General features: G+C 70.6%; 211 protein-coding genes, 2 tRNA genes, 1 other RNA gene, 1 pseudogene and 1 riboswitch. Of the genes and pseudogenes, 90 read left to right on the forward strand and 125 right to left on the reverse strand.

What is annotated here, in order from left to right; genetic code table 11:
- Positions 1-288 precede the first annotated feature (288 nt).
- Positions 289-361, reverse strand: a tRNA-Lys gene (locus tag ACIPY5_RS03560).
- 164 nt (positions 362-525) lie between these two features.
- Between ACIPY5_RS03560 and ACIPY5_RS03565 the strand changes: the two genes are divergently transcribed.
- The 8 genes from ACIPY5_RS03565 (at position 526) to ACIPY5_RS03600 (ending at position 9,459) form a co-directional block, all read left to right on the forward strand.
- Complete coding sequence (locus ACIPY5_RS03565) at positions 526-1,374, forward strand: inositol monophosphatase family protein (protein ID WP_400966763.1); 849 nt, start codon at positions 526-528, stop codon at positions 1,372-1,374.
- The gene (locus ACIPY5_RS03570) at positions 1,374-1,955 is read left to right on the forward strand and encodes a hypothetical protein (RefSeq protein ID WP_400966766.1); all 582 of its coding nucleotides are present in this window, start codon (positions 1,374-1,376) and stop codon (positions 1,953-1,955) included. The genes ACIPY5_RS03565 and ACIPY5_RS03570 overlap by 1 nt, the downstream gene beginning before the upstream one ends.
- A gap of 20 nt (positions 1,956-1,975) precedes the next feature.
- Entirely contained in the window at positions 1,976-2,788 is an 813-nt protein-coding gene (locus ACIPY5_RS03575; protein ID WP_400966769.1) for a hypothetical protein, read from the forward strand.
- 70 nt (positions 2,789-2,858) lie between these two features.
- Positions 2,859-6,017, forward strand: coding sequence for a tetratricopeptide repeat protein (locus ACIPY5_RS03580; RefSeq protein WP_400966771.1), 3,159 nt, complete (start codon positions 2,859-2,861; stop codon positions 6,015-6,017).
- A 133-nt stretch (positions 6,018-6,150) separates the two neighbouring features.
- Positions 6,151-6,462, forward strand: coding sequence for a hypothetical protein (locus tag ACIPY5_RS03585; RefSeq protein ID WP_309340979.1), 312 nt, complete (start codon positions 6,151-6,153; stop codon positions 6,460-6,462).
- A 255-nt stretch (positions 6,463-6,717) separates the two neighbouring features.
- Positions 6,718-7,440 carry a Type 1 glutamine amidotransferase-like domain-containing protein gene (locus tag ACIPY5_RS03590; RefSeq protein ID WP_400966774.1) on the forward strand — a complete coding sequence of 241 codons (723 nt, stop codon included), beginning with the start codon at positions 6,718-6,720 and terminating at the stop codon, positions 7,438-7,440.
- Positions 7,441-7,602: 162 nt separating this feature from the next.
- Positions 7,603-7,827 carry a 4-oxalocrotonate tautomerase family protein gene (locus tag ACIPY5_RS03595; protein WP_400966777.1) on the forward strand — a complete coding sequence of 75 codons (225 nt, stop codon included), beginning with the start codon at positions 7,603-7,605 and terminating at the stop codon, positions 7,825-7,827.
- 42 nt (positions 7,828-7,869) lie between these two features.
- Positions 7,870-9,459 (forward strand): LuxR C-terminal-related transcriptional regulator, encoded by a 1,590-nt coding sequence (locus ACIPY5_RS03600; RefSeq protein ID WP_400966780.1) that lies wholly within the window; start codon positions 7,870-7,872, stop codon positions 9,457-9,459.
- Between the two features lie 122 nt (positions 9,460-9,581).
- Here ACIPY5_RS03600 and ACIPY5_RS03605 read toward each other — a convergent pair whose 3' ends face one another.
- The 3 genes from ACIPY5_RS03605 to ACIPY5_RS03615 form a co-directional block, all read right to left on the reverse strand.
- A complete protein-coding gene (locus ACIPY5_RS03605; RefSeq protein WP_400966783.1) occupies positions 9,582-10,415 on the reverse strand; it encodes a CPBP family intramembrane glutamic endopeptidase in 834 nt (277 codons plus the stop codon).
- A 358-nt stretch (positions 10,416-10,773) separates the two neighbouring features.
- On the reverse strand, positions 10,774-11,583 hold the full coding sequence (locus ACIPY5_RS03610; RefSeq protein WP_400966786.1) for a MerR family transcriptional regulator: 810 nt from the start codon (positions 11,581-11,583) through the stop codon (positions 10,774-10,776).
- 179 nt (positions 11,584-11,762) lie between these two features.
- Positions 11,763-13,271: a hypothetical protein gene (locus ACIPY5_RS03615; protein ID WP_400966789.1), complete on the reverse strand. Its 1,509-nt coding sequence runs from the start codon at positions 13,269-13,271 to the stop codon at positions 11,763-11,765.
- 247 nt (positions 13,272-13,518) lie between these two features.
- Here ACIPY5_RS03615 and ACIPY5_RS03620 point away from each other — a divergent pair, with 247 nt between their 5' ends.
- The 8 genes from ACIPY5_RS03620 (at position 13,519) to ACIPY5_RS03655 (ending at position 18,670) form a co-directional block, all read left to right on the forward strand.
- Positions 13,519-13,791: a hypothetical protein gene (locus ACIPY5_RS03620; protein WP_400966792.1), complete on the forward strand. Its 273-nt coding sequence runs from the start codon at positions 13,519-13,521 to the stop codon at positions 13,789-13,791.
- 486 nt (positions 13,792-14,277) lie between these two features.
- The gene (locus tag ACIPY5_RS03625) at positions 14,278-14,511 is read left to right on the forward strand and encodes a hypothetical protein (RefSeq protein WP_400966794.1); all 234 of its coding nucleotides are present in this window, start codon (positions 14,278-14,280) and stop codon (positions 14,509-14,511) included.
- Positions 14,512-14,829: 318 nt separating this feature from the next.
- The gene (locus tag ACIPY5_RS03630) at positions 14,830-15,693 is read left to right on the forward strand and encodes a DUF2599 domain-containing protein (protein ID WP_400966796.1); all 864 of its coding nucleotides are present in this window, start codon (positions 14,830-14,832) and stop codon (positions 15,691-15,693) included.
- 72 nt (positions 15,694-15,765) lie between these two features.
- Positions 15,766-16,134, forward strand: coding sequence for a hypothetical protein (locus ACIPY5_RS03635; RefSeq protein WP_400966798.1), 369 nt, complete (start codon positions 15,766-15,768; stop codon positions 16,132-16,134).
- Positions 16,135-16,159: 25 nt separating this feature from the next.
- Positions 16,160-16,753: a hypothetical protein gene (locus ACIPY5_RS03640; protein WP_400966801.1), complete on the forward strand. Its 594-nt coding sequence runs from the start codon at positions 16,160-16,162 to the stop codon at positions 16,751-16,753.
- A gap of 63 nt (positions 16,754-16,816) precedes the next feature.
- Positions 16,817-17,386: a hypothetical protein gene (locus ACIPY5_RS03645; protein ID WP_400966804.1), complete on the forward strand. Its 570-nt coding sequence runs from the start codon at positions 16,817-16,819 to the stop codon at positions 17,384-17,386.
- 171 nt (positions 17,387-17,557) lie between these two features.
- Positions 17,558-17,875 carry a hypothetical protein gene (locus ACIPY5_RS03650; protein WP_400966807.1) on the forward strand — a complete coding sequence of 106 codons (318 nt, stop codon included), beginning with the start codon at positions 17,558-17,560 and terminating at the stop codon, positions 17,873-17,875.
- Between the two features lie 309 nt (positions 17,876-18,184).
- The gene (locus tag ACIPY5_RS03655) at positions 18,185-18,670 is read left to right on the forward strand and encodes a hypothetical protein (RefSeq protein WP_400966810.1); all 486 of its coding nucleotides are present in this window, start codon (positions 18,185-18,187) and stop codon (positions 18,668-18,670) included.
- A 134-nt stretch (positions 18,671-18,804) separates the two neighbouring features.
- Here the strand turns inward: ACIPY5_RS03655 and ssrA are convergent.
- Positions 18,805-19,174: a transfer-messenger RNA gene (gene ssrA / locus ACIPY5_RS03660) on the reverse strand.
- Between the two features lie 149 nt (positions 19,175-19,323).
- On the opposite strand from ssrA, the gene ACIPY5_RS03665 reads away from it, so the two are divergent.
- On the forward strand, positions 19,324-19,980 hold the full coding sequence (locus ACIPY5_RS03665) for an SIMPL domain-containing protein (protein WP_400966813.1): 657 nt from the start codon (positions 19,324-19,326) through the stop codon (positions 19,978-19,980).
- Between the two features lie 32 nt (positions 19,981-20,012).
- Here the strand turns inward: ACIPY5_RS03665 and ACIPY5_RS03670 are convergent, their stop codons facing one another.
- Entirely contained in the window at positions 20,013-21,959 is a 1,947-nt protein-coding gene (locus ACIPY5_RS03670) for a collagen binding domain-containing protein (RefSeq protein WP_400966816.1), read from the reverse strand.
- Between the two features lie 96 nt (positions 21,960-22,055).
- Positions 22,056-23,561 carry a GTPase HflX gene (gene hflX / locus ACIPY5_RS03675; protein ID WP_400966819.1) on the reverse strand — a complete coding sequence of 502 codons (1,506 nt, stop codon included), beginning with the start codon at positions 23,559-23,561 and terminating at the stop codon, positions 22,056-22,058.
- Between the two features lie 74 nt (positions 23,562-23,635).
- Between hflX and ACIPY5_RS03680 the strand changes: the two genes are divergently transcribed.
- Positions 23,636-24,277: a methyltransferase gene (locus tag ACIPY5_RS03680; protein ID WP_309339064.1), complete on the forward strand. Its 642-nt coding sequence runs from the start codon at positions 23,636-23,638 to the stop codon at positions 24,275-24,277.
- A gap of 60 nt (positions 24,278-24,337) precedes the next feature.
- Here ACIPY5_RS03680 and dapF read toward each other — a convergent pair whose 3' ends face one another.
- On the reverse strand, positions 24,338-25,210 hold the full coding sequence (dapF, locus tag ACIPY5_RS03685; RefSeq protein WP_400966823.1) for a diaminopimelate epimerase: 873 nt from the start codon (positions 25,208-25,210) through the stop codon (positions 24,338-24,340).
- Positions 25,211-25,350: 140 nt separating this feature from the next.
- On the opposite strand from dapF, the gene ACIPY5_RS03690 reads away from it, so the two are divergent.
- Complete coding sequence (locus ACIPY5_RS03690) at positions 25,351-25,971, forward strand: ATP-dependent Clp protease proteolytic subunit (RefSeq protein ID WP_309339069.1); 621 nt, start codon at positions 25,351-25,353, stop codon at positions 25,969-25,971.
- A gap of 1 nt (position 25,972) precedes the next feature.
- Positions 25,973-26,617: a ClpP family protease gene (locus ACIPY5_RS03695; protein WP_400966828.1), complete on the forward strand. Its 645-nt coding sequence runs from the start codon at positions 25,973-25,975 to the stop codon at positions 26,615-26,617.
- On the opposite strand, the gene ACIPY5_RS03700 is transcribed toward ACIPY5_RS03695, so the two are convergent.
- A complete protein-coding gene (locus ACIPY5_RS03700; protein ID WP_400966830.1) occupies positions 26,599-26,970 on the reverse strand; it encodes a helix-turn-helix domain-containing protein in 372 nt (123 codons plus the stop codon). The genes ACIPY5_RS03695 and ACIPY5_RS03700 overlap by 19 nt on opposite strands.
- Positions 26,971-27,129: 159 nt before the next feature.
- On the opposite strand from ACIPY5_RS03700, the gene ACIPY5_RS03705 reads away from it, so the two are divergent.
- A complete protein-coding gene (locus ACIPY5_RS03705) occupies positions 27,130-27,381 on the forward strand; it encodes a DUF4242 domain-containing protein (RefSeq protein WP_400966833.1) in 252 nt (83 codons plus the stop codon).
- 40 nt (positions 27,382-27,421) lie between these two features.
- Here ACIPY5_RS03705 and ACIPY5_RS03710 read toward each other — a convergent pair whose 3' ends face one another.
- The 13 genes from ACIPY5_RS03710 to ACIPY5_RS03770 all read right to left on the reverse strand — a co-directional run bounded on the left by ACIPY5_RS03710 (position 27,422) and on the right by ACIPY5_RS03770 (position 40,660).
- The gene (locus tag ACIPY5_RS03710; RefSeq protein ID WP_309339079.1) at positions 27,422-27,883 is read right to left on the reverse strand and encodes a GNAT family acetyltransferase; all 462 of its coding nucleotides are present in this window, start codon (positions 27,881-27,883) and stop codon (positions 27,422-27,424) included.
- Entirely contained in the window at positions 27,880-28,788 is a 909-nt protein-coding gene (gene miaA / locus ACIPY5_RS03715) for a tRNA (adenosine(37)-N6)-dimethylallyltransferase MiaA (protein ID WP_400968459.1), read from the reverse strand. Before miaA ends, ACIPY5_RS03710 begins: the two co-directional genes overlap by 4 nt.
- A 98-nt stretch (positions 28,789-28,886) precedes the next feature.
- A complete protein-coding gene (gene miaB / locus ACIPY5_RS03720; protein WP_309339082.1) occupies positions 28,887-30,437 on the reverse strand; it encodes a tRNA (N6-isopentenyl adenosine(37)-C2)-methylthiotransferase MiaB in 1,551 nt (516 codons plus the stop codon).
- An 89-nt stretch (positions 30,438-30,526) separates the two neighbouring features.
- Positions 30,527-31,354 (reverse strand): regulatory protein RecX, encoded by an 828-nt coding sequence (locus ACIPY5_RS03725; protein WP_400966837.1) that lies wholly within the window; start codon positions 31,352-31,354, stop codon positions 30,527-30,529.
- Positions 31,355-31,390: 36 nt separating this feature from the next.
- A complete protein-coding gene (recA, locus tag ACIPY5_RS03730; protein WP_400966840.1) occupies positions 31,391-32,440 on the reverse strand; it encodes a recombinase RecA in 1,050 nt (349 codons plus the stop codon).
- Between the two features lie 273 nt (positions 32,441-32,713).
- Complete coding sequence (locus tag ACIPY5_RS03735; protein WP_309339090.1) at positions 32,714-32,938, reverse strand: DUF3046 domain-containing protein; 225 nt, start codon at positions 32,936-32,938, stop codon at positions 32,714-32,716.
- Positions 32,939-32,942: 4 nt separating this feature from the next.
- On the reverse strand, positions 32,943-33,251 hold the full coding sequence (locus ACIPY5_RS03740; RefSeq protein ID WP_045273774.1) for a helix-turn-helix domain-containing protein: 309 nt from the start codon (positions 33,249-33,251) through the stop codon (positions 32,943-32,945).
- 141 nt (positions 33,252-33,392) lie between these two features.
- Entirely contained in the window at positions 33,393-33,932 is a 540-nt protein-coding gene (locus ACIPY5_RS03745) for a CinA family protein (protein WP_400966844.1), read from the reverse strand.
- Positions 33,932-34,519, reverse strand: coding sequence for a CDP-diacylglycerol--glycerol-3-phosphate 3-phosphatidyltransferase (gene pgsA, locus ACIPY5_RS03750; protein WP_400966847.1), 588 nt, complete (start codon positions 34,517-34,519; stop codon positions 33,932-33,934). Before pgsA ends, ACIPY5_RS03745 begins: the two co-directional genes overlap by 1 nt.
- Positions 34,519-37,332 (reverse strand): DNA translocase FtsK, encoded by a 2,814-nt coding sequence (locus tag ACIPY5_RS03755; RefSeq protein WP_400966849.1) that lies wholly within the window; start codon positions 37,330-37,332, stop codon positions 34,519-34,521. The genes pgsA and ACIPY5_RS03755 overlap by 1 nt, the downstream gene beginning before the upstream one ends.
- 93 nt (positions 37,333-37,425) lie before the next feature.
- Positions 37,426-39,102 (reverse strand): ribonuclease J, encoded by a 1,677-nt coding sequence (locus tag ACIPY5_RS03760; RefSeq protein ID WP_400966852.1) that lies wholly within the window; start codon positions 39,100-39,102, stop codon positions 37,426-37,428.
- Positions 39,103-39,231: 129 nt separating this feature from the next.
- The gene (gene dapA, locus ACIPY5_RS03765) at positions 39,232-40,209 is read right to left on the reverse strand and encodes a 4-hydroxy-tetrahydrodipicolinate synthase (RefSeq protein ID WP_045273778.1); all 978 of its coding nucleotides are present in this window, start codon (positions 40,207-40,209) and stop codon (positions 39,232-39,234) included.
- Positions 40,210-40,237: 28 nt separating this feature from the next.
- Positions 40,238-40,660 (reverse strand): EF-Tu/IF-2/RF-3 family GTPase, encoded by a 423-nt coding sequence (locus ACIPY5_RS03770; RefSeq protein ID WP_400966856.1) that lies wholly within the window; start codon positions 40,658-40,660, stop codon positions 40,238-40,240.
- A gap of 41 nt (positions 40,661-40,701) precedes the next feature.
- On the opposite strand from ACIPY5_RS03770, the gene ACIPY5_RS03775 reads away from it, so the two are divergent.
- Complete coding sequence (locus ACIPY5_RS03775; protein WP_400966859.1) at positions 40,702-41,241, forward strand: NUDIX domain-containing protein; 540 nt, start codon at positions 40,702-40,704, stop codon at positions 41,239-41,241.
- A gap of 144 nt (positions 41,242-41,385) precedes the next feature.
- On the opposite strand, the gene ACIPY5_RS03780 is transcribed toward ACIPY5_RS03775, so the two are convergent.
- From ACIPY5_RS03780 to ACIPY5_RS03790, 3 genes are read right to left on the reverse strand one after another with little or no spacing between them, the layout of a single operon-like run.
- Complete coding sequence (locus ACIPY5_RS03780) at positions 41,386-42,147, reverse strand: SDR family NAD(P)-dependent oxidoreductase (protein ID WP_400966862.1); 762 nt, start codon at positions 42,145-42,147, stop codon at positions 41,386-41,388.
- A gap of 31 nt (positions 42,148-42,178) precedes the next feature.
- Positions 42,179-42,655, reverse strand: coding sequence for a dihydrofolate reductase (locus tag ACIPY5_RS03785; RefSeq protein WP_400966865.1), 477 nt, complete (start codon positions 42,653-42,655; stop codon positions 42,179-42,181).
- Complete coding sequence (locus ACIPY5_RS03790) at positions 42,652-43,461, reverse strand: thymidylate synthase (RefSeq protein ID WP_309340569.1); 810 nt, start codon at positions 43,459-43,461, stop codon at positions 42,652-42,654. The genes ACIPY5_RS03785 and ACIPY5_RS03790 overlap by 4 nt, the downstream gene beginning before the upstream one ends.
- 197 nt (positions 43,462-43,658) lie before the next feature.
- Here ACIPY5_RS03790 and ACIPY5_RS03795 point away from each other — a divergent pair, with 197 nt between their 5' ends.
- Genes ACIPY5_RS03795 through ACIPY5_RS03805 form a run of 3 tightly spaced genes read left to right on the forward strand, consistent with a single transcriptional unit; the run spans position 43,659 to position 45,174 of the window.
- Positions 43,659-44,096, forward strand: coding sequence for a thioredoxin family protein (locus ACIPY5_RS03795; protein WP_400966869.1), 438 nt, complete (start codon positions 43,659-43,661; stop codon positions 44,094-44,096).
- Positions 44,093-44,713 (forward strand): DUF4395 domain-containing protein, encoded by a 621-nt coding sequence (locus tag ACIPY5_RS03800; protein ID WP_400966872.1) that lies wholly within the window; start codon positions 44,093-44,095, stop codon positions 44,711-44,713. Before ACIPY5_RS03795 ends, ACIPY5_RS03800 begins: the two co-directional genes overlap by 4 nt.
- Before the next feature lie 35 nt (positions 44,714-44,748).
- A complete protein-coding gene (locus tag ACIPY5_RS03805; RefSeq protein WP_309340575.1) occupies positions 44,749-45,174 on the forward strand; it encodes an OsmC family peroxiredoxin in 426 nt (141 codons plus the stop codon).
- 54 nt (positions 45,175-45,228) lie between these two features.
- Here ACIPY5_RS03805 and ACIPY5_RS03810 read toward each other — a convergent pair whose 3' ends face one another.
- Entirely contained in the window at positions 45,229-45,678 is a 450-nt protein-coding gene (locus ACIPY5_RS03810; protein WP_309340577.1) for a hypothetical protein, read from the reverse strand.
- Positions 45,679-45,789: 111 nt separating this feature from the next.
- On the opposite strand from ACIPY5_RS03810, the gene ACIPY5_RS03815 reads away from it, so the two are divergent.
- Together ACIPY5_RS03815 and ACIPY5_RS03820 are read left to right on the forward strand one after the other, a co-directional pair.
- On the forward strand, positions 45,790-46,794 hold the full coding sequence (locus ACIPY5_RS03815; RefSeq protein ID WP_400966877.1) for an ATP-binding cassette domain-containing protein: 1,005 nt from the start codon (positions 45,790-45,792) through the stop codon (positions 46,792-46,794).
- Positions 46,791-47,621 carry an ABC transporter permease gene (locus ACIPY5_RS03820; protein ID WP_309340582.1) on the forward strand — a complete coding sequence of 277 codons (831 nt, stop codon included), beginning with the start codon at positions 46,791-46,793 and terminating at the stop codon, positions 47,619-47,621. The genes ACIPY5_RS03815 and ACIPY5_RS03820 overlap by 4 nt, the downstream gene beginning before the upstream one ends.
- A gap of 83 nt (positions 47,622-47,704) precedes the next feature.
- Here ACIPY5_RS03820 and ACIPY5_RS03825 read toward each other — a convergent pair whose 3' ends face one another.
- Together ACIPY5_RS03825 and dapB are read right to left on the reverse strand one after the other, a co-directional pair.
- Positions 47,705-50,860: an ATP-binding protein gene (locus tag ACIPY5_RS03825; RefSeq protein WP_400966880.1), complete on the reverse strand. Its 3,156-nt coding sequence runs from the start codon at positions 50,858-50,860 to the stop codon at positions 47,705-47,707.
- On the reverse strand, positions 50,857-51,603 hold the full coding sequence (gene dapB / locus ACIPY5_RS03830) for a 4-hydroxy-tetrahydrodipicolinate reductase (RefSeq protein ID WP_400966883.1): 747 nt from the start codon (positions 51,601-51,603) through the stop codon (positions 50,857-50,859). The genes ACIPY5_RS03825 and dapB overlap by 4 nt, the downstream gene beginning before the upstream one ends.
- A gap of 147 nt (positions 51,604-51,750) precedes the next feature.
- Here dapB and ACIPY5_RS03835 point away from each other — a divergent pair, with 147 nt between their 5' ends.
- Together ACIPY5_RS03835 and ACIPY5_RS03840 are read left to right on the forward strand one after the other, a co-directional pair.
- A complete protein-coding gene (locus ACIPY5_RS03835) occupies positions 51,751-52,224 on the forward strand; it encodes a GNAT family N-acetyltransferase (RefSeq protein ID WP_400966886.1) in 474 nt (157 codons plus the stop codon).
- A complete protein-coding gene (locus tag ACIPY5_RS03840; protein ID WP_400966889.1) occupies positions 52,221-52,655 on the forward strand; it encodes a pyrimidine dimer DNA glycosylase/endonuclease V in 435 nt (144 codons plus the stop codon). The genes ACIPY5_RS03835 and ACIPY5_RS03840 overlap by 4 nt, the downstream gene beginning before the upstream one ends.
- 153 nt (positions 52,656-52,808) lie before the next feature.
- Here the strand turns inward: ACIPY5_RS03840 and ACIPY5_RS03845 are convergent, their stop codons facing one another.
- The 4 genes from ACIPY5_RS03845 to ACIPY5_RS03860 all read right to left on the reverse strand — a co-directional run bounded on the left by ACIPY5_RS03845 (position 52,809) and on the right by ACIPY5_RS03860 (position 59,084).
- Positions 52,809-53,411, reverse strand: coding sequence for a histidine phosphatase family protein (locus tag ACIPY5_RS03845; RefSeq protein ID WP_400966892.1), 603 nt, complete (start codon positions 53,409-53,411; stop codon positions 52,809-52,811).
- An 84-nt stretch (positions 53,412-53,495) separates the two neighbouring features.
- On the reverse strand, positions 53,496-54,548 hold the full coding sequence (locus ACIPY5_RS03850; protein ID WP_400966895.1) for an aldo/keto reductase: 1,053 nt from the start codon (positions 54,546-54,548) through the stop codon (positions 53,496-53,498).
- Positions 54,549-54,750: 202 nt separating this feature from the next.
- The gene (locus tag ACIPY5_RS03855; protein WP_400966897.1) at positions 54,751-57,027 is read right to left on the reverse strand and encodes a polyribonucleotide nucleotidyltransferase; all 2,277 of its coding nucleotides are present in this window, start codon (positions 57,025-57,027) and stop codon (positions 54,751-54,753) included.
- A 116-nt stretch (positions 57,028-57,143) separates the two neighbouring features.
- Positions 57,144-59,084, reverse strand: a complete 1,941-nt coding sequence (locus tag ACIPY5_RS03860; protein WP_400966899.1) for a GDSL-type esterase/lipase family protein — start codon at positions 59,082-59,084, stop codon at positions 57,144-57,146.
- Between the two features lie 170 nt (positions 59,085-59,254).
- On the opposite strand from ACIPY5_RS03860, the gene ACIPY5_RS03865 reads away from it, so the two are divergent.
- Both ACIPY5_RS03865 and ACIPY5_RS03870 read left to right on the forward strand, forming a co-directional pair.
- Complete coding sequence (locus ACIPY5_RS03865) at positions 59,255-59,425, forward strand: DUF5302 domain-containing protein (RefSeq protein WP_309340601.1); 171 nt, start codon at positions 59,255-59,257, stop codon at positions 59,423-59,425.
- A 128-nt stretch (positions 59,426-59,553) separates the two neighbouring features.
- Positions 59,554-60,750 (forward strand): hypothetical protein, encoded by a 1,197-nt coding sequence (locus ACIPY5_RS03870; protein WP_309340603.1) that lies wholly within the window; start codon positions 59,554-59,556, stop codon positions 60,748-60,750.
- Positions 60,751-60,802: 52 nt separating this feature from the next.
- On the opposite strand, the gene ACIPY5_RS03875 is transcribed toward ACIPY5_RS03870, so the two are convergent.
- Positions 60,803-62,257, reverse strand: coding sequence for a cation:dicarboxylate symporter family transporter (locus ACIPY5_RS03875; RefSeq protein WP_400966903.1), 1,455 nt, complete (start codon positions 62,255-62,257; stop codon positions 60,803-60,805).
- A gap of 180 nt (positions 62,258-62,437) precedes the next feature.
- On the opposite strand from ACIPY5_RS03875, the gene ACIPY5_RS03880 reads away from it, so the two are divergent.
- From ACIPY5_RS03880 to ACIPY5_RS03890, 3 genes and pseudogenes are all read left to right on the forward strand, one after another.
- Positions 62,438-63,733 (forward strand): ATP-binding protein, encoded by a 1,296-nt coding sequence (locus ACIPY5_RS03880; RefSeq protein WP_400966906.1) that lies wholly within the window; start codon positions 62,438-62,440, stop codon positions 63,731-63,733.
- Positions 63,730-64,422, forward strand: a complete 693-nt coding sequence (locus ACIPY5_RS03885) for a response regulator (RefSeq protein ID WP_400966909.1) — start codon at positions 63,730-63,732, stop codon at positions 64,420-64,422. Before ACIPY5_RS03880 ends, ACIPY5_RS03885 begins: the two co-directional genes overlap by 4 nt.
- Positions 64,423-64,484: 62 nt before the next feature.
- Positions 64,485-64,629, forward strand: a riboswitch (FMN riboswitch).
- A 7-nt stretch (positions 64,630-64,636) separates the two neighbouring features.
- A pseudogene (locus ACIPY5_RS03890) lies at positions 64,637-65,077 on the forward strand (6,7-dimethyl-8-ribityllumazine synthase); the annotation flags it as partial.
- Positions 65,078-65,153: 76 nt separating this feature from the next.
- Here the strand turns inward: ACIPY5_RS03890 and ACIPY5_RS03895 are convergent.
- The 6 genes from ACIPY5_RS03895 to efeU all read right to left on the reverse strand — a co-directional run bounded on the left by ACIPY5_RS03895 (position 65,154) and on the right by efeU (position 72,154).
- Positions 65,154-66,506 (reverse strand): FAD-binding oxidoreductase, encoded by a 1,353-nt coding sequence (locus ACIPY5_RS03895; RefSeq protein WP_400966912.1) that lies wholly within the window; start codon positions 66,504-66,506, stop codon positions 65,154-65,156.
- Positions 66,507-66,571: 65 nt separating this feature from the next.
- Entirely contained in the window at positions 66,572-67,216 is a 645-nt protein-coding gene (locus ACIPY5_RS03900) for an FMN reductase (RefSeq protein WP_309340609.1), read from the reverse strand.
- Position 67,217: 1 nt separating this feature from the next.
- On the reverse strand, positions 67,218-68,432 hold the full coding sequence (locus tag ACIPY5_RS03905; RefSeq protein ID WP_400968462.1) for an LLM class flavin-dependent oxidoreductase: 1,215 nt from the start codon (positions 68,430-68,432) through the stop codon (positions 67,218-67,220).
- A 188-nt stretch (positions 68,433-68,620) separates the two neighbouring features.
- Positions 68,621-69,925: an iron uptake transporter deferrochelatase/peroxidase subunit gene (gene efeB / locus ACIPY5_RS03910; RefSeq protein ID WP_400966916.1), complete on the reverse strand. Its 1,305-nt coding sequence runs from the start codon at positions 69,923-69,925 to the stop codon at positions 68,621-68,623.
- Position 69,926: 1 nt separating this feature from the next.
- Positions 69,927-71,159 (reverse strand): iron uptake system protein EfeO, encoded by a 1,233-nt coding sequence (gene efeO, locus ACIPY5_RS03915; RefSeq protein WP_400966919.1) that lies wholly within the window; start codon positions 71,157-71,159, stop codon positions 69,927-69,929.
- Positions 71,156-72,154 carry an iron uptake transporter permease EfeU gene (gene efeU, locus ACIPY5_RS03920; RefSeq protein WP_400966922.1) on the reverse strand — a complete coding sequence of 333 codons (999 nt, stop codon included), beginning with the start codon at positions 72,152-72,154 and terminating at the stop codon, positions 71,156-71,158. The genes efeO and efeU overlap by 4 nt, the downstream gene beginning before the upstream one ends.
- Positions 72,155-72,318: 164 nt before the next feature.
- On the opposite strand from efeU, the gene ACIPY5_RS03925 reads away from it, so the two are divergent.
- Entirely contained in the window at positions 72,319-73,323 is a 1,005-nt protein-coding gene (locus ACIPY5_RS03925; protein WP_309340615.1) for a 2-oxoglutarate and iron-dependent oxygenase domain-containing protein, read from the forward strand.
- Positions 73,324-73,376: 53 nt separating this feature from the next.
- On the opposite strand, the gene ACIPY5_RS03930 is transcribed toward ACIPY5_RS03925, so the two are convergent.
- Both ACIPY5_RS03930 and ACIPY5_RS03935 read right to left on the reverse strand, forming a co-directional pair.
- Positions 73,377-74,042 carry a GntR family transcriptional regulator gene (locus ACIPY5_RS03930; protein ID WP_400966927.1) on the reverse strand — a complete coding sequence of 222 codons (666 nt, stop codon included), beginning with the start codon at positions 74,040-74,042 and terminating at the stop codon, positions 73,377-73,379.
- A complete protein-coding gene (locus tag ACIPY5_RS03935) occupies positions 74,026-75,513 on the reverse strand; it encodes a chlorohydrolase family protein (RefSeq protein WP_400966930.1) in 1,488 nt (495 codons plus the stop codon). Before ACIPY5_RS03935 ends, ACIPY5_RS03930 begins: the two co-directional genes overlap by 17 nt.
- 168 nt (positions 75,514-75,681) lie before the next feature.
- Between ACIPY5_RS03935 and ACIPY5_RS03940 the strand changes: the two genes are divergently transcribed.
- The 7 genes from ACIPY5_RS03940 to ACIPY5_RS03970 all read left to right on the forward strand — a co-directional run bounded on the left by ACIPY5_RS03940 (position 75,682) and on the right by ACIPY5_RS03970 (position 84,027).
- A complete protein-coding gene (locus tag ACIPY5_RS03940; protein WP_309340621.1) occupies positions 75,682-76,689 on the forward strand; it encodes an ABC transporter permease in 1,008 nt (335 codons plus the stop codon).
- Positions 76,690-76,774: 85 nt separating this feature from the next.
- Complete coding sequence (locus ACIPY5_RS03945) at positions 76,775-78,499, forward strand: ABC transporter substrate-binding protein (protein ID WP_400966934.1); 1,725 nt, start codon at positions 76,775-76,777, stop codon at positions 78,497-78,499.
- Positions 78,500-78,561: 62 nt separating this feature from the next.
- Positions 78,562-79,563, forward strand: coding sequence for an ABC transporter permease (locus ACIPY5_RS03950; RefSeq protein WP_400966937.1), 1,002 nt, complete (start codon positions 78,562-78,564; stop codon positions 79,561-79,563).
- Positions 79,563-80,579: an ABC transporter ATP-binding protein gene (locus ACIPY5_RS03955; protein WP_400966940.1), complete on the forward strand. Its 1,017-nt coding sequence runs from the start codon at positions 79,563-79,565 to the stop codon at positions 80,577-80,579. The genes ACIPY5_RS03950 and ACIPY5_RS03955 overlap by 1 nt, the downstream gene beginning before the upstream one ends.
- Positions 80,576-81,601, forward strand: a complete 1,026-nt coding sequence (locus tag ACIPY5_RS03960) for an ABC transporter ATP-binding protein (RefSeq protein WP_400966943.1) — start codon at positions 80,576-80,578, stop codon at positions 81,599-81,601. Before ACIPY5_RS03955 ends, ACIPY5_RS03960 begins: the two co-directional genes overlap by 4 nt.
- Positions 81,588-82,799, forward strand: coding sequence for an amidohydrolase family protein (locus tag ACIPY5_RS03965; RefSeq protein ID WP_400966946.1), 1,212 nt, complete (start codon positions 81,588-81,590; stop codon positions 82,797-82,799). The genes ACIPY5_RS03960 and ACIPY5_RS03965 overlap by 14 nt, the downstream gene beginning before the upstream one ends.
- Positions 82,783-84,027, forward strand: a complete 1,245-nt coding sequence (locus ACIPY5_RS03970) for an MFS transporter (RefSeq protein WP_400966948.1) — start codon at positions 82,783-82,785, stop codon at positions 84,025-84,027. Before ACIPY5_RS03965 ends, ACIPY5_RS03970 begins: the two co-directional genes overlap by 17 nt.
- Positions 84,028-84,147: 120 nt before the next feature.
- On the opposite strand, the gene ACIPY5_RS03975 is transcribed toward ACIPY5_RS03970, so the two are convergent.
- From ACIPY5_RS03975 to rpsO, 4 genes are all read right to left on the reverse strand, one after another.
- Positions 84,148-84,441: a transcriptional regulator gene (locus tag ACIPY5_RS03975; protein WP_400966951.1), complete on the reverse strand. Its 294-nt coding sequence runs from the start codon at positions 84,439-84,441 to the stop codon at positions 84,148-84,150.
- Between the two features lie 13 nt (positions 84,442-84,454).
- On the reverse strand, positions 84,455-85,339 hold the full coding sequence (locus tag ACIPY5_RS03980; protein WP_400966954.1) for a hypothetical protein: 885 nt from the start codon (positions 85,337-85,339) through the stop codon (positions 84,455-84,457).
- On the reverse strand, positions 85,332-86,222 hold the full coding sequence (locus tag ACIPY5_RS03985) for a hypothetical protein (RefSeq protein WP_400966956.1): 891 nt from the start codon (positions 86,220-86,222) through the stop codon (positions 85,332-85,334). The genes ACIPY5_RS03980 and ACIPY5_RS03985 overlap by 8 nt, the downstream gene beginning before the upstream one ends.
- A 291-nt stretch (positions 86,223-86,513) precedes the next feature.
- The gene (gene rpsO, locus ACIPY5_RS03990; protein ID WP_045251768.1) at positions 86,514-86,783 is read right to left on the reverse strand and encodes a 30S ribosomal protein S15; all 270 of its coding nucleotides are present in this window, start codon (positions 86,781-86,783) and stop codon (positions 86,514-86,516) included.
- A gap of 216 nt (positions 86,784-86,999) precedes the next feature.
- Between rpsO and ACIPY5_RS03995 the strand changes: the two genes are divergently transcribed.
- The gene (locus ACIPY5_RS03995) at positions 87,000-88,232 is read left to right on the forward strand and encodes an MFS transporter (RefSeq protein WP_400968464.1); all 1,233 of its coding nucleotides are present in this window, start codon (positions 87,000-87,002) and stop codon (positions 88,230-88,232) included.
- A 33-nt stretch (positions 88,233-88,265) separates the two neighbouring features.
- Here the strand turns inward: ACIPY5_RS03995 and ACIPY5_RS04000 are convergent, their stop codons facing one another.
- Positions 88,266-88,760 (reverse strand): carboxymuconolactone decarboxylase family protein, encoded by a 495-nt coding sequence (locus tag ACIPY5_RS04000; protein WP_400966960.1) that lies wholly within the window; start codon positions 88,758-88,760, stop codon positions 88,266-88,268.
- A gap of 84 nt (positions 88,761-88,844) precedes the next feature.
- Here ACIPY5_RS04000 and ACIPY5_RS04005 point away from each other — a divergent pair, with 84 nt between their 5' ends.
- Both ACIPY5_RS04005 and ACIPY5_RS04010 read left to right on the forward strand, forming a co-directional pair.
- Entirely contained in the window at positions 88,845-89,714 is an 870-nt protein-coding gene (locus ACIPY5_RS04005; RefSeq protein ID WP_400966963.1) for a sigma-70 family RNA polymerase sigma factor, read from the forward strand.
- Between the two features lie 61 nt (positions 89,715-89,775).
- Positions 89,776-90,669: a DNA-3-methyladenine glycosylase family protein gene (locus ACIPY5_RS04010; protein ID WP_400966966.1), complete on the forward strand. Its 894-nt coding sequence runs from the start codon at positions 89,776-89,778 to the stop codon at positions 90,667-90,669.
- Positions 90,670-90,737: 68 nt separating this feature from the next.
- On the opposite strand, the gene ACIPY5_RS04015 is transcribed toward ACIPY5_RS04010, so the two are convergent.
- Positions 90,738-91,286 (reverse strand): YceI family protein, encoded by a 549-nt coding sequence (locus tag ACIPY5_RS04015; protein ID WP_309340650.1) that lies wholly within the window; start codon positions 91,284-91,286, stop codon positions 90,738-90,740.
- A 164-nt stretch (positions 91,287-91,450) separates the two neighbouring features.
- A complete protein-coding gene (locus ACIPY5_RS04020) occupies positions 91,451-91,819 on the reverse strand; it encodes an FKBP-type peptidyl-prolyl cis-trans isomerase (RefSeq protein WP_045273819.1) in 369 nt (122 codons plus the stop codon).
- 405 nt (positions 91,820-92,224) lie between these two features.
- On the opposite strand from ACIPY5_RS04020, the gene ACIPY5_RS04025 reads away from it, so the two are divergent.
- On the forward strand, positions 92,225-92,815 hold the full coding sequence (locus tag ACIPY5_RS04025) for a hypothetical protein (protein ID WP_400966970.1): 591 nt from the start codon (positions 92,225-92,227) through the stop codon (positions 92,813-92,815).
- A 15-nt stretch (positions 92,816-92,830) separates the two neighbouring features.
- On the opposite strand, the gene ACIPY5_RS04030 is transcribed toward ACIPY5_RS04025, so the two are convergent.
- Complete coding sequence (locus tag ACIPY5_RS04030; protein ID WP_400966973.1) at positions 92,831-94,222, reverse strand: PrsW family glutamic-type intramembrane protease; 1,392 nt, start codon at positions 94,220-94,222, stop codon at positions 92,831-92,833.
- Between the two features lie 60 nt (positions 94,223-94,282).
- On the opposite strand from ACIPY5_RS04030, the gene ACIPY5_RS04035 reads away from it, so the two are divergent.
- Positions 94,283-95,152, forward strand: coding sequence for a fumarylacetoacetate hydrolase family protein (locus tag ACIPY5_RS04035; protein ID WP_400966976.1), 870 nt, complete (start codon positions 94,283-94,285; stop codon positions 95,150-95,152).
- 30 nt (positions 95,153-95,182) lie between these two features.
- Here the strand turns inward: ACIPY5_RS04035 and ACIPY5_RS04040 are convergent, their stop codons facing one another.
- The 9 genes from ACIPY5_RS04040 to ACIPY5_RS04080 all read right to left on the reverse strand — a co-directional run bounded on the left by ACIPY5_RS04040 (position 95,183) and on the right by ACIPY5_RS04080 (position 105,516).
- A complete protein-coding gene (locus ACIPY5_RS04040; RefSeq protein ID WP_400966979.1) occupies positions 95,183-96,298 on the reverse strand; it encodes a LacI family DNA-binding transcriptional regulator in 1,116 nt (371 codons plus the stop codon).
- 39 nt (positions 96,299-96,337) lie between these two features.
- Positions 96,338-98,176: a glycoside hydrolase family 3 protein gene (locus ACIPY5_RS04045; RefSeq protein WP_400966982.1), complete on the reverse strand. Its 1,839-nt coding sequence runs from the start codon at positions 98,174-98,176 to the stop codon at positions 96,338-96,340.
- A 26-nt stretch (positions 98,177-98,202) separates the two neighbouring features.
- The gene (locus ACIPY5_RS04050; protein WP_309340658.1) at positions 98,203-99,066 is read right to left on the reverse strand and encodes a carbohydrate ABC transporter permease; all 864 of its coding nucleotides are present in this window, start codon (positions 99,064-99,066) and stop codon (positions 98,203-98,205) included.
- 4 nt (positions 99,067-99,070) lie between these two features.
- Positions 99,071-100,030 (reverse strand): carbohydrate ABC transporter permease, encoded by a 960-nt coding sequence (locus tag ACIPY5_RS04055; RefSeq protein ID WP_400966986.1) that lies wholly within the window; start codon positions 100,028-100,030, stop codon positions 99,071-99,073.
- A gap of 1 nt (position 100,031) precedes the next feature.
- On the reverse strand, positions 100,032-101,300 hold the full coding sequence (locus tag ACIPY5_RS04060; RefSeq protein WP_400966989.1) for an extracellular solute-binding protein: 1,269 nt from the start codon (positions 101,298-101,300) through the stop codon (positions 100,032-100,034).
- A gap of 159 nt (positions 101,301-101,459) precedes the next feature.
- On the reverse strand, positions 101,460-102,920 hold the full coding sequence (locus ACIPY5_RS04065) for an aspartate ammonia-lyase (protein ID WP_309340663.1): 1,461 nt from the start codon (positions 102,918-102,920) through the stop codon (positions 101,460-101,462).
- A gap of 64 nt (positions 102,921-102,984) precedes the next feature.
- Positions 102,985-103,887, reverse strand: a complete 903-nt coding sequence (locus ACIPY5_RS04070) for a metallophosphoesterase (protein WP_400966993.1) — start codon at positions 103,885-103,887, stop codon at positions 102,985-102,987.
- Positions 103,888-103,948: 61 nt separating this feature from the next.
- The gene (locus ACIPY5_RS04075) at positions 103,949-104,281 is read right to left on the reverse strand and encodes a peptidase (RefSeq protein ID WP_400966996.1); all 333 of its coding nucleotides are present in this window, start codon (positions 104,279-104,281) and stop codon (positions 103,949-103,951) included.
- Positions 104,278-105,516, reverse strand: coding sequence for an anion permease (locus ACIPY5_RS04080; RefSeq protein WP_400966999.1), 1,239 nt, complete (start codon positions 105,514-105,516; stop codon positions 104,278-104,280). The genes ACIPY5_RS04075 and ACIPY5_RS04080 overlap by 4 nt, the downstream gene beginning before the upstream one ends.
- Before the next feature lie 168 nt (positions 105,517-105,684).
- Here ACIPY5_RS04080 and ACIPY5_RS04085 point away from each other — a divergent pair, with 168 nt between their 5' ends.
- Both ACIPY5_RS04085 and ACIPY5_RS04090 read left to right on the forward strand, forming a co-directional pair.
- A complete protein-coding gene (locus ACIPY5_RS04085; RefSeq protein WP_400967002.1) occupies positions 105,685-107,817 on the forward strand; it encodes a S9 family peptidase in 2,133 nt (710 codons plus the stop codon).
- 277 nt (positions 107,818-108,094) lie between these two features.
- Complete coding sequence (locus tag ACIPY5_RS04090) at positions 108,095-109,015, forward strand: hypothetical protein (protein ID WP_400967005.1); 921 nt, start codon at positions 108,095-108,097, stop codon at positions 109,013-109,015.
- Between the two features lie 305 nt (positions 109,016-109,320).
- On the opposite strand, the gene ACIPY5_RS04095 is transcribed toward ACIPY5_RS04090, so the two are convergent.
- The 6 genes from ACIPY5_RS04095 to truB form a co-directional block, all read right to left on the reverse strand.
- Complete coding sequence (locus tag ACIPY5_RS04095; protein WP_309340670.1) at positions 109,321-110,349, reverse strand: ATP-dependent 6-phosphofructokinase; 1,029 nt, start codon at positions 110,347-110,349, stop codon at positions 109,321-109,323.
- Between the two features lie 218 nt (positions 110,350-110,567).
- Entirely contained in the window at positions 110,568-112,712 is a 2,145-nt protein-coding gene (locus tag ACIPY5_RS04100) for a DEAD/DEAH box helicase (RefSeq protein WP_400967009.1), read from the reverse strand.
- A gap of 214 nt (positions 112,713-112,926) precedes the next feature.
- Complete coding sequence (locus tag ACIPY5_RS04105; protein ID WP_400967012.1) at positions 112,927-113,904, reverse strand: bifunctional riboflavin kinase/FAD synthetase; 978 nt, start codon at positions 113,902-113,904, stop codon at positions 112,927-112,929.
- Positions 113,901-114,329, reverse strand: a complete 429-nt coding sequence (locus tag ACIPY5_RS04110) for a hypothetical protein (RefSeq protein WP_309338119.1) — start codon at positions 114,327-114,329, stop codon at positions 113,901-113,903. The genes ACIPY5_RS04105 and ACIPY5_RS04110 overlap by 4 nt, the downstream gene beginning before the upstream one ends.
- Before the next feature lie 136 nt (positions 114,330-114,465).
- Positions 114,466-114,837: a hypothetical protein gene (locus ACIPY5_RS04115; protein WP_400967015.1), complete on the reverse strand. Its 372-nt coding sequence runs from the start codon at positions 114,835-114,837 to the stop codon at positions 114,466-114,468.
- Positions 114,834-115,730, reverse strand: a complete 897-nt coding sequence (truB, locus tag ACIPY5_RS04120) for a tRNA pseudouridine(55) synthase TruB (RefSeq protein WP_400967018.1) — start codon at positions 115,728-115,730, stop codon at positions 114,834-114,836. The genes ACIPY5_RS04115 and truB overlap by 4 nt, the downstream gene beginning before the upstream one ends.
- An 86-nt stretch (positions 115,731-115,816) precedes the next feature.
- Between truB and ACIPY5_RS04125 the strand changes: the two genes are divergently transcribed.
- Positions 115,817-116,713 carry an A/G-specific adenine glycosylase gene (locus ACIPY5_RS04125; protein WP_400967021.1) on the forward strand — a complete coding sequence of 299 codons (897 nt, stop codon included), beginning with the start codon at positions 115,817-115,819 and terminating at the stop codon, positions 116,711-116,713.
- A 45-nt stretch (positions 116,714-116,758) separates the two neighbouring features.
- Here ACIPY5_RS04125 and ACIPY5_RS04130 read toward each other — a convergent pair whose 3' ends face one another.
- From ACIPY5_RS04130 to nusA, 5 genes are all read right to left on the reverse strand, one after another.
- Positions 116,759-118,858: a LuxR C-terminal-related transcriptional regulator gene (locus ACIPY5_RS04130; protein WP_400967024.1), complete on the reverse strand. Its 2,100-nt coding sequence runs from the start codon at positions 118,856-118,858 to the stop codon at positions 116,759-116,761.
- Positions 118,859-119,087: 229 nt separating this feature from the next.
- On the reverse strand, positions 119,088-119,519 hold the full coding sequence (gene rbfA, locus ACIPY5_RS04135) for a 30S ribosome-binding factor RbfA (RefSeq protein WP_309338100.1): 432 nt from the start codon (positions 119,517-119,519) through the stop codon (positions 119,088-119,090).
- Positions 119,520-119,661: 142 nt separating this feature from the next.
- Positions 119,662-122,445 (reverse strand): translation initiation factor IF-2, encoded by a 2,784-nt coding sequence (gene infB / locus ACIPY5_RS04140; RefSeq protein ID WP_400967027.1) that lies wholly within the window; start codon positions 122,443-122,445, stop codon positions 119,662-119,664.
- Between the two features lie 59 nt (positions 122,446-122,504).
- Positions 122,505-122,795 carry a YlxR family protein gene (locus ACIPY5_RS04145; protein WP_309338094.1) on the reverse strand — a complete coding sequence of 97 codons (291 nt, stop codon included), beginning with the start codon at positions 122,793-122,795 and terminating at the stop codon, positions 122,505-122,507.
- A 35-nt stretch (positions 122,796-122,830) separates the two neighbouring features.
- Entirely contained in the window at positions 122,831-123,820 is a 990-nt protein-coding gene (gene nusA, locus ACIPY5_RS04150) for a transcription termination factor NusA (protein ID WP_309338092.1), read from the reverse strand.
- Positions 123,821-123,965: 145 nt separating this feature from the next.
- On the opposite strand from nusA, the gene ACIPY5_RS04155 reads away from it, so the two are divergent.
- Positions 123,966-125,324, forward strand: a complete 1,359-nt coding sequence (locus tag ACIPY5_RS04155; protein WP_400967031.1) for a flavin monoamine oxidase family protein — start codon at positions 123,966-123,968, stop codon at positions 125,322-125,324.
- Positions 125,325-125,406: 82 nt separating this feature from the next.
- Positions 125,407-125,703 (forward strand): helix-turn-helix transcriptional regulator, encoded by a 297-nt coding sequence (locus tag ACIPY5_RS04160; protein WP_400967034.1) that lies wholly within the window; start codon positions 125,407-125,409, stop codon positions 125,701-125,703.
- 99 nt (positions 125,704-125,802) lie between these two features.
- On the opposite strand, the gene ACIPY5_RS04165 is transcribed toward ACIPY5_RS04160, so the two are convergent.
- The 4 genes from ACIPY5_RS04165 to ACIPY5_RS04180 all read right to left on the reverse strand — a co-directional run bounded on the left by ACIPY5_RS04165 (position 125,803) and on the right by ACIPY5_RS04180 (position 129,144).
- The gene (locus tag ACIPY5_RS04165; protein WP_400967037.1) at positions 125,803-126,843 is read right to left on the reverse strand and encodes a TIGR00730 family Rossman fold protein; all 1,041 of its coding nucleotides are present in this window, start codon (positions 126,841-126,843) and stop codon (positions 125,803-125,805) included.
- Between the two features lie 68 nt (positions 126,844-126,911).
- The gene (locus tag ACIPY5_RS04170; protein ID WP_400967040.1) at positions 126,912-127,352 is read right to left on the reverse strand and encodes a cupin domain-containing protein; all 441 of its coding nucleotides are present in this window, start codon (positions 127,350-127,352) and stop codon (positions 126,912-126,914) included.
- Entirely contained in the window at positions 127,349-127,948 is a 600-nt protein-coding gene (locus ACIPY5_RS04175; RefSeq protein WP_400967043.1) for a pyridoxamine 5'-phosphate oxidase family protein, read from the reverse strand. Before ACIPY5_RS04175 ends, ACIPY5_RS04170 begins: the two co-directional genes overlap by 4 nt.
- A 35-nt stretch (positions 127,949-127,983) precedes the next feature.
- Positions 127,984-129,144, reverse strand: coding sequence for a P1 family peptidase (locus tag ACIPY5_RS04180; protein WP_400967046.1), 1,161 nt, complete (start codon positions 129,142-129,144; stop codon positions 127,984-127,986).
- A 149-nt stretch (positions 129,145-129,293) separates the two neighbouring features.
- Between ACIPY5_RS04180 and ACIPY5_RS04185 the strand changes: the two genes are divergently transcribed.
- Together ACIPY5_RS04185 and ACIPY5_RS04190 are read left to right on the forward strand one after the other, a co-directional pair.
- Complete coding sequence (locus ACIPY5_RS04185) at positions 129,294-130,784, forward strand: APC family permease (protein WP_400967049.1); 1,491 nt, start codon at positions 129,294-129,296, stop codon at positions 130,782-130,784.
- A gap of 51 nt (positions 130,785-130,835) precedes the next feature.
- Positions 130,836-131,438, forward strand: a complete 603-nt coding sequence (locus ACIPY5_RS04190) for a TetR family transcriptional regulator (RefSeq protein WP_309338073.1) — start codon at positions 130,836-130,838, stop codon at positions 131,436-131,438.
- Between the two features lie 64 nt (positions 131,439-131,502).
- Here ACIPY5_RS04190 and ACIPY5_RS04195 read toward each other — a convergent pair whose 3' ends face one another.
- Both ACIPY5_RS04195 and ACIPY5_RS04200 read right to left on the reverse strand, forming a co-directional pair.
- On the reverse strand, positions 131,503-133,260 hold the full coding sequence (locus ACIPY5_RS04195; protein WP_400967053.1) for a proline--tRNA ligase: 1,758 nt from the start codon (positions 133,258-133,260) through the stop codon (positions 131,503-131,505).
- 71 nt (positions 133,261-133,331) lie between these two features.
- Positions 133,332-134,105: an isocitrate lyase/phosphoenolpyruvate mutase family protein gene (locus ACIPY5_RS04200; RefSeq protein WP_400967056.1), complete on the reverse strand. Its 774-nt coding sequence runs from the start codon at positions 134,103-134,105 to the stop codon at positions 133,332-133,334.
- Between the two features lie 53 nt (positions 134,106-134,158).
- Here ACIPY5_RS04200 and ACIPY5_RS04205 point away from each other — a divergent pair, with 53 nt between their 5' ends.
- From ACIPY5_RS04205 to ACIPY5_RS04225, 5 genes are all read left to right on the forward strand, one after another.
- Positions 134,159-135,577, forward strand: coding sequence for an RNB domain-containing ribonuclease (locus tag ACIPY5_RS04205; RefSeq protein WP_400967058.1), 1,419 nt, complete (start codon positions 134,159-134,161; stop codon positions 135,575-135,577).
- A complete protein-coding gene (locus tag ACIPY5_RS04210; RefSeq protein WP_400967061.1) occupies positions 135,564-136,916 on the forward strand; it encodes an erythromycin esterase family protein in 1,353 nt (450 codons plus the stop codon). The genes ACIPY5_RS04205 and ACIPY5_RS04210 overlap by 14 nt, the downstream gene beginning before the upstream one ends.
- A 65-nt stretch (positions 136,917-136,981) precedes the next feature.
- The gene (locus ACIPY5_RS04215) at positions 136,982-137,905 is read left to right on the forward strand and encodes a hypothetical protein (RefSeq protein ID WP_400967063.1); all 924 of its coding nucleotides are present in this window, start codon (positions 136,982-136,984) and stop codon (positions 137,903-137,905) included.
- A complete protein-coding gene (locus ACIPY5_RS04220; RefSeq protein WP_309338061.1) occupies positions 137,902-138,249 on the forward strand; it encodes a GntR family transcriptional regulator in 348 nt (115 codons plus the stop codon). The genes ACIPY5_RS04215 and ACIPY5_RS04220 overlap by 4 nt, the downstream gene beginning before the upstream one ends.
- 101 nt (positions 138,250-138,350) lie before the next feature.
- Positions 138,351-139,862, forward strand: coding sequence for an HNH endonuclease (locus tag ACIPY5_RS04225; RefSeq protein ID WP_400967067.1), 1,512 nt, complete (start codon positions 138,351-138,353; stop codon positions 139,860-139,862).
- A gap of 231 nt (positions 139,863-140,093) precedes the next feature.
- Here the strand turns inward: ACIPY5_RS04225 and ACIPY5_RS04230 are convergent, their stop codons facing one another.
- The 3 genes from ACIPY5_RS04230 to ispG form a co-directional block, all read right to left on the reverse strand.
- On the reverse strand, positions 140,094-140,963 hold the full coding sequence (locus ACIPY5_RS04230; RefSeq protein ID WP_400967069.1) for a hypothetical protein: 870 nt from the start codon (positions 140,961-140,963) through the stop codon (positions 140,094-140,096).
- Between the two features lie 38 nt (positions 140,964-141,001).
- Positions 141,002-141,328, reverse strand: a complete 327-nt coding sequence (locus ACIPY5_RS04235; protein WP_400967072.1) for a nuclear transport factor 2 family protein — start codon at positions 141,326-141,328, stop codon at positions 141,002-141,004.
- 70 nt (positions 141,329-141,398) lie between these two features.
- On the reverse strand, positions 141,399-142,550 hold the full coding sequence (gene ispG, locus ACIPY5_RS04240; protein ID WP_181158161.1) for a flavodoxin-dependent (E)-4-hydroxy-3-methylbut-2-enyl-diphosphate synthase: 1,152 nt from the start codon (positions 142,548-142,550) through the stop codon (positions 141,399-141,401).
- 182 nt (positions 142,551-142,732) lie between these two features.
- Between ispG and ACIPY5_RS04245 the strand changes: the two genes are divergently transcribed.
- Positions 142,733-144,631, forward strand: a complete 1,899-nt coding sequence (locus tag ACIPY5_RS04245; protein ID WP_400967076.1) for a chorismate-binding protein — start codon at positions 142,733-142,735, stop codon at positions 144,629-144,631.
- 4 nt (positions 144,632-144,635) lie between these two features.
- Here the strand turns inward: ACIPY5_RS04245 and ACIPY5_RS04250 are convergent, their stop codons facing one another.
- The 3 genes from ACIPY5_RS04250 to ACIPY5_RS04260 form a co-directional block, all read right to left on the reverse strand.
- Entirely contained in the window at positions 144,636-145,967 is a 1,332-nt protein-coding gene (locus ACIPY5_RS04250; protein WP_400967079.1) for a M50 family metallopeptidase, read from the reverse strand.
- Between the two features lie 85 nt (positions 145,968-146,052).
- Positions 146,053-147,138 carry a 1-deoxy-D-xylulose-5-phosphate reductoisomerase gene (dxr, locus tag ACIPY5_RS04255; protein ID WP_400967082.1) on the reverse strand — a complete coding sequence of 362 codons (1,086 nt, stop codon included), beginning with the start codon at positions 147,136-147,138 and terminating at the stop codon, positions 146,053-146,055.
- Between the two features lie 87 nt (positions 147,139-147,225).
- Positions 147,226-148,194 (reverse strand): FKBP-type peptidyl-prolyl cis-trans isomerase, encoded by a 969-nt coding sequence (locus ACIPY5_RS04260; protein ID WP_400967084.1) that lies wholly within the window; start codon positions 148,192-148,194, stop codon positions 147,226-147,228.
- A 261-nt stretch (positions 148,195-148,455) separates the two neighbouring features.
- Between ACIPY5_RS04260 and ACIPY5_RS04265 the strand changes: the two genes are divergently transcribed.
- The gene (locus ACIPY5_RS04265; protein WP_309338117.1) at positions 148,456-149,145 is read left to right on the forward strand and encodes a lysophospholipid acyltransferase family protein; all 690 of its coding nucleotides are present in this window, start codon (positions 148,456-148,458) and stop codon (positions 149,143-149,145) included.
- A gap of 38 nt (positions 149,146-149,183) precedes the next feature.
- Here the strand turns inward: ACIPY5_RS04265 and ACIPY5_RS04270 are convergent, their stop codons facing one another.
- Complete coding sequence (locus tag ACIPY5_RS04270) at positions 149,184-149,669, reverse strand: OsmC family protein (protein ID WP_400967087.1); 486 nt, start codon at positions 149,667-149,669, stop codon at positions 149,184-149,186.
- A gap of 80 nt (positions 149,670-149,749) precedes the next feature.
- On the opposite strand from ACIPY5_RS04270, the gene ACIPY5_RS04275 reads away from it, so the two are divergent.
- A complete protein-coding gene (locus ACIPY5_RS04275; RefSeq protein WP_400967089.1) occupies positions 149,750-150,745 on the forward strand; it encodes an asparaginase in 996 nt (331 codons plus the stop codon).
- A gap of 49 nt (positions 150,746-150,794) precedes the next feature.
- On the forward strand, positions 150,795-151,910 hold the full coding sequence (gene ald, locus ACIPY5_RS04280; RefSeq protein ID WP_400967092.1) for an alanine dehydrogenase: 1,116 nt from the start codon (positions 150,795-150,797) through the stop codon (positions 151,908-151,910).
- Here the strand turns inward: ald and ACIPY5_RS04285 are convergent.
- The 17 genes from ACIPY5_RS04285 to prmC form a co-directional block, all read right to left on the reverse strand.
- Positions 151,882-154,845, reverse strand: a complete 2,964-nt coding sequence (locus tag ACIPY5_RS04285; RefSeq protein WP_400967094.1) for an FtsK/SpoIIIE domain-containing protein — start codon at positions 154,843-154,845, stop codon at positions 151,882-151,884. The two genes, ald and ACIPY5_RS04285, sit on opposite strands and share 29 nt — an antisense overlap.
- 57 nt (positions 154,846-154,902) lie before the next feature.
- The gene (locus ACIPY5_RS04290; RefSeq protein ID WP_309357282.1) at positions 154,903-155,721 is read right to left on the reverse strand and encodes a protein phosphatase 2C domain-containing protein; all 819 of its coding nucleotides are present in this window, start codon (positions 155,719-155,721) and stop codon (positions 154,903-154,905) included.
- Between the two features lie 82 nt (positions 155,722-155,803).
- Positions 155,804-156,775, reverse strand: coding sequence for an aldo/keto reductase (locus ACIPY5_RS04295; RefSeq protein WP_400967098.1), 972 nt, complete (start codon positions 156,773-156,775; stop codon positions 155,804-155,806).
- A gap of 85 nt (positions 156,776-156,860) precedes the next feature.
- On the reverse strand, positions 156,861-157,676 hold the full coding sequence (locus ACIPY5_RS04300; protein WP_309357284.1) for a large exoprotein: 816 nt from the start codon (positions 157,674-157,676) through the stop codon (positions 156,861-156,863).
- A gap of 114 nt (positions 157,677-157,790) precedes the next feature.
- Positions 157,791-158,555 carry a YaaA family protein gene (locus ACIPY5_RS04305; RefSeq protein WP_400967101.1) on the reverse strand — a complete coding sequence of 255 codons (765 nt, stop codon included), beginning with the start codon at positions 158,553-158,555 and terminating at the stop codon, positions 157,791-157,793.
- Between the two features lie 78 nt (positions 158,556-158,633).
- Entirely contained in the window at positions 158,634-158,894 is a 261-nt protein-coding gene (locus ACIPY5_RS04310) for a F0F1 ATP synthase subunit epsilon (protein ID WP_309357286.1), read from the reverse strand.
- Between the two features lie 2 nt (positions 158,895-158,896).
- Entirely contained in the window at positions 158,897-160,333 is a 1,437-nt protein-coding gene (gene atpD / locus ACIPY5_RS04315; RefSeq protein WP_309357287.1) for a F0F1 ATP synthase subunit beta, read from the reverse strand.
- Positions 160,334-160,356: 23 nt separating this feature from the next.
- Complete coding sequence (locus ACIPY5_RS04320) at positions 160,357-161,256, reverse strand: F0F1 ATP synthase subunit gamma (RefSeq protein ID WP_309357288.1); 900 nt, start codon at positions 161,254-161,256, stop codon at positions 160,357-160,359.
- A gap of 21 nt (positions 161,257-161,277) precedes the next feature.
- Positions 161,278-162,918 carry a F0F1 ATP synthase subunit alpha gene (gene atpA, locus ACIPY5_RS04325; RefSeq protein ID WP_309357289.1) on the reverse strand — a complete coding sequence of 547 codons (1,641 nt, stop codon included), beginning with the start codon at positions 162,916-162,918 and terminating at the stop codon, positions 161,278-161,280.
- A gap of 49 nt (positions 162,919-162,967) precedes the next feature.
- Positions 162,968-163,756: a F0F1 ATP synthase subunit delta gene (locus ACIPY5_RS04330; protein ID WP_400967107.1), complete on the reverse strand. Its 789-nt coding sequence runs from the start codon at positions 163,754-163,756 to the stop codon at positions 162,968-162,970.
- A complete protein-coding gene (locus ACIPY5_RS04335; protein ID WP_105686684.1) occupies positions 163,756-164,304 on the reverse strand; it encodes a F0F1 ATP synthase subunit B in 549 nt (182 codons plus the stop codon). Before ACIPY5_RS04335 ends, ACIPY5_RS04330 begins: the two co-directional genes overlap by 1 nt.
- Before the next feature lie 28 nt (positions 164,305-164,332).
- Entirely contained in the window at positions 164,333-164,569 is a 237-nt protein-coding gene (gene atpE / locus ACIPY5_RS04340; RefSeq protein ID WP_045251710.1) for an ATP synthase F0 subunit C, read from the reverse strand.
- 49 nt (positions 164,570-164,618) lie between these two features.
- On the reverse strand, positions 164,619-165,404 hold the full coding sequence (atpB, locus tag ACIPY5_RS04345; RefSeq protein ID WP_309357291.1) for a F0F1 ATP synthase subunit A: 786 nt from the start codon (positions 165,402-165,404) through the stop codon (positions 164,619-164,621).
- 121 nt (positions 165,405-165,525) lie between these two features.
- Positions 165,526-166,077 carry a hypothetical protein gene (locus ACIPY5_RS04350; protein WP_400967112.1) on the reverse strand — a complete coding sequence of 184 codons (552 nt, stop codon included), beginning with the start codon at positions 166,075-166,077 and terminating at the stop codon, positions 165,526-165,528.
- Positions 166,074-167,219 carry an MraY family glycosyltransferase gene (locus tag ACIPY5_RS04355; RefSeq protein WP_400967113.1) on the reverse strand — a complete coding sequence of 382 codons (1,146 nt, stop codon included), beginning with the start codon at positions 167,217-167,219 and terminating at the stop codon, positions 166,074-166,076. The genes ACIPY5_RS04350 and ACIPY5_RS04355 overlap by 4 nt, the downstream gene beginning before the upstream one ends.
- A 24-nt stretch (positions 167,220-167,243) precedes the next feature.
- Positions 167,244-167,918, reverse strand: coding sequence for an L-threonylcarbamoyladenylate synthase (locus tag ACIPY5_RS04360; RefSeq protein ID WP_309357295.1), 675 nt, complete (start codon positions 167,916-167,918; stop codon positions 167,244-167,246).
- Between the two features lie 100 nt (positions 167,919-168,018).
- Positions 168,019-168,876: a peptide chain release factor N(5)-glutamine methyltransferase gene (gene prmC / locus ACIPY5_RS04365; RefSeq protein WP_400967117.1), complete on the reverse strand. Its 858-nt coding sequence runs from the start codon at positions 168,874-168,876 to the stop codon at positions 168,019-168,021.
- A gap of 138 nt (positions 168,877-169,014) precedes the next feature.
- Here prmC and cysK point away from each other — a divergent pair, with 138 nt between their 5' ends.
- A complete protein-coding gene (gene cysK, locus ACIPY5_RS04370) occupies positions 169,015-169,953 on the forward strand; it encodes a cysteine synthase A (protein WP_400967119.1) in 939 nt (312 codons plus the stop codon).
- Complete coding sequence (gene epsC / locus ACIPY5_RS04375) at positions 169,953-170,537, forward strand: serine O-acetyltransferase EpsC (protein WP_400967122.1); 585 nt, start codon at positions 169,953-169,955, stop codon at positions 170,535-170,537. Before cysK ends, epsC begins: the two co-directional genes overlap by 1 nt.
- 7 nt (positions 170,538-170,544) lie before the next feature.
- On the opposite strand, the gene ACIPY5_RS04380 is transcribed toward epsC, so the two are convergent.
- The gene (locus tag ACIPY5_RS04380; protein WP_309357300.1) at positions 170,545-170,967 is read right to left on the reverse strand and encodes a hypothetical protein; all 423 of its coding nucleotides are present in this window, start codon (positions 170,965-170,967) and stop codon (positions 170,545-170,547) included.
- A gap of 59 nt (positions 170,968-171,026) precedes the next feature.
- Between ACIPY5_RS04380 and ACIPY5_RS04385 the strand changes: the two genes are divergently transcribed.
- Positions 171,027-172,091: a DNA polymerase IV gene (locus tag ACIPY5_RS04385; protein WP_400967126.1), complete on the forward strand. Its 1,065-nt coding sequence runs from the start codon at positions 171,027-171,029 to the stop codon at positions 172,089-172,091.
- Between the two features lie 25 nt (positions 172,092-172,116).
- Here the strand turns inward: ACIPY5_RS04385 and prfA are convergent, their stop codons facing one another.
- The 5 genes from prfA to lysA all read right to left on the reverse strand — a co-directional run bounded on the left by prfA (position 172,117) and on the right by lysA (position 179,173).
- Complete coding sequence (gene prfA, locus ACIPY5_RS04390; protein WP_309357302.1) at positions 172,117-173,196, reverse strand: peptide chain release factor 1; 1,080 nt, start codon at positions 173,194-173,196, stop codon at positions 172,117-172,119.
- Positions 173,197-173,228: 32 nt separating this feature from the next.
- Positions 173,229-175,199: a transcription termination factor Rho gene (gene rho / locus ACIPY5_RS04395; protein WP_400967130.1), complete on the reverse strand. Its 1,971-nt coding sequence runs from the start codon at positions 175,197-175,199 to the stop codon at positions 173,229-173,231.
- A 197-nt stretch (positions 175,200-175,396) separates the two neighbouring features.
- Positions 175,397-176,332 (reverse strand): homoserine kinase, encoded by a 936-nt coding sequence (thrB, locus tag ACIPY5_RS04400; RefSeq protein WP_309357307.1) that lies wholly within the window; start codon positions 176,330-176,332, stop codon positions 175,397-175,399.
- A 46-nt stretch (positions 176,333-176,378) separates the two neighbouring features.
- A complete protein-coding gene (locus ACIPY5_RS04405) occupies positions 176,379-177,698 on the reverse strand; it encodes a homoserine dehydrogenase (RefSeq protein WP_309357304.1) in 1,320 nt (439 codons plus the stop codon).
- A complete protein-coding gene (gene lysA / locus ACIPY5_RS04410) occupies positions 177,695-179,173 on the reverse strand; it encodes a diaminopimelate decarboxylase (RefSeq protein WP_400967135.1) in 1,479 nt (492 codons plus the stop codon). Before lysA ends, ACIPY5_RS04405 begins: the two co-directional genes overlap by 4 nt.
- Before the next feature lie 597 nt (positions 179,174-179,770).
- Between lysA and ACIPY5_RS04415 the strand changes: the two genes are divergently transcribed.
- Positions 179,771-180,811, forward strand: a complete 1,041-nt coding sequence (locus ACIPY5_RS04415; RefSeq protein WP_400967138.1) for a YhjD/YihY/BrkB family envelope integrity protein — start codon at positions 179,771-179,773, stop codon at positions 180,809-180,811.
- A 4-nt stretch (positions 180,812-180,815) separates the two neighbouring features.
- Here the strand turns inward: ACIPY5_RS04415 and ACIPY5_RS04420 are convergent, their stop codons facing one another.
- The 3 genes from ACIPY5_RS04420 to ACIPY5_RS04430 are packed head-to-tail and all read right to left on the reverse strand — an operon-like array spanning position 180,816 to position 184,488.
- Positions 180,816-181,751: a DUF2993 domain-containing protein gene (locus ACIPY5_RS04420; protein ID WP_400967141.1), complete on the reverse strand. Its 936-nt coding sequence runs from the start codon at positions 181,749-181,751 to the stop codon at positions 180,816-180,818.
- 1 nt (position 181,752) lies between these two features.
- A complete protein-coding gene (gene argS / locus ACIPY5_RS04425; RefSeq protein WP_400967143.1) occupies positions 181,753-183,420 on the reverse strand; it encodes an arginine--tRNA ligase in 1,668 nt (555 codons plus the stop codon).
- A 12-nt stretch (positions 183,421-183,432) separates the two neighbouring features.
- Positions 183,433-184,488 (reverse strand): N-acetylglucosamine kinase, encoded by a 1,056-nt coding sequence (locus tag ACIPY5_RS04430; RefSeq protein ID WP_400967146.1) that lies wholly within the window; start codon positions 184,486-184,488, stop codon positions 183,433-183,435.
- 120 nt (positions 184,489-184,608) lie between these two features.
- Here ACIPY5_RS04430 and ACIPY5_RS04435 point away from each other — a divergent pair, with 120 nt between their 5' ends.
- The 5 genes from ACIPY5_RS04435 to ACIPY5_RS04455 all read left to right on the forward strand — a co-directional run bounded on the left by ACIPY5_RS04435 (position 184,609) and on the right by ACIPY5_RS04455 (position 189,676).
- Complete coding sequence (locus tag ACIPY5_RS04435; RefSeq protein ID WP_400967149.1) at positions 184,609-185,541, forward strand: MurR/RpiR family transcriptional regulator; 933 nt, start codon at positions 184,609-184,611, stop codon at positions 185,539-185,541.
- Positions 185,538-186,290, forward strand: a complete 753-nt coding sequence (locus ACIPY5_RS04440) for a sugar isomerase domain-containing protein (RefSeq protein ID WP_400967152.1) — start codon at positions 185,538-185,540, stop codon at positions 186,288-186,290. The genes ACIPY5_RS04435 and ACIPY5_RS04440 overlap by 4 nt, the downstream gene beginning before the upstream one ends.
- 55 nt (positions 186,291-186,345) lie before the next feature.
- Positions 186,346-187,758 (forward strand): N-acetylglucosamine/diacetylchitobiose ABC transporter substrate-binding protein, encoded by a 1,413-nt coding sequence (ngcE, locus tag ACIPY5_RS04445; protein WP_400967154.1) that lies wholly within the window; start codon positions 186,346-186,348, stop codon positions 187,756-187,758.
- 98 nt (positions 187,759-187,856) lie between these two features.
- The gene (locus tag ACIPY5_RS04450) at positions 187,857-188,777 is read left to right on the forward strand and encodes a sugar ABC transporter permease (protein ID WP_309338636.1); all 921 of its coding nucleotides are present in this window, start codon (positions 187,857-187,859) and stop codon (positions 188,775-188,777) included.
- On the forward strand, positions 188,774-189,676 hold the full coding sequence (locus ACIPY5_RS04455) for a carbohydrate ABC transporter permease (RefSeq protein WP_309338633.1): 903 nt from the start codon (positions 188,774-188,776) through the stop codon (positions 189,674-189,676). Before ACIPY5_RS04450 ends, ACIPY5_RS04455 begins: the two co-directional genes overlap by 4 nt.
- Positions 189,677-189,746: 70 nt before the next feature.
- On the opposite strand, the gene ACIPY5_RS04460 is transcribed toward ACIPY5_RS04455, so the two are convergent.
- From ACIPY5_RS04460 to ACIPY5_RS04490, 7 genes are all read right to left on the reverse strand, one after another.
- Positions 189,747-190,952: a Gfo/Idh/MocA family protein gene (locus ACIPY5_RS04460; protein ID WP_400967158.1), complete on the reverse strand. Its 1,206-nt coding sequence runs from the start codon at positions 190,950-190,952 to the stop codon at positions 189,747-189,749.
- A 73-nt stretch (positions 190,953-191,025) separates the two neighbouring features.
- A complete protein-coding gene (locus ACIPY5_RS04465; RefSeq protein ID WP_400967161.1) occupies positions 191,026-193,191 on the reverse strand; it encodes a hypothetical protein in 2,166 nt (721 codons plus the stop codon).
- A gap of 102 nt (positions 193,192-193,293) precedes the next feature.
- Positions 193,294-194,685 carry an alpha-L-fucosidase gene (locus ACIPY5_RS04470; RefSeq protein WP_400967164.1) on the reverse strand — a complete coding sequence of 464 codons (1,392 nt, stop codon included), beginning with the start codon at positions 194,683-194,685 and terminating at the stop codon, positions 193,294-193,296.
- Positions 194,682-196,718: a DUF2264 domain-containing protein gene (locus ACIPY5_RS04475; protein WP_400967167.1), complete on the reverse strand. Its 2,037-nt coding sequence runs from the start codon at positions 196,716-196,718 to the stop codon at positions 194,682-194,684. Before ACIPY5_RS04475 ends, ACIPY5_RS04470 begins: the two co-directional genes overlap by 4 nt.
- 50 nt (positions 196,719-196,768) lie before the next feature.
- Positions 196,769-198,430, reverse strand: a complete 1,662-nt coding sequence (locus ACIPY5_RS04480; protein WP_400967170.1) for an extracellular solute-binding protein — start codon at positions 198,428-198,430, stop codon at positions 196,769-196,771.
- 50 nt (positions 198,431-198,480) lie between these two features.
- Positions 198,481-199,431: a carbohydrate ABC transporter permease gene (locus ACIPY5_RS04485; RefSeq protein ID WP_309338616.1), complete on the reverse strand. Its 951-nt coding sequence runs from the start codon at positions 199,429-199,431 to the stop codon at positions 198,481-198,483.
- Complete coding sequence (locus ACIPY5_RS04490) at positions 199,421-200,470, reverse strand: ABC transporter permease (protein ID WP_400967174.1); 1,050 nt, start codon at positions 200,468-200,470, stop codon at positions 199,421-199,423. The genes ACIPY5_RS04485 and ACIPY5_RS04490 overlap by 11 nt, the downstream gene beginning before the upstream one ends.
- A gap of 226 nt (positions 200,471-200,696) precedes the next feature.
- Between ACIPY5_RS04490 and ACIPY5_RS04495 the strand changes: the two genes are divergently transcribed.
- The 4 genes from ACIPY5_RS04495 (at position 200,697) to ACIPY5_RS04510 (ending at position 203,683) form a co-directional block, all read left to right on the forward strand.
- A complete protein-coding gene (locus ACIPY5_RS04495) occupies positions 200,697-201,719 on the forward strand; it encodes a hydroxyacid dehydrogenase (protein ID WP_309338610.1) in 1,023 nt (340 codons plus the stop codon).
- 56 nt (positions 201,720-201,775) lie between these two features.
- Entirely contained in the window at positions 201,776-202,879 is a 1,104-nt protein-coding gene (locus tag ACIPY5_RS04500; protein ID WP_400967178.1) for a LacI family DNA-binding transcriptional regulator, read from the forward strand.
- Positions 202,880-202,949: 70 nt separating this feature from the next.
- Positions 202,950-203,022, forward strand: a tRNA-Arg gene (locus ACIPY5_RS04505).
- Between the two features lie 73 nt (positions 203,023-203,095).
- Positions 203,096-203,683, forward strand: a complete 588-nt coding sequence (locus ACIPY5_RS04510; RefSeq protein WP_400967181.1) for a hypothetical protein — start codon at positions 203,096-203,098, stop codon at positions 203,681-203,683.
- Positions 203,684-203,740: 57 nt separating this feature from the next.
- Here ACIPY5_RS04510 and ACIPY5_RS04515 read toward each other — a convergent pair whose 3' ends face one another.
- Together ACIPY5_RS04515 and ACIPY5_RS04520 are read right to left on the reverse strand one after the other, a co-directional pair.
- A complete protein-coding gene (locus tag ACIPY5_RS04515; RefSeq protein ID WP_309338600.1) occupies positions 203,741-204,130 on the reverse strand; it encodes a DUF1304 domain-containing protein in 390 nt (129 codons plus the stop codon).
- A gap of 45 nt (positions 204,131-204,175) precedes the next feature.
- Entirely contained in the window at positions 204,176-204,874 is a 699-nt protein-coding gene (locus ACIPY5_RS04520) for a helix-turn-helix transcriptional regulator (protein ID WP_400967185.1), read from the reverse strand.
- Positions 204,875-204,947: 73 nt separating this feature from the next.
- Here ACIPY5_RS04520 and ACIPY5_RS04525 point away from each other — a divergent pair, with 73 nt between their 5' ends.
- Positions 204,948-205,688 (forward strand): alpha/beta fold hydrolase, encoded by a 741-nt coding sequence (locus tag ACIPY5_RS04525; RefSeq protein ID WP_400967188.1) that lies wholly within the window; start codon positions 204,948-204,950, stop codon positions 205,686-205,688.
- Between the two features lie 41 nt (positions 205,689-205,729).
- Here the strand turns inward: ACIPY5_RS04525 and trmB are convergent, their stop codons facing one another.
- Together trmB and ACIPY5_RS04535 are read right to left on the reverse strand one after the other, a co-directional pair.
- On the reverse strand, positions 205,730-206,455 hold the full coding sequence (trmB, locus tag ACIPY5_RS04530; RefSeq protein WP_400967191.1) for a tRNA (guanosine(46)-N7)-methyltransferase TrmB: 726 nt from the start codon (positions 206,453-206,455) through the stop codon (positions 205,730-205,732).
- Between the two features lie 65 nt (positions 206,456-206,520).
- The gene (locus ACIPY5_RS04535) at positions 206,521-207,375 is read right to left on the reverse strand and encodes a DUF3097 domain-containing protein (protein WP_400967194.1); all 855 of its coding nucleotides are present in this window, start codon (positions 207,373-207,375) and stop codon (positions 206,521-206,523) included.
- A gap of 124 nt (positions 207,376-207,499) precedes the next feature.
- On the opposite strand from ACIPY5_RS04535, the gene ACIPY5_RS04540 reads away from it, so the two are divergent.
- The 4 genes from ACIPY5_RS04540 to ACIPY5_RS04555 all read left to right on the forward strand — a co-directional run bounded on the left by ACIPY5_RS04540 (position 207,500) and on the right by ACIPY5_RS04555 (position 211,614).
- Positions 207,500-209,539, forward strand: a complete 2,040-nt coding sequence (locus ACIPY5_RS04540; protein WP_400967197.1) for a TPM domain-containing protein — start codon at positions 207,500-207,502, stop codon at positions 209,537-209,539.
- 68 nt (positions 209,540-209,607) lie between these two features.
- Positions 209,608-210,348 (forward strand): PspA/IM30 family protein, encoded by a 741-nt coding sequence (locus ACIPY5_RS04545; protein ID WP_400967200.1) that lies wholly within the window; start codon positions 209,608-209,610, stop codon positions 210,346-210,348.
- Position 210,349: 1 nt separating this feature from the next.
- A complete protein-coding gene (locus ACIPY5_RS04550) occupies positions 210,350-211,162 on the forward strand; it encodes an arginase family protein (RefSeq protein ID WP_309340483.1) in 813 nt (270 codons plus the stop codon).
- Positions 211,159-211,614 carry a Fe-S oxidoreductase gene (locus ACIPY5_RS04555; RefSeq protein ID WP_400967204.1) on the forward strand — a complete coding sequence of 152 codons (456 nt, stop codon included), beginning with the start codon at positions 211,159-211,161 and terminating at the stop codon, positions 211,612-211,614. Before ACIPY5_RS04550 ends, ACIPY5_RS04555 begins: the two co-directional genes overlap by 4 nt.
- A gap of 45 nt (positions 211,615-211,659) precedes the next feature.
- On the opposite strand, the gene ACIPY5_RS04560 is transcribed toward ACIPY5_RS04555, so the two are convergent.
- Complete coding sequence (locus ACIPY5_RS04560; protein WP_400967207.1) at positions 211,660-212,124, reverse strand: SIP domain-containing protein; 465 nt, start codon at positions 212,122-212,124, stop codon at positions 211,660-211,662.
- Between the two features lie 74 nt (positions 212,125-212,198).
- Positions 212,199-212,903, reverse strand: a complete 705-nt coding sequence (locus ACIPY5_RS04565; protein ID WP_400967210.1) for a tyrosine-protein phosphatase — start codon at positions 212,901-212,903, stop codon at positions 212,199-212,201.
- A 227-nt stretch (positions 212,904-213,130) separates the two neighbouring features.
- Between ACIPY5_RS04565 and ACIPY5_RS04570 the strand changes: the two genes are divergently transcribed.
- The 8 genes from ACIPY5_RS04570 (at position 213,131) to ACIPY5_RS04605 (ending at position 221,703) form a co-directional block, all read left to right on the forward strand.
- Positions 213,131-214,276 (forward strand): CaiB/BaiF CoA transferase family protein, encoded by a 1,146-nt coding sequence (locus tag ACIPY5_RS04570; protein ID WP_400967212.1) that lies wholly within the window; start codon positions 213,131-213,133, stop codon positions 214,274-214,276.
- A 1-nt stretch (position 214,277) separates the two neighbouring features.
- Positions 214,278-215,468: an acyl-CoA dehydrogenase family protein gene (locus tag ACIPY5_RS04575; protein WP_400967214.1), complete on the forward strand. Its 1,191-nt coding sequence runs from the start codon at positions 214,278-214,280 to the stop codon at positions 215,466-215,468.
- Positions 215,469-215,627: 159 nt separating this feature from the next.
- On the forward strand, positions 215,628-216,566 hold the full coding sequence (locus ACIPY5_RS04580; protein WP_400967216.1) for an alpha/beta fold hydrolase: 939 nt from the start codon (positions 215,628-215,630) through the stop codon (positions 216,564-216,566).
- A gap of 144 nt (positions 216,567-216,710) precedes the next feature.
- Positions 216,711-218,258 (forward strand): ABC transporter substrate-binding protein, encoded by a 1,548-nt coding sequence (locus ACIPY5_RS04585; RefSeq protein WP_400967218.1) that lies wholly within the window; start codon positions 216,711-216,713, stop codon positions 218,256-218,258.
- Between the two features lie 10 nt (positions 218,259-218,268).
- The gene (locus ACIPY5_RS04590; RefSeq protein ID WP_309340495.1) at positions 218,269-219,222 is read left to right on the forward strand and encodes an ABC transporter permease; all 954 of its coding nucleotides are present in this window, start codon (positions 218,269-218,271) and stop codon (positions 219,220-219,222) included.
- Positions 219,219-220,127, forward strand: coding sequence for an ABC transporter permease (locus ACIPY5_RS04595; protein ID WP_400967221.1), 909 nt, complete (start codon positions 219,219-219,221; stop codon positions 220,125-220,127). The genes ACIPY5_RS04590 and ACIPY5_RS04595 overlap by 4 nt, the downstream gene beginning before the upstream one ends.
- Complete coding sequence (locus tag ACIPY5_RS04600; RefSeq protein WP_400967223.1) at positions 220,124-220,912, forward strand: ABC transporter ATP-binding protein; 789 nt, start codon at positions 220,124-220,126, stop codon at positions 220,910-220,912. Before ACIPY5_RS04595 ends, ACIPY5_RS04600 begins: the two co-directional genes overlap by 4 nt.
- Entirely contained in the window at positions 220,909-221,703 is a 795-nt protein-coding gene (locus tag ACIPY5_RS04605) for an ABC transporter ATP-binding protein (RefSeq protein ID WP_400967226.1), read from the forward strand. Before ACIPY5_RS04600 ends, ACIPY5_RS04605 begins: the two co-directional genes overlap by 4 nt.
- A 10-nt stretch (positions 221,704-221,713) precedes the next feature.
- Here the strand turns inward: ACIPY5_RS04605 and ACIPY5_RS04610 are convergent, their stop codons facing one another.
- The 4 genes from ACIPY5_RS04610 to ACIPY5_RS04625 are packed head-to-tail and all read right to left on the reverse strand — an operon-like array spanning position 221,714 to position 224,485.
- Positions 221,714-222,265, reverse strand: coding sequence for an N-acetyltransferase family protein (locus ACIPY5_RS04610; RefSeq protein WP_309340501.1), 552 nt, complete (start codon positions 222,263-222,265; stop codon positions 221,714-221,716).
- Positions 222,262-222,951 carry a uracil-DNA glycosylase gene (locus ACIPY5_RS04615; protein WP_400967230.1) on the reverse strand — a complete coding sequence of 230 codons (690 nt, stop codon included), beginning with the start codon at positions 222,949-222,951 and terminating at the stop codon, positions 222,262-222,264. The genes ACIPY5_RS04610 and ACIPY5_RS04615 overlap by 4 nt, the downstream gene beginning before the upstream one ends.
- The gene (locus ACIPY5_RS04620) at positions 222,951-223,670 is read right to left on the reverse strand and encodes a Type 1 glutamine amidotransferase-like domain-containing protein (protein ID WP_309340505.1); all 720 of its coding nucleotides are present in this window, start codon (positions 223,668-223,670) and stop codon (positions 222,951-222,953) included. Before ACIPY5_RS04620 ends, ACIPY5_RS04615 begins: the two co-directional genes overlap by 1 nt.
- 2 nt (positions 223,671-223,672) lie before the next feature.
- Complete coding sequence (locus tag ACIPY5_RS04625; RefSeq protein ID WP_400967234.1) at positions 223,673-224,485, reverse strand: SDR family oxidoreductase; 813 nt, start codon at positions 224,483-224,485, stop codon at positions 223,673-223,675.
- 239 nt (positions 224,486-224,724) lie between these two features.
- Between ACIPY5_RS04625 and ACIPY5_RS04630 the strand changes: the two genes are divergently transcribed.
- On the forward strand, positions 224,725-226,047 hold the full coding sequence (locus ACIPY5_RS04630; RefSeq protein ID WP_309340509.1) for a bifunctional o-acetylhomoserine/o-acetylserine sulfhydrylase: 1,323 nt from the start codon (positions 224,725-224,727) through the stop codon (positions 226,045-226,047).
- Positions 226,048-226,252 lie beyond the last annotated feature (205 nt).

Consider the following 226,252-nt stretch of genomic DNA (forward strand, 5'->3'; position numbering starts at 1 on the left):
TGCGGCCGGGGGGACAATCCGGCCGCACCCGCCATTCCCCTATGGCGACAGGACTAGCGGAAAGCGCGTCGAGCATCTGGGGATTCTCGAGGGGCTCTAGCCATGCACATGGTGAGACGCCGCGAAGCCCGATCGATGACGCGACTCTCTCGAGTTCTCTTCCACCGATTTCGGCACGTCAGCTGCAGGCGAATGTCTGGTCTAGGGGTCGACGGGGCAGACGATGCGCGCTCGTCCCGGAACGCAGAGAAGCCCCGATAGATGGCGAGATCTATCGGGGCTTGTCCGTGCACCCCCTGGGACTCGAACCCAGAACCCACTGATTAAGAGTCAGTTGCTCTGCCGATTGAGCTAGAGGTGCGTGGCGGGCCGGTTCCCCGGCCGAGGAATCACATTACCAGCGGATCCGATGGAAGCGAAATCGGCGCCGGGTCCGCGTGCATCCCTGGCGTGTCGGCCGCCCGCAGTGCGCTTTGGGCCGCGTTCGCCCGGAGTTCGGCGGCCTTCGCCGCATATCCTTGAGGCGTGACTGAGACCCGCGCCGAAGCAGACTTCCAGAGCGACCTCGACCTCGCTCTCCGCCTTGCCGATGCCGCCGATGCGCAGTCGCTGCCGCGCTTCGACGCGGCCGACCTGAACGTGTCGCTCAAGGCCGACCACTCGCACGTCACCGATGCGGACCTGGCGACCGAACGCGCGCTCCGCGAGATCCTGCAGGCCGAGCGCCCGCAGGACGGGATCCTCGGCGAGGAGTTCGGGACCTCGGGCGATGCGCACCGGCAGTGGGTCATCGACCCGATCGACGGCACCGCGAACTTCCTGCGCGGGGTGCCGATGTGGGGCACCATGATCAGCCTCGCCGTCGACGGCGTCGCCAAGGTCGGCGTCGTCAGCATGCCGGCGCTCGGGCGGCGCTGGTGGGCCGCCCCCGGCCTCGGCGCCTGGGCATCCACCGACTCCGAGCCGCGCGCGATCCGGGTGTCCGATGTGGCTAGCCTGGACGACGCGAGCGTGAGCTTCCAGAGCATCGCGCAGTGGGACGAGGCGGGCCACCTCGACGCGCTCGTCGCCCTGAGCCGTCGCGTCTGGCGCGATCGCGCCTACGGCGACGTGTTCTCGTACATGATGCTCGCCGAGGGGCGTCTCGAGATGGTCGCGGAATTCGACGTCAAGGAGTACGACATCGCCGCAGCGTTCGCGATCGTCGCCGAGGCGGGCGGCACGGCGACCGCGTTCGACGGCACCGCCACGCTCGCGGGACGCTCGGCGCTCGCCACGAACGGCGTGCTGCACTCCGCATTCCTGGAGCAGTTGCACACGCCGACGGCCGCGCTGCCCGATCCCGCACGACAGCAGACGCCGGCCGCGCCCTGATGCGCCTCGTCGCACGTGTGATCCTGCCGCTGGGGCTCGCGGTCGGCGTGCTCACCGCGGCAACGGCGTGCGCCGGGGGCACCCCCTCCCCCGCCCCCAGCGTGAAACCCACGTCCGACGCGAAGAGCAACGCCCCGACGCCGACGGCCCCGCCCACGTCCGACGTCACCGTGACCGCGCCGGCCTCGATGAGCTGCGAGACGCTGATCCCCTCCGACACGGTCGCCGCGCTGCACAAGCAGGGCTGGGCCGCGATGAAGCGCGACTTCGCCTTCGGGCCCGACCCCGTGCCGGGCGGCATCGAGTGTCTGTGGTCGGATCCGGCCATCGCCTCCGATCACGGCCTGCTCTACGGCTGGGCGCCGATCGCGGGCGCCGACGCGAAGGCCCGCCAGGAGCAGCTCGTGGCCTCGGGATGGATCCGCGAGGACAGCGACCGCGGCGTCTACATCACGGCGGATCCGCGCGCCTCGCTCAGCCAGGACGCAGACGGCTACGGCATGACCTACCTGTTCGGCCCCGGCTGGGTGACCGTGTCCGACACGAAGCAGGGCCTGGTCCTGATCGACCCTCGGCGCTGATCGAGGTGCCGGTGCGGACGATGTCCCTCACCCTTCCGGCCTCGGCCGAGCGGGACAACGAGGATGCGATCGCGCGGGCCGACGGGATCGGCGTCGTCGTCGACGGCGCCGGGATCCCGGCCGAGCTGCGCCGCGGCTGCACCCACACCGTGGCGTGGTACTCGCACGCCCTCGCCGATGCATTCTGCGCGCGGCTGGAGGATCGCGGCACCCCGATGCGCGACGCCCTGGCCGGAGCGATCGCCGAGGTCACCGCGCGGCATGCAGGGACGTGCACGTTCGAGGGCGGGTCGCCGAGTGCGACGGTCGCCGCCTGGCGCGTGGACGGCGCCGAGGTCGAACACCTCGTGCTCTGCGATGCCTCGATCGTGCTGCGAGACGTGTCGGGCCGCACGTGGGAGATCACCGACGACCGCATCGAGCACTCGGTGGAGCGGCGCACCCGGGAGCTGCTGTCCGCCCGAACGGGCAGGACGGAGGCGAGTCCTGACGAGCTGGCAGCGCTCCGCTGGCGGGCGCTCGAGGAATGCCGCAACGCTCCTGACGGGTTCTGGTGCGCGCAGACGGATCCGGAGGTCGCCGCAGAGGCCCTGGTCGGGCGTCAGACGATCGTCGGCACGTCGGCCGTGATCGCCGCCTCCGATGGCGGCACGCGCGGGTTCCAGCTCGTCGACGCCCACGATCTTCGAGCCTTCGCGCGCCGCGCGGAGTGCGGAGGGCTGGCCGCATTGGCCGCGGAGATCCGCTCCGGGGAGGAGCATCTCCGCGACCGTTCCGACTTCGACGGCAAGATCCACGACGACCTCACGATCGTGGTCGGATCCTTCGGCTGACGCACTCCCAGCGTCCGCACGGCTGGACGAGTTGCCCGGCACCTCGCGGCCTTCTACTGTCGAGAGCGTGATGGCAGATGCGCTCCAGTCCGCGTGGTCCGACGTCTCGAGCCAGGATCCGGTGCGCATCGCTCGGGCTCTCGACGCCTTCCGCGGCCTGCTCCCCGAAGCGCTGATGACCGAGGGCGAAGGCGGCGACGCCCACCGCAGCGCGTTGCGCGGACTCGCCTACGGTCTGGACGAGCTCGGCCATGCGGACGAGGCCAGGGAGCTGTACCGCACGCTCGCCGAGGTCTGCGAGAGCGCGCTCTCCGATCAGGGGCACCTGGACGAGCACCGCGAGCAGCTGCTCGACGACCGCCTCTACGCCCGCGCCGCCGAGCAGATGGTCGGACAGGGTGCTGCGACTTCCGCCGTCGTCGCCGCGCTGGACGCGTTGATCGCGGAAGGAGAGCAGACGCTCGGAGGCGCCCACGGCCGCGTGCTCTGGCTGCTGGACCGGCGGGCTCAGCTGCTCTCCCGGATGAATCCCGCCGAGGGACTGCACGCCTACGACCTGCTCATCGCGCGCGCCGCGGCGGCGGACGAACGCGGCGAGAACCACCTGACAGCGCTCGCGGCGAAGGCGACGGAGCTGTCGAGGATCGACGAGGACGAGCAGTCCGCGCTGCTCTGGGGGCAGGTCCTGGACGGCCGCCGCGCGCTCCTCGGCTTCGATGCTCCCTCGACGCTGGACGCCTGGTGGTGGCGCGCCAGGACCCGGTACTGGTCAGGCGACGCCGCCGGAGCCGACGCCGATCTCGCACTTCTGATCCCGGCGCTGCAACGGCAACGCGGGGAGGACGACGCGCTCACCCTGGACGCCATGAAGTTCCGCACCACGACGCTGCGCGTGCTCGCCCGCGACGGCGCGTCCACGGAGGATCCGCTGCCGCTGGTGCGTCGGATCGCCGTGCTCGAGACCGCGCGCTTCGGCCCCGGTGCCGACCAGGTGCTCGCGTCGCGGATGATGGCGGTCGAGGTGCAGCTCGACCGGGAGGATCGCGAGGGTGTCTGGCCGGGCCTCATCGCCGAGGCTCGTGGCATCGTGGACGACACCGCGGATCACGCACCGCGCGCCGTGCTCGCGCTGCGCTCCCGCGACCTGCTGGCCCGCGTGCTGCGGGACGCCCGTGCAGAGATTCCCTCCCCCGAGCTCAGCGAATCGGGTCTCGCCGCTGCCGCCGCGCGGTGCGCACACCTCGACCGCGCATGCGAGGGACTGCCCTCCGTCGATCCGGCGACGGCAGAGGGACCGACACCGGATCCGGATCCGTCCCTGGCATCGCCCGAGCACCTCGCGAACGAGATCGCACATGCCTGGACGGACCTGTCCCGCTGGCATGCGCCGCACTCCTCCGAAGCCCTGGATGCGCTGCGCGCGGGCGCCGACCGTCTCCGCGACTTCGGTCCCCCCGGACGCCGGAGCGAGATCGACGTGCGGGACGACCTCGGCTCGTCCCTGCGCGATGCCGGCCGCGGATCCGAGGCTCTCGCGGAGTTCGAGCGATCGCTCGCGCTGGAACTCGGGCTGGCCGCAGAGGCGTCCACCCCCGAGGATCGCCGCACGGCGGCGACCAGGCTCGCACAGTCCCGCTACGCGCTCGGCGCCACCCTGCGCGGCATCGGGCGCAACGCCGAGGGCGAGGCGGTGCTGGCCGACGCGATCGAGATCGCCCAGCACGACGGCGCCTCACCGCGGATCATCTCCGAGCTCCGCGACGCCCGCGCGCTCGCCCTGCAGGACCTGGGGCGCAGCGACGAGGCCGTGGCAGAGATGCGCGCGCTCCATGACGCGTCGGGCGACATCGGCCACGCGATCGATCTCGCCGCGGTGTATCTGCGCAGCGACCGCGCGGCGGAAGCCGAGGCACTGCTGCGGCCCGTGCTCGCGCGGCTCGAGGCCGAGGGCTCCGCCGAGACCGCCCAGGGATCCCGCGTGATCGGGAACCTTGCCCTGGCCGCATGCCAACTCGGGCGGGATGCCGAAGCAGCCGCCACCTACGACCGGCTCTACGAGCTGCAGTCCCGCATCCTCGGTCCCGAGCACCGCGACAGCCTGATCACGCTGCACAACCGCGCGCAGGAGGAGCGGCATCTCGGCCGCTACGCGGAGGCGGCCCGACGCTTCGAGTCCGTGCTCGCGCGGCGCACGGCCGCGCTCGGCGCCGACGACCCGCACACCCTCAGCACGCTTTCGGCCCTCGCCGGTACGGTCGCGGACGCCGGCGATCTGCCCCGCGCCAGAGAGCTGACGGAGCGGGTCGTCGCCGAGACACGAGCCGTTCTCGGCGACACGGACCCGCAAACGCTGCACCGGATCCGCGACCTGGACGGCATCCTCGCGCGTCTCGGCGACGCGCAGCAGGACCGCGACGCGCTCGCCGATCAGGTCAGGGCCGGGTTCGCCTCGGCCGAGGGAGCATCCGATGAAGGCGCGACATCGCCCGGTCTCGCCGCGCTGCGCTATGCCGACCATCTCGTACGTCAGAACCGATACGGCGATGCCCTGGTCGAGTACAGCCGCGCGCGCGACGCGCTGAGCGACACCGCCGGCATCGACTGGCTGAGGGCCGAACGCGGCGCCGCCGAGTGCTCGAAGCGGCTCGGCGCGTACCGCGAGGCCGCCGACGCCTATGCGCGCATCGAGCCGCAGATCGAGCGGCTCCTGCCCGGCGACCACTGGGCGCTCGCCGACACGCTGAACGACCACGGTCTCGTCCTCTCGCACCTGGGCCTCGTGGACGCGATGATCCCTGTGCAGCAGCGGGCGATCCAGGTCGCCGACGGCGCCGGGTCCGACCCCGAACGCGCGGTGCAGCTGCGGATCTGGCTCGGCCGCCGTCTGGCAGAGGCCCGGCGCTTCCCGGAGGCGCTCGCCGCCTACGACGATGCCGCCGAGGTCGGCGCACGGACGATCGGCGCCGAGCACGCGATCACGCTCGACGCGACCGACGACCGGGCCGAGACGCTGATCGCGCTCGGGCGGCATCGCGAGGCGCTGAAGATCTACCACACCAACATCCCCGCCATGGAGCGCGTGCTCGGCGCAGATTCGGCCGGCGTGCGCCGCGCACGCACCAAGCAGAAGGCGTCGGCCCAGCAGGCGTCCAAGGCCCGTTCGGCGATCATCGGCGGCGCCATCGTCGCAGCCATCCTCGTGTACGTCATCTGGACGCGGATGAGCTGATCGTTCGGATCGCTCGCAGAACGCTATGAATGCGGACCCGCATCTTCCGCCCCGCCCGGGTCTGCGGGATGCTCAGCGTGTCCGCAGCCGACGACGGACACGCGAACGCAGGACCCGAAACGAGGAGCACACCATGACCAACTACCTCCTGATCTACCGCGCCGACCCCGCCGCGATGGCGGCGATGCCGGAGCCCACGCCCGAGCAGGCCGCCGAGATGATGGACGCCTGGAACGGCTGGGCCGCACGCGCCGGCGACGCCATCGTCAACTTCGGCGACCCGACGGCTCCGGTCTCCCCCGGCGCCGACCCCACGGTGGGCGGCTACTCCCTGCTGCAGGCCGGCTCCTACGACGAGATCGCCGCGCTGCTGGAAGGCCACCCGCACACCGCCATGGGCGGCACCATCGACGTCTACGAGACCCAGCCCGTGGTGGGCGGCTGAGTCCGGCCCGCACCGATCTGAGAAAGACCTCGGGGTCTCGCGCAACGGCGCGGATCGCGGGGGCTCCGTCGTCGTACCGCTACGCCGAGCGCTTCCGCGCGCGCTGCCGGAGTCCCGGCCTGCATAGGCTTTTCGGATGGCCCTCGATGCGAACGCCCCGGACACCGGCTCCGACAGCTGCCACCAGATCCTCCGCGAGTGGGGACCTGGCGATTTCACTGTGCGGCTGACGACCGTGTTAACGGGTGACGCCGCATGAGCGTTCACCTGATCGGAGGCGGCGCGACCACAAGCGCAGACGCCCCGCTCCACGCGCCCTTCGTCGCCGAAGCCACGCGGCGAGCGCGCCTCGCGGGCCGGACGCGGCCGCGCATCGCGGTGATCTCGCTTCACCCCGAGGCCGAGGAGAAGGCCGCGGCGCTCGGCGGGCTTCTGGTCGAGGCCGCGACGGACCCGGCGATCGACCTGCTCCTGACCGCAGGGCGTCCGGGCGAGCCGATCGGGCTCGACGCGATCGCCGACGTCGACGGCATCGCGGTGGGAGGCGGCGTCGTCGAGGAGGTGCGTGCCGGCCTCGAGCCGGTGTTCAGCGAGTTGCGCCGGCTGGTCGCCGACGGCGTGCCCTATCTCGGCGTCTCCGCCGGTGCGATGATCGCCGCGGAAGGCTCGTTCGGAGGCGGTTCGCGCATCGGCGGCCTGGTCGTCTCGCCCGAGTACGCCGACGAGGGCTACGAACTGGAGATCGAGGCTGGTATCGGTCTCGTCGACGTGGCCGTCGAGGTCCACGTCGCCCAGCGCGGCATGCTGTCCCGGCTGGTCGCCGCGGTCGAGTCGGGCCTCGTCGCCGGTGGTCTCGGCATCGACGAGCGCACGATCCTGATCCTCGGCGATGACGGGTTCCGCGTCGAGGGCGAGGGCAGTGCCTGGAGAGTGACGCCGACCGAAGGCGGCGCGCTGGTCTCCACGATGGGGGCCTGAGGACGCTCGTTCGCCTGACACCAGCGTCACAGGGATGGCCCTTCCGGGCCATCCTCCCCTCCTCTCCCAAGATGGCCTTTCTGGCAGATGCGGTGCTGCAGCGACGGCGGGATGGTGAGGTATCGCCTCCGAGCCCCGGAGGCCCGTTCGAGGAGGTATGTGATGCCGCTCATCAATGTCAAGGTCATCGAAGAGGTGTTCACGGCCGAGCAGAAGCAGGAGATCGTCCGCGTCTTGACCGACGCCATGGTCACGATCGAGGGCGAGAACATGCGCCCGGTCACGTGGTGCATCGTCGAGGAGGTGCGCAGCGGTGACTGGGGAATCGCGGGGAACGCGCTGACCACCGGTGACGTCAAGGCGCTGGCCGCGGGCGCCACGGTCTGATCTCTCTTGCGGCCCGCGCGGTCCGAGAGAAGGCTGGCCCTCGTGAAGGAGATCGGGCGCGATCAGGCTACGGCCCACGAATCGTTGCGGCGAGGCGCGTGGGCCGAAGCCGTCGGCGCGTACGCGTCCATTCTGGCGGTCGGTGACGACCCGATCGCCGAGGAGGGGATCGCGCAGGCGTACTGGTGGCTCGACGACGGCTTGCAGTGCCTGCGACATCGGGAGGCCGCATATCGGAGTCATCGGGATCGAGGGGATGATGTCGGCGCCGCCCGCGCCGCGACGTCCCTCGCCTGGGATGCGCTGCTGTTCGGACAGGGGCCGGCAGTGGCGCGGGGATGGATCGCGCGGGCCGGGGACCTTCTCGAGGGCAAGCCGCTCGTGGTCGAGCATGGCTGGTATGCCGTGCGGGCGGCGGAACTCGCACTGAGCGTCGATGAGGATCCGGTCTCGGCGCTGGCCTGGTCCGAGCGTGCGTGCGCGACCGCGCGGCAGGTCGCCGACGCCGATCTCGCCTTCACAGGCCAGGCCTACGCAGGCCTCTCGATGGTCATGGCCGGAGACGTCGAGTCCGGGATCCGGCTTCTCGACGGCGCCGTGGCCGCTGCGACGGCCGGCGACGTGGCCGACCCGATGTGGATGGGAAAGATCTGCTGCTGGCTCATCGTCGCCTGTCGGCAGTCGCAAGACATCGGACGCGCCGCGGAGTGGAGCGCCAGAGTCCAGGAGATCAGCAGAGAGCGGAATCTCGCGCCGCTGACCTCGGTATGCCGGATCCAGTACGCCGCGGTGCAGATGGAGCGCGGCGTCTGGGGCGATGCCGACCTGCAGCTGCGTTCCACGCTCGCCTCGCTCACCGCATCCCGGAGAGAGTCGCGCGTCGAGGCGGTCGCGCAGCTCGGAGAGTTGAGACGACGACAGGGCCGACTGGCGGAGGCCGAGTCCTTGTTGAGACAGGCCGAGTTCTTCGGCCCGGCGATCGTCAGCCGAGCAAGGCTACGCCTCGACCAGGGCGACGCACCGACAGCCTGGACCGCCCTCTCGGATCACCTGGCCGGCCTGCCCGCGACCAATCTCCTCGCTCGGGCGGCGGTCCTGCCTGCGGCCGTCGAGGCCGCCCTGGCACTGGGGAGGACCGAAGACGCACAGCTGCTCGCCGCCGAGCTCGATGCCACGGCAGATCTGGTGGGCACAGAACCGCTCCGCGCTTTCGCCGCTGCTGCGTCCGCATCGATCGTCTCAGGAACAGCAGCGCTGTCGCGCTGGCGTGACGCCGTGCACAGATTCAACGCGTGCGGACTGCGATACGAAGAGGCACGCGCTCGCAGGGCGCTCGCCGAGGAGCTGGCCGCCTTCGGCGACCAAGCCGGTGCGCGCGAACAGCAGCACGATGCGGCCTCCATCCTCGCCGACCTCGGTGTCCGCTCCGGCGCGGACTCCTCCATCCTCACGACCCGGCAGGCGGCCGTGCTGCGGCTGATCGCGGCGGGAAAGACGAACGCTGAGATCGCCCGCGAGCTGACCCTCAGCGAGCACACCGTGCACCGGCACGTCGCGAACATCCTCACCGAGCTGGGACTGACGTCCCGCGCCGCGGCCGCCGCCTACGCCACGAACGCACATCTCATCTGACGCACAACGATCCGACGAACGGGAATCGTCGTGATCCGAGCAGGGTCAGCACGATACGGCGCCGATCAGCAGGCCTTGTCGGGCGACGGTGACTCGCCACTGCTTTGTGCCGGAACGCTCCCTTACGCGAACGTGACGTCGTCACCGACTCCGTTCTTCGCCTCTGGCCGTGCGAAGCGACCCCGGATGAAGATGAGAAGGACGAGTCCAACGAGAATGACCGCGATGTTGCCCTGAGCGGCGAGGCGTGTCAGCGCGCCGTCCGCGGGATAGAGCCCCTGCAGGAAGATCGACGGGTCCGTCGTCGCGTGCAGCAGGATCGGCCATATGAGGTTCCCCGTGACACGCAGCGAGAGATACATGCAGATGCCGAACGCGAACGTGTAAACGAGCTGGATGAGGGTCGTGAAGACCGCCTGCCCGCCGAAGATGTTGCCTGCGTGGAGAGCGGCGAACAGTGCTGACGAGATTGCGGCGACGCCGATCTCGCGGTACCCCGCCTTGCGCAGGAGGTGCACGACAAAACCTCGCGTGAGGGTCTCCTCCGCGATGCCGACGAAGACGCCCGTGACGAGCCACGCCACGACGATACCGGGGCCGGCCTTGCCGTAGTCGACCGTCGCGAAGCGCAGCACGTTGAACAGCAGCACAACGGCGATACCGGCCCACATCCACCATCCGCCGCGGATCGGCTGCTGACCGAACAACTCAGGAATCCAACCGAGAGTGAGGGCGAACGCGAGCAGGATGACGCAACCGATCGCGATCGGCAGACCGACGGTGACGACCACATTCCAGGCGGGATCATGGATTCCGCCGACGAACGGCCCGATCACCGCGAGCGGGACGAGCTGGTACAAGGCGTAGTAGACGGCGACGACGAGCAGCGAACGCCACCATCCGCCGCGATTCCAGAAGCGCTTCCAGGCGTTCCCGGCGGGTGTCGCGTCGGTCATCGAGTCTCCCGAGTGTCGATCGTTGTGTGCGGGCACCGCGGAGGTGCGGCCTACGGAAGTCTAAGAGCCAAGAAAGCAACGCAGTGACAGGGGCTCCGACACCAGGCCGCGGATACTCGTCGCTGGCCTTCAGGAGAGGATCTCCGCCAACCGGTGCGCTGAGCACGCGACTCGTTTGCCTTGCTGCCCCAAGGCGCGCGGTCTGACGTTCTTGACGCTGGTCGCCTCCCAGGCGTGAGTGCTCGACTCAATGGGGAGCAGGATGATGTACGTCTCGCTGCCTGCCTCGGTCTTGGGCCAGCGCTCCCAATACTCCAGGCCAAGGTCGCCCGTGACGTCGCCGTGCTGACGCTCACCGTCACCACAACACCGTCACCGAAAGTCCGACGGCGTAGTCGTCGCAGCTCTCGCCGATGACCGCCTGACGCATTTCCACATTTCCGAGTTCAACCCCACGTTCGGCGATCGCATCGAAGAGCCCGACTGCGGCGGGGTGGAGCGTCCCCTCAGGAAGCTCCTGACCGTCGACCGGACGCCACGTCGCCACAAGCTCTGTCCGAGCAGGGAGCACGGCGGAGAAGCTCTCGGGCCCGCGCACCTCCTCGGATACCTCGAAGAGGGTCGGCCAGCAGCACACCGTCTCAACGGCTCCTCGGTCGCCAGCACGCAACAAGGTCCAAAACGACCCACAAGGACCGACGCCCGAGGCCAGGAGCCGTGCGTTCAGCGCACCAAGCACGTCGTTCACATCATCGTCCGAAACAGCATCAACATCGTCGACCGGGACAGTGATGACCTGTCCGACGAAGTGCTGCGCCGGCATCGACCGCTCCCTGATGACGATCGGCACGGCGAGGGCGTGCAATAGACCTGCAGCCTCGCGAAACGCACGATCCTCTCGTTCCCGTTGCTCGAGGACTCGGACCCGATGAGTCTCGAGCGCTTGATCGGCTTCCCCGCCCGAGATCGCAGCGGATACCGCAGGCAACGGCACACCGACATCCCGGAGAGCGCGAATCACCACACCCGCCCGCACCTGACTCTCGCCATACGGCCGGTAAGCGGAGCGGTCATCGACGTCCGCGGGGACAAGTGCGCCGATCTCGTCGTAGTGACGAAGAGCTTTCACGCTCAACCCCGTCAATCCTGCAAACTCGCCGATCTTCAAGATCAGACCAGCTTCCCCTCTCCCTTAGTAGGAGGGTCAACCAGAACGTCGGAATGTCCCTGGGACCTTCAGATAGATGCTTGCGCGAGGCATCTCTGCCCTGACAGCGCGTTTCATCTCCATGGGCGGCGTGCTCGAGGAGGGAAACGCAGGCCGTGCTACAGCCGGGTGTTCAGCGGTCAGTCAGCCTCGGCCTGAGGCCATGTCTCAATGACGTGGCCGACCGCAGCAGCCACAAGTGCCGCGACTGTCACGCCGAGGTGCGGAGCCCATTCCCGAGTCACCATTGCTAGGCCGCCGACAATACTGGTCAATCGAAGCTTGATCGTGTTGGGGCGGGTCAGAAGCTCGCGGTAGAGGACCGCCCTGTAAGGCTCTTCATCCACGTTGGCAAACGCACCGATAACTGTCGCCACGGAGAGCGCATAGTCATCGCGCCGTGAGAAGGAAAGTAGAACGTCATCCAGTGAGACTTGCCGGTTCGTCTGGATTATCTCGAGCGTTGCCCTGATCAGCGCGAACGCAGCGTCAAATCGTGCCCGAAGGTCTACCAAATCGCCCTCCAGCATGCTTCCCAACCGTTGAGCCCCCTCGCCATCAAGATCCTCTTGGAGCATCGCAGCGATACGGTCGAGGTCGTCAGTCCAAAACTCCAGCGTGGGAAAGTTGATGCTCAAACCATGTTCAAGAACATCTGGGAACGAGGAACTGCCTGCCGCGGCCGCCTCAGATCTACGCATGACATCGGCAGCGACGGCGCCATCCGGTAACTCTGGATTCGCTGTCAGCCGGCGGAGAAAGTACGCGGCGTCGATCTGGTGCGCGCGGGAACGAGATTCCGAATCCGTCTCGAACGAACCGTTCGTCACACTGACCCACCCATTGGTGATGGTGAGCAATTCTGCGAAGTCGGCGAGTGCGTTGTCCTCCGTAACCAGCACGGCGTTGATTCCCTGTTGCAGCTTCGCAGAGAGAAGTTGCAGGACGCCGATATCCCATGCCGCGGAGAGGGCGTTCTGAATTGGTTGATACTGCTTGGACTTCTTCGAGCGTCGGCCGGTCTTGAGCACGCGCATCACAGTCTTCCGACTGTCTTCGGTTCCCGCGCATGCGAGCTTCAGAGCCGAGAGCAGCACTCCGGGTACGAAATTCAGTTCGCTCGACAAGACCTCGATCACCGCGACTACATCGTCAACGGTGAGCCGAGACGCCGGTGAGTCTCCGTATCGCCGCTCCAGGGTCAACGCCGCGACGTAGCACGGTACAACTGTGAGCAGTAGTCCCGGGAGTGTACGATTCAGACTCGCACGCACATCGGACTCATAGTTGTCCGGCAGCCGCCAGCCGTCGAGGTCCCCGATCAAGGAAAGCAGATCCGCAGGTCGCGCGAGGAGTATCCCCGTTGCAATATCCCGCATCACTATCGAGGTGGGACTCAGTCCATCCGTATTGTGAAACGAAGAGCCCTCAATCCACGCGAAGTCGTCGATCACCGCAGCCTGAGGGTGCGCCGCAAGTTCCCGGCAGAGCGATGCAAGCTTCTCTGTCTTGACCGTCCGTTCGCCTGCGCGGACCAAGCCTTCCATGTGACTGATGACCATTGTGTCAATCACATACTGATCGACTGCCGCGCCCTCAATACCCAGGCCGACTAACCGATACTCGTTAGCAGACGCAGAGTCCCTCATCGGCACAGTGTCTCATGCCGTCAGCTGCCCGGGCGCAGCTCCTCTCCGAGTGGGCGACCTGACCCCCTCCAACGAGGCACAAGCATCTGTAGCCATGGGCCGCCATGGAGTGCCGCCGAGGCCGAGGCCCCCCAGGACTACGACTACCCGACGCTCCACAACGCCCTGCACCAGGCAGGCTTTCGCGAAACGATCCACCCCCCAATCGAGTAGACCCCAGGACCCTCCCGGCACGTACAGTACGAGCATGGACAACCGGTTCGACATCGAAACCCGGTGGCCGGAGCTCTTCGAGCAGCTCGACGACACCCACTGCCGCGCCGTCGTCCAAGCCCTCGCAAACTCCTGGCACGAGGGCTGGATCCCCGACCGCGACGACGTCGAGAACCTCGTCGACCCAGCGCGCGGCGCGATCGACGACGACGAGTACATGCGCCGCGCGAACGCCATCATCGAACGCCACCGCGGGACACCCGGCATCGAGTACCACCGCCGTTGGGCTCCCTACACCGAACGCTGAACACACCGCCAGCTCGACTGGCAAGTCAGACGCTCCATGCGCTCGCGAGGTGAACGACGCTCAGTGATGCGATGTCCTACGCCTCGGCAGACATTCGGCCAACGACCTGTTGGCCGATTGCGCAGGGACGCTATTCGACCGCGAATCCGACCTTGCCGCCCGCTAGACCGACCCGACTGCGCGCGCGGTCCGCACCGCTGAAGACCCTCGCTGAGCGGTGCGAGAGGGTGACCGAGGGTGCGGGAGGGGCACAGTGCAACGGCTGGCGTAGTAGCCCGCCCCCCGCTGGGGGAAGGGAAGTAGAAGCCGGGACCCCGCCCCAGTTGGACGGGACCCGGCTTTCGCGTATCTAGAGCTCAACGTGATCGACGGTCGTTGACGAGCTCGCGGCGTCGAACCAATCCGTTCGCCCGCCTGCCAAGGACTCCCCCAAGGCCCCGAGGACCTGGTCCGCGAACCACAGCAGCGGCTCGTACTCGGCTGCCCATGGTCAATGCGCAGGCCCTCGGGCAGCGCGTGCTTGCTGCGCAGGGCATCAATAGTGCGCCGGTCTCTCTGCATGAGCTGAGCGGGGCGGGCCTCCAGCGTGAGAAGTCGCACACCGTGGCCATCCAGATGCCAGGCCAGCCGCTCGAGGCAGTACGCTCGCGCCCGCTCCTGACGGCGTTGATCGACCAGCGCCGCGACGACGACCACGTGGTAGGCGTCGAAACCCCCTGATCGCATCGATAGCCGTGGCCTGGCCCTGTCTGATCACTGGCGGGTCTCCTCGGAGCCGCGTGTCCGGGCTTCTCGAGACGCTTGCCGACCCCCGCTGAAGACATGTCGTCGAGGTGCGCCCGGTGCATCAACGAGCGGCCGACTGCGCACTATATCTGACGTCGACGCGCGATGTCTGTAGACCGAAGAGGGGACAGATGTTCAGCTCTCGCCAAGCTAGCTTTCAGTTAAGGCATAGAAACAATGCCGGACCGGAGAAGCGAGGGGAAGATGAGAAGGACTGTTCTGAACCAGGTGCTCGCAGGATTGGCTGTGAGCGTGTGTGTGTTGTCCGGAGCGAGTTCGGCATCGGCGAGCACATCGAGCGACGATCCGTCCGTCGAGGTGCTGGACCAGCTGAGCGCTGTCGCACCGGAGGTTGCGTCCGAGATCGTCCCGGGAGACTCCTCGTCCACGGACGACGGGTCAGCCGCTGCGGTGGTCACCGAGGACACGCTGACGCTCACGTCAGAGGTGGGGAGCTTCGAGCTGAAGGCTCCCGGCGTCAACGGCAACGAGGCCGTCGAGCCGTTCGTGCTCGATGACGCCAGCGCCATGTTCGCCATCCGGCTGAACAACGCCGATGCCGCACGCAACTACGATTTCGAGATCACCACGGCGGATGACGTCACGGGCACGATCATGAAGAACGGTGGTGTGATCTTCACGAACACCGCTGGCGAGGCCGTCGGCGTCGTTGCCGCACCGTGGGCGAAGGATGCCACCGGCAAGGATATTCCCACCTGGTTCACCCTGAACGGCGGGGTGCTCACCCAGAGCGTCGACGTCGACTCCGTGGAGAACGTGGTCTATCCGGTGATCGCTGACCCGTACGCCGGGCAGTACCTGGTGCAGAGCGCGTGGGTGACATGGCAGCCCGGGAACTCCGGCTATGTCGTGCACGCGGTGCCCAGCGCGATCGGCACGCAGGTTCAGGACCAGGCGTTCCTGGGCGAGTGGACCAAGGACCTCAAGACCAAGCTGGGTTCCAACGCGTACCTGGTCAGCTCGAGCATCGAGAATCAGTACCACTGCCACGTCATCTACACGACGTGGGGTGGCGGCGGGCCGACCTGGGACATGGAGTCCTGGCGACCCGACATCTGGTGGTGGGTGCAGGCTGCAGCGGGCTGCAATCCGTAGTCTCGAACACACCCAGCCCGGGAGTCGCGAATGAACCCCACGGCTCCCGGGCTCGCAACCGGAGGAGACGCCATGTCAAAGCACACGATCGACGGTACCCAGTTGCGCACCGCCTGGTGGTGGTGGGTAACCGGGTTGCTCACCTGGCTGATCCCCGTGGCGATGACAATTGCCGGGGTCCGGATGCTCGCTGCGCTCGGCGGCGAAGTCCCCGTCACCGCACCCACCGGCGCAGAGATCTCCAGCTACAACCTCGGCCTCACGCTCGTCTACGCCGGGATCGGAGCGAGCGCCGTCTGGGTCGTCCTCGTCCTCGTCCTCGGCCGCGGCAACCGAGCCAGCTCGGAGTCGAAAGCCGTACTGGTCGTCGTCGGCCTGGTCGTCGCCATCGTCTGCGCTCTCATCGCATGGATGACCGGACTACCGGCATCCACATCATGAAACTCACCTGAACGGACAGAACCACATGAACGCAGTCGCACGAAAGGTCACCGCCCTCCTCGGAACGGCCCTGACCGCAGCGGCGGTCCTCGTCGCGCTGAGCGGAACCGCCGCGAACGCATCCGACGCCACGCCCGACAACGGAACCATCCAAACCGGATCGGCCGAGAATCTCTCGTCCGACCAACTAGCGCTTCTCGAATCCGACCAGCTCAAGCGCATCTCGATCGACCCCGCGACAGGCAACGTCACCGCAGTCCAACCGATGACCAGCGCCGAACTTCGAGCCGAAATCAGCGCCGCAACCGCAAAGCCCGGCGGCATCCAGCCCTTCTCGGTCGGAACTAACTGCAGCCTAAACGCCACCCCCTGCTGGTACGGCGTCGCGCCAGCCGTGAACTACAGCTTTAGCAGCGGCATCACTGACGGCACCTGGACCAATCGGAAGAACTTCTGGACGGGCACCAACTTCTTCGCGAAGCTGTGCTGGCTCGACCCATTCGGCGGAGCCTTCCCGGCAACGATCTGCATGCCGGAACGCAACGGCCCCAACGCGTGGATCGAACTCGGCTACGCGGTCACCGGCAAGAAGGCCGACGTCTCAATCACACGCGGCTGAAGCCCGATCAGACCTGGTGGAGCGGCCCATACCAGGGCCGCTCCACCTATGTTCGCGCTGTAGGTGCCGGCTCCCGATCCTGGCGCGATCTCGACCCGCGCCGGGTTCGGTGAGTGCTCGCAGAGCGGCGATGAGAACCACCAGTGGAACAAGAACTGCTCGATCGAACGGTGGGACGGCATCATCGCGCAGCACTTCTACGCCAACTTCACCTACGTGACCCCTGGCTACGACTACATCGACAGCGTCTGGGGAGTTACCTACCAGGTGTGTGGGGAGCGAGCTCGGTCAGCCAGACCTACTTCGGCATCACCAAGCAGTACGAGGACGCGACCGGGCCTGCCGTGGCAGAGCAACGCGTCGCCGCCCAGGTCTCCGTCCTCGGCTCCATGTCGTACTACCTGGCCCTGCGAACTAGACACCTGGCTCGTCGCCGTCGGGGCATTCGGCCTTGCACTGTTCTCGGTGCTGTCCGCATCCACCGTCTCGGACCCCGCTGCCGGCGACAGCGACGGCGCGATGCTCGCTTCCATCGCGATCGGATGCGGTGTCGTCGTGGTCGTGGGCCTCACACTGGGGACCCAGTTCAGGCGCACGGGCGAGCCGCGAGGCTCCGCCGAATCCCTGTCCTGACACTCGACCTCGAGGTCCACGCGGAGAGAACCCACGAAAATGATGAGACGCAAGGAAGTCATGGCGGCCGGAGTGCTCGCAGCGCTGCTCACACTCGTGGGGTGCGCGTCACCGAATCGCGACCCAGTGAGGTCCGCGCTGGCATCAGCGCCCGGCATCAAGTCCGCCGAGATGGTCGTCAGCCATCCCGGCGCACCGTGGAACACGCAGACTCTCGTCACGGTCCGCGTGACCGATGGATCCGTCGCGACGGTAGAGGCCGCTGCGCGCACCGTGGCCAAGACGCTCGCCGGGACCCCCATCGCCGAGCACGACGTCTACGTGTACTTCGACTACGACACGCCGGAGGGTGCCACCGCGCCGCCGATGCACGTCGGATCGGACATGTTGCGCCCGGCAGCCGCAAATCTCGGCCTCGACCCGGATGCGGCCAGGGAATCCCTCCGCATCAGGCCAGCCGACATCACGCGCCTGGCCGCTGAGAAATGAGCACACGCCCTTCGGCCGCGGCTACCGGCGAGTGATTCAAGCACCGCCTGCAGAAATTCTTGCCGTTCGTCCAAAGGCAAGCATGGTTGGCATTTCCGCTCGGCCTCTTCCTGTGGGCTGGGCCAACGTTCTGCCTGGCCGTTCGATGGATCCCACGTACGCACGGTGCATTTTGAGTTCGTGAGGTGCCGCAGCTCTCGGAATCGAACCTTGAGCGCATCGACTTCCACGGAACGAGGCAGTGATGCTCGCGGTCTCCATACCTCAGACACCGGACGCATGGTCATCCGAACACGAGCAGGGGGCAAGATGCGCGACCTCATGGCCGAAGCACTCAGCGACCAGGACCGTGCACAGCGGATTCTGCAGGGGCAGATCCGCGAACAGCTCAAGACGCTCGACGGGCAGGAAGAGAACCTCCTCGACCTCGCCGCCGACCCGGACCTCCCGAAAGCGAAGATCAAGAGCCGCCTGCTCGACATCGCCCGCGACGGGGAAGCCTTGCGGGAACGGCTCACTGGGGTAACGCTCGATCTGTCCGAAGGGGCCTGGCATCTCGACGCGGCGCTCACCCTTCTGGAGAACCCGTTTGAGCTGTACGGGCTCTCGACCGACGAAGTCCGACGCCGCCTCAACCAGGCCATCCTCGACGGCATCTTCATCACCGACGAAGCCATCGCCGAAGCCGCCATGCACGAACCCCACGGGCATCTGTTCGCCGCTCAGTCCGCCCACCTCGCGGCCAGAGCAGGGCGGCCCGCGAGCGCGATCAGCGCCGCGTTCAACACCGCCTAAGCCAAGAACGCCCACCCAACGCAGAAGACCGCCCCCAAGGGCGGTCTTTCTCAACTCCGCAAGAGCGACAGCGGCTTGGGTCTCAGTCTTCGCCCCATCCTCTTCTTCGGACGGGGGATTGACTAAGACTCCTACGGTGGAGCTGGGGGGAATCGAACCCCCGTCCAACGCTGAGTCTCCACGCCTTCTCCGGGCGCAGTCTGTGCAGACGTTCTGCTCGGCTCCGACCTTTGTCACAGACACCTAAGTCGACAAGCCCAGCCTGGGAAGAGTCCCGTACGACGTCCAGACGCCGTCGCACAGCAAGATTCCTAGATGACGCCAGAATCCGTATCGGAATCACATACGGTCTGACGGACTATCGGGCTCGCTTACGCAGCGAGGGCGAAGTCAGTGCGCTTTGCATTGGCACTTATTGTTTTGCAGGGAGCGTTCACGAGATAACCCTGCATCCTCGGCCCGCTTCTCGTGGATTCACAGGCGCTGTCGAAACCGATCAGCCCCGTGGTCCTTCTTCCGAAGGAGCCGCTGTCGCTCTGTGGAATTACCAGCGGGCGCGCGAGGCACCCGAGCATCACAGACTACAACGGTTGGGACGCTCGCGCCATTCCGCGCCGCGCCGCGACGTCGGCGACGTGCCGTAGAGTCGCGGCATGAGCGAGGTCGTCATCACCGTCCGCGGCGAGCACGAGGTGCGGATCGCACCCGAACGCGCCATCGTCACCTTGTCCGTCGCGCTGGACAGCCCGGATCGCGAGGCCGTCGTCGCCCGCACGCTGGCCCTGGCCGAACCCGTGCGCGACGGCGTCGCCGCGCAGGAGGACGCCGGCGCCGTCGAGACCTGGTCCAGCCGCCGCCTCGCAGTACGGTCTGAGCGCCCGTGGAGCAATGACGGCACCCGGCTCGCCCTCGTGCATCACGCCTCGGTCGACTTCTCCGCGACGTTCGTGGACTTCTCGGCGCTCTCCGCGTGGGTCGCCGAGGTCTCCTCCGGCGACGGCATCGCCGTGAACGGCACCGACTGGATCCTGACGCCCGAGACGCGAGCCCGCGTCGAGCAGGAGGTGGCCGCGCAGGCGGTGCGCACCGCGGTCGCGCGTGCGGACGCCTATGCCGCAGCCCTGGGACTCACCAAGGTCGAGCCGATCGAGATCGCCGACGCCGGACTCATCACCGACCGCGGCACCGCGGACATGGCACCGAAGGCGATGCGCGCGTTCGCCGCTCCCCCGTCGGGCGCCGGGCTCGAGCTCCAGGGCGACGACATCTCGGTGTCCGCGGTCGTCGAAGCACGGTTCGTCGCCGCCTGAGCGACGGATCCGCACCTCGACGAGCGGCGGAATCAGGCCCTGCGGCGCCGTACGAACGCCAGGGCGAACGCACCGGCGAGCAGCAGCACCGCTCCGGCGCCGATCACCGGCAGCGGATCGGCGCCGGTCGCGGGCAGCGCCCCGCTGCCGGATCCGCTCGGAGCGGTCGTCGGCGCAGACGTCGGCGTGATCGTCGGGGTGGGCGTGGGGGTCGGGGTGACGGCGACGGGCGTCAGCACGAAGTCCTGCCCCTCGATCAGCTCGCCCTGCTCGGTGATCGTCACGCTACGCGTGGCCGGCGTCGCACCGGTGAATCCGTCGGGCACGGTGACGGCGATCGTGTAGGCACCGGGGGCGAGTTCGCCGAGCGCATAGGAGCCGTCCGCGGCCGTGGTCAGCGCGACCGGGCCTCCGGGGCCGGTGACGGTCACGGTCGCGCCCGGGTGGGGCGCTCCGCCGTCGTCCGTGACCGTGCCTGCGACCGACCCCAGCCGGGCGAGCGCGAAGTCCACGTTCGTGACATCGTCGACGGCGATCGTCTCGGAGCGCGACGCGTCACCCGCCACGACGTAGCCCTGCGGCGCTTCCACGCGCACCGTGTACTCGCCACCGGGGAGTCTCGGGAACGAGTAGGTGCCGTCCGCGGCGGTCACGGTCTGCTCCGTGCCGCCTGGTCCCTCCGCGGTGACGACGACACCGCCGACGCCGGTGCCTGCAGCCGTCACGGTTCCGGAGAGTGTCGGCTGCACCTGCAGCACGAAGTCCTTGCCGGTGATCGGCGTCTCGTCGTTGCCCGGCACGGTGAACGGGGTCGGCGAGGAGACCACGGTGTAGCCGTCGGGCGTGGTGATCGTGACGGCGTGAGTGCCCACCGGAACGTCGTCGAAGAAGTATGACCCGTCCGCGGCGGTGACCGCGGTGCGTCCGCTGTCGAGCGTGATGACGGCCCCGGGGATCGGGGTGCCGTGCTGGTCCTTCGCCGTCCCCGAGACGGGGACCGGGATGATGTCGCGCACCGCGAAGTCGGCCGTGCCATCGGCGTCGGACAGGTCGATCTGGCGCGATCGCAGATCGCTGGTCTTGCCCGCAGGTGGCGTGATCTCGACCGTGTATCCGTGGGAGGCGACCGCGCCGCCGAACGAGTAGGTGCCGTCGGCCGCTGTCGTGGTCGTGCCGATGACCGTCCCGTCGGGGCCGATCAGACGCACGCCGACGCCGGCCGCCGGCGTGCCTGCGGTCTGATCCTGGACGGTGCCCGAGACGGAGCGCGTGATCGCCGCGAACCACGTCTGATACACCGGGAACCCGGCACGGCGGGTGAAGGTGAACGTCAGCGACGAGATCGGCGCGTTCGGCTCGAACCAGGCGGCCGCACCGCTCGTGTCCGCGGCTGCCGGGTTGCCGGTCAGGGTCAGCGTGGAGGCGTCCCAGCTCGGCACATCGGACGCGTCTCCCGTGCACGAGGGCTTGCCCGCGAACTGCGGTGCGCAGTAGTTGAACCCGCCGCGGAAGCCCAGCTCGGCGGCGGTGAGCACGTGGCCGCCGGGGCCGACGGCCGAGATCGCGACCTTGTCCGCGTCGATGTCGCCGAGCACGAACGTCCACCCGGCGGTCGGGGTCGGGTGCGCGAAGGTGTATGTCGTCTCCGAGGGCGATGTCGCATTGTCGGCGCGCGGTCGCAGGTTCAGGTACTGCTGGTCACGGCTGCTGCCGTACTTCGCGCCCACGGGCGTGGACGCGGCCAGCCACGAGCTGGATCCGCTGACCACCCCGACGGATCCGCCGCGCGAGTCGCTCGTGTAGGTCGCCGTCAGCTGCGGCGCCGCGAGGGTCACACTGCCCGTGTATGCGCCGGGGGATCCCTGCAGATCGCTCCAGTCGGCCCAGGACGTGCCCGTCGCGGCCGACGCAGGAGCGACGAGAGCAAGGGCGGAGAGGGCCGCCAGAGCGGCGGCAGCGAGCGCGACGGTACGTCTCATACCGATATGTTGGCAGATCGATCGCCCGGCGCGGTACGCACGACGTCACCGGAGGACGCACCGCGACGGGGTGGATCGACCTTCCGCCCGTGGATCTCAGACGGCGAACGGCGCGAGTTCCGCGGCGAGACGCTCGTTGACATGCGCGTGGATGCGGGTGCCCGTCTCCTCGTGCGCGACCTCGAGCAGCAGCCCGGTCTCGTGCACGGCAGCGACGAGATCGCCCCGGTCGTACGGCACGATGGCGCTGATCTCGACCGCCGGCTTGGGCAGAACCTCATCGATCGCGGCGCGCAGCTCGGCGATGCCCTCTCCGCTGCGAGACGACACGAAGTGCGCACCGGGCACGAGCCCGCGCAGCACCATCCGCTCGTCGTCGTCGAGGAGGTCCGCCTTGTTGAACACGATGATCTCGGGGATGCTGCGCGCACCCACGTCGCCCATCACGTCGCGCACGGTCTTGATCTGCCCCGCCGGATCCGGGTGGGATCCGTCGACGACGTGCACGATCACGTCGGCGTCGGCGACCTCTTCGAGCGTCGAGCGGAACGCCTCGACGAGCTGGTGCGGCAGGTTGCGCACGAAGCCGACCGTGTCGGTGAGCGTGTAGACGCGACCGTCGATCGTCTCCGACCTGCGCACGGTGGCGTCCAGGGTCGCGAACAGCGCGTTCTCGACGAGCACCCCCGCACTGGTGAGCGCGTTGAGCAGGCTCGACTTGCCCGCGTTCGTGTACCCGGCGATCGCGACCGACGGGATCGTGTGCCGCTTGCGCTCGGCGCGCTTGGCCTCACGGGCGGGCTTGAAGTCGCGGATCTGTTTGCGCAGCATGGCCATGCGGGTGCGGATGCGACGACGATCCAGCTCGATCTTCGTCTCACCGGGCCCGCGCGAACCCATGCCCGCGCCGCCTGCGCCGACCTGACCACCGGCCTGGCGGCTCATCGACTCGCCCCAGCCGCGCAGACGCGGCAGGAGGTACTCGAGCTGGGCGAGCTCGACCTGAGCCCGGCCCTCGCGGCTCTTGGCGTGCTGGCTGAAGATGTCGAGGATCACCGTGGTGCGGTCGATGACCTTCACCTTGACGACGTCCTCCAGGGCGCGGCGCTGAGACGAGGCGAGTTCGGTGTCTGCGATCACCGTGTCGGCGCCGACCACCGCGACGATGTCCTTGAGCTCCTGCGCCTTGCCGCGGCCCAGGTAGGTGGCCGGATCCGGGTTCGGCCGGCGCTGCAGCAAGCCGTCGAGCACCACGGCACCCGCGGTCTCGGCGAGGGCGGCGAGCTCGCGCAGCGAGTTCTCGGCATCCTCCTGCGCACCCTGCGGGTACACGCCGACCAGCACCACGTTCTCCAGGCGGAGCTGGCGGTACTCGACCTCTGTGACGTCCTCGAGCTCGGTCGAGAGACCCGCGACGCGCCGCAGCGCGTGCCGTTCCTCGAGCTCCAGCTGCTCGCCGTCGGTGGAGGTGTGCCCGGCGGTGGCCGTGTCCTGCAGCGCCTGCGCGGATCCGAACACGTGCGATTCCGCCCGTCGCTCCGCTGCTGCCAGGACGCGCTCGACCGCGTCGCCGTGCTCGTCATGTGTCGTGGACTGCGTCATCCGCACCTTTCTCGTGCCCGCCGATTCGGTCGGGCGCCTTAACTTTAGCTGTGAGTGTCCGCTACGCTCGCTCCATGGGCTCGGACCACTACTTCACTGCGGCCCCCGCCAGCCCCGAGAACCTCCGCAGGATCAAGGTGACCCTCGCGGGCAAGGAGATCGAACTCACCACCGCGGCCGGAGTCTTCAGCCCCGATCATGTGGATGTCGGCACCTCCGTGCTCCTCGCGAACACCCCGCCCCCGCCGCCTGGCGGGCACCTGCTCGATCTCGGGTGCGGCTGGGGTCCGATCTCGTTGTCGCTCGCTCTCGCCTCGCCGCACGCGACCGTGTGGGCGGTGGACGTCAATGAGCGGGCGCTGGATCTGGTCCGCCGCAACGCGGCCGAACTCGGCCTCGACAATGTCAACGCGGTCACCCCCGACGATGTTCCCGCCGACGTGAGCTTCCGCACGATCCGCTCCAACCCGCCCATCCGGGTCGGCAAGAGCGAGCTGCACGATCTGCTGGAGCGCTGGATCCCGCGGCTGGACGAGCGCGCGGACGGCTGGTTCGTCGTGAGCCGCAACCTCGGGGCCGACTCGCTGCAGCGCTGGCTGGCGACGACGTTCGACGAGGGCTACAGCGTCTATCGCGCGACGACCGGCCGCGGCTTCAGGGTGCTCAAGGTCCGCCGTCACGGCACGCCGCGCACGGACACCATCACACTGCCGTAACCCGTCGCCCGAGAGGCCTCGGACGCACGGTTCGGCGGATGCCGGTGACGCGGTCCGGCGTCAGGCCAGCTCGATCTCGCCCGAGAACGCGAGCTGGGCGGGTCCGGACAGGAAGGCGTGCTCGCCGTCCGCGCCGGGAGCCATCGTCACCCGGAGCGTGCCGCCAGGCACCTCCACGAGCCACTCGTGCGGAGCCGCGGCACCCGCCCAGTGCCGCACGGCGAGAGCCGTGGCCACGACGCCGGTCCCGCAGCTGAGGGTCTCCCCCACGCCGCGCTCGAAGACGCGCATGCGGACCCGGCCCACGCCGTCCTGAACGAGCGGCTCCGCCGGCACGACGAACTCGACGTTGGCTCCGTGCTCCGGCATCGGGGCGAGCTCGGGTCCCTGCGTCAGCTCGAGGCCGTCCAGCTCGGCATCCGATGCGATCGCTACGACGACGTGCGGGTTCCCGACGTCGATGCCGAGGCCGGGTCGGGGAACGCTCAGCCCCGTCGCGCGGGCCAGCGGGTCGTGTCCGGACAGCCGCCAGGCGCCGATGTCGACACGGTAGCCCTCGGCGCTGCGGGTGACGTCGCGCACTCCGGCACGCGTGCCGATCGGCAGCGCGCCGCCCTCCTCGAGGTCGGCGAGCCCGGTGCGCAGCAGGTAGTGCGCGAACACGCGCACCCCGTTGCCGCACATCTCCGCCACGGAGCCGTCCGCGTTGCGATAGTCCATGAACCACTCCGCATCGGGGTTCTCCGCGAGCGCGGCAGCGCCCTCGGCAAGCGCACGGGAGCGCACCACGCGCAGCAGTCCGTCCGCGCCGATCCCGAAGTGGCGGTCGCAGAGAGCGGCGACCTGATCGGCGCTCAGCTCCAGCGCACCGTCGGGGTCGGCGATGATGACGAAATCGTTGCCGGTACCGTGCCCCTTGGTGAATGCGACCATGCGTCGATTCTAGGGGCGGCGCTTCTGCGGAGGCTGCGGGCCGGGTCCGCCCGCGCACCGGCGAGCGGATCCGCCGGGAGCAGATCCGCTCCCGGCAGATCCGCTGGCGCCGCGGTCGCCCGCCGCCGCACTCTGAGGTCATGACCGATGACATGCCCCGCAACCTCTTCGACGCCGACACGCGCCGGATGCTGTTCGCACGCCGGGTGCTCGTGCTCGACGGCGCCCTCGACGACGACAACGGCGTGCTGCTCATGACCCAGCTGCTCGCCCTGGCCGCCGAGGATCCCGACGCGGACATCACGCTCTGGATCCACTCCCCCGGCGGATCCGTGCCCGCGATGCTCGCGATCCGAGATCTCATGCGCACCGTGCCGTGCGACGTCGCCACGATCGCCTTCGGGCTCGCCTGCAGCGCCGGCCAGTTCCTGCTGTCCGCCGGCACCAAGGGCAAGCGGAGGGCGCTGCCGCACAGCCGGATCCTGCTGCATCAGGGCTCCGCCGGCATCGGAGGCACCGCGGTCGACGTCGAGCTGCAGGCAGCGGATCTGCGGCACACCCGCGACACCGTGCTCGGGCTCATCGCCGAAGACACCGGCCAGAGCATCGAGCGCGTCTTCGAGGACTCCCTGCACGACCGCTGGTACAGCGCCGACGAGGCGCTCGCCTACGGATTCATCGACGAGATCACCACCGACTTCGCGGCGGTCCTGCCGCGTCCCAGCCGCCGAAGCATCGGCCTGACCGCAGAAGGAGCCTGACATGGCCTCGTTCCTCGTCCCCAACGTCATCGCGACCTCGCCCCGAGGCGATCGCGTGCTGGACGTCTACTCCCACCTGCTCGCCGAGCGGGTGATCTATCTCGGCACGCCGCTGGATGCCGACGTCGCCAACGTGCTCGTGGCGCAGCTCCTGCACCTCGACGCCACCGGCAGCGATCGGGACATCCAGCTCTACATCAACTGCGAGGGCGGGGATCCCAGCGCCATGCTCGCCGTCTACGACACCATGCGCTTCATCCGCTCCGACGTCGCCACGTTCTGCATCGGTCAGGCGGTGTCCGTCGGCGCGGTGCTGCTGGCCGCGGGAGCGGCCGGCAAGCGCGCCGCCCTGCCGCACGCCAGGGTGATCCTGCATCAGCCCGCCGCGCAGGGCCGTGGCACGATCCCCGACCTCATCCTGCAGGCCGACGAGGTCGTCCGCGTCCGCGACAGCCTCGAGCAGATCCTCATCGCCCACACCGGCCAGGACGCCGAGCGGCTGCGCCGCGACACGGACCGGGATCTCGTGCTCACCGCGGAGGGCGCGCGCGAGTATGGAGTCGTGGACCAGGTCGTCACGCAGGCTCCGCCGGCGCCGGGCGCACCGGCCGTCGAAGCCGGGCGCGCTCAGGCGGCCAGCGCGTAAGCGGCGCGCGCCGGCTGAGCGGACGGGCGGACCGGCGCCGCCGCACCGATCGTGATCCGCTCGGCGACACCGAGGGTGAGATCGAGCAGCGTGAGATCGAGCGCGCCTGAGACCGCGGCGAGCATCTCGCTCGACGCCTCCTTGCGCCCGCGCTCCATCTCCGACAGGTACTGCGGGGAGACGCCCGCGCGCTGCGCGGTCTCCGCGAGCGTCTCCCCGCGATCCGTGCGGGCATCGCGCAGCAGCTCGCCCACGACGGAGCGCCAGAGGCGCTCGGGTTCGGCGCCGGGGGCTTTCCGGGACTCGTGCGCGGGGGCGGGCTCGGTGCGGAGCGGATCAGGGGTCGCGGTCATGGCGCCATGCTAGGCACGCGGCTTCCGCGGGCGCGACCGGATCCGCTCAGAGCAGAACCGCGCCGGACCGGAATCGGGTGCTGACCCGGATGCGTACCCGATCGCCGAGGAGTGGAATGCGGTGGGGGGCTCTTCGCCCCCGCAGGAAGGGATCAGATGATGGCGCTCTACATGGATGTCCACCGGCTCGACGGCCCCGTCACCCTGGACGATGTCGCCGCGGCGCACGCTGCCGACCTCGCGATACAGGATCAGCACGATGTGCAGTACCTGCGCTACTGGGTCGATGAGGACGGAGGGAAGATCTTCTGCCTCGTCGATGCACCGGACGCGGAGGCCGCCAACACCGTGCACCGCGAGGCGCACGGTCTCGTCGCGGACGAGATCCACCTCGTCCAGGAGGGACGCTGAGGCACAGGACGACCGGCCGCCGCCCGCGGCGAGCGGGCGATCAGACGTCGTGGATGAGCCGCTTGCCGGTGTTGCCGACCTCGAAACGCTCGTAGCCGAGCGCGTCGTAGAAGCCGAGAACCTGCTCGTTCCCGACCCGCACCATGAGCTGGACCTTGGGGCAGCCCATGGCGAGCAGGAGCCGCTCGGCCTCGGCGACGAGCGCGCGTCCGATCCCGGCTCCGCGCCGATCCGAGGCGCTGGCGAGGTAGTACAGCCATCCGCGGTGCCCGTCGTAGCCCGCCATCACGGAGCCGACGATGCGCGCGCCGGTTCCGTCGACCGTCGGATCCGGCGTGCGCTCCTCTGCGACGAGGAAGAGTTCCGGCTGGACCGCCAGCTTGCGTTCGATGTCGGCGCGAGGATCGTTCCACGGGCGGGTCAGGCCCGCGTCCTCCCAGAGGGCGACGACCGCGTCGGTGTCGTCCCGTTCGAAGGCCCTGATCGCGATTCCGGTGGTCATGCGCTCTCCTCCACGATGCTCTCCGCGTCGATCGGCGCCAGCGCGTCGAGCCATTCCGCCTCGGCGTACCGGCGGAACCACGACACCTGGCGTCGCGCGTACCGTCGCGTCAGCGCCTGCGTCTCGGCGACCGCCTCGTCCTGCGTGAGCGCACCGGTCAGCTGCGAGAGCGCCTGCGCGTAGCCGATCGCGCGGCGCGCCGTCGTGCCCTGCTCGAGCCCCTCGGCGCGCAGTCGCTCGACTTCGGCGAGTATCCCCTGCTCCCACATGCGCTCCACCCGACGGTCGAGCCTTTCGACCAGCGTCGCGCGCTCGACGCCCAGCGCCAGCACGCGCGCGCGGGGATGCCACGGCACGGGCCGCTCGGGCAGCGCGGCGCCGTGCGTGCGCTCGCCCAGTGCGAGCACCTCGAGCGCCCGCACGATGCGACGGCCGTTCTTCGGGTCTATCCGTGCGGCGGTCTCCGGATCCTGCTGCTGCAGGCGCGCGAGCAGGGGCCCTGGTCCGTCGTGCTCGAGCTCCGCTTCGAGACGCGCGCGCAGCGCGTCGTCCCGGGGCGGGAAGCGGAAGTCGTACAGCACGCTCGAGACGTAGAGGCCGGATCCGCCCACGAGGATCGCGTCCGCGCCGCCGGCGTGGATGCGTTCGATCGCGGCCCGCGCGTGCGGCTGGTACCAGGCGACCGCCGCGTCCTCGGTGACGTCGAGCTCGTCGAAGAGGTGATGCGGAATCCCCCGCCGCTCCGAGACGGCGAGCTTGGCGGTGCCGATGTCCATGCCGCGATAGAGCTGCATGGCATCCGCGTTCACGACCTCCGCACGACGTCCGCGCGCGGCCAGCGCCTGCGCGAGGTCCAGTGAGAGGTCGCTCTTGCCCGTGCCCGTCGCCCCCACGATCGCCCACAACCGCGGGGCGTCGTCGTCGGGACGTTCGCGCTCCGCGCCGCCCGGAGCCTCTGAGGCGCGTGGGCCCGGCTCGGGGACCGGCACGTCGCCCGGCGCGCTCACACTCCGACGCGGAGCGTCGGAAGTCCCAGCGACACCGCGCGCGGCTTCCCGTCCGCGGCAGGAGCGGCAGGGACCGCGCAGGACTCGGACTGCGCCCGGTCCCAGGCGTCGCCGCCGCGCGTGCGACGGATCCGCAGCGGAGCGCCGTCCGGCGCATCCGCGAGCAGGTGGAACGGCGCACCGTGGGTGATGGTCACCGTCACCACGTCGCCCGGGCGGGGCCGGTCGGACCCCTCCGGCAGTTCGAAGTGCACGAGGCGGTTGTCCTGGGCGCGACCGGTGAGCCGGTGCGTCTCGGCGTCCTTCTTGCCCTCGCCGACGGAGACCAGGACCTCGACCTCGCGGCCGACCTGCTTCTGGTTCTCCTCGAGCGAGATGCGCTCCTGCAGCGCGATGAGACGCTCGTAGCGCGCCTGCACGATCTCCTTCGGGACCTGATCCTCCATGGTCGCGGCGGGCGTGCCCTCGCGGATCGAGTACTGGAAGGTGAAGGCGCTCGCGAAGCGCGCCTGCTCCACGACGCGCATCGTGTCCTCGAAGTCCTCCTCCGTCTCGCCGGGGAAGCCCACGATGATGTCGGTGGAGATCGCGGCGTTCGGGATCTTCGCCCGCACGCGGTCCAGGATGCCCAAGAACTTCTCGCTGCGGTAGGAGCGGCGCATCGCGCGCAGGATCCGGTCACTGCCCGACTGCAGCGGCATGTGCAGCTGCGGCATGACGTTGGGCGTCTCCGCCATGGCGTCGATGACGTCGTCGGTGAAGGCCGCCGGGTGCGGGCTCGTGAAGCGGATCCGCTCGAGGCCCTCGATCTCCCCGGCCGCGCGCAGCAGCTTGCCGAACGCCTGACGGTCGCCGAACTCGACGCCGTAGGAGTTCACGTTCTGGCCGAGCAGCGTGACCTCGATCGCGCCGTCCTCGACGAGCAGCCGGATCTCGTTCAGGATGTCGCCAGGGCGGCGGTCCTTCTCCTTGCCGCGGAGGCTGGGGACGATGCAGAACGTGCAGGTGTTGTTGCAGCCCACCGAGATCGACACCCAGCCGCTGTGCGCCGAATCGCGTCGAGTCGGCAGCGTGGAGGGGAAGACCTCGAGTGCTTCCAGGATCTCGAGCTCGGCCTCGCCGTTGTGCCGGGCGCGCTCGAGCAGACCGGGCAGGGACCCCATGTTGTGGGTGCCGAAGACCACGTCGACCCAGGGCGCCTTGTCGAGCACGGCCTGCTTGTCCATCTGCGCCAGGCAGCCGCCCACGGCGATCTGCATCCCGGCGTGCTTGTCCTTGCGGCTCTTCAGGTGCCCGAGAGTGCCGTACAGCTTTCCGGCGGCGTTGTCACGCACCGCGCACGTGTTGATGATGACGATGTCGGCCTCATCGTCCGCGGCGGCGCGGACGTAGCCGGCACTCTCCAGCGAGCCCGACAGACGCTCGGAGTCGTGCACGTTCATCTGGCATCCGAAGGTGCGCACCTCGTACGTGCGCCGCTGCCCGGCCTCATCGAGCGCCGCGGCGGAGGGCGCGATGAGCGTGGGCTCAGAGAGGGGAATGGTCATAGTGCCTGCCATTCTACTTTCGCCTGGCGGGAAAAGGCCCCGCTCCCTCGCGCCGGTTCCGTCTCGGCGCGGAAGCCTGCCCTCCGGGTTCAGCTCTCCTCGAACCGCACCCTTCCGATGCCGGACCCGCGCTGCGTCTCGCGCCAGGCCGTGCGCGCAGCGGTCAGCGCCACACTGCCTCCGTATCCGCGGCGGGACAGCTGCCCGACGAGACGCCGGATCGCGGTGTCCTCGTCGTAGCGACGCAGACCGGCGACCTTGGACCGCGCATAGTCGAGTGCCCGCTCGGCGTCGTCGTCGTCGAGGACGGACAGCGCCTCGTCGGCGATCTGGCGTGGAATGCCGCGCTGGCTGAGCGTGCGAGCGATCGCCACGCGTCCCTGCCCCTTGCGCTCGGACCCCGAGGTCACCAGGAGCTCGGCCAGCGAGACATCGTCGAGATACCCGCGCTGTTCGAACTGCTCGACGACGAGATCGCGGTCCTCCGAGGAGAGGCCGCTCTCGCGCAGGACATCGCGCGCCTCCGCGCTGGACAGCTGCTTGGAGCGGAGCTTGCGGACCAGCAGCTCGCTCGCGTCGGCGATCGGGTCCTCGGGCGCGGAGGCGTCGTCCCCGCCGTGACGACCGACGGCGCGCAACCCGCGACGGGCCGGCGGGGATACCGCCGGGCCAGAGGTATGGGCCTCCGGCGCCAGCGCTGCGGCGGCGGGATGGCGGGAACTCGGCCCACGTCGCTCGGCGGCGGACTCCGCAGCCCAGGTCGAGCGCCACTCCGCTTCCGTGGACGACGCGACGGGCGCCACGCCCGAGGGGCGCGGCCGCTCGCCGTCGGCGTTCGCGCCGCGCCCTCCGAACAGCGGGATCACGGGGGCGAGGCGATCGTCCTCGGACGATGCCCCGCCCCTCTCATCGCTCACGGCCCACTCCGTCGCTGAGCGTCATCGCAGCACGGGTCAGGCCGGACGCCGCTGCGCGAGCTCGTCGGCCGCCGCCGCAGGAGCCGCGGCACCGCCGATGCCGAGCTTCTGCTTGATCTGCGTCTCGATCGTCTCCGCGATGTCGGGGTTCTTGAGCAGGAAGTTGCGCGCGTTCTCCTTGCCCTGGCCGAGCTGGTCGCCGTCGTAGGTGTACCAGGCGCCCGACTTCTTCACGATGCCGTGGTCGACACCGAAGTCGATGAGGCTGCCCTCGCGGGAGATGCCGACACCGTAGAGGATGTCGAACTCGGCCTGCTTGAACGGCGGTGCCATCTTGTTCTTCACGACCTTGACCCTGGTGCGGTTTCCGACCGCCTCCGTGCCGTCCTTCAGCGTCTCGATACGACGGATGTCGAGGCGGACCGACGCGTAGAACTTCAGCGCCTTACCGCCGGCGGTGGTCTCCGGCGAGCCGAAGAACACGCCGATCTTCTCACGCAGCTGGTTGATGAAGATCATCGTCGTGTTGGTCTGGTTCAGGCCACCTGTGAGCTTGCGCAGCGCCTGCGACATCAGTCGCGCCTGGAGACCGACGTGCGAGTCGCCCATCTCGCCCTCGATCTCCGCGCGCGGCACGAGAGCGGCCACGGAGTCGATGACGATGAGGTCGATGGCACCGGAGCGGACGAGCATGTCGGCAATCTCGAGCGCCTGCTCACCGGTGTCGGGCTGCGACACGAGCAGCGCGTCGATGTCGACGCCGAGCTTCTTGGCGTACTCGGGGTCGAGGGCGTGCTCCGCGTCGACGAAGGCGGCGATGCCGCCGGCGCGCTGCGCATTCGCGATCGCGTGCAGGGTCAGCGTGGTCTTACCCGAGGACTCCGGGCCGTAGATCTCGACGATGCGGCCGCGCGGCAGTCCTCCGACGCCGAGTGCGACGTCGAGCGCGATGGATCCGGTGGGGATGACGGCGACAGGAGCACGCTCGTCGCTGCCCAGGCGCATGACCGAGCCCTTTCCGAACTGCTTGTCGATCTGGGCGAGTGCGGTCTCGAGGGACTTCTCGCGGTCTGCGGGAGAGGGCATGACGTGCTCCTTCGTGCTCGTGAACTGCCGCCTGTAGGCTGTCGCGGCTGCCCCGGCTGGGGCGAGCTCTCCGACAAGGCGTATGACCTCGTGGTCATGTCGAACACGCTAGGCGGGGCCTCCGACATTCAGCCGGCGTTCCCGCAAGTCGTGCAGATCCCGACCACGAAATCATCTGTGCAGGACGATACGCGCATCTCGAACATGTCTTCGACGACACGCCGAAGGGAAGGATGATCCGATCGAACACCGCGCGATCGGCTCCGGCCGGATTCAGCGCCGCCGGGGCTCCAGCCGGCCCGCGCCGTAGCGATGCGATTCGGGCACGTCCGTCTCGGCGCACAGCGCCAACCACACGTCCCGCGGCGGCACGCCGGCCTCCATCGCCTGCGCGGCCGTGCGCCCGCCGACAGCGCTCAGGACGAGGTCCGCGACGAGGGAACCGCCGCGCGCCCCGAACTCCGCATCGACCGCACGGAGGAACTCGCTGCGCCGCATCCCGTCAGCGCAGCGACAGCTCGGACTCGACCGAGGCCACGAGCTCGTCGGGAACGACGTCAGGGATGACCTGCATGCCCTCGAGGACGGCGATCCGATCGCCGACCTCGCGCATGATGGTCGAGATGGGGACGTCGAGCGCCTCGGCGACCGAGGCGAGGATCTCGCTGGATGCCTCCTTCTGTCCGCGCTCGACCTCGCTGAGGTACCCGAGCGCGACAGACGCCTTGCCGGCGACCTGGCGGAGCGTGCGGCCCTTCTGCAGACGGAAGTCCCGCAGCACGTCACCGATCTCCTGTCGTACGAGAATCATCGGGACCTCCTCTCCCCCATCGCCCGGCCCCAAGCGCCGGATCGGATGGTCAGTCTAACCCGACCTCTCGGGATCGACACTAGTATTTCGTCCTGTGCATTGAATGTGAGCACACCCGACTCAACTTCGTCGAGAAGCACTCTATTCCCGCTCATCGGACCCGGGCGCGCCGGGGTCGATCTCCCCGCCCGTCACCGCCTCGAAGACCAGGGCGAGAGCCGCCACGACCGCGGCGGACCGGATGGCCGAGCGGTCGCCGTCGAACAGGAACGCGCGGCTGAACGACCGCTCCGCGACGCTCACCCCGATGTGCACTCTGCCGACCGGCTGCCCGCCCTGCGGGGTGGGACCGGCGACGCCGGTCGTGGCGACGCCGACCGCCGCCGGGCGACCGTCCACGGCCAGAGCATGACGGGCGCCCGCGGCCATCTGCCGCGCGACCTCCGGGTCCACGGGACCGTATTCCGCGAGACGGAGCGGATCCACTCCCAGCACAGAGGCCTTGATCGGCGTCGCGTAGGCGACCACGGCTCCGTTGAGCACGTCGGAGGCGCCGGGGATCTCCACGAGCGCTGCCGAGAGCGCACCGCCCGTGAGCGACTCCGCGACGGCCAGCGTCATCCCGCGCTCGCGCAGCGCATCGAGCACGGCGGCCGCGAGGCGATACGACTCCGCGGACATCAGGAGGCCGCGCCGCGCTCCGCGCGGGAGCCTCGCACCTGCGCGACCACGTAGTCGATGCCGCTCAGAATCGTCAGGATGAGCGCGATCACCATCAGGACCGTGGTCGTGATCGACCACACCGGCATCCCGATCCAGACGTGCAGCGGCAGCAGTGCCCAGGAGAGCGCCACGGCCTGCACGGTGGTCTTGATCTTGCCCATCCATGCCGCAGCGACGACATGCTCCTTGACGATCATGAAGCGGTGCACCGTGATGCCCCACTCGCGCACCAGGATGACGAGCACCAGCCACCACCACACCTCGCCGAGGATCGCGAGGCCGATGAAGCCCGCTCCGGTGAGCAGCTTGTCGGCGATCGGGTCCCAGAGCTTGCCGAAGTCGCTGACGAGGTCGTACTTGCGGGCGAGATAGCCGTCCACCCAGTCCGTCGAGATGGCCAGGATGAACAGTCCTGCCGCGACCCAGCGCAGCACGGGCTGCGCCAGGCCGTTCGTGCCCCCGAGCAGCAGGAGCACGAAGAAGACGACGGCGAGGGGAATGCGCGCGATCGTGATCGCATTCGGGAGCTGACGCGGAATGGCCATCAATCGCGCCCCGTCAGGCCCCAGGCGTCCTCATCGGACTCGGCGTCGACCTCCGGGAGACCGCGGTACTGCGCCTCGAGCGGATCCTCGCCGTAACGGTCGTCCACTGTGCCGTAGGACGATGCGGACACCGGGTCGGCGGGACGCGGCGGCACCGCGGCCGCCGGCATGGGCGGGGCCGCCGCCGGTGCGGACGGCGCGGCGTGCGCGGAGGGCGGTTCCTCGCCGCGCAGCTTGGCCAGCACCCCGGCCAGCTGCTCGGGGGTGACCAGCACGTCCCGCGCCTTGGACCCCTCGGACGGGCCGACGATCTCGCGCGACTCGAGCAGGTCCATGAGCCGTCCGGCCTTGGCGAAGCCCACGCGCAGCTTGCGCTGCAGCATCGACGTCGAGCCGAACTGCGAGGAGACGATGAGCTCGGCGGCGGCGAGGAGCAGTTCGAGGTCGTCGCCGATGTCCTCGTCGACCTCCTTCTTCTTGCCCTCGACCGCCTCGGCCACATCGGGCCGGTACTCCGGACGAGCCTGCCCGGTGACGTGCTTGACGACCGCCTCGATCTCGCTCTCATCGACCCAGGCGCCCTGCAGGCGGAACGGCTTCGAGGATCCCATCGGGGAGAACAGCGCGTCGCCCTGTCCGATCAGCTTGTCCGCGCCCGGGCTGTCCAGGATCACGCGGCTGTCGGTGACGCTGGTCACCGCGAACGCGAGGCGCGAGGGCACGTTGGCCTTGATCAGGCCGGTCACGACGTCGACGCTGGGCCGCTGGGTGGCCAGCACGAGGTGGATGCCGCTCGCGCGGGCGAGCTGCGTGATGCGGACGATCGAGTCCTCCACGTCGCGCGGGGCGACCATCATGAGGTCCGCGAGCTCGTCGACCACCACGAGCAGGTAGGGGTAGGGCTTGAGCACGCGCTCGCTGCCGGGAGGCACCACGACCTCGCCGGCGCGCACGGCGCGGTTGAAGTCGTCGATGTGGCGGAAGCCGAACGACGCGAGGTCGTCGTACCGCATGTCCATCTCCTTCACGACCCACTGCAGCGCCTCCGCCGCCTTCTTCGCGTTCGTGATGATGGGCGTGATGAGGTGCGGGACGCCGGCGTAGCTGGTGAGCTCGACGCGCTTGGGGTCGATCAGCACCATCCGCACGTCGGCCGGGCGGGCGCGCATGAGCAGGCTCGTGATCATGGAGTTCACGAAGCTCGACTTGCCGGATCCGGTCGATCCGGCCACGAGGAGGTGCGGCATCTTGGCGAGGTTCGCGACGACGAAGTTGCCGCCGACGTCCTTGCCGACGCCGATCGTGAGCGGATGCGTGCTCTTCTGGGCCGCGGCGGAGCGCAGCACGTCGCCGAGCGCGACGGTCTCGCGGTCGGCGTTCGGGATCTCGATGCCGATCGCGCTCTTGCCCGGGATCGGCGAGAGGATCCGCACGTCGTTCGACGCGACCGCATAGGCGAAGTTGTTGCTCAGCTGCAGGATCTTCTCGACCTTGACGCCGTGGCCGACCTCGACCTCGTACTGCGTGACGGTCGGGCCGCGGGAGAAGCCGGTGACCTTCGCGTCGACGTTGAACTGGGTGAGCACGTTCGTGATCTGCTCGACCACGCGGTCGTTCGCCTCGGAGCGCGCGACCGAGGGCGGACCCGCCTTCAGCGCACCGGGCGACGGGAGGATGTAGGGGGCGGCCGGTGCCTGCAGGCCGTCCTTGCCCGGCCCGTCGGTGCCGAAGCCGTCGAAGCCGGCGAGCTCGAGCTCTCCGGTGTCGCCGTCGTCGAGCAGGGCCGTGCTCTGCTGCTCCGCCAGCGTGTCCGCGACGGCGCGCACGTCGGTGAGCACCTCGGTCGCGGCGTCGTACGGATCGTCGTCCTTGATCACGGCCTGGTCGTACGCGGTCGCCTGCGCGACGGTGGGGGTGTCGTCCTGGGACGTGAGCAGCTCGGTGAGGTCCTGCGAACCGAGCCCGCCGTCCGGATCCTCTTCGCGCCCGGTCTTGTTGCGCCGCCACCAGGGCAGCACGTCGGGATCGTCGACCTTGTCGGCCTCATCGACCGCCGCGGCCTCCTCGGCGGGGACGGCCTTCGGCGCGCGCTCGGCGTCGAACATCCAGGCGTAGAGATCGCCGAGGCGCTGGCCGATGCGGTTCGGCGGCGTCTTGGTGAGGATCAGCACGCTGAGCGCCGCGAGCAGCGACAGCACGATGTAGGCGGGGATCGAGGTCAGGTAGCTGAGGGGCTGGCCCAGCAGCCAGCCGAAGAGCCCGCCCGCGGCGCTGAGCGCCACCATCCCCTGCTTCGGCTGCGGCATGCCTCCCGCGACGTGGCAGAAGCCGGCGAGCGTGATCACGAAGAGGCCGAAGCCGATCCCGATCCGTCCGTTGTCGTGCACGGAGGAGGGATGGCGGAACAGCCACCCGGCCAGGAGCAGCAGCAGCACCGGCATGATGAACGCCGCGCGGCCGATCAGTGCCCCCACCGAGTAGGCGCTGATGTTGGTCGCGACCGTGTTGCCGATGAAGAACCACTCGTTCACGGCGCCCGCGACGGCGAGCAGCACGAGCAGGAACGGGAAGCCGTCGCGACGCTGATCCTTCTCCAGCGTCTCCAGGCCGAAGGCGCGGAAGAGACCGCCCACGCCGTGCGCGAGGCCCGTCCAGGCGCGCGCGATCACCGGCGGCTTGTCGGGCTCGTCGACGTACTTCCTCGGGGCGGGCGCGGCCTTGGTCGAGCTGCGCGGCTTCGCCCCGGACGTGGAGCGACTGCGCGTCGAGGGTTTCTCGGCCGCGCTCTTGGTCGCATTCGAACTCCTGGGCATGCGTCCACGCTACGGCCGGACGCCGACAAAGGCCCGCAATGACGCGGCTTTCCGCGGGATTGCGGGCTCAGCCGGACTCCGGAGCCCTTCGGCTCAGGCCTCGATGACGAGCGGGACGATCATCGGGCGGCGGCGCAGCTTCTGGTTGACCCAGCGGCCGATCGTGCGTCGCACGATCTGCGAGAGCGCGTGGTTGTCGCGCACCCCGTTGCCGGCCGCCTCCTTGAGCGCGGCGACGATCTTCGGCGCCACGTCGTCGAAGACCGAGTCGTCCTCCGCGACGCCGCGCGCGTGGATCTCCGGGCCCGAGATGATGCGGCCGGTCGTCGAGTCGACCACCACGATGATGGACACGAAGCCCTCCTCGCCGAGGATCCGCCGGTCCTTCAGGTCCGCATCGGTGATCTCGCCGACCGTGGAGCCGTCCACATACACGAAGCCGATGTCGAGCTGCCCCGCGACACGGGCGACGCCGTCCTTGAGATCGATCACGGTGCCGTTGGAGCCGAGGATCGTGCGCTCCTCCGGAATTCCGGTGTCCTGCGCGAGCTTCGCGTTCGCCATCAGGTGGCGGTACTCGCCGTGCACGGGGAGCACGTTCTTCGGCTTCAGGATGTTGTAGCAGTACAGCAGCTCGCCGGCCGCGGCGTGGCCCGAGACGTGCACCCGGGCGTTCGCCTTGTGCACGACGTTCGCGCCGAGCTTGGTCAGCCCGTCGATCACGCGGTAGACCGCGTTCTCGTTGCCCGGGATGAGGCTCGACGCCAGGATGACGGTGTCACCGGGGCCGGGCTCGATCGCGTGGTCGAGGTTGGCCATGCGGCTGAGGACGGCCATCGGCTCGCCCTGGGATCCGGTCGACATGTAGACGATCTGATCCTCGGGGAGGTCGCGCGCCTTCTTGTAGTCGATGAGCACGCCGTCCGGCACCTTGAGGTACCCGAGCTGCTCCGCGATCGTCATGTTGCGGACCATGCTGCGTCCGAGGAACGCCACGCGGCGGCCGTGTGCGTGCGCGGCGTCGATGACCTGCTGCACGCGGTGCACGTGACTGGAGAAGCTCGCGACGATCACACGGCGCGGCGCCTTGCCGATGACCTGGTCGAGCACGGGGCCGATCGAGCGCTCCGTCGGCGTGAATCCGGGCACGTCGGCGTTGGTCGAGTCGACGAGGAACAGGTCGACGCCCTCCTCGCCGAGGCGCGAGAACGCGCGGAGGTCGGTGATGCGCCCGTCCAGCGGGAGCTGGTCCATCTTGAAGTCGCCGGTGGCGAGGACCATGCCCGCGGGGGTGCGGATCGCGACGGCCAGCGCGTCGGGGATCGAGTGGTTGACCGCGACGAACTCGAGGTCGAACGGACCGACCTGCTCGCGCTGGCCCTCCTTCACTGTGAGAGTGAAGGGCTTGATCCGGTGCTCCTTGAGCTTGGCCTCGACGAGGGCCAGGGTCAGACCGGATCCGATCAGCGGGATGTCGCCCTTGAGCCGCAGCAGGTAGGGAACCGCGCCGATGTGGTCCTCGTGGCCGTGCGTGAGCACGACCCCGACGATGTCGTCGAGGCGGTCCTTGATGGGCTCGAAGTCGGGCAGGATCAGGTCGACACCGGGCTGGTGCTCCTCGGGGAACAGCACGCCGCAGTCGACGACGAGGAGCTTGCCCTCGTACTCGAAGACGGTCATGTTGCGGCCGACCTCCCCGAGCCCGCCCAGCGGCGTGACGCGGAGGGTGCCGGGGGCGAGAGCTTCGGGATCGGCGAGGGGGATGTTCATGTGGTGCCTCCTAGGCGGGGCGCGCGGCGCGCCCGATGTTCGTGGTTCCCCTGCCGGCCGGGACCGGATCCGCCAGCGCGTTCCGCGCGGATCCGTCCGGGTCGAGCCCGATGCCCACCGGCCACGCCCTCATCGGGTCGTGCCGTGCACCTTGGGGAGTGCGCCGCCGGCGGCGGCATTGCGGTCCGGGCGGAAGTCGGAGAAGTCCGCGCCGGGGATGTCCTTGACGAGCGCGAGCTCGTCCTCGATGAGGGCGGCCTCCCACTCCTCCGGCCCCACCAGGGGCAGGCGGACGCGGGGGCTCGTGATGCGGCCGAGGCCGTGCAGGATGTACTTCGCCGACACCGTGCCGGGAACGTGCGTCATCGCGGCGCGGACGAGCGGCTCGAGGCGCTTGTGCTCGGCGGTCGCGGCGGCGAGGTCGCCGCGGTTGACCGCGTCGACGATCGCCCGGTACGGCGCAGAGGTGATGTTCGCGGTGACGCCGATGAGGCCGGTGGCGCCGATCGAGAGGTGCGGGAGCACGTTCGAGTCGTCGCCGGAGAAGTACATCAGGTCGGTCTGGTTGAGCACTCGGCTGACCTCGGAGAAGTCGCCCTTGGCGTCCTTCACCGCGAGGATGTTCGGGTGCTTGGCGAGACGGAGGATCGTCTCGTACTTGATCGGCACGCCCGTGCGGCCGGGGATGTCGTAGAGGATCACCGGAAGGTCGGTGGCGTCCGCGACGAGGCGGAAGTGCGTGAGGATGCCCGCCTGGGTGGGCTTGTTGTAGTACGGCGTGACGATCATGATGCCGTCGGCGCCGGCCTTCTCGCTGGCCTTGTAGAGCTCGATCGCGTGCGCGGTCTCGTTGGATCCGCCGCCGGTGATGATCTTCGCCCGGCCTGCGGCGACGTCCTTGCCGACCTCGACGAGGCGCAGCTTCTCGGCGTCGGTGAGGGTCGAGGTCTCCCCCGTCGTCCCGGTCACGACGATGCCGTCCGCACCGTCCGAGATGACACGGTCGATGTGCTTCTCGACGGAGGGCCAGTCGACCTCGCCGTCGGCCGTCATCGGGGTGATGAGGGCGACGAGCACCTGTCCGAAGGGATTGCCCGTGTGCGTCATGGGTCCAGCGTAATGGTTCGGACGATGCTCACGCTGTCGGCGTGACGCGGATGACGTCGCCGCGGGCCAGATCCACCGAGGGCTTGAGCAGCAGGCCGGCGGCCGTGCCCGCCGGCGCCTCGTCGGCCCTCTTGCGGAACATCTCGATGCCCGTGACCGTGCTGGTGCCGGCCTGCGCGGCGCCGCGGAGCACCACGACACGGTCGCCCATGCGCATCGTTCCCGTCGTGGTCCTGCCCGTGGCGACCTGCCCGCGCCCGGTGATCGTGAAGACGTCCTCGACGACGAACTCGGACGTTCCGATCCCCGCCGAGACCGTGCCCGCGCTCGCGGCGATGCCCGCGCCAGGAGCGATCCCCGCGGCGGCCAGGCGCTCGGCCTCCTGCGCGTTGTACTGCCGGAGCATCTCGTTCGCGTCCAGCGGATCCTTCTTCTTCCCGAACCAGCCCATGCGTTCGAGCCTAGAGGGGACGGCCGGTTAGGCTCGCGCACATGGCCTGGCAGACGCGGGACTCGCGCATCGTCTACGACAACCGCTGGATCTCGGTGCGGGAGGATCGGGTCTCCGGCCCCGCCGGCGACGGGATCTACGGCGTGGTCACCCTGAAGAACCCTGCCGTGTTCGTCGTCGCGCTCGACGAGCACGATCGCGTCTGTCTCGTCACGATCGATCGGTACACGACGGGACGCTCGGTCGAGGTGCCCGCGGGAGGCACGGACGGCGAGGATCCGCTCCTCGCCGCCCAGCGCGAGCTGCGCGAGGAGACCGGGCTCGAGGCGGACGAGTGGACGCCGATCGGCACCATGAACGCACTCAACGGCGTGACCGTGGCGCCGGAGCACGTCTTCCTCGCCCGAGGCCTGCGCCATGCCGCGGACAGCGCCGACACGCAGGCAGAGGAGGGCATCGACGCGATGGCGTGGGTGCCGTTCGCCGAGGCGCTCGCGATGGTCGCCGACGGGCGGATCCGCGACGGCGAGACGGTCGCCGCCCTCGCCTACGCGGGGATCCGGTTGGGTCGATTCGCCTGAGCGCGGCTTCGGGACTCCCGCGACGATCCGCACACGCTGCGACGATCCGCACACGAATCCGGTGCTTCGGTGCGCGGATCGTGACAGACAGTCCAGATCGTCGCACTGCGCACTGCGCGCAGCGGCGCGGCGGCCGGCGGCGTCCTACATGCGGCCGCGACGGGCGATGCGGGTCGTGAGCGAGCGCGGGGCCAGCCGCGAGCCGACGACCACCGCCTTGTAGCGCAGCGACGGGATCACCACCGACCTGCCCCGTGCGGCGGCGCGCAGGCCCTCGCGCACCACGAAGGGCGCGTCCAGCCACAGGAACCGCGGCACCCCCTCCTGGCCTGCGCCGAGCCCCATCCGGGAGTGGAAGGTGGTGTGCACGAAGCCGGGGCAGAGCGCGGTGACGGTGACGCCGTCCCTGGCGTACTCGTCGTCGGCCCAGCGGGTGAAGCCGATGAGCCACGCCTTGCAGGCCGAATACGTGGATCGTGAGATGAAGCCGGCCACCGAGGCGACGTTGACGATCCGACCTCCGCGGCCGCGCATCGCCCGGAGCGCCGCGTGCATGAGCCGCATCGGGGCTTCGACGTGCACGCGCAGATGGCGCACCTCGTCCGCGATGTCGTTGTCGGCGAAGTGCAGCGGAAGCCCGAAACCGGCGTTGTTCACGAGCAGATCGATCGGACGCCCGGCATCGGAGATCCGCTGCGCGACGCGGTCGACGTCGTGCTCCTCGGCGAGGTCGGCGAGGAGCACCTCGACCGCGACGCCGTGGCTCGCGCGGAGCTCCGCGGCGAGCGCCTCCAGCGCGTCCTCCGAACGGGCGACCAGCACGAGGTCCGCGCCGCGGTCGGCGAGCTGGCGGGCGAACTCGGCGCCGAGCCCGGCGCTGGCGCCGGTGATGAGGGCGGTCGGCATGCGGATCCTCCTGTCGGGTCGGGCGGTGCAGTCAGCGCTGGTAGCCGAGGAAGCGGAAGCGGATCCCGGTCCTGCTGATCTGCCACTCCCCCTCGGAGACGAGGCGGAAGCCCTCGCGCGACGGGGCGAAGGCGTCGCCCGGGACATCCAGGTCGAGCTCGGTCACCTCCAGGCGGTCGGCATCGCCGATCACCTCACGGAAGATCTCTCCCCCGCCGATCACCCAGGCCTCGTCGAGACCGGCGAGCGCATCGGAGAGGGATCCCGCCGTCCTGGTGCCATCGGCGGACCAGCCCGCCTGCCGCGTGATCACGATGTTCTCGCGGCCGGGAAGGGGCCTGAACCGCTCGGGGAGCGATTCCCAGGTCCGCCGGCCCATGGCCACGGGAGCGCCCAGCGTGACCTCCTTGAAGTGCGCGAGGTCCTCCGGCACGTGCCAGGGCATCGTGCCGCCGGCGCCGATCACACCGCCGTGCGCCTCGGCCCAGACCAGGCCGATGCGGGTCATACCGCGACCGCCGCCCGGATCGCCGGGTGGTGCTGGTAGTCCTCGACCACGAAGTCCTCGTAGGCGTAATCGAAGATCGACGCGGGCTTCCGCGTGATCCTCAGGGTCGGGTACGGATAGGGCTCGCGCGTGAGCTGCTCCCGCACCTGCTCGACGTGGTTGTCGTAGATGTGGCAGTCGCCGCCCGTCCAGACGAAGTCGCCCGGCTCGAGGCCGGTCTGCTGCGCCACCATCAGGGTGAGCAGCGCGTAGGACGCGATGTTGAACGGCACTCCGAGGAACAGATCGGCGCTGCGCTGGTAGAGCTGGCAGGACAGCTTGCCGTCTGCCACGTAGAACTGGAACAGCGCATGGCAGGGAGCCAGCGCCATGTCGGGGATGTCGGCCGGGTTCCATGCGGACACGATGATGCGGCGCGAATCCGGCGTCTTCCGGATCTGGTCGATCACCTGCTGCAGCTGGTCGATGTGGCCGCCGTCCGGCGTGGGCCAGGAGCGCCACTGCACACCGTAGACCGGGCCGAGGTCGCCGTCGGCGTCCGCCCACTCGTCCCAGATGGTGACGCCGTTCTCCTGCAGCCACTTCACATTCGAGTCGCCGCGCAGGAACCACAGCAGCTCATAGGCGATCGACTTGAAGTGCACGCGCTTGGTCGTGATGAGCGGGAAGCCCTGCGACAGGTCGAACCGGATCTGCCGGCCGAACACGCTGGTCGTGCCGGTGCCGGTGCGATCGTCCTTGTGCGTGCCGCCGGCCAGCACGTCGCGGAGCAGGTCTTCGTACGGCGTGGGGATCGCGGCGCTCATGCGTTTCAGCGTACCGGGGGCCACCGACGCACGGGCCGTTCGACAGGCTAGAGACCGGCAGGCTCAGAGAACGGCAGGCTCAGAGAACGGCAGGCTCAGGGACCGGCAGGCTCGGGGACCGGCAGGACCGGAGTCCGCGCCCTGACTCGAACCGTCATATCCGCCCGCTCCCCCGCGGACGGACGTAGCCTCGGACCATGTCCCTGCCGATCGCCGTCGCCGTGGTCGCCGCGCTGCTCGTGGTGACCGTGCTCGCCGGCGTGCTGCTGCACCGCAGGGACGGCCGCGCGGTCGCGGTGCACGGCGACCGGCACGTGGATCCCGCGGATCTCATGCGTCCGCTGGGCGCGCACGCGACCCTCGTGCAGTTCAGCACCGAGTTCTGCGCACGCTGCCCGCAGGTGCGGCGCATGCTCGGATCCGTCGCCGACGAACGCGACGGCGTCGTGCACGCGGAGGTCGATCTCACCTCGCGCTCCGATCTCGCCGCACGTTACAAGGTGCTCTCCACGCCGACGACGCTCATCGTCGATCCCGAGGGACGGATCCGCTCCCGCTTCACCGGCGTGCCCACCCGGGCCGCCGTGCTCTCGGCCCTCGACGGCGCCGAACACGTCCAGGAGGCCACCGCATGACCGCTCCCGCCGGCATCGATCCCCGCGGTCCCCGCTTCGCCGCCTGGATCACGTCCGCCCTGCTCCTCGTGGCGACCGTGCTCGGGCTCGTCTCGGGCCCGTCGCCCACGACGATCTCGTTCGGCTGGTTCGCGTATCAGCCGCTCGCGGACGCCACCTACATCTCCGGCGACTTCGCCTTCATCGCCGGGCGCCCGTTCTGGGCCCAGATCCTGCTGCTCCGGGCGACGCAGCCCGCATTCCTGCTCACCCTCGCGATCGCGCTGCTCTTCCTCTGGGGCGTGCTCTCTCCGCGCACCCAGCCGTGGAGCCTGCTGTTCCGCACGCTCGTGCGTCCGCGCCTCGCTCCGCCGCGCGAGCTCGAGGACCCGCGTCCCCCGCGATTCGCGCAGGGCGTCGGCCTGCTCGTCGTGACGGTCGGTCTCGTCCTGCATCTGCTCGGCGTGCCGTGGGCGCTGCCGATCGCGACCGCGATGGCGTTCGTCGCCGCCTTCCTGAACGCGGCGTTCGGGCTGTGCCTGGGCTGCCAGCTGTACCTGCTGCTGCAGCGCGCCGGGATCCTGGGCCGCGCCGCGACTTCCCTGAGAAGTACGGATCGGTCCCGGCCCGGTCGATAGGCTGGCAGCCTCACCCATTCCGATCGGAGGATCCCATGTCCGTCACGAGCGAAGCCGCTGCCACCTGGACCGGAAGTCTCATCGAGGGCGAGGGATCCGTCTCCTTCTCCTCCTCGCACCTGGGCACGTTCCCCCTGAACTGGAAGGCCCGGTCGGAGGGCTCCGACACCACGACCACGCCCGAGGAGCTCATCGCCGCCGCGCACTCCTCCTGCTTCAGCATGGCGCTCTCGCACGCGCTGGCCGGCAACGGCACCCCCGCCGAGCGCGTCGACACGACGGCCTCGGTCACGTTCAAGCCGGGCGTCGGCATCACCGGCAGCCACCTCAACGTCAACGCCTCGGTGCCGGGCCTCGACCCCGAGACCTTCCAGCGCCTCGCCCAGGAGGCCAAGACCGGCTGCCCCGTGTCCGCGGCGCTCTCCGGCATCGAGATCACGCTCGAGGCGACTCTCGCCTGAGGTTCCTCGTCTCGCCGAACGGCCGTGTCCCTCCCGGGACGCGGCCGTTTCGTTTCAGAGGGCGGAGGGCTGCTTGGCCAGGCGGATCGCGGCACGGATCGCCGCGCGCGCGTCCTTGCGGTGGCCCGCCGCGTCGTGCACGACGCCGAGGCGGTACTGCGCTCGCCAGTCCCCGGGCTCCGCAGCGGCGGCCGCTCCGTACTCCGACACCAGCCGGTCGGCGTCCTCGGGCAGCAGCCGTCCGTTCGGACGCAGGTTCTCCGGCGCCTCGGGCATCCCGCCCTCGCCGTCCAGTGTGCGGCCCAGACGATCCGCGGCCAGGCCGAACTGCAGCTCGCGCACGAGCGCCCAGGCGCCGATCAGCGGCATCACCAGCAGGGCGACGCCCATCGTGATCCCGAGCGCCTGCCCCGAGCCGAGCAGCACGATCGCTCGCCAGCCGACGAGCGCGATGTACAGCACGAGGAGCGCGGCCATGACGGCGACGCCGATGCGGGAACCCATCCCTCCATCCTAGGTCGGCGCACTCGGCGCGATCCGCGGCGCTCAGGTCGCGGAAAGCGCGAGACAGCGGCGAGACAGCGCGGCGAAAGCGGGGCGGCGGATGCTCGGAGCATGACGAATCCCACCACCGACTGGGCCCTCGAGGCCGACGGACTCGTGAAGGTGTTCGGTGAGAACCGCGCGGTCGACGGCGTCGACCTGCGCGTGCGCACCGGCTCCGTCTACGGCGTCCTCGGCCCGAACGGCGCCGGCAAGACCACCACCATCAACATGCTCGCGACCCTCATGCGCCCCGACGGCGGATCCGGCCGGGTCTTCGGCCACGACGTCGTGCGCGACGCGCACATCGTGCGCCAGCTCATCGGCGTCACGGGGCAGTTCGCCTCGGTCGACGAGACCCTGTCCGCCACCGAGAACCTCATGATCTTCGCCCGGCTGCTCGGCCTCAGCCGCAGCGAGGCGAACGCCAAGTCCGCCGACCTGCTGGAGCGCTTCGGTCTCGCCGAGGCCGCGCGGCGCCCCCTCAAGCAGTTCTCCGGCGGCATGCGCCGACGGCTCGACCTGGCGGCGTCGCTGCTCGCGCAGCCCCCGCTGATCTTCCTCGACGAGCCCACCACAGGACTGGATCCGCGCACCCGCGGTCAGATGTGGGACACGATCCGCGAGCTCGTGCACACCGGATCCACCGTGCTCCTCACCACCCAGTACCTCGACGAGGCCGACCAGCTCGCCGACCGCATCGCCGTGATCGACCACGGCAGGGTCGTGGCCGAAGGCACGCCGGACGACCTCAAGGCGTCCGTCGGAACCTCCTCGCTGCAGCTGCGCGTGCGCGACGCCGCCGACACGGCCGATGCGCTGCGCGCGATCGAGCAGACGCTCGGCGTGCGCGGCGTGCTCTCCCCCGAGGCGTCCCGGATCACCGCTCCGCTGGCGGATCCGGATCGGGTCGCCGAACTGCTCATCATGCTCCGCGAGGCCGGAATCGGCCTCTCCGAGGTGAGCGTGCAGAAGCCCACTCTCGACGAGGTGTTCCTCACCCTCACCGGCCACCCGGCCGAGGAGGACTCCTCGGACGACTCCACCACCGCACAGATCCAGGAGGTCAGCGCATGACCACCCTCGCCCCCACCGCCGGACGGATCGTCCCGGCCTCCGAGCGCCGGCTCAGCCCGCGCGCGAGCCTGTCCCTGACCCTGCGCAACACCGTCACGATGGCGGCGCGCGGTCTCATCAAGATCCGGCGCACGCCGGAACAGCTCGTCGATGTGACGGTGCAGCCGATCCTGTTCACGCTGATGTTCACGTACATCTTCGGCGGCGCGATCTCCGGCAACGTCACGAACTACCTGCCCGTCATCATCCCCGGCATCCTCGTGCAGACCGTCATCACCACGTCGGTGGTGACCGGGGTGCAGCTGCGCGAGGACATGGACAAGGGCGTGTTCGACCGGTTCCGCTCGCTGCCGATCGCGCGCATCGCCCCGCTGTCCGGCGCGCTTCTCGCCGACACGATCCGCTACGGCATCGCGACCGTGCTCACGTTCGCGATGGGCTTCGTGATGGGCTTCCGCCCCGCCGGCGGAATCGGTGCCGTGATCGGCGCAGGCCTGCTGGTGATCGTGTGCTCCTGGGCGATCAGCTGGATCTTCGCCTTCGCCGGCGTGATCGCGCGGACCGCATCGAGCGTGCAGGGCATCTCGATGATGATCCTGTTCCCGCTCACCTTCCTGTCCAACGCGTTCGTCCCCGTGGACACGATGCCGGGCTGGCTGCAGTGGTTCGTGAACGTCAATCCGGTCTCGCACCTGGTGACGGCGGTGCGCGACCTCGCCAATGCGGGCACCTTCGGCGTCGACGCCTGGGTCTCGCTGCTCGGCGCCGCCGTGATCGTCGCGGTCTTCGCCCCGCTCACCGTGCGCGCGTACATGCGCAAGGCCTGAACCGCCCGGCGAAGGGGCGCCCTCGTCGAGGGCGCCCCTTCGTCATGCCCGGCAGAGCTCAGGCGGCACGACGCCGTCCTCGCTCAGCGCGAGCCCAGCACGACGAGGCCGCGCGCCACGCGGTCCGCAGGCTCCAGGGCGGCCGCGTTCGTCCTCGCCGCCGCGAGGGCCTCGGCTCCGGCGATCCGCTCCGCATCCGCGAAGTGCATCGAAAGATCGAGGCTCGGCATGTTCTGCCGCCCGCCCAGCACCTCGGCGAGCGCGATGGCCTCCGTCCCGCGCGCGATCAGCTCCGGCTGCCGCAGCGCCCAGGCCGACCAGCCGATCAGCGCCGTGCCGAGGACAGGCCGGTCCACGCCTTCGCGGCGCTGTCGGCAGGCGGCGATCGTGCGCGTGCGCAGGCGTCGCTCCCAGACCGCGAGCTCCGCCGCCGGCACGTCGAGGTCGCGGACGGCCGCGGAGAGGTATCCCGACAGTGCCATCAGGTACCAGGGCGAGCGGCGGTGCACGGGATCGGCGAACGCTCCCATCGCGCGGCCGAAGGCCTCGGCCGCCTCCGCCGCATTCCCGTCGAGCAGCTCGGCCTCCGCGAGGCCGTACAGTCCGATTGACCCCAGTTCAACGCCGTCCTGGCTCAGCCCGCCCTCCTCGATGAGCCGGGTGAACAGCGCCCGCGCCTCGCCGCCGCGGCCCAGGCAGAGCAGCGCGCCACCGCGCACCCACTCCTGATGATTGATCTGGTCCTGCGCGTCGAACTCCTCGAAGACCTCCTTCGCACGCTCGATCCAGGTCATCGCCTCCGCGGGGCGCGCCGACTGCGCGGCCAGCTGCGCCGCAAGATCGGCGGCCATGCCCTCGGCCCAGCGCTCGTCGAGGCTCCGCGCCCGTTGCCAGGCGCTGCGGGCCGCCTCCATGGCCACCTCGGCCTCGCCGTCGTTCTCCGCGCGATGCGAGCGCAGCACGTCCGCCGTGAGCTGCGCGCGCGGATCCGATCCGTGCACGAGCTCCGACACGGCGCCCAGCGGCCCTCCCCGGCCCACCGCGAGCAGCGCGTCTGCGAGGAGCTGCCAGGACGGCGCGAGCGCGTCCCCCGCGGTGCGCACCGCGCGGGTGACGAAGGCGAGTCCGCGTGCAGCGAGCGGATCCCCGCTGATCATGCAGCCGAGCGAGGCCATCACGACCGCCATGACCTGCAGATCGGGGTCGATGGCACCGGCCGGCAGGGCGTCCACGATCTCGATCATCGGTCCGGCGTAGCCGATGAACTCGGTGAAGGATCCGCGGATGAACCACGACTGCCCGAGGACGGTGAACAGGCGCACCGCGTCGGCGCCGCGGCGCGCGGCCACCAGGTGCCGCAGCACATGCACGAGGTTGTCGTGCTCGCGCGTGATCGCGAGGTGGGCGTGCGCGGTCAGCCCCGAGGGGAACGCCCGGGCCCGTGCGCCGTGCTCGGCGACGAAGGCGAGCGCCCAGGCGACCACGGCCTCCCAGGCGTCCTCCTCCGCCCCGGTCTCGGCGAGGCGGTCGTGCCCGAACTCGCGCACGGTCTCCAGCATCCGGAACCGTACGGTGCCGTCGGCGACCTCGATGACGTTCAGCAGCGATTGCGAGACGAGGCCCTCCAGGACATCGTCGGAGGCGGTGCCCAGCAGGGCGTCGGCGGTGTCCGCGGAGAAGCCGCCCGGAAGCACGGAGAGCAGCGCGAGCGCCTGCCGGGCGTCGGGGGCGAGCAGGTCCCAGCTCCACTCGATCACGGCCTCCAGCGTGCGGTGACGCTCGGGCGCCGCACGGTCGCCCGAGGTCAGCAGCGCGAAGCGGTTCTCCAGCCGCTTCTCGATCTGCTCCGGCGTCATCGTGCGCACGCGCGCGGCCGCGAGCTCGATCGCGAGCGGCAGCCCGTCCAGGCGCTCGCACAGTCGCGCGACTACCACGAGATCGAGCGTCGCCCCGGGGCGCGCCGCATGCGCTCGCTCCACGAACAGGCGCACCGCGGGAGCCGCGTCCGTCGCCTCGATCTCCAGCGGCTCCAGCGCCAGGACGCGTTCTGCGGAGATCGCGAGCGGCGTCCGGCTCGTGGTGAGGATCCGCAGCGACGGCACCGCGGCGAGAAGGTCAGCGGTCCACCGTGCGACGCCCTCGATGACCTGCTCGCAGTTGTCCAGCACGAGCAGCGTGGTCCGGTCGCCCAGGGCGCCCACGATCCGCGCGCCGAGGTCGGGGCGCGGACGCTGCTCGGACAGCCTGCCGCCCGGCACGTTCTCGCTGATCCCCAGGGCGGCGGCGATCGCCAACGGCACCCCCGCGTCCGCGCGCACGCCCGCGAGCGGGACGACGACCACCGCGGGGGCGGCGGACTCCGCCGCCAGCGCCTGCGCGAGCCGGGTCTTGCCCAGTCCTCCCGCGCCCATGATGGTCACGAGCCGCGCCGAGCGCAGCAGGGAGCGCGCGATCGCGAGGGCGTCGTCGCGGCCGATGAGCTCGTTCGGAGCAGCCTGCACCCCGATCCGCACCCGCGGGCCGTCGTCCTGCCCGCGCAGCAGCTGCGCGTTGAGCTCCACGAGGGCGGCGCTGGGCGAGCTCCCCAGCGCGTCCGCGAGCGTGCCGCGGAGGCGGGCGAAGACGCCGAGTGCCTCGGGGGCGCGGCCGTCCTCGGCGAGGGCCGTCATCAGCGCGGCATGCGCGGCCTCGTCGAGCGGGTGGGAGGCGGCGAGCTCCTCGAGGATCCCGATGCCCTCGGCGGCCTGACCGGAGGCGACGAGCGCGGCGGCGAGGCAGCCGCGCAGCGCGGCATGCAGCGCCTGCGCCTCGGCCGCGAGGTCTTCCGCGATCGGAGCGCCGGCGAGGTCGACGCCGGGTTCGCCCCGCCAGAGGGCGATCGCCGCGCGCAGCAGCCGGATGCGGTCCGGATCTCCGTCGTCGAGCGTCTCCGCCTCGGCGTGCAGGCGGCGCGCGGTGTGCAGGTCGGTGTCGGCGGTGCCGAGCGCATAACCTCCCGGCGCACTCGCGATCGCGTCGGATCCGGCCAGCGCCCTGGCCCGCGACACGAGCGTCTGCAGCGCGGCCTTCGGATTCTGCGGCTGATCCTCGCCCCAGACCTCGTCGGCGAGCGCGGGGACGGACCGGGTCGTGCCGGTGCCGGCGAGGACCAGGGCCGCCAGCAGCGCGCGCATGGGCGTGCCGCCGGCGTCGCGATCCGCGATCCGCACCGGGCCGAGCACGCCGATGCGCGCCGTCATGCGCGCGGCCGGATCCCCAGGTCGATCACGTCCTCCAGCCCGACGACCACACCGCGCAGGTCCCGTGCGTAGGGCAGCGCGAGGCGGATCCCGGGGGCGTACGCCGCCGCCGACTGCACGGTGTCGTGCACGATCGACAGCGACTCCCCGGGGCCGGAGAGGATGACCTCCTGCTTCGCGATCACGCCGGGGCGGCGCAGCGAATGCACGGGAACGCTCGCCACCTGCTGTCCGCGGGCGCGCTGATCGACGTGCGGTGCGTCCACGGGTCCGTGCTCGGCGCGCGCGGCGGCGATGAGCTCGGCGGTGCGCACGGCGGTGCCGCTGGGCGAATCGATCTTGGTGTGCTGGTGCGCCTCGATGATCTCCACGGATCCGAAGAACGGGGCGGCCAGGGCGGCGAGGGCCGTGCCGAGCACCGATCCGAGCGAGAAGTTCGGCACGAACAGGGCGCCCGTGCCGGCGGCCTCGATGGCCGGGCGGACCTGCGCGATGCGGTCGGCGGACCATCCGGAGGTGGCGACGAGGAGGTTGATGCCCCGGTCGGTCGCGGCGCGCACGATCTCGACGCTGGAGGCCGGAGTGGTCGCGTCGACCACGAGGTCCGCGCCGTCGAGCTCGTCCATCGTGCTGGCCGATCCGAGGACCGCCCCGATCTCGAATCCGTCGAGATGCGCGATCACGTCGCCGATGATGGTGCCGAGCTTGCCGGAGGCGCCCACCAGGGCCACGCGCGTCGTCATGCCCTCAGTCTATTCAGCGCCTCGGACGCGGGAGCCTCCCGGCGCGGCGCACGACGCGGAGCGTGATGGAAGCTCTCGATGCTCCGCGTCGTCGAGGCTCACGACGCGTCCGAACCGCAGGGCCGCGGCATCGATTACCGTCGGATCATGCCCACGTTCCGCATCGCGTCCCCCGAGGCCGCCGACGCCCACGCCGTGCTCGTCGACTACTTCGCCCTGCGCGCGGCGGAGTTCCCCGGAGGCAACTACTCCCCCACGTATCCGACCGCCGCGGCGTTCCAGGCTCCGGACGGCGTCTTCCTCCTGCTCGAGGACGAGGGCCGGATCGTCGGCTGCGGCGGGATCCGCCGTGTCGGGATGCCCGAAGGCGAGACGGACGTGTTCGAGATCAAGCACGTCTTCCTCCGCCCCGAGACCCGCGGCCGGGGCTGGGGCCGGCTGCTGCTGGACGAGCTCGAGCGCCGCGCACGCCGCCTCGGGGCTGCCGCGCTGGTGCTCGACACCCACCACACGCTCGAGGCGGCGGGGCACCTGTACCGCAACAGCGGCTTCACCGAGATCCCGCGCTACAACGAGAACCCGAACGCGACCCGGTGGTACCGCAAGGAGCTTCGCGCATGAGGCTGTGGTCGGTGCACCCCCAGCACTACGACCGGCAGGCGCTGACGGCGTGCTGGCGCGAAGGGCTGCTCGCGCAGGCCGTCATCGCGGATCCCACCCGCCGGGGCTATGCACACCATCCCCAGCTCCAGCGCTTCCGCGAGACGCGCGATCCGCTCGCCGCGATCGGCGACTATCTCGCGGCCGTCGTCGACGAGGCGGATGCGCGTGGCTACCGCTTCGCCAGGGAGAAGATCCTCAAGACCGGGCCGGTCGAACGCATCCTGGTCCCCCGCGGTCAGCTCGAGTACGAGTGGGGACATCTGCTGCGCAAGCTGGAGGGCCGCACTCCGGAGCTCTGGGAGCGCTGGCGTGCGCTCCCCCTCCCGTCGCCCCATCCGCTGTTCACCGTCGTGGACGGCCCGATCGCCGACTGGGAACGGGTCGGCTGAGCCTGCGCTGCCCCTCGCGGCGCGACGATCCGCACACGATGCGACGAACAGCACCCGGATCCGGCGAGATCATGTGCAGATCGTCGCAGGCTGTGCAGATCGTCGCTCCCCGCGCGACGCGAGATACTCCGACCACGCGCCGCCAGAACAGGGTCAGACCAGGAGCGGATCCGGGAGGCCGGTGCGCAGCTCCATCGGGAGGTGGCTCAGGTCGTTGTGCGCGACCAGGCTCCACGGGCGTCCCTGCTTCTGCGAGATCACGGTGAGGCCGCAGTTGGCCTGGTTCAGCGTCATCCAGCGCCACTCCGGGGCTTCCAGCACCTCGCGCACGAACCAGCTGATCACGAAGTTGTGGGTGATGAGCACCTCGTGCACGTCTCCCGGCTTGCGCACCAGGAACTCGTTCACGGCGTCGCCCATCTGCGCGCTTCCTGCCTCGATCTCGGCGTCGGTGATGGATCCGAAGAAGGGCTCGAAGACCGCCGGCGTCTCCTCCGTCATCCCCGTGGGCACGCAGTCGAACAGCAGAGCGGACGGCTCCGCCTCGACCGACGGGATCCGCTCCGAGATCGCGCGGGCCGTCTCGGCGGCGCGCAGGAGCGGCGAGTGCCAGATCGCGTCCAGCGGCAGGCCGGACAGCCGATCGGCGAGGAGCGCGGCCTGACGGCGCCCACGCGGCGAGAGGGGTCCGTCAGCGAGACCGTGCTCGGCGTCCTGATGCTCGCCGTGCCGGACCAGATAGATGTAATGCGCCACAACCCGCTCGCCTCGTCTCCGGCACGGTGGCCGGGGTGCTTCCAGCCTATGTCACAGATCGGACACGGCGACGGACCGATCCGGTCAGCTCGCCGCTCGGGTGAGCTCGGCCAGCTGTGCGCGGCCGAGGGCGACGCCGGCACCCTGCATCAGCTCGTCGACCTGCTCGGTGGCGAACGCGTTGACGATCGGAGCGGTGATCGTGCGCTGCGCGAGCAGCCAGCTGATCGCGACGGCGGCGACGGGGACCTGCAGCTCGGAGGCGGCGATGTCCAGCGCACGCAGCACCTTGATGCCGCGACGGTTGATGTTGCCGCGCAGCTGCATCCCGCGCACGCCCTGCAGCGCCTGCTTGGTGCGGTGCCTGCCGGACAGGAATCCGTGCTCGAGGGCGTGCGACGGGGTGACGGCGAGTCCCTGCGCCGCGGCCACGAGCCGGAGGTCGCCCTCGAAGCCCGTCCGACGCAGGAGGTTGTAGGGCTCGTCCAGCACCTCGATGCGCGGGTAGCCGGCGGACGCCAGGATGCGCGCCTCCACGAGACGCTCTGCGGTGAAGCCGAAGGCGCCGAGCGCCCGGATCTTGCCGGTCTCGACGAGCCACTCGGCGGTGGCCAGCGTGTCCTCGAGGGCGCTGCCGTCGTCGACCGTGCCGTCGAGGTAGAGCACGTCGATGCGTTCGACGCCGAGGCGGGTCAGCGAGGCTTCCGCCGCGCGCACCAGGTTCACCGCTCCGATGCCCGGGTTGTCGGGGTGGCCGCCGACGCGCACGCTCAGGACGATGTCGTCGCGGTTGCCGCGCGTGGCGAGCCAGCGGCCGATGATGTGCTCGCTGCGGCCCGCCGCGAAGCTGTCGGCCGTGTGCACCGCGTTGCCGCCGAACTCGGCGTAGCGGTCGAGGATGTGCAGTGCGGTGTCGGCATCGGTGTTCCACCCGAACTCGGCGCCGCCGAGGATGAGCGGGAAGGTGCGGATGCCGGTCTCCGCAAGAGGAACGCGCAGGCTGGTGCCGATGCCGGGCCCGACCACGGGGATCGGCGCGGAGGGATGTGGCGTGACCACGGCGGGCGCGCCCGTCGCCGCGGGTGCGGCATCGCCGATGGCGGACCCTGCCGTGGATCCGACGCTGAAGAGACGCATGCGATCACCCCCGTGCCTGCTGCGTTGTACTCGGTGGCGCACCCCCCGGTGCGTCCCTTCGAGAGTAAGCGAGGCCTCCGACAGTTCCGTTCATTGAGTCGTCCAGGAGGCGAACAACTCGTAACGTTTCGATCACGAAGACGGGAAAAGGCCCGTCATGTCCCCCTTTCGGTGGACATGACGGGCCTTTTCGTGCGAAGGGTCAGACCTCGGCAGTCTCCGCGGCCGGCTCGGCGGCCTCGGCCGGAGCCTCGTCGATGACGGGCTCGAGCGAGAGCTTGCCGCGGTCGTCGATCTTCGTGATCTTCACGAGGATCTTCTGGCCGACGGAGAGCACGTCGTCGACGTTCTCCACGCGCTTGCCACCGGCGAGCTTGCGCACCTCGGTGACGTGCAGCAGGCCGTCCTTGCCCGGGAGCAGGGAGACGAACGCGCCGAAGGTGGCGATCTTGACGACCGTACCCAGGAACTGCTCGCCGACCTCCGGGTTGGTCGGGTTGGCGATCGCGTTGACCTGGGCGCGGGCGGCCTCGGCCGAGGGGCCGTCGGTCGCGCCGATGTAGACGGTGCCGTCCTCCTCGATGGAGATCTGAGCGCCGGTCTCGTCCTGGATCGCGTTGATCGTCTTGCCCTTCGGGCCGATCAGCTCGCCGATCTTGTCGACCGGGATCTGCACGCTGATCACGCGCGGCGCGGTCGGCGCCATCTCGTCGGGGCTGTCGATCGCGGCGTTCAGCACGTTGAGGATCGTGAGACGCGCTTCCTTGGCCTGGGTCAGGGCCCCGGCCAGCACCTCGGAGGGGATGCCGTCGAGCTTCGTGTCCAGCTGGATCGCGGTGACGAACTCGCTCGTGCCGGCGACCTTGAAGTCCATGTCGCCGAGGGCGTCCTCGGCACCCAGGATGTCGGTGAGCGCCGCGTAGCGGGTCTCGCCGTCGACCTGGTCGGACACCAGGCCCATCGCGATGCCGGCGACGGGTGCGCGCAGCGGCACACCCGCGTTCAGCAGCGACAGGGTCGAGGCGCAGACGGAGCCCATCGAGGTGGATCCGTTGGAGCTGAGCGCCTCGGACACCTGACGGATCGCGTACGGGAACTCCTCGCGCGTCGGCAGCACCGGCACGAGGGCGCGCTCGGCGAGGAAGCCGTGCCCGATCTCGCGACGCTTCGGCGAACCCACGCGGCCGGTCTCACCGGTCGAGTAGGGCGGGAAGTTGTAGTGGTGCATGTAGCGCTTGCTCGTCGTCGGGGACAGCGAGTCGATCTGCTGCTCCATCTTGAGCATGTTCAGCGTGGTGACGCCCAGGATCTGGGTCTCGCCGCGCTGGAAGATCGCGGAGCCGTGCACGCGCGGGATGACCTGCACCTCGGCGTCGAGCGGGCGGATGTCCGCCAGGCCGCGACCATCGATGCGGACGCCCTCGGTGAGGATCCGGCCGCGCACGATCTTCTTCGTGACGGACTTGTAGGCGCCGGAGAACTCGGCGAGCGCGGCCTCGGGCTGCTCCCCCGCCTCGACGGCGGCGACGAGCTCGGCCTTGACGCGGTCCTTGATCGCGTCGTCGGCGTTCTGGCGCTCCTGCTTGTCGGCGATCTGGTAGACGTCGACGAGCTCGGCGTAGGCGCGCTCCGCCACGAAGTCGTAGGTGCCCTCGCTGTACGGCAGGAAGACCGGGTAGACGCCCGGCTCCTTCGACGCCTGGGCGGCGAGCTCGGCCTGAGCCTTGACCAGCTGCGAGATGAACGGCTTGGCGGCCTCGAGACCCTGCGCCACGATGTCCTCGCTGGGCTTCGTGGCGCCGGCCTTGATCAGGTTCCAGCTGCCCTCGGTGGCCTCGGCCTCGACCATCATGATCGCGACGTCCTCGGTGCCGTCACCCTTGGTGACGACGCGACCCGCGACGACGAGATCGAAGACGGCCTGCTCGACCTGCTCCGCGTTCGGGAACACGACCCACTGGTCCGCGTGCTCGCCGTGACCGGGGATGAACGCGAGGCGCACACCGGCGATCGGGCCGGAGAACGGCAGACCCGAGATCTGGGTCGAGGCGGACGCCGCGTTGATCGCCAGCGCGTCGTAGTACTCGCCCGGAGCGATGCTCAGGACGGTGATCACGATCTGCACCTCGTTGCGCAGGCCGTCGACGAACGACGGGCGCAGCGGGCGGTCGATGAGACGGCAGACGAGGATCGCCTCGGTGGAGGGACGGCCCTCGCGACGGAAGAACGAGCCGGGGATCTTGCCGGCGGCGTAGGAGCGCTCCTCCACGTCGACGGTCAGCGGGAAGAAGTCGAAGCCCTCACGCGGCGACTTGCTGGCGCTCGTCGCCGAGAGCAGCATCGTCTCCTCGTCGAGGTAAGCGGCGACCGCGCCCTGCGCCTGCTGCGCGAGACGACCCGTCTCGAAGCGGACGGTGCGGGTGCCGAAGCGGCCGTTGTCGAGAACGGCCTCGGTGGCGGTGATTTCAGGACCTTCCAAGAGGTCTCTCCTTCTTTGTTTAGGCTCGCTCTCCCGTGTGGAGCGCGAGCATGGACGGATGCGCACAGAGGCATCCTGTTCGATCCTATCAGCGCGGCGCTGCGGAGTCCGCGCCTTCAGACCTCGCTGGGCTCGCGCACCCCGCGCTCACGGCCGAGGCGCACGTAGTCGTGGTGCTTCGCACTGCGTCCGTCGCCCGCGGCGCGGCCGTGCAGCCGGCGCCAGACCCACGGCAGCGCGTGGCGGCGCCACCACACGCCGGCGCCCGTGCGCTCGGTCGCGTGCAGGGCCTCGTCCAGCGCGCCGAGCTCATCGGCGAGGGGCACGCCGAGCGCGACGCCCGCCCGGTAGGCGAGGAAGCGGTGCCCTCGGCTGGAGAGGTGCACGAGGTCCTCCCCCCAGTTCGGCCGCTCGGCGAGCTGGGGGTGGAGGTCGGTGTCGAGCAGGATCGCGCCCTGGCGGCGGGCGATCCCCGCGAGTGCCGTGGCCCACGCGGAGAAGCGGCGGGCGTAGACGCGGGCCGCCGGATTCCCCGGCAGGAACGCGGTCACCAGGAGCACGTCCGCACCCGCCTCGCGCAGCTGACGCACGGCGTCCTCGAGGCGCACGGCGAGGAGCGGGATCGAGACCCGCTGCTTCACGAGGTCGTTCGCCCCCACCAGGATCGACACGAGGTCGGGGCGCAGCTGCAACGCGCGCTCCAGCTGGGATCCGCACACGTCTCCGACGCGCTTGGAGCGGATCGCGAGGTTCGCGTAGTCCAACGGCTCCCGCGCGGCCAGCAGCAGCGCGAGCCGGTCCGCCCAGCCGCGCAGCTCGCCCTCGGGGCCCGGGTCGCACAGGCCTTCGGTGAGCGAGTCGCCGAGCGCGACGTAACGGCGCCAGTGCTTGCGCTCCCCCGCGGGCGTGGGTTCGGGCCGGACGGCGCGGGGCGCGCGGAGACCCGCGTCGGCCCTGTGCAGGTCCTGCGCTTCGGCGAAGTAGCCGAGGAGCTGATCGCACACCGCGCTCCAGCTGCGCCCCTCGACCGCCTCGCGGCCGGCGCGGCCGAACGCCTGCCGCTTGCGCGCGTCGCCGGTGAGATCGCGCACCCGCTCGCGCAGGTCCTCCAGGTCGCCCGGGCGGTAGAGCCAGCCGTCGATGCCCTGGCGCACCAGATCCAGGGGACCTCCCCTGCCGGTCGCGACCACCGGGATCCCGCTCGCGTGCGCCTCCTGCAGGGTCTGCCCGAACGTCTCGCTCTCTCCGGTGTGCACGAAGACGTCGAACGACGCCATGGCCTGCGCGAGCTCGGGGCCGCTGAGATGTCCGAGGAACACCGCGTCCGGAAGCAGCGACTCGAGTCGCGGACGGGAGGGACCGTCTCCTACGATCACCAGACGCACGCCCGGCAGATCGGCGAGCACGCGCAGGTCCTCGACCTGCTTCTCCGGGGCGAGCCGTCCCACATAGCCGACGACCGCCTCGGCTCCGAGACGGTGCTCCCACGCGCTCACGCGGCGGTCGGGGTGGAAACGCTCGGCATCCACGCCACGCCCCCAGCGGCGCACCCTGTCGACGCCGAGGCGGGCGAGCTGCTCCTCCGACTCGGACGAGGGCGCGAGGGTGAGGGTGGCCCGCCGATGCAGCCGGGCGATGTGGGCCTCGGCGAGCGCCGTCGTCAGCGAGACCCCGTAGCGCGCGGCGTAGGCGGCGACGTCGGTCTGATACGCGGCGACCGCGGGCACGCCGATGCGCTCCGCGGCGAGCGCACCGCGCCAGCCCAGGGCGAACGGCGAGGCGAGGTGCACCACATCCGGGGCGTAGCGGTCCAGCGATGCGGACAGCCGGTGGGTGCTCGACGTCCCGACCCGCACGGTGCGGTAGCCCGGCAGCGCGACAGAAGGGATCGCCTCGACTCTGGCGTGCCCGATCATGCGCGGCATGTCCACGGCGGCGGGGGCGTACACCCTGGCCTCGTGGCCGTGCCGCTCGAGGTGGCGGAGGATCTGCAGGACGCTCCCGGTCACGCCGTTCATGTGCGGGAGGAAGGACTCCGTCACGATCGCTGCTCTCACGTGATCAGGATCCCGCTGGTTTCCGGACCGCATCGCCCGGAACCCCCGCCGTCGCGGAGTGTTCACCGGATGCACCGCGATCGGTCACCCGGTGTCCGCCCCCACGCCCCCGGCCCGTCCCGTTCTGTTCTTCCGGGACTCGGCGGCGCGCCGGGGCTAGGCTGACGCGCATGAGTACCGACGACACCGCCGCCGCGGACATGAAGCGAAAGTTCAAGGAGGCGCTCGAGAAGAAGAACGCCCAGCAGCACCGGGGCGAGGCTCACCTGGACGGGGACTCCTCCGTTCACGGCACCCACGCCGCGCAGACCAGGCGTGAGTTCCGCCGCAAGAGCGGCTGATCCCGCATCCATCACGAGGGGCGTCGACGAGCGATCGTCGACGCCCCTCGTCGTGCGCATCCACGGAAAGCCGAGCGCATCCATGGAAAGGGGTGGGAATCCACAGCGAGCGGGGTTAGCGTCGAAGGGTGATCGTTTCCTCCGCCTCTGCGGCGCCCGTACGCAGAGCACGTGCGGCCCGCCCGATCCTGGCGCTCGCGGCGGGCGCGCTGCTCCTGATGCCGCTCGCGGTGGCCGCACCGGCGTACGCGGACGACTACCCCTCATGGCAGGACGTGCAGAACGCGCAAGGCGATGAACAGGCGACGCAGGATCAGATCACGCGCATCAACGACGCACTCGCCACGGCGCAGCAGAAGGCGGCGGACGCCTCGACCGCGGCGATGAAGGCCAACCAGGCCGCGGACTCCGCCCGCGCCGATGCGCGCACCGCGGCACAGCGCGCGGACGAGCTGGGCGCACAGGCCGCCACCGCGGAGCAGGCCGTGCAGCAGACGCACGAGCAGGTCGGTGCGGTCGCCGCCGGCCGCGCACGCACCGAGACCGCCGCGCCGCTCACCGTGCGTCTGTTCACCTCGGCGGATCCGGATCAGCTGCTCACGCGCCTCGGCGTGCTGCAGCAGCTCGACTCGACCTGGGCGCAGCTCGGCGAGCGGGCGATCGCGGCGCAGAACGTCGCCACCTCGCTGCAGGATCAGGCTCAGACCGCCCGCGCGGCGAGGGACGCGCTCGCGACCGCCGCGGAGGACGCGGCCCAGAAGGCGAAGGCTGCGGCGGACGCGGAAGCAGCCGCGGTCGCCGACCTGCAGGGCCATGTCACGACGCTGTACGCGCAGCTCGCGACCCTGAAGAACACCACGGCCGACGTCGAGCGCCGCTACCGGATCGGCCAGGAGGTCGCCGCGCAGGCCGCGGCCCAGGCCGCAGCCGCAGCCCAGGCCGCTGCGAACGGCAGCGATGGCGGCGGGTCCGGTGGCGGCGGAGGCGGGAGCGACCTGGGCGGCGGCGGTGTGAACGTCGACCCCGCGGGCGCGCAGGCCTACGCCGCCGGTCAGCTCGGCAACTACGGATGGGGCCAGGACCAGTTCTCGTGCCTGTACCGGCTGTGGATGCAGGAATCGAGCTGGCGGGCCGACGCGCTGAACCCCGACAGCGGCGCCTACGGGATCCCGCAGGCGCTCCCCGCCGACAAGCTGGCGGCGGCCGGGCCCGACTGGCGGACGAACGGCGACACCCAGATCGACTGGGGCCTCAGCTACATCCAGGGCCGCTACGGATCCCCGTGCGGCGCCTGGGCGCACGAGGTCGCGAACAACTGGTACTGACGGGCACGGGGAGGGCGCTCGTCCGCGCCCTCCCCGTGCCGTCGATTCCCGATCAGCCGCGCCCGGCGCGAACGCGGGCCCGCTCCTGCTTCGCGGCCATCTCGTCCACGGCGGCGCGGCCCAGCGTCTCCGTGCTGACCGGCTCCGCCGCGGACGCGCTCTGCGGCGCGGGAGGCGCATCGTGTCCGACGCCGTCCAGCGTCGACTCGTCGAACGGCCTCGCGCCCGAGAGCACCTGACGCACCTGCTCCGCGTCGATCTGCTTCGTCCAGGTGCCGATGAGGATCGTGGCGACCGCGTTGCCGGTGAAGTTGGTCAGCGCACGCCCCTCGGACATGAAGCGGTCGATGCCCACGATCACGCCGACCCCGTTCACGAGGTCGGGACGATACGCCTGCAGGCCGCCCGCCAGCGTCGCGAGCCCGGCGCCGGTGACGCCCGCGGCGCCCTTGCTCGCGATGATCATGAAGACGAGCAGGCCGATCTGCTCGGGGATCGACATCGGCTGGCCGAGACCCGTCGCGATGAACAGCGAGGCCATCGTCAGGTAGATCGCGGTGCCGTCGAGGTTGAACGAGTACCCGGTCGGCACGGTGATGCCGACGACGGGCTTCGCCACTCCCAGGTGCTCCATCTTGGCGATCAGGCGGGGCAGCGCCGACTCGGACGACGAGGTGCCGACGATCAGCAGGTACTCGCGCGCCAGGTACTTCATGAGCTGGAAGATGTTCACTCGTGCGACGAGCATCAGGATCCCGCCGAGCACCACCACGATGAAGACGATGCACGTGAGGTAGAACGCGCCGAGGAGGATCCCGAGGCTCCAGATCGCGGCGACGCCGGTCTTGCCGACCACGGCGGCGATCGCGCCGAAGGCACCGAGCGGGGCGAGCCACAGGATCATGCCCAGCACGCGGAACACGAGCGTCTGCAGGTGCTTGATCGCCGTCATGATGGGGGCGCCGCGCTCCCCCAGACCCTGCAGCGCGAACCCGACGAGCAGAGCGATGAAGAGCACCTGCAGCACGCTCTCGCCGGTGAAGGCGCCGAAGAACGTGGCCGGGATGATGCCCAGGATGAAGTCCTGCGTCGTCTTCGCCTCGGTCGTCGCGGCCTGGTACGTCGCGCCGGCCATGTGCAGCCCCTCACCGGGGTGGATGATGTTCCCCACGATCAGGCCGATCGCGAGGGCGAACGTCGACATCACCATGAAGTAGACGAGCGCGAGCCCACCGATCTTGCCGACCGTCGCCGCCTTCGCGATGGACCCGACGCCGATCACGATCGTGCAGAAGATGATCGGCGCGATCATCATCTTGATGAGGCTCACGAAGCCCTTGCCGACGGGCTCGAGACCCTGCGCGAACTGCGGGAACACGAGCCCCACCGCGATCCCGAGACCCACGGCGATGAGCACCGACACATAGAGCCAGGTGTGCTTGTCCCAGGAGTTCTTGCCGCGGCGCCAATCGTGCCGCGGGAGAGTGAAACCTTCGGTGAGAGCCATCATCGCCTCCGCTGAGTGAACCGGACGCCCGCACCACTGCGGGCGGGCCGTGCCGACCAGCGTGCGGATCCACGGCACTGCGCGGCGAGTTCTGGTCGTATTGAAACCAGCACGGATCCCTTCCGGGCCGTTGTTCGCCGCAGGAGCTCGCGCATACTGGCTGAGGAGGTCCGATCGGCGATGGCGACGACAAGACGCGGCGGGGTGCGCAGTGCGGCATCACGGGTGTTCGCGCTGCTGATCGGATCCGTCCTGCTGATCGGCGCCGCGATCGGGGCGTTCCTCACCTGGGAGGCGCAGAGCTCGGCGCGGCAGGAGGCCGAGCACGTCACCGCGGCGATCGCGCACGCGCTCTCGGCGGCTCCCGCGATCGAGGCCGCTGTGACCGCGACCGACCGCCCGTCGGCCGAGGAGGATCTGCGCGCGTACGTCGAGTCCGTGCGCACCGGCGCGGGGCTCGACTTCATCACCGTCATGGACCGCGACGGCGTGCGCCTCACGCACCCTGACCCGGCGCGCATCGGCGAGAGGTATCTCGGCACGATCCCCGCCGATGGTCGCACCCTCACCGAGCAGTACACGGGCACGCTCGGGCCGTCCGTGCGCACGATCGCCCCCGTGCACGACGCGAGCGGCGCGGTCGTCGGCTGGGTGTCGGCCGGCGTGACGGTGGAATCGCTCGCCGGGGCGCTGCTGCGGCGCCTGCCCGTGATCGTGCTGCTGTCCCTCGCCGTCGTGGCGCTGGGCGCGATCGGTGCGGTGCTCGCACGGCTTGCGACGCGGCGCATCACCGGCGATCTGGACGCCCGCGACGTGCGCGAGGCCGTGGCCGGATACGAGTCGGTGCGCACCCTCGGCGAGGCGCTGCGGGCGCAGACGCACGAGCACGGCAATCGCCTGCACACGGCCCTGTCGCTGCTGGAGCTCGACCGGCGCGACGAGGCGATCGCGCTGCTGTCCGAATCCTCCCTGCAGAGCCAGTCCGTGATCGACCAGATGACGCTCCGCGACGGGGATCCGACGCTCGGCGCGCTGCTGCTGGGCAAGGCCTCGCAGGCGAAGGAGCGGGGCGTGCGCTGGCAGGTGCACGTGGATCCCGCCGCTCCCCGCGCGGACCTGACCCCGGTCGATGCGGTCGCCGTGGTCGGCAACCTCATCGACAACGCGCTCGACGCCGCGCCTCAGGCCGAGACGGGCGCCGACCGCTGGGTGCGGGTCGATGTGACAGGGGCGGACGGCGGCGCGGTCACGATCACGGTCTCGGACGGCGGTCCCGGAATACCCGCGGACGTCCGCGAGCAGATCTTCGAGCACGGCTTCTCCACCAAACCGAGCGACCGCTCCGGTCGGGGCGTCGGACTCGCCCTCGTGCGCGACATCGTGACGGCCGCGGGCGGCAGCATCGAGCTGTCCGCCGACCCGACCGCGTTCCGGGTCACGCTGCCCGGCGTCCGTGCCGAGAGGAGGACCGGATGATCGGCGTCCTGCTCGTGGACGACGACCCGCTCACGCTCGAACTGCACGCGGCGTACATCGCGCGGCTCGAGGGGTTCGAGGTCGTCGGCGAGTGCACCGGCGTCCGCGCCGCACTCGGCGCGCTCGCCGCGGAGGCGGAGCGGATCGACCTGGTGCTGCTGGATCTCACGATGCCCGACGGCTCCGGCATCGACGTGCTGCGGCGCATCCGCGGCGCCGGCAGCGCGATCGACGTGATCGCCGTGACCAGCGTGCGCGACGTCGACGCGGTGCGGCGGATGTCGGCCCTGGGCGTCGTCCAGTACCTGCTCAAACCGTTCCCCTTCGCCGTCTTCCGCGAACGCCTGCTGCAGTTCCGCGACCGGCACGACCGCGCGGCGGCACTCGCGGGCGCCGCCAGCCAGGAGGAGATCGACGCACTGATCGGCGGCCCCGCGACAGGCGCGATCGCCCTCCCGAAGGGGCTCTCCCTCGAGACGCTGCAGACGGTGACCGCGGTGCTGCGCGCGCACGGCGACCTCTCCGCCGCGGAGGCCGCGCCGCTCGTCGGCGTCTCCCGGGTCACCGCTCGGCGCTACCTGGAGCACCTCGTCACCCAGCAGGTCGCGATCCGCGCCCCGCGCTACGGCGCTCCGGGCCGCCCGGAGACGGCCTACCGGTTGGCCGGTGCGACCACGGCTCCGGGCTGACGGCCCGCCCTCGCGCAGGCTCGTTCCGTGGTCGGCGCGTCCTCCGTGCGGTGATAGCGTCGTCCTGTCCTCAGGGCGGGGTGAAAGTCCCCACCGGCGGTGTCGCGGCATGTCCGCGCGAGCCCGCGAACGGTCCCCATGGTGGGGACCGCCGATCCGGTGCGATTCCGGAGCCGACGGTCATAGTCCGGATGAGAGAGGACAGAAGGAGCAGTCCACCATGCCCAGAATCGCCATCGTCGCCGCGCAGTGGCACGCCGAGATCGTCGAACAGGCCGTTTCCGCCTTCCTCGAGCGTCTCGCCGAGCTCGGCATCGACCAGGTCGACGTGTACCGCGTGCCCGGAGCGTTCGAGATCCCGCTGCACGCCCAGCGCCTGGCGCGCACCGGCCGCTACGAGGCCATCGCCACGAGCGCGCTCGTCGTCGACGGCGGGATCTACCGGCACGACTTCGTCGCGGGATCCGTCGTCGACGCGCTCATGCGCGTGCAGTTGGAGACCGACGTGCCGGTGTTCTCCGCGGTGCTCACGCCGCACCACTTCCACGAGCACGACGAGCACCAGGACTACTTCCGGCGTCACTTCTCCGTGAAGGGCCGCGAACTCGCCGAGGCCGTATCGGCCACGGTGCAGAGCCTCGCTGCGATCGGCTGACCGACCCGCGAGGCCCCGCACGAAGCACGTCGCCGTTGCCGAGTCCGCCGTCGCCGCGGACTCGGCAACGCCGCGCTCAGCGGGGCAGGCGCCCTTCGTGCAGCACGCCGTCGGGATCGACGCTCGCGCGCACCGCACGCAGCCGGTCGATGTCAGACGCCGCGGCGCACCGCTCGAGTGTCTGCCCTGGCGTGAGGAACGTCGGGATCGTCCGCGCGGCCGCCGCCGGGGCGAGCAGCTCGAGGAGGCCCGCGATGCTCGCCTCACCGGGCTCGGACGGCGCTCCCGGGAAGTTCGGCACGAGCGCATGCAGGAGCCAGCCGGCCGAAGCCAGTGAGGCGAAGCCGGAACGGCGCGGGGCGTCGAGTGCTCCACCCAGCATGCGCAGATCGATCCCGATGATCGTCGACTGCGCAGGAGCCTGACGGAAGTCGACGAGCGCGTCGATCGTGGCGTCGTCGAGGCCGTCGAGAGCGAGCGACGCGCCGCGCCCCGCGGTCGGTTCGGTCGGCTCCCCCGACGCCGCCGCGAGCGCCGCCGGCGACGTCGCACCGGCGGTCTCCCGCCGCACGGCGCCTGCGCGGCGCACGCCTTCGAGGAGCGCGTCGGCGGTGCCGTCTGCGGACAGCGCTTGGACCGTCAGGAAGCTCTTCCCGCGGATCGCCTCGGGCAGCATCGGCGCATCGGGCATGCGCATCGAGCTCGTGAACACGTTGAGCGTCGACGGCGCGACCGCGGCGAGGTCCCGCACGGCGCGGATCACCGCGGCGGAATCGGCCGCGTCGAACGTCAGGGAGGCGCCCCACTGCGCCGGGGCGCGCACGAGGTCGATCTCGAGCGCGGTGACGATCCCCACGACTCCGCCCGCGCCGCGCAGCGCCCACATCGCGTCGCGGTCGCTGTCGTCGTCGATGCGCTCGTGCGTGCCGTCGGGGCGCAGCACCCACGCGGCGCGCAGATTGTCGGAGCCAAGGCCCGCCGTGCGGCTGAACCACGAGTGCCCGCCGCCGAGCGTGTAGCCCGCGACCGAGACGACGGGGCTCGTGCCCGCCGGGGCCGCCCACCCGGTTCCTTCCAGCGCGTCGACGACGGCGCCCCAGCGCACGCCGCTGCCGACCACGACGACACCGGCCGCGAGATCGACGTCGAGCCGGTCGAACGCCGCCGCCCGCACGATCACGGCGCCGGCGAGGTCGCCGGAGGCGCCGTGGCCGCTCGGCTGCACCGCGATCGGCGTTCCGGCCTCGCGCGCGGCGGTGAGGATCAGGCGCAGATCGTCGAGACCGGCGGGGGTGGCGACCGCCGCGGGAAGCTGGTCGATCGCGAGGTTCCATGGGCGACGGGCGGCATCGAAGCCGTCGTCGGAGGGGAGCAGAAGCGTTCCGTCCAGCGCACGGTCGAGGGCGTCGAAGGCAGAGAGAAGGGGCATGACGCCACCCTAGGATGCCCCACGGACATTCCCAGCGGCGTCACGCCCCTGAGCGCGAGCCCTGCTCACTCCCCCGCGAGGCCGCCCAGCAGGTGCCCGAACGAACGTCCTTCGCCGAGGTAGTTGCCCGGGTCGAAGGGATCCTTGTCTGCCGCCGGCTCGCGCCGGGCCATCGCCTCGGCGAGCTCGCGCGCCCCGCGCTCCACCCGCGTGCTGAGCGGCGCCACCTCGTCGGCGTTGGCCCCCCAGTCGCTCGAGGCCGCGAAGACGCCCGTGGGGACCGGCTCCGCGTGCAGGTAGGTGAACAGCGGGCGGATCGCGTAGTCGATCGCGAGCGAGTGCCGCGCCGTGCCCGCGTTGGCCCCGATCAGGACCGGCTTGCCGGTGAGGGCGTCCGGGTCGAGCACGTCGATGAACGACTTGAACAGGCCGGAGTAGCTGGTGGAGAAGATCGGCGTGACGGCGATCAGGCCGTCTGCCGAGATCACCGTGTTGATCGCCGAGTCCAGTGCCGGCGGCGCGAAGCCCGTGAGCAGGTTGTTCGTGATGTCGTGCGCGAGGTCGCGCAGCTCGATCACGTCGACGCTGACCTCGGAGCCGAGCTCGGTGAGCCGGTGCGCGGTCTCCGCGGCGAGGCGGTCGGCGAGCATGCGCGTGGACGAGGGGTTGCTGAGCCCCGCGGAGATCACCGCGATGCGACGCGCGCCCATCTCAGTTCGCCCCCTTCGTGGCCGCAGCGCCGAAGGACGAGCCCGCCGCGGCCGGGACCGCACCGCCGTCCTGGTAGGGCGAGCCCGCGGTGAGGTTGTCGCCGCGGTTCGCGCCCGGGCGCGCCTCGCGCGAGGGTCCGTCGCCGTACACGGCCTTGACGCGCGCGGCGTGCGTCGGCGCGTCCGGCACCGTGGCGGGACGGTTCTGCGCCAGCTCCTTGCGGAGCACCGGCACGACCTCGCCTCCCAGCAGGTCGATCTGCTCGAGCACGGTCTTCAGCGGCAGGCCGGCGTGGTCCATGAGGAACAGCTGGCGCTGGTAGTCGCCGTAGTGGTCGCGCATCGCGGCGTAGCGGTCGATGACCTGCTGCGGGGATCCGACCGTGAGCGGCGTCATCTCCGTGAAGTCCTCCATCGACGGGCCGTGGCCGTAGACCGGGGCGTTGTCGAAGTAGGGACGGAACTCGTTCACCGCATCCTGCGAGTTCGGGCGGATGAACGCCTGCCCGCCGAGCCCGACGATCGCCTGCTCCGGCGTGCCGTGACCGTAGTGCGCGAAGCGCTGCCGGTACAGCTCGATCAGGCGCTGGTAGTGCTCCTTCGGCCAGAAGATGTTGTTCGCGAAGAATCCGTCGCCGTAGTAGGCCGCCTGCTCGGCGATCTCGGGGGTGCGGATGGATCCGTGCCACACGAACGGCGCGACGCCGTCGAGGGGGCGCGGCGTGGACGTGAAGCCCTGGAGCGAGGTGCGGAACTTGCCCTCCCAGTCCACGACGTCGTTCGTCCACAGCTCGTGCAGGAGCGCGTAGTTCTCGATCGCGAGCGGCAGGCCCTGGCGGATGTCCTTGCCGAACCAGGGGTAGACCGGGCCGGTGTTGCCGCGGCCCATCATGAGGTCCATGCGGCCGCCGGACACGTGCTGCAGCATCGCGTAGTCCTCGGCGATCTTCACCGGGTCGTTCGTGGTGATGAGCGTCGTGGAGGTCGAGACGATCAGGCGCTCGGTCTGCGCGGCGAGTGCGGCGAGGAACGTCGTCGGGCTGGACGACCAGAACGGCGGGTTGTGGTGCTCGCCGATCGCGAAGACGTCGAGACCGACCTCTTCCGCGTGCTTGGCGATCGTGAGGGTGTTCTGGATCCGCTCGCGCTCGCTCGGGGTCTCCCCCGTGACCGGGTTGCGGGTGATGTCGCTGACCGACATGAGGCCGAACTGCATGCCCGACCAGGTGCTCGACTCGCTCACTGCTGTCTCCTTCAGATTTCTATTCACTTGAATATATCTGATGAAACGTCCTCCACACAGAAGTATTCCCGGCATCCGCGACACCCGCCAGAGGGCGGGGATAGAGAACGCCCGTCCCGCGGGACGGGCGTTCCACGGCGGGTGCGGCCCTCGGCCTGCGCTCAGGCGAAGAGGCCGGCGCCGATGTACGAGCCCTTCGCCGCACCCGGCGGGATCGCCCAGATCCCGGAGCCGATGTGCTTGATGTACTCGCTCATGAGGTCGGTCGAAAGCCGCTTCTGCAGCGTGATGAACTGCTCCGGCGAGCGCTGATAGGACAGGAAGAACAGACCGGCGTCGAGACGGCCCAGGTCGTTGTTGCCGTCGACGTAGTTGTAGCCGCGGCGGAGGATCCGGATGCCGTCGTTGACCGTCGGGTGCGCGAGGCGCACGTGCGAGTGCTCGTCGATCGCCGATCCGGAGAACACCGGCTCCGTCATCTCGCCGCCGCCGGAGAGGGGCGAGCCGCTGCCCTTCGCCCGGCCGATCGTGCGATCCTGCTCGGCGAGGCGCAGCCGGTCCCAGGTCTCGATGAGCATCGCGATCTTGCGCGCGACGAGATACGACCCGCCGGACATCCACGCCGGCTCGTCCTTCTCGCCGACCCAGACGTGCTCGTCGAGGGCCGCCGCATCGTCGGACAGGATGTTCGCCGTGCCGTCCTTGTACCCGAAGAGGTTGCGCGGGGTCTGCTGATCCGCGGCGGTGCGGGAGGTGCGCCCGAAGCCGAGCTGCGACCAGCGCAGCCGTGCGCGGCCGAACGCGATCCGGCTGAGGTTGCGCACGGCGTGCACCGCGACCTGCGGGTCGTCGGCGCAGGCCTGGATGCAGAGATCGCCGCCCGTGTAGCCGGCGTCGAGGGCGTCGCCGACGAACGCCGGCAGATCGGCGAGCGCGGACGGCCGCCGATCCGCGATCCCGAACCGGTCGCCCTCCGCGAGGAAGAGCGACGGTCCGAGTCCGAACGTGAGCGTGAGACCCGCCGCCGTGAGGCCCTGCGCCTCGCCCGTGTCGTCCGGGGGCGCCTCCGGCGAGCCGCCGACGGCACCGGAGGCGCTCACGTCGAGGCCCTTGGTCAGCCGGGACGCCGCGTAGCTCCAGTCCTGCAGGAGCGAGACGAGGTCGTCGCGGCTCGCCCGCGGCATCATGTCGAAGCTCGCGAAGTGCAGGTGCTCCTGCACGCGCGTGGTGATCCCCGCCTGGTGGGCGCCTTCGAAGGCGTACTCGTCCACGGGAGCGGATCCGCCGAGCACCCCGGTCGCAGCGACGGCCGCGGCTCCCCCGGCCCCGACGGCGATGCCGGCGACGCCGCTGCCCAGCGCCCAGCCGATCAGGCCGCGCCGGCTGATGCCGGCCCGCGCTGCGGCGCCCTCCGGCTCCGCGCCGGAGGGACGCTCTGGCTCTTCGGCGGACTCAGGGACCGTCATGTCAGCCGAGGATCGTGCTGGTGAGCTTCGAGAGCGGCTCGGCGAGCGCGTTCAGCAGGTCGGTCAGGTCGCGCTTCTGGGTCTCGGTGACCGTGGAGTACGACGCGAACCCGTCCTTCAGCGAGCCGTGCACGGAGAGCTCGGCCTCGAGGGCGGAGAACCCGCGATCGATCTGCTCGACGAGCTTCTTGCCCTCGGCGCCCTTGCTCTCGGCGAACTCGCGCACAACCGAGAAGGCCATCTTGGATCCCTCGACGTTCGCCGCGAAGTCGGACAGGTCGGTGCCCGACCACCAGTCCTCCTCGCCGGTGATCTTGCCGTTGGCGACCTCGTCGAGGAGCGAGATGGATCCGTTGGAGATCCCGGCGATGCCCTTGGACTCGAGGTCCTTCACGAAGGCGTCGGAGTGGACGTGGTCGTACAGCTCCTGCAGGTCAGCGAGGAGCTTGTCGGCGAAGGTCGCGCGCTCGGCGGGCGTCGACGGCGCCCAGTCCAGGTTCGCCGGGGTCGTGCCGTCCGAGTTCATCGCACCCGCCGCCGGAGCCCACAGGTCCTTCTCGATGCGGTGGAAGCCGGTCCAGTCGATGCCCTCGGCCTTGGCGTCGAGCTCGCGGAAGTCCAGGCGCGGGTCGAGCGTGCCGAGCTGCTCCGCGATGGGCTCGATGCGCTCGTAGTACGCGCGCACGGTGGAGAACTGGGCCTTGGCAGCCGCGTCGTCCCCGCCGCGGTAGGCGTCCGCGAAGGTCTTCGCAGCGGGCAGCAGCTGGTCGACCTGGTCCTTCACATAGGAGGCGTACTGCGTGAGGGCCTTCTGCTTCTGCGCCGCATCGCCTCCGGTCTCGGCGACCTTCTCGCCGCTCACGGCGAACGCGGTCTTGCCGACGCCGGCGCCGAGCATCCCCGGCTTGCACACCGTGAAGTACTTGCCGGGCTGGGCGACGACGGTGAGGGTGCGCGAGGCGCCGGGCGCCACGTTCTCGACCTCGCCGACGATCCGCACGCCGTCCTCGGCGAGCAGGTAGAACTCGGTCACCTCATCGCCCTTGTTGCTCACGTCGAAGGCGAGCGTACCGCTGGTCGCGGTGGCGGCGGAGACGCTGCACGCATCGGCCGTGGACGAGACGGTCAGACGTCCGCCGGCGGCGACGTCGGACTTGGCGACGCACCCCGTGAGGGCGAGGCCGAGGGCGGCGACGGCGCCGAGGACGGCGATCGGTCGGCGGGCGATGGTCATGAGGCTCCTTCAGGAGAGGGCGATGCAGTCGACGCGGCACGGGCGGCCGCCGACTCGGTCGTGACGGGCGTCGCGGAGGACGCGGGGACGGAAGCGGAAGCCGTGGAAGCGGGCGCCGTGCGCGGTGCTGCGCGGCGCAGACCCCGCACGAACACCGTGCCGACGATCGCGATGTACAGCACCCAGGCGATCACCTGGAGCCAGCTCATCCGCGGCATGAAGCCGACGGTGGCCTGCAGCAGCACGGCGAGCGCGCTGTCGGGGCGGATCGCGGCCGTGACGTCGAACGCCCACCCGAACGGCAGACCCGCCCAGCCCACGAGCACGGCGCCGGAGGCGTCGAGCGGGGCGGCGGACGTGAAGGGGCCCGGCACGACGCCGGCCTCCTGCAGGTCGCTCAGCGCGTAGGCGAGCACACCGGCCGCGATGACGACGAGGAAGCCGCCGGTCCAGGTGAAGAAGCGGGACAGGTCGAGCCTGACCGCGCCCCGCGCGAGCAGCCATCCGGCCAGGACGGCCACCACGAGCCCGAGGGCCGCACCGAGGATCGCCGTCGGCGCGTCGCCGAAGGACTGCACCATCGACCACAGCAGCAGCGTGGTCTCGACGCCCTCGCGGGCCACCGAGACGAACCCGACCAGCACGAGCGCCCAGACGGTGCCCGCTTCGAGCGCCCGGTCGACCCCGCCGTGCAGCGTGGCCTTCATGGTGCGTCCGGCCTTGCGCATCCAGAAGATCATCCAGGTGACCATGCCGACCGTGACCAGCGAGAGCGTGCCCCCGATGATCTCCTGCCCCTGGAAGGTGAGGGCGTAGGCGCCGAAGGTGAGCACGGCGCCGATCACGAGCGCCAGCAGAACGGCCGCACCCACGCCGGTCCACAGGCGCGGCAGCACGTCCTTGCGATCGAGACGCTTCAGGTAGGCGACGAGGATGCCGACGACGAGCGCGGCTTCGAGGCCTTCACGGAGGCCGATGAGGAAAGTGGCGAGCACGAGGGACTGTTCCTGGAGAAGTTATGAGGTAAGGCATCCCTTACCTCCATGACTGTAGCATCCGCTTCCCCTCGTGCTGAACGCGACTCCGGCAGGCGCATCGGTCGCGGTAATCCTCGGCAACAAACCGCCGACCCCTGCTGCACGCGTCCTAGCCTCGCCTCATGGCCGAACTGAACCTCCCGATCCTTGACCTGTCCCAGCTCGATGCGGGCCCCGAGGCCGCCGCCGCGTTCCGCGACGACCTGCGCGCCGCGACGCACGACGTCGGCTTCTTCTACCTCACCGGCACCGGCGTCACGCCCGAGCTCGAGCGCCGCCTGCACCAGGCGGCGAAGGACTTCTTCGCACTGTCCGAAGACGACAAGCTCGCGATCGAGAACGTCAAGAGCCCCCACTTCCGCGGCTACACCCGCATCGGCGGCGAGCGCACGCAGGGCGCGGTGGACTGGCGCGAGCAGATCGACATCGGCCCGGAGCGCGAGGCCGTCGACGGCGGCGCGGCGTACAACCGCCTGATCGGCCCGAACCTGTGGCCGGACGCCCAGCCCGAGCTGCGCGAGGTCGTCGCCGAGTGGCACGCGCAGCTCTCGAGCGTGGCCCGCAAGCTGCTGCGTGCCTGGGCGCTCGCGCTCGGTGCCGAGGAGACGTACTTCGAGCAGAACTTCGGCGACCCGTCGACCCTCATCAAGATCGTCCGCTATCCCGGCACCCACGAGCCCGAGCCGCAGCAGGGCGTCGGCGCCCACAAGGACTCCGGGGTGCTGACCCTGCTCTGGGTCGAGCCAGGCAAGGGCGGTCTGCAGGTCGAGCGGGACGGATCCTGGGTCGACGCGCCCCCGGTCGACGGCGCCTTCGTCGTCAACATCGGCGAGCTGCTCGAGTACGCGACGGACGGCTACCTCAAGGCGACCAACCACCGGGTCGTCTCCCCGCAGGCGCCGGACGAGCGGATCTCGATCCCGTTCTTCTTCAACCCGGCGCTCGATGCGCGCCTGCCGCTCATCGACCTGCCGGCGGAGCTGGCGGAGCAGGCGCGCGGTGTCACGAAGGATCCGTCGAACCCGATCCACGCGCTCTACGGCGAGAACGCCCTGAAGTCGCGCCTGCGCGCGCACCCGGACGTCGCGGCGATCCACCACGCGGACCTGGTCGGCGCCCCCGCCTGAGTCGCCGAGCACGATCGGGGCGCGCCTCACGGCCGCGCCGCGTGGCGGACGGCTCAGCTCTCGAGCACGCCGTCCAGCTGCGCGAGCACGGGCTCGCGGCTCATCTCGATGTGCGCGTACATCTGCGCGGAGGCGAGCCTCCCGCGGCCGTGCGCGATCGATTCGACGAGTTCGACGTGCTCGTCCGTCTGCTCGCTGTCCCTCGTCTCGCGAGTGAGCCGGAACACCCATTCCATCCGTCCGACGAGCGGTCCCAGGCTGCGCAGCAGCAGCCTGCTTCCACTGAGCCGCACGATCTCGGAGTGGAAGTCGAGGCTCGCGGCGCGCGCCGCCTCGGCGTCCACGACGGATGCGTCCTCGTGCAGCGCCCGAAGCCGGTCGATCGTCTCGAGGCCCGCGTGCACGCGCTCGGCGGCGCGCTGCGCGGCGAAGGGCTCGAAGCACAGCCGGGTGTCGAACAGGTCGTGGATGTCGGCGCGCGTGAGCGGCGTCACGTTGGCGCCGCGGTGCCGCGAGGTCATCACGAACCCCTCCGCCTCGAGCCTCTGGAGCGCCTGGCGCACCGGGATGCGGGAGACCGCGAAGCGCTCGGAGAGCTCGCGCTCCTTGAGCCAGGCGCCGGGCGCGACCTCGCCATCGATGATCGCGCGGAGCAGATCCCGATAGACGCGGTCAGCGAGCGCGATCGCGGCGCCGTCGACCTCAGGAACGGTCTCCATCTGCCGCACTCCCCTCCCCCGCAAGCGGGAAGACGGGCGGGAACAGCCCGCCGCCGCCGAGATGATCGCGCTCGTCGTAGCCGGCGCGCATGGTGTCGAACAGGGCCTGGGAATCCTCACGGACGGCGCGCAGATCGATCCCGTCGATCGCTCCGTCGCGCATCACGACCCTGCCCGCGACCATCGTAAGACACGCATCCCTCGCGCTGCCCGCCAGGACGAGGTTGCGCAGCGGATCCTCGATCGGTCCGAAGCGGACGTCGGAGAGGCGGAACGCGGTGAGGTCGGCGGCCGCCCCCTCGGCGATGCGCCCGAGATCGGGCCGGTGCAGTGCGCGCGCTCCGCCGAGAGTCGCCGCCTCCACGTAGCCGGCGAGGTCGCCGGCCGCCAGAGACCGGTTCTGCACCTTCGCGACGGAGACGCCCGTGTCGATGCCGCGGATCAGGTCCGGAGGGAAGGAGTCGGTGCCGAGGGAGATGTTCAGCCCCGCATCCCGATATCGGCCGAAGGTCTCCAGCTCCGATCCGTAGCGCGCGTTCGTGAGCGGGCAGTGCACGATCGACACCCCCGCGTCGACGAGCGCAGCGAGATCCCCGGTGTCCTCGCCCCGCACGCGGGGGTTGACGTCGAGGAAGACGCCGTGCGGAATGATCAGGCGGTCATCGAGAAGCCCCTGCCGGCGGATCAGCTCGAGCGGCGTGCATCCGTGCTTCTCCAGGATCCAGTCGCGCTCGAAGTCGCCCTGCAGCGCGTGCAGGCGCACCAGCGCGCCGCGTTCCCTTGCCGCGTCCGCGGTCGCGGCGAGCAGCCCAGGGGTCAGCGTCTCGATGCGACACGGCAGGAAGACGGGGGTGAGCAGCGGATCCGCCCACGCCTGCAGGGTGTCGTGGAAGCGGATCGCGTCGGCGAGACCGGCCTCGCCCTCCCCCTCGTCGAAGAGGACCGCGCGCCGCCCGTCCTGCACGACGTTGACCCCGGAGCGGTATGACGGGCCGAGGAATCCGCGCAGCCCCAGCCTGCGCGAGTACTCCGCCATGGCGAGGAAGTCGTCGGCGGTCTCCGCCCACGCGGAGTGCACCTCGGAGGCGATCGGCATGTAGCTCGTGATGCCGTGCAGAGCGAGCTGCACGAGCGCGATCTCCCTGATGCGCCGGCGCTCGGCCGCGCTGAACACGTGACGCCGGCGGTCGAACCAGTCCGCGGACCACTGCAGGCGGAGAGCGTGCGCGGGCGCCGACCAGGAGTCCAGGATCAGGTGGTCGATGTCGGTGAGCGCGTCCAGATCGATCAGGCCCGGCATCAGCAAGCTCTCGCCGAGCTCCTCCCGGCGATCGACGTCACGGGGCGCCTCGGCACGCGGTCCCACGAAGGCGATGCGGTCGTCATCGATCAGCACAGCACCGTCCCGGAGCTCGGCATGGGACGCGCCGTCGAAGGCAAGGACATGATCGGCGGTGATCAGGGTACGCACGGGTGCACTCCTCGAACAAGGCAATTGGTATCCAAAACCTATCGACACCCGCAGGTCCGAACAACTCTCTTGGCCGTTGTTCCTGCCTTGATTGGATTTTGGTATACATATCGCTCGGGGCTGGTATACAATTCCAGCAACCCCCGTTCCTGACCATCAAGGAAGATCGTGACGGAAACGCTGACGACGGTCCCGACCACCGAGGCCATCACCACACCGAAGATCGCAACAGGACGTTCGCTCCTCGGCACCGCCTGGCTGCGGATCCGCCGCAGCCGCATCGCGCTGGCGTCCTTCGCCGTGGTGATCGCGATCGTGCTCTTCGCGATCCTGGCCCCGCTGCTCACCGCGATCGAGGGGCAGGATCCGTTCACGACGCACACCGGCCCCGACACGCTGGACAACTTCGACACCCCGGGCCTGCCGCTGCCGCAGTTCCTCTTTCCCTCGGCCGGGCACTGGCTCGGCGTCGAGCCGGGGCTCGGGCGCGACCTCTTCGCCCGCCTCGCCTACGGCGCGCAGGTCTCGCTCACGATCGCCCTGCTCGCGACGCTCGTCTCGGTCGTGCTCGGCACGATCATGGGTGCGGCCGCCGGGTTCTTCGGCGGCAAGGTCGACATGGTCATCAGCCGCCTGATCGACCTGTTCCTCGCCTTCCCGCACCTCCTGCTCGTGCTCTCGCTCACGCCCATCCTGCAGTCCAGGCTGCGGGGCACCGCACTCGGCCAGGGCAGCTTCGTGCCCATCGCCTCGCTCGTGATCATCCTCGGCTTCTTCGGCTGGGCGTACCTCGCCCGCGTCGTGCGCGGCCAGGTGCTCAGCATCCGCGAGCAGGAGTACATCGAGGCGGCCCGCTCGTACGGCGCGTCCCAGCGCACGATCCTGTTCACGCAGGTGATCCCGAACGTGTCGGGCGTGGTGCTCGTCTACGCGACCATGATGATCCCGACCAACATCTCGGCCGAGGCCGCGCTCTCCTTCCTCGGCGTCGGGGTGAAGGATCCGACGCCCTCGTGGGGGCAGATGCTCAACGCCGCACAGTCGGGCAACTGGTATCTCGTCGACCCCTGGTTCCTGATCGTGCCGGGCACCGCCCTCGTCATCACCGTCCTCGCCTTCAACCTGCTCGGCGACGCGGTGCGCGACGCGCTCGACCCCAAGGCCTCGCGCAGCTGATCCCGCACGCGCTCTGCCCGCGCGGCGGCATCCGCTCGCGCCCTCCGTCCGTCCTGCCCATCCCCACCCCGAGAAGAGAAGAACCATGAGACACAGCCGTCCCCTGTTCGCCGCCTCCGTCGTCGCCGTCGCACTCGCCGTGACCGGCTGCTCGGCCGGATCCGCCTCCGGCGGCACCGCCACCGGAGGCGCCGGAGCGAACAACCCGTACGCCCCGCACGTCGTCAACGAGGGCTTCAGCACCAAGGGCGGCAACGTCAACGTGCTGATGTCGAGCGACTTCCAGACGCTCGACCCCGGCAACAGCAACTACGTCCAGACGGCCAACGTCGGCCAGCTCTACTACCGCACGCTGACCATGGCGAAGGAGACGGCGGGCCAGCCGCCGAAGATCGTGCCCGACCTCGCGACCGACCTCGGCAAGGCGTCCTCGGACGGCCTGACGTGGACGTACACGCTCAAGGACGGTCTGACCTACGAGGACGGCTCCCCGATCACGTCCGCCGACATCAAGTACGGCATCGAGCGCACCTTCGCCCGCGACGTCTACACGCAGGCCCCGCAGGAGCTCAACGCCGTCCTGGATGCGGACACGTACAAGGGCCCGTACTCGGGCGGCGACCTCGCCGCGGTCGAGACCCCCGACGCGAAGACGATCATCTTCCACCTCAAGCAGCCGTACCCCGACTTCCCGGCCCTGGCCTCACGCTCGAACACTGCCCCGGTGCCGCAAGCCAAGGACACCAAGCTCGACTACACGAACCACCCGATCTCGTCCGGGCCGTACATGATCGCCGGCTACGACCGAGGCCGCGAGCTCAAGCTGGTCCGCAATCCGCACTGGGATCCGAAGACCGACGAGAACCGGACCGCCCTGCCCGACACGTTCTCGTTCTCGCTCTCGACCGCGCAGGCGACGATCAGCCAGCAGCTGCTGAGCGACTCCGACCCGACCGCGATCACGCTCGACTCGAACGGGGCGCTGCAGGCCTCCGATGCGGCACGTCTCGGCGACCAGACCATCAAGCCGCGCACGGCCGGCGGCCTGCTCGGCTGCACCGATGTGCTGAACTTCAACACCACCACCATCACCGACCCGGACGTGCGCCACGCCCTGGCGCTCGCGATGGACCGCGCGTCGATCCAGGTGCAGTACGGCGGGCCGCGCTTCGGCAAGCTCACGAACTCGTACCTGAACGATGCGCAGGTCGGCTGGATCGCCCCGACGCTCGACCTCGACCCGGCCGGGAAGCCCAAGCTGGACGAGGCGAAGAAGCTCCTGCAGGGCAAGACCGTGCCGAAGACGCTGACCTACGGCTACTCGAACGCCACGGAGCGGTACAAGAACCTCGGAACGGTGCTGCAGCAGAACTTCAAGGAGCTCGGCATCGACCTGCAGATGGTCGCGATCCCCGCGCCGAACTACTACACGACGCTCGCCGGCGACCAGATGCCGGACATCGCCCGTGCCGGCTGGTGCGGTGGAGCGGCGTCAGGCTCGACCCGCACGACCGTCGACCCGAACCTGGGCCCGAGCCTGGACGGCTCGTCCTACGGCTTCAGCAACATCTCGCGCTTCTTCGACCCGACGATCTCGGGCGAGATGTACAAGCTGCGCGACACCAACGGCTCGTCCGAAGAGCTCAACACGAAGTGGACCGAGCTCTACAACAAGGCCATGGAGACGTATCCGATCGTGCCGCTGTTCCGCACGTACACCTCGAGCGTCGTCGGATCCAAGATCCAGAACGCCCAGGTCGGGTACTTCTTCGGAAGCATCGACCTGTCCACCGTCGGCGTCAAGAACTGACGCCTCCGCACTCCTGAAAGGACGGGGCCGGCCCTCCACGGCCGGCCCCGCACGGGACAGCAATGTTCGGATTCCTCCTCCGCCGGGTGGCCGGCCTCGTCATCCTCCTCCTCGTCGTGAGCTTCGTCACGTTCGCGCTCTTCCAGATCGGTCCCTCCGATCCCGCCGCCGCCGCGTGCGGCCAGGAGTGCACCCCGGAACGCATCGAGCAGGCCCGCGTCGCGCTGGGCATGGACAAGCCCTTCTTCGTCCAGTACTTCGCCTACCTGTCGGGCTTCTTCGGGCCCCGCATGATCGGCGCGCCCGGTGCGGAACAGGTCTGCGCCTGGCCGTGTCTGGGCAAGTCCTTCCAGACCAACGAGAATGTCACGGACGTGCTCGCCCGCGCCCTCCCCTACACGCTCTCGATCGCCGTCGGCGCGGTGGTGCTGTGGACGATCGTCGGCGTCGGCCTCGGACTGCTCGCCGCGCTCCGCAAGGGCAGGGCCACCGACAAGCTGATCGTGGGAGCCGCCTCGGTCGGCGTCTCCCTGCCGATCCCGGTGACGGGTCTGCTGCTCCTGCTGGTCTTCGTGAGCACGCTGCACTGGCTGCCGTTCACGAGCAATCAGATCAGCAGTCCGTTCGGACCCGCCGGCCCGGCCGCCTGGTTCCTCAACTACCTGCTGCCGTGGGTCGCGATCGCGGTCCTGTTCAGCGCGCAGTACATCCGCATCACCCGCAACAACATGATCGAGACGTTCGGCGAGGACTTCATGCGCACCGCCCGGGCCAAGGGCCTCGGTCGCAGGGAGATCGTGTTCCGTCACGGCGTCCGCGCCGGGATCACCCCGATCGTGACCATGCTGGGCCTCGACATCGGCGCCCTGCTCGGCGGCGCCGTGCTCACCGAGCAGATCTTCTCCGTCCCCGGCCTCGGCTTCACCGCCGTGCACGCCGCGGTCGCGGGAGACCTGCCCGTCACCATGGCGATCACCATGCTCGCCGCGTTCTTCATCATCACCGCGAACGTCGTCGTCGACCTCGCCTACGCCGGCATCGACCCGAGAGTGAGGGTCAGCTGATGGCCACCCCGTTCCTCGACATCCGCGACCTGCGGGTCGACTTCCCCACCGACGACGGCGTCGTGCACGCCGTCAACGGCATGGATCTGCGCCTCGAACGCGGCGACACGATCGGCATCGTCGGCGAGTCCGGATCCGGCAAGACCGTCACCAGCCAGACGCTCATGGGGCTGCTCAAGGGCACAAGCGCCCACGTCACCGGTCAGATCCTGTTCGAGGGGACGGACCTCGTCCCTCTCACCGAGAACGAGATGCGCCCGTACCGCGGTCGCAAGATCGGCATGATCTTCCAGGATCCGCTCTCCGCGATGCACCCGTATTACACCGTGGGCGCGCAGATCGCCGAGGCGTACCGGGTGCACAACACGGTGAGCGCGAAGGCCGCCAAGGCTCAGGCGATCGACATGCTGGCGCGCGTGGGGATCCCGGATCCGGTCTCGCGCTACGACGCGCATCCGCACGAGTTCTCCGGCGGCATGCGCCAGCGCGCGATGATCGCCATGGCCCTGATCTGCGAACCGGAGCTGCTCATCGCGGACGAACCGACGACCGCTCTCGACGTCACGGTGCAGGCGCAGATCCTCGACCTGATCTCGTCGTTGCAGCAGGAGACCGGATCCGCCGTCGTGTACGTGACCCACGACCTCGGCGTCGTCGCCGAAGTCTGCCAGCGGGTCGTCGTCATGTACGGCGGGCAGTGCGTCGAGCAGGCCGACATGGAAGACGCCTTCCTCCGCACCGCGCACCCGTACACGAAGGGGCTGCTGGCGTCGATGCCGTCGATGGCGGACGAAGCCGGCCGGCTCACCCCGATCCCCGGCTTCCCGCCATCGCTGCTGGATCTGCCGCAGGGCTGCCTGTTCGCGGATCGCTGCCCCGTGTCGCACCTGGTGCCGGGGAACCGCTGCCGCACCGAGCGGCCCGTGCTGCACGGCGCGGGATCGCACCGGTCGCGGTGCCACCTGTCCGAGGACCTGGGCGCGTCCGCGCCGATCACGTTGGAGGCCGCGCGATGAACGCACCGCTGCTGCAGGTCGAAGGACTCGCCAAGCACTTCCCCGTCTCGCAGGGCATGTTCAGGCCGAAGAGCAACGTCAAGGCCGTCGACGGGGTGTCGTTCACGCTCGAGCGCGGCAAGACCCTGGGGCTCGTGGGCGAGTCCGGCTGCGGGAAGTCGACCACCGGCCGTCTGCTCATGCGCCTGCTCACGCCGACGTCGGGAAGCATCCGCCTGGACGGCGCCGATGTCGCGGGGCTCGCCCGATCCGAGCTGCAGGACTTCCGCCGTCGCGTGCAGATGGTGTTCCAGAACCCCGCGTCGTCGCTCAACCCTCGCCAGACCGTCGGCGCCGCGATCGCCGCGCCGTTGCGCGCCCAAGGCATCGCCCCGAAGGAGGGGATGAAGCCCCGCGTGCAGTCGCTCATGGACCGTGTGGGGCTGCGCCCCGAGCACTACAACCGGTTCCCCCATGAGTTCTCCGGCGGCCAGAAGCAGCGCGTGGGCATCGCCAGGGCGCTGGCGCTGGAGCCCGACGTGGTGATCTGCGACGAACCCGTCTCGGCGCTCGACGTCTCGGTGCAGGCGCAGGTGATCAACCTGCTGCAGGACATCCAGGCGGACACCGGGATCTCCTATGTCTTCATCGCGCACGACCTCTCGGTCGTCAAGCACTTCGCGCACGACGTGGCCGTGATGTACCTCGGCAAGGTGATGGAGCGGGGCACCAGGGACGAGGTCTTCGACGCTCCCAGGCATCCCTACACGCAGTCGCTGCTGTCCTCGGTCCCCTCCCCCGATCCGCACGCGGATCGCAGCGGGCGGATCCGGCTGACCGGCGATCTGCCGCATCCGTCCAACCCGCCGAGCGGGTGCGTGTTCCGCACGCGCTGCCCCGTCTTCGCGCTGTTGGACGCGGACAAGAAGAAGATGTGCGTGGAGCAGGTGCCGTCCGGTGCGGTCGCCTGCCTCCATCCGGCCGAGGCCGCCGCGTTCGCGGCGAGCACCCCCGAAGAGAGGAAGATCCTTGCTGATTCGTGATGTCCGCCCCTGGGGCGGTCCCGCATCCGATGTCGTCGTCGAGGGCGGGCGCATCGCCGCCGTCCGCCCGCATGACGAGTCCGTCCCGCTCGGGGCCGAGGACGTCGAGGGCCGGGACCGGCTGCTTCTGCCGTCCTTCAGCGACGTGCACGTGCACCTGGACTCCACGCGCATCGGCCTTCCTTTCCGCGAGCACACCGGCTCGCCCGGCGTGTGGGGGATGATGATGAACGACCGGCGCAACTGGCGCGACACCGATGTGCCGCACGCCGAAATCGTCGCCGGCACGCTGGAGCGGATGATCGCGCGCGGCACGACGCGGGTGCGCTCGTACGCGCAGGTCGATGTGGACTGCAAGCTCGAGAAGTTCGACGCAGTGATGGCCGCGAAGGAGAGGTTCGCCGATCAGGCCGAGGTCCAGATCATGACCTTCCCCCAGGCCGGCATCCTCCTCGAGGAGGGCACCGTCGACTATCTCGAGGAGTCGCTCAAGCAGGGCGCCGACGTGATGGGCGGCATCGACCCCTCGCAGCTCGACCGGGATCCGGTCAAGCACCTGGACATCGTGTTCGGTCTCGCCGAGAAGTACCAGGTCGAGATCGACATCCACCTGCACGAGCCCGGCCACCTCGGCGTCTTCAGCACCGAGCTCGTCCTCGAGCGCGTGCGCGCCCTCGGGATGCAGGGGAAGGTCACGATGTCGCACGCCTACGAGCTGGGCGGGGTGAACGAGGCCACCAGCCGCCGGCTGATCGACGAGTTCGCCGAACTCGACATCGCCATGGCGAGCGTCGCCCCTGCGGCGCGCAACCAGCTCTCGCTCGTCGATCTCGTGTCCTCGGGCGTGCGCTTCGGCCTCGGTGAGGACGGCCAGCGCGACTACTGGAGCCCCTACGGCAACGGCGACCTGCTGGATCGCACCTGGCAGCTGGCGTTCACGAACAACTTCCGCCGGGACGAGCACATCGAGATGTGCCTCGCCATCGCGACGATGGGCGGCGCCAGCATCATGTCGCACGCGTCCCCGCGCCTGACCGGGGTGCAGGATCGTCCCGGCACCGCGGTCGGCGACCGCGCCGACCTGGTGCTCGTCGACGGAGAGACTCCCACCAGCGCCGTGATGGACCGCGGCACGGACCGCACCGTCCTCCATGACGGGCGGGTCGTCGCCGATGGGCTTCGTGTCCTCGCGCACTGATCGGAGGGACGGCGCCGCCGGCGGCGCCGTCCCGGCCGGTCGCCCGGCGCCCCGTGCCCGGCTCGCGCCGACCGCGAGCGCCGCCCGAGCCGTCGCGCTCGGGGCCGCGCTCCTGGTCGGCGTCAATCTGCGCCCCGCGATCACCTCGGTCTCCGCGCTGCTGGATCAGGCGACGAGCGAGTTCGGGCTGGGCGGTGTCGGGCGCAGCCTCCTCGCGACGCTGCCGGTGATCGCGTTCGGGGTGACGGCGATGCTCGGTCCGCTGCTGGCCCGGCGCATCGGCACGACCCGTGCGATCCTCGCTGCGATGGCGGTGCTCGCCGCGGGGCTCGTGCTTCGAGTCCTGAGCAGCTGGATGCTGCTGCCCGGCACCTTCCTCGCGGGCGCCGCGATCATGGTCGCGGCGACCCTGCTCCCGCCCTATCTCAAGGCGCTCGGCGCGAGCGGACTCTGGGTGGGGCTGAGCAGCATGTCGTTCGGCATCGGCGCCGCGCTCGGCGCGAGCCTCGCCGTACCGCTGGACGAGGCGCTCGGCCTCCGCCCGGCGCTGGCCGCCTGGGCCGCCCTCGCGACGCTGGCCGCGCTCGCGATGCTGGCCGCGGGCCGGGGCGGCGTGGCCACCGCGCCGACCAGGGCTCCGATCGCCCTCCCCGCGGGCTCCCGGAGCACGGTGGCGCTCATGACCACGGTGTTCTCGCTGCAGGCGCTGCTCTACTTCGCGGTGACCACCTGGCTTCCGCTGATCCTGTCCTCGCACGGCGAGTCCCGCGCGGCCGCGGGAAGCCTGCTGGGGTGGTTCAGCCTGATCGGCCTCCTCCCCACGCTCCTCGCTCCGATGATCGCGCGACGCCGCCGGATCCTCACCTGGTTCGGTCCCGGCCTCGGGATCGTCATGGCCGCCGGGTTCGCCTGGCTCGCTCTGGATGGCGGGCACGATCCCGTGGTGGTATCCGTGCTCGGTGTCGCGCAGAACGCGGGTTTCGGGCTCGCCATGGGATTGCTCGTAAGCCTGTCCGCCGACGAGGCCTCCGCCGGGATCCTGTCCGCGATCGCGCAGGGCGTCGGCTACGCCGTCGCCGGCGGCGGCAGCCTGCTGCTCGGCATCGTGCATGACGCGAACGGCTCCTGGACCGCGAGCCTGCTGATCATGGCGTTCTGCGCACTGCTGCTCGCGGTGTCCGTGACGCTCGTGATCCGCCGCCGGCCGGTGTCGCTGGTCCGGGGCTGAACGCGCGGTTGCTCCCGCCGCGCCTCGAGAAACCACTTCCTGCACGAGAAACCACTCCGGACGTGATGTCTCACGCAGGAAGTGGTTTCTCGCGCGGATCCTGCTCGCGGGCGAGCGGAGTCAGATGTCGGGCCCGCCCCCGGCGACGATGTCCCGCAGCGCCTGCACATGCGCCTCGAACGCGCGCGCGCCGGGCGCTGTGGCGCGCACCCAGGTGCGCGGCCTGGTGCCGACCTGCCCCTTCCGGCTGACGACGTAGCCGGCCTCCGCCAGCGCGGCGATCGCCTTGCTGACCGCGGAGTCGTTCGCCTGCAGCACGTGCGCGAGCGTCGCGAAGTCCATCTCCACGCCATCGCGCAGGGCGGCCATCATCGAGAAGCGGATCGCGCCGGCGAAGGTGTCGTCGAGACGCATTCGCGGATGCGGCTCAGGCATCAGGACCGGCCGGCCAGAGCGCTGCGACGACGAAGAGCACCAGGATCGCGCCCGCGGCGATGCCGCCGATCACGCCGCCGAACGACGGGGTCGCGAACGCCGGAATCGGCGCCACGCAGGTGATCACCACGGAGATCGCGAACGCCGTCCACTGCGGGGTACGCCATGCCGCACCGATCGCGGGCACCGCGTTCGAGAAGCGTCCGAGCGCCGCGATCGCCACCGCGAGCACCGCGGCGACCACCGAGAGCGCTCCGAAGGCTCCACCCGCGGCGAACAAGGGACCGACCGCAGCGATCAGTGCGAGTCCGAGGCCGAAGCAGCCCGTGGCAATCCGCACGGCGGTGTTCATCTCGGCGTGCTCGGTGACCGGGACCGCTTCACCGGCATCACGGCGCATCGCACCCCATGCCCACACCCCGGCCCCGAGGCCCAGGACTCCTCCGAGCGCGACGAGAAGCACGGGAGCGTCCCCCCGCAGGAACGTGATCACGAGCGCCGTCAGGAACGCCGCGGCCGTGGCGCCGGTGAGCACCTGATGCATGAGACGTGGTGCGCCGCGAAGCGCCTGCACCGCGCCGTACCGCTCGCGGAGCCCGCGCACGAGCTGGCCCCACATCAGCATGACCACGAGCAGCGCCAGTGTGGGCAGGGAGCGCGCATTCACAGAGGGATCCCGAGCCAGCTGCGCGAGGAACCAGGAGACGAAGGCGGCCGTCGGGACGAATGCCTCGAAGAACAGGATCCGGCCCAGCCGGCGGCGGTCGATCACCCCGTCGCGGCGCCCCGCGATGCCGGGCAGCGCGTCGAGCGCGGCTTGCGCCGCCTCCTGCCCCTGCACGCGGTCCGTCTCGTCGAAGCGGCGCTCCTCAGTCATCGCCGCGCCTCGGGAGCCGGCTGACGATCGCCGCCAGGATCAGGACCACGGCCCCGAGAACGAAGCCGGTCGCCGGCGCGATCCCCGGACGCGTGCTCACGAGGAGCACCATCGCCGCCGCGGCGGAGGCGCCGACCCCGAACATGGTCCACTGCGGTGCCCGCCAGATCTCGCCCAGATCCGCGCACCACCGTGTGAGCAGCGCGACCAGGTAGAGGACCGTGACGGCGCACATCCCCAAGGAGCTGACGCCGGATCCCCATCCGGGCACGGCCGCCGCCCCGCTGAGGGCGACGCTGATCGCGAGGCATGCGCCCACCGCCAGCGTCCCGACCCGTGCGGTGCGGGTGAACGGCGCATGCGCCGGAGCGATGCGGGGAGGATCGTTCCGTCCCTCATACCGCAGCGACAGACCGGCCGACAGCCCTCCGGCGAGGAAGAACAGCGAGGGCACGGGAAGCCAGAACCACGAGAAGGCGCCCTTGAACCCATCGATCAGCACGAGCGCGAGACCGAGCACGGCACCTGCGACCGCGAGGCCGTAATAGGCGACGGCGCTTGCACCCCGCAGCACGCGGCGGGCGCCGTAGCCTTCCCGGACGGCACGCGCGAGGAACGACCAGATGAGGAACACGGCCAGCATGTTCATCGGCGCGATGGGCAGATCGGGACTCTGCCGATGCAGCCCCCAGGCGAGGAGGTAGATGCCGACATACAGCGCGGATGCGACGCCCTCCACGACGTACAGGCGCCCGAGCCGGCGCAGATCCAGCACGCCCTCGGCACGCCGCCGGACGTCGGGCAGCACGTCGAGATACGCCTGGGCGGTGGCCGCGTCCGGCTGTTCCAGGGGCTCCGCGCCCCGCATGGACTGCTGCTCCATCGATCCCCCCGAATCGCCGGTCTCGCTTTCCTAGAGGAAAGCTCGTACTGCTTTCCTACAGGAAAGTCACTCTGGGATCAATGGCCCGAGACGGGCTGGATCCGACGACGGCACGGGATCCTGCCGAGTGGACGGGCTCTTGACGCGATCGAGCCGTACGCTCGGCAGGATCCCGTGCACTCGACGCCTGCGGGCGCGAACTCCGCGCGACGCCCGGACAAAGGTCGAGGCCCGCCCCACACCGTGGGACGGGCCTCGCAAGAACGTTTTGCGCGATTGAACGCTGGCTGCTTAGCGGCGGAGCCCGAGACGCTCGATCAGCGAGCGGTAGCGCTCGATGTCGACGTCCTGGAGGTAGCCGAGCAGACGACGGCGCTGACCGACGAGCAGGAACAGGCCACGACGCGAGTGGTGGTCGTGCTTGTGCTCCTTGAGGTGCTCGGTGAGGTCCTTGATGCGCTGCGTCAGCATTGCAACCTGCACCTCGGGGGATCCGGTGTCACCGGGGTGCGTCGCGTACTCTTCGATGATCGCCTTCTTGACGTCTGCATCCAGTGCCATAGGTGATCCCCTTCCTCTTTGCTGCGCGGTGCCCGACGCCGAATGCGTGGGCTCTCTTTATCCGCGGCCGATCGAACGGCAACCGCACAAGTCTATCAGCACCCGAGCGTGCCCCGCGCCGGACCGGATCCCCGCCCCTCGAAGCGCGGCTACGCTCGACGGGTGAGTCATCTGATCGACCTGAGCCCGTTCCGGCAGAGCCCGGCATTCGCCCGGATGTGGATCGGATCCACCCTCAGCGGCATCGGCGGGCAGCTCACGGTCGTGACCGTCATGCTGCACGTGTTCGCGCTCACGCAGAGCACCTTCGCCGTCTCCATGATCGCCGTCGCGGGGCTCGTGCCGATGATCCTGGCCGGACTGTACGGCGGGATGCTCGCCGACGCCTTCGACCGCCGGCGGGTCGCGCTCATCGCCGCCGTCATCACGTTCGCCGCGACGGCGCTGCTCGCGACCCTGACCTGGACCCACACGGAGACCATCTGGTGGCTCTACGCGCTGAGCATGATCATCGCCGCGGCGAACTCGGTCGGGATGGCCACGCGCACCGCGATCATCCCCCGGCTGCTCTCCCGCGACATGCTCGCCCCCGCTTCGGCCCTGAACGGCGTGGCCTTCGGCATGACGGTCATGGCGGGCCCCGCTCTGGCCGGCCTCCTCGTCGCTCTCACGGGCTACGGCTGGACGTACACGATCGACGTGATCCTGATGCTGTCGATGTTCCTCGGGCTGTGGACGCTGCCGAAGCTGCTGCCCGAGGGCGAGATCGTGCGCCCCGGTCTCGCCTCCCTCGTCGACGGATGGCGCTTCCTGCGTCGCGCCGGCAACATCCGGATGCAGTACATCCTCGACATCTGCGCCATGACCTTCGGCCAGCCCCTCGCGCTCTTCCCCGCCCTCGGCACCGTGATCCTGGGCGGCGGCGCCGTCACGACGGGCCTGCTGACGGCGGCCGTCGCGGTCGGGACCTTCCTGTCGAGCCTGTTCTCGGGGCGCATCGTGCACTACCGCTGGCACGGCCGCGGCATCGCCCGTGCCGTGCAGGCCTATGGCACGACGATCGCGCTGTTCGGCGTGGTCCTGCTCGTGGGGTCGATGCTCCCCTCCGCACACGCCACGGCATCCTCGCCGAACGTGCTGCTGATCGCGCTGGCCTGCGTCGCCCTGGCGTTCTCCGGCGCGGCAGACAACGTCAGCTCGATCTACCGCAACACGATGATGCAGGCCGCGGTCCCCGACACGATGCGCGGGCGCCTGCAGGGCGTGTTCATCATCGTGGTCGCAGGCGGGCCTCGTCTCGGCGCCCTCTACGCCGGCGCGCTGGCCTCCCTCACGGCCCTCTGGTTCCCGCCGCTCCTGGGCGGGCTGCTGGTGATCGGCCTCGTCGCGGTCTTCGTGCGGCTCAGCCCGCGATTCCGGGCGTACGACGCCGCGGATCCGCAGCCCTGACGCGCTGTCCAGGACCGCGGATCCGGGCGGACGTCAGCGCTGCCCCGCGGGCTGACGGATCGCGACGTTGATCCGGTTCCACACATTGATCGCGCTGATCGCGAGGATCAGGGCGGACAGCTGGCGCCGATCGAACTGCGCCGACACCTCGTCCCAGAGCGCGTCGGACACGGGATCAGGACGGTCCGCGATGCGGGTGAGCGCCTCCGTGAGCGCGAGCGCCGCCCGCTCCCGCGCGGTGAAGAACGGAGCCTCGCGCCAGGCCGCGACGCCGAACACCCGTTCGTCGCCCGCCCCGTCCGCGCGCATCTCCTTCGAGTGCTCGATCGTGCACCAGCTGCAGCCGTTGATCTGACTGGCCCGCAGGTGGACCAGGTGCAGCAGCTCCTGCGGCAGATCGGTCGAGGCCGCCACGCCGCTCAGCGCGGAGAGCGCATCGAAGCCGCCCTCCAGCAGGAACGCGGGGTGCGGCATGCGCGCCTTGATCGCGACGGCGGCCGTGGTGTCGATGGTCTGGTCGATGGTCATGTCAGACTCTTCCCGTTCTTCTCGTCAGACGCCGCCCGATCCGGACGGTCACTCTGATGACACGCGGGCCGGAGGAGATGTGACATGGCGGATCAGGATTCGCTCGCCGCGCGCTTCGAGGAGCAGCGACCGCGGCTGCGCCGCCTCGCGCAGCGCATGCTCGGATCCACCGCCGAGGCCGACGACATCGTGCAGGATGTGTGGCTGCGAGCCTCCGCGGCCGGCGCGGACGACGTGCGGAACTTCGGCGGCTGGCTGACAACGATCGTCTCCCGCGCCTGCCTCAATGCGCTGCGCTCCCGCGCCTCCCGTGGCGAGATCCCGCTCGACGACGACGGAACGGGCCCGGTCATCGAGGCGGACGTGCGCGCACCGGATCCCCTCGAGGAGGCCCAGCAGGCCGAAGCCGTCGGCGCCGCCCTCGCCGTCGTGCATGAGCATCTGTCCCCTGCCGAGCGCGTGGCGTTCGTGCTGCACGATTCCTTCGAGGTGCCCTTCGAACAGATCGCCGATCTGCTCGAGCGCTCCCCCGATGCGGTGCGACAGCTCGCCAGCCGCGCGCGCCGGCGGGTGCGTTCGGCGGATGTGGCGGGCGCCGGAACCGCTCGCGACCGGCGCCCGATGGTGGATGCGTTCTTCGCGGCCGCCCGATCCGGCGACTTCGATCGGCTCGTGTCGCTCCTCTCCCCGGAGGTCGAACTGCGGATCGAGCAGGGATTGTCGGCGACCGTGCTCGTGCGCGGCGGCGCGGCCGTCGCGGGCCGCGCGCTCATGTTCGCGATCCCCGACGCGGTGCTCCGTCCCGTGCGGGTGGACGGTCTCCCCGGCGTCGTCGTCATGGTCGGCGCGCGCGCCGTCTCGGTCATGGCCTTCGACGTCGACGGCGAGCGGATCGCGGCCATCGATGCGTTCGCGGGACCCGCCGCGATCGCCGCGCTGTCCCTGCCCCGGTGATGCCGGCGGCGGGCCGTGCCGCACTCGCGGGAACGTCCGTGCCCCCGCGCAGACTGGCGGCATGAGCACTTCCATCCGCACCACGACGCTGCCCCTCACCGGGCCCTACGACCTCCGAGAGGTCGCGCTCATGGGATTCGGCCATCGCGACGAGTCCTCCTTCGACGGCGTCATGCGGCTGGCGTTCTGCACCGACGCGCTCGATTCCCAGGTCGGCGTCGAGGTACGACAGCTCGACGGCGCGCTCGCCGTGGCCGTGCACGGGGAAGGGGATCTCGGCGCGATCGCGGCACAGGTGGCGCGCGTGATCTCCGCCGACCACGACGGCGAAGCCTGGGCGGCGATCTGCGCCGCGGATCCGGTGCTCGCCCGCGTGCACGCGGCCGCGCCGGGCTTCCGCCCCTCGAACTTCTACAGCCCGTACGAGGCGGCGGTGTGGGCCGTGCTGTCGGCCCGTCGCGCACGGCAGCAGGGCATCGCCCTGCGCCGGCGCCTGTCCGAACAGCACGGCGCCCTGTTCGCGCTCGCAGGACGGCCCGAGGCCGCACTCCCGCTGCCCGAGCAGCTGCTCGGGATCGAGGATCTCCCCGGTCTCCCCGCCGACCGGATCCCGAGGCTGCACGCGATCGCCCGTGCAGCGCTGGACGGGCAGCTCGACGTCGGGCGGCTGGCCGCGATGACACCCGCCGAGGCCATGCTCGACGTCCAGCGCCTGCCCGGCATCGGCCCCTTCTACAGCGCGCTCATCGTCATCAGGGCCTGCGGGCTCGCCGACGTGCTGTCGACGCAGGAGGACCACACGCGCGCCGCCGTGCAGGCCCTCTACGGCCTCGATCACACTCCCGACGATGCCGAGCTGGAGCGGATCGCCGAGGCTTGGCGCCCGTTCCGCACCTGGGCCGCGGTGTCGTTGCGCGCGGTCGGATCCCGGCTTCTCGATCAGCCGTCGCGCTGACGGCCTTTCGACGACGAGAGGGCGGGGTCGCTGCGCGCGACACCCGCCCTCCAGGGACGATGCGTGGGTTACGCCTGCAGAGCGCCCTGCAGGTCGAGCGTGATCGTGACGTCCTTGCCGACGAGCACGCCACCGGTCTCCAGCGCCGCGTTCCAGGTGAGGCCGAAGTCCTCGCGGTTGATGACGGCCTTCGCGGAGGCGCCGGCCTTGTAGTTGCCGTAGGGGTCCGAGCCGAAGCCGCCGAAGTCCAGTTCGAAGGTCACCGGCTTGGTGACGCCGTGGATCGTGAGGTCGCCGTCGACGAACAGGTCGCCGCCCTCGACGCGGGCGCCGGTCGAGGCGAAGTCCATGGTCGGGTACTTCTCGACGTCGAAGAAGTCGGCCGACATCAGGTGGCCGTTGCGGCCGGCGTCGCCGGTGTCGAGCGAGGTGACGTCGACGCTCGCCTCGACGCGCGCCTCGAGCGGGTTCTCCGGGGCGATCAGGGTCGCGCTCTTGACACCGAAGGTGCCGCGCACCTTCGAGATCATCATGTGACGGACGCTGAAGGTGACCTCGCTGTGGGCGGGGTCCAGGGTCCAGGTGCCGCTGCGGTAGCCGGGGATGTCGATGCTCATGGGTGCTCCTCGTCGGAAGGTCTGCGGTCGCCGCCGATGCGGTGACATCAGGGTCCAACTTACATTCACTTGAATGCATTCCCGATTCGGCGAACTTTTTCCGAGATCCCCTCCGGCACGACGAAGGCCCCGTCCGGAGACGGGGCCTTCGCGATGCACGATCGTCAGCCGACGGCGACGAGGTCGATGATGAAGATGAGGGTCTTGCCTCCGAGGAAGTGACCGGATCCGGCGGGTCCGTAGGCGAGGTGCGGCGGGATCACCAGTTCGCGGCGTCCACCCACCTTCATGCCGGGGATGCCCTCCTGCCAGCCCTGGATCAGGCCGCGCAGCGGGAACTGGATGGTCTCCCCGCGACCCCAGGAGGAGTCGAACTCCTCGCCGGAGTCGTGCTCGACACCGGCGTAGTGCACGGTCACGGTGTCGCCGGGCTTCGCCTCGTCACCGGTTCCCTCGATGATGTCGCGGATCACGAGCTCCGTGGGGGCGGGTCCGGTGGGGGCGTCGAACTCGGGCTTGGTGCGCTCAGTCATGCCTCCATCCAACCCGACGCGGTCCGACCCGGTCAACGCGGGGCACTGCGCCGACGGCGAACAGCCTCCGCGGAGGCGGCCGGGAGACGAAGATGCGCCGCGCCCGATCCTTGACATCACCGCGCCACGGGTGCAACCTGTTTTCAGATCAACTCAGCGCCCGGAGGACTTGCAGGCATCGCCGCAGCACCGGGCGCTGAGTCTGTCAGCGACCGGCGCATCGCGCTCCAGAGCAAGTGGCTCACGAATCCGATACCCAGCCGTTACTCCAGGCTCTCGTCCGCGAGGCGCACGCTCTTCTACATTCGTCCCATGCGAATCATCCGCGCCTCGGCACTCGTCGTTCTCGCTCTGACTCTGGCTGCCTGTGCCGCGACCACCCCGTCCACGTCAACGTCGACGCCAATGACGAGTCCCACTGCAACGGCTCCTGCGGAGGCGGCGACGCCACCGACGCCGAGCACCTCGGTCCCCGCCGAGACGGCGGCCCTCGCCATCTCCTTGGATCACATCACCGCCTTCGACGCATCCGGCTCAGAGACCGGCGGCGCGAAGCTGGCGGACCCCGCGGCCGTCGTCACGCTGATGACGAAGGCGCTCGGGGCGCCGACATCGCAGGAGCATCACAGCGATGCCCCGGGGTACACACTGACCAAGTGGGACGGCGTGCTCGTGAGGGTCCCCGACGGCTCCAGCGGGACAAGGATCATCATCTCCTCCGCGGCGTCCGGTGGCGTAGCGTTGCGCAGTGCCTCCGGCATCTCCGTCGGAATGAGCCGGGACGCGGCGGTCGCCGCCGGAGCGACCCCGACAGTCACCTTCACCGACCCCGCAGGATCTCTGCACGAGATCCTCACGTCCGAGCGCACGGACCGGCCCGGCACGACCTCTCTCGTCTCACCAGGTCAGACCGGGTCCGTCTATGTCGAGCATGAGATCGTCGACGGGGCGGTGAGGCATATTGTGACGCCCGGCGATGATTTCAGCGACCTCTGATCGGATCCGCGCCGCTCAGATCGAGAGCAGCTCGTCGCGCGCCGCGTGGGTGCGCTGCAGCAGGACCTGCTCGTCCTGCGTCGCGAGCGGATCCCGTCCGGTGATGATGCGCTGGCGTACGGATGCGAGCGTCGTCGCGTCCTTGATGAACCGGCGCATGATGGGGCGGCGGTCGCCGCGCAACCCCGATGCCCAGCGCAGGCCGACGCGGCGCCCCGCGGGAGTCGCGAGCATCGACACCTCCTGCGGTGTGAACCAGCCGGCCGTCGCGTAGTCGCTGAGCCTGGCGTAGGTGAGCCGGGCCTCCTCCTTGCGCAACAGAATGATGACCACGATGAAGCCGACGAACAGCGGCACCTGCAGCACGATGTACAGCACGAAGAAGTTGCCGATCATCGAGGATCCGTTCCACAGCGCGTGCAGAGCCATCGCGCCGAGGAGTCCCACCGCGCCGAAGCCCAGCGCACGGGCTGCGGAGGCGCCGCGACGCGCCGCGAGCCCGATCGCGAAGCCGGTCACGGAGGTGAACATCGCGTGGGCGAAGGGCGACATGAGCCCGCGCAGCACGAACGTCACGGTCAGATCGGGCGCCCCGCCCTCGATGAGACTGACCGCGAAGTACTGGATGTTCTCGGTGAAGGCGAAGCCCGCGCCGACCAGCGCACCGTAGACGACGCCGTCGATCGGGCCGTCGAAGCTGCGACGCGCCATCAGGAAGATCAGGAAGACCCCGAGGCCCTTGGCCGTCTCCTCGACCAGGGGCGCCTGGAGCACGGCGGTCAGATCGTCGTTGCGCTGCCCGAGCAGCAGCGTCAGCAGCAGGTCGACCACGAGCGCGAGCCCGACGGATGCGATCGCGCCCCACGCGATCGCGAAGGCGACCAGGGACTTCGGCTCCGGCTCCCAGCGGTCGATGAAGAAGACGCCGAAGAACACGATCGTCAGGGGGACCAGCGCGAGCACCATGCCGATCATGGACGCGGCGGGTCCGAGCGCCCACACGAAGTAGGCGATGAGGCCGAGCAGCACGAATCCGAGCGCGCCGAACGCCCACACCGAGGCGTGCCGTCCCTTCGCAGAAGGAACGGGCAGGGCCGGCACCGCCTGCACGGGGGCAGGAGGCGTGTACGCGTCATAGGCGACGGCGCCGTGGTGCTCGGGACGCTGCGCGAGCACCGAGCCGTAGACCGGCGCGATCGGCGTCGAGGCCGTCTGCGGGTAGCTCTGCGGCTGGACGTACTGCGGCTGCTGTGCGTACTGGGGCTGTGCGTACTGGGGCTGCGGGTACTGGGCCTGCCCGTACGAAGGCTGCGCGGCCGCGGGCGGCTGATACGGAGACGGCGCGGGATGCGGCGCGCGAGAGGCCGGGCGCTGCTCGGCGGGATCGCCGTGTCCTCCAAAGCTCATGCCCAAAGCCTAGAGGCTGTCCGCGGCTGGGCAGCAGGTGCGCCCGGTAGCGTGGTAGGCATGCGGTTCGCTCATCTGCGCCGTCCCGAATCCGACACTCCCGCGCTCGCCGTCATCGACGGCTCCGGCGCGACGCTCGTCGCCGATCTCGTGGATCCGGCCCCTGCCACCCTCCAGCAGCTCATCGAAGGCGGCGACGTCCTTCTCGGCGCCGTCCGCGACGCGCACTCCCGCGGCGATGCTCCCGTGCACGCGCTCGACGGCTTCGCGTACAGCGCCGCCGTGCTCGCCCCTCCCGTCGTGCTGGCGGTGGGTCTGAACTACGCCGCGCATTCGAGCGAGCTCGGGCTCAAGACCGACACCGCCCCCACGGTCTTCACGCTGTGGCCCAATTCCCTGACCGGACACGGGCAGACCACGTCCTGGCCGCGCGCGCTGTCGGAGTCCGTGGACTACGAGGCCGAGCTCGGCGTCATCATCGGCGCCGCCGCGAAGGACGTCTCCACCGAGGACGCCCTGGATCACGTCTGGGGCTACACCGTGGTCAACGACATCACCGCGCGCGACATCCAGTTCGCCGAGGCGCAGTGGTCGCGCTGCAAGTCCTTCGACGGCTTCTCCCCCACCGGCCCGGTGGTCGTGACCGCGGACGAGATCGCGGATCCGCAGGACCTGCACATCTGGACCGTCGTCGACGGCCACATGGTGCAGGACGCCTCGACCGGGCAGATGGTGCGGCCGGTGTCGGCGCTCATCTCCCACCTCTCGCGCTCGCTCACGCTGCGCCCGGGAACGTTGATCTCCACGGGAAGCCCGGGCGGCGCCGGCTACTCCCGCGATCCGCAGATCTTCCTGCGCGACCGATCCACGGTCACGGTCGGCATCGACGGGATCGGCGAGCTCACGACGCACTGCCGGATCCTGGACTGACGATCGCCCCGCGTCGGGGCCATCGGCGGCTCAGCAACCGCAGCTGCCTCCGACGCGGAGCTCCGTCGCCAGTCGCACCGTGCGCGACGGCATGCTCCCGTCGCCGGGATCCGTCAGCAGCAGGTGGGCGGCGATGCGTCCCATCAGCTCCATCGGCTGACGTACCGTGGTGAGGGTCGGCGCGGACATCCTGCCCGCGAGGATGCCGTCGAAACCCGTCACCAGGACGTCCTCGGGAACGCGCACCCCTTCCCCGCGGAGGACGTCCATCACGCGCAGCGCCGTCTGATCGCTGCCGCACACCAGGGCGTCCGGCAGGGTTCCGGCGGCGGCGCGCGCGCGCAGCACCGGATAGGCCGGTGTCCGTTCCAGGTCGGTGTCGTCGAGGGTCTCTCCGCGCGCGCCGGGGAGCTCCGCGACGGCGGAGAGGAACCCCTCGCGCCGCTCGTCGAGGTCGTCCTCCCCGATCGCCCCCACCCAGCCGAACGTCCGGGTGCCGTGCGTCTCGTGCAGGTGGCGCACGATCGTCCCCATGCCCCCGGCGTTGTCCACGGTGACGCGATGCCCGATCCCTGCGCGCTTGCTCAGCTGCACCACCGGCACGCGCGCGGCCACGGCTTCGATCGCCGCGGTCGTGGAGCGCCCGGGCAGGATCGCGAGGCCGTCGACCCGTCCCGCCGTGTCGGCGAGGTCGGAGACGCCCACGCCGCCGCTGCTGAGCAGGACCGCGGTGCCGTTGCGCTTGCATTCCAGCACGAAGCCGCGCTGCACCTCGTCGACGTAGAGCGGGAACGTGCGCGGATCGCTCTCGCGCTCGTCCGCCGCGGCGTCCCAGGCCACGGTCTCGGCATCCAGGTCGAGCTCGTCCAGGTCGACCCGCGCTCCCCCGCGGGCCGACGGCGACGCCTCGGGCTCCTCGTCGAGGAGCATGTCGAAGAGGTGCAGGCCGAGCACCCCGGTGCGTCCGCGCGCGAGGCTCCGGGCGGATCCGCTCGGCACGTACCCGATCTCCCTCGCCGCTTCCAGCACCACACGGCGGGTGTCTTCTCGGACGCGCTCCGGCCGGCGGAACGCGAACGAGACCGTGGCGATCGACACACCGGCGCGTTGCGCCACGTCGTAGACGGTGGGGCGGCTCGACGCCATGAGCACCTCGCTTTCGGAGCGATTCTACTGAGCGCGCGCTCAGCCGATCGTCAGGCCGGTGCCGCGTCGGAACACCGGATCCTCGGTTCCGTCCGGAACGTCCGCGAAGGCGGCCCGTACCGCGTCCATCGACCGGGGGATGTCGACGGGGAGCACCCCGCGCGGCGGGATCCGCCCGGACAGCGCCGCGAGCACCGCGGTGTCGGAGCTCCCGTACTCCACGGCGATTGCGGCGGCGAACGGGACGAAGGGGGTGAGGATCGCCGGACGATCGAGGTTCACGACGATCACGAGCGGACAGTGCGCGGCCACCCGGCGCAGTCGTGCGACGAGCCCCGGGGGGAAGTCGAGCGAGCCCTGGTGGAACCATGCCTCGAGGAAGAGATCGTCCCTGGGCTCGAACGGGGCCCCGATCCGGACGAGCGCGACGTCCGCGTCCTCGGGCGCGGCCGCGGCGTCGGCGTAGGCGGCGAGCGCCTCCGCCGCGACGCCCTCGGCGTAGACCCTCGGCCGCTGGCCCTGGAACAGCGGCAGCGTCCGGTCGCGGTTCTGCAGCACCGTCACCGAGGCGGCCTGGGCGCGCTCCCCCTCCGCCCGGAACTCCGCCGCTCCCACGATCCGCTCGGCCTCATCCTCGTCCACGTACGGATCGTCGAAGAGCCCGAGCAGGAACTTCACCCGCAGGATCCGCCGCGCCGACTCGTCGATCCGCTCCTCCGAGACCTCGCCCTTGGCGACGAGATCCAGGAGCAACTCGACGCACTCCTCCCCGCCGAACTGATCGACGCCCGCGTCGAGCAGGCGGAGCATCCGCTCCCGCGGCGCGAGCTCCTCCACGCCCCAGGCTCGTGCCGGCAGCACCTGGTCCCCGACGTGGTTGTCGTTGATGAGCTCCCAGTCGCTCAGCACGACCCCGTCGTAGCCGAGCTCCTCGCGCAGCAGCCCCGTGACGATCTGCCGGCTGTAGCTGAACCCGACCTCCTCGATCGGATCCCCGTGACGGACCAGTCCCACCGGCATGCCGTAGTACGGCATGATCCCCGCGGTCTTCCGGCGGATCGCCTCGACGAACGGCCGCAGGTGCTCCTCGAAGCGCCCTCCCGGGTAGACCTGCTCGCGACCATAGGGGAAGTGCGCGTCCTCGCCGTCGAGCTGCGGCCCGCCACCAGGGAAGTGCTTGGTGATGCACGCGACGCTCTCGGGGCCGAGCTCCGCCCCCTGGAAGCCCTCGAGATACGCCCCGGTCATCGCGGTCACGCGGTCGGCGTCGTAGCCGAGGGTCTGCGCCTGGCGCCCCCAGCGCGCCTCGGTCGGCAGATCCACCTGGGGGTGCAGCGCCATCCGGATGCCGACCGCCCGGTACTCGCGCCCCGCGATCCGGGCGAACCGCCGCACCTGTTCGACGTCGTCGAGGGCCGCGAGCCCCAGAGGCTCCGGCCACTGCGAGAACGGGCCTGCCGCGAACGCGACCCCGGAGTTCTCCACGAAGGCGTGCCGCGGATCCGTGCTGATCGTCACGGGGATGCCGTGCGGGGTGCCCGCGGCGAGTTCCTGGAGCAGGTTGCTCCAGCGCGCCCCCTCGCGTGCCGTCCGCATGCCGTGCACGTTGAAATGGGTGAGGTGCTTGTCCCGGACGACCTGCGAGGTCGGTGACTTCGAGATGGCCCCCGGCTCCTCGCGCAGCTCTCCCCCCTCGCCGATCTCGATGACCGTGTGGAAGAGCAGCCCCGCCTTCTCCTCGATCGAAAGGCGGGCGAGCAGGTCGTCGACGCGCTCCTCCGCGCCGAGACGTGGGTCCTCGTACGGATCCATGATCCCGTTGCCGTTGAGGTCGCGGAATCGCACGCCCTCCTCCGTGGTGCGGTCTTCGGCTCTCATCCGTGTGTCTCTCCTCGTCGTTGCGGTCATTTCAGGCCTGTCGTGGCGACGCCCCGGATGAACCACCGCTGCAGGAACACGAACAGCAGCAGGATCGGAGCGATCACGAGCACGGATCCCGCGAGCAGCAGGCCGTAATCGGTCGCGTTCTGCCCCGTGGAGTAGAGCGACAGGGCGACGGGCAGGGTGTACATGTCCTCGGTCTGCGCCGCGACGAGCGGCCACAGGAAGTTGTTCCAGGAGCCGAGGAAGGTGAGGATCCCGAGCGTGGCCAGGGGCGGCCCGCACAGCGGCATCACGACGCCGCGGAAGATCCGCCACTCCCCGGCGCCGTCGAGGCGGGCGGCCTCGAGAAGCGCGTCCGGGATGCCGGTCATGAACTGGCGCATGAGGAACACGCCGAGGGGCGCCGTGACGAAAGGGAGGATCAGGGCCGGATAGCTGTTCACCAGTCCGAGCTTCGAGACCATCACGAACAGGGGCACGAAGGTGACCACTCCGGGGACCATGAGCGTGATCATGACGGCGCCGAACAGCACGCGCTTGCCCGGGAACTCCATCTTGGCGAGCGCATAGCCGACCATCGAGCAGAACACGAGGTTGCCGAGCACCGTGACGAGCGCGACGACCAGGCTGTTGCCGAAGAAGTGCCAGAAGTCGAGCGGGCCGAACCACTGCGCGTAGTTCGCCGCGGTCGGCGCCTCGGGCCACCAGGTCGGCGGCCGGCGCAGGATCTCCCCCTGCGTCTTGACGGATCCGAGGACCATCCAGACGAACGGGATGAGCCAGATCACCAGGCCGATCGTGAGGACGGTGTAGGAGGTCGCCCTCCCGCTGAGCCGTCGCGCGCGGGTGCTGCGGGTCCGGGGCGCAGAGCGTGTGAGGGTCATGGCGTCAGTCCTTCGATCGCAGCAGCCGGAACTGCAGCAGGCTCACGAGTGCGATGACCAGGAACAGCACATAGCTGGCCGCGGACGCGAGCCCGTACTCGCCGAAGCCGAACTGCTGATAGGTGTAGAAGGCGACCGACAGCGTCGAGTCGAGCGGCCCGCCCTTGGTCATCACGAACGCCTCCTCGAAGAACTGCAGATAGCCGACCGAGATGAGCACGGCGCCGAGGAGCAGTGTGGGCCGCAGCAGCGGCAGGGTGACGGAGACGAGCCGCCGCCAGGGAGAGGCGCCGTCCATGATCGCCGCCTCCGTGACGTCCTCCGGAACCGCCTGCAGGCCCGCGAGGAAGATCACCATGAGCGTCCCCACATTGCGCCACACCGCCATCAGGATCAGCGAGGGGAGCGCGAAGGCGGGATCGTTCAGCCAATTGGGGCCGTGGACGCCGATCGCGGCGAGCGCGGTGTTGAGCAGGCCGTCCGGCTGCAGGATGTAGCGCCAGACCACGGCGACCGCGACGATGCTGGTGACGACCGGCGCGTAGAACCCGACCCGGAAGAACGACACCAGCCGCCCCTTGCCGCTGTTCAGCGCGAGCGCGAGCGCCAGCGCGACGATCATCGTCACCGGGATCCCGACCACGACGAAGACGCCCGTGACGCCGAGGGAGGTGAGGAACCGGGGATCGCTGAACAGCGTGACGTACTGCTGGATGCCGACCGCATCGACGGCGAACGGCGAGGTGATGTCGCGGGCGGTGAAATCGGTGAACGACATCGCGAACGAGCCCACGATCGGCACGACCATGAACACCGCGAAGACGAGCACGAAGGGCAGTGCGAATCCCCACGCGATGAGGGCGCGCCGGCGACGGGCGGCGGCGAACGTGTCGGCGCCGCGCCGGCCGTTCCCGCCGCCGGAGCCCGTGCGGGCTCCGGCGGCGGGCAGGAGGGTGGCCGTCATCTCACTTCAGCCCGATCGTGTCGGCGTCGGCCTGCAGGGTCTTCAGGGCGTCCGCGACCGAGGTTCCGCCGCGACGGATCGACTCGAGCGCCTGGTCTCCCTTCGCCGCCACCTGCACCCAGGACGTCGAGACGGGCGGGGCCTTCGCGGTCTCCAGCTGCGTGCCGAAGGTCTTGAGGTTCGTGTCCGAGGAGACGGCCTTCTCCTGCCAGGCGGCCTTGGCCGCGGGCAGATCCCCCGTCGCGGTGTAGAACTCGGCCTGGACCTCGGGCTGGGACAGCCAGCGCGCGAGCTTCCACGCCGAGGCCGCATTCTTGCTGCCGTTGAACACGACGAGGTTCGCGCCGCCGCTGAACGAGACCGATCCCTTGTCCGCGGGAAGGACGGCCGTGGCGTACTTGCTCGCGAAGTCCGCGCCGCCGACGGAAGCCAGCTGCCCGCGCAGGAAGGGGCCCTCCACGACCATGGGCGTCGTGCCTGCGACGAACTCGGACTCGACGGCCCCTGGCGAGGTGTCGACGTTCGGATCGGAGAGCTTCTTGTCGAAGAAGCTCTTGTAGTACTCGATCCCCGTGGTCATCTCGGGAGTGTCGAGCGTCCACTTCTTGCCCGCGGTGACCTCGGCGCCGGCCGACCACGGCATCCACAGCGCCCCCTGGAACGAGTCGTTCCCGGCCGGCATGCGGATGCCCCACTTCGCCCCGCCCTTGGACTGCATGTCCGCGGCCATCTGCTGCAGCTCGTCCCAGGACTTCGGCGCCGCGGTCCACCCCGCCTTGGCGGCGATGTCGGTGCGGTAGTAGAGCACCCGGGTGTCGACGTACCAGGGCACGCCTGCGGCGCGGTCGCCGACCTTGGTCGAGCTCACCGCCCCGTCGAAGAAGCCGGAGGTGTCGATCCCGGAGGGGACGCTTCCGAAGGCGTCGCCGAAGTCTGCCATCCAGGTGGTGCCCATCATGGCGATGTCCGGGGTGTTGCCGCCCGCGATCGCCGTCTGGATCTTGTTGTGCGCGGCGTCCCACGGGATCGCGGTGACCTTGACGGTGACCCCGGGGTTCGCCTTCTCGAAGGCCTTGACGAAGTCCGGCAGAGCCTCCCCCTCCGCGCCCATCGCCCACATCGTGATCGTTCCGGTGGCCGGTGCGTCGTCGAGCTGCACCGCGGAGGCTGCGGGCGCCGAGGAACCCCCGTCCGCCCGTCCGCATCCCGTGAGTACCAGGCCGATCGCGGCGAGAGCGGCGATGCCGGCCAGAGCTGTCCTGCTTTTCACGTCTTCCTCCTTGAAGAGTCCTGTCGCCAGATCTAAGCGCATAGATTCGTGCTCTTCGTTGATCTAAGCGCATAGATCGATGCGGCGCAAGAGGCGTCTCCAGGAACGACGGACGGCCCGCCGCTCCGGAGAGCGACGGGCCGTCGTGCGTGGTGCGGATCAGGCGCCGGCGTCGACGTCCTTCGACGGGATCACGGGGATCGCCGCGGTGATCGTCTCCAGTCCCGACAGGCGCGCCGGCGACAGCTGCTTGGCGACCTCCTCGCGGGACATGAGCCCCGCCTCGACCACGAGGTCGGCGACGTTGCGGTTGGTCAGCAGCGCGGTCTTGGCGAGCGCGGCCGAGGCCGAGTAGCCGATGAACGGGGTGAGCGCCGTGATGACGCCGACCGAGGATCCGACCATCGCGCCCAGGCGGTCGCGGTTGGCCGTGATGCCGTCGACGCAGTTCACGCGCAGCGTCCACATCGCCTGGCGCATCCAGGTGATGGACTGGAAGATCGAGTGCGCGATGACGGGCTCGAAGGCGTTCAGCTGCAGCTGACCGGCCTCGGCGGCCATCGTCACCGTCATGTCGGATCCGGCGACGGCGAACGCCACCTGGTTCACGACCTCGGGGATCACCGGGTTGACCTTGCCCGGCATGATGCTGGAACCGGCCTGCATCGCCGGCAGGTTGATCTCGCCGAGACCGGCCTGCGGGCCCGAGGAGAGCAGACGCAGGTCGTTGCAGATCTTGGAGAGCTTCATCGCGTTGCGCTTGAGCGACGAGGAGAAGGACATGAAGGATCCGGTGTCGCTGGTCGCCTCGACGAGGTCGCTCGCGGTCGCGAGATCCAGACCCGAGATCTCGCGCAGGTGCTTCAGCACGGCCGGGGCGTAGGCCGGGTGGGTCGTGATGCCCGTGCCGATGGCGGTCGCGCCCATGTTGATCTCGTACATGAGCCAGGCGTTCTCGGTGAGCCGCGTGTGGTCGTAGCCGAGCGTCGAGGCGAAGCCGTGGAACTCCTGGCCGAGGGTCATCGGCACCGCGTCCTGCAGCTGCGTGCGGCCGACCTTGAGCACGTCGTGGAACTCGCGCGCCTTGTTGAGGAACGCCACGCGCAGCAGGTCGAGCTCGTCGAGCAGAGAGCGCAGGTTGAGCGACAGGCCGATCTTGATCGCCGTCGGGTAGACGTCGTTCGTGGACTGGCTGCGGTTGGTGTGGTCGATCGGCGAGAGGAAGGCGTAGTCGCCCTTCTCGCGGCCCGCCATCTCGAGCGCGATGTTGGTGATGACCTCGTTCGCGTTCATGTTGGTCGAGGTGCCGGCCCCGCCCTGGATGACGCCGACGATGAACTGGTCGTGGAACTCGCCGTTGATGACCTTCTGCGCGGCGGCGTCGATGAGGTCGGCCTTCTCGGCGTCGAGGGCGCCGATCTCCTTGTTCGCGCGTGCGCTGGCCTGCTTGACCATCGCGAGCGCCTCGATCAGCTCCGGGTAGACGGAGATCGGACGCTTCGTGATCGGGAAGTTCTCGGCGGCGCGAAGCGTGTGGATCCCCCAATACGCGTCGGCAGGGATCTCCTTGCTTCCCAGGGAGTCGGTTTCGGTACGGGTGGCAGGCGCAACGGCGGCCATGGACACATCCTCGTGGGTGATGGCGAACAGGGAAGGGGGATGCTCCCATCCTACCCGTCCCGGATCACCGCCCCGGCTTGCGCGAGAACGCCTCCAGCCGCTGCTCGGGCGTGAGCCGGGCCATCCGCTCCACCCACTCCGGGCCGAACGTGTCGACCGGCGTCGCCTCGACCACGGGCACCACGGTGTGCGTGATGGTCTCCGGCCGCACGTGCACGAGCTGGAACGACTGCGCCGCGTCCATGCCGTTCACCTCGTCCGCGGGGCGCGCGACGTCCATCGTGTAGCAGGTGGCGCTCGCGACGCTGACCGGGACGCCGGCGAACGTGGCGTGCAGCGAGTAGTGCAGGTGCCCCGCGAGGATTCCACGGACGTCGGATCCGCGCAGCACCTCGGCCAGCTCGTCCTGATGACGCAGCTCGAGGATGTCGAAGAACGGGATGTGGCTGGGCACGGGCGGGTGGTGCATCGCGAGCAGGGTTCCGTGCGACGCGGGCGTGCGCAGCTGATCGGACAGCCAGGAGAGCTGCTCCGCGTCGATGTCGCCGTGGTGCCAGCCGGGGACCGTGGAATCCAACGCGATCACGCGCAGTCCGTTCAGATCCCAGACGCCCGTGATCGGATCCTCGGCGGGCGGCGCGTCGAGCAGGTGCTCGCGCATCGCGGGGCGCTCGTCGTGGTTGCCGGCGACCCAGATCACGGGTGTCCCGAGCCGCTCGGACACGGGCTCCACGACCGAGCGCAGGCGCCGGTATGCATCGGGCTCGCCCAGGTCGGCGAGGTCGCCCGTGACGACGATCGCGTCCGGCCGGTCCGTCGTGCTCTCGATCGCGGCGAGCGTGCGCGCCAGGGTGGCGTCCACGTCGAAGCGACCGCCGAGGGCTGCTCCCCCGGCCAGCAGGTGCGGGTCGCTCACGTGGACCAGGGTGTGCGTGGGCGGGGCGTAGCGGCCGAACTGCACAGTCATGGTCCTCAGGCTAGCGTCGCCGACGGCCTTCCCGGACGGCGCCTCGTGCGTGCCCGGTTCGCTACTTCACCACGATGAGCAGGATGCCTGCCACCACCGCCGCGGCGCAGACCGCGAAGCACGCGTAGGCCGCGATCTGGGCGAGCGTCTTCTGCCCGTCGGTGAGCGGACTCTTGCGGGCGGCCTTCGCCGCGGCCTTCGCCGCGCGCTTGGCCTCCTTCTCGCTGATCACGGTGATCGCGTCGGTGAACTCGGCGGGCGTGACCACAGGAACCCTTCCCGCGCGGACGAGCAACCGCAGTCCGAGCGCGTAGAAGCCCACGACGAGGAGGGTGCCGACCAGCGCGGCGCCGAGCACCTGGAAGAACGCCTCCCAGTTGATGACGACGGTCATCGTCCCGCCTCCTTCTCCTTGGCCTTCGCACGGTCCCGGGCGCGTTGCGCCCTGGCCTGCCGCGGGGTGAGCGGCGGCTCCTCCGGCACCTCGATGGCGCGTCCGGAGTCGGCGACCTCGCTGAAGGCGTTGTTGGCCGTGACGGCGTTGCGACGCGAGCGCAGGAACAGGGCGATGATGACGGCGAGCGCGAGGATCGCGTCGATCAGCACGCCCCATCCGCCGCCGATCACGACGATGAACGCCGCGACGGCCCCGACGAGACCGGCCGCCGGAAGCGTGAGCACCCAGCCGATCGCGATGCGGCCGGCGGTGCGCCAGCGCACGGCCGAGCCCCGTCGGCCCAGCCCGGATCCGATCACGGATCCGGACGCCACCTGCGTGGTGGACAGCGCGAAGCCGAGGGCGCTGGAGGCGAGGATGGTCGCGGCGGTGGAGGTCTCCGCCGCGAAGCCCTGTGCGGGCTTGACGTCGGTGAGGCCCTTGCCGAGGGTGCGGATGATGCGCCAGCCGCCCAGGTAGGTGCCCAGCGCGATCGTGAACGCGCACGCGACGATCACGTAGATGTGCGGCTGGTGGTCGCCCTGCGCCTGCCAGCCGACCGAGATCAGCGCGAGCGTGATCACGCCCATGGTCTTCTGGGCGTCGTTCGTGCCGTGCGCGAGAGCGACGAGCGAGGACGTGAAGATCTGTCCCCAGCGGAAGCCGCTCCGGCCGTCGGGCTTGCCGTCGTAGCGGCGCGTGGTGAGGTACGCGAGCTTGGTGGCGAGATAGGCGATCAGGCCGGCCGTGAGGGGCGCGATGAGCGCCGGGAGCACGACCTTGGACAGCACGACGCCGAAGTTGATGCCGCTGAGCCCGACACCGACCAGCGTGGCGCCGATGAGCCCGCCGAACAGCGCGTGCGAGGAGCTGGACGGCAGTCCGAGCAGCCAGGTCAGCATGTTCCAGGTGATCGCCCCGATGAGGCCCGCGAAGATGAGCGACGGCATGAGATGCGCGGTGGTGGAATCCTCCTGGATGATCCCGCCGGAGACCGTCGCGGCGACCTCGGTGGACAGGAACGCCCCCACGAGGTTCAGTCCCGCGGCGAGCATCACCGCGGTCCGCGGTTTGAGCGCGCCGGTCGCGATCGGGGTCGCCATGGCGTTCGCCGTGTCATGGAACCCGTTGGTGAAGTCGAAGAAGAGTGCCAGCAGGATCACCAGCACGACGATGAGGGCTGCGGTTTCCACCGTTCGCTTTCGTGAAGTGGAGGGAAGTGACGAACGAAGAGTTCACCGAGGATTCAGCATCCGTTAACGGGCCGGTTGCATCCTCCCACCCCGGCCCAGGACGGTCAACTCGACGCCCCCGCGACCGGCACCGGCCCGCGCCTGCGCGGCCTCGACTAGCGTTGATCCGTGACCTCCGTCTCCGAGACCGCTCCCGCCCCCTCTCCCGTTCCGCCGCGCGCGGCCCGCCGCTCGCTCCTCCGCACCCACCACGGCGACGTCTTCGACGATCCCTACGACTGGCTGCGCGTCAAGGAGGATCCCGAGGTGATCGCGCACCTCGAGGCGGAGAACGCGTACACGGATGCCCGTCTCGCGCACCTCGAGCCCCTCCGGGAGGCCCTGTTCCAGGAGATCAAGGGACGCGTGCAGGAGTCCGACCTGTCGGTGCCGACGCGCCGCGGGGACTGGTGGTACTACGGCCGCACGGTCGAGGGCAGCCAGTACGGCCTGCAGTGCCGCGCGGCGGTCGCCTCCGCCGACGACTGGACGCCGCCCGTGCTGGATCCCGCGGTCCCGGTGCCCGGCGAGCAGATCCTGCTCGACGGCAATGTCGAGGCCGAGGGGCACGAGTTCTTCGCGATGGGCGCGTTCGGCGTCTCGGACGACGCCACCCGCCTGCTCTGGTCGACCGACTTCGAGGGCGACGAGCGGTACACCGTGCATGCGCGCGATCTGCAGACGGGCGAGACGCTGCCCGACGAGATCCCCGGCACGTCCGGAGCGTTCTTCACGCCGGACGGCGCCGCGGTGATCTACACGACCGTCGACGAGTCGTGGCGCCCCGACACGCTCTGGCTGCACCGGATCGGCACGCCGGTGACCGACGACGTGCAGCTGTTCCATGAGCCGGACGAGCGGTTCTGGCTCGGCGCGGGGATCACCCGCAGCCGCCGCTACCTGGTGATCGGCGTCGGATCCAGCATCACGAGCGAGGAGCACCTCGTCGACCTCGACGACCTCACCGCTCCCCCGCGCGTGGTGTGGCCGCGACGCGAGGGCGTCGAGTACTCGGTCGAGCACGCCGTGGTGGACGGCCGCGACGAGCTGCTCATCCTGCACAACGACGAGGCGCTGGACTTCGAGCTCGTCGCGGTCTCCGCGACCGCCCCCCAGGGCGCGCGCCGCACGATCCTCCCTCACACGCCGGGACGCCGCCTGCTGGACGTGGATGCGTTCCGCGACACGACGGTCGTCGCGTACCGGTTCGAGGGGCTCGAGCGCATCGCGCTGATGGATCCGGCCACAGGAGCCCTGGACGAGCTCGGCTTCGATGAGCCGCTGTACTCGGCGGGCTTCGGCGGCAACCCCGAGTGGGCGGCGCCGTTCCTGCGGCTGGGCTACGGCTCGTTCGTGACGCCGTCGACGGTCTACGACCTGGAGCTCGCGACGCGCACGCTGCACCTGCGCAAGCGCCAGCCGGTGCTCGGCGGCTACGACCCGGCCGACTACGGGCAGCGCCGCGACTGGGCGGTCGCCCCCGACGGCACCCGCATCCCCGTCTCGCTGGTGTGGAAGCGCTCCTTCGGGGAGCCGGGCGCGGAGCCCCGCGCCGTGCACCTGTACGGCTATGGATCCTACGAGCACTCGATCGACCCGGGCTTCTCGGTCATGCGCCTGTCGGCGCTGGACCGCGGCGTGGTGTTCGCGGTCGCGCACGTGCGCGGCGGCGGCGAGATGGGCCGGCAGTGGTACGAGGACGGCAAGCTCGGGCAGAAGACGAACTCCTTCACCGACTTCGTCGCGTGCGCGCGTCACCTGGTGGACGCCGGCGTCACCAGCCCGGACCGGATGGTCGCGGAGGGCGGCAGCGCCGGGGGCCTGCTGATGGGCGCGGTCGCGAACCTCGCCCCCGAGCTGTTCCGCGGCATCCTCGCCTCCGTGCCCTTCGTGGACGCGCTGACGACGATCCTGGATCCGTCCCTCCCCCTCACCGTGATCGAGTGGGACGAGTGGGGCGACCCGCTGCACGACCCCGAGGTGTACGCGTACATGAAGTCGTACACGCCCTACGAGAACGTGCGCGACGGCGTCGCGTACCCGTCGATCCTCGCCGTCACCTCGCTCAACGACACGCGCGTGCTGTACGTGGAGCCCGCCAAGTGGGTGTCCCGCCTGCGCGATGCGGGCGCGGACGACGTCCTGCTCAAGTGCGAGATGGTGGCCGGCCACGGCGGCGTGAGCGGCCGGTACAACTCCTGGCGCGAGCGCGCCTTCGAGCTGGCCTGGATCCTGGACCGCCTGGGCGCCGCAGGAGCCTGAGCGGGCTTCCTGTCCGCTCGGTTTCCTGTTCGCTCGGTTTCCTGTTCGCTCGGTTTCCTGTTCGCTCACCGACCGTGTCCCACTTCTGATGGTGCCGTGTCCCACTTCTGGCTGAACCGTGTCCCAGCTCTGGTTGAGACACCGGCCCTGGAGCTGCCAGAACTGGGACATGGTCGGTGAGCCGCGTCCGTTCCGCACAGGCGCGTGAGGCCAGGGGTACCGCACCGATCCCGTCTCGCGCCCGCTGCGCGGGGCTGCTGCCGTCCACGCTGGGTGGATGCGCCATCCTCTGCCGGAGTCTCTCGGTCCGCGGTTCAGCGTCGCCGAGGCCAGAGCGCTCGGCGTCGCGCGCGGTCGCCTGCGCGGATCCGATCTCGAGGCGCCTTTCCCCGGTACGCGCCGGCTCCGCGACCTCGGGTCCGAATGCGAGTACCGCGACCGGTGCCGGGACTACCTTCCGCGCCTGCACGACGACCAGTTCTTCTCGCACGAGACCGCGCTCGCGCTGCTCGGTGTCGCACTTCCCGAGTACCCGCACCGGCTGCGGATCCACGTCAGCACGCACCGTCCCGCGCGCGAGCCCCGGGTACGCGGCATCGTCGGACATCGGCTGCAGCGCCGGGAGCCCGCGACGATCGTGACTCCGGACGGCCTGCCGGTCGAGCATCCCGTGCGCGCCTGGCGACAGTGCGGACTGCTCTGGCGACTCGACGACCTCATCGCCGCCGCCGATCATCTGCTGCTGCCGGCGCGGCGACTCGCAGAGGTCGGGGATCTCGGCGATGAGATCCGCGGCATGGGCGACGTCCGCGGCGGAATCCTGCGACGAGCACTGGCGGACTCGCGCATCGGCGTCGAGTCGCCGCGCGAGACGAGGCTCCGACTCGCGATCGTGCGGGCAGGACTCCCCGAGCCGATCGCAGGGTGGGAACTGCGCGGTCCGCACGGCACGTTCATCGCGAGGCTGGACCTCGCCTACCCGCGCTGGCGGGTCGCCCCGGAGTACGACGGTCGCCAGCACGCCGAGGATCCGAAGCAGTTCGCGCGCGACGCCGACCGCTGGGAAGCGATCAGGCGCGCATCCTGGACCCTGGTCCGGGTGCTGTCGCACCACCTGGGCGGCCCCCGTCCCGTCGCCGTGGAGCGGGTGAGGTCCGCGCTGCAGGACGCCGGCTGGCGCCCCGGACTGCCCGGCTGACCGGCTGGCCCCGCGCCCCGCCCCTCACCGCCTCGCCGCAGTCGGTCGCGTCCCGGCCCGCCTCGCTTGGGCCGACCGTGTCCCAGTTCTGGCTCCAGATCCCCCGATTTCGGCACCAGATCCGGGACACGATGCTGTCAAGACTGGGACACGGCGCGACCAAATGGGGACATGGTTCCAAACCGGGACCCCGTGCGACCAGAAACTGGGACGCGGTGCAGCCAGAACTGGGACATGGTTCCGAACCCAAGCCCAGCCAAGCCTCCAGCCAAGCCAAGCCCCAAGCCAAGCCGGGCCGGCACCGCTCACCCGAACAGGGCTGCGGCCTCCTCGTAGCGCTGCAGCGGGACGGTGTTCAGCTCGCCGAGGGCCTCGGCGAAGGGGACGCGCACGATGTCGGTGCCGCGCAGGGCCACCATCTGGCCCCAGGCGCCGTCCACGACGGCGTCGGCCGTGTGCAGGCCGAGACGGGTCGCGAGCACGCGGTCGAACGCCGAGGGCGAGCCGCCGCGCTGGATGTGACCGAGCACGGTGGAGCGGGTCTCGATGCCGGTGCGCTTCTCGATCTCGGGCGCGAGGATCTCGCTGATGCCGCCGAGACGCGGACGGTTGAAGGCGTCGAGGCCCTTGTCGCTGAAGGCCTGATCCATGCCCTTGAGCTTGAACCCCTCCGAGACCACGACGAGCGGCGCACGGCCGCGGTCGCTCGCGCGGGTCACGAGGTCGCAGATCTCCTCGATGGACATCGGGACCTCGGGGATGCAGATCACGTGCGCGCCCGCGGCCATGCCGGCGTGCAGGGCGATCCAGCCGACGTGCCGGCCCATGACCTCGGCGATCATGCAGCGCTGGTGCGAGTCGCCGGTGGTGCGCAGGCGGTCCATCGCGTCGGTCGCGATGTTGACCGCGGTGTCGAAGCCGAACGAGTAGTCGGTGGCCCGCAGGTCGTTGTCGATCGTCTTCGGCACGCCCAGGACGCGGATGCCGTCGTTCGAGAGGCGGTCCGCCGCGGCGAGGGTGCCCTCGCCGCCGATCGCGATGATGCCGTCGATGCCGTGCTTGGCGAGGGTCTTCGCGACGTTCTCCGCGCCGCCCCGCGGCCCCTCGTACGGGTTGGTGCGGCTCGTGCCGAGGATCGTGCCGCCGACCTTGCTCAGGCCCTTGACCTCGTGCCGGGTGAGCGGGAAGAAGTCGCCGTCGACGACCCCGCGCCAGCCGTCGCGGATGCCGACGAACTCGAGCTCGTACGTGGTGGTGCCCTTGAGCACGATGCCGCGGATGACCGCGTTCAGGCCGGGGCAGTCGCCACCGCTGGTCAGGATGCCGATCTTCATGGGTCGTCCTCGGGAGGGAAGGGGGATGGAAGCGCGGCGCCGTTGCCTCGTTCGACCCTAGTGCCGATCCACGTCCGGGCGCCATTCCACGACGCCGAAAAGCGAAGTTCTTACACGCCTCATTTCGGAGTTCACACCTTCTTGACGAAGAACGGCGCTTCGACCCCCGAAAGCGGAAGAAGAAGCGCCGTTCTTGACAAGCCTGTGACGAGACGCGGTCAGTCGCCGCCGAGCGCCTCGCGCAGCAGGTGCATGAGCGCCGCCAGCTGCACCGACTCGCTCGCGCCCTCCTCCACGGCCTCGCCGTCGAGCGCTCGCGCTGCGAGTCCCTGCTTCTGATCGATGAGCTCGGCGATCTTCGTGTCGAGCGTGTGCGCGGCGATGATCCGCCAGGCCGTGACCGGCTCGTCCTGACCGATGCGGTGCACACGGTCGATCGCCTGGGTCTGCTCGGCCGCGGTCCAGCTGAGTTCGGCGAGCACCACGTTCGAGGCGGTCTGCAGGTTGACGCCGACGCCGGCCGCGGTGAGCGAGCACACGGCGATCCCGACCTCGGGGTCGCCGTTGAAGGCGTCGACCGCCTGCTGCCGCGCGACCGCGGTCTGGTCGCCGCGGAGCGACACCGAGCGGATCCCCGCCGCGGCGAAGTGCGCCTCGGCCTGATCCATCACGTCGACGTGCTTGGCGAAGAACACGACCTTGCCGACCGAGCGCTGCAGCTGAGCCGCGTAGTCCGCCGCGAGCAGCGCCTTGGCCTGACCGATCTTGCGCACCATGGTGAAGACGTTGTCTCCCCCGGTGCCCGCCGCCTTCGACTCCTCGAGCTCGCCGTGCGCGACGAGCCGGACGATGTCCTCGTCGATCTCGCCGTGGGCCAGACCCCTGTCTCCGCGGGCCTCGATGATCCGGCGGTACTTCGCCGCCATCCGCGCGCCCAGCTCGGCCTCGGCCTGCCGGATCCCGCGGCCGAACTCGTCGTCGAGCTGCACCGGCAGATCCGCGATGAGCTTGTCGGGGAGGTCGGCGGCCACGTCCTTCTTCTTGCGACGCACGATGCCCATCGAGATGACCGCGTCCCTGGCCTCGCCGTAGAACGCCTTGTCCGCGGGCGTCAGGCCCGTCGCGTCGAGCTTGTCCGCGAGCTCCGCGGAGGGCCGCTCGCCGTTGGTCCAGCCGAGGAAGCGCCAGATCGCGTCGAAGTCCTCGACGTCGTTGATCAGCGGCGTTCCGGTGAGGGCCATGAGCAGCGGGTGCGAGCCCGCTGCCTGCTCCCTGATCCGGGACGCGAGCGCGAGCACGTTCTGCGAGCGCTGCGAGGACAGGTTCTTGATGAAGTGCGCCTCGTCCACGACCATGCCGCGCAGGCCGATCTCGCCGAGCCAGGACAGGTGCCTGTCCAGGATCTCGTAGTTGACGATGAAGACGTCCGCGAAGGCGTCGACGTCCTGACCGTCGCCCTGGATCACCGCGGCGCGGCGCTGCGGGGTCCACCGCTCCACCTCGCGCGCCCAGTTCATCTTCACGACGTTGGGGACGACGACGAGCAGCGGGTAGGCGTGGGCGATCGACGCGGCGAGCACCGACTGCGCGGTCTTGCCGAGGCCGGGCTCGTCGGCGAGCAGGAACGAGCGATGCCCCGCCCTGACCGACTCGAGGAAGCGCGACTGGTGCACCATGACCTCGAGGCCCTTGGGCGAGAGGTGGTCGTACTCGGGCAGCGGAGGCAGCTCCATCGAGGCCGCCGTGCCACCGGCACCCGACTCGAACGCCTTGTACAGCGGGCCCATGAGCTCCCAGCCGTCCAGCCGGCGCCGCGGGGTCGCGGCGGGGCGGGGCGTGAGGTCCGGCGCGAGGAAGGGGTTCGCGAGCATCCGCGACTCCACCGAGGGCGGCGTGACCTGGCGCTCGGCGAGAGCAGCGGGAACGACCGGCGCCTGCTGCACGCGGACGACGTCGGCGATCACGAGCTCTTCGGGAGCGAGTTCCGCGCCCGACTCCAAAAGCCAGTCGCGGCGCATCCGCTTCGCGACGGGGCTCGTCGCCTGGTCCGCCTCGAGCAGCTGGATCAGCGACGTGTCGCGCGCAGCGGTCTTGGCGAGGATCGTCGCCACGCCGTCCAGGCGCTTGAGCTGCTCCGCCCGCGCGGAGTCGCCGAGTTCGACGTCCCCCTTGGCTCTCGCGCGCTCCTCGCGCACCAGGAACGCGATCACCTGGAACTTGACGCGGTTGGTCGGGCCGAGTTTCCCGTGCTGGGCCTTGGCCTCGATCTCGCGCACCTTGCGCGCGAGGATCGGGATCAGCGGCGCGTCCTCGTCTCGACGCGACGTCTTCTTCCGCCGGGTGGCGGTCGCCGTGGTCGGCATGCTCCTCCTGAGCGTGGATGCCGTCTCCGAGAGGACGGCGACTGTCCGAAAATGACCGCCCGGACGAAGCTCCGTCCCGACGATGCGTGTCCGCGGACGGGCGGCTGCCGAGAGGCATCGCAGACCGAGCGGACGAGAACCCCGCAGGCGTGCATCGCGCACGTCGATCACAACGGGTTCGGGGTCAGTTTACGCCACGCGAGCCCCGATGCGCTCACTCGGCGGGCGAGTTCGCCGGATCCGGCTCCGGCACGCCCAGCAGGATCCGCGCCTGGGCGACGTCGGAGGCGATGCCCGCGACGAGCGCGTCCATGCTCTCGAACGCCGTCATGCCGCGCAGCCGGTGGGTGAACTCGACCGTCACGTCGTGACCGTAGAGGTCCAGACCCGGGCTGTCGATCGCGTGCGCCTCGACCTGGCGCTGCAGCACGTCGTCGAACGTGGGGTTCGTCCCGACGGAGATCGCCGCGGGATGCACCAGTCCGGTCGTGTGATCCGCCAGCCGGCCCGCGTAGACGCCGTCCGCCGGCACCATCTCGTCGAGCAGGGCAGGAAGGTTGGCGGTGGGGAAGCCGAGCTCGCGCCCTCGCTTGAGGCCGTGCACGACCTCGCCGCGCACCGAGACCGGGCGTCCCAGCACGGCGCCCGCGAGCGCCACGTCGCCCGCCGAGAGCAGCTCGCGCACCCAGGACGAGGAGACCCGCCGGTCCGTGCCTTCCAGGAACACGTCCTCGATCACGTCGACCGTGAAGTCGCTCCGTGCGCCCAGCTCGGCCAGCAGCGCCGGCGTCCCCTTGCCGCCGCTCCCGAATCGGAAGTCGCGTCCGACGAGGATCGTGGCGACGTGCAGAGCATCGACGAGGATCGCCTGCGCGAAGTCCTCGGCCGTGCGCGACGCCAGCTGCTCGTCGAAGGTCAGCACGAGGACCGCGTCCAGTCCGCACGCGGAGAGCAGCTCGATCTTGCGCTCGACCGACACGAGATCGTCCGGGCACCGGTCGGGGCGCAGCACGCTCAGCGGATTGCGGTCGAAGGTCACGGCCACGGTCTTCGCGCCGATGCGCGCCGCGTCCTGCTGGGCACGACGGAACACCGCGCGATGGCCGGAGTGCACGCCGTCGAACTTGCCGATCGCGGCGACCGTGCGCCCGAAGTCCGCGGGGATCTCGGAGGGGTCGCGGAAGACGATCATGCGGCGGATCCGTCCGACGAGGCGGCGCCGTCCGCGACCGCCGCGCGGGACGGGCGGTGCGTGACGAGCCACCACAGCCCGACCATCGGCAGGAACAGCGGGATCAGCACGTAGCCGAGCCCGTACTGCGACCACACGGTCTGGTGCTGGAACAGGGCAGGGTGGGTCAGGCTCAGCGTGCCCACGACCAGGACGCCGACCATCTCGAACACGATGGCGACCCACGCGACCCGGTACCAGCCCGGACGCCCGGATCCGATCAGCGCGAGCGTCGCGACGATGTAGACGACCGCGGCGGCCGCGGACAGCGAGTACGCGAGCGGCGCCTCGTCGAAGGCCCGCGCGATCTGCACGAAGGATCGGCCGGTCGCGCCCAGCGCCATGACCGCATACACGATCACGAGCACGCGCCCGACGCCGCGCATGCGGGGTCGGGCCGGTGCGACGGAGGAGCCCTCCAGCTGGGGGGCGGATTCGGACGGAGTCGAGGGTCGCGCGGTGCTCATGGCGGAGTCCATTCTACGGAACACGAGGACCGGTGGTCCGCGGGTGCGGCTCTGCTCAGCCGCCGATCGGGGTGATCCAGATGACCTGCATGCGCCAGATCATCACGGCCAGCGCGAGCGCCACCACGCCCATGATCACGGTGCTCCAGCGTGAGCGCTCGAGCAGCGCCCAGATGGCTCCGCCGATCGGCAGCAGCACCGCCGAGACCAGATACACGCCGTACTCGAGCGGATCGCCCAGCGCGGGATTTCCCGCGAAAGGAGAGACGATCGCGATGACGACCTGCACGATGAGCAGCAGTTCGATCAGGGCGAGGGATCCGACGGTCCAGTCGTTCGGCCGCTTGCCCGCGAAGCCCATGATCAGGCACAGCAGGCCGGCGGCGACGGCGACCGCGAGCTGGAGGATCGTGAACCAGAGGATCATGACGCCCCCTCCGGCATGTTCATCGCGCTCTTCAGATCCTCGCCGCGGCGCTCGACGATCCCGATCAGGACGCCGTCCGGATCGATCGCCGCGGCGCGCGGCCCCTCCAGCCGCGCACGCTGGCCGGCCAGGCGCTTGCCGTGACGCAGGTCGACGGCCTCCTGCACGCTGACCTCGAGGACGGGGAGGATGCCGGCCGCAGCGTCGGCGGCGGTCAGCGGCTGCGCCTGGGCGAGGTCATCGAGCGCGGACGCATCGGCGACGTCGAAGGGCCCGACGCGCGTGCGGCGCAGCGCCGTGAGGTGCGCGCCGACGCCGAGCGCTGCTCCGAGGTCGCGGGCGAGGGCGCGGATGTAGGTTCCGGACGAGCAGTCCACGACCACGTCGAGATCGCGCACCCCTCCGTCGCCCGGGCGGTCGTCGAGCACGTCGAAGCGGGACACGACCACGTCACGGGCCGCGAGGACGACGTCCTCCCCCGCGCGCACCCGGTCATAGGCCCGGCGTCCGTCGACCTTGATGGCGGAGACGGCACTGGGCACCTGGGAGATGGCGCCGGTGAGCGCGGCGATACCGGTGGCGATCTCGTCCGCGGTGATCGCGGCGACGTGCGCCGGATCCGCCGAGGCCACGATCTCCCCGTCGGCGTCGTCCGTGCCGGTGCTCTGACCCAGGCGGATCGTGGCGAGGTAGGTCTTGTCGGCCCCGACCACGAAGGTCAGCAGGCGCGTCGCCGCCTCGATGCCGACCACGAGCAGGCCCGTGGCCATCGGGTCGAGGGTGCCGGCGTGCCCGACCTTGCGCGTGCCGAACACGCGGCGGGTGCGGGCGACGACGTCGTGACTCGTCATCCCGCCCGGTTTGTCGACGAGCAGGATCCCGCTGGTTGCCATCCTCCCAGCCTAGAGGCCCCCGGGTCCGGGATCCGACGGGCCCGCACCGGTCGCACGAGCCCCCTCGCGCGGTAGCGTGGACTCCCGTGCCCGACTCCCCCGCCTCCTCGCCGACCGCGTCCGCGCTGATCGCCTGGTACCGGGAGCACGCGCGGGATCTGCCCTGGCGGCGCGCGGAATACCTCGCCCGGTACGGCGCCTGGGGCGTGCTGGTCAGCGAGTTCATGCTGCAGCAGACGCCCGTGAACAGGGTGATCCCGCACCTGGAGGCCTGGCTCGCACGCTGGCCGGATCCGCTCTCGCTCGCGGCAGCGACCCCCGCCGAGGTGCTGCAGCAGTGGGCGAACCTCGGCTACCCGCGCCGGGCGCTGTGGCTGCACCGGGCCGCGACCTCGATCCGCGATGAGCACGCAGGCGCCACACCGCGCGAGGTGCCCGCGCTGCTGGCCCTCCCCGGCATCGGCGACTACACGGCGCGCGCCGTCGCGGTGTTCGCATTCGGCGACCGCCACCCCGTGGTCGACACGAACACGCGCCGCGTCATCGCGCGCGCCGTGCACGGACGCGCCCAGCCGGATCCGCCCTCTCGGCGCGACCTGGACGACATGCTCGCCCTGCTTCCGGAGGAACCCGCCGCCGCGGCCGTCGTGAACGCGGCGGCCATGGAGCTCGGCGCGACCGTGTGCACCGCCCGCAGCGCGGACTGCGCGCGCTGCCCTCTCGCGGATCTGTGCGCCTGGCGCGCCGCGGGCTTCCCTGACGGGGAGGATCGGCGGCGACGGCAGGCGAAGTACGAGGGGTCGGACCGGCAGGCGCGCGGAGGCGTGCTCCGCGCTCTGCGTCACGCCGAGGGGCACCGCCTGCCCGCCGAGGCCGTCCTCGCCGACTGGCCGGATGCGACCCAGCGCGACCGCGCGATCGACTCGCTCATCGCCGACGGGCTCCTCGAGGCGGCGGACGGCGAGCTCCTCCTCCCCCGCTGACCCGGGCCGGCGTGGCCCGCGCATCACGCCGCGGACCCCCGGGACTCAGAGGTGCTGGTCGGTGCGGTGCGCGAGCACGGTCAGCTCGTGCCTGGTCCGCACATCGACCTTGGCGAAGACGCGCCCGCCGTGCACCTCCACGGTCCGCACGGACACGTGCAGGGCGAGGGCGATCTCCTTGTTCGTGCGCCCCTCGGCCATGAGGAGAGCGACGTCCAGCTCGCGCGCGGTGAGGATGGGCTCCCACATCGCGCGGCACACGTCCAGCGAGGATGTCGCCGCCTGCTCCTCCGGCGCGCCGACGCCGGCGGCGGAGGCCCGGCGGCGCTCCCCCAGCGCCCGAAGACGCCGGCAGACCATGCCGCGCCACGCCAGGGCTCCGGACTCCTCGAACAGGCTGAGCGCCGCGCGCAGGTGCCGCACCCCGCGGCCTCGATCGCCGCGCGACGCCGCGGCAGACCCCAGCAGCGCCTCGACCCTGCCCCGTTCGAACGCCGAGCGTATTCCCCTGCTTTCCGCCGCCACGGCCTCGAGGACCGTGCGCCAGGACGACTCCCGTGCGGAGCGGATGCGCTCGCGCAGCATCCGGGCGAGCGCGGCCTCTGGCCTCTCCAGCGCCGCGGAAGCCCCCAGCGGGCCGATCTCGTCCAGGCCGGGAAGGCCGAACCGCTCGGGCGGCCTGCCGCGATCCGACCAGAGCGCCATGTGCACGGCGGCCTCGTCGGTCCGCCCGCGCAGGTAGGCGGCGATCGCGCGGTCCACGAAGCCGTCGGAGTCCTGCATGCAGGGCACGGCTGCGGTGAGCTCATGCGAGAGCGGTCCGATCCGGCCGTCGACCGCGAGTTCGAGCCGGCGGCACAGCGGCGCGGCGACGCCGCCGAACGGGAGCGCGACCGGGAGGTCCACGGCAGCGGCGCTCAGGATCCGGTGTGCGATGCCGATCCGGCCCGCCCAGACGTGCAGCAGCGCCTCGGCGACCGCGCGTCGTGCACGCAGCAGCGGGGCGCGCGCGTGCAGGCCGAGCGGGGGCGCCGCATCCGCGGTCGGATCCGGATCCGCATCGGCGAGGGCGCGGATCCCCGCGTCCGGGTCGCCGTCGATGCCGGCGCGGAGGGCGTCTGTCACGCGACCGACCGCGCCGCCCTCATCGATCGCGCCGCGGACGCCCGCCGCACCCGCGTCGAGCCGTCGCCGATCCGGCCGGCGGCCGCCGAGGGCCGCGCCGAAGGGTGCGCTCAGCCGTACGGCGAATGCGGTCCCGCGGCCGATCGCCTCGACGGACACCCGCGGATCCGGCGCGGGAGCCGTGCCGTGTCGCAGGGCATGCGTCAGCACGAGCGCCTGCGCCGCCTCCGCGCGGTGCCCCCGATCGATGCGCAGCACCTGCTCGAAGCGCTCCGCCGCATCCGCGATCCACCCCGCCGCCAGGGCCGCGCGCCCGCTGAGCAGCAAAGCTCCGGCGTGGGTCGCCGTGCCGGACGGCGCGTGTTCCGCCGCCTCCGTCGCACGGGACCACGCCCGCTCGGCGTCTCCCTCCCGCAGCGCGATGCGAGCGAGCGCGAGGAGCGGCCCGACCAGGGTTGGATCCCCCGCCACCGCTCCGCGGGCACGGTGCCAGAGCGCGGCATCGCCCCGGCCGGCACCCTGGAGGAGCTCAGCGAGCAGCCGGTGGGCGCGCAGCCGCTCCTGCGTGCTCGCCGCGGCGAGCACCCGCACGCGCAGTGCCGCATCGGCGAACCTGAAGCGTCCGCCGTGAAGTCGCACCAGACCCGTCAGCGGCGACCCCGGGATCCGGTCTGGCCCGCACCCCGCGATCGCGCACAGGACCTGCACCGGCCCGGCCCCGCACAGCGCGAGCGCGAGCACCTGCTCCGGATCCGCGTCCCGCGGCAGAGCACGCCGTTCAGGCCCGCCCGCTGCGGGGATCGCCGGAAGCGGATCGGGCGGCGCCCGCCACCCGCGCCGTGCTTCCGGGGGCAGGGCGGCGCGCACCGCCGCGGATGCGACCGCATCGCCTCCGCAGGCACGGTCGATCGCCGCACGCACGTGCGGGGCGATGTCGTGGACGTCGTCCGGCAGCGTCGGGGACGCGTCCTCGTGCCCCTGCCTCGTCGGCGCCCTGCGTCCCGCGCGCAGATCCCGCATGCGCGCACTCTTCGCGTCCCCCATGGCGCAGCCCCCCGCTGTGCTCGACCGTGCGCCTCGTCGCGCACGCGCTCGGATGCTAGCAAGGGCCTTCGGCGCCCGCAAAGGTTCTTGAACCCGGTAGAAGAAATACCGTCGACGCGGCACGAGACGAGGAAGAGCCCGGGAACACGGGGTTCCCGGGCTCTTCCCGCGAGTCTCACGGCGCCGCGATGCGGCGCGATCGGATCTACTCTTCGTCGTCCTCGCGCGGCTTCACGTACGGGTCCGCCTCACCGGCGAAGGAGGCGGAGGCGGCGATGCCGGCGACCTGCTCATCGCGCTCGCGCGCCTGGCGGAGCAGATCACTGATGTGATCGGCGTTCTCGGGCAGAGCGTCCGGGATGAACTCCAGCGTCGGCACGAGGCGCACGCCGAGCTGACGTCCGACCTCCTTGCGCAGCAGCCCGGTCGCCGCGGTGAGCGCCGCACCGGAGGCCACGCGCTCCTCCTCCGTGCCGAGCACGGTGTAGAACGCGGACGCGTGCTGCAGATCGCCTGTGACGCGCACGTCGGTGATCGTCACGAAGCCGAGGCGCGGGTCGCGCAGCCCCTTCTCCAGCCGCTCGGCGAGGATGACGCGGATCCGATCCGCGAGTCGTGCCTGTCGTTCTCCGGCCATGTCCTTACCCTCTCACTCTTTCGCCCGCGCAGAACGCGAGCGTGGAGCAGGATGGCATCCTGTGGCGACCGTCGGGGCGCCCGCGAAGCGGGCCGGGCCCCCGAAAGGCCGACACAGGATGCCATCCTGCGCTGCCACGTGCTTACGCGCGCGGCTTCTCCACCATCTCGGTGGTCTCGATCTCGTCGCCGACCTGGATGTCGTTGTACTTGCCCAGGCCGATACCCGCCTCGAAGTCCGTGCGGACCTCGGTGACGTCGTCCTTGAACCGGCGCAGCGACTCGATGGCCAGGCCATCGGCGATGACGATGCCGTCGCGAATGACGCGTGCCTTGGCGTTGCGCGTGATCGTTCCCGACCGCACGATGACACCGGCGATGTTGCCGAACTTCGAGGAGCGGAACACCTCGCGGATCTCGGCGACACCCGACTGGACCTCTTCGAACTCCGGCTTGAGCATGCCCTTGAGGGAGTTCTCGATCTCGTCGATCGCGTTGTAGATGACCGAGTAGAACCGCACGTCCACGCCCTCGCGGGACGCGGCCTCGCGGGCCTTCGGGTCGGGGCGGACGTTGAAGCCCACGATGATCGCGTTGTCGATCGTCGCCAGGTTCACATCCGACTCGGTGACGGCGCCGACGCCGCGGTGGATGATGCGCAGCTGCACCGAGTCGTCGACCTCGATCTTGAGCAGCGACTCCTCCAGCGCCTCGACGGCACCGGACACGTCGCCCTTGATGATGAGGTTGAGCGTCTCGACCTTGCCCTCTTCGAGGGCGCGGGTGAAGTCCTCGAGCGAGATGCGCTTGCGGGCCTTGGCCAGCTGGGCGTTGCGCTCGACGGCTTCGCGCTTCTCCGCGATCTGGCGGGCCATGCGGTCTTCCTCGGTGACGATGAAGACGTCGCCGGCGCGCGGGACCGAGTTCAGACCCTGCACCTGGACCGGGCGGGACGGAGCCGCGGCCTCGACCGCATCGCCGTTCTCGTCGATCATGGCGCGAACGCGTCCGTACGCGGTGCCCGCGACGATCGCGTCGCCGACCCGGAGCGTTCCGGACTGGATCAGCACGGTCGCGACCGAACCGCGGCCCTTGTCGAGCTTCGCCTCGATGGCGATGCCTCGCGCGGCCTTGTTCGGGTTCGCGGTGAGGTCCAGACCCGCGTCCGCGGTGAGCAGAACCGCGTCCAGGAGCTCCTGGATGCCGGTGTTCGCACGCGCGGACACGTCGACGAACATGACGTCTCCGCCGTACTCCTCTGCGACCAGGCCGTACTCGGTGAGCTGCTGGCGCACCTTGGCGGGGTTGGCCTCGGGCTTGTCGACCTTGTTGACCGCGACCACGATCGGCACGCCGGCCGCCTGGGCGTGGTTCAGCGCCTCGACCGTCTGCGGCATGATGCCGTCGTCGGCCGCGACGACGAGGATCGCGATGTCGGTCACCTGCGCACCACGGGCACGCATGGCGGTGAACGCCTCGTGACCCGGGGTGTCGATGAACGTGATCGCGCGCTCGATGCCGTCGTGCTCGGTCCACACCTGGTACGCACCGATGTGCTGGGTGATGCCGCCGGCCTCGCCCTCGATGACGTTGGTCTGGCGGATCGCGTCGAGCAGTCGGGTCTTACCGTGGTCGACGTGGCCCATGACGGTGACCACCGGGGGACGGATCTCGAGGTCGTCCTCGCTCTCCGCCTCCAGCTCGGCCTCGAGGTCGAGACCGAAGCCCTCGAGGAGCTCTTTGTCCTCGTCCTCGGGCGAGACCATCTGGATCGTGTAGCCGAGCTCGGCGCCGAGAACCTCGAACGTCGCCTCGTCCAGCGACTCGGTGGCCGTGGCCATCTCGCCGAGGTTGAACAGGATCGTCACGAGCGTGCCGGGCTGCACGGTGTAGCCGCGCAGAGCCTCGAGCTTGTCCGCGAAGTCCGCGATCGATGCGCCGCGGCGCAGGCGGATGATCTCGCCGTTGCCCTTGGAGACGTTGACGCCGCCGACGACCGGCGCCGACCGCATCTCGAACTCCTGCCGCTTCGCCCGCCGCGACTTGCGCTGCTTGCTCTTGCCGCCGCCCTTGCCGAAGGCGCCCGCGGTACCACCGCCGGGGCCGCGACCGCGGCCGCCGCCACCGCCGGGACGACCGGCGAAACCGCCGGCCGGAGCGCCACCGGGGCGCTGGAAGCCACCGCCCGCACCGGCACCGGCGCCGCCGGGACGACCGGGGCCGCCCGTGCGCTGCTGGAACGGAGCGCCGGGACGACCGCCACCGCCGGGACGACCGGGACCGCCGGCACGACCGCCCGGACCCGGACGGGGTGCGCCGATGCGCGGGGAGCCCGGGCGCGGAGCCTGCGGACGCGGGATGTTGCCCGGCGTGGGGCGCTGGCCCATGCCCTGCTGCGAGGCGAACGGATTGTTGCCCGGACGCGGACCCGCCGGCCGCGAGCCCATGCCCTGCTGCGAGGAGAACGGGTTGTTGCCCGGACGCGGTGCGCCGGGGCGCGGGGCGCCGGAGCCGCCGGGCTTGGGCGCGGAGGACTTCTCCGCGGCGGGGGCCGCCGGAGCGGCGGGAGCCGCCGGGGCCGCCGGGGCGGCGGGCTGCTCCGCGACCGGAGCCGGAGCGGGCTCAGCGGGCTTGGCCGGTCCCGGCTTGGGGCCGGGGGTCGGCGCCTTGGGGCCGGGCTTGGGCGCGCCGGAGGACGCCGCGGCGGGCGTGGCGCCGCCGGGCTTCGCCGCCGGGGCGCCCGAGGACGCGGCGCCGGTCGGCTTGTCGGCCTCGATGGCAGCACGCAGCTTGCGCGCGACCGGGGGCTCGATCGTGGATGAGGGGGACTTCACGAACTCGCCGAGCTCCTTGAGCTTCGCGAGTGCGAACTTGCTGTCGACGCCGAGTTCAGCGGCGATCTCGTGCACGCGTGGTTTACCAGCCACAATTCTCCTGTCAGGGTCGGTCCGCCCTGGCAGGGCAGACCACTAGTCGCGGACGGGTCTCATTTCGAGCCGTTCACTTTGTTTCCATAGCCGTTCAGCCGTTTCTCGAGGGTCTGCGTATTCTCTGCTTCCGGGAATTCCATTGCAGTGGACACACGGAGCGCACGGGTGAAGGCGCGTCTCCGCAGAGCGGTGTCCACGCACTCCCGTGCCGGATGCACCCACGCACCCCGCCCCGGCAGCACGGCCTGCTCGTCGAAGACGAGCTCACCGTTCCGGATTGCCACCCTGAGCAGGGCGGTGCGAGATGCACGAGCGCGGCAACCGACACACGTTCGTACGGACTCCATCTTACACCTCGGGCGCAGCAGGCGAACGCGGCCGCTCAGGCGCCGTCGAGGATCGAGTCCGGCTGGATGTCGATCTTGGCGCCGGTGAGCTTGGCGGCGAGGCGGGCGTTCTGCCCCTCCTTGCCGATCGCGAGCGACAGCTGGTAGTCGGGGACCAGCGCACGCACGGCCTTGGTGCCGGAGTCGAGCACGAACGCGCTGGTGACCTTCGCCGGTGAGAGCGCATGTGCGACGAACGTCGCCAGGTCCTGGTGGTAGTCGACGATGTCGATCTTCTCCCCCGCCAGCTCCTCGGTGACCGCGCGGACCCGTCGGCCCATCTCGCCGATGCAGGCGCCCTTGGCGTTGATCGCGGGGTCGTTCGCCTTGACCGCGATCTTGCTGCGGTGCCCGGCCTCGCGGGCCAGCGCGACGATCTCGACGAGGCCCGCGGCGATCTCCGGCACCTCGAGCGCGAACAGCTTGCGCACGAGTCCCGGGTGCGTGCGGGACACGGTGATCGCCGGACCCTTCATCCCCTTGGCCACGGAGGTCACGTACACGCGGATGCGCGTGCCGTGCGCGTACTCCTCGCCGGGGACCTGCTCTTCGGGCGGGAGGATGGCCTCGACGGATCCGAGATCCACATGGATCATGCGCGGGTTCGGTCCCTGCTGGATCACGCCGGCGACGATGTCGCCCTCCTTGCCGCGGAACTCCCCGAGCACGGCGTCATCGGCGATGTCGCGCAGACGCTGGCCGATGACCTGCTTGGCGGCGAAGGCGGCGATGCGGCCGAAGTCGTCGGGCGTCGAGTCCTCCTCGCCGATGATCGCGCCCTCTTCGTCGCGCACGGGGACCATCACGGTCACGTGACCGGTCTTGCGGTCGAGGTCGACACGGGTGCCCTCGGTCAGCACGCCCTCCTGGGAGTCGTGCTTGGCGTAGGCGGTCAGGACGGCCTGCTCGATGATCGCGATCAGCTCGTCGAAGGGAATCTCCTTCTCCCGCTCGATCGTGCGCAGCAACCCGAGATCGATATCCATGACGGCCTCCCTGTTCAGCTCTCGTCGGCGCGCACCCGCACGCACGACATCCGTACAACGATACCCTGGCCGGACCCGCCTCGGCGAAGTCCCCCCGGTCGCCATGTCGGGGACGACGACGGCGAGGACGCCCCGAGGAGGACATGTGCCCGAGTTCGACACGATCGTGATCGGTGCCGGCATGTCCGGCGCGACCGCGGCGCGGCTGCTCGCCGATGCCGGACAGCGCGTGGTGGTGCTGGAAGCGCGGAGCCGGATCGGCGGGCGCATGCACACGGACCGCGACGCCGGCTTCTCCGTCGACCTCGGCGCGTCCTGGATCCACGGGATCGAGAATTCCCGGCTGTGGGAGCTCGCGCAGGCGCTGGACGCGCCGACGATCGAGTTCACCGTCGGCAGCTTCCAGGCGGGCGGCCGGCCCATCGCCGACTTCGACGGCGACGGGAACCGGATGTCCGCGGCCGAGAGCGCGCGGTGGGTCGCCGACGTCGACACGGCCGACCGCGCCCTGGAGGAGGCGATCGCCCGGTCCGCGCCCGGCGACTCCTATCTCGACGTGACGGAGCGCGCCCTGGACGCGCTCGAGCGCCGCGACGACGCCCTGGATCCCGAGCGCATCGACGAGATCCGCGAGTTCTTCCGGCATCGCGTCGAGGAGCAGTGCGGCGCGTGGATCGGCGACCTCGACGCCCACGGGCTCGACGAGGACGCGATCGACGGCGATGAGGTGGTGTTCCCCCGGGGCTATGACGAGCTGCCGCGGCGCATCGCCGCAGGGCTCGACGTGCGGCTCGAGCACGTGGTGCGGCGGGTCGCGCGCGCCGAAGACGGCGTCCGGGTGGAGACCGGCCACGGCGACTTCACCGCCGCGCAGGTCGTCGTCACCGTGCCGCTCGGAGTGCTGAAGGCGGGCGCGATCGCCTTCGAGCCGCCCCTGCCCGCCGAGGTCGCGGATCCGATCGCGCGGCTCGGCATGGGGGTCTTCAACAAGGTGTTCCTGCAGTTCCCCGAACGCTTCTGGGAGGACGGCGTCTATGCGATCCGCGCCCTCGGCGAGCCCGGCGAGCACTGGCACTCCTGGTACGACGTGTCCGCGATCAGCGGCCGCCCCACGCTCCTGACCTTCGCCGCGGGGCCCTTCGGGCGGCACGTGCAGACGCTCACCGACGACGAGGCGGCGGCCGACGCGGTGGCGGCGCTGAGAAGGCTCTACGGCACGGCCGTCCCGGATCCGGTCGCCCGCTGGATCACGCGCTGGGGCGAGGATCCGTTCTCGCACGGCTCCTACTCGCACGTCGCGGCCGGATCCTCGCACCACGACCACGACGCCCTGGCGGGCCCGGTGGACGGCGTGCTGCACTTCGCCGGCGAGGCCACCTGGGGCGAGGAGCCCGCGACGGTCGGCGGCGCCTACGCGTCCGGCGCGCGCGCCGCGGAGCGCGTTCTGGGGCAGCCCGTCGACCTCGCCGCCTTCGCCGAGGGGATCCGGCGCGCCGAGGCCTGAGCAGGGCGGTACCGCTCGCGCTGCTTTGGTTCTACAGTGCTGTCATGGAGGCCGCGCTGGGGGCTCCGACTACCCGAGAACCGTGGACGACCGGGACGATCGTCGAGGCGGTGGCGACGTGCGCGCCGTGATCACGCCGCTCGGCGCCGAGCCGTCCGGCCGCGCGCTCGATGCGCTCACCCCGCGCGAGCTCGAAGTGCTCGCGCTCATGTCCGAGGGCTGGTCGAACGCGGCGATCGGCGCACATCTGTTCCTCTCCGAGCGCACGGTCGAGACGCACATCGGGGGCATCTTCACGAAGCTCGGCATCGAGGACTCCCCCGACGGCAATCGTCGCGTGCGCGCCATCCTCGCGTACCTGCAGGCCCGCACCCGCTGATCGACGCCCCTCGTCACACCCCCGCCATCTCCGAGTCGTCCCCGTCAGCGGGGCCCATGGCCTCCGCTGACGGGGACGACTCGGAAGTGGGGAAGGCGGTCAGGCGGCGGGGGCGGATCCGAAGCCGTTGATCGCACCGATCAGGCGGAAGAGGCTCCCGACCGAACGCTGGTCGAGGTGCAGCGAGAGCCGCGGCAGGTCCACGCGATCCTTGTCGGCGAGCTCCACGGGCTGCGGACCGCAGGCCTCGATGCGGCCGGAGGACAGCATCGATCCGAACTCCTCGTTCAGCTGTGCGATCTCTTCGGCGGTCGGCTGGGCGCGCAGACGGAGGACGAGCAGGTCCCCCACCCACCGCAGCGAGTCGTAGTTGCGCCAGAACCCGGTGATGACAGCGGCGGCCTCGGACACCGAATCGGTGATCTGCACGCGGTCGAAGTCGCCGGGTGAGATGACCCCGGTCGGCGAGAGGTCCTCGTGCACGAAGCGCTCCAGACCCCGCCAGAACGTGCCGCCCGGCTCGTCCAGCAGCACGATCGGCATGGGCTCGGCCTTGCCGGTCTGCTGCAGCGTGAGCAGCTCGAACATCTCGTCCAGGGTGCCGAAGCCGCCGGGCAGGCAGATGAACCCGCGCGACTCCTTCATGAGCATGAGCTTGCGCGTGAAGAAGTACTTCATCGCGACGACGTGCTCCTGCTCGGCGACGATCGTGTTGGCCTTCTCCTCGAAGGGGAGCCTGATCGAGACTCCGAGCGAGCGCTCGGGGCCCGCGCCCTCCGCCGCGGCCTGCATGATCCCGGGGCCCGCGCCGGTGACGACCATCCAGCCCTCCGCGGCGAGCGCTGCGGCCACGTCGCGTGCCTGCCGGTACAGCGGGTCGTCCTGCGCGGTGCGGGCGGATCCGAAGACGGTGACCTTGGACACCCCGTGGAACGGGGCGAACAGGCGGAACGCGCTGCGCATCTCGGAGAGGGCGGCCGAGGCGATCTTCAGATCCAGCCGGTCGGTGCCGTCCTCGCCGAGCAGCACCGCGGTCTGCAGCATCCTCAGCACCAGGCGCCGGTCGGCGTGCACGCCCGCGTCGTCGAGCACGGCGTTGATCTCGGCCCTGAGGGCGGGAGGCAGGATCTCGTCGGTCATGCCTCCAGCGTGTCATGCCGCCTGCGTCGACGGGCGTCGCCGCGCGGATCGGCCGGAGGCCCTGGCGCTCAGTCCGCGGCGGGCCAGGGCATGGGGCGCTCCGGCAGGCGCGCGCTGTCGTCGGGGAGGTGCGGCAGCGACTCGCCGCCGGCACGGATGCACAGCCAGCGCAGCTCACCCGGGCTGTCCGGACGGGCGCGCCAGGTGCGCGGCACGCCCTGGCCGACGCGCACGACCGAGCCGGGACCGACCTCGACGACGTCGTCGCCGACGCCCATCTGACCGCGTCCGGCAAGGAAGACGTAGAGCTCCTCGATGCGCGCATGCGTGTGCCAGTAGCCCGCCTCCTCGCCGGGGACCAGGGCGTTGGCGGTCATGCCGATGTACTGCATGGTGAGCTCGTGGTCCACGACGCGCCGGCCGTCGCGCGAGCGCGTCGCGTCGAATCCGCCGTGGAAGGCCCGCCACTCGTCGGGGCTCCCGATGCTCATGACCTCGTAGTCGCTCATGCGCTCTCCTCCTCATCCGAGCCCTGGCGCGTTCCCTCGCCGCCGCTCCATGACCGGATCCATTGATCCCCTTCGCGGGTGTACACGATGCGGATGTGCTTGCGGTCGACCGCCCCCTGCCAGAACTCGATCCAGGTCGGCACGATCCGCCAGAGCACCCAATCGCCGGCGGCGACCCCGGCGCGCGCCGCCGCGGAACGCGCCGCGAGATCGGCCGCGGTCTCCTCCTCGGGCGCCTCGACCACCGGACCGCGCACCCGCACGGCGCGCAGTACCGGCTGCCACCAGAAGTTCAGCGCGGCGGCGGGGTTCGCTGCGAGCTGCCGTCCCTTCGCGGACGAACGCGTCCCCGCGAAGGCCCAGCCGCGCTCGTCGACGTCCTTGAGGATGAGGGTGCGCGCATCCGGAACGCCGTCGCCATCGACCGTCGCCAGGGTCGATGCATGCGGCTCGGCGACGCCGGCCTCCGCCGCCGCCGTGATCCAGTTCAGGAACAGTGCGAGCGGATCGTCCGGCACCGCGTCGGGATGCAGCGCAGGGGCGGATCCGGTGAGCGAAGGGCGTGCTCGCAGCCAGGCGGCCGGCGTGGTGTCCATGCCCCCATCCTGCAGGACGCGCACCGGCCCGTGTCTCAGCGCCCCGCGCGCCGTGCCACGGCCGCACGGATCTCGTCGTGCGGGAGCGCGACGCTCTCGTGCCCGTCGCGGCCGACCATGTCCTCCGCCGCGACGAGCGCGTTCCACACCGCCTCGTCGACGGCCTGCACCGCCGCGGCGAGGAACGGATCCATCCGCCCCCATGGCACGAAGCGCAGCTGCTCGTACTCGGCGCGCTCGTCGGAGGGGAAGACCGAGCTGAGCGCCCCGGGGTTCGCGGTCGACAGCGCCAGCACGATGTCGCCGGAGAAGTGGCTGCCCGCGGTTCCGCTGCGACCGAGTCCCAGCGCGCCGCGGCGGGCGAGCGCCGCGCACTGCCCCGGCAGCAGGGGCGCGTTCGTCGCGATGACGACGATGGCGGATCCGGCCCCGCTCACGGCCCGCCCTGCGGCCCGGTCCTGCGCGAACCAGTCGGTGTCGTCCATCGGGTTCGGCGCCGCGGTCTGCTGCCCGAGCGGGACGCCGTCGAGGCGCAGCTCCGCGCGGGAGCCGAAGTTCGCCTGGATGAGCGCGGCGACCACGTACTCGTCCTCGCCGTGACGCACGATCCGGGAGGCCGTGCCCGTGCCGCCCTTGAATCCGTAGCAGTTCATGCCGGTGCCTCCGCCGACGTTCCCCTCCGCGACCGGCCCGGCCACCGCGGCATCCAGCGCCTGGACGGCGTGCTCCGGCCGCACGTGGCCGCCGTTGATGTCGTTGAGGTAGCCGTCCCAGGTCTCGCCGACGACCGGAAGCAGCCATTGCGCGGCCAGGTCGGGGCGGTTCGCGGCGAGCCACGCGTCGACGCCGGCGTGCACCGGACCGACGGCATGCGAGTTCGTGATGGCGATCGGCAGGGCGACGGATCCGGACTCGTCGATCCAGCTCCGGCCGGTGAGCTCGCCGTTCCCGTTGAAGGAGTGCACGGCCGCCGAGCACGCGTCGCCCACGCCGGCACGCCCCCGCGGCAGGATCGCGGTCACCCCGGAGCGCACCGCATGCGCGCCCTCCCCTGCGATGAGCGTCGTGAATCCGACCTCGAGGCCGGGGACATCGGTGATCGCATCCCGCGCGCCGGGTTCGCCGTCGAAGACGATGCCGAGATCGCGGGCGCGCGGGCGTCCCTCCGGCTGCGGCGAGGTGGGGTGCGACGTCATGGGGTCTCCGATCTGCTTTGAACGAGTGTTCAGAATCTTACGGCAGATCGCAGCCATTTGCTTGACAGAATCGACTTAACGCTCTTGAATCGCTGTTCAAGCGCCGTTGCTGTCCCGATGCCACGGCTGACCGAAACCAGGAGCCGATGATGTCTCGACCTTCCCCCGCCGATTCCGCGGTCGCCGCCCCGGCCGACGCCGCCCTCACCGGCGGCACCGCGCTCGCCCGCCGCCGACTGGGCGTCTGGGCGATCGTCTTCTTCGTGATCTCCGCGGCCGCACCGCTCACGGTCGTCGCCAGCGCCGCCCCGACCGACTTCCGCCTCGCGGGGATCGGCGGGCCGGGAGCCATGCTCGCCTCCGGCATCGTGCTGATGCTGTTCGCGGTCGGGTTCACGGCGATGTCGCGCTACGTCCGCAACGCCGGTGCGTTCTACATCTATGGCGCGAAGGGCCTCGGCAAGCCGGTCGGGATCGGGATCGTGTTCGTCACGATCTTCTCCTACGCCGCCCTCTGCATCTGCTTCTACGGCTTCGTCGGCTTCTTCGGCGAGATGACGTTCTCCGCCCTGTTCGGGATCCAGCTGCCGTGGACGGTCTACGCGCTCATCGCCTTCCTCGCCGTCGGCATCCTCGGCTATCGCAAGATCGACGTGGGCGCCAAGGTGCTCGCCGTGCTGCTCACCGCCGAGGTCGCGATCCTGCTGATCCTCGCGATCGGCGTGCTCGCGCAGGGCGGCCCCGAGCCGATCTCGTTCGCCGCCTTCGCTCCGCAGAACGTGTTCTTCGCCGCGGGCAGCGGTGCGCTCTTCGTCTTCGGGTTCGGCGCCTACCTCGGTTTCGAGAGCACGGCGATCTACACCGAGGAGGCCATCCGGCCCACCCGCACGGTGCCGATGGCGACCTACATCGCGATCGCGTTCCTCGGCGTCTTCTACGCCTTCACGTTCTGGATCCTCACGGTCGCCTTCGGTGTGGACGGCGTGCTCAAGCTCGCCCAGGAGGACACCTTCCAGGACATGGTGTTCAACGCCGGAGAGCAGTACCTGGGGCTCTGGGCGTCGATCACGATGCGCATCCTGATCGTGACGAGCTTCTTCGCCTGCCTGCTCGCGTTCCACAACGCCTGCACGCGCTACCTGTTCTCGATCGGCCGGGAGCGACTGCTGCCCGCCTGGCTCGCCCGCACGCAGATCAAGACCCAGGCACCGCACCACGCGAGTCTCGTGATGAGCATCATCTCGCTCGCCGCGATCGTGATCACGCTCGCGTCCGGAGCCGATCCCTTCCTCGGCTTCGCTCTGCCGGTCTACTCGGTGGGCGTCGCCGGCCTCGTGTTCGCACAGGCCGTCGCGGCGATCGCCGTGGTCGGCTTCTTCCTGCGCGACCGCCGGGGCCACAGCGTCTGGCGCGTCCTCGTCGCCCCGGCGCTCGGGGCCGTCGGCCTCATCGTGGGATGGATCCTCATCGCGACGAACTTCAGCCTGGTCTCGGGTGTCGAGGGCCCGATCAACCTCGCCCTGCTGGCGCCGACGCCCGTCCTGTTCCTCGCCGGGATCGTGATCGGCTTCGTGCTCAAGGCGCGCAATCCCCGGCACTATGCTGAGCTGACCACGGTGGTCGTGGACGACGAGGGCTGAGCGCCAGGATCGGGACGCGGCGGCTCGCAGGGTCCGCAGGAAGGGGTCGCCGTGCCGGCACCGCACAAGCACAGCGCGCGCCGTGCCGAGCTCATCTCGGCCACCCGCCGGGTCGCGGGCCGGAGCGGCCTGAATGCGACCAACGTCCGTGCGGTCGCGGCCGAGGCCTCGGTGAGCGCGGGCAGCGTGCTGTACTACTTCCCCAGCTTCGACGACCTCATGTACGCGACCGTCGAGGGCGTGCTGGAGGAGATGTACGAGCACCGCAGGGTGATCGCGGAGCAGGAGCCGGATCCGATCCGGCGGCTCGCGAAACTCGTCGAAGCCGGCGTACCGGATGAGATCAGCGACCATCTGCGGATGGCGTACGAGAGCATCCCGCTGCTGCGCGAGCAGCCCCAGTACCGCCCGCTGCACCGCTCGATCGTGGAGCGCCAGGTGAGTCTCTATCGATCCACGATCGAGATCGGGGCGGCGCTCGGCGTCTTCCGGCCCGCGGCGGAGCTCACCGTGATCGCGCGCAACATCGTCGCGCTCGAAGACGCGTACGACCTCTACCCCTTGATCGGGTTGGAGCTCGGCGCGACGACCTATCGCGCGAACATCCTCTCCTACGCGTCGCTCGCGCTGGGCTGCGAGATCGCCGCGGAGTGACCGCCTGCGAAAGGCCCCGGGATCCTCGACGGATCCCGGGGCCTTCACCGCTGGTGTGCGGCGCTCAGCGTGCGGTGAGGGCCTGCAGGGCCTCCGCGAGGGAGATCGTGTCGCGCTCTCCGCTGCGGCGATCCCACAGCTCGACCTGACCGTCGGCCGCGCCGCGGCCCACGACGAGCACGCGCGGCACGCCGACGAGCTCGGCGTCGCCGAACTTGACGCCGGGCGAGACCTTGGGACGGTCGTCGTAGAGCACGTCGAGCCCGGCGGCCTCGAGCTGGGCCGCCGCATCCGCGGCGACGTCGAACGCGATCTGGTCTCGACCGGCGGCCACGACGTGCACGTCGAACGGCGCCACCGAGGCGGGCCAGATGAGGCCCTTGTCGTCGTTGTTGAGCTCGGCGATGATCGCGAGGATGCGCGTCACGCCGATGCCGTAGGAGCCCATCGTGACGGTCACGAGCTTGCCGTTCTCGTCGAGCACCTTGAGCCCGAGCGCCTCGGCGTACTTGCGGCCGAGCTGGAAGACGTGGCCGATCTCCATGCCGCGCGCGAGATGCACGGGGCCGGATCCGTCGGGTGCGGGATCGCCCTCGCGCACGTTCGCGATCTCCACGATGCCGTCGGCCGAGAAGTCGCGGCCCGCGATCACGGAGTGCGCGTGCTTCTGGTCGATGTTCGCGCCCGTGATCCAGCTCGAGCCCTCGACGACGCGGGGGTCGAGGAGGTAGCGGATCCCGGTCGCGGACTCCTCGCCGAGGATCGCGCCGGTCGGCGACCACGGGCCGATGTAGCCCTTGACCAGCAGCGGGTGCTTCTCGAAGTCCTCGGGGGTCGCCGCCTCGATCTCGGCCGGGGCGAAGGCGACCTCCGCCCGCTTCTCGTCGACCTCTCGGTCGCCCGGGATTCCGATGACGACGAGTTCGCGCGTGCCGTCGAGGTGCGTGAGCGCGAGCACCACGTTCTTGAGCGTGTCCGCCGCCGTGAACTCCCCGTCGAGGTGCGCGTTCGCGTGCGCGACGAGCGTCTCGATCGTGGGCGTGTTCGGCGAGTCGAAGATCACCGGCGCACCGTCCGCGTCGAACGGGAGGGGTTCGGGGATCGCGGTCGTGTACGCCTCGACGTTGGCGGCGTAACCGCCCGCGGAGCGCACGAAGGTGTCCTCGCCGACGGGGGTCGGGTGCAGGAACTCCTCGCTGCGGGATCCGCCCATCGCGCCGGCGTCGGCCTGCACGATCACGTACTCCAGGCCCAGGCGCTGGAAGATGCGCTCATAGGCATCGCGCTGCGCCTGATAGCTCGCCTCGAGACCGGCGTCGCCGGCGTCGAAGGAGTAGGCGTCCTTCATGGTGAACTCGCGGCCGCGCAGGAGGCCGGCACGCGGACGGGCCTCGTCGCGGTACTTGTCCTGGATCTGGTAGATCGTCAGCGGGAGGTCCTTGTACGAGGAGTACAGATCCTTCACGAGCAGCGTGAACGCCTCCTCGTGCGTGGGTGCGAGGAGGTAGTCGCCGCCCTTGCGGTCCTGCAGGCGGAAGAGCAGATCGCCGTACTCCTCCCAGCGCCCCGTCGCCTCGTATGCCTCACGCGGCATGAGCGCCGGGAAGTGCACCTCCTGCGCGCCCGCGGCGGCCATCTCCTCGCGGACGACCTTCTCGATCCGGGCCTTGACGCGCAGGCCCAGCGGAAGCCAGGCGAAGATGCCCGACGCCTGCGGTCGGATGTATCCGGCGCGGATCAGCAGCTTGTGGCTCGCGACCTCGGCGCCGGCCGGGTCTTCGCGGAGCGTGCGGAGGAAGAAGTTCGAGAGACGTGTGACCACCGGACAAGTCTACTGACGGCGATCGCCCCGCCCGTGCGGGTTGCAGAGGCGGGGCGATCGGCGGGGAGGGATCAGTTCAGCGCGCGCGTGCTCGCCGGGATGACCCCGCCGGCGTAGATCTCCGACGCGTTGTCCTGCAGTGCGGTGAGGGCGACGCGCTGCGGGAGCGGGCCGAAGGAGATGCGGGCGGCGCCGAGGGCCTCGTACTCGGTCGAGGTGAGCGCGCCGGGCAGGCCGATCACGCTGACCTTGCCGTGGCCGATCCCCTCGACGAGGGCGCGGGTGGTGTCGGCGTCGAGGATCCCCGGCACGAACACCGCGGTGGCGCCGGCCTCCAGGTAGGCGCGGCCGCGCGCGATCGCGTCAGCGACGGACTCCTCGACCGGGCGGCCTCCCCCGCGGACGAAGGCGTCGGTGCGCGCGTTGAGCACGAACGGAACCCCCTCTGCCTCTCCGGCGCGGATCATGGCCTCGACATCGGCCGCCGCCTCGGCGAGGGGGCGCAGCCGATCCTCGACGTTCGCACCGACGACGCCGGCGCCGATCGCGAGGCGCACGGTCTCCCCGGCGTCGCCGTACCCGTCGTCCAGGTCGGCGGTCACCGGCAGATCGACCGCGGCCGCGATACGTCCGACCATGTCGAGCATGAGCTCGCGCGGGATCGCGCCGTCGGCGTAACCGTAGGAGGAGGCGATGGAGTGGCCCGCCGTGGCGATGGCCGTGGTCTCGGGCAGGGCGGCGATCGCCCGGGCGGAGACGACATCCCACACGTTCACGACGCGGAGGATCTCGGGAGCCGCGTACAGCGCGGCGAGGGTGCGGGCCTTGTCGGCAGAGGTGGTCATGGACACCACGCTAATACCCGGCTCGGACGCGGAGGGCGGCCTAGGCTGAACCCATGCTGCAGCGCCGACCGCACGTCGCCCCGTCCGCAGCGCAGAGCGAGCTCGCCACCGCGCTCGCGGCTCTGCGCACCGAGATCGATGCGCCCACGGGATTCTCCCCCGAGGCCCAGGCGGAGGCCGCATCGGCCACGGCCCCCGCGCCCGACCTCGACCTGCGCGACATCGCCTTCGCCACGCTGGATCCGGCAGGATCCATGGATCTCGACCAGGCCTTCCAGCTCGAGCGGAGCGGAACGGGGTACACCGTCCGCTACGCGATCGCGGACGTCCCGTCGTTCGTGACGCCCGGCGGCGCGCTCGACGAGGCCGCCCGAGCGCGCGGCGAGACCCTGTACGCGGCGGACGGCACGATCCCGCTGCATCCGCCCGTGCTCAGCGAGGATCGTGCCTCACTGCTGCCGGATCAGGATCGCCCCGCGCTCGTGTGGACGTTCGCCCTGGACGCGACCGGAGCGGTCACCGACACACGCCTGGAACGCGCGCTGATCCGGTCCCGCGCGAAGCTGGACTACGTCACGACCCAGGCCGACCTCGACGCGGGCAGGGACACCCCGGCTGCGCTCCTGCCCGAGATCGGGCGCCTGCGCCTGGCGCAGGAGGCGCAGCGCGGCGGCGCGAGCCTGAACCTGCCGGACGACGAGGTCGTGCGCCATGACGACGGCACCTACGCGATCGAGCGCCGCACGCCCCTGCCGATCGAGGACTGGAACGCGCAGCTCTCGCTCATGACGGGCATGGCCGCGGCGCAGTTCATGCTGCAGGCGAAGGTCGGGATCCTGCGGACCATGCCCCAGCCCGACGATGCCGCGTTCGACACCTTCCGCCGGCAGACCGAGGCGCTCGGCGTGCCGTGGACGGCGGGCCGCTACGGCGACTACCTGCGCGGCCTCGACCGGGACGATCCGCGCACCCTGCCGATCCTGGAGGCGGCGTCCGCACTGTTCCGCGGCGCGGGCTACGTCGCCTTCGACGGCGAGGTCCCGGCGGAGACCACCCAGGCCGCGATCGCCGCACCCTATGCGCACGCCACGGCTCCGCTGCGACGCCTCGTGGACCGCTGGTCCCTCGCGATCTCGCTCGCGGTGAGCCGCGGCGAGGAGATCCCGGCGTGGGTGCACGAGAGCATGACGCAGATTCCGGACCTGATGCGCGCCGGCGCGCAGCGGTCGTCCGCCCTGAACTCGCGCACGCTCGACCTGGTGGAGGCCGCCGTGCTCGCGCCGCACGTCGGCGAGGCCTTCGCGGCGGTCGTGATCCGCCGCAACGGCGAGCGCGGCACGGTGCAGATCGCGGATCCGCCGGTGACGGCCTCGATGGCGCTGCCGGACTCGGTCGCCGCGGGCGCGACCATCCAGGTGGTGCTGAACGCCGTCGACGTCGCGAAGGGGCAGGTCTCCTTTGCGGTCCGCTGAGGGCGCCGCGGACGACCTGGCCGCGTGGCTCCACGGCTCCGCGCATCGCCTGCGCACGCTCGATCCGGATGAGGACGACGATGCGGACCTCGAGCCGCTCCTGGACATCATCGGAGATGCGCGCGTCGTCTCGATCGGCGAGTCGATGCACCGCGTGCACGAGTTCTTCGCGCTGCGCCACCGCGTGTTCCGGTTCCTGCACCGCCGTGCCGGCTTCACGGCCCTCGTGACGGAGAGCGGACTGCCGGAGGGAAGGCTCGTCGACGACTGGATCCGCACCGGGCGCGGAGGCCTGCGGGACACCCTGCGCAACGGGGTCTCGTACGGGTTCGGCGCCTGCCAGGAGATGCTCGACCAGCTCACCTGGATGCGCGAGCGCACCGCGACAGGGCGCTCCGCCCCTCGCTGGTACGGAATGGATCTGCCCGACTCCTCGGCGAGCGCGGTTCCCGGAGTCCTCGCCGCGCTCGATGTGCTCGATGAGACGGATCCGCACTACGCCGCGCACGTCCGTGAGACCGTGCTGCCGCTGTTCGGCTATCTCCCCGACGATCGGACGGGTCTGGCACAGGCCGCGCCCTCCCTCCGGGCGTATCTGGCGCTGCCTGCGCCCGAGCGCGCGGTCATCACCGTCGGCATCGCCGATCTCGCCGCACGCATCCGGGCCCGGCGGTGCGAGCAGATCGCGGCTCTCGACGGCGGCGCTCTGGCGGAACAGCGGGTCGACCTCGCGATCCGCGCGGCCGAGAGCGCCCAGGCGGCCGACGCGTTCCTGCAGGCGATGGCTGCAGGGCCCACCCGCACCTGGCCCGCCGCGAACATCCGCGATGCGTGGATGGCCGACACGGTGGAGTGGATCCTGCAGCGCGAGCCGCGCATCGTGGTCGCGGCCGCCAACGGCCATGTGCAGCGCACCCCGTTCTCCGCTCCGCCGTTCGTCCCGGATCCGATGACGACCATGGGCGGGCACCTCGCCGATCGGCTCGGCGACGACCTTGTGGTGATCGGGACCGCGTTCGGCGGCGGCGAGCAATGGCTGCACCGGCCGGATCCCGCCGATCCCCCGGGGCACTCCCGTCCCTTCACCGCGCCGATCGCAAGGCTCGATCCGTCCAGCCTCGATGCGGCGATCGAGCGCTCAGGGATCGGCGACGCCTTCTTCGATCTGCGCACCGCGCCGGAGGCGGCCGCCCTCGGACTCGACGTCTCGACCGGGTGGCACAACGGCGATGTGGTCCAGCCCGGCCGCGCGCGCGACGCGTTCGACGCGGTGGCGTTCATCCGCACGGTGACGCCCTGGCGGACCTGGATCGACGACCGGGGGCTGGACCGGCGCTGACCATTGCCGATGTACCACTCGACGGATACATTATGTATCAGTCGATTGATACATAGGAGGCGCCCATGTGGATCGCAGTGCTCATGGTCTTCGGCCCGGCCGTGGCCGGCCTCGCGGGCGCGCTCATCGCCCGCCTCCTGTGGCGGCGCGCCCTCCCCCGGCACGGGCGCGCCGCGATGATGGCGACCATGCTCGCCGGCGCCGTCCCCGTGATCGCGTTCCTCGTCGTCCGCACCGTCATCTGGTGGCTCTCCCCCGCGATGTCCGTGGGGGACGCCTATCAGCTGGAGCGCTTCAGGGCCGTCCTTCCGCTCGCCCTCGGATCCCTGGCCGTTCTGCTGCTGGCGGTGCGCCTCCCCCGAGGCACTCGAGCGGGGTCGGCGGAGATCGCGCCCCGCACCCTGCACGCATTCCTCAGCGGATGGTGGATCGCCGGCGTGCTCGCGGTCGGCGCGCTCGTGCTCGCGCTGACCGTCGCGCTGGGCGCTCCCTCCCGGCCCGACGGCGCGGGACGCTACACCCAGCGATGGGAGGCGATCGGCACGAACGGCGCCCGCTCAGGGTTCGGCACCTACGGCTGGTACTACTCGGTGCCGGCGATGGTCGCGCTCGCCCTGCTCCTCGTCGTCACCGCGATCGCATGGTGGTCCGTCCCCCGGCCCGCCTGGGACGCCCCCGTCGATGAGGACACCGCTCTTCGACGTCTTCGCGCCGCGAACATCGGTCGCGCCGCGCTGGGCGCCCTGCTCGTGCACCTCGGCTTCGTCCTGAGCCGGCTGCACGGCGCCGCCTCGACCGCATCGGAGCTGCTGTCCCCGCACGAGGGGACGATCACGATCCCCAGCCCGCTGGCCGCGATGGAACCCGTCTTCGCGTGGGCCTCGCCGGTGGCCGAGACGATCGGTCTGGCGATGTGGATCCTGATCGCCCTCAGCGCCGTCCCGACGCCTGTGCGGCAGGCTTCTCCTTCCCCGTCCCTCGCGCGATGATCATCGCTCTCTCCGCCACCGGTGGAACGCCCGCCGAGCAGGTGCACGGCCAGCTTCGCGGGTTGATCACGACCGGCCGCCTCGCCGCGGACGAACGGCTGCCTTCCGTGCGCCAACTGGCCTCCGACCTCGGCGTCGCCCCCGGCACCGTGGCCAGGGCGTACAAGCAGCTCGAGGAAGAGGGGCTCGTGGTGTCCCGCAGGGGCGCGGGTACTCGCGTGAGCCGGTCGGCGACGCCCGTCTCGCGTGCGGTCGCCGAGGCGGCGCGGGCGCTCGCGGCCGCCGCCCGACGCGACGGCCTCTCCCCCGAGGACGCCGAACGCGTGCTGCGCGCGATGTGGTGAGCGACCGGGGTCTCGGTCCGCACAGGCCCGCACTCGCTCGAAGTTCTTCCCCGATCCTGGATCAGTTCTCCGAATGTCGGTGGCCGTCGAGAGAATGGAGCATGGAACTTTTCACTGAGATCGACGCACAGGTGCAGACCCTGCGCGCGCTTCTCGGTGAGGCTCTCGAATCGACGGAGCTGGTCGCTCTCGCCGAGAGACTCGACGATGCCCAGGCGGTCGCGGCGATCGCGGCGGCGACCGCGCTGGTCCAGAGCGGGGAGAGAATCCGCGCGGCGGCCACCGGTGTCGTCGCCGCCCGGTCCTCCCGCGAAGCCGGGCAGGCCGGTCTCGCCCAGACCCGCGGGCACAGGAACGTCACCTCGCTCGTGCAGGAGCTCACGGGATCGACGCGAGCCGAGGCCAGCCGGCAGGTCCGCATCGGGGAGTCGCTGCTCGCCTCGGCGACGGCGGCGGCTCCCTCCGAGCCGGGCGAAGGCGACCCACCAGCGGACGGCGAGTCGACTCGCGCGGAGAAGCCGACTGTGCTCTGGCACGCCGGACTCGATCGCGCCCTGCTCGACGGGCGACTCACCGCCGCGCAGCACGACGCCATCCGCCAGGGTCTCGCGGACCCGCCCCCGGCCGACGCGACGAAGGAAGGGCCCGACGACACCGAGCACGACGTGCTCATGCACGAACTGTGGGAGCTGGCCGCTGAACAGCTCATCGGCGCGTCTGCTCACGACACTCCGGAGATGCTGAGCTCCGCGGCGCGCGCGATCCGCGACCGGCTCGATCCCGAAGGCGCGGTCCGGCGGTTCCAGGAACGGTACGCGCGGCGCTCGTTCCGCGTGTGGACCACCGCCGACGGTCACAGGCGGGGCGCGATCGACTTCGACGATGAGGGCTATGCGTGGGCGACCACGATCATCGCCAATGCGATGCGCCCGCGGACCGGCGGTCCCCGATTCGTCGATGCTGAGGAGAAGGCCCGCGCACAGGCGCTGACCGACGATCCGCGCACGAACGATCAGCTCACCTACGACCTGCTCCTCGATCTGCTCCGCACCGGCGCTCTCGCCGATGCCCCGACCGTCTTCGGCGCACGACGTGCCGGTGTCCGCATCGTCCAGGTCGTGAACGCTGACGGCATCGCGGATCCGATCGCACACACGGAGGATCACCTGCACACCTTCCCGGTCGCCGTCGCCGAACAGCAGTCATGCGACGCGGGATCGGTGCCGCTCACCGTCGATGCCTGCGGAAACCCCCTCGACGTCGGCCGCGAGCACCGGCTCTTCACCGCGAAGCAGCGCGTCGCGCTGGCCATCCGCGACGGCGGATGCCGGTGGCCGGGCTGCGACCGGCCCCCGTCCTTCGGCGAGGCGCACCACATCGACGAGTGGTCACGCGACGACGGCCGCACCGACATCGACCGCGGAATACTGCTCTGCCGCTTCCACCACATGCAGCTGCACCACGGCGGGTGGCGGATCTCTCGCCGCGGGAAAGACGACTTCGTGCTCCATCACCCCCGCGGTCAGACGATCGCGCTCCCGCCCAGACCTGCGCTCCGGTACGCCTGGGCGGTGCCCGAATCCTGGCGGAAGCGCTTCCGCCCGGCGGCGTGAGGGGAGGACGGCAGCAGACGGCCTTCACGGTCAATCGGTCCCGGGTGGACGGCCGCGGACTCCTCCGTCGATGACACGAAGGGGCGACGCCGCCTCCCGCCGACACACCGGGACGACCCCGACGCACCGACGCACCGACGCACCGACGCACCGACGACCGGTCCCCTGCGCGCCCCGGCGCACGCGACCCTACGTGCCCATCGACAAACGCTGGGAATCAGGACGCCTCGGCTACACCGGCACCACCGAGGTGGTCATCACGAGCAGCTGCGGATCCGTCAGATCCAGCGACACCCGGATCGACGCGAACTCCGCAAGCGACGACACATGCGTGCCACCGCAGAGGATCGACGCGGTGCCCTCGGGAAGTCCGCAGACCCAGCGGCGACGATCCACGATCGTCTCGCCGTCGACCTCGATCCGGCTCGACGCGCCGGACGCGACCCAGGCCGCGAGCTGGGCGTTGATGCGCTCCTCGCGTTCCGCGAGCGACGCAGCGAAACCCTCGGTGTCGAACCCTGCCTTGCGCAGGCTCTTGCCGAGCCGGTACTCGTCGACCGCGCCGCCCTCGTCGATGAAGCTCGTCTGGTTCGCGCGCCCCTCGAAATCGGGGTTGCCAAGCGCGTCGGTTCCGGGATCCTTGCGCCACAGGTCGGCGACCGCGAAGTCCAGGGCCAGCGAGGCGAGGTGACAGGCGGTGTGCCCACGGCTCAACCCGGCACGACGCTCCGCATCGACCGTGGCCTCCGCTACGGCGCCCGCGGCGAACGCCGCGGGAAGGGAGTCGACCCGGTGTCCGACCAGCCAGGTCCACCCCTCCGCACCGCGCTTGACCGGGATGTCCGCACCGACCGCGACCTCGCCCTCATCGCTCACCGCCGCCATGACGGCCTCGGTCACCGCGACCTCCACGCCCTCCACGCCCTCCAGGCGCAGCGCACCCCGGTCGCCCGGCTGATCCGGCCAGGTGTGGTCCACGGGGTGGAACGGCGTCCGGTCCAGCACGACGACCGCGCCGGCCTCCGCCGGGTGCACGCCGACGACGTGCGCAGACTCGACGAGGGATCCCGAGGGGAAGGTGACGACGGTGCTGTGCGACACGGGGACTCCAGACAAGGTGACGGGGACGGCCGCAGACGTCAGTGCGACGGCGGGATGGTGAAGCTCGCGAGACGGTCGCCGGAGACCACGAAGATCCCGTCCGACTCGCCGTTGAAGACGCTGCTGCGCCAGCCGAAGCGCACACGGGTCGTGTCGCCGTCGGTGTCCGCGGACAGGACCGTCATGCGGGCGCCGGCACCGATCGCATCGGACCCGGCCCAGGCGCGCACGCCCTCGGCACCCGCCTTGACGGTGCCCCAGTCGCTGACGAAGCCGTCCGGCGTGAATGCGGCGACGAACGCCTCGGTGTCGGCGTCGTTGATGGCGTCGACCATGCGCTGCACGGCGTCGGGAAGTCGGCTCATGATTCCTCCTCTGAAGAGTCCCACTCTGTCACGCGGACCACCACGGGGAACACGCGCTACGGGGTGCCCCTCAGCTGGTGACGACCTGCGCGGTGCCGAGCGGCGCGTTCGGACCCATCTCATCGGCGATGCGGTTCGCCTCCTCGATGAGGGTTGCGACGATGTCCTCCTCCGGGACGGTCTTGATGACCTCGCCCTTGACGAAGATCTGGCCCTTGCCGTTGCCGGACGCGACGCCGAGGTCGGCCTCGCGCGCCTCGCCTGGACCGTTCACGACGCAGCCCATGACCGCCACGCGCAGCGGCACGGTCATGTCCTTGAGCCCCTCGGTGACGTTCTCGGCGAGCGTGTAGACGTCGACCTGGGCGCGACCGCAGGACGGGCAGGACACGATCTCGAGCTTGCGCTCGCGCAGGTTCAGCGACTGCAGGATCTGGTGGCCGACCTTGACCTCCTCGGCAGGAGGAGCGGACAGCGAGACGCGGATGGTGTCACCGATGCCCTCGCCGAGCAGGATCCCGAAGGCGGTCGCCGACTTGATCGTGCCCTGGAACGCCGGGCCCGCCTCCGTCACCCCGAGGTGCAGCGGCCAGTCGCCCATCGCGGCGAGCAGGCGGTAGGCCTTCACCATCACGACGGGGTCGTTGTGCTTGACCGAGATCTTGAAGTCGTGGAAGTCGTGCTCCTCGAACAGCGACGCCTCCCAGCGCGCGCTCTCGGCGAGCGCCTCGGGGGTGGCCTTGCCGTACTTCTCGAGCAGGCGAGGGTCGAGCGAGCCCGCGTTCACGCCGATGCGCAGGGAGACGCCCGCGTCCTTCGCCGCCTTCGCGATCGCGCCGACCTGGTCGTCGAACTTGCGGATGTTGCCCGGGTTCACGCGCACCGCGGCACAGCCGGCGTCGATCGCCTGGAACACGTACTTCGGCTGGAAGTGGATGTCGGCGATGACTGGGATCTGGCTCTTCTTCGCGATGATGTGCAGCACGTCGGCGTCGTCCTGCGACGGCACCGCCACGCGCACGATCTCGCAGCCGGAGGCCGTGAGCTCGGCGATCTGCTGCAGCGTCCCGTTGATGTCGGTGGTCTTCGTGGTCGTCATCGACTGCACGCTGACGGGCGCGCCGCCGCCGACGAGCACCTTGCCGACCTTGATCTGGCGGCTCTTGCGTCGCGGGGCGAGGACATCGGGGATCCGGGGCATCCCCAGGTTCACAGCTGGCACGTCATCCAGGGTACCCGTGCGCAGCTGGACGGGATCCGTGTGGTAGTTTCGGCGCATGTCCGCGAACCGCTCTTGGTGGCCCGCCTCTTAGGCGGAGAGTTCGCGACCCACGATCCAGACCGCCTTCCGGGGCGGTCTTGTCGTTTCTGCCGCGTCGGATCCCTCTTTCAGGAGCACCCTCAATGACCACCGCCGACCGGATCCACGCCCTCGACTCGTCCTTCGTCCTGCTCGCCCGCGAAGGCTCGGACAGCGTCGAGCTGCTCACCGGCGAGATCGTCGACGTCACGAACCTCGCCGACATCCCGCTGGGCACCGGCGGCGAGCGCCGCGAGGTGTTCTCGCTCGTCCCCTATCGCCAGGTCCGCGAGCGCGGCTTCGAGGCGCAGGACGACGGCGCTCCGCTCCGCTGCCTGATCGTGGACGAGCACCTGCACCTGCCCGCGGACGAGGTGCGCGCGGCGCTGCCGGCGGATCCGATCCCGCTGCAGGACGGCGGTTTCGACCTCAGCGACGACGAGTACGCCGCGATCGTCGAGCGCGTGATCGCCGACGAGATCGGGCGCGGCGAGGGCGCGAACTTCGTGATCCGCCGCGACTATACGGCGCGCATCGACACGACGGTCCCCGCGGCGGAGCGCACGGCCGCGCTCACCTGGTTCCGCGCGCTGCTCGAGCACGAGCGCGGTGCGTACTGGACGTTCGCGGTCGTGACCCCCGGCGTGGTCGCGGTCGGCGCGAGCCCCGAGGCGCACGTCGTCGCCCAGGGCGGCGTCGTGACCATGAACCCCATCTCCGGCACCTTCCGCCACCCCGCGGGCGGCTCCACCACGGCGGCGCTCGGCGAGTTCCTCTCCTCGACGAAGGAGACCGAGGAACTGTTCATGGTGGTCGACGAGGAGCTCAAGATGATGAGCGCGGTCTGCTCCGACGGCGGGCGGATCACCGGCCCGCACCTCAAGCAGATGTCGCGGCTCACGCACACCGAGTACATGCTGCGCGGCAGCAGCCGGCTGGACCCGCGCGACATCCTGCGCGAGACCATGTTCGCGCCGACCGTGACCGGGTCCCCGATGCAGAACGCGTGCACCGTGATCCGCCGGCACGAGCGCAAGCCCCGCGGCTACTACTCCGGCGTGGCGGCGCTCTTCACGCCGAACGGCGCCGACGGCCATGACCTGGACGCGCCGATCCTCATCCGCACGGTGTACCTCAAGGACGGCGAGGTCAGCGTCCCGGTCGGCGCCACGCTCGTGCGCCACTCCGATCCCGCCGGCGAGGTCGGCGAGACCCACGGCAAGGCCGCAGGCGTGCTGGGCGCGATCGGCGCCGTCGCGCGCGACACCGCCGCCGAGGCCCGCGAGGACGACGACGCACCGGGATCGGGCGCGACCCCGGCCGAGGATCCCGAGATCCAGGCGCTGCTCGCCTCCCGCAACGCCCGGCTCGCCGAGTTCTGGATCAACCCGCAGGACGGCGGCACCGAGGCGTCGGCGTCCGCACCCTTCGCCGGTCGCACGGCCGTGGTCGTGGACGCCGAGGACCGCTTCACCACGATGCTCGCGCACCAGCTGCGCCATCTCGGACTCGACGTCCGGATCCAGCCCTGGTCGGAGGCCGACGACGCCGAGATCGACGCCGCGGACCTGCTCATCGCGGGGCCCGGTCCTGGCGACCCCAGGGACGGCTCCTCCCCGCGTATCGCCCGGATGCGCGCCCTCGTCGCGCACCGTCGCGAGACGGCGCGTCCACTGCTCGCGGTCTGCCTCAGCCACCAGATCCTCGCGGACTCGGTCGGGATCGAGCTGGCCCCGCTCGCCAGCCCGCACCAGGGTCTGCAGAAGGCGGTGCCGGTGTTCGGCGAGGACGCCTCGATCGGCTTCTACAACACGTTCACGGCGCGCGTCGCGCCCGGGACGACGGAGGTCGGCGCCGCCGAGGTGTCCGCCGATCCGGCCTCAGGCGACGTGTACGCGCTGCGCGGCCCGGCGTTCGCCTCCGTGCAGGGTCACCTGGAGTCGATCCTGTCGCGCGACGGGATGACGACCCTGCAGCGCCTGGTCGGGCACGCGCTGAGCTGAGAGCTCAGCCGAGCGTCACCGGGTGGAACAGATCGGCGACGAGCAGCAGGCCGCCCATGCCGACCAGCAGGGCCGCCACGACGATCGTCAACGGCACGAGCCGGGTGGCGTCGACGGGCTTGGGCTTCGGACGCCCCGCCACCTTGGCCCAGGCGCGCTTCAGCCCGTCCCACAGCGCGACCACGATGTGTCCCCCGTCCAGGGGCAGCAGCGGGATCAGGTTGAACACGAACAGCGCGATGTTCAGCGACCCCATGAGGCTCAGCAGCACGGCGAAGCGGTTCAGGAGCGGAGCATCGGCCGCCGCGACCTCGCCGGCGATGCGGCCGACCCCGATCACGCTGAGCGGTCCGTTCGGGTCCCGCGGAGCGTTGGTGACCAGCGAGACGCCCACGTCCCACAGCCGCACCGGCAGGTTGCCGATGAGCTGCACGACCGCCCCGGTGTTCGCCATCGCCTGATCGAAACCGGCGGAGAGCGGCTGCTGCACGTAGGCGAGCTGCGCGCCGACTCCGGCGTAGCCGACCGTGTGCATCACCGCGTTGCCCTTGTCGTCCACGACCGCTCGTCCGTTGGCATCCGCCTCCTGGCGCTGGGCGGCGACAGGCGTCAGCTGCAGCGTGAGACGGGATCCGTCGCGCTCGACGACGAGAGGGAGGGCCTTGCCGGGTGAGGCCTGAATGATCGCGCTGGCCTCGGCGAAGGTGCTGACGTCCTTCCCGCCGACCGAGATGATCCTGTCCCCCGGCTTGACTCCGGCCTGCGCCGCGGGCGCCACCGGATCCGATGCGGAGCACGACGTCTGGGTGGATCCCGCAGGAAGCACGCACTCCGAGACCGAGGCGATCGTGGTCGTGCCCTGCTGGAGTCCGATGCCGCTCAGCAGCACCGTGAAGGTCACGACCGCGAGGACGAGGTTCATGAACGGGCCGCCGAACATGACGATGACCCGCTTCCACACCGGCAGCAGGTAGAAGACGCGGCTCGCGCGCTCGGGGTCGATGGTCTCGTCGTTCGCGGCCCTCGCATCCTGGATGAGGGTGCGGAACGCGCCGCGCGACCGGCTCCGCCCTGCGCCATCGTCCTGGTCGCCCGGCGAGGGCGGGTACATGCCGGACATCGAGATGAAGCCGCCGACCGGCAGCGCCTTGACGCCGTACTCGGTCTCGCCGATCTTCTTGGAGAACAGGCGCGGACCGAAGCCGATCATGTACTGGCCGACGTGCACGCCGAACAGCTTGGCGGGAACGAGGTGCCCGAGCTCGTGCAGGGCGATCGAGACACCGAGTCCGACCAGCACGAACAGCAGGCCGCCGATGTATAGCAGGATCTCCACCCCGCCACGTTACCGGTGCGGGGCTAGGAAACGGCCGTGCCGGGGCTGTGCACTCGCCCGGATCCGGAGGATCGGGTCCGGTGGGTCACTCCTGAGCGGCGATCATCCGGTCTGCGGTCGCCCGCGCCCACGCCTCGGCGGCGGCCAGCGACTCGACCGTGAGCTCGTCGGGCGGCTCGTGGGCGTCGACGACGCGCTGGATCGTGTCCACGATCGCGAGGAAGCTCAGTCGCCCCTCGTGGAACGCGTTCACGGCCTGCTCGTTCGCGGCGTTGTAGACGGCCGGGAAGGTGCGCCCGGCCCGGCCGACGTGCTTCGCCAGGGCGACCGACGGGAAGGCCGCGTTGTCGAGGGGTTCGAACGTCCAGCTCGCGGCCTTGGTCCAGTCGATCGGCCGGCCGACGCCGCCCACGCGGTTCGGCCAGTCCAGGCCCAGCGAGATCGGCAGGCGCATGTCGGGCGGGGACGCCTGCGCGATCGTGGATCCATCGACGAACTCCACCATCGAGTGCACGATCGACTGCGGATGCACGACGACCTCGATCCGCTCGTAGTCCACATCGAACAACAGGTGCGCCTCGATCACCTCGAGCCCCTTGTTCACGAGCGTCGCCGAATTCGTGGTGACCATGCGCCCCATGTCCCAGGTGGGATGTGCAAGCGCCTCCGCCGGGGTGACCGCGGCCATCTCCTCGCGGGACCGGCCGCGGAAGGGCCCTCCCGACGCGGTCACGACGAGCCGGCGGACCTCCTGCTTCGTGCCCGACCGCAGCGCCTGCGCGAGCGCGGAGTGCTCGGAGTCGACCGGCACGATCTGACCGGGTTCCGCGAGCCCCGTCACGAGAGTGCCGCCGACGATCAACGACTCCTTGTTGGCGAGCGCCAGGGTGCGGCCGGCCTTGAGCGCGGCGATCGTCGACCCGAGCCCGATGGAGCCGGTGATCGCGTTGAGCACCACGTCGGCCTCGACATCCCGGACCAGCTGCTCGGCCTCGGCCGCGCCGAGAGCCGTGTCGTCCACCCCGAACTCCTCGGCCTGCTGCTCCAGCAGGTCCGCCTGCGTGCCCGCGGCGAGGCCGACCAGTTCGAAACGGTCCGGATTCGCCCTGATCACGTCGAGGGCCTGAGTGCCGATGGAGCCGGTGGAGCCGAGGATGAGGACGCGACGCATGGCCTCAGCCTAGGCCGTGCTCCCTCAGAGCGAACGGGGCCCACCGCGTCGGTGACGCGGCGGGCCCCGTTCAGGGTCAGGAGCGGATCACTGCGCGGGCGCCGCCGACGGCAGCGTGCCGAGGATGTCGATCACGAACACCAGGGTCGAGTTGGCGGGGATGGACGACTGCGCCTGATCTCCGTACCCGTCGGCCGGCGGGATCACGACGAGCACCTGCGAGCCGACCTTCTGACCCTCGAGCGCCTTCTTGAAGCCGGTCACGACGCCGGTGGTCTGGAACTGCGCCGGAGTCCCCCGCTTCCAGCTGGAGTCGAACTCCTTGCCGTCGGCCCAGGTCACGCCGCGGTACTGCACGATCACGAAGTCGCCGCTGCCCACGGTCGGCCCGTCGCCCTGCTTGAGATCGGCGATCTTCGTCTCGGTCGGCGGGTCCGACTTGGGGATCGTGATGTCGGGCGAACCGTCCTTGGCGAGCTTCACGGTCGGCATCCCCGCGACGGGGGCGACCTCCTTGCCGCTGGCGACGGTCGGGAGCTTCTTCGTGGACTGCGCGTAGACCACGACGGACGGCTGGCCCTGGCCGAGGAGCTTGCCGGGCACGGCGAGGACGACGGAGGATCCGACCGGCTGGCATTCCAGAGCCACGACGAAGAGCGACTGCTGGTTCGGGTCGAGCAGGATCGGGAGCTGATCGCCCGCGCCCCGCTCGCTCGAGTCCAGGGCGGAGCCGTCGGCGGCCTTCACGAGGCGGTACTGCACGGAGACCAGGTCTCCGGCGACGACGTTCTTGCCGTCGCCCTTCTTCAGGATCGTGCGCTCGACGGACGTGGCGGCGTCGATGTCCGTACCGGCCGGCACCGTGATCTTCAGGTCCTTGCCCTCGCCGTCGACCTTGACCGCGTCGGAGGTCTTGCCCGGCTTCGCATCGAGCAGGCACGACGACGAGGCGGACGGCGACGGGGATGCGGAGGGGTTCCCGGCACCGGCACAGCCGGAGAGCAGGAGGGCCGTCGCTGCGACGGCGGAGAGAGCAGCGGCAAGGCGGATGCGCACGGAGGACCTCGAGACGTAGAGACGAACCCGCCTATCCTGCCCTATCGGGCTTTGCCGCCGCTGGGAGGCAGGGCGATTCTGCGCGACTCTCCGCCGCGCGAGCGCATTCCGATCACGGAATGGATCCTGATCTAGCCTTGTCTGGTGACCCCGGAATCCGAACCCGCAGCGTCTGCGGCCCGCGACGAAGCCGTCGCGGATCAGCACCAGGACGAAGACGAAGAGGTGCATCGCGCCGGTGCGACCTACCTGCTCGGCCGGATGATCCTGATCCCGCTCACGCGGCTCATCTACCGCCCCCGTATCGAGGGCCGCGCGAACGTGCCGATGGACGGCCCGATCATCATCGCCTCGAACCATCTCTCCTTCATCGACTCGATCGCGATCCCCGTCGCCGCCCCCCGGCGCGTGCATTTCCTCGCGAAGTCGAGCTACTTCGAGGGCACGAGCCTCAAGGGTCGCTTCGTGGCGAACTTCATGCGCGCGGTCGGTGCGATCCCGGTGCGCCGGGGCGCGGGGCAGGCGGCGCTGGACGCGCTGGACGAGCAGCGCAAGCTGCTGGAGCAGGGTCTTGCCGTCGCGCTGTACCCCGAGGGCACGCGCTCGACCGACGGCCGCCTGTACAAGGGACGCACCGGTGCGGCGTTCCTCGCGCTGCAGACGGGTGCGAAGGTCGTGCCGGTCGGCGTGATCGGCACCGACAAGGCGATGCCCGTCGGGGCGAGCATGCCCAAGATCGGCTCGAAGGTCACGATCCGCTTCGGGGAGCCCCTTGACCTCTCGCACCACGGCCCCGCGACCTCGGGCCGCGCCCGTCGCGGCGCGACCGATGAGATCATGGCCGCGATCCACGCGCTGAGCGAGCAGGAGCTGGCCGGCGTCTACAACGAGGTTCCGGCGCAGGGCGCGATCGAGAAGATCAAGCAGGCCCTGCCGCACGAGCGGCGCTGACCGCGCCGATCGCACCCGGCCGTCCGGTGGATCCGCGATCAGACGACAGGATCCGCGACGAGGATCGTCGCCTCGTGATGCACCGGGAACGACACCGAGTTCGCGATGAAGCACCAGGCGTTGGCCTGGGCGTGCGCGGCCTCCGCGGCCGCGCGCATGGACTCGGCGGCGACCGTGACCACCGGATGCAGCGTCACCTCGGTGAACGCGCCGCCGCCGCGCCCGTCCTCCTGCATCGTGCCGGTGGCTTCGTCACGGTAGTCGACGACGACCACGCCGGCCGTCACGCACGCGTGCAGGTAGCTCAGCAGGTGGCATTCGCTGAGCGCCGCGAGCAGCATGTCCTCGGGGTTCCAGCGGGCGGGATCCCCGCGGAACGGCTTGTCGGAGGACGCCAGGAGGTCCGGCTTGCCCTCGACGCTGACGGTGCTCGCGCGGTCGTAGTCGCGATAGCCCGAGGTGCCCGTGCCCCGGTTCCCGGTCCAGGTGGTGCGAAGGGCGTAGCGATGCGTGCCGAGGGTCATGGATCCATCGTGCCAGGATCGCGCCCGCCCCGGTCGAAATGCGCCGGGCGGCGGTGCGCGCGCCCACTAGGCTGGCACTCGTGGTGCAGACTCTGACCGTCCAGGATGCCGTGGAACTCGCCGTCGTCGAACGGAACGGATTCGTCGAATCCCGCCACATCGGAGCGGCAGTCGTGCTCTCCCCGGAGGGCGAGGTCGTCGTCCGCCACGGCAACTCCGACGCACTGGTGCTGCCCCGCTCCAGCATGAAGCCGATGCAGGCGATCGCATGCCTGACCGCCGGTGCCCCGCTCGAGGGCGAGCAGCTCGGCCTCGCCACGGCGAGCCACAACGGCACCGACCGGCACGTCGCCGTGGTGCGCGAGATCCTCGCTGCCGGTGGCCTCACCGAGGACGACCTGGGCTGCCCCGCCGACTGGCCCGGCGATTCGGGGACGAGGGACGAGCTCGTGCGCGATCACGCCGGCAAGGCGCGCATCCGGATGAACTGCTCCGGCAAGCACGCCACGATGCTGCGCGCCTGCATCGCGAACGGCTGGCCGACCGCCGGCTACCTCGACCTGGACCACCCCCTGCAGGTGCACATCAAGGACGTCGTCGAGCGCCTCAGCGGCGAGCGCGTCGCGGCGACGGCCATCGACGGCTGCGGCGCCCCCGTGCACGCCATCACGCTCACCGGCCTCGCCAGGGCCGTGCACCGCATCGGGACCGCGTCGGAGCGCTCGCCGTTCGCCCTGCACCGGGTCGCGGGTGCGCTGGTGCGCACGGTCCGGGAGAACCCGTGGACGATCGAGGGGCCGGGACGCCCCGACACGATCGCGATCGAGAAGCTCGGCGTGTTCGCGAAGCACGGCGCGGAGGGCGTGATGGTGATGGTCGCGCCGAACGGCGCCACGGTCGCCCTGAAGATGCTCGACGGCTCCGGCCGCGCGGCGACGATCGTCGCCGCCACCCTGCTCGCCCGCGCGGGCGCGCTGACCGACGCGCAGGTCGAGGGCCTCGCCTCGGCCCTTCCACTTGCCGTCCTCGGAGGCGGCAGCGGCGTGGGGGCCATCCACCCCGGCGCCGGAATCTGAGCGCCCCCAGAAGGGGCCGTACCCGTCTTAGGGAAGGAAAGGAGCCACGATGAGGATCTCTGTCCCCAGCGAGGTGAAGAACAACGAGTTCCGGGTCGCCCTCACGCCCGCCGGCGTGCACGATCTCGTGCAGGCCGGTCATGAGGTCTTCGTGCAGTCCGGCGCCGGTGCCGGCTCCTCGATGTCGGATGCCGACTACGTGGAGGCGGGAGCGACGCTGCTCGACGACGCCGACGAGGTCTGGGCCCGCGCCGAGCTGGTGCTGAAGGTGAAGGAGCCGATCGCCAGCGAGTACCACCGCTTCCGCAGCGACCTGGTGCTGTTCACGTATCTGCACCTCGCCGCCGACCGCCCGCTCACCGACCGGCTCGCCGAGTCGGGCATGACGGCGATCGCCTACGAGACCGTGCAGCTGGCGTCGGGTGCGCTGCCGCTGCTCGCCCCCATGAGCGAGGTCGCGGGGCGTCTCGCACCGCTGGTCGGCGCGAACACGCTGATGCGCTCGCACGGCGGCCTCGGCCTGCTGATGTCGGGCGTCCCCGGCACCCGTCCCGCCACCGTGACCGTGATCGGCGGCGGAGTCGCGGGCGCGAACGCCGCCGTGATCGCGGCGGGCATGGGCGCGGATGTGACCATCTTCGACACCAACATCGCGCGACTGCGCTATCTGGACGACTTCTTCGGCGGCCGGGTGAAGACGGCGGCGTCGAACCCGCTCGACCTGCGCCGTGCGGTCGTGAACTCGGACCTCGTCATCGGATCGGTGCTGATCCCGGGGGCGAAGGCGCCGAAGCTGGTCACGAACGACATGGTCGCCGAGATGCGCCCGGGCAGCGTGCTCGTGGACATCGCGGTGGATCAGGGCGGCTGCTTCGAGGACACGCACCCGACCACGCACGACGACCCCACGTTCCGCGTGCACGACACCGTGTTCTACTGCGTGGCGAACATGCCGGGCGCGGTGCCGAACACGTCGACCTCTGCGCTCACCAACGCGACTCTGCCGTACGTGCGGCAGATCGCAGGTCGCGGCTGGCAGGCCGCACTGCGCGCCGATGCCGCCCTGGCCGGCGGTCTCAACGTGACCGGCGGCAGGATCGCCAACCCCGGCGTGGCCACCGCGCACGAGCTGCCGCTCACTCCGCTGGACGAGCTGCTCGGCTGAGGTCGCCCTGCGGGGCGGGGAGGATCACCAGGGACGGACGACCGTCCCGATCGATGGTCCACGCCCGCCCCGCGTGCGGCGCCGCATAGGGCGGCAGTTCGCGCACCCCGACGAGCGTGCGCAGGTCGCGCGCGGCCTCGGCGAGCACCACGACCTCGCCGGTGCGGACGACCCGCTGCCAGAGCGCGCACTGACGCTGCCACGCGTCGGCATCGCCGACGAGCACGAGGAGGCCGCCCGGCTCCCGCTCGTGACGCGCGGAGCGGTCCCGCCCGGATCCGGGTCCTCCGACCGCTCCGACCGCACGGATCCGACCGGAATCCGCGTCGGTCGCGGCGGTCGCTTCGGCCCGCCCCGTCCCGTCCGGCAGCACCACCGGGCTCCCCTCTCCGAGCGCCTGCACCGCTCCGGGCCCGAACCGCGCGGCGAGCGTCTCGGCCGTGCGCGACGCGGTCGTGCTCACCACGCCGACGAGCAGCGCCCGAGGCTCCCACAGGGGCGCCCCCGCTCGCACGGTCCCGCGCCCGCGGCGAGGCGCCGGATCCGCACGGCCCGCGCCGTCCGCCTCCGGCAGCGCGAACTGCACCTCGGCGCCGCTCAGCCGGGCGCGACCCGGCGGACGGTCGGGATCGTACGAGCCCGGCTCTCCTCCGGCGGTGAGATGCTCCGTACGGCTCGCGGCGCGCAGCAGAGCCCGCTCGGGCAGCAGATCGGCGAGCGCGGCGAGCTGCCCGGTGCAGCGTGAGACGCTGAGCAGCACCGTGCCGCCGCGCTCCGCAGCGAGGCGGATGACGCGCTGCAGGCGCTCCGCCCAGGCAGAGGCGTAGTCGAACGGGAACGCCGCGAGGCGGCGATCGACATCGTCCACCGCCAGCAGCGGCGGCACCGGACGGCGCCCTTCCGCGATCTCGTCGATCACCGACCACGCCTGCTCGGGATCGACCGGCAGCAGCATGCCGTCCGGCACCTGCGCCACGGCCGCGCTCAGGACGCTGCTCTTGCCGCTGCCCGGGCCGCCGAACACCGTGAACCCCCTGTCCTCGCCGAGGCGCAGCATGCACGGACTCTGTCGCTGCTGCTCCGGCTCGTCCACGATGCCGAGCACGATCTCCCCGCGCCCTGCCGCAGGAAGGGCATCCCTGGGCAGTCTCCTCGGCAGGGCCGGCTGCCAGGGGCTCGGCACCCGCAGCGCGCCGTGCCACCGGGTCGCGAGGTCCGCGAGCTCCTCTGCGCCGGTGCGCGCGACCCGGAACGCCACGGGCGCCGCGTCCTGAGGACGGCGGAGGTACGCGAGTCCGCGGCCGCCGGCGTCACCCGGCAGTGCGGCCGCCGCGTCGCTGCCGATCATCGCCCTGCTGTCCGCCGGATCCGTGACACGCAGCGAGATCCGCAACGGACAGTTCGCCGCGAGCGCGTCCCGGATCACGCCGGTGGCGCGCTGCGTGCCGAGGATCAGGTGCACGCCGAGAGCGCGCCCGCGGGCGGCGATGTCGGTGAACACCGCTGCCAGATCCGGGCTCTCCTGCAGCAGCGCCGCGAACTCGTCGACGACGATCACCAGCCGGCCCAGCGCTCCCCCGGCCTCCTCGACGCTGCGTGCCCCGTTCGACGCGAGGACGCCCTCCCTGCGTCGCAGCTCGGCCCGAAGGCTCCGCACGCCACGTTCGGCTGCCGCGGCGTCGAGATCGGTGATCACGGACGCCACATGCGGCAGCACGCGCAGCCTTTCGAACGCCGTGCCGCCCTTGAAGTCCGCCAGCACGAAGCCCACCTGCCCCGGGGAGTGGGCGGCGGCGAGCGCGGCGACCCAGCTCACCAGGAACTCGCTCTTGCCCGCTCCGGTGACCCCGGTCACGAGTGCATGCGGTCCGTCGCCGACGAGGTCGAGCACGACGGGCCCGACGGCGTCCCGCCCGATCCCCGCACCCAGACCCTCGGGCGCCGGCGGAGGCGGCCCGGCGACGCCTTCCGCCTCTCCGGCCGGCGTGAGCCGGAGCACGTCGCTCAGCGCCACCTCGCCGGGGATCGCCTCTTCCTCCCCCTGCTCCCGTGCCAGATGCCGCACGATCTCGTCCGCCTGCTCGCGCGAGACGCCCTCCGCGCGGCAGTCGAGCACGCCGTCCGGGGTGCTCAGCAGGGCGGATCCGGGCTCCGTGACGTCGAGCACCGCGCGGTAGCCCGCCGGCGGCGGCGTCCCCGGAGCGAGCAGGCAGAGCCGCGGCCCGGACGGCGCGGTCCGCTGCGCGCCGATGTGCACCGCGCCCGCCTGGTGCGGAGCGGGAGGAGTGCCCGGGAGTCCGCCGAGTCCGAGCACGGCGACGCCGTCTCCGACGAGACGGACCGCGCCGCTCGCGTGCCGAAGGCAGAGCTGCAGCGCCAGCGCCCTCGCGACGGATCCGGCGATCGGCGCGGGCCCCCGCACGCAGAGTCCGTCGGAGAGACGCACCGGCACCGGCACTCCCGACAGGCGCCGATGCCGCGCGCGGAACGCCTCCGCCCGTGCTCCCCCGCCGCTGAACCGCAGCGGCGAGGCGCCCTCACCCCGACCGACCGCGACCTCGACGCTGCCCGCGAGGGCGACCTGGCGCGTCGGCGGATCCGCCAGGCACGCGGCGACATCGGGGGCGGCGCGCAGCCGGCGCCCGCGCTCGTCCGCCTCGAGGTCCGCCACGACCCGTTCGACCTGCGCCCAGTCCCTCTCCTCATCGGCGCGTGCACGGCGCGAGGCGCGGCGCCGCTGCCGCACGCCGTCCAGGAAGGAGCCGAGGATCATGACCGGCCCGAGAGCCGCGAAGCACAGCGACAGCGGTGAGCCCGTCGCCGCGAACAGGACGACGCCGGAGACCACCGGCACGACTGCGGCGAGCAGGGGCAGCGAGCCTCGCGGCGGGGCCGCAACGGCAGCGGGGAGGACGATCGTCTCGGTGGGATCCATCCCGCCATCCCACCGCGAACCGTCCCTTCGTGGGACGGCCTCCGCGCAACCGGTGCGCTATAGGACGGGGATCGGCACGGTGGAGGACGATCCGTCGTCGCTCGCGCCGCGCCGCACGTCCACCACGATGATCGTGACGTTGTCGCGTCCGCCGTTCTCCAGCGCAGCGGAGAGCATCGCGTCGACCGCGGCGTCGGCACTCGGATTGAGTCCGAGGAAGTGCTGGATCCCGTAGTCGGTGAGCTCCTTGGTGAGCCCGTCGGAGCAGATCACGAACCGGTCGCCGTCCTGCACGCTGAACTCGCGGTAGTCGGGCGGCAGCGCCTCGCTGACCCCCACGGCACGGGTGATCACGTTGCTGTAGGGATGTCCCTCGGCCTCTTCGGGGCTGAGCCGGCCGGCGGTGATCAGCTCCTGGACGACGGAGTGGTCCGTCGTCACCTGATTGAGCACGCCGTCGCGGAGCAGGTAGACCCGGGAGTCGCCGATGTTCAGCGACACCCAGCGCGCGTCGTCGCCGACGAGGGTGAAGAACACGCCGGTCAGCGTCGTCCCGGTGCCTTCGTCCGTGGTGTCGGGGTGCGCCGTGATGTCCTGCACGGCGGCGACCAGCGCCGCCTCGATCGTCTGCGTCGTGATCTCGCCCGCGGCGACGGCCTCCTCGAGACGGGCGATCGTGCGCTGGCTCGCGATCTCGCCGCCCGCGTGGCCGCCCATCCCGTCCGCGACGACGAACAGCGGGAACTCCGCCAGCAGCGAGTCCTGGTTGTTCTCCCTGCGCCGACCGGTGTCGGTCGCCCCGGCCCAGGACAGGACGACCGTGTCGCCGGACGCCAGTGCGACCTCGCGCGCGTGTGCCGTGGAACCCTGGCTCATCGCGGTCCTCCCCATGCTCGGGCGATCGGAACGACCGCTGAAATCTCACACATCGTATTGGATTCCTGCGCCGACACGCGCCTCAGACCGCCGGATCCGCCGGGAGCGGAAAAAGCGCGTCGATCGCGGCGACGTCCTCGGCCGTCGGCGTCCACGCCGCGCCGGCGCGGGCGTTCGCCTCGATCTGCTCCGCCGACGTGGCGCCGGCAATCACGGAGGCCACGCCGGGCTGTGCGAGCAGCCAGCCGAACGTCGCCTCGAGCATGCTGATGCCGCGCTCGTCGCAGAACCCGCGGTAGGCGTCCAGCGCGTCCCAGGGGGCGTTCTCCCAGAGGTGCGCCCTGGTCCGCATGATCCGGCTCTGCGCCGGTCCGCCGTCGCGCGTGAATTTGCCCGTGAGCAGGCCGTTGTGCAGCGGGAAGAATGGGAAGAACCCGAGGCCGAAGCGGTTCACGGCCGGAAGCACCTCGCGCTCGGCCGCGCGGGACAGCAGCGAGTACTGGTTCTGCGAGGAGATGAAGCGCGCGCTGCGCTCCGCGCTCAGCTCCGCCTCCGCGATCTGCCAGCCGGCGAAGTTGGAGTGGCCGAAGTAGCGGATCTTGCCCTCGCGGACGAGTTCGTCCAGGGCGTCGAGCGTCTCCTCGATCGGGGTGAGCGGATCCGGCCAGTGCAGCTGGTAGAGATCGATCCAGTCCGTGCGCAGGCGCCGCAGCGACTCCTCGACCGCCTTGCGGACGTAGCGCCGGGACGCGAACCCTGCGGGGAAGTCGTAACCCATGTCCGCGGATGCGTAGCCGAACTTCGTCGCGAGCACCACGCGGTCGCGGCGGCCGTCGAGGGCCTCCCCCATCAGGGTCTCGCTGAGGCCGGGATCCTTGCCGTACATGTCCGCAGTGTCCAGGAACGTCACGCCGTGGTCGATCGCCGCGTCCAGCACCTGGACGGTGCCCTGCAGCGTCTCGGTCGCCGTCCCCGCACGTCCGAAGTTGTTGCATCCGAGTCCCACCGCGGAGACCAGGAGCCCGGACGATCCGACACGACGTTCAGCGCTCATGCTTCCAAACTACAGGCCGACCCGGGATGCGGACGCCGGGCATGCAGGAAGCCCCGGTCGCGAGACCGGGGCTTCCCAGGTGTGATCAGGCCGGGGGCTGCTCGCCGTTGTCGGGAGCGGCGTCCGGGGCCGCGGCCGGCGGTGCCGGGGGCGCGGGCGGAGCCGGCGGGGTGACCGGAGCCTCGGGAGCGGCCGCAGGCGGGGCTGCCGGGGGCTGGAACGTCGGCTGCGGAGCCTGGGGCGCCGCCGGCGGGAAGCCCTGCGGCGGCTGGCCGGGCTGACCGAACTGCGGAGCCTGCGGCGCGGACGGCTGGCCGTAGCCGGGCTGCTGCGGCGCGGCGGGCGGGGCGTAGCCCTGCGCGGCCGGCGGCTGGTAGCCCTGCGGGGCGCCGTAGCCGGGGGCAGGGGCCGCGGTCGGCTGCACCGGGATGCCCTGCCAGACCGTGCGGTCTCCGAGGAATCCGTTCGACGCCCACGAGGCGGGGACGATGTTCGGGTTCCAGCGCGACTTGTCGAACGCGTTGATGCCGAGCCACACGATGCTCAGGAAGATGTACAGCACGACCCAGGCGCCGCTCTTCTGCAGCTTGAGCCCCACGCGCCAGGCGGCGAGGACCATGAGGACGGCCATGGCGATGCCCACGAGCCAGCCGAGGAAAGGCACCCACGTGAGCAGGAAGCCGAACGCGAGCCAGGGGCTCAGGTCGCCGAGCTTCAGGAAGATCATCACGTTGTAGAAGGGCACCCACGCACGCCACTTGCCTTCGACGCCCGCCTTCTCGAAGATCTTCATGAGGAAGAGCGAGCCGAGCACGTAGAAGACGACGGCGAAGATCAACCACGTCATCGCCGCGATCAGATAGGCAGCCGCGAGCGCGGTGCTGTCTCCGTAAGAGTCCATATTTCCCTCCGGGGATCGGTTTGTGATGCATTCGCATCGAGGAGCAACAGCTGAGAATCAGCTGAGTGCTTCGACGCGAAACACCCTACCGTGTCCGGGCGTCGCACTCACGAACTATTTGCGGGCAGTCGGCTGATCCGTGACCAGCTCCAGGACCCCGGTTTCCGCCGTCTCCCTCAGCGGAACCCCCGCACGAGCGGCCCAATTCAGGAGGGTGCGACGCGACCCCACCTTCGGGCGCTCGGTCGCGAAGCGCCGCACGAGCTCGCCCTTGGCGTGCTTGTTGAAGTGGTTCAGCGCCTTGCCCTGCTCGGTCACGACCCGCACATAGGCCGAGGGGACATCCGTCGGGACGGGACCCAGATCCGCATATGCCTCGGAGCGCAGATCCAGCACGAAGTCCGGCGCCGCCGCCGAGAAGGCCGCGGACACGGCATCGGCCCACAGCCGCCGCAGGGGAGGCAGCCCCGGCACGGACGCACCGGCGCCGAGCCGGTAGGACGGGATCGGATCCAGCGCGCCGACCGGCCCATAGGGCGCGCTGTGCACGAGGGCGTGCGCGCCGAGCCAGCGCCGCGCGTAGCCGTCGAGCGAGGCCGCGTCGAGCGCGTCGTAGAGGACGCCCGTGTAGCGGTCGACAGCGGGCATGACAGGGGCGGTCCGCAGCCCCGCGTTGTCGTGCACCGCCTCTGCGAGCTGCTTGTCGCTGAGCTTGAGCACCCGGCGGGTCGCCTCCGCGTCCGCGGCCAGCGCCACGAGCGCGTCGAGCACCTGCTCCCGCTGGTGCCGCAGCCCCGGCAGCGCCCATGCGGAGGGATCCGCCGGGGCGCTCCTCCCCCCTGGTCGCTTGGTCTCGCTCGGCGGCAGCAGGATCATCATGCGCAGGACTCCTCAGAAGGGTGGAGACGCGCAAGCGCCGGACCCCGTGGGGGTCCGGCGCTTGCGTGAGTGGTTCGATCAGGCGACGAGCGCCGCGTTGCCCGCGACGATCGTCAGGGTGTCGCCCTCCATCGAGACGAAGCCGTCCCGAGCGCTGGCGAGCACCTTGGTGCCGTCCAGCTGGGTGATCCGGACCTGACCCTCGGCGAGGATGGCCAGCACGGGCTCGTGCCCGGCCATGAAACCCAGCTCGCCCTCGACGGTCTTCGCGACGACGAGGCTGGCCTCACCGGTCCAGACCTCCGCGTCGGCGGAGACGAGGCTGACGTGCAGGGCCATGATCAGGCGTTCTCCTTCTGGATGCGAGCCCAGTTCTCCTCGACGTCCGAGATCGGGCCGACGTTGAAGAAGGCCTGCTCGGCGACGTGGTCGAAGTCACCGCGGCAGATCGCGTCGAACGACTCGATCGTGTCCTTGAGCGGAACCGTGGAGCCCTCGACACCGGTGAACTTCTTCGCCATGTAGGTGTTCTGGGACAGGAACTGCTGGATCCGACGGGCGCGCGCGACGACGATCTTGTCCTCTTCGGAGAGCTCGTCGACACCGAGGATCGCGATGATCTCCTGCAGCTCCTTGTTCTTCTGGAGGATCTGCTTGACCGTGGTGGCCACGCGGTAGTGGTCCTCGCCCAGGTAGCGGGGGTCCATGATCCGCGAGGTCGAGGTCAGCGGGTCGATCGCAGGGTACAGACCCTTCGAGGCGATCTCGCGCGAGAGCTCGGTGGTCGCGTCGAGGTGCGCGAACGTCGTGGCAGGGGCCGGGTCGGTGTAGTCGTCGGCCGGCACGTAGATCGCCTGCAGCGAGGTGATCGAGTGACCGCGGGTCGACGTGATGCGCTCCTGGAGCACGCCCATCTCGTCGGCGAGGTTCGGCTGGTAGCCCACGGCGGACGGCATGCGGCCGAGCAGCGTGGAGACCTCGGAACCGGCCTGCGTGAAGCGGAAGATGTTGTCGATGAAGAGCAGCACGTCCTGCTTCTGCACATCGCGGAAGTACTCCGCCATGGTCAGGGCCGACAGCGCGACGCGCAGACGCGTCCCCGGCGGCTCGTCCATCTGGCCGAAGACGAGGGCGGTCTTGTCGAAGACGCCCGCCTCCTCCATCTCGGCGATGAGGTCGTTGCCCTCACGGGTGCGCTCGCCGACACCGGCGAACACCGACACACCACCGTGGTCCTGCGCGACGCGCTGGATCATCTCCTGGATGAGGACGGTCTTGCCGACGCCCGCGCCGCCGAACAGGCCGATCTTTCCACCCTGCACATACGGCGTGAGGAGGTCGATCGACTTGATGCCGGTCTCGAACATCGTGGTCTTCGACTCGAGCTGGTCGAAGTTCGGGGCCTTGCGGTGGATCGGCCAGCGCTCCGTGACCTCGATCTGCTCGCCGGGCTCGGCGTTCAGGACCTCGCCGATCACGTTGAAGACCTTGCCCTTGGTGACGTCGCCGACGGGGACCGAGATGGCCTCGCCGGTGTCGCGCACCTCCTGGCCGCGGACCATGCCGTCGGTGGGCTTGAGCGAGATGGCGCGGACGAGGTCGTCGCCGAGGTGCTGAGCGACCTCGAGCGTGATCTCCGTCGACTCCTCGCCGATGGTGATCGTCGTCTTGAGTGCGTTGTAGATGTCGGGGATCGAGTCGTGCGGGAACTCGATGTCGACGACCGGGCCGGTGACGCGAGCAACGCGGCCGACGACCGTCGTAGCGGTGGCAGTCATATTTCGTCTCTCTCCTGAGGGTCTTACTTGCTCGACGCCAGCGCGTCGGCGCCGCCGACGATCTCGGCGATCTGCTGCGTGATCTCCGCCTGGCGCGCGTTGTTGCGCAGGCGGGTGTAGTCGGTGATGAGCTTGTCGGCGTTGTCGCTGGCCGACTTCATCGCCTTCTGCGTCGCGGCCTGCTTGGCGGCGGACGACTGCAGGAGGGCGTTGAAGACGCGGCTCTGGATGTACACCGGCAGGATCGCGTCGAGCACCGTCGACGCATCCGGCTCGAACTCGTACAGCGGGTAGACGGCGCTCGAGGTGTCGGCCTCGTCCGCCTCCGCGATCTCCAGCGGAAGCAGGCGCACCGTCTCGGGCGACTGCGTCATCATGCTGACGAAGCGGTTGTACACGAGGTGGATCTCGTCGACCCCGCCCTGCTCGCCACCGCGCTCGAACGCCTCCAGCAGCGCGGCGGAGATGGCCTCCGCCGTGTGGAAGGACGGCGTGTCGGTGTCGCCGGTCCACTCCGCGGCGGCCTCGAGGCGCCGGAACTGGAAGTAGCCGACGGCCTTGCGGCCGACGAGGTAGAACACCGGCTCGCGGCCCTCCGAGCGCAGGAGCTCGGCGAGCTCCATGCCCTCGCGCAGGATCTGCGAGTTGAACGCGCCGGCCAGGCCCCGGTCGCTCGAGAAGATCACAACGGCGGACCGGCGGATCGTCTCGGGCTCACGGGTGAGCGGGTGGTCGACGTTGGAGTGCGTCGCGACGGCGGACACGGCCCTCGTCACGGCCCGCGCGAAGGGCGAGGACGCGTTGACGCGCGCCATCGCCTTCTGGATGCGCGAAGCCGCGATGAGTTCCATCGCCTTCGTGATCTTCTTGGTCGTCTGAGCAGAAGAGATCTTCTGCTTGTAGACCCGGAGTTGTGCGCCCATAGCTCTGAGATTCCCCCGCGATTACGCGCGGCGGCCCTTGACGATCTTCTCCTGGTTCACGTCGTCGACGTCGGCCGCGCTGTGCTCCTCATGACCGGGAGCGCTGATGCCGTGGCCCTTGCCGCCCTGGAACTCGAGGAGGAAGGCGTCGGTCGCCTTCTCCAGCTCCGCGATCGTGTCCTTGTCGAGCACGTTCGTCTCACGCAGCGTCTCGAGCACCTTGGTGTTGCGACGCACGTGGTCGAGCAGCTCGCGCTCGAAGCGCAGCACGTCCTCGATCTCGATCGAGTCGAGCTTGCCCTTGGTTCCGGCCCAGATCGAGACGACCTGCTCCTCGACGGGGTACGGCGAGTACTGCGGCTGCTTGAGCAGCTCGGTGAGGCGCGCACCACGAGCCAGCTGACGGCGCGAAGCCTGGTCGAGGTCGGACGCGAACATCGCGAACGCCTCGAGCGAGCGGTACTGGGCGAGCTCGAGCTTCAGCGTTCCCGACACCGACTTGATCGACTTGACCTGGGCGTCACCGCCGACGCGGGACACCGAGATGCCCACGTCGACCGCGGGACGCTGGTTCGCGTTGAAGAGGTCGGACTGCAGGAAGATCTGGCCGTCGGTGATCGAGATCACGTTGGTCGGGATGTACGCCGAGACGTCGTTCGCCTTGGTCTCGATGATGGGCAGACCCGTCATCGAACCGGCACCGAGCTCGTCGGACAGCTTCGCGCAGCGCTCCAGCAGACGGGAGTGCAGGTAGAAGACGTCGCCCGGGTAGGCCTCGCGGCCCGGCGGGCGGCGCAGCAGCAGCGACACGGCACGGTAGGCCTCGGCCTGCTTCGACAGGTCGTCGAAGATGATCAGGACGTGCTTGCCGCCGTACATCCAGTGCTGGCCGATGGCCGAACCGGTGTAGGGGGCGAGGTACTTGAAGCCGGCCGGGTCGGACGCCGGAGCGGCGACGATGGTCGTGTACTCCAGGGCGCCGGCCTCTTCCAGCGCGCCCTTGACGGAGGCGATGGTCGAACCCTTCTGGCCGATCGCGACGTAGATGCAGCGGACCTGCTTGTTGACGTCGCCGGACTCCCAGTTGGCCTTCTGGTTGATGATCGTGTCGATCGCGATCGCGGTCTTGCCGGTCTGGCGGTCGCCGATGATGAGCTGGCGCTGACCGCGGCCGACCGGGATCATCGCGTCGATGGCCTTGATGCCGGTCTGCATCGGCTCGTGCACGCTCTTGCGCTGCATGACGCCGGGCGCCTGCAGCTCGAGCTCGCGGACGCCCTCCGAGGCGATCTCGCCGAGACCGTCGATGGGGTTGCCGAGCGGGTCGACCACGCGGCCGAGGTAGCCGTCGCCGACCGGGACGGAGAGCACCTCACCAGTGCGGGTGACCTCCTGGCCGGCCTCGACACCGGCGAAGTCGCCGAGGACGACCACACCGATCTCGTGCTCGTCCAGGTTCAGCGCGAGTCCCTTGGTGCCGTCGGCGAAGGTCACGAGCTCGTTCGCCATGACGCCGGGCAGGCCCTCGACGTGCGCGATGCCATCCGCTGCGTCGATGACCGTGCCGACCTCGGTCGCCGTGCCGGACGTCGGCTCGTACGCGGCGACGAAGTCCTTCAGCGCGTCACGGATGACGTCGGGGCTGATCGAAAGTTCTGCCATTGTCTTCCCTTTGTGTATGGGTGCGCGGCTTCCCGCGCGAAGTCGTGTTTCAGCCCGCGAGCTTGTGCCGGAGATCGGCGAGGCGGGCGGCGATGCTGCCGTCGATGACGTCGTCCGCGACCTGCACGCGCAGGCCTCCGACGACGGAGGAGTCGAGCACCTCGTTCAGCGCGATCTGGCGGCCGTAGCGACCGGCCAGCACCGCACGGAGGCGGTCGCGCTGGGGCGCGCTCAGCGGAGCGGCGGTGTGCACGGTCGCGACGATCCGGTCGCGCTGCGTGGACACGATGCGCATCGCCCTGCTCAGCAGCCGGCGCACGCGGCGGCCGCGCTGCTGGCGCACGAGCGAGGTGAGGATCAGCGACGTGGCCGGGTGCAGGCTCGCACCGACCAGCTTCTGCACGAGCGCGGCCTTGCCCTCGCCGCCGCCGAGGCGGCTGCCCAGGGCGAGCTCGAGGTCGGCGTTGTCTGCCACCAGGCGCGACACCGAGAACAGCTCGCCCTCGATGTCGGCGTCGGGTGCGGCGATCGCCGCGGCGCGCACGGCCAGCTCCTCCACGCCGTCGACCAGGTCGGCGGCGGAGGACCAGCGCTGCGAGACGGCGGCGGTCAGCACCTGCTGCGCGGGCGCGGAGGCGCCGGCGAAGACGCGCGACACGAGTGCCGCGCGGGCCTCGACCGGAGCGGACGGATCGGCGAGCGCGCCGCTCAGCGCGGAGGACTCACCGATCAGGCGCGTGGCGGAGAACAGGTCTCCGGCGACGTCGAGGGTGATCCCCTGCGCGGCGGTCAGAGCACTGCTCGACGCCTCGAGGGCCTGAGCGGTCGCGCTGCCCATTACTTCGCCGCCTCGGAGGCCTCGAGGTCCGCCAGGAAGCGGTCCACGACGGCCGTCGCACGTGCGTCGTCGGAGAGGGTCTCGCCGACCACGCCACCGGCGAGGTCGAGGGCGAGGCCGCCGACCTCGTTGCGCAGCGAGACGAACGCGGTCTGGCGCTCGGCCTCGATCTGCGCGTGCGCGGCTGCGGTCGTCCGTGCGGCCTCGGCGGCAGCGGTCTCCTTGGCCTCGGCGACGATCTTCTTGCCGTCCTCGCGGGCGGTCTCGCGGATCGTGCCGGCCTCGGTGCGGGCCTCGGCGAGCTGGCGGGTGTACTCCTCCAGCGCGGCCTCGGCCTGCTTCTGGGCCTCGTCCGCCTTCGCGATGTTGCCCTCGATGGCGGCGGAGCGCTCGTCGAGCATCTTCGTGAAGCGGGGAAGGGCGACCTTCCACACCACGATGAGGATCACGACGAACCACAGCGCCGACCAGACCAGGTCGTACCATGCGGGCAGAAGCGGGTTCGCACTCGACTCGGCCGCGAGGTTCGTGACAAGAGCGTTCAGCATCCTGTCTCCTTCGGGATTCGAGTGCGGATTACGGGAAGGGGATGAAGCCGACGGCGATGCCGACGAACGCGAGCGCCTCGGTGAAGGCGATACCGATCCACATCAGAACCTGCAGGCGACCGGCCAGCTCGGGCTGACGGGCGACACCCTCGATCGTCTTGCCGACGACGATGCCCACGCCGATGGCCGGGCCGATGGCGGCGAGGCCGTAGCCGATCGCCGCGAGGTTGCCGTTGACTGCTGCGAGAACCGTAGTAGCGTCCACGGGTTTTTCCTTTCGTTGTGGGCGGCAGGTTCGCCGCCCGCAGGGGTTGTCAGTGCTCTTCTGCGACCGCGAGCTGGATGTAGACCGCGGTGAGGACGGTGAAGACGTAGGCCTGGAGGACGGCCACCAGGATCTCGAAGATCGAGAAGGCGCCGCCGAAGGCGAGGGTTCCCACGCCGAGCGCGGCCCAGCCGCCGCCCGCCGTGAAGAAGAAGAACGCGGTGGCCGAGTAGCACAGCACCAGCAGCATGTGGCCGACGACCATGTTCATCAGAAGACGCAGGGTGAGGGTCACCGGGCGGATGATGAAGGTCGAGATGAACTCGATCGGCGTGACGATGATGTACACCGGCCACGGCACGCCCGCAGGGAACAGGGCGTTCTTGAAGAAGTTCTTCGGGCTCTTCTTGATGCCCGCGTAGATGAACGTCACGTAGCTGATCACGGCCAGCAGCAGCGGCACGCCGATGATGCTCGTGCCGGCGATGTTCAGGCCGGGGATGATGCCGGTGATGTTCATGAACAGCGTCATGAAGAAGATCGTGGTGAGGATCGGCAGGAACCGGTCGCCGTCCTTGCGGCCGAGCAGGTCGTGCGCGATGCCGCCGCGGACGAAGTCGAGGCCCATCTCGACGACGCTCTGGAAGCGGCCGGGGACGACCTTCATCCGGCGGGTGCCGAGGACGAGGACCAGGACGACGGCGACGACCGAGACGAACTGGACCAGGTGGATCCGGTGGATCGGGACGCCGAAGACGTTGAAGAGGATCTCAGGGAAGAACTCGTCCATCGACGGGCCGTGGAAACCGCTGTCGTTGGCCAGTCGAGGAATCATGGTCGCAGCAAGATTAAACAGCGCGGGCTCCAGCTTCGGGGCACCGGGGGCTACCGGGGCGTCGGTCGATGTGCTTCACAGCGCAGCGCTCGCGTGACGAGCGGGCTCGGGTCCCAGCCTATCAGACCCGTGAGTTGCCTGAATCCGCGTCCGGAGCCTGCTGGGAGTCCGTTCCGGCGCGGGGGGCGACGTCTTCGGGGGCGACGGTCGGCAGGGACGCGTCGCTGACCACGGGGAGGCGCATCTTGAGGAACACCACGGCGTCGATCGCGAGCGAGACCACCACTCCGGCCAGCAGCGCCCAGAAGAAGATGATCGGCTCCAGCCAGGGCTGCCCTCGCAGCACCAGGATGAGCACGAAGAACAGCCCCAGCTTGAGGAACCAGCCGCCCATCACGATCGCGAAGAACAGCTGCACGTACAGCTCCTGGCCGAACCAGCGGTTCGCGATGAGGATGCTGCCGGCGGTGATCGCGCCGAAGAGCACCGCGATGAGCGCGCCGATCAGGCCGCTCCACACCCCCGGGGCGCCCTTGAGCACTCCCCCGACGACCCCGGCGACGATCGCGAGCACGACGGCCGCGATCCCGGACGCGACGAGCGCCGTGCGCAGGATCGGCGTGCTGGTGACGGGGTTCGGTCCGGAGGAGGGCAGGGGGCTCGCGGAGCTCATTTCGATTCCTTCTGGGTGGCGCGCGGGCGCGACGGGATGAGAGTGACGACGAGGCACGCCGCGGCCCCGACGATGCCGAAGACCACGCCGGCCGCGTACTCGCCGTACCAGCCCTCCCGGGATCCGATGTACATCAGCAGCACGGCGATCGAGATGATCGCGGTCCAGGCGTAGAAGATGAGGACCGCGTCGCGGCCGCGGTGCCCCAGGTCCAGCATGCGGTGGTGCAAGTGCTTGCGGTCCGGGGAGAACGGCGACTTGCCGGCGCGCATGCGTCGCAGCACGGCGAGGCCGAAGTCGAGCAGCGGCAGCAGCACGACCACGACCGGCAGCAGGATCGGGATGAACGCCCCGAGCAGCTGGGAGCGGCCGATCTGGGCGTTCGGCAGCACGGCGGGGTTCAGCTGGCCGGTGATGGCCACGGCGCTCGTCGCCATGAGCAGCCCGAGCACGAGCGCGCCGGAGTCGCCCATGAAGAGTTTGGCGGGGCTCCAGTTCATCGGCAGGAACCCGATGCAGGCGCCGATCAGCACCGCCGCGATGAACGGGGCGAGGCTGAAGTAGCTGGACTGGCCGATGTCGCGGGCGATGATGTAGGAGTACGCGAAGAAGACGCCGTTCGCGATGAGGCAGACGCCGGCGACCAGGCCGTCGAGGCCGTCGATGAAGTTCACGGCGTTCATCACGATGACGATCGCGAACATCGTGATGACGATGCTCAGCCAGGGTGATCCGATCACGGGCTCCGCGAGCGGGAGCGAGGCGATCTGCAGGCCGCCGACGATCGTGATCAGTCCGGCCGCCAGGAACTGCGCCCCGAGCTTGATCATCCAATCCAGATCCCACAGGTCGTCGATCACGCCGACGACCGCGATGAGCAGGACCGCTCCGAGCACCGACCACATCGTCTGCGGCTGCGCCCAGATGATCTGGAAGAACGGACTCGCCGCGCTGGCGGCGAAGGCGGCGAGGATGCCGAGCAGCATCGCCACTCCCCCGAGCCGCGGCGTCGGCGTGGTGTGCACATCGCGCTCACGGATCCCCGGATACAGCTTGAACCGCAGGCTCAGCTGCCACACCGCCCACGAGCCGGCCAGGGTCACGGCCGCCGTGAGGATCACGGTGAACAGGTACTGCTTCACGTCGTCGCTCTCCTCCGCCCGGGATCAGGGCTGCTCGTCGAGCAGGTCCCCGAGCACGCGCGCGAGCTCTTCGCGCGAGACCGCGCCCTCGCGGAGAACGCGCACCTTGGCGTCATCGCCGCCGGGGCGGACCAGCGAGGTGGCGTCGATGATCGTGGAGGCGATCCCCCGGGCCGAGGGACCCGCGTCGAGGTAGACCTCGATGCTGTCGCCGAGCATGCTCCTGGCCGCGTCGAGGTCCACGGCGGCGGGCTCGCCGGTGAGGTTCGCGCTGGAGACCGCGAGCGGCCCGGTCTCCTCCAGCAGCGCGAGCGCGACGCGGTGGTCCGGCATGCGCACCGCGACGGTGCCGTGGGTCTCGCCGAGGTCCCAGACCAGGGACGGCTGCGAGGGCAGCACGATGGTGAGGCCGCCGGGCCAGAACTCGTCGACCAGGCGCTGCACGGGCTCCGGCACGGTCTCCACGAGGGCGGCGAGGGTGGCGGTGCTGCCGACCAGGACGGGGGGCGGCTGCTGCCGGCCTCGCCCCTTCGCGTCGAGCAGGCGCTGCACGGCGGCGGGGCTGAAGGCGTCGGCGCCCACGCCGTACACGGTGTCGGTGGGGAGCACGACCAGCTCGCCGCGGCCGATGGCCAGACGGGCCTGGCGCATGCCGGTGAGGATCTGATCCGCGTCGCGGCTATCGAAGACTGAGGACATGACCGGCCCAGTCTACGGGGCGCGGCGCGATACGCCCTGAGCGGGGCCTGCGACTCACCGCACGCCGTCCTGGACCGGTGCTCCCCCGCCGCGGATCCGACTACGGACGGAGAGCGGTCGTGGCGCGGTCCCGGTGGGTGAGGTCCCGGTGCGTCGCGGCGGCGCGCCAGCCGTCCTCCGCCAGGAGGTCCCTGATCGCGGCGCCCTGCACCTCCGCGTGCTCGAGCACGAGGATGCCGCCGGGATGCAGCAGCGCCCACGCCCTGCGGCTGATCGCGCGCACCACGTCGAGCCCGTCCGGGCCGCCGTAGAGCGCGAGCGCGGGGTCGTGCAGACGCACCTCCGGATCGCGCGGGATGGCCTCGTCCGGCACGTACGGCGGATTGGAGATGACCACGTCCACCGTGCCGTCGAGCTCCGTGAGCTCGGCCGCGAGGTCGCCGAGGACGAGGGAGAGGTTCTCCTGCCCCGCGGTGTTCCGCAGCGCCCAGGCGTGCGCTTCGGGCGAGAGCTCGACCGCGTGCACCCTCGCATGCGGCACCTCGGTCGCCAGCGCGAGCGCGATGGCCCCGGAGCCCGTGCAGAGGTCGACGCCGATCGGGGTGGGCGAGGCGGCGGCCAGGAGCGCGTCGATCGCGAACTGCGCGACGATCTCGGTCTCGGGCCGCGGCACGAAGACGCCGGGACCCACGGCCAGCTCGAGGTGGCGGAAGGGAGCGGTGCCGGTGAGATGCTGCAGCGGCTCCCTGGCGGCCCGGCGCGCGACGAGACCCGCCAGCGCCGTCTCGTCCTCGTCGGTCAGCACGTCTCCGCGGATCGCCGCGGCCTGCACACCGCCGCGGCCGAGACCGAGGACGTGGCCGATGAGCAGTTCTGCGTCGACGGCGGGATCCGGGACACCGGCGTCGCCGAGGGCGGTCGCGGCGTGGCGGAGGGCATCGGCAAGGGGCGCGGACATAGACCTCCAGCGTAATGCGGGCGTCACATTCACCGGGCGCACACACCCTCGCCTTAGGCTGTGCTCGATCGGGTCCTCCTCCGAAGCGGGACGGGGCCGTCGCATCCGCGAAGAAGTGCGCCCATCGAAAGGTCAGTCATGGCAGGCATCCACTCCGACATCACCAGCACGTTCGGCAACACCCCGCTCGTCAAGCTGAACCACGTCACCGAGGGCCTCGACGCCACGGTGCTGGTCAAGCTCGAGTCCTTCAACCCGGCCTCCAGCGTCAAGGACCGCATCGGCATCGCGATCGTCGACGCCGCGGAGGCGTCCGGCGAGCTGAAGCCCGGCGGCACGATCGTCGAGGCGACCAGCGGCAACACCGGCATCGCGCTGGCGATGGTCGGCGCCGCGCGCGGCTACCGCGTGATCCTGACGATGCCCGCGTCGATGTCGAAGGAGCGCCGCGTGCTGCTCAAGGCGTTCGGCGCGGAGCTCGTGCTGACCGACCCCGCGCTGGGCATGAAGGGCGCGATCGAGAAGCTGCAGGAGATCATCGCGGAGACGCCGGGCGCCGTCTGGGCGCGCCAGTTCGAGAACGCCGCGAACCCGCAGATCCACCGCGAGACCACGGCGCAGGAGATCCTGCGCGACACCGACGGAGACGTCGACGTCTTCGTCGCGGGGATCGGCACCGGCGGCACCATCACGGGCACCGGACAGGCCCTCAAGGCCGCCAACCCCGAGGTCAAGGTCATCGCGGTCGAGCCGACCGACTCCCCGCTGCTCAGCGAGGGGCACCCCGGCCCGGCGAAGATCCAAGGCATCGGCCCCAACTTCGTCCCCGCGATCCTGGACCGCGAGGTCATCGACGAGATCATCACCGCGGGCTTCGAGGAGTCCCTCTCCACCGCCCGCGACCTGGCCGCCAAGGAGGGCCTGCTGGTCGGCATCTCCGCCGGCGCGGCCGTCGCGCAGGCGCTGAAGGTCGCCGCGCGCCCCGAGAGCGCCGGCAAGACCATCGTCGTGATCGCCCCCGACACCGGCGAGCGCTACCTGTCCACTGCCCTGTTCGAGGACCTGCGCGAGGACTGATGCCGCACTCCGGCATGTCGTGGGCCGGGCGGATGCGCGAGGACGTCGCATCCGCCCGGCTCCGCGACCCCGCCGCCCGCGGCGGACTCGAGATCGCACTGCTCTACCCCGGCCTGCACGCCATCTGGGCGCATCGGCTGAACCACGCCCTCTGGACGCGTGGCTGGCGCTTCCCGGCCCGCATGGGCTCCCAGGTCGCACGGTGGCTCACGGGCGTCGAGATCCATCCCGGCGCCACGATCGGGCGCCGCTTCTTCATCGATCACGGCATGGGCGTCGTGATCGGGGAGACGGCGGAGGTCGGCGACGACGTGATGCTCTACCACGGCGTCACGCTCGGCGGCCGCACCCGCGATGCGGGCAAGCGCCACCCCACTCTGGAGGACGGCGTCGTGGTCGGCGCCGGCGCGAAGATCCTCGGCCCGGTGGTCATCGGAGCACGCTCCGCGATCGGCGCGAACGCCGTGGTCACGAAGGACGCCCCCGCCGACTCCGTCCTCACCGGCGTCCCCGCCAGGGCCAGGCCGCGCGTCGAGGGCGAGAACACGGCGAGGATCCTGTCGGTCCCCGACTACTCGATCTGAGCCGCGGTCAGCGCTTCTTGGCCGCGGCCTTGAGCGCAGCCGCCTCGCGCACCTCGCGCTTGATCAGCAGCAGCGGCAGCACGACGGTGCACACGGCGGTGATGACCCAGACGACGACCGGCCCGAGGATCCAGCCGAGCGCATCGGTGATCCGTAGTCCCCCGATGGGCAGCAGCACCACGATGAGCAGAGCCACGAAGGTGGAGATGATGCCGATCCCGCCCAGCAGGGCCGGGGCGTAGCGGTTCGCCATCGACGTGATCCACGGCGCGAGCAGGCTCTGCAGCACCGTGAAGATCAGCACGCACAGCACGAAGCCCCACCACTTGCTCCACTCGATCGTGAAGCCGGTCAGCAGGAGATCGGCCACGATGAGGCCGAGCGCCGACGACGCCAGGAAGATCAGGGTGCGCGTGAAGAAGAGGCCCATAGCCGGAGCATAGCGCGGGACGGGTGCGCGGCAGGCGCGCGCCGCGTACTGTCGGGGTCATGCGCTGGGTGCTCCACGTGGACCTCGACCAGTTCATCGCGGCCGTCGAGGTGCTGCGCCGTCCCGAACTCGCCGGGCTCCCCGTCATCGTGGGCGGCCGCGGAGACCCCACCGAGCGCGCCGTGGTGTCGACCGCGTCCTACGAGGCCCGCGCCTTCGGCGTCGGATCCGGGATGCCGTTGCGGATCGCCGCCCGCAAGGCGCCAGATGCCGTGATCCTGCCCGTGGACGCCCCCGCCTACCTGGCCGCCTCCGCCGAGGTGATGGCGGTGCTGCGCGCCCAGCCCGGCGCCGTGGTGCAGGTGCTGGGCTGGGACGAGGCCTTCGTGGGCGTCGATACCGAGGATCCGGAGGCCTTCGCCCGGCGCCTGCAGCAGGACGTCCTGGACCGCACCCTGCTGCATTGCAGCGTCGGGATCGGCGACACGCTGGTGCGGGCGAAGATCGCGACCGGGTTCGGCAAGCCGCAGGGCGTGTTCCGGCTCACCGCCGAGAACTGGGATGAGGTGATGGGCGCGCGAGCGGTGATCGAGCTGTGGGGCGTCGGCACGAAGGTCTCGAAGCGCCTCCTCGCCCTCGGCGTCCGCACGGTCGCCGAGCTCGCCACGGCGCCGGAGCACGCGCTCACCACGGAGTTCGGCCCGCGGATGGGCCTCTGGTACCGGGAGCTCGGCCGCGGCGGCGGATCCGCCGTCGTCGACGACACGCCCTGGGTGCCCCGCGGGCACAGCAGGGAGACCACCTATCAGACCGATCTCGCCGATCGCGCCGAGATCGAGCGGGCGGCGCTGACGCTGCTCGCGCAGGTCCTGGACGACGTCGCAGAGGACGGAAGGCCCGTGATCGGCCTCGGGCTGAAGGTGCGCTACGCGCCGTTCACGACCAAGACCTTCACGAAGCGCATCGCGCAGACCGCGGACCGCGACGAGGTCGTCGCGAAGGCCGGGGAGCTCATCGCGAAGATCGCCCCCGACCGGCCGGTGCGCCTGCTGGGGATGCGCGCGGAGATGGCGCTCCCGGAGGATGCGCGGGACGGCAGGACGCCCACCCGCGGCGCCTGGTGACGAACCGCGTGCGCCTGCAGCGCGCTCAGTCCTCGGTGCCGAGGGCCGCGAGCCGCGCCTCTTCGTCCGCGTGGATCGCGGACTCGATGATCGGCTCGAGCGCCCCGTCCATCACCTGGTCGAGGTTGTAGGCCTTGAAACCGGTGCGGTGATCCGCGATCCGGTTCTCCGGGAAGTTATAGGTGCGGATCCGCTCGGAGCGATCCATGCCGCGGATCTGCGAGCGGCGCGCGTCCGAGGCCGCGGCGTCGAGCTCCTCCTGCTGCTTCGCGAGCAGGCGCGCGCGCAGCACGCGCATGGCCGCCTCGCGGTTCTGCAGCTGCGACTTCTCGTTCTGCATCGACACGACGATGCCGGTCGGCACGTGCGTGATGCGCACCGCGGAGTCGGTCGTGTTGACGGACTGCCCGCCGGGACCCGAGGAGCGGAACACGTCGATCTTGAGGTCGTTCTGGTTGATCGCGATCTCGTCGGGCTCGTCGACCTCGGGGAACACCAGCACGCCCGTCGTGGACGTGTGGATGCGCCCCTGCGACTCGGTCGCCGGGACGCGCTGCACCCGGTGCACGCCGCCCTCGTACTTGAGGTGCGCCCAGACTCCCTGTGAAGGATCGGTCGAGGATCCCTTGATCGCGACCTGCACGTCCTTGAAGCCTCCGAGATCCGACTCGGTGCGCTCCAGGAGCTCGGTCTTCCACCCCTTCGACGCGGCGTACTGCACGTACATGCGCAGCAGATCGGCGGCGAAGAGGGCGGATTCGGCTCCGCCCTCCCCCGCCTTGATCTCCATGATCACGTCGCGCGCGTCGTCGGGATCCCGAGGGATCAGCAGGCGCCGGAGCTTCTCCTGCGCGACCTGCAGCCCCTCCTCCATGCCGGGGATCTCCGCCGCGATGGACTCGTCCTCGCGTGCGAACTCGCGCGCGGTCTCGAGGTCCTCGCCGGCCGCGATCCAGTCGTCATGCGCCTTCACGATGCGGCTGAGCTCGGCGTAGCGGCGGTTGACGCGCTTCGCCCGTGCGGCGTCGGCGTGCACCTCGGGGTCGGAGAGCTCCCTCTCCACCCTGCGGTGCTCGTCGCGCAGCGACTCGACCTGCTCGAACATGACGACCGGATCCCAGACTCAGGCGGCGCGGATCAGCGGATGCTGTTCTCGGACGCGTGGCTGTGACCGGTGCCGGAGGCCGGCTTGCCCAGCTGCGCGTTCTGCATCTGCAGCAGGAACTCGACGTTCGACTCGGTCTCCTTGAGCTTGCCGAGGACGACCTCGAGGGCCTGCTGCGGGTCGAGCCCGGCGAGGGCGCGGCGCAGCTTCCAGGTGATCTTGACCTCGTCGGGGCTCAGCAGCATCTCCTCGCGGCGGGTCGAGGACGCGTTGACGTCCACGGCCGGGAAGATCCGCTTGTCGGCCAGCGCGCGGCTGAGCCGCAGCTCGCTGTTGCCGGTGCCCTTGAACTCCTCGAAGATGACCTCGTCCATCTTGGATCCGGTCTCGACCAGCGCGGTCGCGAGGATCGTGAGCGATCCGCCGTTCTCGATGTTGCGCGCCGCGCCGAAGAAGCGCTTCGGCGGGTAGAGCGCGGACGCGTCCACGCCACCGGTCAGCACGCGGCCGGAGGCGGGAGCCGCGATGTTGTACGCGCGGCCGAGGCGGGTGATCGAGTCGAGCAGCACGACCACGTCGCGGCCCAGCTCGACGAGGCGCTTGGCGCGCTCGATCGCGAGCTCGGCGACCGTGGTGTGGTCCTCCGCGGGACGGTCGAAGGTCGAGGCGATGACCTCGCCCTTGACCGTGCGCTGCATGTCGGTGACCTCTTCGGGGCGCTCGTCGACGAGCACGACCATGAGGTGCACCTCGGGGTTGTTCTGCGCGATCGCGTTGGCGATCTGCTGCAGCACGATCGTCTTGCCGGCCTTCGGGGGCGCGACGATGAGTCCGCGCTGGCCCTTGCCGATCGGGGCGACCAGATCGATGATGCGCTGCGTGAGCTTCTCCGGCGCCGTCTCCAGGCGCAGGCGCTCCTGCGGGTAGAGCGGGGTCAGCGCCGAGAACTCGACGCGGTTCGCGGCGTCATCCGTGCTCAGCCCGTTGATCGAGTCGACCTTGACGAGCGCGTTGTACTTCTGGCGTCCCTGCTGCTCGCCCTCGCGGGGCTGCTTGATCGCGCCGACGACCGCGTCGCCCTTGCGCAGGTTGTACTTCTTGACCTGGCCGAGCGAGACGTACACGTCGCTGGGCCCGGACAGGTAGCCGGTGGTGCGCACGAAAGCGTAGTTGTCGAGCACGTCGAGGATGCCCGCGATCGGGATGAGGACGTCGTCCTCGCCGATCTCGGTCTCGAACTCGTCGATGTTCTGGTTCGTGCCGCCGCGGCGCTTGTTGCGCTGGCGGCTGCGGGCGCTGCCGCCGTCCTCGTCGGAGTCCTGGGCGCCGCCACGGCCGCCCTGGTTGCCCTGGTTGCCGTTCTGGTTGCCCTGGCCGTTGCCCTGGCCGTTCTGCCCGCCGTTGCTCTGGCCGTCCTGACCGCCGTTGCGGTTGCGGCTGCGCGAACGGGAGCGGCTGCGGCTGCGACCGCTGGTCTCCTCGCCGCCCTCCGCCGGGCTCTCCGCGGGCTGCGCGTCGGCGGGCGCCGACTCGGCGGGCGTCTCCTTCGCGACCGGCTCCGCCACGGCTTCGGCCGGAGCGTCCGCCGCGGCCTCCGCCGGGGCGTCATCGGTCTTCTTCGCACGGCTGCGGCGCGGGACCTTCGCCTTCGGTGCGGCCTCGGCCGGCGCATCGGCGGCGGGTGCGGCCTCCGCAGCGGGAGCGGCATCGGCGCCTGCCGTCTCGGCCGGCGCCTCCTCGGTCTTCTTCGCACGGCTGCGGCGCGGGGCCTTCGCCTTCGGAGCGGCCTCGGCCGGAGCATCCGCGGCGGATGCGCCCTCGGCGGCGGCCGGTGCGGCCTCGGCGGCGGGCGCGGCCTCGGCGGCCTCAGCGGCCTTCGCGGCAGCCGTCGCCGTGTTCGCACGGCGCGGGGCGCGCTTGCGCGGCGCCTTGGGTGCGTCCTCGGCGGACGCCTGATCGGCCGAAGCCGAAGTCTCGATCTGGGTCTCGGAGATGGTCTCCACGAGTACTCCTCTTGTAAGTCGTGGGAATTTCGGCGCGCACACGGCAGATGCCGGGGCGCGACCGCACGATCATGCCGAGAACAGGCTGTCCCCTGCATGCCACCCGGAGAACACGCTGGCATGGAGCTCGGTGACCGGCTCGTCCTGCGGTTTCGGGTGCTGTGCGGCTGACGCGGGAAGTGCGTCGCGGGTCGGGATCACGATTGTGACGAAGAACCCTCCGCTCGTTCCCTCACTGTACCACCTCGCACATCGACGGCGACCATCTGCGGGATCCACGGAGTGTCCGTGACCTCGTCGGCGATCCGGACGGCGTCGAGCCGGCTGCCCGGCCCGTCGCACAGCACCAGCACGCTGGGCCCCGCACCCGAGACGACCGCCGCGAAGCCCTCCGCACGCAGGGCGCGCACGAGCCGGTTCGTCTCCGGCATCGCGGGCGCGCGGTAGTCCTGGTGCAGCCGGTCGTCGGTCGCGTCCAGCAGCACATCGGGGCTCTGGGTGAGCGCCGCGATGAGCAGCGCGGAGCGGGAGACGTTGAACACCGCGTCCTCGCTCGGCACCTGCTCCGGCTGCAGGCTGCGCGCCGCCTTGGTCGACATCGTGTAGCCGGGAACGAGTACGAGCGGCGAGACGCCGCGGTGCACGAGCAGCTTCTTGTGCTGCGGACCGCGCGCGGCCGTCCAGGCGATCGTCAGTCCGCCGAACAGTGCGGGGGCGACGTTGTCGGGATGCCCCTCGAGCTCGGTCGCGAGGCGGAGCAGCGCGGCGTCGTCGAGCTCGACGATGCCCGCCAGCAGCCCCTGCGCGGCCAGCACGCCGGCGGCGACCGCGGCGCCGGAGGAGCCCAGTCCGCGTCCGTGCGGCACGCCGTTGCGCGCCACGAGCCGGATCCCCGGCATCGCGACGCCCACGTCGGCGAAGACGTGCGCGATCGAGCGCACGACGAGGTTGGACGCGTCGCGCGCGATCTCCTCCGCGCCGGATCCGGAGACCTCGACCTCGATGAGCCCCGGTTCGAGGGCGGTCACCTCGAGCTCGTCGTACATGCTGAGCGCGAGACCCAGGGTGTCGAACCCCGGACCCAGGTTGGCGCTCGTGGCGGGGACGCGCACCTCGACGGTGCGCCCCGGCATCGGCCCTTCGGCGGGCTCAGGGACCGGGTGAAGCAGGGAGCTCACGTCACTCCCCCTCGACGCGCAGCACCGAGAGCACGCGCGTGACGGCGTCGCTGTCCGCGAGGCGGGCGACGGTGTCGCTGAGGGCCTGCTCGGTGGCGCGGTGGGTGCCGATCACGATGCGGGCGGTGCTGCTCTGCTCGCCCCGCTCGATCGTCTGCAGAGCGGTCGCGATCGAGACGCCGTGGTCGCTGAGGATCCCGGCCACGGTCGCGAGCACGCCGGTGACGTCGGCGACCTCGATCGTGATCTGGTAACGGGTCGTGATGTGGCCGAAGGGCGCCATCGGCAGGCTCTGCCTGGCCGACTCCCCCACGCCCACGCCGCCGGCGATGTGCCGGCGCGCGGCCGAGACGACGTCGCCGAGCACGGCAGAGGCGGTCTGCACGCCGCCCGCGCCCGCCCCGTAGAACATGAGCGGTCCGGCGGCCTCGGCCTCGACGAACACGGCGTTGTTGCCGCCGTGCACGCTCGCCATCGGGTGCTCGCGGTCGATCAGCGCCGGATACACGCGCACCGAGACCGCGTCCCCGTCGTCCTCGTTCAGGCGCTCGCACACGGCGAGCAGCTTGATCACATAGCCCGCGCGGCGGGCGTCGGCGATCATGTCGGCCGTGACGGACTCGATGCCCTGGCGGTGCACGTCGTCGAGCGAGACCTGCGTGTGGAAGGCGAGGCTGGCGAGGATCGCGGCCTTCTGCGCCGCGTCGTAGCCCTCGAGGTCGAGCGAGGGATCCGCCTCGAGATAGCCGAGCTCGGTCGCGATCCGCTGCGCCTCCTGGGCGCTCAGGCCCTGGCGGTCCATCGAGTCGAGGATGTAGTTCGTGCTGCCGTTGACGATCCCGAAGATGCGCTTGATCCGGTCGCCGGCGAGCGAGTCGCGCAGCGGGCGGATGATCGGGATGGCCGCGGCGACGGCGGCCTCGTAGGACACGGAGGCGCCGACCTGGTCCGCGGCCTCGAAGATCTCCGCGCCGTGCGTGGCCAGCAGCGCCTTGTTGCCGGTGACGACATCGGCACCGCTGCGCAGTGCCTGCAGCACGTAGCCGCGCGCCGGCTCGATCCCGCCCATGAGCTCGATCACGATGTCCGCGCTCTGGATCAGCGCCTCGGCATCGGTCGTGAGCAGCTCGCGCGGCAGCTCCGCGTCGCGCGGGGCCTCGATGTCGCGGACCAGGATGCCCGCGAGCTCGAGCCGCGCGCCGCTGCGCTCGGCGAGGTCGCCCTGGTGCTCGAGGAGCAGGCGCGCGACCTGGGATCCCACGGATCCCGCCCCGAGCAGGGCGACGCGGAGGGTGCGGCGGAGGCCGTCGAGTTCCGTCATGCTTCTCCTTCTCCGGCGCGGGCGCCGGTGGGTTCCTTCGTGCCGCGAGCGGCGATGCCGGCGTCGCGGGAGAGGAGGTCGTCGAGGGTCTCCCCCCGCACGATCACCCGTGCCCGGCCGTCGCGCACGGCGACGACCGCGGGGCGCGGGGTGTGGTTGTAGTTGCTGGACAGCGCGTGACAGTACGCGCCGGTCGCCGGCACCGCGAGCAGGTCGCCCGGGGTGACGTCGGAGGGGAGGTACTCGTGATCGACGACGATGTCCCCCGATTCGCAGTGCGAGCCCACGACGCGCGCGAGCACCGGTGCGCCCGTACCCTCGCGGGAGGCGATGCGCGCGGAGTACTGGGCGCCGTACAGGGCGGGGCGCGCGTTGTCGCTCATGCCCCCGTCGACGCTCACGTAGAGGCGCTCTCCGCGCTCGCCGAGCGACACCTCCTTGGTGGTGCCGACCTCGTACAGCGTGACGCCGGCCTGGCCGATGACCGCGCGACCCGGCTCGAACGCGAGCGTGGGGATCGGGATCCCGCGCACCTCGCACTCCCGGGCGACGGCCTCGACGATCGCGGTGGCGAGCTCCTCGATCGGGGTCGGGTCGTCGGCCGCGGTGTACGCGATGCCGAAGCCGCCGCCGAGGTTGAGCAGCGGCAGCTCCCCTCCCTCGCGGAGCTCGGCGTGCAGATCGACGACGCGCGAGGCGGACTCGGCGAAGCCGGCGGATCCGAAGATCTGGGATCCGATGTGGCAGTGCAGGCCGCGCAGCTCCAGGCTCGGGATCTCGCGGATCCGCTCGACGAGCGCGGGCGCCGCCTCGAGAGAGGTGCCGAACTTCTGGTCCTCGTGCGCGGTGGCGAGGAAGTCGTGGGTCTCCGCGTGCACGCCGCTGTTCACGCGCAACAGCACGCGCTGGACGTATCCGTCGGACCCCGTGCCGCTGCTCGCGGCGCTGCGGCGCTCGGCGATCGCGCCGAGGCGCTCGATCTCGATCGCCGAGTCGAGGATGATCGTGCCGACGCCGACCTCGACGGCCCGCTCCAGCTCGGAGACGCTCTTGTTGTTGCCGTGGAAGCCGATCCGGGACGGCTTGACGCCGGCGGCGAGCGCGATCTCGAGTTCGCCGCGGCTGCAGACGTCCACGCGCAGCCCCTCCTGGGTGACCCAGCGCGCGACCTCGGTGCTGAGGAACGCCTTGCCCGCGTAGTACGCGCGCGCCTTGGTGCCGTGGGCGGCCGCCGCGGCGTCGAAGGCGCCCTTGATCCGCGCCGCGTGGGCGCGCACCTCGGCCTCGTCGAGCACGTAGAGCGGGGTGCCGAAACGGGCACGCAGCTCGGCGACTCCGACGCCGCCGAGTTCGAGCTCTCCGTCGCTGTCGCGCCGCGCGGAGACCGGCCACACCCCCGCGGCGAGGGCGTTCGGATCGGCCGGTTCCTTCAGCCATTCCGGGGAGAGCGCGTCGTCGGGCGATGCGGGAAGCACAGGGCACCAATCGTCGTGGGTGTCTCGGGTGTTCGAGCCCGGCCCAGAGCGCGCCGAGTTCTGAGAATTCTAAGGCACCGCACCGGCCCGCCCCGACGGGTGTGACGCCGCGGGGCGTCTCCTGCGGCGGCGCCCCCGGGCCCGGCGGGCGTCGCGCGGGGCGCGCCTGGCGGGCCGCCGCTCCCCGCCCGCCGACCGTACCGGACCCCGCTGACCGCACCGGCCCCCGCCGACTGCACCGGATCCTCACGATTGCACGGGATCCCCGCGCCGACAAGCCGTGTGCTCGGCAGCAAGCCGTGCACTCGGGAACTAGCCGTGCGCTCGGCAGCAGGCCATGCGCTCGTGGCCGGCCATGCCCCGCCGAAGGCCGTGCGCTCACGACCGCACCGGATCCCGCCGACTGCACGGAAACTTCGCGGCGATACCCCGTGCACTCGATCGCATCCCGTGCACCGGACCAGCCCCGTCCCCGCCCTCCCGCCCGCTCGCCGCAACACTCCTCCACTTCCGAGTCGTCCCCGTCAGCGCACGCCATGGCCTCCGCTCATGGGGACGACTCGAAAGTGGGGGGGCGCATCTGGGTACGCTCGGGGCATGGGCACTCGCACCGCATCCGAGGGCGCACGGACGCAGAAGCCGTGGCTGCCGCGGTCGATCGACGCCGTGCTGGCGCGCGTGCTGCGGTGGCGGGTCGTGCGCGCGTGGCTGCTGTACTCCGAGAAGCACGGGCCCGCGCTCGCCGACGGGATCACCTACCGCGCGCTGTTCAGCCTGTTCGCCGCCGTGCTGCTGGGCTTCTCCGCCGCAGGGCTGTGGCTGGCGGGCAACCCCGAGGCGCTCGCCGCGCTGGTCCGGGCGGTCGACGCCGCGGTGCCGGGCCTCGTCGGATCCGGCGGCCTCATCGACCCGGAGAACATCACCGCCCCCGCCGGACTGTCGATCGCGGGGATCGTCTCGCTCGCCGGACTCGTGGGCGCGGCGCTCGGCGCGATCGGATCGCTGCGCATCGCCCTGCGCACCCTCGCCGGCGCCCTCGCCGACGACGTGCAGTGGTACTGGGTCATCCTCCGCAACCTCGCGCTGGCGATCGGGATCGGGATCGGCTTCGCGCTCAGTGCGGCCGCCACGGTGGTGGGCTCGGTGGGGCTCGACCAGATCGCGGATCTGCTGGGCATGCGCCACTCCCCGGCGACCGCGTGGACCGAGCGGATCCTGTCGCTCCTGATCGTCTTCGCGCTCGACACGGCTCTCATCGCGGGGCTCTTCTGGGTGCTCTCCGGCGTGCGCGCTCGCGCCCGCACGCTCTGGGCGGGATCCGCGCTCGGCGGCCTCGGCCTGCTCGTGCTGCAGCAGCTGTCCACCCTGTTCGTCGGCGGCGCCTCGTCGAACCCGCTGCTCGCCTCCTTCGCGGCGCTCATCGCGCTGTTGCTCTGGCTCAACCTGTCCGCGCAGGTCGTGCTGCTCGCGAGCGCGTGGATCATCACCGGCGTCGAGGACGGCGCGGATCGGGCGACAGACAGCCCGCGCACGTTCGCCGAACGACGCCTCCAGCGCGCGGAGCGGCTGCTCACCGCGACCACCGCCGAACGCGACGCGGCGCGGGATCAGGTCACGATAGAGCGCCGCGGATCCTGACGGGCTACTTCCCCGCGCAGCTCCCGTTCTCGAGGAGCGCCGGATCCGTCGTGATCGCGCTGTCCGCCGAGAACGTCGCCACCAGGGCGTCGCCGTCCACGCGCAGCCCGCTCAGGTGCACGCCCGCCGGCAGCCGGTCGGCGATGCAGAGCTTCTGCGTGGCGAACAGCGGCTTGAGCACGCCCGCGAACGGCGAGGAGGTGTCGGAGGCGTCCAGCGTCATGGCGCCGACGGTCGCCGAGGTGGGCGTGAAGGTGAGCTCGCCGCCCTCCGCACCGGGGGTGAGCGCGAGGGCGAGCGGCACGGTCGCCCCGAAGAGCTTCACGGATCCGGTCGCTCTGACGTCCTTCCCGTCCAGCGTCACGGCGTCGATCGGGGTGGATCCCGCGGCCGCCGTGATCGCCTTCTCGAGCTGATCGGCACCGATCCGGAAGCTGCCCCTGGCACTGCCCAGCGCGCCGCCGCGGATCGGCACTCCGGTCGCGTCGACATCCACCGCGCTCGTGATCGGGCCGATCGCGACGCTCTTCGAGGAGAGGCGCACGTCGTCCAGCCGGCCGGCGACCAGCTGCGGCAGCACGATGCCGCCCACGTTCACGTCCAGCTGCTGATCCGCGGGAAGCTTCAGCGCCGTGATCACCTGCGAGCGGATCTGCTGCGCGACGACCGCGCGCGCCACGAACTCGCCGCCCACGACGAGCGCCGCGAGCACCACCACGACGATTCCGAGCGCCCAGGGCCAGCGCGCCCGCCGACGCGGCGGCGGCACGGCGACGGGCGCGGACGGCAGCGGCGGCCGAGGCGGAAGCCCCGCACCGGACGCGGCGCCTGGCGCCGGCGACCCCGCGGCCTGAGGCGGCAGCGGCACCGTCGGATGCTCGGAACCAAGGTCCCGCGGATACGGCTCGGTCGGGTGCGAGCCCTCCTCCGCGCCGCTCACGTCACATCCGCTCCGGCGCGGACACCCCGAGCAGGTCGAGGCCGTTGCGCAGCACCTGGCCCGTGGCGTCGTTCAGCCACAGGCGCGTGCGGTGCACGTCCTCGATGGGGTCGTCGCCCTGCGGGATCACGCGGCAGTTGTCGTACCAGCGGTGGTAGAGGCCTGCGAGCTCCTCCAGGTAGCGCGCGACGCGGTGCGGCTCGCGCACCTCGGCGGCGAAGGCCACGATCCGCGGGAACTCCTGAAGGGCGCCGAGGAGCGCGGACTCGGTCTCGTGCGTGAGCAGCTCGGGCGCGAACGCCGAGCGGTCCACGCCGGAGTCGGCCGCGTTGCGCGCGACGTTGTGCGTGCGGGCGTGCGCGTACTGCACGTAGAACACGGGGTTGTCGTTCGTGCGCTTCTGCAGCAGCTCGGGGTCCAGCGACAGTGGGGAGTCGGCGGGCGAGCGCTCGAGCGAGTACCGCAGCGCGTCCGTGCCGAGCCACTCGCGCAGGTCGTCCATCTCGATGATGTTGCCGGCGCGCTTGCTGAGCCTGGCGCCGCCCACGGAGACGAGCTGCCCGATGAGCACCTCGACGTCCTTCTCCGGGTCGTCGCCCGCGGCGCCCGCGAGCGCCTTCAGGCGGTGCACATAGCCGTGGTGGTCCGCGCCGAGCAGGTAGATCTTGTGCTCGAAGCCGCGGTCGCCCTTGTTCAGGTAGTACGCGGCGTCGGCGGCGAAGTACGTGTACTCTCCGTTGGAGCGGCGGATCACGCGGTCCTTGTCGTCCCCGAAGTCGGTCGTGCGCACCCACACCGCGTCGTCCTGATCGAACACGTGCCCCTGCGCGCGCAGCCGGTCCACCGCCTGGTCGACGAGGCTGGGCTCGCCATCCTCGCCCTTCGCGTGCAGGATCCGCTCCGAGAACCAGACGTCGAACACGACGTTGAACTTCGCCAGCGAGTCCTTCTGCTCGGCCAGCTGGTACTGGTAGCCGAGCTCGCGCGCGACGAGCAGCTGCTCGGCGGGGTCGAGGGAGAGGAGGTCGGGGCGGTCGGCCAGCACGCGCTGCGCGATGTCCGCGATGTAGCTGCCCGCGTAGCCGCCCTCCGGGGTCGGCTCGCCCTGCGCCGACGCGACGATGGATCCGGCGAACCGCTCCATCTGCGCGCCCGCGTCGTTGATGTAGAACTCGCGGGCGACGTTCGCACCGCTCGCGTCGAGCAGGCGCGCGATCGCGTCGCCGAGCGCGGCCCAGCGGGTGTGCCCGATGTGCAGGGGCCCGGTGGGGTTCGCCGAGACGAACTCGATGTTGATCGAGCGGCCGGTCTGCGAGTCGTTGCGCCCGTACGCCTCGGCCGCGTCCACGATCACCTTCGCGAGGGCACCGGCGGCGCCGGCCTCGAGGCGCACGTTGAGGAAGCCGGGCCCGGCGACCGAGGCCTCGGCGATGCCGTCCACGGCGCCGAGCCCGTCGGCGATCTGCTGCGCGAGCTCGCGCGGGTTTGCGCCGAGCTGCTTCGCCAGGCGCATCGCGACGTTGGTCGCCCAGTCGCCGTGCTCGCGGTTCCGCGGACGCTCCAGCACGATGTCCCCCGCGGTGAGCGCAAGGGGCTCGCCCGGTCGTCGCTCGTCCGCGATCGGGGCGAGGACGGACAGGATCGCAGTGGCGAGGGCTTCGGGGTTCATAGGCTATCGATTCTAGGGCGTGCCGCCCATCGAGACCGTCGAGCCAGGGCCGGGGATCCCGGTGGGGGCTCCCGCACGCATCGCCTCCCCGATCCCCGCGCGCACCCGTGCGAGCATCCCCTCGTCCACGTCGACGCCCGCGTGCCGCAGCGCGAGCATCGTGGCCCCGGCCGCGCCGCTGTCCACGAGCACGAACGGCACGTCGCCGAAGGCCTCCGCGACGTGCGTGCGCAGCAGCCGCTGCGGCGCGCCGGGTCGCAGCACGATGCTCCCGCCGATCACGACCGGCCCCGGACCCGCCTGCACGAGTCGGATCGTGCGCACCAGCTGCTCGCCCGCCTCGCGGAGGATCCCCTCCGCGACAGGATCGCGCTCCTCCGCCGCATCGAACACGAGCGGAGCGAACGCGGACAGCTGCACCGGCCGCTGCGCGTACAGCACGCGGATCAGGTGCTCCAGGGCAGCAGGGCGCCCATCGGTTCCGGAGCCGTGCGCGCCCTCCCCCGCGATCCCTGCGGCCTGCAGCACGCGAGGTGTGAGGATGCTCTCCGGACCCAGCCCGTCGAGCTCCGCGATCGCCGCCGCCGCCGCACCCCGGCCGATCCAGAAGCCGCTCCCCCTGTCGCCGAGCAGCCAGCCCAGCCCGTCGGCCGTGGCGACGATGCGCCCGCCCTCCACGCGCACCGCGCTCGCGCCCGTTCCGCACACCACGCCGTAGCCGACGGGGGCCACGGCGCCGCTCGAGTACATGGCCAGCAGATCCGATTCGAACGTCAGCGCGCCGTCGAACCCGTTTTCTTTCAGCGGATCGTGGATCCACTCCGACGCGCCGCCACGAGAGTCGTGCCCCGCCATCGCGACGACCATCCGCGACACGTCCGAGAGGCGCGCCCCGCCGGCGTCGAGGGCGGCGGAGATCGCGCCGCGCACCTCGGCAAGGGCCGCCGGAATACCCGATGAGGTCGGGTTTCCGCTGCCACCTCGACCGAAGCCGATCACGCGGCCCTCGCCCGTCGCGAGCACCGCCCTGGTGGAGGTCCCGCCGGCATCCACACCGATCACGAGCATGTTGAACCCCAATTTGTTATCTGTCCTACTTGATTTTTCATCCGCGACCTGATGAGAATGTTTTTCACCCGAACCATGTCGTTCCACGACGCGTTTTCACCGGAGGCAATGGTGCCACTCATGCAGGACGTCGGCAACGAGTTGTCGATCACGCAGCGCATCTCGCTGCGGCGTCCGGCGATGCCGAAGGCCATGGCGAAGATCGCCGCGGTCATCACGGCGCACCCCACGGCCCCTGTCGAGCTGACGATCACCGAGCTCGCCGACCAGGCCGGCACCTCCGCCGCCACCGTCACCCGCTTCTGCCGCGCGATCGGCTTCGACGGCTACACGCAGTTCCGCGTCGGCGTGGCCGCCGAGTCCGGACGCGGCGACGCCGGCACCACCTGGCGCACCGACATCGCCGACGACATCGGGCAGGATGACCCCGCCGACCGGGTGCTGCTCACCCTGCTGGGCCTGCACACCCGCAGCATGGAGATCACGACGGGCCTGCTCGACCTCGACGACGTCCAGCTCGTGGCGCGCGCGATCTCGGAGGCGAGGCACGTCGACATCTACGGCGTCGGCGGCAGCGGCGTCATCGCCGACGAGTTCCGCGGACGCCTCTACCGGATCGGCGTGAACGCGCACTCCTGGTCCGATGTGCACGACGGCCTGACCAGCGCGGTGCTGCAGGACGGCTCCTCGGTCGCCGTGGGCATCTCGAACACGGGCCGCACCGAGGAGACCATCGAGATGCTCTCTCACGCCCGTGCGGCCGGGGCCCTGACCGTCGCGATCACGACCGACGCGGATTCCTGGCTGGCCTCGAGCGCCGACGTCGCACTGATCACGGCCTCGGGGAACCCCGCTCAGCGCCCCGACGACCTCTCGATCAAGCACGCGCAGCTGCTCGTGATCGACCTGCTCTACGTGCTCGTGGCGCAGCGCACTCTCGGCCAGGCTGCGACGCGCCTCGCCGCGAGCGCGATGGCCGTCTCCGCGCACCGCCGTTCGTCGTCCCCCCTCGAAGAGCCCCGCCCCCACCGAACGAAGGAGTCCACCCGATGAGCGCCTCCCCCCAGGATCTGCTCCGCGAAGCCGAGACGCGCCTCGAGCGTCTCACCGCCGACGCGCAGAACGGCGCGCTGGATCCCGCGATCGACCTGCTCGTCACCGCGCTGCGCGACGGCGGCGTCATCCAGGCGTTCGGCACGGGGCACTCCGAGGCGTTCGCGATGGAGATCGCCGGCCGTGCGGGCGGGCTCATCCCGACGAACCGCATCGCCCTGCGCGACATCGTGCTGCACGGCGAGCGTCCGGCCGAGGTCCTGACCGGATCCCTCGAGCGCGAGCCCTGGGTGGTGGACGAGCTCATGGCCGTCTCCCCCGTGACCGAGAACGACGTCTTCGTGATCGCCTCGAACTCGGGCGTGAACGGATCCATCGTCGGCGTGGCGCTGTGGGCGAAGGAGCACGGCCACAAGGTCATCGCGGTGACCAGCCTGGAGCACACCGCCCGCGTCGAGCCGAAGCACCCGAGCGGCAAGCGGCTCAGCGAGATCGCCGACGTCGTGATCGACAACCTCGCCCCCTACGGCGACTCCACCCTGCAGGTCACCGAGACCATCTCGGCGGGCGCGATCTCCTCGATCACGGCCGCGTTCATCGCCCAGCTGCTCACGCTCGGCGTGGCCCGCACGCTCGCGGAGGCCGGCGAGGTTCCGCCGATGTACATCTCCGCGAACATCCCCGGCGGCGATGAGCACAACGCGGCTCTCGAAGCCCGCTACCTCGATCGACTCCGCCGCGGCGCCTGAGCGCCCCACAGACTCATCCTCTCCCTCACCCCTCACTAAGGAAGGCAACAATCACATGGAAACCAAAGACGCTTCCATCAGCCGCCGCTCGCTGCTGCGCGGTGCGGCGCTCGCGGCGGTCATGGTGCCCCTCGGCGTCAGCCTGGCGTCCTGCGCCGCCCCCGGCGGCGGCTCGGGCGGCGGCACGGCCGGCGGCACGAAGTCGGCCGACAACCCGTTCGGCGTGGCAGCGAACTCCAAGGTCGACGCGGTGATCTTCGACGGCGGCTACGGCGTGGACTACGTCGAGAACGCGGCGAAGATCATGGAGAAGGGCAAGACCGGCGCCACGGTCAAGGTCTCGGCCTCCACCAAGATCGCGCAGGAGCTGCAGCCGCGCTTCGTCGGCGGCAACCCGCCGGACCTCATCGACAACTCGGGCGCCAACCAGATCGGCTGGAACACGATCCTCGACCAGCTCGAGACGCTCGACGACGTCCTGGACGCGAACAACCTCGAGGGCACCAAGATCAGCGACACGCTCTACGGCGGCGTCAAGGATCCCGGTACCTTCAACGGCAAGTTCGTCGCGCTGAACTACGTCATGACGGTGTACGGCATCTGGTACTCCGACAAGGTCTTCAAGGACAACGGCTTCACCGTCCCGAAGACCTGGCAGGACCTGAAGGCGCTCGGCGAGGCTGCCAAGGCCAAGAACAAGTACCTCTTCGTCTGGGGCAAGGAGGCGGCGACGTACTACCAGACCCTGGTCGTCGACTCCGCCGTCATCCAGAGCGGTGACGACGTGCGCCTGCCGCTGGAGAACCTGAAGGAGGGCTGCTGGTCGCACCCGACCCTTCAGTCGATCCTGACGATCTTCTACGACCTCATCCAGGCCGGCTACATGAAGCCGGGCGGCGCGGGCACGCAGTTCACGCAGGCACAGTCGCAGTGGAGCCTCGACGAGGCCGCTCTGCTCTACCCCTCGGGCTCGTGGATCGAGAACGAGATGAAGAAGCAGACCGCGGACGGCTTCACCATGAAGGGCATCGGCGAGATCCCCCTCGACGACAAGCAGACCACCCCGGCGGGCACCCTGCGCGCTGAGGCCGGCGAGCCGTTCATCGTCCCGACCAAGGCGAAGAACCCCGCGGGCGGCAAGGAGCTGCTGCGCACCATGCTGTCGAAGGACTCCGCCACCGCGTTCGCCAAGAGCAAGCTGGCCCCGACCATCGTCAAGGGCATCGTCCCCGCCGACGGCTTCGGTTCCACCGCTCTGGTCTCGCAGAAGGAGCTGCTGGACAAGGCCGGCGACAACGTCTTCACCATCAAGGCGTTCGGCCTGTACGGCATGAACTCCGACCAGCTGCCGATCTGGAACTCGTTCCTCGACGGCAAGATGTCGGTCGCGGACATCACGAAGGCGCTGCAGGATCTGACCGACAAGATCCGCAATGACAGCTCCATCACCAAGATTGAGATCAAGTGAGCTATTCAACACCCAGCGGGGGTCCGGGGCTGCAGACAGCCGCGGTCACTGCTGCTCGCACGGGGGGCCGCAAGGCCCCCCGTCTGGGGCGGCGCCGGTTGACGTTCGACTACGTATCGTTCCTTCTGGTGTTCCTCGTGCTGCCAGTGGCACTGTTCCTCGTGTTCGTGATCTCGCCGTTCATTCAGGCGGTCTATTACTCGATGACCAACTGGACCGGCTTCTCGCCGAACATGAGCTTCGTCGGAATCAACAATTTCGTGAAGCTCTTCCAGGATTCGACCTTCCTGCAGGCCATGGCGAACAACGCCCTGCTCGCGATCGTCGTTCCCCTCATCACGATCGTCATCGCGCTCGTCTTCGCGAGCATGATCACGGTCGGCGGCCCGAGCCACGGACAGGTCAGGGGCCTGGTCGGATCGAGCTTCTACCGCGTCGTGTCGTTCTTCCCGTACGTGATCCCGGCAATCGTCATCGCGATCCTGTGGAGCATGATCTACGCCCCGAACGGTCTTCTGAACGGCGCGCTGGGCTTCCTCGGCATCAACACGAACGACTTCGCCTGGCTCGGCGATCAGAGCACCGCGATGGGCGCCACGATCTTCGTGATCGTGTGGAGCATGGTCGGCTTCTACATGGTGCTGTTCATCGCCGCCATCAAGGGAATCCCTGCGGAGACCCTCGAGGCGGCCCGCATCGACGGAGCGGGACGCTACCGCACGGTGGTCTCGATCCTGCTGCCGCAGATGCGCGACAACGTGCAGACCGCATACATCTATCTGGGGATCATGGCTTTGGACGCCTTCGTCTACATGGCGGGCCTGAACGCGTCCGGCGGTCCGAACAACAGCACGCTGGTCATGAGCCAGTACCTGTTCCGCACCGCGTTCGAAAAGGGCCAGTTCGGCCTGGCCAGCGCGATGGGCGTCGTGCTCGCCGTGCTGACGCTGGTCTTCGCCGGTCTCGTCATCGGCGTGTTCCGCGTCGTCGGCGGCAAGGATGAAGGAGGACGCGCATGACTCTCGACACGCGCGCCGCAGTGACCGTCGACCCGAAGGCGGCCAAGAAGATCCGCAGCACGAAGTCGACCACGAGCGACAAGGTGGTCGGCGGCGTCTCGCACGTCGTCCTCGCCGTCTGGGCGCTCGTCGTGATCCTGCCGATGCTGTGGACGCTGCTCGGCTCGTTCAAGACGACCAAGGAGATCTTCAAGTCCCCGTTCGGGCTTCCCGCGAACTGGAACTTCGACAACTACGTCAACGCCTGGGTGAAGAACAACTTCGGCCCGATGTTCCTGAACACCATCATCGTGGTCGGCTGCGCGCTGATCCTGGTGATGCTGCTCGGCGCGATGTGCGCCTACGTGCTCGCGCGGTTCTCGATCCCAGGCAGCAGGGTGATCTACTACCTGATGCTGGCCGGCCTCACCTTCCCGGTGTTCCTCGCCATCGTCCCGCTGTTCTTCATCCTGCAGGGCATGGGCCTGCTGAACACGCTGCCGGGTCTGATCATCACGTACGTCGCGTTCGCGCTGCCGTTCACGGTGTTCTTCCTGTTCTCGTTCTTCAAGTCCCTGCCCTACGAGATCCAGGAGGCCGCCTACGTCGACGGCGCCAGCGAGTGGCGGACGTTCTTCCAGGTGATGCTCCCGATGGCCAAGCCCGGACTCGCGGCCGTGGCGATCATGAACTTCCTGGGCCTGTGGAACCAGTTCCTGCTGCCGATCTCGTTGAACACGGATCAGAGCAAGTACGTGCTCTCGCAGGGCATGGCAAGCTTCGCCTCGTCGGCCGGCTACCAGGTGGACTTCGGCGCCATGTTCGCCGCGGTGATCATCACGATCGTCCCGGTGCTGGTCGTCTACATCCTGTTCCAGCGCCAGCTGCAGGGATCCGTCTCGCAGGGCACCTCGAAGTAGGCATCCCCGCACAACAGCGAAGGGGCCGTCCTGTTCTTGTACAGGACGGCCCCTTCTCGCGTCGCCGAGGTCAGCGCCCCGCCAGCTGGTGGGCGATGAAGTACTGCCGCATCTCCTCGGGCAGAACGGGGATCTCCTGCGGCCGGGAGCCGGAGCGGATCGAGAGCGCGCCCGCGATCCCGGCAGCGACCGCATCGCGGGCCGCGAGCGGATTCGTGTCGGTCGGCCGTCCGGAGCGGACGAACTCGACGAACTCGCCCACCGTGAGCGGATCCGCTCCCCCGTGCCCGCCGTCCCCGCCGTCCTCGATCGGATACCGGACGTGCCCCTTCTCGAGATAGTCGCTGCGCGCGTTCCAGACGCGGATCTCCCCGCCCGTGCCGTCGTCGAAGTTCTCCAGCCGGCCCTCTGTGCCGATGACGGTGTAGTTGCGCCAGTAGTCCGGCGTGAAGTGGCACTGCTGGTAGCTCATCAGCACGCCGGAGTCCGTGCGCATCATGATCATCGAGATGTCCTCGACGTCGATCACCGGGTTCAGGTCCTGCTGCGCGAGGGGCGGCCAGTTGCCCATCGAGAACCAGTCGCCCATGCGCCGGTCCGAGTTGTCGCGGCGCGATCCCACCTGCCCGTAGACGGCGAGGTCGCCGACGCCGACCACGGTCCGCGAGGAGGTACCGGCGAGCCAGTGCATCACGTCGATGTCGTGCGCGCCCTTCTGCAGCAGCAGGCTCATCGACTTGTCCCGCTCGGCGTGCCAGTCCTTGAAGTAGTAGTCGCCGCCGTGGCCGACGAAGTGGCGGCACCAGATCGCCTTGACCTCGCCGATCTCGCCGCGGTCGATGACGTCCTTCATCATCCGCACCACACGCATGTGCCGCATGTTGTGCCCGACGTAGAGCTTCGACCGGGTGCGGTACGCGGTCTCCAGGATCCGGTCCGCATCCTCGATCGAGATCGCGAGCGGCTTCTCCAGGTAGACGGGCACGCCTCCCTCGAGGAGCTCGACCGCGATGTCTGCGTGGGTGAAGTCCGGCGTCGTGACGAAGGCCCCGTCGAGGACGACGTCCGACGCCAGCAGTTCGGCGACGGAGGCGAACACCGGGATGTCCCCGAACAGGCGCGCGGCCCGCTCGTGCGTCTGCGGCGCGGGGTCCACCGCCGCGACGACCCTGCCGCCGGCGGCAGCGACGTGCAGCGCCACGCCGGCACGGGCGCCGACGCCGATCACCGCCGCGCGGAACTCCTCGCTCGGCGGGGTCTGGTCGTGTTCTGTCATGTCGTTCCTTTCGGGTCGGTCGTGGCGAGGCCGGACCGGGAAGCGCTCCCGGTCCGGCCTGTTGCTCGGGGTGCTAGCGCACCGTCAACGTCACGTACTGCGTGGCGTCTCCCGGCGCCTGCTGCTCGAGCCGCATGCGCTCGTTCACGTACTGCAGGGCGAGGCCGCTGTTGCGGTTGACCAGGCGGTAGGTGGTGGATCCGTCGAGCGACGTGCCCTCGGTCGCGACGCGCTGCAGATACCACTGATCGCTGCCTCCCGGCGTGCCGAGACCCGCCGAGGTCAGCGGCTGGGCATCGGCCTGCACAGCGCCGACCGTCACGACGGCGTCGACCGCGCGCTGCGCGGCGGCCCCGGATCCCGTGACCTGCAGATCCTTGCCGGTCGCGGCGTCGACGAGACGGTAGAAGCCGCTGTTCTCCCCGTTGCTCCCCCGGACGTCCTTCACGGGCGCGAGCTTCCAGGTCGACACCCCGGTCGCCGCTCCGTTGCCGCCGTCCAGCCCTGGTCCACGGTTGGCCGTCACGGCCTTGCCGCCGACCCGCAGCACGTAGGCCGCATCCGCGCTCACCGCGTCCCCCGCCGTATCGCGCGGCGCGTACTCGGTGCTCACCGCGGCCGATCCGTCGCCCGCGGCCTGCGCGATGTCGACGACCTTCCCGTTCAGATCCGAGATCGTCAGGAACGAGCGGCCGGTGACGTTCTGGTTCGTCAGGCTGCCGTTGTCGAGCGAGGTGAGATAGCCGCCGTTGGATCCGGCGGGCATGAGCCCCACGACCTTCCACGAGTTCGGGTTCCCGAGATCGGCCGTCTCGTAGACGTTGCCGTCGTAGCCGACGATCCGGTAGAGCCCCGAGAAGGCGTTGTACGAGATGGCCGACTCGTTGTTCGCCGACGGCAGGTACAGGTGGTTCGAGACCGGATCCTTGTAGTAGGCGCTGTTGGTGATGAGGTCGACCGTCTGCGCGGCCCCGGTGGCGGGATCCGTCTGGGTGACGTAGATGCCGCCGGTGACGACCTTGACGCCGTTCTCGTACTTGTCGTCGACGGCCTTGAGGGTCAGATCCTGCCCGGTCACCGGGTCACGGTACGACACGGTGCGATCGGGGGCCGACTGGCCCGTGGCGTCGTCGACGATCGTGTGCGCCAGGGTGTTCGCCGTGTAGGTGCGACCCGAGGCGTCGGCGAAGGCGATCAGGTGATCCGCGCCCACCTTGGCGGCCTGATAGGAGGCGGACGCGGTGTCGCCCGACCCCTTCCAGGCGATGAGGTCGGTCGTCGGGTCGTAGGACACGTTCAGTCCGCCGATCGAGTTGACGTTGCCGTCGATTCCGCCGATGCCGGGCTGCGACCACGCGCCGTCGTACCACTTCTGCCACGTGCCGCTGGCCATGCCGCCGCTGATCGGCGCGCGCGCCATCTCGGTCCAGCTGGCCAGGGTCGACGAGGCCGGCTTCTTGTAGATCTTCACGTTGTACGTGATGTAGAAGTAGCCGGTCGAATAGTCGATGAACAGCCGGCACCCGGAGTTCCCGAAGGGGTAGGACTGGCCCGGCGACGCGGTGTCGTCGATGACCTGGTCGTCATCCCACGCCGAGGTGAGCGCGGGTCCCGCGTACTGCCAGGAGGCGCCCTCGTCCTTGGAGGTCGCGAGCAGGATCCGGTTGTTGTGATGCCCCGTCGAGACCTTGTCGGCGATCGTGGCGTTCGCCCCCTTGGTCTGCCAGGGGTCGAACTGGAACTCGTCGTTGAGCAGGGCGTGCCAGGTGCCCTGCGGATCCACCCATACGCCGATGACGTCGCAGTGGTCGTCCTGCTGCGGCGACGGGATCGGGAAGGCGGGGTCCTTGTCCAGCTGATAGCAGATCGTGCCGGCATCGGCGTAGTACGCCGGCGCCTGCGCCTTCTGCGTGGTCGTGCCCATGCCCGCGGACACCGCGCCCATGTCGGTGTTGGTGAAGGTGCGCGCCCATGCGCTCCCCGGGCTGGTGCTGTAGGCGGTGAGCGCGTTCGTCCAGTGGAACTGCCCGTCCTTGCCGAGGTAGGCGGATCCGGCGATGTCGCTGGTCAGACCGCCCTTCAGCGTGGTGCTGCCGGCCGCGGTGTACTGCGGGGGCGTCGGAGCGGTGTCCGCCTGCGCGGCGGCGGGCAGTGCGAGAGCGAGGACGGCGCCCGCGGCGAGCGCCGGGGTCAGTCGTCGCCAGCGCGCTTTGCGATCTGCGGTGCGGTGCGGTTTCATGGTGATGCCCTTTCCTGTTCCTCTTCGAAGCGGAGGGTGGGGGTGTGTCCTTCCCGTTCCCCACGTCGCAAGCGCGGAACGGGAAGGCGCCCGCTCATGCGATCACACGAGCGCGACGTCCGGGTTGGGCTCGCGCGGGCCGCTCTCCTGCCCCGCGGGCACGGTCTCGAGGACGAGCACGGTCGGCATCCCCGTGGACGCGGGAGCCGGGAGCTGGACGGTGTGCGCGTCCAGCACGGTGAAGGGCACCTCGGCGCGATCGGCGAGCGTGCGGACGGCGTGCAGCGCGATGCCGGACGGCAGCGCGATCGTGAGGATGCCCGAGACCGGGATGCGGGTGATGATCGCATGCACGACGCCCGCGGATCCGGCGGCCGGCGCATCCTTCTCCTGCGGCGCCGTGTAGAAGCCCCAGCCCGGGTAGTCCCATCCCGTCGCGGGGCCGCTGTCGTGCACCGCCGCTCCGTTCACCGCCATCCAGGCGCCGACGGCATCGGCCAGGGCCGTCTCGACCGGCGCCAGCGAGCCGTCGCCGCGCGGCCCGAAGTTCAGCAGGAGGTTGCCGCCGAGGCTCACGGTGTGCGCGAGCTGCTCGACGATCTGCGCCGGGGTCTTCCGTCCTCGGTCCGCCCAGGCGGAGTCGTGGAAGCCCCAGCTCGCCTGGGTGAGGGTGGCGCAGGCCTCCCAGTCGTGCACGAGGACCGAGCGGTCCCAGGGGGCAGGGAGGCGGCGCTCATAACCGCTCTCGTAGTCGCCCATGAGCGCCCCGTTGGAGTCGAAGTGCCGCGCTCCCCGGTCGTCGGCGCGAAGGCGGCTGTTCACGATCGCGCCGGGGATCCGCTCCTTGAGCAGCTGCTCGATCTCGTGCGTCCAGCGGCCGTTCGCCTTGACCGATTCGTCCCAGGTGCCGTCGAACCAGAAGCCGCGCGCGTGCGGATACCGCGCGGCGAGTTCGAGCAGCTGGTTCGTCGCGAAGTCGAGGTAGCGGTCGAAAGCGACGCGGTCGTCCTCGGATTCGATCGCGTACCGCCAGTCGGGGTGATTCCAGTCCAGCACCGAGTAGTACAGGTGCGTGGCGAGGCCCTCGGCTCGGTACGCGTCCAGGATCTCCCCGAGCACGTCGCGCCCCGAGGGCGTGGCGGCGACGGTGAAGTCGGTGTACGCGCTGGGCCACAGGCAGAATCCGTCGTGGTGCTTGGTGGTGACCGTGACGTAGCGCGCCCCCATGCGCCTGGCCGTGCGCGCCCATTCGGCCGGATCGAACCCGTCGAGCGTGAAGTCCGCGGCGAGCGCGGCCCAGTCCTCCCGGCTCACGTGCGCGGACTGCATGAGGAACTCGGCGGCGAACTCGATCGTGCGGCCCTGCCAGGTGCCCGCCGGGATCGCGTACAGCCCCCAGTGCACGAACTGCCCGAACCGATCGGCGCGGAACGCCTGCATCGTCGGATCCGTCCGGCGCGCGGTGCCGTCCGCGCCGTAGCGCAGCGGGATCATCGGGCCTCCCCGCGCGGACCGGTGAGCCCGGGATGTCCGTCCCAGGGGACGAAGGTCGCGAGGTCGAACTCCGCCGTCGCGCCGGAGACCCAGTCCAGGCGCACGCGTGTGCCGTCGACGTCCACCCGCACCCGGTCGCGCCAGCCCTGTGGATCCACGGCACCGCCGCGTTCGAGCACGTGCAACGTGATCACGACGGTGCGGTCCGCGCCGGTGCGCCCCCCGAGCGCGGGGGTCGCGGAGTGCGCTCCCATCGCGTTCGCGTCTCGGTAGGCGAACACCTGGGCGTGGCCTGGTGCGCCGCCGGTCTCGGAAGAGCGGGTCGCGGAAGCACCGACGGGCGCAGGGGCGTCCCACCCGTGCAGCCCGACGATCGCGGCGATCAGGCCGTCGCGGCCCCGAGCCCAGGCGCCGTCCTCGAAGACGCCCGTCGCGAGTTCGCCGTCGTCGGCGACGGCCCACCCGCCCTCGCGCATCGCCCACGGCCGGTCCGTCTGCACGAGGTGCGCGCGCACCTCGGCCGTGCCGTCCCCCGCGGTGACAGTGGTCACGGCGGTGCCGGGCAGGGCGCGTCGATGCCGCTGCGGCAGGTGCACGGATCCGGAGAGCTCGCCCTCGACGTGACTGGCGCGCAGGGAGCTGCGCCGGCTTCCGCCGCCGTCGTCGTCGAGCAGCGCGAAATGCGAGTCGATCGCCTCGGCCCAGGCCGGCCCCGTGCCGGGCGCGGTGTGTGTGGAGTACGCGAACTTCGCGTAGTGCGGGTCGTCCCGGTCCTCGTCGTCGCCGACGGGCAGCGTCGTGTGGTCGGATCCGTGGTTCGCCATCCGCACGATCCCGTCGGAGGCTCCGCGGATCACCCAGCCCACGGGCTCGATCGGGACGGTGAACGGTCCGCGGTCGGAGGGCTGCGCCTCCTCGACGGCGGTCCAGACCGGCGCGGTCGCGGGCTGCGCGAGCCCGAGGAAGCCGATGCCGGCCAGGTACGGCGATCCGAAACCGCTGTAGTCCTGGCACATCGGCTCGAACTCGCCGTACCACCCCAGCGTGAGCGGGCCGCCCGCTCCGACGCCCTGCGCGGTGAAGCGCGAGAGCACCCCCGACGCGACGCGACGGGTCTGGCCGGGGGTGAGCGCACTCGCCCCCGACGCGTCCGCGCACCAGAACGCCGCGAGCGCGGCCGTGCGGTAGATGAGGGATCGTCCCTGGTGCAGCAGCGAGCCGTCCGCGGCGACCAGGTGCGCCTGCGAGGCGGTGAAGTCGTGGAGGCGCTCGAGATACCTCTGTCCCTCGGGCGTCTGCACGGTGTCCGTCATGCGGTACCAGGCCCAGAGGTAGGGGTGGATCGCCCAGGCGTTGTAATAGTCGACCGCGTGCTCCGGCCCGTCGGTGTACCAGCCGTCGCCGAGGTACCAGCTCTCCACCCGCGCCACGTTGCGGTCGGAGTGCAGCCCTCGCGCGTCCTCGCCGACCGAGCGCAGGAAGCCCTCCGCCATCGCAGGGAACAACTGCCAGTTGTTCTGCCACACTTCGCAGCGGGCGTGATGGCGCAGCCAGTCCGCGATCTGGAGCTGCTCGGGCCGGGTGAGTCCGGACCAGAGCCGGTCGCGGCTGAGGTACAGCGAGTACGCGATGTTCGCCGCCTCCACGATCGAGTTCGTGATCCCGGTCAGCGGCAGCCGGCAGCTGACGCCGCGGGGCCACTCCTCCTCGCCGCCGGGCCGTGTGCCGGCGAGCAGTGCGCGCGAGTAGTACTCGAGGTGCTCCTGGACGGCGGGCTCCCCGGGGTCGGCGGCGCCCGCGATCCGCGGCGCGGCGAGCAGGAACGATCGGCCGACGGCCTCCATCCCCTCGCGCCGTGGCCCATCGCCGGTGATGCGTCCTGGCAGGCGCGGCAGGGCGCCCTCCGGGCTGGCGTAGCGGCGCACCTGGCCCAGCCAGTCGTCCGCCACCGCCTCCCACTGCGCCCTGCCCCAGCCCGTGAACGGGGAGAGGACAGGATCCATCGCGATCGTCGTCGAGATGTCTTCCCTCACGGTTCCCTCTCCCCCGCTGCCCTCTCCCGCGTCCACGGATCCGCTGCGTCTCAGGCGCTCGGGGACGGGCTCGCCGTCGCGCCGCTCAGCGCCTTCTGGAACTCCGAGCGGATGACGTCGCCGCCCGCGCTCTTCCACGTCGAGATCGCGCTCTTCACATCGTTCAGCGAACCACGTCCTGCGATGAAGTTGGTCACCGCGTCCGAGACGGGCTTCGCGATCGTGAGGCCCTGCTTCGCGTTGGTCGGGCTGAACAGGCCCAGGGTCGGATCCGCGACGCCGATCGGGACGAGCTTCGAGTACGCGTCGTGCAGCACCTTGATGGCGTCGGGGAACTGCGGCGAGTACAGCGTGTTCGGGCCCGCGGCGAGGTACTTCCACGGCACGGCCGTGTTCAGGGCCGCCGCGGGCGTCGGGATCGGGTTGCCCTTGGCATCGAGGGCGTAGTCCGTGCCCTCGGCGCCGTAGTTCATCAGGAGGTATTCCTCGCTGCCGAACGGCGCCGCCAGGAAGTTCGCCACCTGCAGCACCTGCCTGATGTGGTCCGTGCTGCCCTTCTTCACCATGGTCCAGGCGAAGTCGATGTTGTCGAGCCAGACCGTGGCCTTGCCGCCGGTGGCGCTGAACGGGATGAACGGGGCGACCTTGTTCGCGGGGTTCGCCGCCGGCACGGTCTGCTGGTAGCCGCCCGGCTTCCCGAAAGCAGGCAGCCCGTCGTAGATCTGCGCGACCTGGCCGGAGATGAACGCGTTCGACATCTGCGACTTGGTCCAGCCCTCGCTGCCGGGGGCGAAGCATCCCGCGGCGTAGAGCTTCTGCACGAAGGAGACCATCTCCAGGTACTCCGGCGTCTCGATGTCCTTCACGAGCTTGCCGTTCTTCATCGTCCAGTTGTAGGGGACGTGGAAGATGTGCTCGAACGGGATGAGCCCGAACTTGGTGCTGCCGAGGGCCCAGCGATTGGCTCCGGTGAGCTGCTTGGCGAGCGACAGGTAGTCGTCCGCGTTCTTGATCGTCGAGGTGTCCGTGACGCCGGCGGCCTCGAAGAACGTCTGGTTGATGAACCCGGATCCGCCGGTCATCCCGCGCGGGATCGGGATCCCGTAGAGCTTGCCGTTCTGCACCGCCGGCTTCCAGAAGGCCTGCGGGATGTTGGCGAGGTTCGGATAGTCCTTGGACTTGTCGCCCGCGAGGAACGGGGTGAGGTCCTGGCAGGCCGACTCCAGGAAGCCGATGATGTCGGCGATCGCGGCGCCGTCGTTGAGCATGAGGTCGGGCATGTCCCCGCCCGCGATCACGGTGTTGAGCTTGGTGTCGTAGTCGTCGCTCGAGACCGCGGTGATGTCGACCGTGCCGCCGAGGCGCTTGTTGATCTCCTGCCAGGCCGGGTTGGACGCGGCCGGCGTGGGCGGCGGACCGAAGATGTTCGTGATCGCGGTGACCTTCTGGCCCTTCAGGAACGGCGCCGGCACCGAGCGGAACGGCTTGGCCGGGTAGTTGAAGAAGGCGGCGGGGACGCCCTCGGCGGTGCCGGCGAGGTCGGGCGTCGCGCCGTTCAGCGGGATGTACTTCGGCAGCACCGAGGCCGAGGCGGCCGAGGCGTTGAGCGCACCCTTCGTGCCGCAGCCGGCGAGGGAGCCCGCTGTGACGACGCCGAGGACGCTGAGGGCGGCGAAGGACAGGAACGTCCGCCGGTTCGTTTCGAGAGCCACGATGGGCTCCTTTCTGTACAGGGAGGTGGATCGATCGGGTGGAGCGGGCCTCAGCCCTTGACGGCCCCGGTGAGGACGCCCTTGGTGAAGTACTTCTGCAGGAACGGGTAGACGAGCAGGATCGGGATGACGCTGATGACGACGACGGCCATCTGGATCGCCTGGGACGGCGCCGAGATCTCGCCGGCCGAGGCGGTGTCGAGCGGGGATCCCAGCAGCACGTACTGGCGCAGGATCATCGACAGCGGCCACATGTCGCTGTTCAGGTAGAGCATCGCGTTGAAGAACGCGTTCCAGTAGGCGACCGCGTAGAAGAGACCGACCACGGCCAGCACCCCTTTGGAGAGCGGCAGCACGATCCGGACGAGGATGCGGAAGTCGCCGGCTCCGTCGATCCTGGCCGCCTCGAACAGCTCCTGAGGCAGCCCCATGAAGAAGGAGCGGACGACCACGAGGTTGAACGCCGAGATCAGCGTGGGCAGCACCAGGGCCGCGTAGCTGCCGAGCAGGCCGAGCTGCTTGACCATGAGGAAGCTCGGGATGATCCCCGGCGTGAACAGCATCGTGAACAGCGCCGTCAGCAGGATGAACTTCCCGAACGCGAGATCCCGACGGGAGAGCCCGTAGGCCATGCCCACGGTTGCGGCGAGCGAGCACAGCGTGCCGATCACGGTGATGAGCATGCTGCGCACGAGCGCGGCGGTGACGATGCCGCCGGAGAAGATCGTCTCGTAGGCGGCGAACGTCGGGTGCAGCGGGAAGAGCACGAGCCCGTTGGCGTTCGCGATGTCGGTGCTGTCCGAGAGGCTCGTCGAGATCACCGTGAGGAACGGGTAGATCGTCGCGGCGCAGATGAGCGTGACCACGACGGCCTTGCCCGTAATGCCGAGACGGCTGGGCTTCTCCATCCAGGCCGGCCGCGCCGACTCGGCGCTGCGGTTCCGGCGTCGGGTACGGGGCATGACGACCGCCCTGGTCGTCAGCTGCACGTCACTTGCCACTGGAGTACACACCTTCCTGGCCGAACAGATGAGCGACCTTGTTGGCGCCGAGCACGAGCGCGAGGCCCACGACGCCCTTCACGAGACCGACGGCGGCCGCCGGACCCCATTGCCCGTTCTGGACGCCGTGGTAATAGACCCAGGTGTCGAGCACCTCGCCCGCCCCGGCGCCGACGTTGTCGCGCTGCAGGACGATCTGCTCGAAGCCGACCGAGAGGATGCTGCCGAGGTTCAGGATGAGCAGCAGGATGATGACCGGCATGATCCCGGGGATCGTGATCGTCTTCATGCGCTGCCAGGGGCCGGCGCCGTCCACCGCGGCGGCCTCGTACAGCTCCTGGTCGATGTTCATGAGGGCGGCGAGGAAGATGATCGTCCCCCAGCCGGCGTCCTTCCAGGCGGACTGGATCGACACCAGGAACGGGAAGAACCAGGGCGTGGTCATGGCTTCGAACGGCTGCATGCCCAGCGCCTGCATGAGATGCGGCACCACGCCCGTCGCCCCGAGCACCTGCCCGAAGATCGACACGATGATCACCCAGCCGAGGAAGTGCGGCAGGTAGACGACGCTCTGCACGAACTTGCGGATCCGGTTCGACATGATGCTGTTCAGCAGCAGCGCCAGCACGATCGGGATCGGGAAGAACAGCACCAGCTGCAGGCCGGTGATCACCAGCGTGTTGCGCAGCGCCTGCCAGAAGGTGGGATCCCCGAAGATCTTCACGAAGTTGTCGAACCCGACCCAGGCGCTGTCGATGAAGCCGAGGTAGGGCTGGTAGTCCTCGAACGCGACGATATTGCCCGGAAGCGGCAGCCAGTGGAACACCACGAAGTACAGGAAGCCCGGCGCGATCAGCAGGAGCATGACCTTGTCACGCTTGATCCGCTCCCAGAGGCTGCGCTTGCGGTGCGCGGGCACGCTCTCGATCCGCACGGCGCGGCGGCGGGCCTTCGATGCGGGACGCGCGGGCTGCGCTCCCGCGGCGCCGTCGCCCTGAGTCGTCGCGCTCTGCACGAACGGCTCGCTGTAACTGCTCATCTTCGACCTCGACCTGAGACGGGGAAACTTCATCGGTTCTCCGCAAGTGCTAGAAAGCGCTTGCTGTGCTGCGAACGTACCCGACGGATCTGCGAGTGTCAACGCCGAGGCCGGATTTCAGCGAAACATTGATTTTCGGGGCGTCGGCGCCGAGCGGCTTCTCTTTGTCGCTGGACGGAATGCATAGAATGCGCTTACTATCTGGATGCAGAACGAAAGGATCGCCGTGGATCACAACCCCCAGACCGCCCTCCCCGCCGCCGTGGTCGTCATGGCGGAGGACTCCTTCCTCGAGGTGTTCTCCGCAGGCGCTCTCGCGCGGCTGCGGAGCACGGTGGAGATCGTGGGGCCTCTTCCGATCACGGACTTCGCCGCACCCGCATCCCGGGAGGCGCTGCGCGAGGCGCGCGTCATGCTGACGGGCTGGGGGGCGCCGCGCATCGACGCGAGCGTGCTCGATCTGGCCCCGCGCCTGGAGGCCGTGGTGCACACCGCGGGCACCGTGAAGACCTTCCTGGACGCGGAGGCGTTCGGCCGGGGCATCAGGGTGAGCACGGCGGCCGCGGCGAACGCCACGCCGGTGGCCGAATTCACGCTCGCGGCGATCGTCTTCGGACTCAAGCGCGCGAGCCGTTTCGCGCATCAGCTGCGCACCACGCGGCGGCATCGCACGGTCGAGGGCATCCCGCCGATCGGGACGAACGGCGTCACGATCGGAATCCTCGGCGCCTCCCGGGTCGGACGAGAGGTCATCGGCCTGGTGTCCCGTCTGGAGGCGCGGATCCTCGTCTGCGACCCCTATCTGACCGCCGCGGAGGCGGCGCGGCTCGGTGTGGAGGCCGTGTCCCTCCCCGAGCTGTGCCGTCGCAGCGACGTGCTCACGCTGCACGCCCCCAGCACGCCGGACACGCGCCGCATCATCGGCGCTCCCGAGCTCGCGCTGCTGCATGACGGCGCCCTCATCGTGAACACCGCTCGCGGCGCCCTCATCGACACGGACGCGCTGTCCGCGGAGCTCGTGAGCGGACGGCTCGACGCGTATCTGGACGTCACGGATCCGGAGCCGCTGCCGGCGGACTCGCCGCTGTACTCCCTGCCGAACGTCGTGATCACGCCGCACATCGCAGGCGCGCTGGGCAATGAGATCCACCGGCTGGGCGACTCGGCCGTGCGCGAGGTCGAGCAGTACGTTGGTCGAGGGATCCTCGCGCATGAGCTCCGCGCCGACGAGCTGGCGTACACCGCCTGACCGACCAGGGCACGACGCGAGGAAGAAGGGCCGCCGGCCCGCGAACGGAGGATGGGATGACGACGCAGGACGATCGCGCCACGGTGGGCGCCATGCACACCGTGACCATGTCCGATGTCGCCGAGCGGGCCGGTGTCTCGTCGGCCACGGTCTCCCGCGTGCTCAACGGCAACTATCCGGTGGCTCAGGCCACCCGCGATTCCGTGAACCGTGCCATCGAGGACCTCGGCTACACCGCGAACGCGCACGCCAGGGCGCTCGCGAGCTCGGCGACGCACAGCGTCGGCATCATCGTGAACGACCTCGTCGATCCGTTCTTCTCCTACATCGTGCGCGGCGTCGAGCAGGAGGCCTCCGCCACGGGCAGGCTCTGCATCGTGGCCGCCTCGCAGGGCGACGTCGACCGCGAGATCGACCTCATCGACCGCATGATCAGCCAGCGCACCGACGCCGTGATCGTCGTCGGCGGAGGCTACGAGGATCCGCGTGCTCGCCGCAGGATGGCCGAGCGCGCGCGCACGCTGGCGGGCATCGGATCGACGCTCGTGCTGTGCGGCCGCCCCTCGGTGGGCGACCAGGCGCCGACCAAGATCGTCGGCTACGACAACGAGGGCGGGGCCTTCGCGGTGACCCAGCACCTCATCGCCCAGGGCCATCGCCGGATCCTCTACCTCGGCGGCCCGGTCGGGCTCTCCACGAGCGTCGCGCGCCTCGCGGGCTTCCGGCGCGCGATGCAGTCGCACGGCATCGACGTCCCCCCGGAACTCGTGCACCAGGGCGCGTTCGGACGTCGTTTCGGCCACGCCACGATGGGCGAGATCCTGGACGGGAACCCGGGGATCACCGCGGTCTTCGCGGCGAACGACCTCGTGGCGGCGGGTGCGCTGGACGCGATGACCGCACGCGGCGTGCGGGTGCCGGAGGACATCTCCCTCGTCGGCTACGACGACATCCCGCAGTCCAGCGAGCTCACCCCCAAGCTGACCACCGTGCACGTGCCGCTCGAGGACATGGGGCGCGAGAGCGTGCGCCTCGCCCTGAGCCGCACCGACGACGCCTTCGGCCGTCACGCCGACGGCGAGATCATCGTGGGAACGCGCCTCGTCGAGCGCGAGTCGGTCGCCGCGCCGCGTGCGACGCCCTGGGCGCCGGGGCGCTGACGGCGGCACGCCCGAACGGCACGCAGCACGTCGGAAACAGCCCGGATCCGATGCTAGGCTCGTTCGGTACGCCTCCGTAGCTCAGCGGATAGAGCGCCGGTTTCCGGTACCGTAGGTCGCAGGTTCGATTCCTGTCGGGGGCACAGACACGAAGAGGGGCCGTCCAGATGGACGGCCCCTCTTCGCGCACACGCCGAGATCCAGCACACTGGGTTCATGACGGTCTCCTACGCCTCGGCACCGGCGCTGCCCCCTGGCACGCCCGCTCACACCCGTTGGGGCTGGATCAACGCGTACGGGGTCGTCGCCATCGCCGTGCTGTCGATCGTGCAGCTCTGGGCGATGAGCGACGTGATGCTGAAGTACTTCCGGGAGATGGCCTTCCTCATCGCGACGGCGCGAACGGCGCCCGGCGGCTACCCGTCCTCGATCGCGACCGGAATGTTCGCCGAGATGATGCCGATGACGATCGCCTTCACCCTGATCGGCCTGGTGAGCTGGGCACTGTTCGCTCTGTGCGTCGTCGCGGCCTATCGTGACCACCGAGACCTCGGCCGGCTGGGCTATCCGCGTCGGTTCCACTGGGCATGGAGCTTCTTCGGGCTCTTCACCCCGTTCGGACTCCTCGTCTACCCGATCGGGCGGGCAGTCGTCGTGCACCGCCAATCCGGGGCCGGCTGGGCACCGATGTGGCTCGCGATCGCGGCCACGACGGTGGGCCTCCTGGTCACCCTCGGCGGGGCGGTGTGGCTGTTCTTCTCCATGTTCGACGCGATCGCGTCGATGCGGGCGATGGTCGCCTGATCTGACCGCCCGCCCTGATCGCCGGGTCCGCTCCTCGGATCGGCCCCGGTCTCGTCGTCAGATCAGCACGGCGCCGAGCAGCGCCAGCACGGCGAGCAGCGGGAACAGGCCCTGAACGGTCGCCGCGCGCGCCTTGCTGCGGTCGGACAGGATCAGCACGAGCGCCGCGGCCAGCATCGAGGCGACCCCCGCCATCATGAGCGTCCAGCCGATGGCGAAGGACGCTGCCGGAGCCACGATCAGGCCGATGACGACGAGGATCGCGAGGAACAGGTTGTAGAAGCCCTGGTTGAACGCGAGCGGCTTGGTGACCTCCGCGGTCTCCGCCGTCGTCCCGAAGACGCGGCGCGTGGAGGGATGCGTCCAGCGCACCGACTCCAGCACGAAGATGTAGACGTGGATCAGAGCGGCGAGCCCTGCGAACACAGATCCCAGGATGAAGAGCATGGGCCGATTCTGCCGCGCGTCGCGCACCGGGGCGAGAGGCGCGCTCTAGCTCCGGGATCCGTGCACGGGTGCGGCGGTCGCGGGCGGTTCCCCGACCTCGAGGACGGTATGCCCCGCGCACGGGGTCGAGGTCACACTGGCGCGCTCGATGCGCGACACGGTGAACCAGCGCATCGCATCGCGCAGCCGGCACCACCCGACGAGGTACCACCGGCCGCTCGTGAACGCGAACAGGACGGGTTCGACGTCGCGCGTGGTCTCCGCCCCCTCCCCCGAGGTGTAGCGGATCCGGACGACGCGCTGATCGGCCATCGCCTCCTCCAGCGCCGACCTGACCGCGCGCGAAGGGGCGGGATGCGCGTCCACCCAGACGCGGTCGGCCAGAGCATCCGCCCTCGCCCTGGTGCGGGGATCCAGGACGTCCACGATCTTCCGGACCCCGGCCGCGGCCAGGTCCGCGTAGGGGGCGTCGGATGCCGCCGACACGGCCGCCATGAGGGCCACCGCCTGTGAAGGAGACAGGCTGACGGGCGGCAGAGTCGCGCCCAGGGCCATCCCGTAGCCGCCGCCGGGACCGGGCCGCGACCAGATCGGCGCCCCGCTGCGCTCCAGCGCGGCGAGATCTCTCTTGACGGTGCGCACCGAGACGGCGAACTCTCGTGCCAACCGCTCGGCGGAGCAGCCCCGGGATCCGCTGCGCCGCAGCATCTCGGACAGGGCGTGGAGTCGCTCTGCGCGCTTCACGGTGCCACTCCCGGGAATTTCATGACATAAATAGTGACACACTGGTGCCCGCAGCGCGGGTGAAGCTGGTGGCATGACACAGACGAAGCGGACCCCCGTCACTCTCCTCATCGCCGGCCATTGGCTGGGCGCCTGGGCCTGGGAGGAGGTGCGCGAGCAGCTGGAGGCCGCCGGCGCGCGCGCCGTCGCCATGACGCTGCCCGGTCTCGACCCCGACGATCCGGAGCGCACCCGGAGGACGCTCGACGACCAGGTCGCGGCGATCCTCGACACCCTCGCTCGACACGGCGCCTCCGCGAGCGGACCCGCGATCATCGTCGCGCACAGCGGGGCGAACTTCCCCGTCACGCTCCTCCTCGACCGTCACCCCGAGCTCGTCCGTCAGGTGGTGTGGGTCGATTCCGGTCCGGTCGCCACCGGGAGCGCCTTCGCGCCCGATCTTCCCGAGGACGTGCCGGACCTTCCGCTCCCCCCGTTCGACGTCCTCGCGCAGCAGGCGAGCCTGGAGGGACTGAGCCCGGAAGCGCTCGCTCGCTTCCGCGAGCGGGCCGTTCCCGAGCCGGGCCCCGTGCTGCGCGAGGCCGTCGTCCTCGTCGACGACGCGCGCAGCCGCATCCCGACCACCCTGGTGTGCTGCTCAATCCCCAGCGCGCAGCTGATGGACCTGGCGCGAGAGGGTCACCCCATGTTCGCCGAGGTCGCGAAGCTCGAGCACCTCGACGTCGTCGACCTGCCCACCGGACACTGGCCCCTGTGGAGCCGTCCCCGCGACCTCGCCGAGGTCATCCGCTCCGCGGCGGGCCGCACCCGATGACGGCGCGAGTTCGGAGGACGTCGCCACCCGCCGCCGGCGGGTCAGCCTCGCGGCACCCGCCGGTAGGTGAGATCGCGGATGTCGCGGCCCTTCGCGATGCCCTTGCGCTCGAACGCCGTCATCACCCGGCCGTCGAAGCGTTCCGCCCACTCCCCTTCGAAGGCGCGCTCGAACTCGGGCGCCTCGTCGAGCACCTCGCGCATCTGCAGCGCGTAGTCCTCCCAGTCGGTGGCGAGGCGCAGGAGACCGCCGTCGCGCAGCGCTGCACCGGCCGTGGCTCCGAAGCCGGGGCGCACGAGCCGGCGCTTGGTGTGGCGCTTCTTGTGCCAGGGATCGGGGAAGAAGATCCACGCCTCGTCGGCGGAGCCCGCGGGAAGGAAGGTGCTGAGCACCTCCGGCGCATTCGCCTCGACGAGCCGAAGATTGCGCACGCCTTCGCGCTCGGCGTCGAGCATCGTGCGCGCCAGCCCCGCACGGAACACCTCGACCGCGAGGAAGTCCCGCTCGGGGTTCGCCGCGGCGGCGGACACGATCGCGTGCCCCTGCCCCGACCCGATCTCCACGGTCAAGGGCGCCTCACGCCCATAGGCCGAGGAGGCCTCCAGCCGCGCGTCGGGGTGCACCGAGGTCCAGGCGACGTCGCGCGGGACGTCCAGCACGTAGAACGCGGCCAGTTCGGCGAACGCCCGCTCCTGCGCCTCGGACATGCGGCCGCTGCGGCGGACGAACGAGACGGGTTCGTCGCGGAAGGTGCGGGGTTCGGGCATCCCTCCAGGGTATCCGCCGTCCGGCGTCGCGCCGGCGCGTCCGGCCCCGCGGGCCGAGCGCCCGCTCATCGCGCGCCCCCGTCGATCGGTTCCGTCACGAAGTCGATGAGCTCCTCGACGCGGCCGAGCAGCGTCGGCTCCAGATCGCGGTAGCTGCTCACCCGGGAGAGGATGCGCTTCCAGGCGTGCGCGATGTCCGCCTGGGACTCGGCGGGCCAGCCGAAGGCCCGGCAGATCCCGGTCTTCCAGTCGGTCCCGCGCGGGATCTGCGGCCAGGCGCTGATCCCGAGCGCCGCCGGCGTCACGCACTGCCAGACGTCGATGTAGGGGTGCCCGACGATGCGGAGGTGCGCGCCGTGCGGACCCCGCATGATCTGCTCAACGATGCGGGTCTCCTTGGAGCCCGGCACGAGGTGGTCGACGAGAACGCCGTAGCGGCGGTCGCGCCGCGGCGGCGCCTCGGCGAGCAGCTCCTCCAGCAGGTCGACGCCCTGGAGGTACTCGACCACGACGCCTTCCACGCGCAGGTCGTCTCCCCAGACCTTCTCCACGAGCTCCGCATCGTGCCTGCCCTCGACGAGGATCCGGCTCGGCAGCGCGGTGCGCGCGCGGGAATCGTCCACGGCGAAGGATCCGGATGCGGTGCGCTTCGCCGCCCCCGCCGTCGAACGCGCGGGGTGCACCAGACGCACCGGCTCGCCGTCGATCATGAAGCCCGCGCCCATCGGGAACAGCCGGCGGCGGCCGCGGTAGTCCTCCAGCTCCACCTGTCCGCCCTCGATCCGGGTCACCGCCCCGCAGAAGCCGTCCACCGCGACCTCGACCACGAGGTCCTTCTCTGCCGCCACGTCCGCGGCGACCTTCGCGCCGCGCTCGCGCCAGCCCTTGGCGAGCACATCGGATCCGTACCTGTCGTCCATCGCGACCAGCCTACCGAGGGCGCGTCCGCCCTCCGCGGCCACGGCCTCGGCGGGACAGGAGAAACACAAGGACGCACGCCCTAGACTCGCTCCAGGGGCCTTCCGGGTCCCGGGAGGAGCGAAGATGCGCGCGCGGTGGGCTGTCGTCGTCGGTGTGGTCCTGGGTGTGCTCGGCATGTCCCTCTTCTCCGCTCCGGCGCTGGCCGATGCCGGGTCCTCCTCCGTCGAACCCCGCCCCTCTTCCGCGGAGCCGCGCCCGGCCACCGCTCCGGTGACGCTCGGATCCGAGTTCGTCACGGACCTGGTCGGCGCGCTGGGCTCCTCCGAGGCGAACGAGCTCAACGACAGGCTCGAGACGCTCAGCCGCGACAAGAACATCCAGCTGTTCGTCGTGTTCGTGGATGCGTTCTCGAACCCCGACAACAGCCAGGAGTGGACGAACCAGGTCGCCGTGGACAACGGCCTCGGCCAGCAGCAGTACCTCCTCGCGATCGCCACCGAGTCGCGGCAGTACTACCTGTCCGCGGACAAGGCCGGGCCGGTCCCGCTGACCCGCGTCGACCAGATCTCGCGGTCGCTCGTGAACGATCTGCGCGACAAGCACTGGGCCGCCGCCGTGAACACCGCGGCGGACGGCTTCGGGGGATCCGGCTCCTCGGGCGCGGATCTCGGCGGAATCCTGCTGGTCGTCCTCTGCGTCCTCGCGATCATCGCCGCGATCATCGTGCTCGTGGTGATGCGCCGCCGCGCCGCGGCCAGGGTCAAGCCCGCCGCGACCCAGCCGGTCGGCGATCCGCTCGACGCCATCAGCGACGAGGAGCTGGCCAAGCGCGCCGGGCTCGCCCTCGTGCACACCGACGACGCGATCACGTCCTCCACCGAAGACCTCGGCTTCGCGACCGCGCAGTTCGGCGACGCCGCGACGAGCACGTTCACCGATGTGGTCGCGAAGGCCAAGGGCAAGCTCGACGAGGCGTTCTCCCTCAAGCAGAAGCTCGACGACGAGATCCCGGACACCGACCAGCAGCGCCGCGACTGGCACCTGCAGATCATCCGGCTGTGCGAGTCGGCCGACAACGCGCTCGACGCGAACGTCGCCGCGTTCGACGAGCTCCGCAAGCTCGAGCAGAACGCGGAGCAGGCGCTCGCCCAGTTGAAGAGCCATCGCGCTTCGGCGGCCTCCGCCGTGGCCGCCGCGCCCGGCGCGCTCCAGGCGCTGGCCGCCGTGTACGACGCCTCTGCGCTGCAGACGGTCGCAGGCAACCCGGCGGAGGCCGCAAGCCGGCTGGAGCTCGCCGACGCCAACATCGCGCAGGCCGGCGAGCTCGTCGCTCAGGGGAAGCGCGGCGAGGCCGCCTTCGCGATCCGCACCGGCGAGGAGGGCGTGCTGCAGGCCGCGCAGCTGGCTGCGGCCATCACGACGCTGCAGAGCGACCTCGCCGCGACCGAGTCGCAGTCGCAGGCCCTCATCGCGAACCTCGAACAGGACCTCGCGGGTGCCGCGGCGCTGCCCGCCTCCCCGGAGCTGAGCGCCGCGGTCGCCGCGACCCGCACGGCCCTGGACCAGGCCCGCACCGACGCCACCGGCACCGGACGCCGCCCTCAAGCGGTGCTGGAGTCGCTGACCGCCGCCAACACCCGCATCGACAGCACGGTCGATGCGATCCGCAACGCCCAGCAGCAGGCCGAGCGCGCCCAGCAGGTGCTGGAGCAGACGCTCACGCAGGCCCGCGCGGAGATCTCCACGGCCAACAGCTACATCACCACACACCGCGGAGCGATCGGCCCCGATGCGCGCACGAGGGCCGCCCAGGCGTCCGCGGAGTACGACCAGGCGGAGGCGGCGCGCGTCGCGGATCCGAACAGCGCCCTGCAGCACGCGCAGCGCGCGATCGCCCTCGCCCGCGAGGCGACCCAGCTCGCGGCGGGCTCGATCGACTCGTGGGGCAACGACGGCGGCTGGGGCGGCGGAAACCGCAGCGGCATGGGCGACGCGATCCTCGGCGGCATCATCGGCGGCATCCTGTCCGGTGGCGGTGGCGGGCGCTCCGGCGGAGGCTGGGGCGGAGGCGGCGGCTGGCGCTCCAGCGGCGGAGGCGGAGGCGGATTCAGCCCCTCGAGCTTCGGCGGAGGCGGACGCGGCGGATCGGGCGGCCGCTTCTGACACCCCGCATCTTCAGCTTCTCCTCACGTGCACGACCCCATCGACCGGAAATCTGGAAAGGACATCCCATGACCAAGCAGTCCATCTTCGGCCGCATCTCCACCCTGGTGAAGGCCAACGTCAACGCGCTCATCGATTCCGCGGAGGACCCGCAGAAGATGATCGATCAGCTGGTCCGCGACTACACCAACAACGTCGCGGACGCCGAGTCGGCCATCGCCGAGACGATCGGCAACCTGCGCCTGCTCGAGCGCGACCACCAGGAGGACGTGCAGTCCGCCGCAGAGTGGGGCAACAAGGCCCTCGCCGCCAGCCGCAAGGCCGACGAGCTGCGCGGGGCGGGCAACATCCCCGACGCCGACAAGTTCGACAACCTCGCCAAGGTCGCCCTGCAGCGCCAGATCAGCTCGGAGCAGGAGGCGCGGACGGCCGAGCCGCAGATCGCGGCCCAGACCGAGATCGTCGACAAGCTCAAGACCGGCCTGAACGGCATGAAGGACAAGCTGGTCGAGCTGAAGAACAAGCGCAGCGAGCTGCTCGCCCGCGCCAAGGTCGCCGAGGCGCAGACCAAGGTGCAGGACGCGGTGTCGTCGATCAACGTACTCGACCCCACCAGCGAGCTGGGCCGGTTCGAGGACAAGGTCCGTCGCCAGGAGGCGCTCGCCCAGGGCAAGGCGGAGCTCGCCGCGTCCAGCCTCGACGCGCAGTTCGAGAGCCTCGAGGACATCGGCCAGCTGACCGAGGTCGAGGCCCGTCTCGCGGAGCTCAAGGCCGGATCGACCAAGCCGCAGGAAGCGCTCGAGGGCTGAGATGACCCGCTTCCTCGTCGTCCCGCAGTGGCAGGGCTCCCCTGCCCCGCGGGCGATGCTGCTCACCGAAGGGGCGTCGGCGATCGCCGGCGACCTGCCCAGCGCGCGTACGACGGTGCTGGAGATCCCGCTCGAGGCCGGCGATGCCGAGGGCACGGGCGTGCACAGGCTCAGCAGCCTGCGCCGCACGAGGGAGCTCATCGAGGAAGCGATCACGGCACATGCCGAGCCCACGCTCGTGGTGGGCGGTGACTGCGGCGTCAGCGTCGCCGCGGTCGCCGCCCTCCCCGGCGCATTGCACGACGTCGCGATCGTCTGGTTCGACGCGCACCCCGACCTGCACACCCCCGAGTCCTCCGTCTCCGGTGCCTATGCGGGCATGGCCCTGCGCGCCCTGCTCGGCCACGACTCGTTCCCGATCGACGGCCCCTCTGGACTCACCCCCGAGCGCACGGTGCTCGTGGGCGCCCGCTCCGAGGACGACGCCGAGAGCGCGTATCTCGCGACGTCGGGGATCGTCCGGCTCGACGATGTCGACGACGCACGGGCTCTCGCGGCGGCGGTGGCCGCCACCGGGGCCTCCCGCGTGTACGTGCACATCGACGTCGACGTGCTGGATCCGTCCGAGCTCGCGGGCGTCTCCTCCGCGGTGCCGTTCGGCCTGCGCACGGCGGATGTCGTCGGCGCGGTGAAGGCGCTGCGCGAACAGCTCCCGCTCGCAGGCGCGACCATCGCCGGCTTCGCTCCGCGCTCCCCGGGAGATGCGGTGCAGGACCTCGGTGCGATCCTGCGCCTGATCGGCGCCCTCGCGTGACGGCGGGCGACACCGCCCGCATCGCCGCGATCGAGGCCGAGGCCGCAGAGATCCTGGAGCGCGGCCGACGACGTGACCTGCGCCTGCCCTCCGTGCTGCTGCGCTCCCCGATCAGCCGGCTCGGCTACGCCTGGGGCATGGCCGTGGGCTGGATCTGGGGCGGGCTGTGGAGCACGGGCGAGGTCGAGCGCCGTGAGGGACTGTGGATCTTCCGCGGCATGCCCGAGTGGACGTTCGCACGCGGCGGCGTCTGCGTCGCGGGCTGCTATCTCACCGGCGACACGGTGCCGGACGACCGCGTGCTCCGGCACGAGGCCGTGCACAAGAAGCAGTGGCTGCGCTACGGCCTTCTGATGCCGTTCCTGTACCTGCTCGCCGGGCGGGATCCGCTGCGCAACCGCTTCGAGATCGAGGCCGGCCTCGAGGACGGGCACTACCTGCCCCGGCGCTGAGCCGGGTCCACGGCCCGGGCCTTCGGGCGGCCGCCGATCTCCGGGTCAGAGCAGTCGGAAGCGCTCCGGCGCGGTGATCCGCGCGGGGTCCATCCCCAGACGCTCCGTGAGGTGCTCCGCGATGTCCGCGGTGCCGAGGAAACCGCCGAGCAGCGTCACCGTGGTGTGCTCCTCCGCGCCGTCGCACAGCATCTCGTCGGCCCAGGCGATCGCGGCGCGCGAGGCAGCCATGCCCTGGGGGCACCGGCGAGCGGTTCCGGGGGCGCCGGAGCGGGTGGCGCGCGGAAGCCAGGTGACGGTCATCCGGGGCGGGACCGAGACCGTGGAGATCGATTCCGCATCCGGGACCTCGATGAACACCCGACCCGTCGCGCACAGCGGCAGCGTCGACAGCTCCGCTTCCAGCTCTGCCAGGGATCGCTCGTCGGCGACGATCAGATACTGGGCCTTCGAGGAGCGACGCAGGGCACGGCGCTCGGCGCGTGCAGTGGTGCGGATCGCAGTGGTCATGATGCCTCTACGATATCACCGAATGAAGGGTTGCCTAACCTACCTCCGCCGCACGGCCGGAGGGCGGCGCGCGACTACCCGACCAGCGCCGCCCCGAGCGACTCCAGCTCGGCGCGGGTCAGCCCGGAGGCGAGCAGATAGTCCGCGACCGACCCGTGCTGCTCGTCGATGCCCCTCAGCAGCTCGCGCATGACCGGCGCCGGAGACTGCGTGGCGACCGCGATCGCGTCGTGCGCGATCGGCAGGCGCTCCTCGAGCCACTTCGCGATCGCCCGGTTGCGGGACTCCGGAAGCTGCGAAGCGGTCAGCGCGTAGTCCTCCACGATCGCCTCCCGGTCCGCCCCGACGGCGGCGAGCGCCAGCGCCACGCTCACGCCCGTGCGGTCCTTGCCGAGCGTGCAGTGCACGAGGGTGGGCTCCCCCGCCGACAGGATCCGGACGACCTGCACGATGCGGCCCGCGCCGTCCTCGACGATGCGCCGGTACAGGCCCGCGAGGCTGACATCGCCCATCAGGAAGGAGGCGACGGATCCCGCGAAGAGCGGGATCCGGTCGATGCGCAGCCCCGGCAGCGCGCACGGCTCGGCGTTCACCTCGCTGTCATCGCGGAGATCGACGACGCGCGAGACCCGCTCGGTCAGGAAGGAGTGCGCATCGGGCCCGACGTGCGCGAGGTTGCCGGAGCGGAACAGCACGCCCTCGCGGATCCGGGAGGCGCCGGCGGGGATGCCGCCGACATCGCGCAGGTTCGAGATGCCGGGCACGTCGAGCAGGATCATCTGCGCCTCCTCACCGTTCGCGTTCGCCGTCCCCTCCAGCCTAGGGCGTGTCCGGGGGCACGGCCGCAGCCGTCCGTAGGATGGGAGCCGTGCGGGACAGCCGGTGAGAACCATGTCCCAGTTCTGGCTGCTCCGGCACCGGTTTCTCAGCCAGAAGTGGGACATGGCGTGGCCGGAAGTGGGACACGGTAGGCGGGGCGGGCGAGGAACGGCGAAGGAGCTGGCGGATGAGCGGGGAGACCGAACGGCGCGGCGTTCTCGACGGCGTGCGCGTGGCCGACTTCTCCCGGGTGCTCGCCGGTCCGTACGCCACCATGACGCTCGCCGACTTCGGCGCCGACGTGCTGAAGATCGAGCCGCCGGACGGTGACGACACCCGGCATTGGCACCCGCCCGTCGATGCCGACGGCACCGCGACCTACTTCGGCAGCGTCAATCGCAACAAGCGCTCGGTCGCGCTCGATCTGACCGTCGAAGCCGACCGCGCCGAGGCGCTGCGGCTCGCGCTCACCGCGGACGTCGTCATCGAGAACTTCCGCCCCGGCGTCATGGAGCGCTTCGGCCTGGACTTCGCCGCGGTCCACGCCGCCAATCCCGGCGTCGTCTACTGCTCCATCACGGGTTTCGGCGACGGCCCCGGCGCCTCGCTCGCCGGCTACGACCTGCTCGTGCAGGCCGTGGGCGGCCTCATGTCCATCACCGGCGATCCGGAGGGCACGGCGGCGAAGGCCGGCGTCGCCCTCGTCGACGTGCTGTGCGGGCAGAACGCCGTGGCCGGGATCCTGCTCGCCCTGCGCGAGCGCGACCGGACGGGTCTCGGCCAGCGGGTCGAGGTGTCTCTGCTGCAGAGCCTCCTCTCCGCCCTGACGAACCAGGCCGCCTCGACCCTCGCCACCGGCATCCCGCCCCGCCGTCTGGGCAACGAGCATCCCTCGATCGCGCCCTACGCGCTGTTCCGCGCGGTCGACCGCGACCTCGTGATCGCCGTCGGCAACGACAAGCAGTTCCGTGCGCTGGCCGAGGCGCTGGGGCTCCCCTCGCTCGCCGCAGACCCTCGGTTCCTCCGCAACGCCGACCGGGTCGCGCACCGCGACGCCCTCACGACGCTGATCGAGGGCGGCCTCGCGGGTGCCGAGGCCGCGCACTGGATCGACCTGTTCCGCGCGGCGGGGATCCCCGCCGGCCTCGTGCACGACGTGGCGGAGGCGATCTCCTTCGCCGAGGGCCTGGGCCTCGACCCCGTGGTGACGCTCGGCCCCTCGCGCACCATCGCGAATCCGATCCGGCTCGGAGACTCCCCCGCGGCGTATCGCACGCCGCCGCCCGCCCTGAACGACTCCGCGCCCGCCGCCTGGCGCACCGAAAGGACCTGAGATGACGACCGCTCCCCGCATCGACGCCGTGTTCGACTTCGACGCCCTGCTCACATCCGAGGAGCGCGACTGGCAGCAGCGCGCGCGGACGTTCGCGCAGGAGCGGATCCAGCCCGTCATCGAGGACGACTTCGAGAACGCGCACTTCCGCCGCGAGCTCATCCCGGAGCTCGGCGCCGCCGGGTTCCTCGGCATGCACCTCACCGGATACGGCTGCGCCGGCGCGGGCGCCGTCTCGTACGGCCTCGCCTGCCTCGAGCTGGAGGCCGCGGACAGCGGCTGGCGCACCTTCGTCTCGGTGCAGGGCTCGCTCGCGATGAGCGCGATCGCGAAGTACGGCTCGGAGGAGCAGAAGCAGGCGTGGCTGCCGCGCATGGCGACGGGAGACGCGGTCGGCTGCTTCGCGCTCACCGAGCCGCAGGGCGGCAGCGACCCCGCCGCCATGACGACCACCGCGCGCCGGGACGGCGATCACTGGGTGATCGACGGCGCCAAGCGCTGGATCGGGCTCGCCTCGCTCGCCGATGTCGCCGTGGTCTGGGCGCGGGTGGACGATCCTGCCCTCGGCGAGGGCGGACGGGCCGTGCGGGGCTTCCTCGTGCCGACCGCGACGCCCGGTTTCACGGCGACCCCGATCACCGGGAAGCTGTCGATGCGCGCCTCGGTGCAGTGCGATGTCGCGCTCGACGGCGTCCGGATCCCTGCGGACGCGATCCTTCCCGGGGCTGAGGGCCTGTCCGGCCCGTTCGGCTGCCTGAACGAGGCCCGGTACGGCATCATCTGGGGCGCGATGGGAGCGGCGCGCAGCTGTCTCGAAGCCGCTCTGGAGCGCGCGACGAGCCGCGAGGTGTTCGGCAAGCCGATCGGCGCCAACCAGCTCACGCAGGCGAAGCTCGCCGACATGCTCCTCGAGGTCGAGAAGGGGATCCTGCTCGCGCTCCATCTGGGACGGCTCAAGGAACGCGGCGCACTGACCCCCGCGCAGATCTCGGTGGGCAAGCTGAACAGCGTGCGCGAGGCCCTCGAGATCGCGCATCAGGCGCGCTCGATCCTGGCCGGCGACGGCATCACCAACGCCTATCCGGTGATGCGCCATGCGGCCAACCTGGAGTCCGTCCGCACCTACGAGGGCACCGACGAGATCCATCAGCTCGTGATCGGCCGGGCGCTCACGGGTCTGAGCGCGTTCTGATCCGGATCCGCCGCAGGATCACCTCACAGTTCCGGACCGGATCGATCTGCCTCGTTAATCGCGCCTCTTTGACGCGTATAGGTCATCACACTGAGCTCTTTGTTACGCACTCTGATCTCTCGTTTCGCGCCGACGGCTGCACAGGAGCACAATGAGGGCGTGTCCCACGTCGCACCAGAAGAGATCACCGAGTTCTCCTTCCTCGCCGGTCAGGCCCGCGCGCTCGGCGCGGAGGTCCCGCCCGTCCGGCGTCTGAGCCTGCCCCTCCCCGACGGCCGCACGCTGAGTGCGCTGCGCTTCGGCGACGAGCCCGTCGAAGTGACCCTGCTGCACGGCGCCGGCCTCAACGCGCACACCTGGGACACCACGGTGCTCGCCCTGGGCCGGCCCGCGCTCGTGCTCGACCTCGCCGGGCACGGCGACTCCTCCTGGCGCGAGGATGCCGACTACACCGGCCGCACGCTCGCCGCCGATGTCGTCGAAGCGCTGCACGCCTGGGCGGATCGCCCGCAGGTGCTGGTCGGACAGTCCCTCGGCGGGCTCACCGCCGCGGCCGTCGCCGCCCGCGCCCCCGAGCTCGTGCGCGAGCTCATCGTCGTCGACATCACCCCCGGCGTCGACCAGAGCGGGGGCCCTGCGGCCCTGCGCGAGTTCTACCGCGTGGTGGACGCCGCCAGCAGGGACGACCTCGTCGACCGTGCGCAGCAGTTCGGTTTCGGCGGATCCCGCGAGGACACGGCGCGCGGCGTCTTCCTCAACACGCGCGTGAGGGCCGACGGCCGGGTGGAGTGGAAGCATCACTTCGCGCACATCGCCGCCCGGCTGCTGGAGGCACCGCCCGCAGGGTCGCCGTCCTCCGCGCCGTCGCCGACGATCCTCGGGGAGCACGGCTGGGCGGATCTCGACACCGTCGCGGTCCCGATCACGCTCGTCCGCGCCGGACGCGGATTCGTCTCCGACCATGCGGAGCAGGAGTTCCGCACCCGTCTCCCCGGTGCCCGTGTCCTGCACCTGGTGGGCAACCACAACCTGCAGGAGACCGCACCCGCCGCCCTCGCCGAGATCATCCGCACCGCCGCGGACAGCACCGGTCCCTGACGCCCGCGCCGCACCACCCCCGGAATGTGACGCCGCGTCTCAGCGGCCGCGCTCCCCGCCGAGGGGCCGCCCTAGGCTCGACCGCACAGCACGACCCGCACGACCCGCACCGCATCCACAGCACCGCCCGAGAGGATCCCCCGCATGCACCGCACCCGCGCCGCCCTCGCCTCGCGCCGGCCCCGCGCGCCGCGCCGCGCCGCCGTCGCCCTGCTCACCGGCCTGACGGCCGCCGCCCTGATGCTGTCCGCCTGCACCGGCTCCCCCTCCCCCGCGGGAAGCAGCTCCGCCGGCGCCGCCGACGCGAACGCGACCCTCACGGTGGGGCTCGTGCTCGAGCCTTCGAGTCTCGACATCCGGCACACGAGCGGCGCCGCCCTCGAGCAGGTGCTCGTCGACAACATCTACGAGGGTCTGGTCAGCCGGACGCAGGACAACAAGATCATCGACCGGCTCGCGAAGAGCCACGAGATCTCGTCCGACGGACTCACCTACACGTTCGTGCTCAACGACGGCATCACGTTCCACAGCGGTGCCACGCTCACCTCCGCCGACGTCGTCGCCTCGCTGCAGACCGCCAAGGACGACCAGACCGTGCAGGGACATGCCGATCTCGCCGGCGTCGCCTCGATCGCGGCGAAGGATGACAAGACCGTCGTGATCACCCTGAGCCAGCCGAGCCAGAACTTCCTGTTCAGCCTCACCGGCACGGCGGGGCTCGTGTTCCAGAAGGGGGACACGACCGATCTGCAGGCGGCCGAGAACGGCACGGGTCCGTTCACCCTGACGCAGTGGAAGAAGGGCGATTCGCTCTCCTTCGCCCGGAACGACAAGTACTGGGGCACGAAGGCGGGTGTGAAGAGCATCGTGTTCGACTACATCCCCGACTTCACCGCCGGAGTGAACGCCGCCCAGAGCGGCACCCTCGACGTGCTCACCGCGGTCGACGCGAACCTCGCCCCGCAGCTCGATGGAAAGTTCGCCATCACGAAGGGCAAGACCACCGACAAGGGCACTCTCGCGTTCAACAACGCCAAGGCGCCCCTGAACGACCAGCGCGTCCGCGAGGCGCTGCGGCTGGCGATCGACCACAAGGCGATCATCGAAGCCCGCGGCGTCGGCACCACGCTGTACGGCCCGATCCCGCAGCTCGACCCCGGCTACAAGGACCTGTCGAGCACGGCGCCGTACGACCCCGAGAAGGCCAAGGCGCTGCTCAAGGAGGCCGGCCAGGAGAACCTCTCGCTCACGCTCACGATCCCCTCGTTCTACGGCACCACGGTTCCGCAGCTGCTCACGAGCGACTTCAAGAAGGTGGGCGTGACCCTCAAGGTGGACTCGGTCGAGTTCCCCGCCTGGCTGGACACCGTCTTCACCAAGCACGACTACGACCTCAGCTTCGTGCTGCACGTGGAGCCGCGCGACTTCGGCAACTTCGCCAACCCGGACTACTACTTCGGCTACAACAATCCCGAGGTGCAGAAGCTCTACGCCCAGTCGCAGACCGAGCTGGACCCGAAGAAGTCGGCCGACCTGCTCTCCCAGGCCGCCGAGATCGTGGCCAAGGACGCCGCCGCGGACTGGCTGTACGAGGATCAGACGCTGACCGCGGTGCGCCCCGGTGTGAACGGTTTCCCGAAGGACTCGATCAACTCGCGGCTCGATCTGCGCGGCGTCACCGTCTCGAAGTAGCCTCGGCTCTGTGCTCCGCTATGCGCTCACTCGAGGAGCCCTGCTCATCGCAGGGCTCCTCGTCGCGAGCGCGCTGATCTTCCTCGCCCTCCGGGTCTTCCCCGGCGACGTGGCGCAGCTCCTCGCGGGAGACAAGGCGACGCCGGCCCAGGTCGACGCGATCCGCAAGGCCCTCGGGCTGGATCAGCCGCTCGTGCTGCAGTACCTGGGCTGGATCGGGGGCGTGCTGCACGGCGACCTCGGCACGTCGCAGCTGAACGGGGCGTCGGTCGCCGCCGAGCTCGCGCAGAAGGCCCAGGTGACGGTGCCGCTCGCGACGCTGTCGCTGCTCGTCGCGCTGGTGATCGCGGTGCCCCTGGGCATCGCCTCCGCCATGCTGCGGGGGCGGGCCGCCGGAACGGCGCTGAACACCGCGGCGCAGGCGGTCGCCGCCGTCCCCGTCGTGTGGGCGGGCATGATGCTCGTCGTCGTGTTCGCGGTGTGGCTGGGCTGGCTGCCGGCGCAGGGGTTCCCCCGCGGAGGATGGGCGGATCCGGGCGCGGCGCTGCAATCGCTGGTCCTCCCCGCACTCACGATCGGCGCGATCGAGGGGGCGCTGCTGCTGCGCTTCGTGCGCAGCGCGACCCTGCAGGCGGCGTCTCAGGACTTCGTGCGCACGGCCGCCGCGAAGGGGCTCACCCGCAACCGCGCCCTGATCCAGCACGGGCTCCCGGCCGTCGGCCTCTCGATCATCACCGTCCTCGGCATCCAGGTCGCCGGGATCATCGTCGGATCCGTGGTCGTCGAGCAGCTCTTCACGCTGCCGGGGATCGGGCGCATGCTCGTCGCCGACGTCGGCACGCGCGACCTCGTGAAGGTGCAGGGCGAGCTACTCGTGCTCACGGGCATGGTGCTCATCATCGGCTTCGTCGTCGACCTCGTGCACCGCGCGCTCGACCCCCGGCAGCGGGAGGCGGACGAATGAGCCCCTCCCCGCGCCGGGCGAATGCGCTGCGCCGCCTGCTCTCCTCCGCTTCGGGCCTGTTCGGGCTGATCGTCGTGGCCGTGATCCTCGTCACCGCCGCGGTGTCCCTCTTCTGGACGCCGTTCGACCCCCGGGCCACGGACGTCGCGTCGCGCTGGCTCACCCCCGGCTGGCCGCACCTGCTCGGCACGGACCTGACCGGACGGGACATCCTGAGCCTCATCATGGCCGGATCCAGGACGACCGTGCTCGTGGCGGTCGGCGCGGGCGTCATCGCGACGCTGATCGGGCTCGCGCTCGGCGCTCTCGGCGCCCTCACCGCGCGCTGGGTGCGCGAGACCGTGGCCGTGCTCGTCGACGTCCTCATCGCCTTCCCCGTGCTCATCATCGCCATGCTCATCTCCACCGTGCAGGGCGGATCCCTCTGGGTCGTGGTGTGGGCGGTGGGCATCGGATTCGGCGTGAACGTCGCCAGGGTCACCCGTCCCGAGCTGCGCCGCGTGCAGCACAGCGACTTCGTCATCGCGGGGAAGGCGTCGGGGCTCAGCCCGCTGCAGAACCTCGTGCAGCATCTGCTGCCCAACATCGCCCCTGTGTTCATCGTCCAGCTGAGCTGGGCCATGGCGACGGCCGTCCTCGCCGAGGCCGGCCTGTCCTACCTCGGCTTCGGCGCGTCGGTCGTCGATCCTTCCTGGGGCGTCCTGCTGGCCGACCTGCAGCGCTACATCCAGATCCACCCACTCACCGTGGTGTGGCCGGGGCTCGCGATCACGATCACCGTGCTGGCGTTCAACCTGCTCGGCGATGCGCTGCGCGATGCGACGGATCCCACGCTGCGCACCGGACGGCGTCCGGCGGGCCGTACTCGCGCCGGACAGCCCCGCCTCCCGGAGGTGACCGCATGACGCTCGAGGTGACCGACCTCGTGATCGAGATCGATGGCCGCAGGGTCGTCGACGGCGTCTCCTTCACCGTGCCCGACGGCGCCAGGGTCGGCCTCATCGGCGAGTCCGGATCCGGCAAGTCGCTCACGGCGCTCGCGCTCATGGGGCTGCTGCCCGACGGCGCCTCGGCCTCGGGAAGCGTGCGCTGGAACGGTCGCGAGATCCTCGACCTGCCCGACCGCGAACTCGCGGAGATCCGCGGCGACGAGATCGGCATGGTCTTCCAGGAGCCGCGGACGGCGCTCAACCCGATCCGCACGATCGGCCGCCAGATCGCCGAGACCATCCGGATCCACGAGCGCATCGATCGCCGCGCCGCCCGCGTCCGCGCCGTCGCCGAGGCCGCGCGCGTGGCGCTGCCGGATCCCGAGCGCATCGTGGACCGCTACCCGCATCAGCTGAGCGGCGGGCAGCGTCAGCGCGCGGCGATCGCGATCGCCCTCGCCGCGCGCCCCCGCCTGCTCATCGCGGACGAGCCCACCACGGCCCTCGACGTCACGATCCAGGCGGGAGTGCTGACGCTCCTGCTCTCGCTCGTGGAATCGGACGGGATGTCGCTCGTGTTCATCACGCACGACCTCGCCGTGCTCGCGCAGGTCGCCACGCACGCCGTGGTGCTCGCCGAGGGCCGTGTGGTCGAGGCCGGCCCTCTCGAGAGGCTGCTGACCACGCCGACGTCGCCGATCACGCAGGGGCTGCTGCGCGACGCGACCGCGACCCTGTGGCGCGGGGAGGACGAGGGATGACCGCGAACCCGCTGATCCGTGCCCGCGGCCTGCGCCGGGAGTACCTCGCGGCCCGGAAGGAGCCGTTCGCCCGGCGCGCCCGCACCGTCGCGCTGGACGATGTGGACCTCGATGTGACGGCCGGCCGCGCGCTCGGCATCATCGGCGAATCCGGATCCGGCAAGTCCACCCTGATCCGGCTGCTGCTGGGGCTCGACCGCCCGACCGCGGGGACCGTCCACATCGACGGACGGCCGGTCGACGCGACGGCCTCCGCCCGGGCGCTGCACTGGCTGCGCCGCGAAACGGGCCTCGTCTTCCAGGATCCCTACGCCTCGCTGGATCCCCGGCAGTCGGTCGGACGGATCGTGTCGGAGCCCCTGCGCGCGCTGCACATCGACGTCGATCACCGCGCCAGGGTCGCCGAGGTGCTCGCCCAGGTCGGCCTCGACCCCGAGGCGGCGTCGCGCTACCCGCACGAGTTCTCCGGCGGTCAGCGTCAGCGCGTGGCGCTGGCCAGGGCGATCGCGCACCGTCCCAGGATCCTCATCGGCGACGAGCCGCTGTCGGCGCTCGACGTCACCGTGCGCGCGCAGATCCTTGACCTGCTGCGAGCGCTCAGCCGTGACGGCATGACGCTCGTGCTCGTCTCGCACGACATCGGCGTGGTGCAGAACCTGTGCGAGGACGTCGCCGTGATGAAGGACGGCACGATCGTCGAGCACGGTCCCACCGCACGCGTCCTGCACCGCCCGGAGCAGGACTACACGAAGCGGCTGCTCGCGGCGATCCCGGTCATCCCCGGGCGCTGAGCATCGCGCCCTACAGCGACTTCTGCAGGAACAGCACGTCCAGGGTGCGGCCGAACTTCACGCCGACGCCCTTCAGGTGCCCGGCGTCCACGAAGCCGTACCGGCGGTGCAGGGCGATCGATGCCGCAGCCGCCGTGGGCTCGATGACCGCGATGAGCTCATGCAGTCCCGCCTTCGCCGACGCGTCCAGCAACGCCTCCAGGAGCGCTTTCCCGAGCCCGCGTCCCGCGGCGTCCGGGCTCAGGTAGATCGTGTTCTCCGCGCTGAACCGGTAGGCCGACTTCGCGCGCCAGTGCTGCGCGTACGCGAATCCCAGCACAGCGCCGCCGGCGTCCTCCGCGACGAGGAACGGCAGCCCCGTCGTCGCGAGCAGCTCCTGCTTGTGCTCCCAGACCGCGAGGTCCGTCTCCTCCTCATCGAAGGTCACGGTGCTCGTGCGGACGTAGTGGTTGTAGATGTCCCGGATCGCGGCGAGGTCCTCCACCGCCGCAGGGCGGATCCGCGCCGCCTGCGCCGCATCGGCCGCGGCCCCGGGCTGCGGAACGGTCGGGGTGTCGCTCATGCGATCCTCCAGTCGACGGGCGCGGCGCCCTGCTCCTCGAGCAGCGCGTTGACACGGGAGAACGGCCGGGATCCGAAGAACCCGCGGCTCGCCGAGAGCGGCGAGGGGTGCGCGGAGGCGACGATCGGAGTCGCGCCGAGCATCGGCCGCAGGCCCTCCGCGTCGCGGCCCCACAGCACCGCGACGAGCGGGACGTCCCGCGCGACGAGAGCACGGATCGCGAGCTCGGTGACCTTCTCCCAGCCCCAGCCGCGATGCGAAGCCGGTGTGCCGGGGCGCACCGTGAGCACCCTGTTCAGCAGCATGACGCCCTGGTCGCTCCACGCCGAGAGGTCGCCGTGCGGCGCGGGCGCGATGCCGAGGTCGGTCTCGAGCTCGCGGTAGATGTTGCCGAGGCTGCGCGGCAGCGGGCGCACGGCCCTGTCCACCGCGAAGGACAGCCCGATCGGATGGCCGGGCGTGGGATAGGGATCCTGTCCGACGATGAGCACCTTGACGTCGGCGAGCGGGCGGGAGAACGCACGAAGCACGTTCTCCCCGGCCGGCAGATAGCCCCGGCCGGCCGCCGTCTCCGCACGCAACCGGTCGCCGAGCTCCGCGACGAGCGGAGCGACGGGGGCGAGCGCCTCGGCCCAGCCCGTATCGAGCTTCCCGTCCGCGGCGAGCTCCGCGAGCGACTTCGGCATCAGAGCGCCGCCCGGTCGCTCGAGACCGTCACGCCCTCGGATCCGGCGAACACGCGCCAGACGCTGCCCTCGCCGGCGATGCGCAGACCCTCGGCGTCCGCGATGAGCACCGTGCTCTCGTCGATCCCGAGCCCGCCGTCGATCGCACCCGACTCGGTCGCGGCGATCAGGCGGCTGAGCGTGCCCCACTGCGCGACGTGCACGTCGATCGCGACGTCGACCAGGCCGATCCCGGAGACGACCGTGATCTCGTCGAGGTCCTCCGCGGTCTCCTCGGGGGCGATCGCGACCTCGCCGATCCGCCAGCCGCCGAGGATCGCGCGCTCGGCGGCGATCATGGCGCCGGCCGAGAACCCGAGATAGGGGGTTCCCGCCTGCACCGCGGTGCGGATGACGTCGTACCCGCCCTCGAGGGCGGAGTGGTAGGCCGGGGTCAGGCCCCCGCCGATGACGATCGCGTCGACGCCCTCGAACACGCCGGGATCCACGACGTCGCTCAGCCCCACGGTCACGATCGTGGCATCGATGGGCGTCGCCCCGTCCGCGGTGAGCGCGTCGAGGAGGTCGCCGGCATGCTTCGTCGACGCATCCTCCCGCACGGTCACCACCACGACAGACGGCCGGTCGCGGCCCGCTGCCGCGGCGAGCGCCGTCGCCTCCGCCGTGAACGGGGCGTATGCGGCGCGGCCGAACCCGCCGCCGACCAGGTGCACACCCACGGTCAGTCCTCTCCTCGGGGCCGCAGCGGCCCTCGTGCGAGCAGGTGCGCGGCGGCCTGCGCCACGGGGCGGATCACGACGAGGTCGAGGTTCACGTGCCCCGGCGCGTTCAGGGCGTAGGCGATCACGTCGGCGACGTCCGCCGCGACCAGCGGCGCCTCGACGCCCGCGTAGACCGCTTCGGCGGCGACCGCGTCCCCGCCGAGACGGCGCAGGGTGAACTCCTCGGTGTGCACGAGGCCGGGCGCGATCTCGGTCACCCGGATCGGCTCCCCGTTGAGCTCCTGGCGCAGCACCTGCGGGATCATCGACTCCGCCGCCTTCGCCGCGTTGTACCCGGATCCGCCCGGGTAGGACTGACGTGCGGCGGTCGAGGTGAGGAACAGCAGGTCGGCGTGGCCGCCGCCTCCCGCCGCGGCGCGCAGTTGCGGCAGCAGCGCCGCCGTGAGCTGCTGCACGGCGAGCACGTTCGCCTCGAACATCCACCGCCACTTCTCCACGGATCCGTCTTCGACCCGCTCCGTGCCGCGGGCTCCGCCCGCGACGTGCACGACCGCGTGCAGCGGACCGGTCTCCGCGAGGTGCGCGGCGAGCCCCGCGATCTGGTCGGCGTCCGTGAGGTCTGCCGCATACGCGGTGGATCCGGTCTCCGCGGCGAGCGCCTGCAGACGGTCCTCGCGACGGGCCACGCCCACGACGTCCCAGCCGCTCACCCGCAGCGCCCGCACGGTCGCCTCGCCGATCCCGGTGCTCGCGCCGGTCACGACCGCGCGTCTGCTGTTGTGGGGGCCGTCGTTCATCACGCTGTTCGCCATACCACAACGCTACGGGATCCGCCCGCGGGCTTCGACGAGGAACCGCGCCCGATCGCCCCGGCCGATCCGCGTGATTCCGCGACCCTGGCGTGTTACGTCACATTTCTCGCGCCTTGTTGACAGCACCCGCCTGTTCGTACTCTCGATGCAACGCCGCCGGTCCTCGCACCCGTCGAGGATCCACGGCTCCCCTGCCCTGCGACTCGGTTCCGGCGTCGCGCATCCATGAAGGAGACATCATGACCGCTGCGGAGAACTGGCGCTTCGAGACCAAGCAGATCCACTCCGGCGCCGCGCCCGACCCCGTGACGAAGGCTCGCGCGACGCCGATCTACCAGACCACGTCGTACGTGTTCGACAACGCGGACCACGCGGCGAACCTGTTCGCGCTGGCCGAGTTCGGCAACATCTACACCCGGATCCAGAACCCGACGCAGGACGTGCTCGAGCAGCGCCTCGCTGCGCTCGAGGGCGGCACCGGCGCTCTCGTGCTGTCCTCGGGGCAGGCCGCCTCGACGTTCGCGATCCTCAACATCGCCCAGGCCGGCGACCACTTCGTCTCGAGCTCCTCGATCTACGGCGGCACCTACAACCTCTTCAAGTACACGCTCGCCAAGCTCGGCATCGACGTCACGTTCGTCGAGAACCAGGACGACATCGAGGAGTGGCGCCGCGCGGTCCGCCCGAACACGAAGCTGTTCTTCGCGGAGACCATCGGCAACCCGCAGATCAACGTCCTCGACATCAAGGGCGTCGCCGACGCCGCTCACGAGGCCGGCGTGCCGCTCATCGTCGACAACACGATCGCGACCCCGTACCTGATCCGTCCGTTCGAGCACGGCGCGGACATCGTCGTGCACTCCGTCACCAAGTTCCTCGGCGGTCACGGCACCACGATCGGCGGCGCGATCATCGACGGCGGATCCTTCGCCTGGTCGCAGAACGTGGACAAGTTCCCCGGCCTCACCGAGCCGGACCCGTCCTACCACGGGGCGAGCTACACGGCCGCGGTCGGCGACGGCCTCGCCTACATCATCAAGGCCCGCGTGCAGCTGCTCCGCGACCTCGGCTCGGCGATCGCCCCGCAGAGCGCCTGGAACCTCATCCAGGGCATCGAGACGCTGTCGCTGCGCATCGAGCGCCACGTGCAGAACGCCCAGGACATCGCCGAGTGGCTGGACGCCCGCGACGACGTCGCCAGCGTGAACTACTCCGGCCTGCCCACCTCGCCCTGGTACGCGGCCGCGAACACCTACGCCCCCAAGGGCGTCGGCGCCGTGCTGTCGTTCGAGCTGAAGGGCGGCGTCGACGCCGGCCGCGAGTTCGTGAACAACCTGAGCCTGTTCAGCCACCTCGCCAACATCGGCGACGTGCGCTCGCTGGTCATCCACCCGGCCTCCACCACGCACGCCCAGCTCACCCCCGAGCAGCAGCTCACCGCGGGTGTCACCCCGGGCCTCGTGCGCCTCTCGGTGGGCCTCGAGAACATCGAGGACCTCAAGGCCGACCTCGATCAGGCCCTCATCGCGGCGCGCAAGGTCTCCGAGGCCGCCCGCGCCTGACCGGTCCCTGAGCGGGGGCGTCCCGGGTCTTCGGATCCAGGGCGCCCCCGCTCTCGTGTGTGCGCTGCGTGTGTTGCGTGCGCTCCTTCCTCGACGCCCCCTCTGAGCGTCCACGCCCCCTCTGAATTGCGAACACACGAGGGGGCGTGGGTGCTGCGAGGGGGCGTCGACGACAGGGTGGTGCGTGCGGAGGCGGTCGATCCGC

The organism is Microbacterium sp. NPDC089698 (assembly GCF_044749045.1).
In the GTDB taxonomy this organism is placed as follows: domain Bacteria; phylum Actinomycetota; class Actinomycetes; order Actinomycetales; family Microbacteriaceae; genus Microbacterium.

Coding starts and splice junctions, on each gene's coding strand:
- ACIPY5_RS04550 (WP_309340483.1), top strand. CDS start 210,350: ATGACCCGCTTCCTCGTCGTCCCGCAGTGGCAGGGCTCCCCTGCCCCG.
- rpsO (WP_045251768.1), bottom strand. CDS start 86,783: ATGGCACTGGATGCAGACGTCAAGAAGGCGATCATCGAAGAGTACGCG.
- ACIPY5_RS04090 (WP_400967005.1), top strand. CDS start 108,095: ATGCGCCATCCTCTGCCGGAGTCTCTCGGTCCGCGGTTCAGCGTCGCC.
- epsC (WP_400967122.1), top strand. CDS start 169,953: ATGCCGCACTCCGGCATGTCGTGGGCCGGGCGGATGCGCGAGGACGTC.
- ACIPY5_RS03665 (WP_400966813.1), top strand. CDS start 19,324: ATGAGCGAGGTCGTCATCACCGTCCGCGGCGAGCACGAGGTGCGGATC.
- ACIPY5_RS04350 (WP_400967112.1), bottom strand. CDS start 166,077: ATGAGCTCCGCGAGCCCCCTGCCCTCCTCCGGACCGAACCCCGTCACC.
- dapA (WP_045273778.1), bottom strand. CDS start 40,209: ATGACGCACACGGGCAATCCCTTCGGACAGGTGCTCGTCGCCCTCATC.
- ACIPY5_RS03650 (WP_400966807.1), top strand. CDS start 17,558: ATGGTCGTCAGCCATCCCGGCGCACCGTGGAACACGCAGACTCTCGTC.
- cysK (WP_400967119.1), top strand. CDS start 169,015: ATGGCAGGCATCCACTCCGACATCACCAGCACGTTCGGCAACACCCCG.
- ACIPY5_RS04245 (WP_400967076.1), top strand. CDS start 142,733: ATGACCACCGCCGACCGGATCCACGCCCTCGACTCGTCCTTCGTCCTG.
- ACIPY5_RS03785 (WP_400966865.1), bottom strand. CDS start 42,655: ATGACCCGCATCGGCCTGGTCTGGGCCGAGGCGCACGGCGGTGTGATC.
- nusA (WP_309338092.1), bottom strand. CDS start 123,820: ATGGATATCGATCTCGGGTTGCTGCGCACGATCGAGCGGGAGAAGGAG.
- ACIPY5_RS04265 (WP_309338117.1), top strand. CDS start 148,456: ATGATCCTGATCCCGCTCACGCGGCTCATCTACCGCCCCCGTATCGAG.
- ACIPY5_RS04035 (WP_400966976.1), top strand. CDS start 94,283: ATGCGGTTCGCTCATCTGCGCCGTCCCGAATCCGACACTCCCGCGCTC.
- ACIPY5_RS03655 (WP_400966810.1), top strand. CDS start 18,185: ATGCGCGACCTCATGGCCGAAGCACTCAGCGACCAGGACCGTGCACAG.
- ACIPY5_RS04595 (WP_400967221.1), top strand. CDS start 219,219: ATGAGCCCCTCCCCGCGCCGGGCGAATGCGCTGCGCCGCCTGCTCTCC.
- ACIPY5_RS04415 (WP_400967138.1), top strand. CDS start 179,771: ATGGGCACTCGCACCGCATCCGAGGGCGCACGGACGCAGAAGCCGTGG.
- argS (WP_400967143.1), bottom strand. CDS start 183,420: ATGAACCCCGAAGCCCTCGCCACTGCGATCCTGTCCGTCCTCGCCCCG.
- ACIPY5_RS04565 (WP_400967210.1), bottom strand. CDS start 212,903: ATGATCCTGCTCGACGTGCCCGGCATCTCGAACCTGCGCGATGTCGGC.
- ACIPY5_RS04330 (WP_400967107.1), bottom strand. CDS start 163,756: ATGGGCAGCGCGACCGCTCAGGCCCTCGAGGCGTCGAGCAGTGCTCTG.
- ACIPY5_RS04220 (WP_309338061.1), top strand. CDS start 137,902: ATGATCATCGCTCTCTCCGCCACCGGTGGAACGCCCGCCGAGCAGGTG.
- ACIPY5_RS04585 (WP_400967218.1), top strand. CDS start 216,711: ATGCACCGCACCCGCGCCGCCCTCGCCTCGCGCCGGCCCCGCGCGCCG.
- ACIPY5_RS03740 (WP_045273774.1), bottom strand. CDS start 33,251: ATGATTCTCGTACGACAGGAGATCGGTGACGTGCTGCGGGACTTCCGT.
- ACIPY5_RS04515 (WP_309338600.1), bottom strand. CDS start 204,130: ATGCTCTTCATCCTGGGATCTGTGTTCGCAGGGCTCGCCGCTCTGATC.
- ACIPY5_RS04145 (WP_309338094.1), bottom strand. CDS start 122,795: ATGGAGTCCGTACGAACGTGTGTCGGTTGCCGCGCTCGTGCATCTCGC.
- ACIPY5_RS04030 (WP_400966973.1), bottom strand. CDS start 94,222: ATGAGCTTTGGAGGACACGGCGATCCCGCCGAGCAGCGCCCGGCCTCT.
- ACIPY5_RS03840 (WP_400966889.1), top strand. CDS start 52,221: ATGAGGCTGTGGTCGGTGCACCCCCAGCACTACGACCGGCAGGCGCTG.
- ACIPY5_RS03850 (WP_400966895.1), bottom strand. CDS start 54,548: ATGCGTCTCTTCAGCGTCGGATCCACGGCAGGGTCCGCCATCGGCGAT.
- ACIPY5_RS04540 (WP_400967197.1), top strand. CDS start 207,500: ATGCGCGCGCGGTGGGCTGTCGTCGTCGGTGTGGTCCTGGGTGTGCTC.
- ACIPY5_RS03755 (WP_400966849.1), bottom strand. CDS start 37,332: ATGCCCAGGAGTTCGAATGCGACCAAGAGCGCGGCCGAGAAACCCTCG.
- ACIPY5_RS04225 (WP_400967067.1), top strand. CDS start 138,351: ATGGAACTTTTCACTGAGATCGACGCACAGGTGCAGACCCTGCGCGCG.
- ACIPY5_RS03710 (WP_309339079.1), bottom strand. CDS start 27,883: ATGACCACCGGAATCGCGATCAGGGCCTTCGAACGGGACGACACCGAC.
- ACIPY5_RS03735 (WP_309339090.1), bottom strand. CDS start 32,938: ATGCGGCGCAGCGAGTTCCTCCGTGCGGTCGATGCGGAGTTCGGGGCG.
- ACIPY5_RS03605 (WP_400966783.1), bottom strand. CDS start 10,415: ATGACCGACGCGACACCCGCCGGGAACGCCTGGAAGCGCTTCTGGAAT.
- ACIPY5_RS04110 (WP_309338119.1), bottom strand. CDS start 114,329: ATGCGCGGCGTCGGGCGCGTGCTCGTGATCGTGTATGCGGTCATGGCG.
- ACIPY5_RS04615 (WP_400967230.1), bottom strand. CDS start 222,951: ATGCCGAAGTCGCTCGCGGAGCTCGCCGCGGACGGGAAGCTCGATACG.
- ACIPY5_RS04545 (WP_400967200.1), top strand. CDS start 209,608: ATGACCAAGCAGTCCATCTTCGGCCGCATCTCCACCCTGGTGAAGGCC.
- ACIPY5_RS04490 (WP_400967174.1), bottom strand. CDS start 200,470: ATGAGCAGTTACAGCGAGCCGTTCGTGCAGAGCGCGACGACTCAGGGC.
- ACIPY5_RS04625 (WP_400967234.1), bottom strand. CDS start 224,485: ATGGCGAACAGCGTGATGAACGACGGCCCCCACAACAGCAGACGCGCG.
- recA (WP_400966840.1), bottom strand. CDS start 32,440: ATGCCCTCTCCCGCAGACCGCGAGAAGTCCCTCGAGACCGCACTCGCC.
- prfA (WP_309357302.1), bottom strand. CDS start 173,196: ATGTTCGAGCAGGTCGAGTCGCTGCGCGACGAGCACCGCAGGGTGGAG.
- ACIPY5_RS04065 (WP_309340663.1), bottom strand. CDS start 102,920: ATGGCCGCCGTTGCGCCTGCCACCCGTACCGAAACCGACTCCCTGGGA.
- ACIPY5_RS04610 (WP_309340501.1), bottom strand. CDS start 222,265: ATGAGCGACACCCCGACCGTTCCGCAGCCCGGGGCCGCGGCCGATGCG.
- ACIPY5_RS04055 (WP_400966986.1), bottom strand. CDS start 100,030: ATGACGGCCACCCTCCTGCCCGCCGCCGGAGCCCGCACGGGCTCCGGC.
- ACIPY5_RS03815 (WP_400966877.1), top strand. CDS start 45,790: ATGACGAATCCCACCACCGACTGGGCCCTCGAGGCCGACGGACTCGTG.
- ACIPY5_RS04115 (WP_400967015.1), bottom strand. CDS start 114,837: ATGATCCTCTGGTTCACGATCCTCCAGCTCGCGGTCGCCGTCGCCGCC.
- efeO (WP_400966919.1), bottom strand. CDS start 71,159: ATGACCATCGCCCGCCGACCGATCGCCGTCCTCGGCGCCGTCGCCGCC.
- ACIPY5_RS03625 (WP_400966794.1), top strand. CDS start 14,278: ATGGTCAATGCGCAGGCCCTCGGGCAGCGCGTGCTTGCTGCGCAGGGC.
- ACIPY5_RS04185 (WP_400967049.1), top strand. CDS start 129,294: ATGTCTCGACCTTCCCCCGCCGATTCCGCGGTCGCCGCCCCGGCCGAC.
- ACIPY5_RS04560 (WP_400967207.1), bottom strand. CDS start 212,124: ATGACCACTGCGATCCGCACCACTGCACGCGCCGAGCGCCGTGCCCTG.
- ACIPY5_RS04040 (WP_400966979.1), bottom strand. CDS start 96,298: ATGGCGTCGAGCCGCCCCACCGTCTACGACGTGGCGCAACGCGCCGGT.
- ACIPY5_RS04600 (WP_400967223.1), top strand. CDS start 220,124: ATGACGCTCGAGGTGACCGACCTCGTGATCGAGATCGATGGCCGCAGG.
- thrB (WP_309357307.1), bottom strand. CDS start 176,332: ATGCCGGGGCGCACCGTCGAGGTGCGCGTCCCCGCCACGAGCGCCAAC.
- dapF (WP_400966823.1), bottom strand. CDS start 25,210: ATGGTCGCATTCACCAAGGGGCACGGTACCGGCAACGATTTCGTCATC.
- ACIPY5_RS03745 (WP_400966844.1), bottom strand. CDS start 33,932: ATGTCCGCGGAGTCGTATCGCCTCGCGGCCGCCGTGCTCGATGCGCTG.
- dapB (WP_400966883.1), bottom strand. CDS start 51,603: ATGACGACGCGCGTGGCCCTGGTGGGCGCCTCCGGCAAGCTCGGCACC.
- ACIPY5_RS03775 (WP_400966859.1), top strand. CDS start 40,702: ATGGCCTGGCAGACGCGGGACTCGCGCATCGTCTACGACAACCGCTGG.
- ACIPY5_RS04020 (WP_045273819.1), bottom strand. CDS start 91,819: ATGACTGAGCGCACCAAGCCCGAGTTCGACGCCCCCACCGGACCCGCC.
- ACIPY5_RS04025 (WP_400966970.1), top strand. CDS start 92,225: ATGACGAGTCCCACTGCAACGGCTCCTGCGGAGGCGGCGACGCCACCG.
- ACIPY5_RS04165 (WP_400967037.1), bottom strand. CDS start 126,843: ATGACCGACGAGATCCTGCCTCCCGCCCTCAGGGCCGAGATCAACGCC.
- ACIPY5_RS04435 (WP_400967149.1), top strand. CDS start 184,609: ATGCAGGACGTCGGCAACGAGTTGTCGATCACGCAGCGCATCTCGCTG.
- ACIPY5_RS03585 (WP_309340979.1), top strand. CDS start 6,151: ATGACCAACTACCTCCTGATCTACCGCGCCGACCCCGCCGCGATGGCG.
- ACIPY5_RS04015 (WP_309340650.1), bottom strand. CDS start 91,286: ATGAGCATCGACATCCCCGGCTACCGCAGCGGCACCTGGACCCTGGAC.
- ACIPY5_RS03945 (WP_400966934.1), top strand. CDS start 76,775: ATGAGACACAGCCGTCCCCTGTTCGCCGCCTCCGTCGTCGCCGTCGCA.
- ACIPY5_RS04605 (WP_400967226.1), top strand. CDS start 220,909: ATGACCGCGAACCCGCTGATCCGTGCCCGCGGCCTGCGCCGGGAGTAC.
- ngcE (WP_400967154.1), top strand. CDS start 186,346: ATGGAAACCAAAGACGCTTCCATCAGCCGCCGCTCGCTGCTGCGCGGT.
- ACIPY5_RS03770 (WP_400966856.1), bottom strand. CDS start 40,660: ATGGGCTGGTTCGGGAAGAAGAAGGATCCGCTGGACGCGAACGAGATG.
- ACIPY5_RS04170 (WP_400967040.1), bottom strand. CDS start 127,352: ATGAGCGACTACGAGGTCATGAGCATCGGGAGCCCCGACGAGTGGCGG.
- ACIPY5_RS04305 (WP_400967101.1), bottom strand. CDS start 158,555: ATGATGATCCTGCTGCCGCCGAGCGAGACCAAGCGACCAGGGGGGAGG.
- ACIPY5_RS04470 (WP_400967164.1), bottom strand. CDS start 194,685: ATGATCCCGCTGCGCTACGGCGCGGACGGCACCGCGCGCCGGACGGAT.
- ACIPY5_RS04335 (WP_105686684.1), bottom strand. CDS start 164,304: ATGCTGAACGCTCTTGTCACGAACCTCGCGGCCGAGTCGAGTGCGAAC.
- ACIPY5_RS04180 (WP_400967046.1), bottom strand. CDS start 129,144: ATGACGTCGCACCCCACCTCGCCGCAGCCGGAGGGACGCCCGCGCGCC.
- ACIPY5_RS04300 (WP_309357284.1), bottom strand. CDS start 157,676: ATGGACTCTTACGGAGACAGCACCGCGCTCGCGGCTGCCTATCTGATC.
- ACIPY5_RS03875 (WP_400966903.1), bottom strand. CDS start 62,257: ATGGCTCTCACCGAAGGTTTCACTCTCCCGCGGCACGATTGGCGCCGC.
- ACIPY5_RS04045 (WP_400966982.1), bottom strand. CDS start 98,176: ATGAGAGCCGAAGACCGCACCACGGAGGAGGGCGTGCGATTCCGCGAC.
- ACIPY5_RS03885 (WP_400966909.1), top strand. CDS start 63,730: ATGATCGGCGTCCTGCTCGTGGACGACGACCCGCTCACGCTCGAACTG.
- ACIPY5_RS04270 (WP_400967087.1), bottom strand. CDS start 149,669: ATGACCCTCGGCACGCATCGCTACGCCCTTCGCACCACCTGGACCGGG.
- atpA (WP_309357289.1), bottom strand. CDS start 162,918: ATGGCAGAACTTTCGATCAGCCCCGACGTCATCCGTGACGCGCTGAAG.
- atpD (WP_309357287.1), bottom strand. CDS start 160,333: ATGACTGCCACCGCTACGACGGTCGTCGGCCGCGTTGCTCGCGTCACC.
- ACIPY5_RS04500 (WP_400967178.1), top strand. CDS start 201,776: ATGACGACGCAGGACGATCGCGCCACGGTGGGCGCCATGCACACCGTG.
- ACIPY5_RS04000 (WP_400966960.1), bottom strand. CDS start 88,760: ATGACCATCGACCAGACCATCGACACCACGGCCGCCGTCGCGATCAAG.
- ACIPY5_RS04175 (WP_400967043.1), bottom strand. CDS start 127,948: ATGGACACCACGCCGGCCGCCTGGCTGCGAGCACGCCCTTCGCTCACC.
- ACIPY5_RS03865 (WP_309340601.1), top strand. CDS start 59,255: ATGAGTACCGACGACACCGCCGCCGCGGACATGAAGCGAAAGTTCAAG.
- ACIPY5_RS04070 (WP_400966993.1), bottom strand. CDS start 103,887: ATGACTGTGCAGTTCGGCCGCTACGCCCCGCCCACGCACACCCTGGTC.
- ACIPY5_RS03670 (WP_400966816.1), bottom strand. CDS start 21,959: ATGAGACGTACCGTCGCGCTCGCTGCCGCCGCTCTGGCGGCCCTCTCC.
- ACIPY5_RS04095 (WP_309340670.1), bottom strand. CDS start 110,349: ATGAAGATCGGCATCCTGACCAGCGGTGGCGACTGCCCCGGCCTGAAC.
- ACIPY5_RS03615 (WP_400966789.1), bottom strand. CDS start 13,271: ATGAGGGACTCTGCGTCTGCTAACGAGTATCGGTTAGTCGGCCTGGGT.
- ACIPY5_RS03835 (WP_400966886.1), top strand. CDS start 51,751: ATGCCCACGTTCCGCATCGCGTCCCCCGAGGCCGCCGACGCCCACGCC.
- ACIPY5_RS04465 (WP_400967161.1), bottom strand. CDS start 193,191: ATGAAACCGCACCGCACCGCAGATCGCAAAGCGCGCTGGCGACGACTG.
- ACIPY5_RS03955 (WP_400966940.1), top strand. CDS start 79,563: ATGGCCACCCCGTTCCTCGACATCCGCGACCTGCGGGTCGACTTCCCC.
- ACIPY5_RS04010 (WP_400966966.1), top strand. CDS start 89,776: ATGAGCACTTCCATCCGCACCACGACGCTGCCCCTCACCGGGCCCTAC.
- ACIPY5_RS04215 (WP_400967063.1), top strand. CDS start 136,982: ATGTGGATCGCAGTGCTCATGGTCTTCGGCCCGGCCGTGGCCGGCCTC.
- ACIPY5_RS04440 (WP_400967152.1), top strand. CDS start 185,538: ATGAGCGCCTCCCCCCAGGATCTGCTCCGCGAAGCCGAGACGCGCCTC.
- hflX (WP_400966819.1), bottom strand. CDS start 23,561: ATGACGCAGTCCACGACACATGACGAGCACGGCGACGCGGTCGAGCGC.
- ACIPY5_RS04310 (WP_309357286.1), bottom strand. CDS start 158,894: ATGGCCCTGCACGTCAGCCTCGTCTCCGCCGACGCGGAGGTCTGGACC.
- ACIPY5_RS03700 (WP_400966830.1), bottom strand. CDS start 26,970: ATGACCGCGACCCCTGATCCGCTCCGCACCGAGCCCGCCCCCGCGCAC.
- ACIPY5_RS04460 (WP_400967158.1), bottom strand. CDS start 190,952: ATGACAGAACACGACCAGACCCCGCCGAGCGAGGAGTTCCGCGCGGCG.
- ACIPY5_RS04100 (WP_400967009.1), bottom strand. CDS start 112,712: ATGCCGACCACGGCGACCGCCACCCGGCGGAAGAAGACGTCGCGTCGA.
- ACIPY5_RS04430 (WP_400967146.1), bottom strand. CDS start 184,488: ATGCTCGTGATCGGTGTGGATGCCGGCGGGACCTCCACCAGGGCGGTG.
- ACIPY5_RS04130 (WP_400967024.1), bottom strand. CDS start 118,858: ATGCGGGATCTGCGCGCGGGACGCAGGGCGCCGACGAGGCAGGGGCAC.
- ACIPY5_RS03570 (WP_400966766.1), top strand. CDS start 1,374: ATGCGCCTCGTCGCACGTGTGATCCTGCCGCTGGGGCTCGCGGTCGGC.
- ACIPY5_RS04360 (WP_309357295.1), bottom strand. CDS start 167,918: ATGTCCTCAGTCTTCGATAGCCGCGACGCGGATCAGATCCTCACCGGC.
- ACIPY5_RS03805 (WP_309340575.1), top strand. CDS start 44,749: ATGTCCGTCACGAGCGAAGCCGCTGCCACCTGGACCGGAAGTCTCATC.
- ACIPY5_RS04380 (WP_309357300.1), bottom strand. CDS start 170,967: ATGGGCCTCTTCTTCACGCGCACCCTGATCTTCCTGGCGTCGTCGGCG.
- ACIPY5_RS03760 (WP_400966852.1), bottom strand. CDS start 39,102: ATGAACATCCCCCTCGCCGATCCCGAAGCTCTCGCCCCCGGCACCCTC.
- ACIPY5_RS04535 (WP_400967194.1), bottom strand. CDS start 207,375: ATGGACGACAGGTACGGATCCGATGTGCTCGCCAAGGGCTGGCGCGAG.
- ACIPY5_RS04005 (WP_400966963.1), top strand. CDS start 88,845: ATGGCGGATCAGGATTCGCTCGCCGCGCGCTTCGAGGAGCAGCGACCG.
- ACIPY5_RS03895 (WP_400966912.1), bottom strand. CDS start 66,506: ATGCCCCTTCTCTCTGCCTTCGACGCCCTCGACCGTGCGCTGGACGGA.
- ACIPY5_RS03640 (WP_400966801.1), top strand. CDS start 16,160: ATGAACGCAGTCGCACGAAAGGTCACCGCCCTCCTCGGAACGGCCCTG.
- ACIPY5_RS03795 (WP_400966869.1), top strand. CDS start 43,659: ATGTCCCTGCCGATCGCCGTCGCCGTGGTCGCCGCGCTGCTCGTGGTG.
- ACIPY5_RS04105 (WP_400967012.1), bottom strand. CDS start 113,904: ATGATCGTCTTCCGCGACCCCTCCGAGATCCCCGCGGACTTCGGGCGC.
- ACIPY5_RS03980 (WP_400966954.1), bottom strand. CDS start 85,339: ATGACTGAGGAGCGCCGCTTCGACGAGACGGACCGCGTGCAGGGGCAG.
- ACIPY5_RS04075 (WP_400966996.1), bottom strand. CDS start 104,281: ATGACCGTCGTCATCAACTGGGAGGCGTTCTTCCAGGTGCTCGGCGCC.
- ACIPY5_RS03780 (WP_400966862.1), bottom strand. CDS start 42,147: ATGCCGACCGCCCTCATCACCGGCGCCAGCGCCGGGCTCGGCGCCGAG.
- ACIPY5_RS04455 (WP_309338633.1), top strand. CDS start 188,774: ATGACTCTCGACACGCGCGCCGCAGTGACCGTCGACCCGAAGGCGGCC.
- ACIPY5_RS03925 (WP_309340615.1), top strand. CDS start 72,319: ATGGCCGAACTGAACCTCCCGATCCTTGACCTGTCCCAGCTCGATGCG.
- ACIPY5_RS03595 (WP_400966777.1), top strand. CDS start 7,603: ATGCCGCTCATCAATGTCAAGGTCATCGAAGAGGTGTTCACGGCCGAG.
- ACIPY5_RS04320 (WP_309357288.1), bottom strand. CDS start 161,256: ATGGGCGCACAACTCCGGGTCTACAAGCAGAAGATCTCTTCTGCTCAG.
- ACIPY5_RS03900 (WP_309340609.1), bottom strand. CDS start 67,216: ATGGGCGCGCGTCGCATCGCGGTGATCTCCGCGGGGCTCAGCAACCCC.
- ACIPY5_RS03680 (WP_309339064.1), top strand. CDS start 23,636: ATGGGCTCGGACCACTACTTCACTGCGGCCCCCGCCAGCCCCGAGAAC.
- rbfA (WP_309338100.1), bottom strand. CDS start 119,519: ATGGCCGGAGAACGACAGGCACGACTCGCGGATCGGATCCGCGTCATC.
- ACIPY5_RS03810 (WP_309340577.1), bottom strand. CDS start 45,678: ATGGGTTCCCGCATCGGCGTCGCCGTCATGGCCGCGCTCCTCGTGCTG.
- ACIPY5_RS03995 (WP_400968464.1), top strand. CDS start 87,000: ATGTGGATCGGATCCACCCTCAGCGGCATCGGCGGGCAGCTCACGGTC.
- ACIPY5_RS03975 (WP_400966951.1), bottom strand. CDS start 84,441: ATGCGTCTCGACGACACCTTCGCCGGCGCGATCCGCTTCTCGATGATG.
- ACIPY5_RS03790 (WP_309340569.1), bottom strand. CDS start 43,461: ATGAGCGCCGCGATCCCCACGCCGTACGAAGACCTGCTCCGCGACGTG.
- efeB (WP_400966916.1), bottom strand. CDS start 69,925: ATGACGGTCCCTGAGTCCGCCGAAGAGCCAGAGCGTCCCTCCGGCGCG.
- ACIPY5_RS03800 (WP_400966872.1), top strand. CDS start 44,093: ATGACCGCTCCCGCCGGCATCGATCCCCGCGGTCCCCGCTTCGCCGCC.
- prmC (WP_400967117.1), bottom strand. CDS start 168,876: ATGTCCGCGCCCCTTGCCGATGCCCTCCGCCACGCCGCGACCGCCCTC.
- ACIPY5_RS04630 (WP_309340509.1), top strand. CDS start 224,725: ATGACCGCTGCGGAGAACTGGCGCTTCGAGACCAAGCAGATCCACTCC.
- ACIPY5_RS04285 (WP_400967094.1), bottom strand. CDS start 154,845: ATGGATCCCACCGAGACGATCGTCCTCCCCGCTGCCGTTGCGGCCCCG.
- ACIPY5_RS03825 (WP_400966880.1), bottom strand. CDS start 50,860: ATGACGGCGCGCATCGGCGTGCTCGGCCCGGTGCGGATCGCGGATCGC.
- ACIPY5_RS04205 (WP_400967058.1), top strand. CDS start 134,159: ATGCTGCAGCGCCGACCGCACGTCGCCCCGTCCGCAGCGCAGAGCGAG.
- ACIPY5_RS03960 (WP_400966943.1), top strand. CDS start 80,576: ATGAACGCACCGCTGCTGCAGGTCGAAGGACTCGCCAAGCACTTCCCC.
- ACIPY5_RS03820 (WP_309340582.1), top strand. CDS start 46,791: ATGACCACCCTCGCCCCCACCGCCGGACGGATCGTCCCGGCCTCCGAG.
- ACIPY5_RS03575 (WP_400966769.1), top strand. CDS start 1,976: ATGTCCCTCACCCTTCCGGCCTCGGCCGAGCGGGACAACGAGGATGCG.
- ACIPY5_RS04200 (WP_400967056.1), bottom strand. CDS start 134,105: ATGACCACCTCTGCCGACAAGGCCCGCACCCTCGCCGCGCTGTACGCG.
- ACIPY5_RS03635 (WP_400966798.1), top strand. CDS start 15,766: ATGTCAAAGCACACGATCGACGGTACCCAGTTGCGCACCGCCTGGTGG.
- ACIPY5_RS04385 (WP_400967126.1), top strand. CDS start 171,027: ATGCGCTGGGTGCTCCACGTGGACCTCGACCAGTTCATCGCGGCCGTC.
- ACIPY5_RS03985 (WP_400966956.1), bottom strand. CDS start 86,222: ATGGAGCAGCAGTCCATGCGGGGCGCGGAGCCCCTGGAACAGCCGGAC.
- ACIPY5_RS04525 (WP_400967188.1), top strand. CDS start 204,948: ATGACACAGACGAAGCGGACCCCCGTCACTCTCCTCATCGCCGGCCAT.
- truB (WP_400967018.1), bottom strand. CDS start 115,730: ATGGCAACCAGCGGGATCCTGCTCGTCGACAAACCGGGCGGGATGACG.
- dxr (WP_400967082.1), bottom strand. CDS start 147,138: ATGCGTCGCGTCCTCATCCTCGGCTCCACCGGCTCCATCGGCACTCAG.
- pgsA (WP_400966847.1), bottom strand. CDS start 34,519: ATGGCCATTCCGCGTCAGCTCCCGAATGCGATCACGATCGCGCGCATT.
- ACIPY5_RS04575 (WP_400967214.1), top strand. CDS start 214,278: ATGACGACCGCTCCCCGCATCGACGCCGTGTTCGACTTCGACGCCCTG.
- ACIPY5_RS04510 (WP_400967181.1), top strand. CDS start 203,096: ATGACGGTCTCCTACGCCTCGGCACCGGCGCTGCCCCCTGGCACGCCC.
- atpB (WP_309357291.1), bottom strand. CDS start 165,404: ATGATTCCTCGACTGGCCAACGACAGCGGTTTCCACGGCCCGTCGATG.
- ACIPY5_RS03950 (WP_400966937.1), top strand. CDS start 78,562: ATGTTCGGATTCCTCCTCCGCCGGGTGGCCGGCCTCGTCATCCTCCTC.
- ACIPY5_RS03590 (WP_400966774.1), top strand. CDS start 6,718: ATGAGCGTTCACCTGATCGGAGGCGGCGCGACCACAAGCGCAGACGCC.
- ACIPY5_RS03620 (WP_400966792.1), top strand. CDS start 13,519: ATGGACAACCGGTTCGACATCGAAACCCGGTGGCCGGAGCTCTTCGAG.
- ACIPY5_RS03905 (WP_400968462.1), bottom strand. CDS start 68,432: ATGCAGTTCGGCCTCATGTCGGTCAGCGACATCACCCGCAACCCGGTC.
- ACIPY5_RS04405 (WP_309357304.1), bottom strand. CDS start 177,698: ATGACGGAACTCGACGGCCTCCGCCGCACCCTCCGCGTCGCCCTGCTC.
- trmB (WP_400967191.1), bottom strand. CDS start 206,455: ATGCCCGAACCCCGCACCTTCCGCGACGAACCCGTCTCGTTCGTCCGC.
- ACIPY5_RS03930 (WP_400966927.1), bottom strand. CDS start 74,042: ATGGAGACCGTTCCTGAGGTCGACGGCGCCGCGATCGCGCTCGCTGAC.
- ACIPY5_RS03695 (WP_400966828.1), top strand. CDS start 25,973: ATGGCCTCGTTCCTCGTCCCCAACGTCATCGCGACCTCGCCCCGAGGC.
- ACIPY5_RS04570 (WP_400967212.1), top strand. CDS start 213,131: ATGAGCGGGGAGACCGAACGGCGCGGCGTTCTCGACGGCGTGCGCGTG.
- ACIPY5_RS04235 (WP_400967072.1), bottom strand. CDS start 141,328: ATGAGCCGACTTCCCGACGCCGTGCAGCGCATGGTCGACGCCATCAAC.
- ACIPY5_RS03690 (WP_309339069.1), top strand. CDS start 25,351: ATGACCGATGACATGCCCCGCAACCTCTTCGACGCCGACACGCGCCGG.
- ACIPY5_RS03705 (WP_400966833.1), top strand. CDS start 27,130: ATGGCGCTCTACATGGATGTCCACCGGCTCGACGGCCCCGTCACCCTG.
- ald (WP_400967092.1), top strand. CDS start 150,795: ATGAGGATCTCTGTCCCCAGCGAGGTGAAGAACAACGAGTTCCGGGTC.
- ACIPY5_RS04050 (WP_309340658.1), bottom strand. CDS start 99,066: ATGACCCTCACACGCTCTGCGCCCCGGACCCGCAGCACCCGCGCGCGA.
- ACIPY5_RS03880 (WP_400966906.1), top strand. CDS start 62,438: ATGGCGACGACAAGACGCGGCGGGGTGCGCAGTGCGGCATCACGGGTG.
- ACIPY5_RS04290 (WP_309357282.1), bottom strand. CDS start 155,721: ATGAGCCAGGGTTCCACGGCACACGCGCGCGAGGTCGCACTGGCGTCC.
- ACIPY5_RS03580 (WP_400966771.1), top strand. CDS start 2,859: ATGGCAGATGCGCTCCAGTCCGCGTGGTCCGACGTCTCGAGCCAGGAT.
- miaB (WP_309339082.1), bottom strand. CDS start 30,437: ATGACCATTCCCCTCTCTGAGCCCACGCTCATCGCGCCCTCCGCCGCG.
- ACIPY5_RS04295 (WP_400967098.1), bottom strand. CDS start 156,775: ATGAGCGCTGAACGTCGTGTCGGATCGTCCGGGCTCCTGGTCTCCGCG.